This is a genomic window from Allobosea sp. 2KB_26 (genome assembly GCF_052115715.1).
In the GTDB taxonomy this organism is placed as follows: domain Bacteria; phylum Pseudomonadota; class Alphaproteobacteria; order Rhizobiales; family Beijerinckiaceae; genus Allobosea.
The window spans coordinates 223,532-449,509 of record NZ_JBFRHE010000001.1; the positions used below are offsets into that span (position 1 = coordinate 223,532).

Consider the following 225,978-nt stretch of genomic DNA (forward strand, 5'->3'; position numbering starts at 1 on the left):
GCCTTGGCACAGCGGCCGAGCGGCGCAAGCGCGCCATCGAGATCCTCGAGAAGGTCGGCCTTCCCAGGCGCTTCGCGGACCGGTATCCGCGCGAACTCTCGGGCGGCCAGCGCCAGCGCGTCGCCATCGCACGTGCGCTGATCCTCAACCCCGAGATGGTGGTCTGTGACGAGCCGACCTCGGCGCTCGACGTCTCCGTGCAGTCACAGATCCTCAACCTGCTCAACGACCTGCGTAGCGAGCTTGGCCTGACCTATGTTTTCATCAGCCATAATCTCGTGGTGGTGGAGCATATCGCGACCCGCGTCGCCGTGATGTATCTCGGCCGAGTCGTCGAACTGACCGACACCGCGACCCTCTTCAAGGCACCGCGCCATCCCTACACCAAGGCGCTGCTCGCCTCGGTGCTGACGCCGGAGCCGGGCAAGGGCATCCCGGAAACCGGTCTCGGCCTCGCTTTTCCCGACCCGCTCAACCCGCCGCCCGGCTGCTCCTTCCATCCACGCTGCCCAGCGAAAATGGCGCAATGCGTGACGGTGACGCCCCAGCTGCGCCAGGACGAGAGCGGGCTGGTCGCCTGCCATCTCTACGAATCCGCCGCCTCAGGCGCGACTGCATCCTGACATCCAAGGAGACGACCATGACCCGCGCCAAGGCGATTGCGCATGCATATGACTATTTCGACAGCGGCAAGTTCAAGAGCGACCTTGCGCGCCTCGTGGCAATGCCGACCGAGAGCCAGAATCCCGAGCGTGCTCCGGTTCTGAGCAAGTATCTCGAGACGGAAATGCAGCCGCTGCTGGAATCGCTCGGCTTCACCTGCAAGACGCTGAACCATCCGCGCGCCAAGGGCCCGTTCCTGTTCGCCGAGCGCATCGAGGACTCGAGCCTGCCGACGATCTTCGGCTATGGCCATGGCGACGTGATCCGCGGCCTCGACAAGCAGTGGAGCGAAGGCCTCTCGCCCTGGACGCTGACCCAGCGCGGCGACCGTTGGTATGGCCGTGGCGTCGTCGACAACAAGGGCCAGCACGTCATCAACATCAACGCCCTGCGTGCCGTCCTCGAAACCCGCGGCAAGCTCGGTTTCAACGCCAAATATCTGATCGAGATGGGCGAGGAATGCGGTTCGCCCGGCCTGCGCGAACTCTGCACCGAACAGAAGGAGCTGTTCAAATCCGATATTCTGATCGGTTCGGACGGGCCGCGCCTCAATGCCGAGCGCCCGACAGTCTTCCTCGGCTCGCGCGGCGGGGTCACCTTCGATCTCACCATCAATGCCCGCGAAGGCGGTCACCATTCCGGCAACTGGGGTGGCATCCTCTCCGATCCCGCCATCCAGCTGGCCCATGTCATCGCTTCGATCGCCTCCCCGACCGGCCAGATCCGCATCCATGAATGGGTGCCAAAGGAGCTGCCCGAGCCGGTGCGCAAGGCGCTCGCCGATTGCGAGGTCGATGGCGGCCCGGACGGCCCGGTGATCGATCCGGAATGGGGCGAGCCCGGCCTCTCGCCCGCCGAACAGGTGTTCGGCTGGTGCTCCTTCGACGTGCTGGCGATGAAGTCCGGCGTGCCGGAAACTCCCGTGAACGCCGTGCCCCCGAGCGCCTGGGCCCGCTGCCAGCTCCGCTTCGTGGTCGGCATCGATCCTCAGGAGGTGCTGCCGGCGCTTCGCCGTCACCTCAAGCGCCACGGCTTCGGCATGGTCGAGGTCACGCTTGCGCGTGACGAGATCTTCAACGCCACCCGTCTCGATCCCGAAGACGCCTGGGTGCACTGGGCGCTCGCCTCAATCGCCACGACCACCGAGAAGAAGCCGGCGCTGCTGCCCAATCTCGGCGGCTCGCTGCCAAACGACATCTTCTCGGAAATCCTGGGCCTGCGCACCATCTGGGTACCGCATTCCTATCCCGGCTGCTCCCAGCATGCTCCCGACGAGCACCTGCCCGTCGCTATCGCGCGCGAGGGTCTCGGCATGATGGCGGGTCTCTACTGGGATCTCGGCGAGGGCAACACGCCGGCGCTCTGAGGCCTATTCGACAGGCTTAGGCGGCTCTCTGTCGGGCGGCAGATCGAACGGTGTCGCCGGAGGCCTCTCCGGCGGCACATTCGGCGGCAGCTCCGGCGGCGGATCACGCGGAACGCCGACCGGCTCCTCCTCTGGCGGCGATTCGACCGGCGGAGCCGGCGGCACTTCTGCCGGCGTCAGGGGCGGGGCCTCCGGCGGCGGAAATGGCGGCTGCGGCACGCCCGGTGAGGTGAGCCAATCGGTGGTCGTCGCGGACATCACGAACTCCTTGTTCGGTATCAACGCGTCGAAGCCGCGAAGGTTCGCCGTCCGCATTATGGCGGTGCCGGGAACAATGGCGACGATTGCGACTTGTTTCGGCAGAATCCTCAAGCCTGATGGGATTTGCCAGGACCTCGGCAGCCATGAACAGGGCAGATTGGCCACGCGAAAACTCCGCCCGCCTCGGCGACGAGCGATTTGCAGCAGCCACGGCCAGTGCAGACAGCTGTTATTCCATCGCCGAAAGACCGCGGCCGGCCCTCCACGGGCTCCGGCATTCCGAGAGTGGAGCTCAAGACCCGGTCGATAGCCTGAGCGCCGGTGGCGCCACGCGAAAAGGAGCGGTGGAGCTCCCCGCCGATCAAGGCCCCGAAGAATCTCCGGACTCGGTCCCTGCCTTGGAGCGAGAGCCATCTCCATTCGAGGATTGATCGTCCTTCGGTAGCCGTCCCTGCGCCCAACGCTCGATCGAATGGTCGATGACGAGCAGGGCGAGCGCGATGGCGGTGCCCGTGAGCGCCACCAGCCATTGACCAAGCCCGGCTGCGGAGCCAAGCGCCGCCGTCACCCAGACGGCCGCCGCTGTCGTCAGCCCATGCGGCGCGCGGTCATTCTCGCGCCGAATGATGACGCCCGCTCCCAGGAAACCGATGCCGGTCAGGACGCCTTGCACGACGCGGCTAGCGGCATCGGGGTGAGGCGCCCCGTAAAGTTCACCCCTGAAGATGGCCGCTGCGGCCGCCGCGCCAACTCCGACAAGGCCGAAGGTGCGGATGCCGGCGCCTCTTGTGCCTCAGCGTCCGCTGCCAACCGACAGCGACGCCGGCAAGCGCACCGCAGAGCAATTTCAGGACAATGTCGAGTTCGGTCAGCATGCGAAGCGAATCCCGACGCCACGGCGAAGCCTCATTTCTCTACCCGGCAGCGGAACTGATCAACAGTGCAGGAAGAACCGGGCAAGACTTCTGGCGCCTGGGTCTCGCCTCGCTGCTTCCAGCCCCGCCGTCAATTAACGTACAATGACGTGAAATATAATAATTGCCGTTGATCTGCGCGCAATGCTCATATTACAAGCAGCGCTCCCGACCGATCGGACCAGCGCGGGCAGCGTGAAACTCTTCAGTCCCATTCTCGCCGGCGCTACGATCTCGGAACGTCTGATCGCCTGTGCGGGCGCATTCGTCGCCATCGCGTTGACCGCCGCAGCCGGCCTGCTCTTCCCGGCGCCTTCTCCATTGGTTGTTGCACCGATTGGTGCCTCAGCGGTCTTGATTTTCGCCGTTCCGACGAGCCCTCTTGCCCAGCCCTGGCCCGTCATTGGTGGCAACGTCATCTCCGCCTGTGTCGGTCTCTGTGTGGCTTGGGCTGTTCCCGACATCACCCTCGCCGCTGCGCTCGCGGTGGCGCTTGCGATCGCCGTCATGTCGGTCACACGGTCGCTTCATCCTCCCGGCGGCGCGGTTGCGCTGACTGCCGCACTTGGCGGCTCGGCTGTCGCCAAATGGGGCTCTCTGTTCCCGTTGATCCCCGTCGGGTTGAATTCGCTGGCCTTGGTTGCGCTCGGGGTGGCATTCCATGCCCTCTCGCGCCGCTCCTATCCCCATCGTGCAGCACGAACCGAGCTGAACAAACTCCCTATTGGCTCAGCTCAGCCCTTCAGTGCCGCGGACATTGACGAAGCTCTGGCGCAAATGGGCGAGACCTTTGACATCGCGCGCGATGATCTGGACCGGTTGCTGCAATATGCGGAGGCAAATGCGGCACGCCGACAAGCCCGGACGTCCTGAACGTCAGCATCGAGCGCTGGATTGCACCGCCGCCGGGCTTGTCTATTGCTATAGGGCGCTTCGCTTGTCTCGCCATGCTCGGCGTCGCGGCGGCGCCCCCGCATTCTGGATCTGGACCACGTCATGCTGAGCGCGTTTCCGCGGATCGATCTCGTCGGCGGCCCAACGGCGCTTGAGCCGATGCGCCGCATTGGCCCTGTGACCGGGCATCCGCAGCTATGGATCAAGCGCGACGATTGCATGCCGCTGGCCTTCGGCGGCAACAAGGTGCGCAGCCTCGAATTCTGGATCGGAGAAGCGCTCGCACGGAAGAGCGACATGTTGGTGGTGGCCGGCGGCCTGCCCTCCAACCAATGCCGGCTGGCCGCGGCGGCGGCGGCGAAGATCGGCCTCGACATGCTCGTGCTCTATGCCGGAGACGCATCCGCTCCTCTGCGCGGCAACGCCCTGCTGACGGAGCGCCTGGGCGCGGAGATCCGGCTGCTCGGGCCCGTTGGCGAGGAGGAGCGTGGGCGGCTGGCACGGCAGACAATCGCCGAACTCGAGGCAGCGGGACGACGGCCCTATCTCATTGGCGATCCGGTTCTGGGAGCGTTGGGCTATGTCCGGGCGGCGCAGGAGTTATCCGAACAGGCCCAGGCGCTGAGTCTCGATCTCCGGCACATCGTACTTCCCGGCTCGATGGGCGTGACGGAAGCGGGAATGATCTTCGGAGCGGCCGTCCTCGGACTGCCGTGGACCTTCCATCTGGTCAGCGTCGAATACGACGCTTGTACCCTTCGGCGCCGTCTCGACGCTATCCTGCGCGACCTTGCTGGGCTGGTTGGCCGAGCCCTGCCATCAGAGTGTCTCGACCGCATCCGCATCGACCTCGGACAACTCGGCAAGGGATATGGCGTCCCCACGGCGGCATCGGTTCAGGCGGCAGCTCTCTTTGCCCGACATGAGGCGCTGATGCTTGAACAGACCTACGTGGCCAAGACCTTCGCCGGACTTCTGAAGCTGGCGGAAGACCACGTCATTCCTCCTGATGAAGCGGCCTGCGTCCTGCACACCGGCGGAACGCCCGCGATTTTCGAGCAGAGCGGGTCTGACTGATCCGGTCCTCGCACATGGGACCATATCAAGCGGTGCTCACCCAAGCCGCGACTTCAATGTAGCTCGCGAGGGATCGGAGCGCCCGTTCTGTTCCACTTTTGCGGCGATATATTGCCGGTCTGTGGCATGCGCATCATCAGACCAACGGATAGCGCATCGGGCCCCTATCCAGCGTGTTGGCCATGCATGGCGCAGCAAAATATCCGCATGGCTCGACGCTGACCAGCAGACACAGACTGCCAAGGCTACCCTCGTCCCAGTCGAAGAAGGGTTCACCTCGACGGCGTCGATCGCCATGGATAGCCGGCAACTCAGATTGCTCTTTAACTCACGAAGACGAAACGCGTACCCGTATAGGCTCTCAGCAATTTCGTCGGCATTTCTGCTTTGGCCAGCTCGTAGAACGGTTCGCCCGAGCAATGCAGCGGGATTATGTAGTTGGGATTGATCTCCTTGAGGGCGGTGATTGTCTGCCGCAGATATTCCTGCTGATACGGTGCAAGATGGAATCCGCCGATCACCGCATGGATTTTGTTGATACCGGATGCCGCTTGAGCTTGCTGGATCGCATTGACCACACCGCGATGGCTGCAGGAGGTCAACACGACCAGTCCCCGGCCCTTCACATTGAACGCGGTCGCGAGCTCATGCCGGAATTGATCGGGAATTGTAGCCTGCGTCCGTTCAGCTTCGGTCAAGCGCTCAGGGTTGCAACCTAAACCGCGCTCCAGCCCAATCTTCATGGCGCTGGGAGAAAGCAGCTTCTCAAAGCTCTTCTGACCTATCTGGCCCGTGGTAAAGCCATGGTCGCCCACGAGTGCCGACTTCTCCGCATACGTCACCGCCAACTGGGCCTCTTCCAACGCCTTGCGATCAAGCACGCCAAAGTCGCCACGGACGGGGGGCGCCGTCCATTCTCGCGCACAGAAGCAGTCTTCGCCTCCAACATAGAATGGAAGCTGGGGCCTCAGCTTCCCCTTGTTCCGCTGCAAGAAGCCGACAAGGCCACCGAAATGATCGTAGTGGCCATGGCTGAGTACGAGGGCATCGAGCAGGGCGGGGTCGATGCCCAGGAGTTCGATGTTGTTATTCAGCGCCTCCGGGGTGAAGCCGAAGTCGACGAGGATGTGGCGCGTCTCGCCGCCGCGCTGCGACTCAACGTGCATGGCAAGACCGAATTCGCTCACCAGTGTCTTTCCGGGTGGATGGGTACCGATGCCCCATCCGAAGTGCTGGATATCGACGCTATCTGCTTTCCTGCTGGGTGCGACAGCGAATTGATAGCTATCCGTCACCACACGGACCGAGACCCTATCAAGTTCTGGAACTGACCCAGCGATCCCCTCGGCCTTAACAGACTTCGAGCTGCCGAGCAGTCCGGCGAGCAATGCGCTGAAAGCGGCGGCTCCGCCCCCGCAGACAACTGCCCGCCGATCAATGTCTTCGCAAACGAACTGCGATCGGCCGGTTTGGGGCCCGGGAGCGAAGGAACATGAAGTTTTGTGCGACAAGATTGCCATGACCACCTCCCGCCTCTGGCTGCGACACCAGCCGTCGATGGAGGCGCGGGACGCAGCGGACCAAATCCTGTCGGCGGCGTCGGGCGTCTGGAAGCCAGGACACTGGCATGAGCGCCGCCGGTCGGCAACCCGTGGATATCCCTCTTAGCGGGTTTGGCTGCAGGCAAAGCGGATAAGGCCTGGCATCCGCCGTGATCGTCATTCGCGTCGATATCGCCGAATAGCGGGATTCTTCGCCAATTGCCGCTATCATTCAAGGCGGTCAATCAGGCGCTGGCGTCTCTGAAATTTGAGATCGTTCGACGTCTTAGCGGGAGTGGGTACGTAAGCGAGAGACTTGAGGTCCGACATGGCTGTGTTCATCGGATGCGCCGGACAACTCAATTGAACTCACCTTTATAGGCAATCAATCCTAGCGCCGTGTACGATGAAGGCTCGTCGGCCTGAAGCTCTCCCGCCATATAGCTTCGCCAACGCAGCGATTCTGCCAATCAGCGTCGCCACGCAAACGCAGGGAGCTTTCAAGCGAAGGGCGCCAAGCTTGCCCCCGGGCGCAGAAGGCAAAGCGGCCCTTGAACCGCCTTGAAGCTTTTACCGGTTTATAACTTCTCTGGGCGGTGCGACCTGCCCCGACAAACCTCTAAAAGCCGTTTGATTTCAAGAGGTTCGTGGTGGGTGATGTAGGGCTCGAACCTACGACCCGCTGATTAAGAGTCAGCTGCTCTACCAACTGAGCTAATCACCCATACGCCACGAAGACGTTGCCTTTCTGCCGGCCGGAACCGCGTCAGGCAGGGGGCGTGTAACAAACGCCCCCTGCCCTGTCCACCCCGTTTGAGCAGAAAAATGCACTCCGGCTAAATGCCTGTGTGCAACTGCGAGAAATCCTCACGCCGTGCGGCGATTGAGCAGGTGGTAAAGTGCGATCGCACCAAAGGTGGCGGTGCCGATTCCGCCGAGTTCGAAGCCGAAAATCGGCAGTTTGAGATCGCCGGCACCGAGGATCAGCGCGGTTGCAACCGTGATGAGATTCTTCGGCGCGGAAAAATCGACCTTGTTCTCGACCCAGATCCGGCCTGCAGTCGCGGCGATCAGGCCGAAGACGACGACGGCGAGACCGCCCAGCACCGCGACCGGGATCGTGCCGATCACCGCGCCGAATTTGGGCGAGAAGCCGAGCACCAGTGCGATCACGCCCGCAGCGACGAAGACCAGGGTCGAATAAACCCGCGTCACCGCCATCACGCCCATGTTCTCGGCATAGGTCGTGACGCCCGTGCCGCCGCCCGATCCGGCGATGATGGTTCCCAGCCCATCGGCCATGAAGCCGCGTCCGATCAGCGGATCGAGGTTGCGGCCGGTCATCACGGCGATGCCTTTGATATGCCCGAGATTCTCCGCGACCAGGATGATCGCGACCGGAGCGATCAGCGCCATCGCCTTGAAATCGAAGACCGGTGCGACGAAATTCGGCAAGCCGAACCAGGGCGCTGCGGCAATCTTTCCGAAATCGATTGTCGGAGCGCCGAAGGATGAGGCCGTCGCGGCGTAGACCACATAGGCCGTAAGGCCGCCGATCAGCACCGGCAGCCGCTGCGCCAGCCCGCGCCCGTAAACCGCCACCAGCGCGACCGCGACGACGGTGAACAACGCGATCCACTTCGTATAAGGACTCGCCGAGATCATGTTCATCGCGACCGCGGTCAGGTTGAGACCGATCGCGGCGACAACCGCGCCGGTGACCACCGGCGGCAGCAGTTTCTCGATCCAGTGGGTGCCGACGGCCTGCACGATCAGGCCGATGGCGAAGTAAAGTGCGCCGCAGGCGATGATGCCGCCCAGCGCCACCCCGATATTCGCGTTGGGGCCAGCCCCGGCATAGCCGGTCGCCGCGATCACCACGCCGATGAAAGCGAAGGATGAGCCGAGATAGCTCGGAAGCTGCCCCCTCGTGATCACGAAGAAGAGCAGCGTCGCGATGCCTGAGAAGAAGATCGCGACATTGGGGTCGAACCCCATCAGCAGCGGCGCCAGAACCGTCGAGCCGAACATGGCGACGACATGCTGCAACCCGGCGACAATGGTCTGCCCGGTCGGCAGCCGCTCATCCGGCATCACCGCGCCGGTCGTTTTCAATGTCCATTTCGGAAAATAGCCAGCCATGCCTCACGCTCCCCAGCCAAGCCGCGACCATGCTCGCGTCACGAAGCCTCATAGAAGGCAAGCGCGCTGCCGCCGCCAAGACGGCGGCGGTGAAATCGCTGTGATTTCAGGGGAAAACCAGCTTTCCTCGGCGCATCAGGAGGCGATCTGGGTTTGCCGATGGTGGCTCTGATCCCCGTGCTGGAAGAGACGATCCGCCGGCAGCGCCATGTCCGGATCAATATCAGCCCCGGTCCGAGCCTGGGACAGGGCCATGGCCATGGCCAGAGAGGTTTCATCGAGCGCCGGCATGCTGTCGAAGCCAGGCATCACGAAATAGCTCTGCTGGTAATCGTCGATGCGATAGAGCGTACGCATCACGCGGACAGCATCGAAGGCGATCCGGTTGGGTGATCTGCTCTCGAGCGCGAAGATCGTCTCCCCCGGCGAGGAGGCGATGCCGGCACCGAAGATGCGCAGGCCGGCCTTGGTCTCGATCAGGCCGAACTCGACGCTGTACCAGTACAGCCGCGCCAGCCGCGCAAGATCGGCGGCATCATACAATCTCAACCCCGCCTCGCCATAGGCCGCGACGAAATCGGCATAGGACCGGTTCATCAACAGCGGCACATGGCCGAAGATGTCATGGAAGATGTCCGGCTCCTCGATATAGTCGAACTCCTCGGGGCGCCTGATCCAGAAGCCCGCTGGAAAGCGGCGCGCCGCCAGATGCGTGAAGAAGACCCGGTCCGGCACCAGCCCCGGCACGGCCACGACCGTCCAGCCCGTCGCAGCTTCGAGCACGCGGTTCAGGTTGCGAAAATCTGGAATGCCATCGGCAGCGATGCCAAGCGCGGCCAGTCCCTCGAAATACTCGTCGCAGACGCGGCCACGGAGCAACTCGACCTGGCGCCGATGCAGCCGCGACCAGGTTTCATGATCGGCCCTCGAATAGGCGTCGAAACGCTGATCGACGATGAAGTCTTCCGGTATGTCATGCGGCTGCAGGCCGGAGCGGGAGAACGGATCGGTCGACATGGCGCACCTCCCTGACATGAAGGGAAGATGCGCGGAGCCGGCGGTCATGTCCTGACTATTTCTTGTTCTTCGGCGCATCCGCTGGCAGGATATGACGCAAGGAACGGAATTGAGGTCCGATCATGCCCCATCATGCGGCAAGGCCCTCTCGGCTCGATGAGACCGACCGGCGCATCCTGCGCGCCCTGCAGCGTAATGGCCGGATCACCAACGCAGCGCTGTCTGAAGAGATCGGCATGGCCGCCTCGCCCTGCCTGCGCAGGCTGAAGGCGCTGGAAGAGGACGGCATCATCACCGGCTACCGTGCGGAACTGGACCGGCGCGCACTCGGCCACGGCGTCGAGGCCTATGCCTTCGTCAAGCTCTCGCAATCCGACCCGGACTGGCGGACAAGGCTGGTCGAGAAGCTCAAATCCTTCGAGGAGGTGATCTCCTGCCAGGCCATGACCGGCGAATGCGACCTGCTCGTGCATATCGTCGCAGACGACATCGAGGCCTATGGCGAGTTTGCGATGCAGCGCCTGCTGACCCTGCCGGGCGTTGCGGACATGCGCTCCTCCTTCGTGCTGGCGACGATCAAGGCGAACGAGGGCTGGCCGGTGTGAGGCCGTGCGGACGTCTCGCTCGGGTCATGCTATTCTCAGCCCCTATGCCCGCCGCGCAATCGCGGCCAAGCGGAGCGTAATGGGGAGGCCGGGCTCATGGCCGCATCCAGTGCCTTTGGGGATTTCGAGCAGACGGGGTGGGGCTCGGCGACGGTCGCGCTCGCCTATCATCGCAATCTGGGCGAAGTGACATCGGGTTGCGTCCCCGAACTGATCCGCGCCGCCGAACTGAGATCTGGAGACAGGGTTCTCGATGTCGCCTGTGGCGTGGGCTACGTGGCAGCCGCCGCACGTGATCGCGGCGCAGACGCCATCGGCCTGGACTTTTCCGCTGTCCAGATTCGGCTGGCACAGCAGACCTATCCGGGAATCCGCTTTGTCGAGGGCAATGCCGAGTCACTCCCCTTTGCCGAGGGTGAGTTCGACGCCGTCCTGAACGCCTTTGGATTGCCCCACCTGCCCGATGCGGACAGGGCACTCACTGAGGCCCGCCGCATTCTCAAACCCGCCGGGCGTTTCGCCTATGCCTCGTGGTGCGACGCGACCAAGTGCATCGGTTTCTCGATGGTCTATGACGCCATTCATGCTCATGGCTCGCTCGACGTGGGGCTCCCTCCCGGTCCCAACTTCTTCAGCTATGGCGAACCGGGCTTCGCCGCACAGCTGCTCGCCCGAGCCGGTTTCGTGAATATTTCAACCGTGGAAGTCCCGCTGGTCTGGCGCGTCTCGTCTCCCGACGCGATCATCGACGCCATTTCATCCGGTACGGTCCGCGCCGCAGCTGTCCTGCGCCGGCAGCGTCCGGAGAACCTGACCAGGATCAAGGAGTATCTGCGCGAACGGGTGTCCACATATGAGCGCAACGGCATCTATGCCGTGCCGTCGCCCGCCCTGGTCGCCAGTGGTAGCAAGCCCGGCTGAGGTCTCTTCCCCGGTCTCGTCACATACGGCTGAAACATCACCACCGCCTTTACCGCAAGCCCCCGGGGACGAACACATCGTCTCGCCCCGGGGCCCGCAGCTGAAGCGTGGCAACTACTCCGCGGCCGCCTGCGCATGCACGCGTGCGCCACGCGCGATCAGCTTATTGAGCGCCGAGAGATAGGCCTTGGCCGAAGCAACCAGAGTGTCGGGATCGGCACCGCGGCCAGTGACCGACGCACCACCGTCGGAGAGCCTGACCGAAACCTCGGCCTGGGCATCGGTGCCCTCCGTCACGGCATGGACGTCATAGAGTTCCAGATGGGCCTCGTGCGGCACGATCGCCTTGATCGCCTTGAAGACCGCGTCGATCGGCCCATTGCCTTCGGCTTCTTCGGCAACGACGCGCCCTTCGACATCCAGCTTCATCATGGCCCGCTGCGGGCCACGCGTGCCGGCGATCACCGTCAGCGAAACCAGCTTCACGCGGTCATGGGCGGTTGCGATGTTCTCGTCGACCAGCGCTTCGATATCCTCGTCATAGACGTGCTTCTTGCGATCGGCCAAGGCCTTGAATCGGGTGAAGGCGTCCTCCAGCTGGTTGTCGCCGAGATCGTAGCCCATCTCCTTCAGCTTGGAGCGGAAGGCGGCGCGGCCCGAATGCTTGCCCATCACCAATGAGGTCTTGGTCACGCCGACCGAGGCGGGCGTCATGATCTCATAGGTCTGCTGGTGCTTCAGCATGCCGTCCTGGTGAATGCCGCTCTCATGGGCGAAGGCGTTCCGGCCGACGATCGCCTTGTTGTACTGCACCGGGAAGGAGCAGGCGGTGGAAACCGCCTTCGACGCGCGCATCAGCATGGCCGACTCGATGCCGGTATCGTAGGGCAGCACGTCGCCACGGACCCGCAGCGCCATCACCACCTCTTCCAGCGCCGCGTTGCCCGCGCGCTCGCCGATGCCGTTGATCGTGCATTCGACCTGCCGCGCACCGCCCTCGATGCCGGCCAGCGAGTTGGCGACAGCCAGGCCGAGATCGTTATGGCAGTGCACCGAGAAGATCGCCTTGTCGGCGTTCGGTACGCGCTCGCGGATCGCGCTGAACATGGTGCGATACTCGTCCGGCGTCGCGTAGCCGACGGTATCAGGCAGGTTGATCGTCGTCGCACCGGCCTTGATCGCGGTCTCGACCGCCCGGCAGAGATATTCGATCGGGGTGCGCGTCGCATCCATCGCCGACCACTCGACATCCTCGACCAGGTTGCGCGCCTGGGCGACGGTCCTGGTGATGATCTCCAGAACCTCATCCTCGGTCTTGCGCATCTGGTGCTGCAGATGGATCGGCGAGGTCGAGACGAAGGTGTGGATGCGCGGCTTCACCGCGAAGCGGACGGCTTCGCCTGCCCGAGCGATATCGGCGCTGATGGCCCGCGCCAGCCCGGCGACGGTCGCACGCTTGATCCGCTTGGCGATTTCCGAGACAGCCTCGAAATCGCCGTCGGACGCGATCGGGAATCCGGCCTCGATGATGTCGACACCCATGGCGTCCAGCACATCGGCGACCTCCAGCTTCTCCTCGAAGGTCATGGTGGCGCCGGGGCATTGTTCGCCGTCACGCAGCGTGGTGTCGAAGATCAGCACCCGGTCCTTGGAAGATGCAGTCTGGGAAGCGTTGGTCATGGTCGTGATCCTGAATGGGTCGCGCCGCGGTCGTTCGGATGGGCGCGTTAGGTCTGGAAGGCGGTTCTCGTCACTCCCCTGAGCGCCCAGGCATGCATGCCCGGCCGGCCCTCAGGGGCGGCTAAGGAGAAGAAGCTGACCAAGGCCAAGCGGAGCGCGCATGCCGACCGTCCGCGCAGCGGCGCGGCTCAGGATCCAGGCATGGGTGGCAGATGCGGCCACGGGCGTTCCTCGTTCGACTGGACACGATGTAACCGAAAGCACCCGCGGTGCGCAAGCATGTGACGCATGCGAAGTTTGCAACGTCGTCCCGGCCGGAGTCTCGCTATCCTGCCCGGGCCGCAACTGCTGGCGCGGCATGCATTGTCCGCTCCCTGCGAATCGCATTCGATCGCCGGGCAGTTGGGGAGAGATATCCGATGATGCGCTACGACCGCCGCACGATCGGTCTTGCGGTCGGACTGACCTGCCTTGCAGGCTATGTCGATGCGCTGGGCTTCATCAGCCTTGGCGGTTTCTTCGTGTCCTTCATGACCGGGAACACGACGCGGCTCGGCATCGAACTCGCCAACGGCCATCTCAGCGGTATCGCGCTCGCAGGCGGCATCATCATGCTCTTCGTCGGCGGCGTGGTGCTCGGCTCGCTCGTCGGGCATTTTGCCCGGACGAGGCGGCATACCGCCGTGCTGGCGGCTCTGACGTTCTGTCTCTTCATCGCTGCGCTGTCCGACAGGCTGGGGGAGGCCGGCATCAGTATCGCCATGCTCGCCGTCGCCATGGGCATGGAAAACTCCGTGTTCCAGCGCGACGGCGAGGTCACGATCGGCCTGACCTACATGACCGGCACGCTGGTGAAGATGGGGCAACGTATCGCCGGGGCCCTGCTTGGCGGCTCCCGCCTCGCCTGGCTGCGCCATTTCACGCTCTGGCTTGGGCTGCTGAGCGGAGCGGTCGCCGGCGCTCTTGCGCATCACATGATCGGACTCGACGCAATCTGGCTAGCGGCCGCTTTCTCGGCGTTCCTGGCACTGGCTGCCTCCCGCCTCCTGCTGACCGACTGAACGGTGAGCGCAGGTGATTGGAACGGCGCGGGGAATCGGTCATTGTCCCGGCCATTCGCCAGCCGGAGCCTGCATGCGATGCGCGCCACTTCGTTCTTGATTCCCGCCCTCGCCGGCTTCCTGCTCGCCGCCTGCCAGACAGCCGGACCACCGCCCGCCCCGGCACCGGAGCAGGCAGCACCAGGCGTGACGCCCAGCACCTTCCGCATGCCGAGCGGATCGGGCTGCTCGGGCGAGGTCGAACGTTTCCAGGCGGTGATGGATAACGACCTCGCGACCGGCCACACCACCAAGGGCGTGCACAGCCGCGTCAGTGCCGAGATCGCCAATGCCCGTTCGACCTGCGCGGCAGGCAATGACGCTGGCGCGATCTCTCAGGTGCGCGCCACCAAGTCACGGTTCGGTTATCCGTAAGGCTAATCAGCACCACGCGTCATGGTCGGGTTTATCCCGACCATGTCGACTTCCGTCCAAGCATCACCCTTCGCCCCGGCGGTTCAAGACGGGGATGGTCCGCGTGATGACAGCGTGCGCTTCGCCTACGCCGCCAGGCCGCGCTTCTCCAGCAGGGCATCCGGCGTGGGCAGCCTGCCCCTGAAGAGCGTGTAGGCTTCAGCCGGATCGCGCGTATCGCCCGCCGAATAGATGAATCGCTTCAGCTTGCCGGCGATATCGGCGGCGAAGACGTCTCCGGCCTCGATGAAGGCGTTGAAAGCGTCGGCATCCATCACCTCGGACCAGAGATAGCTGTAATAGCCGGCCGAATAGCCGTCGCCCGAGAAGACATGTGTGAAATGCGGCGTGCGGTGACGCATGATGATCTCGGCCGGCATGCCGATACGCTCCAGCTCTGCCGCCTCGAAGGCCAGCGGATCGACCATTGCCGGATCCTTCAGCGAATGGAAGGCGAGGTCGACCAGCGCCGACGAGGTGTATTCCACCGTCGCAAAGCCCTGGTTGAAAGTCTGCGCCTTCTTGATCTTGTCGATCAACGCCTCTGGGATCGGCTCGCCGGTCTCGGCATGCAGGCAATAGGCCTGCATCACCTCGCGCGTCAGGAACCAATGCTCGTAGAGCTGGGACGGCAACTCGACGAAATCACGCGAGACCGAGGTGCCGGCGAGCGAGCCATAGGTCACGTCGGACAAGAGCCCATGCAGGGCATGGCCGAACTCGTGGAACAGAGTGCGCGCATCATCGATCGAAAGCAGTGCCGGCTTGCCTGCCGCGGGCTTCGCGAAATTGCAGACGTTGACGATGATCGGCCGAAGATCGCCGCCGAGCTTGCGCTGGCCGCGATAGGCGCTCATCCACGCGCCCGAACGTTTCGATGCTCGGGCGAAATAATCACCGAGGAAGAGCCCGATATGCCGGCCGCCCGCCTCGCGGACCTCAAAGACGCGAACGTCGGGATGATAACCCGCGAGATCGCGCTTCTCCTCGAAGGTCAGGCCGAAGAGCTTGCCCGCCGTGTCGAAGGCTGCAGCGATGATACGGTCGAGCTGGAGATAGGGCTTCAGCACCGCCTCATCGAGCGCATAGGTCTTCTGGCGCACCTTCTCGGCATAGTGGCGCCAGTCCCAGGGCCGGATCGGGCCATTCTCGCCCTCCTCCTGCGCGAGCAGGGCAAGGTCAGCCGCTTCCTTCGCAGCCCGCGCCTTGGCCGGCTTCCAGACCAGTTCGAGTAGCCCCCGGACATTCTCCGGCGTCTTGGCCATGGAATCGTCGAGCTTGAAATGCGCGAAGGTCTCGAAGCCGAGCAGCTTTGCCTTCTCGGCACGCAGAGCCACCATCTCCGCGACGATGGCTCGGTTATCCGTCTCGCCGCCATTCTCGCCGCGCTTGCTCCAGGCCACGAAGGCCTCCTCGCGGAGCTCGCGGCGGGTGGAGAAAGTCAGGAAGGGCTCGATGATCGAACGTGAAAGTGTAACCGCATGCTTGCCGTCATGGCCCCGGTCGCCAGCGGCATGAGCCATCGCCGCCCGCAGGAAGGGCGGCACGCCCGCGAGCTTGGCTTCGTCATCGAGGACAAGCGCATAGGAGGCCTCATCCTTGAGCACGTTCTGGCTAAACTGCGTGCCGAGCCCCGCCAGACGCTCGTTGATCGCGGCAAGGCGCTTCTTTTCCTCGGAACCAAGCTGCGCACCCGAGCGAACGAAGCCGCGATAGGTCCGTTCCAGCAGGCGCTTCTGTTCGGCGTCGAGCCCCAAACTCTCGCGCTTCGCGAAGACGGCATCGACGCGGGCGAACAGGGCCGGGTCCATCATGATTCCCGACCAGTGCCGCGAGGTGACCGGTGACATCTCGCGTTCGATCGCCTGCAGCGCCTCGTTCGTGTCGGCGCCGGCAAGATTGTAGAAGACACCGCCGACACGGCTGAGCGCGCGGCCCGATCGTTCCAGAGCTTCGATCACGTTGGCGAAATCGGGCTCTGACTGATCGTCAGAGATCGCGGTTATCTCCGCCTTGTGCTTGGCCAGTGCCGCCTCGAAAGCCGGCGTGATGTGTTCAGGCTTGATCACCGCGAAGGGCGGCAGGCCGAAGGGCGTCTCCCAGACGGCGGCGAAGGGATTGTCTGCGGGTAGCGGCAAGGCTTCTGGCGCGGTCATCTCGTTCCGTTCCGGAAAATCAGGGGATGGTCAGTCTTGAGCGTAGATATGGGCGAGATAGCGCCGCATGAAAGGCGGCATGTCGAGATGCTCGCTCTCGGCGAGATTGCGCACGATCACGACATCGGAGAGTTCAGGCTCCGCCTGTTCCCTGATGCGTGACAGCATTATCTCGCACGCTTCCTCGGCCGACCAGGACAGCGCCACCGGCCGCATGAAAGCGACGCGGCCGGTCATGATCACCGCCGTCCAGCTTTCATCGACGTCGATTTCGCCCAAGGTCAGTCCGGTCTCCTCGCAGAGTTCGCGTGTGACGCTGCCGGCAAGGTCGAGCGTGCCGTCGTCCCTGAGATCTTCGCGATCCGGCGTGCCGGCAGCGAAATAGACCTTGCCGGCATTGGCGGTATGATCACCCATCTTCCCGCAGAGAAAGGCGCCATCCGCCGCCCGCAGGGCCGCCATCGCATAACCGTTGCGAACCACCGGGCCGGGATGACCGAGATCGCGCCAGGTCATGAAGGCGGCGTAGTCCGTCTCGAAATAGCGCGCGCTGAACACGCCATCCGCGATCGCGCCACGATGCTGCAGCATGATCCGGCCATTGAACATTGCCGGCTTGCCTGCGCTGATCTTGGCCCAATGCGTGGCGATTGCGTCGTGGTTTTCCTGCGCGAAGGCCCAGTCATGCGGCTCGACCACGGCCTCGACCCGCGCGAGCGGAACGATCGTCCCGTCGATAACGCCATTCATCATTCGGTTCCGTTCACAGCAGCACGCCCTCGCTCACCAGCACAGCTTCCCCGCCAATGCTGGCCGAAACGAGTCCACCGCGCTCGACCCGCAGGCTGAGTTCAATCTGCGACGGTCGCCCCATCTCGTAACCCTGCTCGATGACGAGGCGATGCTCGCCATCACCGGGACGATCGAAGGCCATCACGGCGGCGGCAAAGGCGGCGGCGGCTCCGCCGGTCGCGGGGTCTTCGCCGATGCCCATCCCCGGCGCGAACATGCGGGCATGGAAGTGATGGCCCGCATCGCGGGTCTGCCGACAATAGACGAAGGCGTTGGGATGCTCGGCGGGCTTCATCACCGTATTCCACCGCATCATGTCGAGCGTGATGCGGCCCATCGCCTCGAGACTCGCCACCGGAACCAGGGTGAAGCCGACGCCTCCGGAGAATACGCCGGGCTCATGGGCATCGAAGCCGATCTCGGCCGGATCGAGCCCAAGAGCACTGGCAATCTCCGCCGCTGCGCCCGCCTCTCCGATCCGCTCGGGCAAGCGCGGCAGGGTGAAGACGGCCCTGCCCCGATCATTCCCGACCGAGACGTCGCAGGAAACGGCACCGATCCGCTCCTCCAGCACGAGCTTGTCCTTTGCCCTACCTTCCTCAGCGTCACGCAACGCGAGCAGGACAGCGGTACCGACGGTGGGATGGCCGGCGAACGGCAACTCCCGGCCGGGCGTGAAGATCCGAATGGCGGCACGGTTGCCGAGCTCGGCGGGCGGCGCGACGAAGACCGTCTCGGACAGGTTGAATTCGCGCGTGATCGCCTGCATCGCCTCGGTGTCGAGGCCCTCCGAGTCCAGCACCACCGCCAAAGGGTTGCCGGCATGACGGGCCCGGGTGAAGACATCGAGCGTAACGAAGCGGCGTTTCACGGCAACCCTCCCTTGGTGACAGGCACGACCAGATCGATGGTCAGCGGGCAATGATCCGATGCCTTCGGCCTGTCCCAGCCGACGCGCGGATAGCGGTCGCTGCAGGTCGCAAGCCGCGCCATTGAACGATCGGGCTCGCGCGGATCGAGCGGCACGCGATAGGGCAAACCGCGCCGGATCATCTGCATGGCCGGATTGGGGTTCGCAGCCGCCAGCGCCGGCGACAGCAGGATATGGTCCAGCGGCATATGGCTGTCGATGAGCCGCTGCTCGGCCTCCGACCAGTAGCGCCGGAAATGCGTCCACCGCCCATGCTGGGGCAGATGCACGATCGGGTCGACGGCGAAATCCTCGAGCAACGGCTCGATGCCGCTATCCCCTTCGTCGACCAGCTCGCCCAATGGGCCAAGGCCATAGCGATAACCGTTGAGATCACCCAGCACGATCCAGTTGGCCTCGCGCCAAGACGCGCCGAACCAATTCTTGATGATGTGCCTGACGGCCAGGGCCTCCGCCCGCCTGATCGGCAGGGTCTCCTGCCGGCCATCGTCGCGGCCATTGTTCATTGACTTGAAATGGCAACCGAACAGGGTCAGCGAACGGTCACCAAAGCTCAGCTCGACGGCGAGGCAATCGCGGGCAAAGACCCTGTCGCCCGGCCTGATGCCGAAACGCGCGAGCGAAGGATCATAGGCACCGGCCTGGCCGAAACTGAGGTCCTTATGCGAGACGACACGGACCGCCTGCGGCGCCAGCAGATCGCGCCGGGCGCCAAAGCCGATATCGATGTCGCGCCTGTCATTGCCGTCGATCAAGGCGAAATGGCCATAGCGATAATCGGCGATGCGATGGACGTAATTGGCGAAGAACGCCTGCAGGCTGGCGAGTGAGTCCACTTCCTGCAGCATCCAGATATCGGCCTGCGCCTCGGCGATGGCGAGTGCCGTCATCTGGCGCTTGTCATCCTCAAGCGCCACCGCGAGCGAGCGCTCGACGGCATCGCGCTGATCGGCGCGCGGAAAATGAAAGAGCGACATCGCCGCGGCGGTGTCGATGCGTCCGCCATTCTCGAAGCGGTGACGCGTCAGCAGGTTTTCGACATTGAAGGTGCCGACGCGCAGTTTCATCGCGTTCAGCCTGCGGTTCAGATCGCTTGGGGCGTGAAGAGCTGCGAAGGCGTCACGAACTCGTCCTGCGCGGCAACCGTCAGGATTTCGCGCGAGCCGGCCTCCTTCGTCCGCTTCAACAGGCCGTAGATCGAGGACGAGGCCTTACTGAGAGCAGCGGCAGCCGATCCCTCGCGCATGTAATGGACAAAGAAGAGTGCGGCGATCGCATCGCCCGCACCATTGACACTGATGTCGATCTTCGGTGTGCGCACCCGGAAGGCGCCCTTGGCGTCAGCCGCCATCAGGTCGATCGCATCCGCTGGTGTTTCTTCCGTGACCAGCGATGTCACCAGCACGACCTTCGGCCCGGCATCGCGCAGCGTTTCGACGGCGCGGTGCGCGTCGGCAATGGTCTTCACCTCGATATCGGTCAGGAGTTCGAGCTCGAATTGGTTCGGCGTGACGATATCGGCGGCCGGCACCGCTTGTTCGCGCATGAACTCGGGAATGCCCGGCCGCACGAAAATGCCGCGCCCGACATCGCCGATCACCGGGTCGCAGCAATAGAGCGCATCGGGATTGGCCGCGCGGACACGTTCGACGGCAGACAGGATGGCGTGGCCGATATCGGCCGATCCCATATAGCCGGAGAGCACGCCGTCGCAGCCCGGCAGCACACCGCGCTCGGCAATGCCTTCCATCACCTCGTCGATCATGCCGCCCTCGAAGACCCGGCCTTTCCAGTCCCCGTAGCCCGTATGATTCGAGAACTGCACAGTATGGATCGGCCAGACCTCGACCCCGAGTCGCTGCATCGGGAAAACGGCGGAGGCATTGCCGACATGGCCAAAAGCGACATGGGACTGGATCGAGAGGATGTTCATGGCGCGCAGCACAAGCCTTCAACGAAACGACGCGGCGAACCTAGCGGTTGCCGCGCCGGGCGCAAATCGAAAGCATTGATGCAGGCGATGACAAACGCAGATCAGGCAGAGCCGAGACGCAGCACGCTGGCTGTGTCGGTGAACTGCGTCAGGCTTCTGACCTTGCCGTCCTCGACGGTGATCAGATCGACCGCCTCGAAGCTCTGGGTACGACCGGTCGGCACATGGGTGACATCGGCGCTCCAGTGAAACGAGGCGCGATCGCCTTCGACGAGCAGGCCCAGCGTCCTGAACTTCGAGAAGGCGTACGTGCCGATCAACCCCGCCATCTGCTCCCGAACCGCGACACAGCCCGTCTGTGGGCTGCACATGGCCCCGAGATCCTCCGCTCCCATGAAATGGAACCGGCAATCCGGGTGAAAGAAGGTCATCACTCCATCGAGATCCCCCTGCACGCGCGCCTCATAGGCACTCAGGAGCAAGGTCTCGATCGCAGCGCGCTCGGTCATCTCGTCTCTCCCAACGGAAGAGCCGAGATTGACCGGCGCGCAGCAAGGAGTCGAGAGCTTACGATCCGGCGGCGGCCTTCTTCGCAAAGCTGTCGATGAAGGTCTTGCTCAGGTCGACATTCGAGGTCGCAAGCTCAGGATCGAGCAACTTCAGCGAGTCATACATGCTCTTCATCGCATCTGGCGTGGAAATGCCGGTGCGCGAATAGCTTTCCTGCGAGTTCTTGACCGCGCGCAGATAGAGCGGCTTGTCGCCGAGATGGTATTCCGCGGGGACGAGATCAGCGACGTCCTCAGGCTTGGCCGTCTCCAGCCATTTCAGGGACTTGACCAGCGCGTTGACGAGCTTTTGGGTCGTGACCGGGTTCTTCTCGGCGAAATCATTCTTGAGATAGAGCACGGCGGCGGGGTTCGAGCCGCCGAACAATGCCTTGGTACCGGCCTCGGTGCGGGTGTCGATCAGCGCGACGACATCGCCATCCGCTTCGAGCTTCGAGGTCACGGGATCGAGATGCGAGATGATGTCGACCTGGCCCTGCTTGATCGCGGCAACGGCACTCGCGCCGGCACCGACTCCGATGATCGGCGCGTCGGTCGCCTTCAGGCCGGCCTTGACCATGGCATATTGCGCGGTCAGCGAGGTCGAGGAGCCGGGCGCGGTGACGCCGATCTTCAAGCCCTTGAAATCGGCCGCGGATTTGACCTTGTCGGCAAGCTCCTTGCGCACGGCGATGGTGATCGCCGGGAAACGACCGAGCTCAACCACGGCGCGGATGTCCTGGCCCTTGGCCTGCATCCGGATGGTATGCTCATAGGCGCCGGTCACGACATCGACCGAGCCGCCGACGAGGGCCTGCAACGACTTCGCGCCACCGCCGAAGTCGTTGATCGTGACGTCGAGCCCCTGCTCCTTGAAGAAGCCCTTCTTCTCCGCGACCGTCAGCGGAAGATAATAGAGCAGCTGCTTGCCGCCGACGCCGAGCGTGACATTCGGTTTCTCGGCCGTCTGGGCCTGTGCGCCAAACGGCACGAAACCGAGAGAGGTGGACAAGGCGAGCGCGGCAAGCGCGCCGCGACGGGTGAAGCTCATCGAATTTCCTCCTGATCGGATCGGTTTGCGCTTCTGAACTGGCGCAGTCGGCCCCGACGATAGGCGAGATTGCCCGGCACGGGCAACCTCGCCTCCCAGATCAGCCCGAGGTCCGGAGCGGAACTTTCGTCTGAGTTCCCCCTAAGCCGAATGCAGGTGAGCCCACGTCGCTACAGGGTCCCCTCGTCCAGGAAGGACGCAACCCCCTGCCGGGTCCGGTTGACGACCAGGCGTGTCACATCCGGCCGGGCATAGTGTCCGGCCTGATCGAAATTCTGGCGCTCGCGCCTGACCTCGCGATGATCGAGCGTCGCAACGAGAAGCTCCTCTCGCCCTGTCACGGGCTCTATCACCCATTTGCCGTCCGGCCCGGCGATGCCGGAACCGCCATCAGCTAGGATCTCGGGGCAGGTTTCCAGCATGGCAGCGGCAGGACTGCCGGCCGGTACGTCCTGCTTGCGCATCAGCCCCGAGACAGCCAGCACGTAGCTGCGCCCCTCGCGCGCCAGGAAGCAGGTTGTATCGACCGTGTTGCGGAGGTTCCCCGGCCAGAGCGCCACATGCAGGTTCTCCCCCTGCGCATACAGCGCCGCTCGCGACAGCGGCATCCAGTTCTCGAAGCAGTTCAGCCCGCCAACCGTGAAGGCCCCGACACGGTGCACCTGGAGGCCCTGCCCATCGCCCGGTGCCCAGCTCAGCCTCTCTTCGTAGGTCGGCATCAGCTTGCGATGCACCGACGCGATGATGCCGTCCGCGCCAATATGCACGCGCGAGCAATAGACGCTGTGTCCACCCCGATCTGCCGGGCGTTCGATGATGCCGAGCATGACGGCAACGCCGCAGCGCTCCGCCGCAGCGCAGACCGGAGCCAGGTGACCAGCCTCGATCTGCACGGCCTGGTCCAGATAATGCGCGTGTATCTCCTTCTGCAGCGAGGATTCAAAACGCGCGCCGTCAGTGTGTTCGATCCAGAAAGGATAACCCGGCACCAGCGCCTCCCCGAATGCGACGAAGCCGCACCCGGCCGCTGCAGCACGCGCGATCCAGTCGACCACCTTCGCCAGGGTGGCATCGCGATCGAGCCATACCGGAGCGATCTGGGCGAGGCCCACGGTCAATCTGTCTGATACGGCGGTCATCGAGCCCCATCCCTAGCCTTGAGTGCGTTGCGGTGGCCGGGTTAAGGACGCGGACAAGATCAGTCCAATTAATCCTGGGAATACCCCTCGATCATGCCACCTAATGTCACTCTGGTGCAGTTGCGTTGTTTCGCTGGCGTCGTCGAACATGGCGGCTTCACCGTCGCAGCCGACCGCCTTTGCCTGTCGCAGTCAGCCGTGAGCCAGGCGGTAGCAGGCTTGGAACGGGCGCTGGACGCGACCTTGCTGCTGCGTGGCCGCGATGGGTTGGCGCTGACGGCAGCCGGCGAAGCGGCACTTGTCGAGACACGTGCGGCACTCGCGGCCGTAGCGCGGCTCGGCACATGTGGCGGCCTTGCCGGCAAGTTAAGCGGCACCTTGCGGATCGGCGTCGTACAGAGCGCAGCCATCCGGCTGCTGCCCGCATGGCTGCGGCGCCTGCGCACCGAGCATCCCGGCATTACCGTGAGCTTGTACGAGGGGACGGATCCGGAGGTCACGGCCTGGGTCCAGGCCGGCGTGGTCGAGATCGGCATCACCAGCCGCACCCATCCTGAATTGTCAGCCCGTCCGGTCTATTCCGACGACTACCTCGTGGTTGTCCCCACCGACCACGAGCTTGCATCCCGCGCCTCGCTCCTGCTTGGCGCTCTGAACGGGCAACGCATGCTGCTCTCGGGCGGGGGCTGCGAAACGCTCATCCAGGAACTCCTGACCGCGGCGGCCAGCCATCCCGAGATCGCCTGCCTCGTGCGCGACAACGCGACGCTGCTGAGCATGGTGCGGGAAGGGCTCGGCCTGACGATCATGCCCGAGCTTGCCCTCGACGACAGCCGTGGTGTCGTCGCGATCCCCCTCCGCCCGAACCTCCGACGCACCTTGCACGCCGTATCGCTGCCGGCGGAGACGCTCCGCCCGGTCGCGGCAGCCTTCCTGACGCTGATAGAAAGCAGCGCCGCTGCCGGGCACATGGCTCGTCAGCAGCGCCCAGAAGCGGCAGGTGCGGGCTGAGCTGGCCCCGCCGACCTATGTCGTCGTGGTCGCGCTCTGTCCGGGCCGCCAGACCAGCAGCCGCTTCTCGACGAAGGTGACGAGCGAATCGATCACGATGACGAAGAGCGCCAGGATCAGCATGCCGGAGAACACGCCGGTGACATCGAAGACGCTCTCAGCCTCATGGATCTTGTAGCCGAGGCCGGCCGACGAGCCGAGATATTCGCCGACAACTGCACCGACCAGCGCAAAGCCGACAGAGGTGTGCAGCGAGGAGAACATCCAGGTCAGGGCCGACGGCCAGTAGACATGGCGGAAGAGCTGGCGTTCGTTCATGCCGAGCATGCGGGCATTGGCGAGCACCGTCGGCGAGACCTCGCGAACGCCCTGGTAGACGTTGAAGAAGACGATGAAGAAGACCAGCGTGAAGCCGAGCGCCACCTTCGACCAGATGCCGAGACCGAACCAGAGCGCGAAAATCGGCGCCAACACCACACGCGGCAACGCATTGGCCGCCTTGATATAGGGATCGAACACCGCCGCCATCAGTTGCCGGCGCGCGAAGGTGAAGCCGAAGAAGATGCCCGCCGCCGAGCCGATGACGAAGGCGAGCACGGTCTCGGTCAGCGTGATGCCGAGATGGAAATAGATGTCGCCGCCGGTCAGCTGGGTCCAGGTTCGGCCGAGGACCTGCAGCGGCGTCGAGAAGAAGAACTGGATCGTCTTGGTGTCGCCGAGCAGCGGATAGACAGTGAAGACATGCCAGATCAGCAGGAACACGACAGCGACGAGGATCTGCAGCGCAAGGAGCGTCAGGCGGTTCACGGGGCGTCTCCCTGCACCAGTTCCTTGCCCTCGCCCATGGCGTAGGCCTTCTGCACCTCGACACGCAGCGACGACCAGATGTCGCGATGAATCTCGTGGAAGGCCTTCTCCAGCCGGATCTCGGCGATGTCGCGCGGACGCGGCAGGGTGACCCTGTAATCGGCAACGATTCCGGCGGCCGGCCCCGCCGACATCACCACGACGCGGTCGGAGAGCGCGATCGCCTCCTCAAGATCATGCGTGACGAAGATCAGGGCTTTTCGATCCTTCGACCAGAGATCCAGCAGGAGATTGCCCATGATCTGCCGCGTCTGCGCATCGAGCGGGCCGAAGGGCTCATCCATCAGCAAAATCTCGGGATTGCGGATCAGCATCTGCGCGAGACTGACGCGCTTGCGCTGGCCGCCCGAGAGCATGTGCGGATAACGATCGACGAAGGCACGCAGGCCGACGCGGCCGAGCCAGTCTCGGGCGCGGGCGTCAGCCTCCTCGGCCGGCACACCCATCGGTTCCAGTGCCACTGCGACATTCTGCAGAGCCGTCTTCCACGGCATCAGCGCGTCCTGCTGGAAGAGATAGCCCGCGCGGACATTCAGCCCCGAGAGCGGCTTGCCGAAGATCCCGACCTTGCCGGCAGACGGGGTCAGCAGCCCGGCTGCAGCATTGAGCAAGGTCGACTTTCCGCAGCCGGTCGGCCCCACGACCGACACGAACTCCCCGGCCGAGACGGTGAGGTCAATGCCGGTCACCGCCTTGTAGCGATGCCCTCCTGTAAGCTGGAAGGTGATGTCGATGCCGCTGAGATTGACAGCTGGCGCGGTATCCGCCCCGGGCACGCCAGCAGGGCCCGCACCAGCGCGCAGGCGGTCTTGAAGCTCCATAAAGCGTTCCCCAACGGCCTGCTGCGCCACGCGCCCTGGCCGAATATCGCGTTCGTTTGGCGAAACTCTAGGTGATCGCCTCCGGAAGGCAACCCAACCTTGGTCTTGCCCGGCAGATTCGCCGCGGAGCGCAGCTGTTGCATCCGTAGCCCGGGACAGCGATAAGCCAGCGCCTTGGCCTGAAAGATTTCGACCCTCATGCAGCAACTCGAAAGCCTGATGCAGGGACTCGTCGAGTTCATGCGCACCAACCAGCAATGGGCGATCCCGATCGTCTTTCTGGTGGCCTTCGCCGAATGTGTCGCGGTGCTGTCCTGGCTCGTACCCGCCACGGTGTTCTTCACCGCCTTCGGCGCGGCGGCGGGAGCCTCCGGTCTTGACCTGGTTCCGCTGGCTTTCGCAGCCTCGCTCGGCGCAGGTTGCGGTTTCTGGATCTCCTATTGGGCCGGCCTCGTGCTCGGCCCGCGTATCGGGGAAACCTGGCCGCTCAAGAAGAACCCTGAACTGCTTGAGAAGGGTCATGCCTTCTTCGAGAAATGGGGTATCTTCAGCATTCTCATCGGTCATTTCTTCGGGCCGCTGCGGGCGGTCATCGCCATTGTCGCCGGCATCGTGAAAATGCCGTTCCTGCCCTTCCAGCTCGCCAACTGGGCCGCGTCCTTCGCCTGGGGCTTCGGCCTGCTCTATGGCGCCGGACGGCTGGCCGAGTTCGTGACGCGCTGACCAAAAGCCGTCCGAACGCTGAACAGCGCATTCAGCGCGGGTTCAGGCCAGAAGGCGCGAATTGGCGGCGTTGCGTCGCGATATCGCCACTCACCACTGCGAATCTGACGCGGCACGCCGAACGGCTCCAGGCTGCCGGCGTTGTCGAGGCGGGCGACCCGGCGCCTGTCCGATGCTACCCTCCCGGGCAGGACTATGGAGTCCAACCATGAGCCTTTCGCGCATCATCTCGCCGATCGTCGCCCTCGCGCTGACCGCCGGCTTCGCCTTCGCACAACAGCCCGCCACGCAGCCGAGCGCCCCCGCACGTGCCCCGGCCCCAGTGGCGGCGCCCGCAGCGCCCGCCGCTGGTACCGCCGCCAAGCCTGCACAGCCCGCAGCCGCCGCTCAGGTCAAGAAGATCAACATCAACACCGCAACCGCCGCCGAACTCGACAGCCTCAAGGGCATCGGCGAAGCGCGCTCCAAGAAAATCATCGAGGAGCGCACCAAGGCGAAGTTCAAGGACTTCAATGATCTCGTGAAACGCAGCGTCCTGCCCTCGAATGTCGAGTCCGAGATCAAGGACAAGATCACCTTCTGACCCCCGCATCCCTGCGAAGAGAAAGGCCTCCGGCGCAAAACGCCGGAGGCCTTTTCCGTTTTCGATGGTCCCGCGTTCTTCGCCAAATCCTGCCGCCTGACGCAAGCGCCCTTCAGTATCCGAAAAGTCCGAACACCGCGGCAAATACGATCACGAGCGACACTGCAAGCAAGGCCCGCGCACAGATAGGGCTGTCAATGACACTGTTCAGGTTCATCGTCCTCATGGCCGCCTCCACGTACGACTGCCCTTTCGAACGCATCGAACAGGAACCGGTTCCACGCCCGGAAAGGCGAGAGGGCGGACACACTACTGCATCCGCCCTCTCGAAATCAATGATTTGTTAACCCTCTCAGGCGCTTGGCGAGTGGTATTGCACCGGCTCGCCAGTCCGTGGGTCAGAGCCTGAGCCCGATCAGTTCTTGGTCTTGTCGACCAGCGCCTTGGCCTTGATCCAGGGCATCATGTCGCGCAGCTTGGCGCCGACTTCCTCGATCGGGTGCGCGGCCATGCGGGCGCGGGTGGCCTTGAACGAGGTCTGGTTGACCTTGTTCTCGAGCATCCAGTCGCGGGTGAACTTGCCCGATTGGATGTCGGTCAGCACGCGCTTCATCTCGGCCTTGGTCTCGGCGGTGATGATGCGCGGGCCGGTGACATATTCGCCGAATTCGGCGGTGTTCGAGATCGAGTAGTTCATGTTGGCGATGCCGCCCTCATAGATGAGGTCGACGATCAACTTCACTTCATGCAGGCACTCGAAATAGGCCATCTCGGGTGCATAGCCAGCCTCGGTCAGGGTCTCGTAGCCAGCCTTGATCAGCTCGACCAGGCCGCCGCAGAGCACGACCTGCTCGCCGAAGAGGTCGGTCTCGCACTCTTCCTTGAAGGTGGTCTCGATGATGCCGGCGCGACCGCCGCCATTGGCCGAGGCGTAGGACAGGCCGAGATCATGGGCGTTGCCGGTGGCGTCCTGGTGGATCGCGATCAGGGTCGGCACGCCGCCGCCGCGCTGATACTCCGAGCGCACGGTGTGGCCGGGGCCCTTCGGCGCGACCATCAGCACGTCGAGGTCCTTGCGTGGCTCGATCAGGTTGAAATGCACGTTGAGGCCATGCGCGAAGAGCAGCGCCGCGCCTTCCTTCATGTTGCCGTGCAATTCGTCGCGATAGATGTCGCCCTGCAGTTCGTCAGGGGTCAGCATCATCATGATGTCGGCGGTCTTGGCGGCTTCGGCCGGGGTCATGACCTTGAAACCGGCTTCCTCGGCCTTCTTGCGGGTGGCCGAACCGGCCTTCAGGGCGATGATCACGTCCTTCACGCCGGAATCGCGCAGGTTGAGCGCATGGGCATGGCCCTGCGAGCCGTAGCCGACGATGCAGACTTTCTTGCCCTTGATCAGATTGATGTCCGCATCGCGGTCGTAATAAACGCGCATAGGTTGCTCCTTGGTCTCGCGTTAGGGTTTTTCTTTGCCCGGAGCGGCTTCAACCGCGCCGTACAGAGTGAGGAATTGATCGGTCGCGCGCGCTGCATCGCGCTCGTTCTCCGCAGGGCTCAACACGAGCGCATCACCCAGCAGCAGCCTGATCTGCACATCGCGCCCGACAAGGCCGAGGAATGTGCGAAAGGCAGTCTCCGTATCATCGAAAGCCAGGAGCCCCGCCTCACGGCCCGCGTCAAGAACCGGCTTCAGGCGTTCGCCGATGGCGACACGCCCGTTCGCCAGCACGATCCCGCCGAGATTGCCGGCCTTCGATCCAGCCTGGCTGATGGCAATCCGGTTCAGTGCAATCGAGGTGTCGCTGGTGATCACATTGAGCCAGTTCGTCGCGAAACGCGTCAGGCTTTCGCGCAGCGTCAGGGCATCGAGTTTCTGGCGATCATAATTGCCGGCGCGCACCTTCGAGGCCTGCCACTGCACGGTCGCGGTCAGCAGGCCGTCACGATCGCCGAACCACTTGTAGAGGGTTTCCTTCGAGCAGCTCGCACGCCGGGCGACAGCCGTCATCGTCAGGTGCTCGCCCTTCTCGACCATCAGGCCAAGCACAGCATCCAGCACGGCCTGTTGCCGGGCTGTCAGTCCTTCGCTTGATGTGTCCGGAGTGGCGCTCAAGGATCAGTACCGTACGTTACGGTTCGGTCTCTACAGGAAGGTTTTTCTCAGCGCAAGGGCCAGCCTGCGAAGATCCTCGGCACGGGCCCGGCCGGGTTTCGCTTCCGCCCGGAATGCGTCAATCTGCGCCGCCATCCGCCCCGCCGGTTGGGGCAATTGCGCTTCACGGACAACGCGTTATTCGATCTGGAGATACAGTATGAGCTTGCCTACGGCCGCCGAGACCGTCGCCTTCTGGCGGCAAGCCGGACCGGATAAGTGGTTCGACAAGAACGACGCCTTCGACCAGGAAATCCGCGATCGCTTTCTCGAGGCCCAGCGCGCCGCCGCCGCGGCCAAGCTCGGCTCTTGGGAAGAGACCCCCGAAGGCGCCTATGCGCTGCTCATCTTGCTGGACCAGTTTCCGCGTAACCTGTACCGCGGCTCGCCCGGGGCCTTCGCCAGCGACGATCTCGCTGTAGCGGTCGCCGAGCGCGCCATCGCCCGCGGCTTCGACCAGCACTTCACCAATCCCGAGCGGCGCTTCTTCTACATGCCCTTCATGCATTCCGAAGAGCTGGACCATCAGGAACGCTGCATCGATCTGAGCCGCGCCTCGGGCGATGAGGACAGCACCAAATACGCGATCATCCATCGCGACATCATTCGCGACTTCGGTCGCTTCCCCCATCGCAATGCCGTCCTCGGCCGCGACACGACGCCTGAAGAGCGCGCGTTTCTCGACGCGGGCGGCTTCAGCGGCTGAGGCTGCCGCGGGAGGCTAGCCTCCTCCCGCGTGTTGGCTGGCGATGCGCTGCAGGAAGATCGCCGCAATCGTCAGCAGGAAGCCCGCCCACCACAGCGGCGAGCGCAGGCTCTTGCCGCTGCCGGGGGCTTCGGCCGGCGCCTTGCCATTGAGCCGCTGGATGATCGGCCAGGCGAAGCAGCCGAATCCGGCCGCCCCGAGCGCAAGCGCCACCATATTGAGCGAAGCCGCATCCATCGCCCTAGATCACATCGCCTCAGGGCCGCGGCTCATCGCCGCGATGCCCGTGCGCGAGACTTCGGTGAGCCCGACCACGGTCATCAGCTTGATGAACCGCTCGATCTCCTCGGTCGAGCCCGTCAGCTCGAAGACAAAGGAGGTCAGGGAGGCATCGAGCGTCCGCGCGCCAAAAGCCGCCGCAAGCCGCATCGCCTCGACCCGATGGTCGCCCTTGCCGACGACCTTGACCAAGGCGAGCTCGCGCTCCAGCGCCTCGCCCTGCAGCGTCAGGTCGACGACCCGGTGCACGGGCACCAACCGGTCGAGATGCGCCTTGATCTGCTCGATGACGTTGGCGGTGCCGGACGTGACCACGGTGATGCGCGAGATGTGCTTCTCGTGCTCGGTTTCCGAGACGGTGAGGCTCTCGATATTGTAGCCGCGGCCCGAGAACAGCCCGGCGATGCGGGCAAGAACGCCCGGTTCATTGTCGACGATCACTGCCAACGTGTGGCGAGCGACCGGCTGGATCTTGGGAGCGTTCGGATAATGCGTGGCTGACGTCGGCATCGGACACCTGCAGGAGCTGAAGCGGAATTCGGAACTAGACGTGACGGAGATTGGCGGTGGCGGGCTCGTCGACCTCGTCCTGGGCTACGATCCAGGGTTCGGCCAGGGCGGCCTTCAGCCAGTCCCGATAAGAGGGATGGTCGAGTACCGCGGCCATATAGGCGGCACTGACCGGATCGACCGGGATCGCGTAGGTATCGAGTCTGGTGACGATCGGCGCATACATGGCGTCGGCTGCGGAGAAGGCGCCGTAGAGGAAAGGGCCTCCTTCCGCCTCGCCGAAGCGGGAGCGAGCCTCGCACCAAAGCGCGGTGATGCGTGCGACATCCCTGGCGACGTCGACCCCACGATCGCGTGCAGCAAAGCGCTTGCCGAGATTCATCGGACAGGCCCGGCGCAACGCAAAGAAGCCGGCATGCATCTCGCTGGACATGGCACGGGCATGGGCTCGCGCCGCCCGGTTCCTCGGCCAGACCCCGAGGTCGGGATGGCTGTCATGCAGATATTCCATGATCGCGAGCGTCTCCCACGTCGCGATATCCCCGTCGACCAGCGTCGGCACGGTGCCGCCGCTGCCGGGAGCCTCGGCGAAGATCGCCTCCTTGAAGCCGGGCGCGTCGAGCAGGACGAGCGTCTCATCGAAGGCAATGCCCTTGGCACGGAGCAGGAACCAGGCCCGCAACGACCATGACGAGTAGCACTTGTTTCCAATCAGGAGCTTCATGCCGCCTGGCTCGCCATTTCCTGGCTGAAATCGAGTGCGGCTTCGACATGCAACGCCGTCGTGTCGAAGACCGGGATGTCGAAATCGGCCTGCGAGACCAGGAAGGTGATCTCGGTGCAACCAAGGATCACGCCATCGGCGCCCTGCCTTACGGCCGCTGCGACGATATCGAGATAGCGCGCCTTCGAGGCAGGCTCGATCCGGCCACGGCAGAGCTCCTCGTAGATGATGCGATGGACATCGTCGCGTTGTTCCGCATCAGGAACCATGGCCTCGACGCCGAATGCGGCGAGCCGCTCCCGATAGAAGGCCTGCTCCATCGTGAAGCGCGTGGCCAGCAGCAGCGGCCGCCGCGACGGGCTCTTGCGGATCGCCGTCGCGGTCACGTCCGCCAGATGCAGGAAGGGCACGCGTGTCGCGGCCGTGATCCGGTCCGCGAGCTTGTGCATCGTATTGGTGCAGAGCAGGATACAGTTCACACCCGCCCGCTCCAGCCGGATGGCGCTGTCGGCCAGGAGATGGCCGGCCGCAGCCCAGTCGCCGCTCGCCTGCATCTCGGCGATCGGTGCGAAATCGAGCGAATGCAGCAGCACATCCGCAGAGTGCAGCCCGCCCCGAAGGGCGCGCACCCGTTCATTGAGCAGCCGGTAGTAAACCGCAGTCGATTCCCAGCTCATGCCGCCGATCAGGCCGATCGTGCTCATGCCCTCATCCTCTCGCCTGCTCGCTGAACGTCAGACAAGCTGCTTGCCCTTGGCGTCGATGATATCGCCCGTATTTCCCTCGAAGTCGGGCAGGATCATCTCGTTATGAGCCTTGCCCGACGGGATCATCGGGAAGCAGTTCTCTTCCTTCGCCACGAGGCAGTCGAAGATCACCGGCTTTGGCGTATCGATCATCTCGCGGATCGCGTCATCGAGCTGCTCCGGATCCGAGCAGCGGATGCCATGGCCGCCATAGGCTTCGGCGAGCTTCACGAAATCGGGCAAGGAAGCTGAATAGCTCTCAGAATAGCGCCCGCCATGCAGCAGTTCCTGCCACTGCCGGACCATACCCATGTATTCGTTGTTCAGGATGAAGATCTTGACCGGCAGCCGGTGCTGCACTGCCGTCGACATCTCCTGCATATTCATCAGGATCGAGGCTTCGCCGGCGATGTCGACGACGAGGGACTTCGGATGGGCCATCTGCACGCCGATCGCCGCCGGCAGGCCGTAGCCCATGGTTCCAAGTCCGCCGGAGGTCATCCAGCGGTTCGGCTCCTGGAAGTGGAAATACTGTGCTGCCCACATCTGGTGCTGGCCGACCTCAGTGGTGATGTAGGTGTCGCGGTCCTTGGTCAGTTCATAGAGCCGCTCGATCGCGTATTGCGGCTTGATGACAGCGCCGGACTGCTTGTAGCCAAGGCTGTCGCGCGCGCGCCAACCGTCGATCTGCCCCCACCAGCCTTTCAAGGCCTCCTTATCGACCTGCGGGCTGGTCTCACGCCAGATGCGAACCATGTCCTCGAGCACATGTGCGCAATCGCCCACGATGCCGATATCGATCTTGACGTTCTTGTTGATCGAGGACGGGTCGATATCGACATGGATCTTCTTCGAGCGCGGCGAAAAGGCGTCGAGCCGGCCGGTGATGCGGTCGTCGAAGCGCGCGCCGATATTGATCATGACGTCGCAGTCATGCATCGCCAGATTGGCCTCATAGGTGCCGTGCATGCCCAGCATGCCAAGCCATTGCTTGTCGGCTGCGGGGAAAGCGCCCAGACCCATCAGCGTCGAGGTGACGGGATAGCCGGTCAGCCGCGCCAATTCGCGCAGCAGCGCGGAAGCGTGCGTGCCCGAATTGATGACACCGCCACCGGTGTAGAAGACCGGCCGTTTGGCCTTGGCCATCAGCTCGACCGCCGCCTTGATCTTGTTGAGGTCACCCTTGACGGTCGGACGATAGGTCTTGTGCTGGTTGTCGCGCGGACGGGTGTACTCGCCCTTTGCGAACTGAATATCTTTCGGGATGTCGACGACGACCGGCCCCGGACGACCATTGGCCGCGACATAGAACGCCTCGTGCAGGATGCGCGGCAGATCCGCGATGCTCTTCACGAGATAATTATGCTTGGTGCAGGATCGCGTGATGCCGACCGTATCGCATTCCTGGAAGGCGTCGGAGCCGATCAGATGCGTCGGAACCTGCCCGGTGATGACGACAACCGGGATCGAGTCGAGCAATGCGTCAGTCAGCCCGGTGACGGCGTTGGTCGCACCGGGACCGGAGGTCACCAGGACACAACCAACCTTGCCCGACGAGCGTGCATAGCCCTCCGCTGAATGGACGGCACCCTGCTCGTGCCGGACCAGAATGTGCTTCACCTTGTCCTGGAGGAAGAGCGCGTCATAGATCGGCAGCACGGCGCCGCCGGGGTAGCCGAACAGATGTTCGACGCCTTGATCCTGAAGCGCGCGGACGACCATTTCCGCGCCGGTCATCATCTCGCTCATGTCGTTCTCCTCGGGGGTCTTCGGTTCAGTTCAGGGAAAATGGGCAATAAAAAAGGCCCTCGGAGGGGCCTGGGCGTGCGCTGGCGTCAGGGGCCAAGCGGTTTGTTCAACCGCCCCCTACCAGCGCACCCGTACGAGAATAAGCTTGCGCATTGCGCCCGACACCCTTTGCAATAGTTGCGGCACGCTAGACGACCGATTTGGCATGGTCAAGCCGCAAAAGCTCATGGCCGTCAGTTCCGAAAATCCCATGACGAAAGGGAACACTTTTTCAAGAACGGCCTTGCTAAGGTCCTTGCGCGCGAAACGGGGCCGCCATGTATCAGGAAGTGCACACCGAGAATATTGTCGAACGCGCCCATGCGCCGGAAGTGGCCGAACTTCTGCAGCGCTTTGCCCTGCATGCCCCTGGCGCAGGCGGCGTGCCTTACGAGGCGCTGCTCCAGGACCTCATGCCCCGCTTCGGCGACGATCTCATGGTCTGTGTCCCGACCGGAGACGGCGACTATCGCTATGAGCATTACGGCCGCGAAATCACACGCTATGTCGGCGGCAGCAGGCAGGGCGAACGGATCTCGCAGATGACCCCTCAGGTCGCCCGGTTCACGATCCAGTGCTATGATCAGGCCCTGATGCACGGCAAGCCAACCTACACGGTGCATCGCTCGCTCAAGACCGTCCGGGTCTGCCTCTGGGAGAGACTGGTCCTGCCGACCACCGGCGCCAATGGTGACCGCTTCCTTGTCGTCTTCAGTCGGCCGCTGCAATTCCGAGAGGAACTGCTGACCACGGTTCTGGAAACCTCGCCCAGCGGCATTGTCGCATTGCGGGCCGTGCGCGACGATGACGGCAACATCGAGCGCACGATCATCATCACCGCCAATCGACGAGCCGCTCTGATGGCCGGTCATCCCGACGAGAACCTGCTCGATACGGACGCCCGCACGAGCCTGCCCTTCCTCTCTGACGCCATGATCTGGCGCCGCTGCCTCTATGCCATCGAGCTGCGCCGCAATGACATATTCGAATCCAGCTTTACCGTGAATGGCCGTGAGATCTGGCTCCAGCTCGCGCTGGCTCCGCTCGGCGATGGGCTGGTGATCACGCTCACCGACATCTCCGAGCTGATGATCGCCAACCTGACGCTGCAGAGCCGTGCCGCGACGCTGGCGCTCGAGATCGGCCGGGAGCGCGCAACCCGGCGTGCGCTGTCACATGAAATCGGCCAACGCGAGGAACGCGAGCAGGAACTGCGCCGCCTTGCCGAGACAGATCCGCTGACCGCACTCCTGAACCGGCGCTCCTTTATCGAGAAGGCCAATCTCGAAATCCTCGCCTGCGAAACCGATGGTGACGATGCGTCCCTGATCATCGTCGACATCGACCACTTCAAGAGCGTCAACGACACCCATGGCCATGTCGCGGGCGATGCGGTGATTAGAGCCTTCGCCGATGTCCTGCTTGGCCTGGTCAGGCCCGAGCGCGATCTGGTGGGGCGTTTCGGCGGCGAGGAGTTCGCCGTCTTCCTGCCGCGCACGGGCTCCGCCGCCGCCATGCGCATCGCCCATCGAATCCAGGATGCGCTGGCGATGCGCGAGCTGCCGACCTCCGAGACGATGTCCCTGCGTGTGACCGCGAGCCTCGGGGTCGCGACCCGCGAGGGTGCGGAGAGCTTCGCGGAGTTCTTTGCGCGCGCCGACAGCGCCCTATACCGCGCCAAGCATGAAGGCCGTGACTGCATCCGCTTCGCCGGGACAGACGTCGCCGAGGCCGCCTGATCTCAGGCCGGAGTCTCCAGCTCGCGCAGCGCAAAGCCGAGAGCCGCCTCAGGCGCTACCGCGGACCAGCCTGCCATCTGGTGACGGAACCATGTGACCTGCCGCTTCGCATAGGCGCGCGTGTCGGCCTGCCCCCTCGCAATGGCTTCATCGAGGCTGAGCGTCCCGTCGAGATAGGAGATCAGGCCGGGCACGCCATGCGCGCGCATGACCGGCAGGAGGGGATCGAGCCCGCGCGCCCGTAGCGCCGCAACCTCGTCAAGGGCGCCCTGCCCCATCATCTGCTCGAAGCGTCGATCGATGCGAGCGCGCACCAGGTCGCGTTCGGGAGCAACGAAGAGCCGGAGCAGCGCGCCCCCGTCCAGCGGACCCGGCTTTCGTGCGCCCTGAAAACTCGCCAGCGACCGTCCGGTCGCCGCAAAGACTTCCAGCGCTCTCATGATCCGCATGCGGTCGCTCGGCCGCAGCCGCCCGGCCATGACGGGATCGCAGCTTTGAAGTTCGCTATGAAGCGCAGCCGTCTCGCGCGCCTCGGCATGGGCACGAAAGGCCGAGCGAACCTCTTCGGGCACCGGCGGGATTTCCGAAAGGCCCTCGGTCAGCGCCTTGAAGTAGAGCCCCGTCCCGCCGACCAGCACGGGAAGCGACCCGTTGCCCGCGAGCTCGTCGAGGATCGCGTTGACATCGGCGACATAGCGCATCGCCGAATGGTTCACGGCGCCGTCGACATGGCCATAGAGACGGTGAGGAACCATCGCCTCATCGTCGATCGTCGGCCGCGCGGTGATGATCCGCAGATCGGCATAGACCTGCATCGAATCCGCATTGACGACGGTCCCGCCAAAGCGGCGCGCGATCTCGATCGCCAGCGCGGACTTGCCGCTCGCCGTCGGACCTGCGATGAGCACCGCCCTGTACGCCACGCTCAATCGGTCCTTCTCATGCTCGTCGCGACACTTGTTTCCGCTCACGGCCAGGCGCTGCTGAGCGACGCCCTGCTGACGCGTCTCGCCAATGCCGTATCCGGCGTAACCCGGCAAGCCCGCCTCGATGGCGAGGTCGCAGCAGACCTCTTCGCGGATGGGCCGGACGTACGCAAGCTCGAAGCCGAGATTCGTGCAGCGCTCGACGGAAGCGCGGTCGATGTCATCGTCCAGCCGGCTGCGACGCGCCGCAAGGCGCTGTTCCTCGCCGACATGGATTCGACCATGATCGGTCAGGAATGCATCGACGAACTTGCAGCCTATGTCGGGCTCAAGGACAAGGTCGCAAGCATCACCGAACGCGCCATGCGTGGCGAGATTGCTTTCGAGCCGGCACTGCGCGAGCGTGTGGCGCTGCTGAAGGGCGTCCCGGCATCGGTCGTGGACGAAATCATCCGCGAGCGTATCACGCTGACTCCCGGAGGCCGGCAGCTGGTACGCACCATGCGCGCCAACGGGGCCTATACTGCGCTGGTCTCGGGTGGCTTCACCGTGTTCACGGGCCCGCTCGGCGCCACCATCGGCTTCGACGAGGATCGTTCCAATACGCTCCTCGTCGCAAACGGCGTCCTGACCGGCGAAGTCGAAGCCCCCATCCTCGGCAAGCAGGCCAAGCTGGACTCGCTCGTCGAACTGCGCGAGCAGCGCAGCCTTTCACGGGCAGCAACCTTGGCCGTCGGCGACGGCGCCAACGATCTCGCGATGCTCGGCGAGGCCGGGCTTGGCATTGCCTTCAGGGCGAAACCGGCGGTTGCGGCCGCGGCGGATGCCCGGCTCGACCACGCGGACCTGACGGCTCTGCTCTACGCGCAGGGCTATCGCGGCGACGAGATCGTCAAGCACTAATCGACGATGAACAGCTTCGCGCCCCTGGGCGCCCGCGAGCGATGCGCTTCCGCCTGATCGGCGACCTGATAGCTCATGCCAGGCCGGAGCGTGAAGGCGCGCCCGTCCTCCAGCAATGTTTCCAGCTCACCTTCGAGGCAGAGCAGGACATGCCCCTTCGAGCACCAGTGGTCCGAGACGTAGCCCGCGGTGTACTCGACCATGCGCACCCTGATCGCATTCTCCGAGGGCCCGAAGAAGCGCGTGCGCCAGATCGCCTCGCCCTCCTCGCCGGGATGGCGTTCCGGTTCCACTGAATTCCAGTCAACCGTTCCGAAAGGAATCTCGCTCATCCGCATCGCATAGCCACTCCGCTGCTCGTCGTCCTGATCGCACACCGGACAGGGCGTAACCAATGCAAATTGCTCATCGGCCTGATCGCAATCCGCAGACATGAAAAGGGCGGCCACGAGGGCCGCCCTTTTCATGTCGAAGACCGGGTTGGTCAGTTCATTGTGACTGCGACGAACCGGACCTCGCCCTGCCCGTTCGCGACCAGAAGCAGAGCCGACTTCTTGCCCTCCTTCTTCAGCGCATCCAGGCGCTTGGTCACGTCCTCAGGCGAGTTCACCGCCTCCTGGCCAACCTCGACGATCAGTTCGCCGATCGAGATGCGCTTGTCGGCGGCATTGGAGTTGGGATCGACCTTGGTGATCACCACGCCCTTGGTGCCATCCTTGATCGAGTAGCGCTTCCTGAGCTCGTCCGTCTGCTGCGAGAGTTCCAGACCCAAGGCCGTGGTCACGGCGGGCTTGGCCGGTTCGGCATTCGGCTTGGCAGAGGCCTGCTGGACCTTCTCACCATCCTCGAGGCGGCCGAGCTTGACCGTCTTGACGACTTCCTTGCCCTTGCGGACCACAGTGATCGGCGCATCCTTGCCGACCGCCGTACCGGCGACAATCCGCGGCAGATCGCGCGAATCCTTCACTTCCTTGCCGTCGAATTTGACGATGACGTCGCCAACCTCAAGACCTGCCGGCTTGGCCGGGCCCTTGTCATCGATGCCGGCGACGAGCGCGCCGCGCGCGGTGCCGAGACCGAGTGCCTCGGCCGTGGCGTCGTCGACGCTCTGGATGCGGACGCCGAGCCAGCCGCGGCGGGTCTCGCCGAACTCACGGAGCTGATCGACGACATTGACCGCCAGCGACGAGGGAACCGCAAAGCCGATGCCGACGGAGCCGCCCGTCGGCGACAGGATCGCAGTGTTGATGCCAATGACCTCACCGGCCATGTTGAACAGCGGGCCACCGGAATTGCCCTTGTTGATGGCCGCATCGGTCTGGATATAGGTGTCGTAGGGGCCCTGCTGGATATCGCGGTTGCGGGCCGAAACGATGCCCGACGACACGGAACTGCCGAGGCCAAACGGATTGCCGATCGCCATGACGGGATCGCCGATCCGCATTTTGTCGGAATCGCCGAATTTGACGGCGTCGAGCGGCTTGTCGTGCTTCACGCGCAGCACCGCGAGATCGACCTTGGTGTCCTTGCCGATGATCTCCGCCTTCAGGCGCAGGCCACTGTTGAAGATCACCGTGATCTCGTTGGCGTCGCCGATGACGTGGTTGTTGGTGACGATGATGCCGGAAGGATCGATCACGAAGCCCGAACCGGCCGATTGTGACCGTCGCTGCTGCGGCGGCTGGCCCTGGCCCTGCTGGCCCTGACCGCGGCGGTTGAAGAACTCCTCGAACAGATCGCCAAAGGGCGTATCGGGGCCGAGCTGCGGCAGTTGCGGCAGGGTGCGGCTGCGCGTGTCGCTCGTCGTGACGGCCGAGATGTTGACCACCGCCGGCATCACCCGCTCGGCCAGGTCGGCGAGCGAAATCTGCCCCTGGACCAGTGGCGACGCTGCCATCGGCGGCTGGGCCACCGCGGGGGCGGCCAGCAGCGGCAGCGCTGCGACGCCGGCCACGAGCGCGGCCCGCGCGAGCCCGGAAGCGGAAACGGTTTTCAGTGCCATCAATCAGGGTCCTCGTGAAGAAGCAGGCCGATCATGCGGCCAGGATGTTGGCCTAGAGATTGAACCTCAAATTGCGGCGGAAGGGCGACACACAATCGCGTCACCCGGCATTCCGATCGCCGCTCCTACACCCCAACGCGCACCAGCCAGACGAGCAGCACCCCGAACACGGCTGAACCGATACCGATCAGCCGCATCCGCTCTGCTGGCGTCTCCGCCGCGCTGCGCAACGCATCCTTCGCCAGATTTGGAATCGCGGCGAACAGGATGCCTTCGATGGCGAAGACGAGGCCGAGCGCCGCGATGAAATCCAGCATACGCGACGCTCGCTATCGATCAGGGATTGGCCGCCGGGGCCGGCGTTGCAGCCGAGCTCTGGGGGCGTCCGGTAGGGTCGTTGAAGTAGCGGAAGAACGGTGAATCCGGCGAAAGCAGCATCCGCGTGTCCCCCGGCTTGATGCTCGCCTCATAGGCCTGCATCGAGCGATAGAAGGTGAAGAACTCGGGATCCTTGCCGAAAGCCTCGGCGAACACCTTGTTCCGCTCGCCTTCGCCCTCGCCTCGGATCTCATCCGAACGACGCTGGGCTTCGGCGACGATCACGGTCGCGTCACGCTCGGCGCGGGCCCTGATCTCCTGCGCCTGCTGGGCGCCAAGCGCACGCGCCTCGGCAGCTTCGCGCTGACGCTCGGTCTGCATGCGCTGGAACACTGCCTGCGAGTTCGCTTGCGGCAAATCGACCCGACGCAGGCGGACATCGACGACCGTCATGCCGAAGCGGGCCGCCTCGCGGTTCACGTCGTCGCGGATGCGGCTCATCAGCCGCGACCGGTCGGTCCGGACCACCGAGATGAAGCTGGCATCGGCGAGGACCGCGCGAACCTGACCATTGACGATCGAGGCAAGCTGCGAATTGGCCCGCGGGATGTTGTTCACCGCCTGGTAGAAGCGCAGCGGATCGGAGATCCGGTAGCGCGTAAAGGCGTCGACGACGAGCCGCTTCTGATCCGACGCGATGATTTCCTGGGCGGGAAGGTCGAGATCGAGGATGCGGTTGTCGAGCAGCGTCACCTGCTCGAAGGGCGCCGGCAGCTTCAGATAGATGCCCGGAGCGGTGACGACGCTGCGGACCGCGCCGAAGCGCAACACGATGGCCGACTGGGTCTGCTGGACCACGAAGGTCGCGGCATAGAAGACGATCGCGGCCACGGCGAGGACGACGAGCGCACCAATGCGCAGGATGGAACCGTTCATCGGGTCGCTCCCGCCTGCGGCGCACCCGGCGCAGCGCGCCGTTGCTGGAGTTCGTTCAGCGGCAGGTAAGGCACGACACTTTGCCCGTTACCCCTCTGGTCGAGGATGATCTTGTCGGTGCCACCGAGCACACGCTCCATCGTCTCGAGGAAGAGACGCTCGCGGGTCACGGCCGGTGCCGCCTTGTACTGCAGATAGACAGCATTGAAGCGGCTGGCCTGGCCTCGGGCTTCCGCGACGGTCTGCTCCTTGAAGGCTTCCGCCGACTGGACCAGTTGCGCTGCGCGACCACGCGATTCCGGCACAACGCGATTGGCATAGGTTTGCGCTTCGTTGCGCAGCCGTTCCTGGTCGGAGCGCGCTGCCTGGACGTCCCGGAACGCGTCAATGACCTGCTGCGGCGGATCGACCTTCTGCAGCTGGACGAGGCGAATCTGCACGCCAGCCTTGTAGCTGTCGAGCGTCTCCTGCATCAGCTGGCGCACCTCGGTCTCGATGGCCGCACGATCCGTCGTCAGCACGGGCTGGATGTTGCGCTGGCCGATCACCTCGCGCATCGCGCTCTCGGCCACGGCTTTCACCGTGCCCGGCGGATCCTGGATGTTGAAGACATAGTTTTCCGGCGCGGCAGGATCGATCTGCCACTGCACGATCACGTCGATATCGACGATGTTCTCGTCGCCGGTCAGCATCAGGCTCTCTTCGCCGACATCGGTCTGGCGCGAAGTGCGCACCGATTCGATGGTGCGGAAACCAACTTCGGTCGTGATCACATTGGTGACCTGCGGCTTGATCACGCTACCGATCGGATAGGGCCAGTTGTAGTTCAGGCCTTCGCCGGTCTTGCCGATGTATTTTCCGAATCGGAGGTTGAGACCAACCTCATTGGGCCTGACGATATACCAGCCCGTCATCAGCCAGATCACGATCAGGGCCAGGATACCGAGAGCCAGGCCACGTCCGCCGAGGTTGCCGCCCGGCAGCAGATCCTTCAACCGATCCTGACTGCGGCGCAAAATTTCTTCCAGATCCGGTGGCGAACCGCCGCCACTGCCTCCGGGGCCCTGCCCCCACGGGCCGCCGCCGCCACCACCACCTCCGCGCTGGCCCCAGGGTCCTCCCCCGCCGCCACCGCTACCGCCGCTCTGGTTGCTCCAAGGCATACTCGTGCCGTTCCTCACATCTGTACCACACGTGCCATAGGCGAACGGCGGCTGTTTGTCAGCGCCCTTAGGGAACGCGTGTCCGTGACTTGGTCATCGGACACGGATTCGTCAACGACGCAAGCCCTTCATCGTCAACGGAAACCGCGTTCAGGCCCGGCGGCGAAAGGTCGCGAAGGTGAAAGCATGCTCGTCATCGGCACTGCGAGGGTGGTTCTCCTGCTTCACGCGCTCGAACGCAGCCCTGTCCCAGACCGGAAAAAGGGCATCGCCTTCGGGCTCCGCATGGACCTGGGTCAGTTCAACCCGATCGGCCAGCGGCAAGGCCTGGGCGTAGATCTCTGCGCCCCCCGCAACAGTGACGGAATCCGCGCCCATCGCGAGGCCGAGCCGCTGGCCGGCCTCGATCGCCTCGTCGAGGCCATGCGCGACATGAACGCCATCGGCATGAAAAGCGGGATCGCGGGTCAGGACGATCGTCTCGCGCCCCGGCAACGGCCTTCCGATCGAGAGAAAGGTCTTGCGCCCCATCAGCACCGGCCGCCCGAGCGTCAGGCCACGAAAATGCCTGAGGTCCGTCTTCAGCCGCCAGATCAGCCGATTATCGTCGCCGATCACGCCATTGTCGGCCACAGCCGCGATGACGACGATCGGAAGGCCCCCCGGAGCGCTCATGCGCTCTCTCCCAGCCGCCGCAGCGCCTCGCCGTCCAGGCGTTTGACCGTCCACTCCGATTGCGCATTGGCGCCGAGCGAGCGGTAGAACACGCGCGAGGGCTCGTTCCAGTTCAGCACCCACCAGGCGAGGCGCGGCAGCCCCTCGTCGAGGCAGCGCTTCGCCAGCCCCGCGATCAAGGCCTTGCCGATGCCCTTGCTGCGGAATTCAGGCCGGACATAGAGATCCTCGAGCCAGATGCCATGGCGGCCCGAAAAGGTCGAATAGGTGTAGAACCAGACGGCGAACCCCGCAGGCGCTCCGTCCCATTCTGCGATATCGCAGGCGACTTTGGGATCGGACCCGAACAGCGCCTGCGCGAGTTGCTCTTCGCTGGCCGCGACCTCGTGCAGAAGCTCTTCGTATTCGGCGAGCTCCCTGATGAAGGTCAGGACGAGACCGGCCTCGGTGGGGCGGGCGGGACGGATGGAAAGGGTCATATTGCGATCGGCGCCTTGATACCGGGATGGGGATCGTAGGCTTCGATCGTCACATCCTCGAAACGGAAATCCTCGAGCCGCGCCACGTCCGGATTGAGCGTCAGCCGTGGCAGCGCGCGCGGCTCCCGGCTGAGCTGTAGCCGGGCCTGATCGAGGTGATTCACATAGAGATGCGTATCGCCGAAGGAGTGCACGAACTCACCGACGCCAAGCCCTGTCACCTGGGCGACCATGTGGGTCAGCAGCGCGTAGCTCGCGACATTGAACGGCACGCCGAGGAAGACGTCGGCCGAGCGCTGATAGAGCTGGCAGGAGAGCTTGCCGTCGGCCACGAAAAACTGGAACAGGCAATGGCACGGCGCCAGCGCCATCTTCGGGATATCCGCCGGATTCCAAGCTGAGACGATCAGCCGTCGCGAATCGGGGTTTCGCCGGATTTCGCTCACCAGCCAAGCGATCTGATCGATGGTGCTGCCGTCTGGCGCCGGCCAGGAGCGCCATTGCCGTCCATAGACGGGGCCGAGGTCGCCATTGGCATCTGCCCACTCATCCCAGATGGTGACGCCGTTCTCTTGCAGATAGCGCACATTGGTGTCGCCGCGCAGGAACCAGATCAGCTCGTGAATGATCGATTTCAGATGCAGCTTCTTGGTCGTGACCAGGGGAAACCCCTGCGCGAGGTCAAAACGCATCTGATGGCCGAACACGGCAAGCGTGCCGGTGCCGGTACGGTCGTCCTTGCGGACCCCCTCGCTCAGGACGCGTTGCAATAGCTCGTGATACTGGCGCATGACGACGCTTCTAGCCGGATTCGCGTGCCATTCCCAAGAGACGGAATCGCATCGTCCAGAGCCATCGCATTGCGAGCAGCGCATGCGCTCACGGCAATGCGATAAGCCGCAAGGAAGCGCCTCAGACCAGCCGAAACAAAGCCATGATTGAACCGCTCCCTGCTTCTGCTCAGGCTAAGGAGAACCAAAATGTCGATTCGCAGCGCAGTGTGGTTCCTGCCGGTCGCCATCCTGCTCTCCTTCCCTGTCGGGGCAGCCAACACCATGCCGCCCCCCGCGCCGAACACCCGCGAGATCTCGATTACCGAAGCCCGCGAGATCGCTATCGATCACGGCATGGTCTGGATCGAGGATATCGAGCGCCATGGCGGTCGTTGGGAGCTCGGCGGTGTCGACAGCAACGGTGCCGAGATCGCGATCGATGTCAGCGTCAGCGACGGCAGGATCCTCAGGATCATCCGGGATGAGCCCAATCTCGATATCCCGCCTCGATGAGAGCCGGCGAAATTGCTTCGGATGGAGTGACGATGCTCTCTTTCCCCGCGCGCTCCGAGTGCCTATATTCAGTTTGCCACTCGCAAGAGCGGCTATGGCGATAAACGAACGTCGAAATAAGCCTTTCGGACCCGGGGGCGGTACCCGGCGCCTCCACCAGAGCCCGTACGCGATTCGCGAGACGGGTTCCGGCGGGGGCGAAATAGGATCGACGAGGGTGTAAAGGTCGTTCTTTTGCTCGGCATGGTTCCGCCGTTATCGGGCCATTGCATAGTTGCCAACGACAACAATGCTCGGGTTGCTGTCGCCGCGTAAGCGGTGCTGGTTCCCAAACCAAAGTCCTTGCGTTTAGCCGCGTAAGGCGGGGCTCGGAGGCGCCTGGCAACAGAAGCCTCCACTTTTTTATGCGAGGGCCGGCGACTTTCTGCCTTGCTCGGAAGCGGACACGGATAGTCGACACGATGGTACAGGATATTCTTCGCTACGATCTCATGGTGCAGGACGCGCTGAAGGGTGTCGTACGGAAGATCCTGGCCGAGGCGAGCCGCGACGGCCTGCCGGGCGAGCATCATTTCTACATCACGTTCCGCACGACGGCCCCGGGCGTGCGCCTGTCGCAGCGCCTGCGCGAAAAGCACCCCGACGAGATGACGGTCGTGCTCCAGCATCAGTTCTGGGACCTCAACGTCAGCGACCACGCCTTCGAGGTCGGTCTCTCGTTCTCCGGCGTGCCCGAAAGGCTGCTGGTGCCTTTCGATTCGATCACCACCTTCTTCGATCCCTCGGTTCAGTTCGGCCTGAAGTTCGAAACCCAGGACGCTCCTGAAGAAGCCTCCACGAACGATCAGACCGTGGGAGCCGTAAAGGCGCCACGCGGAGCCGGGTCCGAGCCCAGCGTGGCCGCCCCGACACCGCTTGCCCTTCCGGTAAAGCCACAATCTGCAAGTGCCACTGCCAAGAACAAGGCAGCCACCGACGACGAAGCGGACCCGGCGAAGGCCGACGCCGGCGCCGATGGTGACGAGAGCGGCGGCGCGCAGGTCGTCAGTCTCGATTCCTTCCGCAAGAAGACCTGATCAGAGCCTATGCCGGACACCCGCACAGAGACTGACTCCTTCGGCCCCATCGCCGTTCCCGCAGATCGCTACTGGGGTGCCCAGACCCAGCGCTCGCTTGAGAATTTCCGCATTGGCGGACCGAGCGAACGTATGCCGCTGCCGCTGATCCATGCTCTCGTGCTGGTCAAGAAGGCCGCCGCCCACGTCAATGCCCGGCTGGGGTTGATCGACCAGCGTGTTGCCGGCGCCATTGGCCAGGCAGCGGATGAAGCATTGGGTGGCCGCTTCGACGACCATTTCCCGCTTGTCGTCTGGCAGACCGGCTCCGGCACCCAGACCAACATGAACGTCAACGAGGTCCTCTCCAACCGCGCCAACGAGATCCTCGGCGCCGGCCTCGGCGCGAAGAGCCCGGTTCACCCCAACGATCAGGTCAACCGCGGCCAGTCGTCGAATGACTCCTTCCCGACCGCGATGCATATTGCCGCGGCGCTCGAGATTTCGCGCCTGCTGCTTCCGTCCCTGCGCAAGCTCGAACAGGCGCTGCAGGACAAGGCGCAGCGCTTCGCGTCGCTGATCAAGATCGGCCGGACGCATCTCCAGGACGCGACACCCGTCACGCTCGGCCAGGAATTCTCGGGCTACGCCACGCAGATCCATCTCGGCATCGGGCGGATCGAAGCCTCACTCGGCGGGCTGCATGCGCTGGCCCAGGGCGGCACGGCGGTGGGCACCGGCCTCAACACGCATCGCGACTTCGCCGCCTTCTTCGCCAAGGAAATGGCGGGGCTCACCGGCCTGCCCTTCCGCCCCGCCGCCAATGCGTTCGAGGCGTTGGCGAGCCATGGCGCGCTGACCGCCGCCCACGGCGCGCTCGCCGCGCTCGCCATGGATCTGTTCAAGATCGCCAATGACATTCGCCTGATGGGCTCGGGCCCACGCTCGGGTCTCGGCGAGATCAGCCTGCCCGAGAACGAGCCCGGTTCCTCGATCATGCCCGGCAAGGTCAATCCGACCCAGGCCGAAGCCTTGACCATGGTGGCGACGCAGGTTCACGGCAACCAGGCGACAATCGGCTTCGCCGCGAGCCAGGGCCATTTCGAACTGAACGTCTTCAAGCCGGTGATCGCCGCCGCCTTCCTGCAATCGGTCAGGCTGCTTGCCGATGCCGCCGACAGCTTCCGCGTGCACTGCATCGAAGGGATCGTCGCCAACGAGGATCGCCTCGCCGAATTGCTGTCCCGCTCGCTGATGCTGGTCACGGCACTGGCCCCGGCCATCGGCTACGACAAGGCTGCCAACATCGCCAAGGCCGCCCATCACAACGGCACGACCCTGCGCGAGGAAGCTCTGAGGGCCGGTGTCGATGCCGAGTTGTTCGACAGCACGGTGCGGCCCGAGCGCATGCTCGGCCCGTCCTGAACAAGGCGGGCGGTATGGCAGAGATCATCAATCTCCGGCGCGCCCGCAAACAGCGCCAACGCGTAGCGGCCGAAGCCAAGGCCGATCAGAACCGAATCGACTTCGGACGGAGCAAGGCCGAGCGCAGCCTGGCTGAAGCGCGGCGCGAGAAGGCTGCCCGCGAACTCGATGGCCACAAGCTTGCACCCCCGCCCGACGACAAGGGCGAGATTCCGCGGTGAGCCGCGAGCGCAAACATTCTCTCGCCATTGCCGGGCACCGCACCAGTGTGTCTCTCGAGGAACCGTTCTGGGCGGCACTGAAGGAGATTGCAGGACAGGAGCGCCGCACGCTTGCTGCACTCGTCGCTGATGTGGATTCCCGCCGCGGCGAGGCCAACCTCTCCTCCGCGCTGCGCCTGCACGTGCTGGCGCATTACCAGCGCCTGGCGGGACGAGGCTGACCTGCATCGCCTCGCCGCCGGAGCCAGCTCCGTTCAGTTGCAAGGCTCTGCACAGGCACGCTGCTTCAAACCGGAAGGCACCTGAAACACGGTGTGAAGCTTTTGTATCGGCCTGGCTACGGGCTCCGCGAGAGCGGACGCGGCACGGGCTCTATCTGCAGCGGCGGGCCGAGCGAGGGAGCCGGTGTCACCGGTCGCAAAGTCTGCTCCGGAAAATTCTCGCGCGGTGCGCCGGGCAGGATCAGTGGACCACCTTGCAATTGAGGTTGGGCTGCTCGCGTCGCCGCGGCACGCGCCTCAGCCTCCGCTCGGCGCCGCGCATCCTCCGCCCGCCTGATCTCTTCGGCCCGGCGCTGCTCCTCGAGACGCTGCGCCTCGAGAGCGCGCCTTGCCTCGTCCTGGGCGCGCGCTTCCGCGGCGCGACGCTCTTCTTCCGCGCGCTTCTCCTCGGCAACGCGGCGCTCCTCTTCCGCCTTCAGGAAGTCCGCGAGCTTGCGATCGTTCTCACGCATCTCGCGCTCGGCGCGCAGGCGGCGCGCATGCATGGCGCGCTCACGTGCATCCGCCTCGAAGGCTTCGACCCGCTCCATCTCACGCGCCAGCGCTCGCGCCGCCACGGCATTCGCGAAAGCGCCGACATCGGTCTCGCGCCGCAGTCCCGATAGCGGCCCGCGCCACGCCACGCCAAGTGTGGGCGCCGCCATCGACCAGCCCTTGGGCATTGGGCCGAGTGGGCGCAGTCCCAACCGCAGATCAGCCGTCAGCGCCCTGAGGTCGATCACTCCGCTGGCCTCGGCCTGGAGATCCCCGCGCTCGATCGTCAATGGTGCGAGCCGCACGAGGCCACCGGCCAGCGTGAAGGGCAGCGTGACATCGCCCAGAGGCCATGAGCCTCGGTCGAGCGCATCCGCCAGCCGACTCTGCAAACGGCCGGTTTCGCTTTCGGATGCATCCTCTCCGGTCCCAGCGATGACGCGGGCATAGCCGCCGGGATCGAACCGGGTGAGGCTCGCGCCTGCTATGGTGAAGGTCCCCGCGCCCCCTAGCCCGGCAACCAATCGCGCCGGGCTCTCTCCGGAACCGCCGCCCTCCACTTGGCCCGACAGCTTCCCGGCAAGGGCATTGCCGGTGAGCATGGCGAGATCGAGCTGCGACAGGGCGATCCGGCCGGAGAGCTGCGCAAGCCCACCTTCACGCCGTGCCGTTAGCCGCCCGGTGACCTTGCCACCGGCATAGCTTCCCGAGAGCGCCTCGATCTGGATTTCGCCAGGGTTGGCATGCAGGGCGAAAGCCGCATCGTTCAGGGCGATATCGTCACTGACCCACAGGGTTTTGGCTTCGACCGACAGGCTGATCTCGCCTAGGCCCAACGCCGTGCCGAAACGGGCGGCCGACCAGTTGCTGCCCGGAGCCGCTGCCGCTGTTCCCAGGGACGAGCCGATCACACTCCGCAAATCGGCGCGGGGCAGCGAAAGCTTGCCGGAGACTGGCCCCTCCCTCGGCAAGGTCAGCGTCCCGCGCGCACTGTTTCCGCCAAGATTGGCGACGAGACCATCAAGCGCGATCTGGTCGGCGTCGAAACGAACCATGCCATGCGCGTCCAGCACGGCATCGGGCAAGGCGCGCGCGATCCCCTCCGGCAGGATCTGGCCGGGACGATCCGCCTGCACGGAGAGGCGTGGCGCATCCGCGCCTGCCTCGCCGTCGACCACGATAGACAGTCCTGGCCCTGCCAGCGATCCGCTGAGGCGAGCTTGCTGACGGTCGAGAACGAGGCGGCCCGATCCGCCCTGCATCGGTGCCGGCAGGCCAAGAGCGGCGAAGAACTGTCGACGATCCGCAAGATCAAAGCGCAGATTGGCTCCGGTCCATGTCCCGCTCCGGTCCAACCGAGCATTCAGGGTCAGCGTTCCGGCTTGCGCGCCGCCCTCCAGCAGCAGGGCCGTGTCGCCGGCGACCGTGCGCGTCAGGCGATAGCTGGCATCCAGCTGTGAGAGCCCGTCCCCGGCGCGCCCGAGCGATTGGCGGAGCGCCTCCGGCAGAAGTGGCCCGGCAAGGGCTGCAAGCGCTTCAAAGCGTGGTGCACGAATGCGACCGGTGATTTCGCCCCCTTCCGGCAGCAACGCACCGGCGCCGTTGACTGAAACTCCGCCAAACCCGTCGACGGCAAGCCGGCTGAGCCGCCAGTTGCTGCCTTCGCGCGCGAGAGCGAGCTGGGCGGTACCGGGTGGTGCATTGCGAAAACGGGCTCCGCTCAGAGACAGGTCGAGCGCCAGGTCGCGCGCCCCGATCAACCCGGCAAAACTCCCGCTTGCTGGCAGGGTATTGAGATCGAGCCCCTGCACCGCAAGCTTTGCGGCCAGCCGATCCGCCGCAATCTCTCCGGCCCCGTCCAGCCTGACGCCGGAAGCTCCAGCGACGGTCAGTCGCTCGAAGCGCAGTTGTTCGGAGCCCCAATCGCCGACCGCTTCCGCATCGATCCGCCTCAGATCTGCGATCAGGTCTGAGAGGGCTGGATCGAGCCCGGCCCGCGCCAGCGCCAGCCCGACGCGGCGCGCGTCATCCGCCTTGAGGTTGAGCTTGCCACGAAATCCTGCGGCGTCGATCGCGCCCGTTGCACCGACCAGGGCGCCTGCGACGCGCAGCGAGGCCGATGCATTGGCCAACCCGACTTCGTTCAGCCGCCCACGCACGGCGACAGCCGAGAAATCCTCGCCGCGCCACGCGAGTTGATCGAGATCGAGGCTGAGATCGAGCGCGCCGGGAAGCCCGCGCAAGGCGCGCGCAAAGCCAGCCCGTTCGCCAAGAGCCGTGGCCAGCGCGTCGCCATCCACGCGCCGCGACCGCAAGGCAATCGAGCCTGTGCTTCGCATCGGCAGGAACTGTCCCTCGCCCTCCAGCCGGGCGACGCCGCCGGCAAGATCGACCGTCAGCCCGCTCAGGTCGAGCAGGTGGCTGCCGCCGCTCACCCGCCCCGAGAGGCTGACTGCTCCACCCGGCGCAGCCGTGAACAAACCGTCCAGTCCTGGTGTGACGCCGCCCTTCTCCGTCGGCAGCAGGAAGGCGCCGTCAAAGCTGAGCTGCCCCTCTTCGCCCGTCACGGTGGCCTTGGCGCGCAGACGACCATCGGGCTCTATCGTTCCGGTCGCGAGGCGTAACGACGAGCCGCCGACCTCGCCCTCCATGCGCCATGGGCCGGCAAGGCTGACCGCGGTGAGTTCCGCAGCGATCGGCGACACTGTGACGGGTTCCTTGCCCGCCTCCCGCCAGATCAGGGCCGAGCGGCGGATGCTGAAATGGTCGAGGCTGGTCTGCACCGGCAGGCCTGCACCAATCGGATGCGGCAGCAGCACCGCGCCTGCATCATTGACGACAAGCGAGAGCGTCGCGCCTTCGACATCAGCGTCGGAGAAACGGAACTCGCCACGTGCAAGCGCGGTCAGCGCCAGCTCGACGGTGAGATGCTCGATCGTCGCGTGGCTCGCCTGTCCGCCCTGATCGCCTAGGCGGACATCGGTCAGGGTCAGCCGCGGCGACGGCAGCAACCTCAGGCCGATGCCGCCGGCAACGCGCGTTTCCGCGCCGAGCGTAGCGCTGAGGCGCTCCTCGATCTGCGGTCGATACAGTCGCCAATCGACAAAGCCCGGTCCGATCAACGCGGCCAGCAATGCCAGCACGAGGAGACCGGCCAGGACGGTCAGGGTCTCACGCACCTCTTTGGATCATCCCTCTTGTCGGCGGTTATGCGATCTTGCCGCCAACTCGCGGCGAGATCACGACATTCCAGTTCCCGATACCGCCGCGCAAGCTGCCTGGATGTCACAAGACCAGGATTTTGCCAGGATTGAGGATATTTTGCGGGTCGAGCGAGCGCTTGAGCAGGCGCATCACATCCAGTGTCGCCGGGCCGTGCTCGATCTCGAGATACTTGATCTTCTTCTGGCCGACGCCATGCTCGCCTGTGCACGTGCCTCCCATGGCGAGTGCGCGCTTCACCAGCCGGTCGATGAAACCGCGGCAGCGCTCCATCTCGTCCTCATCGGCGAGATCGACGAGTGGCTGGGTATGGAAATTGCCGTCTCCGACATGTCCGGCGATCGGGGCGATCAAACCGCTGGCCTCGATGTCGCGCTTGGTTTCCTCGACGCATTCAGCAAGCTGAGAGATCGGTACGCAGACATCGGTCGCAACCGATTCAACGCCCGGCCGCAACGCGCGGGCAGCCCAGTAGGCGTCGTGGCGAGCCTGCCAGAGCTTGGTCCGGTCCTCGGCCTTGGTCGCCCAGTCGAACGGTCCACCGCCGAAGTCGGCAGCAATCTCGCCGAAGCGCTCCGCCTGCTCTTTCACGCCCGCTTCCGTGCCGTGGAACTCGACGAAGAGCATCGTCGTCTCCGGCAAGCCGAGCTTGGAATGCAGATTCACGCCGCGGATCATCACATCATCGAGCAGTTCGATGCGCGCGACCGGCAGACCGGACTGGATCGTCACGATGGTCGCGTCGCAGGCTGCCTTCACTGAAGGGAACGGGCAGACGCCCGCCGAAATCGCCTCCGGGATACCGTGCAGCTTGAGCGTGACCTCCGTGATGATGCCGAGCGTGCCCTCCGAGCCGACGAGCAAACGGGTGAGATCATAGCCGGCGGAAGTCTTCCGCGCGCGGCTGGATGTCTTCACGACCGAGCCGTCGGCCATCACCGCGGTCAGGGAAAGGACATTGTCCTTCATCGTGCCGTAGCGCACCGCATTCGTGCCCGAGGCGCGTGTCGCCGCCATGCCGCCGATGGACGCATCCGCGCCAGGATCGATCGGGAAAAACAACCCCTGGTCGCGCAGATGCTCGTTGAGTTCCTTGCGGGTCACGCCGGCTTCGACGACGCAATCAAGATCCTCGGCATGAACGGCAATGATGCGCTTCATCTGGCTGAGATCGACGCAGACGCCACCGAAAGGCGCGTTGACATGGCCTTCGAGCGAGGTGCCCGTGCCGAATGCGATCACGGGGACACCGTGGCTCGCACAGAGCTTCACGATCTCCGACACCTCTTCGGTGCTTTGCGGATAGACGACCGCATCCGGCGGCTGGTTCGGAATCCAGGTCAGTGTGTGGCCATGCTGCTCCCGTACCGCCTGGCTCGTCACCAGCCGGTTGCCGAATCGGGCGGCGAGCGCCCGCGTCACTGCCTCGATCGCAGCCGGCGACGGCGGCAGGGTTGCGGCAGAGGCGGCATGAGAAGCAGTTGCAAAAAGGCTCATTGTCTTTTTCCGGGCTTGGCGCTTAACTTGGAACTGGTCGGCTTCAGCGGTTGAATCGGACGAGGCAGACCGTAGCGATAGCAGGCGTGTTTGTCCTGCGTGTCGCCGCCGGCGACAAGATCGCCGGGCGCATGGGAGGCGGTGCATCAGGCAGGGCAAAGCTCGTCCGGCGGCGTCTTCAAGACGATGGCAGCGTGTCAGTGGAGTTCCGTTCCGCCGCACGCAACAACTTTGCGGGAGGCGGCCATGAAAGACGAGATCCGCGCTCCGGCGCTGTTCTTCTCCCCCTTCGTATCGTCCGCAATGCGGGTCGAAACGCCATGGATCGACTATAATGGCCATCTCAACATGGCCTATTATCACGTGCTGTTCGATCGGGCTGTCGACGAGGTCTTCTCGCTCGTCGGCCTGAACCAGGACTATGTCGACACGCGCAACGCGTCCTATTTCGCGGCCGAATGCCATATCCTCTACAAGCGCGAATTGACCGAGGACGATCTCGTGCGGGTCACCGCACAACTGATCGCCTTCGACGAAAAGCGCCTGCACTACTATCTCGAAATGCGGCATGCGAGCGAAGGCTGGCTCGCGGCGACGAGTGAAAACCTCTCGCTGCATGTCGACATGGCGACCCGCAAGGTCTCGCCGTTTCCGCCCGATATCCTAGCCAATCTCGCCCTGATGAAAGCGGCGCATTGTCGCATGCCGCTACCGGCTACGATCGGACGCATCATCGGCATGCCGAAGAAGACGACGATCACAGTCGAGGATCTGCACGACGAGCGCGAGCTCGAAACGCGCCACTGAGAGCGGCAGAGCCGGCGCAGACCTGCCCCTGTCACTGGGCCCGACGCAGCCCCGTCTTCGGCGGTCAGCGGCGGTCGAAAGGAGCGAGATGGTCAAGGCAACCTGGAACGGCGCCGTTCTGGCGGAATCCGACAACACGGTCGTGGTCGAAGGCAACCACTATTTTCCACGCAGCGCGATCCGCTCTGAATTCTTCAAACCAAGCGAGACGACGTCGATCTGTCCGTGGAAGGGCACGGCCAACTATCATTCGATTGTCGTTGCCGGCGCTGAGAACAGGGACGCCGCTTGGTACTACGCCGAGCCGAAGGCCGCTGCCGCTGAGATCAAGGACCGCATCGCCTTCTGGAAGGGCGTCGAGATTTCCTGATCAGTCGTTGTGATCCGGGATCTTCAGGACATGCCCGCAGGCCTTGCAATGCACGGCGTCCGGCTCGTGCCGCTGCAGCGCGCATTGCGGGCAGGGAAAGGTGACCTTGTTGGGCCGGAAGATCGCTTGCGCCAGGCGCACGAACAGCGAGATTCCGACGATCATCACCACGATCGAGGTCAGCTTGCCGGCGGTGCCGGGCAAGGTGATGTCGCCGAAGCCGGTCGTCGTCACGGTCGCGACCGTGAAATAGAAAGCGTCGACATAGCCCGCGAAGCCCGCCGTCTCGCGAAAGAAGAAGGTGTAGATGAAGCCTGTCACCACGAACAGGAAGGTCACGATATTGACCATCGCCCGCGCTGCGCTTTCCCACTCGGGATAGCCCGCAGCGCGCAGCCGCTCCCAGATCAGCCCACGCTGTGACAACGACCACAGCCGCAGGATGCGCAGGAAGCCGAAATTCTCCAGCCATTGCGGCGCGAGCAGCGTTGCCAGGATGAAGAGATCGAGCAGCATGCTCGGCTGGCGCAGCAGGCGCGGAATGTTCGAGGAGGCCAGCATCCGTGCGCCGATCTCGATGACCATGATCACTGCGACCGAGTAATCGAGCCAGTAGAAGAGCGGGCGTTCGCGGATCAGCGGTGTCGCGATGAAGAACGCGATGATCAGCAGATCGACGACCGCCGTCGCAAGCTGAAAGCGCACAGCCCCGGGCGAGCGGCCGTGATAGAGCTGACGCAGGCCGTCCCGCAGTCTCTCGACCTGCCCTTCCCTGCGAACAGACGTCGTATTCTCGGCCATCCCATGGCGTTACAGGCCAAAGGATAGCGCGTCCAGCGCCCGCTGCTCAGGCGGCCCGCCGCGTTGCCACGGCATGGATGGCATAGCCGCGAAGGAGCCGCGTTGTACGGCTCTCGGCGCCCTCGATCCGCGACAATTCGGCGATTGCCTCAGGCAGATCATGTCTTGGCGTGACATGGAACAATGTCAGCCAGCAATTCAGGACGGCCCTGAACGACGCAGGCAAGCCGGTCTGGTCGCCGAAATCGACGATATGCAGTGAACCGGTCGCCGTCAGCATCCGCAGCGCCTGAGCGATCACGCCCCGCCAGGGCGGGATCATCGAGAGCGCATAGGAGATGACGATGCGATCAAATCCGTCGCGCCCGAACAGGGCCGGCGCGTCGAAGCAGGTCGCGTCCGCCTGTGCCAGATGGATGTGCTCCGAGAGCCCCGATCTTGCCACGCTTCTCTCCGCCGTCGCGAGCATCTCGGCCGAGACGTCGAGACCGTAACACTGCGTGCCGGGATAGGTCCGGGCGAGCTTGATCAGGTTACGCCCGGTGCCGCAGCCGATTTCCAGGATCGCGCTGCCCGGCGCAGGATCGAGTTCGGCGATGAGCCGGTCCCGGCCAAGCAGATAGAATTTGCGGCTGGCGTCGTAGATATGGCGCTGGTGGCGATACATCCGGTCCATCAGGCCGGCGGCCTCGGTCGTGGCGCGGCCGGCGCTCATGCCGCCGCCCCCTGCAGCACATGGAGATGGAAGGCGCCATAGATCGACGAGCGATCGCGCTCTCCAAGCTCGCGGCTGCGTGCCTCCTCATAGCGCCATTGCGCGAGAATCGAGGCCGGCACCCGGCCGGGCAGCAGTCGCTCATCGGCGGCCGTCCGGAAGATCACGCGTGCGCCGGGTCGCGCCGTGCGCGTGATCTGCGACCAAAGCGCGGTGAGATCCGCGTCATTCATCCAGTCCTGAGCATCGAGCAGCACATAGGCATCGCAGCTCTTCGCAGGCTGGCTCTCGAGAAAGGCCGTGATCGCGCTCTGGTGATAGCCGACGCGGCCGGCCCGCTCTCGAACAGCCGCGAAATTCCGCCTTTCAAGATAGGGCGGCAAGGATGCGTTCTCGTCTGTCGCATAGCCCCGTCCAAAGGCCTGCCGGGCAAAATAGTTCGACTTCAGGTCGAAGCCGCAGGCCAGCCTTTCAAGCCGGCGCCGAAGCACGCCACGTATCCCGGCGTCGCCGTCAGCCGCGAGCGCCTTGTACTGCGCCGGCGGGATGCCGAGCCCATAGAGCGAGGCCGGCTGGCGCACCAGCCAACGTACCAGGGGCTTGTCGAAGACGGGAGCGATATGCCTGTCGAACAGGGCGCGCTGCTCTTCGATGTTGCGCGCCTGAAGCATCACGCGCGGATCGCAGCCGAGCGTGCGGCCAAGCAGATGCCCGGCTCCGATGAAACGGCCGAGCAGGCCGTACCGATAGAAATTGCGGGCAAAGACCTGGATGCGCCGGCGGCCGCTCAGGCTGCGACCTTCCCAGTAGCTTCGTGAAACGGCATCGAGGCGTGGCGCGATCTCGCCGTCATAGAGCGCAATATTCGCCTGCGATTGCGCCTCGCCGAAGAAGCGCAGGAACTCCTCGTGGCCTGCCAGGCTGTCTAGCGCGGCGAGCTTGAGCTTGCCGAGCGCGATATGGGCGCCATTGAGATCGACAGCGCTGATCTTCGCCGGGTTGGCGGTGAGATAGGACAGGATGTTGCAGGAGCCGGACGCGATTGCGACGACATGGTCATCAGGGCGCAGGTCCAGCGCCTCCATATCGACGACCGGGTCTTCCCATATCTGCGGATAGACGAGCCCGGAAAAGGCCAGGGTGAACAGTCGTTCCAGGATGCCCGCCCGTGACAACGGCTTGCTGCGATGCACCGCCGTGGTCAGGCCCATTGTGGTTTCCCGCCGAACCGTACGCGCCGTCTGCATTCTTCGTTCCTCGCGCGGTCCGTTGCGATGGCGAGCCGACTAGAGGAGTCGCGTGACGGTTGGGTGACGCGCTTTGCGGATCAGCTATCCGTGAAGGCGGGCTGACGTGGAGCGCGATCATCCCCATATTCCGCCCGAAACCTTTGAACGGGAGAATGACGATGGGACTGTCCGGACTGTTCGGCGGCAAAGCCAGGGAAGCCGGTGAGTTCGAATTCCAGCTGACCGACGAGGAGTGGCGCCGCCGCCTGACGCCGGAGCAGTACCACGTGCTGCGCGAGCATGGCACCGAGCGCGCTGGCTCCTGCGCCTTGAATTTCGAGAAGCGCGCCGGGCGCTTCACCTGCGCCGGTTGCGGCAACCCCTTGTTCCAGTCCGGCAAGAAATTCGAGAGCGGCACGGGCTGGCCGAGCTTCGACCAGCCACTGGAGGGCGCGGTCGGGATCAGCGAGGACAATAGCTACATGATGCGGCGCACGGAGGTGCATTGCGCCCGCTGCGGCGGCCATCTCGGCCATGTCTTCCCTGACGGCCCACCACCGACCGGACTGCGCTACTGCATCAACGGCGTCGCTATGGATTTCGCTCCGGCTGAAGCCGAGGCCTGAGCCGGATCAGCCGGCCGCGCTCCCTCTTTCGGGAGGGCGGCCGCGCAAGCTCGTGAGTGCTATTCCACAGCCGGGACTGCCCGATGCGCCAGCGCGGAAGCATCGACGGACACCGGCAGATCGCCGAAATGGCCCGACCAGCGCCCCTCGAGCCGCGTCGCGATGAAGGCGTCCGCGACGATGTGAGGCGCATGTCGCAGCAGCAGCGAGGCCTGCAGCGCCAGGGCCAGCCGCTCGACCAGCCGCCGCGCCTGCCCTTCGCTTCGCACCAGAGTGGGTATCTCCGACTCCAGCGCGCTCAAATGCGCATCGAAGCGATTGTCAGCGCCGGCCGCGGTTCGCATCTCCCCGATCAGCGCCACGAGAGAGCCTGGCTCTCGCTCCAGCGAGCGCAGCACATCGAGACAAATGACGTTGCCCGAGCCCTCCCAGACGCTGTTGAGCGGCGCCTCCCGATAGAGCCGGGCCATGGGGTTTTCCTCGATGAAGCCGTTGCCGCCATGGCATTCCAGTGCCTCGACCACGACCGCCGGCGCGCGCTTCGAGACCCAGTATTTCGCAATCGGCGCGCCGATCCGCGCCAGCAACCGTTCGCTCTCGCTCGCGTCCTGACGGTCGAGCGCCGCAAAGAGCCGAAAGGCGAGCCACGCTGCGGCCTCGGCCTCGATCGCAAGATCGGCCAGCACGTTCTGCATGATCGGCTGGTCGATCAACCCGCGCTGGAAGGCGCGCCGATGGGCAGCGTGATGCGCCGCCAGCGAAACGGCGAGCCGCATCTGCCCGGCCGACGCCGCCGCAATGTCCAGCCGGGAGCCCTGGTTCATGGCCAGGCCGGTGCGCAGGCCCCGGCCTGGCTCTCCGATCATCTGGCCGATCGCACCGCGGAACTCGACCTCGGACGAGGCATTCGAGCGATTGCCGCATTTGTCCTTGAGTCGCTGGATCGCCACGCCGTTGCGCGAGCCGTCCGGCAGCCAGCCCGGCGCGACGAAGCAGGAAATGCCCTCGGCGGTTCGGGCCAAGGTCAGGAACAGGTCGGAATGCGGCACCGAGAAGAACCACTTGTGCCCGGTCAGGGACCATGTCCCGTCGCCATTGTCCTCGGCGATGGTCTGGGTCTGGCGCAGGTCCGAGCCTCCCTGCTTCTCGGTCATTGCCGTGCCGACAGTCGCCCCCGTCTTGGCGGAGGCGGTCGTCTGGCGCCGGTCATAGCGGTTGGAGCTGACCAGGGCGCCCCACTTGCTCCAGAGGTCGGGATCCTGCCTCAGGACCGGGATCGCGGCATAGGTCATGCTGATCGGGCAGCAGATGCCGCTTTCGCCCTGGCTCCAGAGATAAGAGAGCGCAGCACGCGCCACCTGTGCGCCCGGGCCCGGCCTGTTCCATGCGAGCGAATGGGTCTCCTGCCCGATCGCGAGCCCCATCAGCTCGTGCCAGGCCGGATGGAACTCGATCTGGTCGATGCGGTTGCCGAACCGGTCATGCGTCCTGAGTTCGGGCGTGAACCTGTTCGCCAGTCGCGCCAGATCCTGCACCTGCGCCGAACCGACAATGCGCCCCGCCGCGTGCAGGCGCTCCGAGGCCCAGCCTGCATCGAAGGCGGTGGCCGCCGCCTGCAACACGGGATCAGCCGCGAAGGCGTCGTAATCGCACAGTATGGGAACCTGGTTCGTCACGTCATGGGTGGAATGGCGGGAGGCGATATCCACATTCATCGCGGCGCGTCCTGTCGATCGGGCGAGCATTCAACCCCCAACAGCCTTATCCAGCAATCTGCGGCGCAACAGCCTATATTGCCTCTGGAACGAATCACGATCAAAGCGACCTGAAGCCTTGTCCGATCACACCACGTCCGCCCCTCTGCCCCGCCCCGGCGGCCTCGCCGCCCGCGCCGCTGCACAGCCGGCGGCCGGCTATCTGGCAGGCCTCAATCCGGAGCAGCGGCAAGCGGTCGAGGCCACGGATGGCCCAGTTCTGGTCCTGGCCGGCGCCGGCACCGGCAAGACCCGCGTGCTGACCACGCGCATTGCCCATCTGATCGCCACGAACCGCGCCTACCCGTCCCAGATCCTCTCGGTGACCTTCACCAACAAGGCGGCGCGCGAAATGAAGGAGCGCATCGCAAGCCTGGTCGGCCCCGTGGCCGAAGGCATGCCCTGGCTCGGCACCTTCCACTCGATCTCGGCCAAGATCCTGCGCCGCCATGCCGAGCTCCTCGATCTCCGCTCGGACTTCACCATTCTCGATACCGACGACCAAATCCGCCTGATGAAGCAGGTCATCACGGCCGCGGGGATCGACGAGAAGCGCTGGCCCGGCCGCATGCTGGCGGGCTTCATCGACAGCTGGAAGAACCGCGGGCTTGCCCCCAAGGACGTGCCGCCGGGTGAAGCCGGCGTCTTCGCCGGAGGCAAGGGCGGCGCCCTTTACGCCGCCTATCAGGAGCGGCTGAAAACGCTGAACGCAGTCGATTTCGGCGATCTGCTGCTGCACTGCCTGACGCTGTTCCGGGACCATGCCGATGTGCTCGCGACCTATCATGAGCGCTTCCGCTACATTCTGGTCGACGAGTATCAGGACACCAACACCGCCCAGTATCTCTGGCTGCGCCTGCTGGCGCAGGGCCGGCGCAACATCGCCTGCGTCGGCGACGACGACCAGTCGATCTATGGCTGGCGCGGCGCCGAGGTCGACAACATCCTGCGCTTCGAGCACGATTTTCCCGGCGCGGTCGTGGTCAGGCTGGAACGAAACTACCGCTCGACCGGGCATATCCTCGCCACCGCCTCGAAGCTGATTGCCCGCAACGAAGGCCGCCTCGGCAAGACGTTGCGCACCGAGGATGAGGCCGGGGAGAAGGTCACCATTACCGGCGCCTGGGACAGCCAGGAGGAAGCCCGCCTGATCAGCGACGAGATCGAGGCGATGCAGAGCAAGGGCGAAAACCTTGCCGAGGTCGCCATTCTCGTCCGCATCTCCGCTCAGATGCGCGAGATCGAGGAGCGTTTCGTCCATGTCGGCGTGCCCTATCGCGTCATCGGCGGCCCGCGCTTCTATGAGCGGGCCGAAATCCGCGACGCCATGGCCTATCTGCGCTGCGTGGTGAGCCAGACCGACGATCTCGCCTTCGAACGTATCGTCAATGTGCCGAAACGCGGGCTCGGCGACGCGACAGTGCAGTTACTGCACAACCATGCCCGCGCAACCGGCCTGTCATTGCTGCAATCGGCCCGTGCCGTGGTCGAGACCGAGGAATTGAAGCCAAAGGCCCGCACCGCGCTGCGCGAACTGGTCGAGGCTTTTGCGCGCTGGTCGACCAAGGCCGAACACATGAAGCAGGGCGAGCTTGCCGAGCAGGTGCTGGAGGAATCCGGCTATACCGAGATGTGGCAGAAGGATCGCTCGGCCGATGCGGCCGGCCGCCTCGAGAACCTCAAGGAACTGGTGCGCTCCCTGGACGAGTTCCCAGACCTGCCGGCCTTCCTTGAGCACGTCTCGCTGGTGATGGATGCCGATGGTGGCGAGGCCGAGGCGCGCGTCAGCATCATGACACTGCATGCGGCCAAGGGGCTCGAATTCGATACCGTCTTCCTGCCCGGCTGGGAGGAAGGCCTGTTCCCGAACCAGCGCGCGCTCGACGAAAGCGGCCGCGCCGGGCTGGAAGAGGAGCGCCGCCTCGCCCATGTCGGCCTGACCCGGGCCCGCAAGCGCCTGAAGCTCCTCTTCGCCTCGAACCGCCGGATTCATGGCCTCTGGCAGTCTAGCCTGCCGAGCCGTTTCATCGACGAGTTGCCGGAGGAGCATGTCGAGGTCGTTCAGGCGCCGTCGACCTATAGCCAGGGCGGCTATGGCGCCTCGCGCTTCGACCGCATGGAAAGCTTTGGCTCCTCCTACCAGACGCCGGGCTGGCAGCGCGCTCAGGAGAACCGCGCGCGGAACGGCGGCGGCTCAGGCTTCTCGGACAACAGCGGCCGTGGTTTCGGCCAGGGTGGCTCGGGCTCAGGCCGCCAGCGCGGCCCGGTGCTGATCGAGGGCGAGTTGACGGCGAAATCGACCGGCAGCTCCGCTTTCGATGCCGGCGCCCGTGTCTTCCATATCAAGTTCGGCCCGGGCTCCGTCGCCAGCGTCGACGGTAACAAGCTGACCGTCGATTTCGACAAGGCCGGCCGGAAGATGGTGCTGGACTCCTTCGTGCAGAAGGCGGGCTGAGCAAGCGCAGCCGTCATGTCCGGCGCGCCGATGCAGAGCATCGCCGAAGCGGTTATGCAGGCCCGGATTGCCCCAGGCCGGTTCCGCAGGAATGCCGGCTCCAAGCCAGCAGGATCAGCACGATGCCCGACGTCGCGGTCAATCTGACCGACACCGCCAACCCCGATCTCCACTCGGTGATTTCGCAGGGGCTGCGGGACTACAATGTCGAGATGGGCGGCGTCAGCGACCACACGCCGCTGACGATCACCATCAAAGACAGCAGGAGTGATGAACTGATTGGCGGACTGCTCGGTCGCACCTCGCTCGGCCTGCTGTTCGTCGACCTGCTCTATGTGCCCAAGACCCAGCGCGGGTCGGGCCTCGGCACCCGCATTCTGCAGATGGCAGAGGCCGAGGGTATTCGCCGAGGCTGCCGCAAGGCGGTGCTCTACACGCTCAGCTTCCAGGCGCCGGAGTTCTACAAGCGCTTTGGCTGGAGCGTCTTCGGTGAGATCGCGCTCGAACCGCCCGGAGCGACCCGCTATTTCATGACCAAGGACCTCGTCGCCCCTGCCGACGGCGCATGACATCCGCCCTCGCCCCTGCTATCCCGCCCGCATGCGTGAAGGTCTTCTCCCAGCCACGGTCGCGACCGTGCTCGAACTCTCAACCAGCGGCGACAAGGCGCGCGCGCTGACGGAACTGCTCGGCGAGATCTTCGATCCGACCGAGACCGCCATTTCCTCCTTCGAGATCGAGGACGGCGTCACCACGCTTTCGCTGAGCGCGCCGTGGAAGGTCGAAATCTACTTCGCGACCCATCCTGATGAAGATGCGGTGCGTGACATGCTGCGCCCAATCGTCGGCGACAGCATCGACTCAACCCCCTTCACCACCGTCAACCAGAAGGATTGGGTCGCCACCAGCCTCGACGGGCTCAAGCCCGTACGGGCCGGACGCGTGCTCGTCCATGGCGCGCATGACCGCGACACGGTGCGGGTGAATGATGTCGCGATCGAGATCGAGGCGGCGCTCGCCTTCGGCACCGGCCATCACGGCACCACGGCCGGCTGCCTGCTGGCGCTTGATGCCGAACTCAAGAAGCGCCGCCCACTGCGTGGCCTGGATGTCGGCACCGGCACCGGGATTCTTGGGCTCGCGCTGGCGATGCAGACGAAGCGCCGCGTCGTCGCCGGCGATATCGATGCCGTCGCGGTCGAGGTCGCAGCGCGCAATGCCCGGGTCAACCATGCGCCAGGGGCGCTCGATCTCTATGTCGCGCCCGGCCTGCTCCACGCCAAGGCAAACCGGCCCGGCCATTTCGATCTGGTGTTCGCCAATATTCTGGCCGGCCCGCTGAAGCGTCTCGCCCCGTCCCTCGCGCGCGTGCTGGCGCCGGACGGAACCCTGATCCTCTCCGGGCTTCTGGCGATGGATGTCGCCGGGATCGTCTCGACCTACCGGCACCAGGGCCTGTTCCTGGCGCGCCAGTCCCTGCGCGAGGGTTGGGCCACCCTGGTCATGAAAAAGGGCGGCGCGGCCCCAAGACCGCGCCGCCCCTACTAGGCCAGCCACCCAAAGTGGGCGTTTGTCGCTTCGAGCTCAGGCTCAGAAAGCGATGTGGCCGTACTTCTGTTCCGCCTCTGCCTGCAGGGCGCGAGCGTCGTGCCAGACGGCGGCGGTGAACTTGGCCGTATCGACGACCCATTCGAAAACATGCTTGACGATGGCGATCATGGTCTTGGTCCTTTTCTGCGCGCGGGCGGCCCCTTCGGGCGCGGCGCTAGAAATCAGCGGTTGAACGGAAGCGCGGCGTCGTTCTTCAGCGCCGTTTGCGGAAAGCCGCCGAGCACGATCTCCGCCTCGTTGACGAGGTAGGAGCGCGCACGCAGCTCACGAAAGGCGGAGCGGCGACGGCTTTCGATCATTGCGACATAGAGGCGCTGCCAGAAGCTCAGCCCCGCCGTGTTCACGGCTTTGGCGGCAGGCAGGGCGTCGGTCGCATTCAGTACATAGGTCACAGGTCCATCTCCTCATTCCAAACGAAGGACAGTCCCGGTCGCTTCCTCGTTCTCTTATGCAACCAAAGTGGTACTTCTTCGCACTTGCGAGAAGATGATTTCGCAGATGCGAGATATGCATAGAATGCATGCGTATCCCCAAATTCCATTAACACTTGACGCCCATTGCATAGCGAAGAGGCACAGCGCCCAAAGCAGCGGCCTTGCGGGCCTACGGACAAAGCAGGGCAGGATGCTGCTTTTGGGCTGGCCTTCCGCCGGTTCTGACGCAACGATGGTGGATATCGCCATGCTTGGACCCGTCATGACCGAATCGCCCGCGCACAGCTTGCCGACCTGCCGCTTCCAGTCCTTTTCCGAACCGAGCAATCCGGCCGAGGTCGCACCCCGCGTCGCGGCCCTGCGCAAGGCGCTCGCTGCACAAGGCCTGGACGGCTTCATCGTGCCCCGCGCCGACGAGCATCAGGGCGAATATGTCCCCGCCCACATGGCGCGACTCGCTTGGCTTACCGGCTTCACCGGCTCGGCCGGCAATGCCGTCGTGCTGGCCGACAAGGCAGTCCTGATCGTCGACGGCCGTTACACCATCCAGTCAGCCGAGCAGACCGACACGAAGGTCGTCGCGCCGGTGAAGATGGAAGAGACTCCGCTCGAACGCTGGATCGAAGCGAACCTGCCCGCGGCAGCGAGACTGGGTTACGATCCCTGGCTGCACACTGTCGATGGCGTCGCCAGGCTGGAGAAGGCGGTCGAGGCTGCCGGCGGCACGCTGACCGCCGTTTCGCAGAACCCCATCGACGCCCTCTGGAGCGATCGCCCGGCCCCCCCAGCCGCTGCGGTCAAGGCCCACCGCAGCGACTATGCCGGTGAGACCACCGCCAGCAAGCTTGCACGCATCCAGGAGGCGCTGACCAAGGCCAAGGTCGACGCATTGGTCATTTCCGACCCGCATGCCTTGGCCTGGACCTTCAATATCCGCGGCGGTGATGTCGAACACACACCCCTGCCTCTGGGCTACGGCATCATACCGCGCGAAGGCCGGCCGACCGTCTTCCTTGCACCCGAGAAAATCACGAACGAGGCTGGCGACGCCATCGGCGCTGTCGGCGAGATCGCCGCGCCTGCAGCGCTGGAGCAGCAGCTCAAGGCGCTGGGCAAGGCCAGGGCCAAGGTCCGTCTCGACCAGGCGACGGCTGCCGCCGCGCTCGCCACTCTGATCCGCGAAGCCGGCGGCACGCCCGATGCTGGCGCCGATCCGATCGCGCTGATGAAGGCAAGGAAGAACGGGGCCGAGCTCGACGGCACGCGCGCCGCACATCTGCGCGATGGCGCGGCCGTGGTGCGCTATCTGACATGGCTCACGCGCGAGGCACCGAAGGGGACCCTCACCGAGATCGATGCGGTTGCAGCGCTGGAGGCCGAGCGGCTGAAGACCGGCCTGCTCAAGGACGTCTCCTTCACCACCATCGCCGGCGCCGGTCCCAATGCCGCCCTGCCCCATTATCGCGTCACGGAATCGAGCAATCGTCGGCTCGAACCTGGCATCTTCCTGGTCGATTCAGGAGCACAATACGAGGACGGCACCACCGATATCACCCGCACCATTGCGGTCGGCACGCCGACCGCCGAAATGCGCGATCGCTATACCCGCGTGCTCAAGGGCCATTTGGCGATCTCGCGCGTGGCCTTCGTCAAGGGAACATCGGGCGCGCAGCTCGACGCGCTGGCCCGCCTGCCGCTCTGGCAGGCCGGCCTCGACTTCGATCATGGCACCGGCCACGGCGTCGGCAGCTATCTCTCGGTGCATGAAGGACCGCAGCGGCTCTCCAAGCTCGGTACGACGCCACTGGAGCCGGGCATGATCCTCTCCAACGAGCCCGGCTATTACAAGCAGGGCGAGTACGGCATCCGCATCGAGAACCTGATCGTGGTCGAGGAGCGGAACATCCCCGGCGGCGACCGCACGATCTACGGTTTCGAGACCATCACCTGGTGCCCCTACGAGCGGGCGCTGATCGAGCCCTCGCTGCTCGATGCGGGCGAGATCGCCTGGATCGATGCCTATCATGCACAGGTCTGGGCCAAGCTCAGCCCGCAATTGGAGGGCGACGCGAAGACCTGGCTGGAAGCGGCCTGCAGGCCGCTATAGGCAAAGGCCACGTCCGTGACACGGCCACCCGCGATCGTCGGGCTTGCCCTTATCGTGGCGGATGGTTGAGGCGTTTTCCTAGACCATCCTCAGCCCGACCACGGCCAGCACTCCAACGGCAACGACGGCCAGCAGCGGCAGCCGCGTTGCGGCGAGTGCGGCGAGGAGTGCGGCGCCGGTCTCCGGCCAGCCGGTGGCCAGCGCACTCGGCGCGATAACCGCGACCAGCACCGCCGGTGGAATGGCGTCGAAGGCTGCCTGCGCACGCGGGGAGAGATCGAGCCGCCCGGCCAGCGCCAGTCCGGCGATCCGCGTCAGATAGGTGACGGCCGCCATACCCAGGATGGCGACGAGATTCAGCGTGTCGAGCGTCACGACTTCACGCCCTCCGCAAGCACAGCTGGCTCTGTCCCCGCAGCCAGCCAGGCGACCAGCAGACCGCTCAGCGCCCCTGCCGCGACATGCCAGGGCGGCCCGACGAGCTTGTAGGTCAGCGCCGATGCGATACCGGCGGCTGCCACCGTCCAGAACGTCACCCTGCCCTTCCAGAACGAGGCGACCAGGGCGATGAACAGCGCCGTGAAGGCAAAATCGGCCCCCAGATTGCGCGGGTCGCCCATTGCCGCTCCCACTGTCGCGCCCACCGTCGTAGTCATCAGCCAGCATGAAACGAAGGGAACAATCATGCCGAACCAGTAGGCGGGCGTGAGTTGCCGCACGCGGGCGCGCTTCTCGGCCAACGCCCAGTTCTCGTCGGCCATGTGGTACAGACCCATCAGCTTCTGGGCCGTGCTGAAACGCCCGAGCTTTGGCGCGATCGACGCACTCATCAGCACATGGCGGGCATTGATCAGCAGGGTCGAGAAGATGATGGCAAAGACCGGCGCCGGGCTTGCCCAGAGTTCAACCGCAGCGAACTGCGCCCCGCCGGCGAAGACCAGTGCCCCCATGACGAAGACCTCGAGCGGGGAGAGGCCCTTGGCCGCCGCGAGCGCGCCAAAGAGCAGGCCGATCGGAAGCGCAGCCACGGCGGCCGGCCAGATATCGCTGAAGCCCAGACGGGCATCGTCGAGGACGGACATGCAAACAGCCCTTCAGGCCAGATGGGCAGCGCGGAAAGCGCCCGGGGTGACGCCGAGCCGCGCCTTGAAGGCGCGGGTCAGATGCGCCTGGTCGCAAAAGCCGGTCGCCGCCGCAACGTCGCCGGGCATCTCGCCACGGCGCAGGCGTTCCCGCGCCCGGCGGACGCGGATGTCGACGAGATAGGCGTGCGGCGTCAGGCCGGTCTCGCGACGGAAGGCCCGGATCAGATGATGTCGTGGCAACCCGCTCCGCCGCGCCATCTCGGCCAGCGACAGGTCCTCGTCATAGCGTTGCTCAAGCAGCGCACGCGTCTCGGCGATCGGCCCGCGCTCGCGCCCTACCGGACGCACCGAAAGATCGGCATGCCGCGCCAGGCAGAAGGCGTAGGCGCGCAATAGCCCCTCTTCACCCGCCAGGGCATCGCCGCTTTCCTCCAGCAGACGGTGCGCGGCAGAGAACAGTGCGGCAGCCTCCCGGTCGTGAACGCAGGGTTCGGCGAAGAACGGGGTGCCAAGCACCTCGTGGCCGGTCAGCGAGGCCGCAACCTCCTGCATCAGTTCGACGGTAGGATAGGTCATGCGGTAGCGGTAGCCATCGGCATGCGGCAGCCCGTCATGGACATCGAGCGGATGGTTGAACACCATGTCGCCGGCATGGGCGTAAAGCCGCTGGCCCCGTGCGTGCCAGATTTCGCAGCCCGCTTCGATCGTGCCGATCGCATAGGTCTCGTGCGCATGCGGGGCGTAGGAATGCGTCTGGAACTTCGCCGACAGGCATTCCAGCCCCGCGAAACGTGAGGCCGTGAAGATGCGCGCGTGCTCCCCCGCCAGCAGCGGAGTCTCCAGCAGCGCTTCGCCTTGGCTGATCAATTCCATGGCCGGCAGGATACAGCGAATACCGGCCCCGTTGTCTTGAAGAAAAGTGATGGCGACGATCACACGGACCATCGCCATCCGATCTCAGCCGGCCAGGGCTGGCGCCGCGCCGCTGGCGGCCGGTGGCTCGCGGCCCAGGCCGAGGACGAGGGCAGCACCGAGCAGCGTCGCGGTGGCGAGATAGCCGACGGCCCCCAATGCGCCGAGATGGTCGACCAGCAATCCACCGAAGATCGCTCCGCCCGCAATCGCGACCTGGAAGGCGGCGACGAGAAGGCCGCCCGCAGCTTCAGCCTGATCGGCCGCGACGCGCACCGTCCAGGTCTGGATGCCGACCGGCAGGAAGCCGAAGGCGAAGCCCCACAGCGCAATCGCGAGGCCGGAAACGACGATAGAGGCGCCGAAGAGGAGCAGCGTGAGCGCTGCCAGGCCAATGGCGAGCGAGCCAAGCACGACGGCGGCCTTGACGCTGCGTGCTACAACGGCGCCGCCGGCGAAATTGCCGAAGAAGCCACCGACACCATAGGCCAGCAGGACCAGCGAGATCGCTTCGACCTTCAGCAGCGGCACCTGCTCCAGGAACGGGCGAACATAGGTGAATCCGGCGAAGTGCCCGGAGATGATGACCAGAACTGCGAACAGGACCAGCCGGATGCTCGGCCGCCCCAGCAGCTCGAAGAGGGTACCGATGCTTGGCGCAGCCAGCGGCGGCAACTTCGGCAGCGTCAGCACCTGGGCGAGCAGCGTCACCGCGCCGATCCCGGCGGAAATGGCAAAGACGGCGCGCCAGCCGATTGCCTCGCCGAGATAGGCGCCGATCGGTGCGGCGCTGACTGTGGCGACCGAGACGCCGGTGAAGATGATCGACATCGCCCGCGGCAGCAGCCTTGCCGGGACCAATCGCATCGCGGTCGCGGCCGCCATCGACCAGAAGCCGCCGAGGCCGATGCCGAGCAGCAGGCGCGCGAAGAGAAGCGTTGTCAGCCCGGTAGCGACCGCGGCCAGCAGGCTCGATACCACCAGCAGCGACGTCAGCGCCCACATCACGATGCGCCTGTCGATGCCTCTCGTCATGATCGCGGTCGCGATACCGGCGACCGCGCCGATGACGGCGGTCGCCGTCACGGCCTGTCCGGCCGCTCCGTCGCTGATGCCCAGATCGGCAGCGATCGGCGTGAGCAGGCTTGCCGGCAGGAACTCGGCCGTGACCAGTCCGAACACGCCCATGGTGAGCGAGAAGATCGCCGGCCAGGCCGCCTCGGTGCGTTCCTCGATCTCGGCGGGGATGAATTGCGGGTCGGCGGTGGCGGAAAGAGTGTCGGACATAGCGGTCTCCAGGACGTCGGACCCGACAAGTAGAGATGACGCCCTGGAGCTTCCATGTTAGGAAATCCGCAATGCTTGATCATTCGTCCAGAATTCCATGACCGATCCGCTGACAGAAATGCTCCGTGGCCTGCGGCTGGAGGGCGTCGACTATGCTCGCTTCCAGATGACCGCCCCGTGGGGCCTGCTCTTTCCGGCCCAGCAGGCGGCGCGCTTCCATTTCGTCGCCGAACGCGGCTGCTGGCTCCGGACGCCGGAGAATGACTGGGTCCGTCTCGAGCAGGGCGATGCGGTTCTGCTGCCGCGCGGCGCCGAGCATGCTTTGGCGAGCGCGCCCGGCGCCTGCACCAAGCCGCTCGGACAATGCCAGCTCCAGACCGTCTGCGGCGACATCGCCGAAGCGCGCGGCGGCGGCGACGGCGAACAGACGATGTTCTTTAGCGGCAGCATGAACTTCAACGTCGATGGCCAGCACCCGCTGTTGCGGATGATGCCCGAACTGATGCGGATGCACGAACTTGCCGCCAACGAGCCCGGCATCCCGCCCCTGCTCACGACCATGGCCTGCGAGCTTGCGCTGGACCGCGTCGGCGCCGGCAGCATCCTCACCCGCTTGGCCGACGTCGTCGCCGCTGCGCTGATCCGCTCCTGGGTCGAACGGGGTTGCGGTGATTCGACCGGCTGGGTCGCCGCGGCGCGCGATCCCGATATCGGGCGGGTCCTGGCCGCGATCCATCTCCGTCCGAGCGAGGACTGGACCGTCGAGGCGCTTGCCCGGGTCATGCACGCCTCGCGCTCCGCCTTCGCCGAGCGCTTCGCCAGCGTCGTTGGCGAGACGCCGGCCCGTTACGTCGTGCAGGTCAGGATGCATCAGGCCCGGCAATGGCTCGTCCGCGACCGGATGAAGATCGCCATTGTCGCGCGCCGGCTCGGCTATGAATCGGAGGCCGCCTTCAGCCGCGCCTTCAAGCGCGTCATCGGTGCCCCGCCAAGCCACTTCCGAGCGGCGGAAACGGACGGGTTGCCGGCCTTCGACGGCGATTCGCGGCCGGGCTCGGCGCCGCCGCAGCAGTTCGGCGGCACGTAACGCAAGCCTCTGTGAGTTTGGGTTAGGGCCTGGCGCACGCCGGGCCTCGCCGTCACTCTCGATCGCCGCGATGAAATGGGTGCGGAATCGGCAAGACGGCCGGAACTATGTGCCGAGGAAGCGGTTTTCCCTTCGACCGCCGAGTGCCCGCTGGGCGGCGCTGTGATCCGAATGGACACCATGATCATGACAACCAGATCTCTCGCTTTCGCCGGCGCAATGGCTCTCACGATTTTCGCTTTACCTCTGACAGCGAGCGCTCAGGGCGTCCCGCGTGGTGCTGCCCAAGGCGCCGATATCGGCAACAGAGCGGCCGGAGCGGTCGGCGGCGTTGCAGGAGCGGTCGTTGGCGGAGTCGCCGGAGGCGTGGTTGGCGGTGTAAAGGGCGTCGTCGGCATTCCGCAGAACACCGGTACCCAAAACAGTCATCGCCACCAACATCGCCGCTGATCGCCTTAGCTCGTATCCCGTTTAGACAGTCTCGTCACGGCGGGAGCGCCGCGACGAAACAAGCCGATGGCAAGCGGCTTCAAGCAGCTTCAGGTGCGCACGAGGGTAAACCAGCCGGCCTCGTCGATCACCTTGACCCCGTGCTTCGCGGCGTCCTTGAGCTTCGAACCAGCTCCGGGTCCGGCGACCAGCAGGTCGGTCTTCGACGAGACCGAACCCGCGACCTTGGCGCCGAGCCGCTCGGCCATGGCCTTGGCCTCGTCACGGGTCATCTGCTCCAGCGCGCCGGTAAAGACGACGATCTTGCCGGCAACCGGACTTGTCGAAGCGACCGCCTCCAGCGGCTGCGGCGTTACCTGGGCCAGAAGCCGGTCGAGCGTTTCCTGATTATGGGCCTCGGCGAAGAACTCGACCAGCGCCTCGACGACGGTCGGCCCAATGCCGTCGATGGCATCGAGCGCCTGCCGCTCGTGGGATTGCGGGTCAGCAGTGGTAGCAGCCTCGCGCAGGGCCTCGAACGATCCGTAATGTCGTGCCAGCAGCCGTGCCGTGGTTTCGCCGATATGGCGGATGCCGAGGCCGAAGACGAAGCGGTTGAGCGGCGGCCTGCGCCGATCCTCGATCGCATCGAACAGCTTCCTCACGCTTTGCGCGCCGAAGCCTTCCTTGTCCTTCAGCTTCTTCAGGTTGGCAGCGTCGCGGGCCGCCAGTGTATAAATGTCGGCGGGTTCCCGTACCGGCAGGTCTGGATCGGTGTGGAAAAACTCGATCTGCTTGTCGCCGAGCCCGTCGATATCGAGCGCGTCGCGCGAGACGAAATGCTTCAGGCGCTCGACCGCCTGAGCCGAGCAGATGAGCCCCCCGGTGCAGCGGCGGACAGCATCTTCCTTGCCCGTGCGCGGGTTGATTTCGCGCGTCGCATGGCTGCCGCAGACCGGGCACAGCGTCGGGAAGACATAGGGCTGCGAATCCCGCGGCCGCTTGGCCAGATCAACGGATTCGACGCGCGGGATCACGTCGCCGGCCCGCTTCACAGTCACCGTGTCGCCGACACGGATATCGGCGCCGTCGCGGATCGGCTGGCCCTTGGAATCGAAGCCCCGGATGTAATCCTCGTTGTGCAGGGTGGCATTGGTAACGACGACACCACCCACTGTGACCGGGCGCAGCCGCGCAACCGGGCTGAGCGCGCCGGTGCGCCCGACCTGGATGTCGATCGCCTCGAGAAGGGTGGTCGCCAGTTCCGCCGGGAATTTATGCGCGATCGCCCAACGCGGCGCACGCGCGACGAAGCCGAGCCGGGTCTGGAGCGCGAGATCGTCGACCTTGTAGACCACGCCATCGATATCGTAGCCCAGCGTCGCACGCTCGGCCTCGATCGCGCGGTAATGCGCCAGGAGTTCGCTGACACGCTCGCAGCGGCGCATCAGCGGGTTGGTCTTGAAGCCCCAGCGCCGGAAGGCTTCGACCACGCCGAACTGTGTCGCAGCTGGCAGGCCCGACATCTCGCCCCAGGCATAGGCAAAGAAACGCAGCGGTCGCGCGGCGGTTATCGAGACGTCGAGCTGGCGCAGCGATCCGGCTGCAGCATTGCGCGGATTGGCGAATTCGCGCTCGCCCTTCTCGCGCTGGCGATTATTGATGGCCGCAAAATCAGCATGGCCGAGATAGACCTCGCCGCGGACTTCCGCGACCTCCGGCACATCGTCCCCGACGAGCGCGTGCGGGATCTCCGAGATGGTGCGGGCATTGAGCGTGACATCCTCACCCTCTTCTCCGTCGCCACGCGTGGCCGCGGAGACGAGTTCGCCCTTCTCATATCGCAGCGACAGCGAGAGCCCGTCGATCTTGGGTTCGGCCGTGATTGCGAGCTCGGCATCGTCCTTGCGCCCGAGGAAGCTGCGGATACGCACGGCGAAGTCCGCGACGTCCTCATCCGAGAACGCATTGGCGAGCGAGAGCATCGGCACGCGGTGGCGGATCTTGGCGAATTTCGAGGACGGCCTGGCGCCAACCTTGTCGCTGAGCGCCTCGGCGCCCTTCAGCTCTGGAAAAGCGCCCTCAAGGGCGACCAGCCGCCGACGCTTCGCGTCATAGACGGAATCGTCGAGGATCGGCGCATCCTCCTGGAAATAGGCACGATCGGCTGCGGCGATCTCGGCGGCCAGCAGTTTGTGCTCGGCGCGCGCCTGGCGAGGCGTGAGGTCTTCGACGGGTAAGGGTTCGGCTTCGCTCATGACCATTGTCTTAGGCGAGTTGCTGGAGTCGAGAAAGACCATCGCCAGTTCGCGTCTCACCATCGTGTTCGCATGGGCTTGCGACAAATTCCGTCATCAGGCGTATAATGACGGCGCTGGAATTGGATGCTCGACGCCTTCGGCGACTTGACCCAAGGATCGCGTCAGGACCGCCATTGCGCACCGGGCCAGAACCGGGAGGACTGCCGATGGCCAATCTCGACAGCATGATCTCCAATGCTGACCGCAAGACGAATGCGCCTGCCAAGCCTGTCATTGAGCCACGCGTGCGCACCATTACCACGGCCGATCTGCGCGACGCGCTCTGGCGCGGCTATGAGGACTTCATGGCCCAGCCGAGCCACCTCGTCTTCATCGCGCTGATCTATCCGATCGCGGGCGTCGTCATCGCTCAGCTCACCGTGAGCTATAACATCTTCCCCTTGCTGTTCCCGCTGCTGTCGGGCTTTGCCCTGCTCGGCCCATTCGCCGCTATCGGCCTCTACGAGATCAGTCGACGCCGGGAACGCGGCATGAACTCCTCATGGGCGCATGCCTTCGCGATCCTGAAATCCCGCTCGATCGGGACGATCCTTGCGCTCGGAGCCTTGCTGACCGGACTCTTCATCGCCTGGCTGCTCTCCGCCTGGCTGCTCTATCGCTGGCTTCTTGGCGGCATGCCCGTGACATCGATCAGCGGCTTCATCAGTGAGGTGCTGACGACACCAAACGGCTGGACCATGATCATCGTCGGCAACGCGCTCGGCGCGCTCTTCGCGATTACCGCCTTTTCGATGACCGTGATCTCCTTCCCGCTGGTGCTCGACAAGCATGTCGATGTCGCGACGGCGATCCGCACCTCGGTTTCCGCGGTCGAAGCCAATCCGCGCGTCATGATGATCTGGGGCCTGATGGTCACCGGCCTGCTCATCCTCGGCTGCCTGCCGGTGCTGGTCGGTCTCGTCCTGGTCATGCCGATCCTCGGCCATGCTACCTGGCATCTCTATCGTAAGGTCGTCGAGAAATAGTCCATCTCGTGCAACCGGGCCGGTTCGGCCCGGTTGCACCGAGCCCATTAAAAAATCTCCCGCAGCTTTGAACCTGACTCGCGGCTTCCGCGACCAAAGGTCATGAGGCTGCATCCCGCGGCCTCGCACAAAGCCAAGGGAGAGATTTCATGACCGCCCGCACGATCCTCACCGGCCTTGCCACCGCCTTCGTTCTTGGCACCGGTTCCCTCATTGGCGGCTCGCTGGCCACCGCCACCTCCGCGCAAGCCGCGCCTGGCTGGCACGGCCCTGGCCATCACGGCCATTTTGGCCACGGTTTTCATCATCCCCGCCCCTGGGGCTGGGGCCGCCCAGGTTGGGGATACAGGCCGGTCTACGCCAGCGCCTATTACGGCGGCTGCTACAAGGTGTTCCGCCGTGGTTTCGTTCCCGGCGTCGGCCCGGTCGTTCGCCCGGTCACCATCTGCCGCTAGACGCACATGAATTCGTCTGAAGAGGGTGTCGGAGCGATCCGGCTCCCTCTCGACGTACCGGGTGGCGATATCGTTCAGCAGCCCAGCCCACACGACCTTCGGGGTTCCCTCGCGCCTGCCCGCAGCCAACTCCGTGTGGGAACCTTTGCTCGCCGCACTGGTTCAGTTCTCGTCACAGCAGAATGGTGACGCTGAATCACGCGGGCGCCAGCAGCCCGATCCAAGCCGGGGGCTTCTCATGAACAACATCATTTACATCGTCGGCCTCGTCGTCGTGGTCCTCGCCATCCTGTCCTTCCTGGGCCTGCGCTGATCCCGGGCTGTGCCTGAGGGAATCCGATGGGGACGCCTTATCGGGGGCCCCGGCATTTGACCGGCGCCGGCCCGCCACCATCCCGAGCCGCACCCTTCGCTCGCGAGGTCGGCTTATGCGCCGTCCCGGCCGCAGAAATGGCCCAGAACGCGCTGCCAGCACCTGCTCATGAGGGACTGCATCACCGAAACAGGAAACGCCCCCTCCCAGTCTGGGAGGGGGCGTTTCTGAATAATCTCAAGCCCTGTCGCCAGCGCCGATGAAAGACCGGGTCGATCAGCGATCGTCCCGACGCGGCTTCTTGCTCTTGAACGGCTTGCCGGCAGGCTTGCCGCGCTCACCACCCGCAAATCCGGCGTCGGGCTTGCCATGGCCGAAGCTCTTCCCGCCATGGCTGGGCTTGCCGGAAAAGGGCTTGGCGCCAGCAAAGGGCTTGCCCTTGGCGAAGGGCTTGTCCGCGGGACCGGTCTTCTTGTCGAAGGGCCGCTCGCTAGGCCGCAGCACGGCGTTCTCGTCATAAACCGGGTCGCGATCGCGCCGGACGGGATCATAAGGCTTGCCGCCATGCGCCTTGGCGCCGAAGGGCTTGCCCTTGCCTTCGTAAGGCTTCTTCTTGCCGGGGAATGGCGCGCTCGCCCGTTCATCCTCGGCGCGCAGCGCACGCGTATGGCTTGCCTTTTCGGCAAAGGGCTTGGCCGGGCGGCGCTCGGCTTCCCCAGTCACGGGCTCGATCAGGATCTTGTCCCGGTCGGTCGCGCTCGCCAGTGACGCGAAGCGCTCCGCGACATCCGCATCGATCTCGACCTTGGTTTCCGTGTCGAAGATGCGGATGGCGCCGACCTCGTCACGGGTGATCTTGCCGCGGCGGCAGAGCATCGGCAGCAGCTGCCTGGGATCGGCGCCGTCACGGCGGCCGATGTTCAGGCGGAACCAAACCGTATCGCCACGCGGCCCGGCCTTGTGAGGCCTCTCGCCTTGCTCGCGGTCACGCTCGCGCGGGCGGGCGTAATCCTCGGTGCTGCGCACCGGCCTGCGCTCTTCGCGCCCGAAACCGGGATCACCAACTTCCTCTGCGGCCGGCAGGCGCGAACGATAGACCCTGACCAGGGCGGCCGCGATTTCCTGCGCCGAGCGACCGGCGAGGAGGGCCTCGACCATGCCGACATCATCTTCGCTCACCTCGCCGGTCAGCAGCGGATCCTGCAGCAGCCGCTCCTGATCGAGCGCGCGGATTTCCTCCTGCGTCGGCGCACCGGCCCAGACGGCCTCGACCTTGGCCTCGGAGAGCAGCATATCGGCCTTGCGGCGCCGAGACGGCGGCACCAGCAGCACGCTGGTGCCCTTCTTACCCGCTCGGCCCGTCCGGCCGCTGCGGTGCTGCATGACCTCCGGGTCGTTCGGGAGCTCGGCATGAATGACCAATGTCAGGCCCGGCAGGTCGATGCCGCGCGCAGCCACGTCGGTCGCGACGCAGACGCGAGCACGCCCGTCGCGCAGCGCCTGCAGCGCCGAATTGCGTTCGCTCTGGCTGAGTTCGCCTGAGAGCGCCACAGCCGAAAAGCCGCGCTCCAGCAGGATCGCCTCGAGATGGCGGACCGCGTTGCGGGTATTGCAGAAGACCAGCGCGCAGGGCGAATCGTGGAAGCGCAGCAGATTGACGACAGCGAGCTCGGCTTCCTTCGGGAAGACACGGATCGCACGATACTCGATGTCGGCATGCCCGGTAGCGGAACCGGCCACCTCGATGCGCAGAGCATCACGCTGATAGCTCCTCGCAAGCGCGATGATCGCCTTGGGCAACGTCGCGGAGAAGAGCAGGCTGCGGCGCTCCGCCGGAGTCGTCTTTAGGATGAATTCGAGATCGTCGCGGAAACCGAGATCGAGCATCTCGTCGGCCTCGTCGAGGACGACGGCCCGGAGCGCCGAGACATCGAGCCTGTGCCGCTCGATATGGTCGCGCAACCGGCCGGGCGTGCCGACGACGATATGCGCTCCCTCGTCCAGCAAGGCGGCCTCGCGGCGCGGATCCATGCCGCCGACACAGGAGATCACCCGGGCGCCGGCATGCTTGTAGAGCCAGGCGAGTTCGCGCTGGACCTGCAATGCCAGTTCGCGCGTCGGCGCGATGATCAGCGCCAGGGGCTGCCCGGCACGGCCCAGGACCTCGGCGCCATCCAGCAGGGTCTCGCCGATGGCAAGCCCATAGGCGACGGTCTTGCCGGAGCCCGTCTGCGACGAGACCAGAAGGTCGCGTCCGGCGGCCGCTTCTTCCAGAACGGCGTTCTGGACGGGCGTCGGATCATTGTAGTTGCGTTCGGCGAGCGCACGCGCGAGCGGCGGGCTCGTGGGAAGGAATGCCATCGTTAATCGGCCTTGAGTTCATGCGCGCGGCGTGATGCGGCGCGGGAGATCGTGAGGCAGGCATCGCGGCGCGTGAAACGCAGCCATAACACCATAAGCCAGTCTGTGCCGCTCTTAGAGCAGAATTCGCAGAAAGGGAATGCGGATCACGCTGGGGTCAGGCTCGCGCCGCCGCGCCATGCAGGCCAGCAGCATCGAGCAGACGGGCGGCGGCGGCCCTCGCCTCCTCGGTGATGCTCGCACCGGCAAGCATGCGAGCAATCTCCTCGCGCCGTGTTCGATCCTCGAGCGGCGTCACGCGCGTCACCGTGCGAGAGGCCACGTCGTTGTCCAGCGCCGATTTGGCGATCAGGAAATGCCGGCCGGCCTTGGCCGCGACCTGCGGCGCATGCGTCACCGAGATGACCTGCACCTGTCGTGCCAGACGCGCCAGTCGCTCTCCGATCGCATCCGCGACCGCACCTCCGACTCCACTATCGATTTCGTCGAAAACCAGTGTCGGCGCCGAACCGCGCTCGGCAAGCACGACCTTCAGGGCGAGCATGAAGCGCGAAAGCTCGCCCCCGGACGCGACCTTCATCATCGGGCCAGGCCGGGTGCCGGGATTGGTCTCGACCCAGAATTCGACGCGATCAAACCCTTCCGGGCCCCGCGCATCCTCGTCACGACCGATATGAGTGATAAAGCGCGCGCGCTCCAGCTTCAGCGGCGGCAGTTCTGCCTTGACGGCATTGTCGAGACGCAGCGCGGCCTCGCCGCGGGCAACCGAGAGTGCCCGCGCCTTGGCAAGATAATCGGTTTCCGCCCGAGCGAGCTCCGCTTCGAGCCGGGACAAAGAGCCCTCGCTCTCGTCGAGTTCGGCAAGGTCGGCACTCATCCTGGCCGCAAGATCGGCGAGCGCTTCGACCGGAACGTCGAACTTTCGGCCCGCTGCTCGTAGGGCGAACAGCCGCTCCTCGACCCGTTCCTGCTCGCGGGGATCGTACTCCGCCGCACGCATCGCCACCGTGAGCGCTTCGCCCGCCTCTTCCAGCGCCACGATCGCCGTATTGAGCGCTGCCATCGAGGGATCGACGAGCTCTGGTGCCTGCGCGGCCCGCCGCTCCAGCCGGCGAAGCACCGCCGCAAGAGCGGGAATAGCAGAAGCCTGGCCACCGACCGCCTCATAGGCATCGGTAAGATCCCGCGCCACCTTCTCCGCCTGCATCATGCCCTGGCGTCGGTTGGCGAGTGCATCTTCCTCGCCCGGCTCCGGCGCAAGCTTGCCAAGTTCGGCCACCGCGTGGCGCAGGAAATCGGCCTCCTTGCGTGCGGCCTCGACACGAATGCGCTGCGCCTGCAGGGCCTGCCGCGCGCGCTTCAGCACATCGCTGGCCGTTGCCGTGATCTCGGCCTGTCCTTCGAGGCCGGCAAACCCGTCGAGGATGGCGCGGTGCTGAGCCGCATCGGTCAGGGCCCGGTCATCATGCTGGCCGTGGATCTCGACGATCGTGCTACCGATCAGCCGCAGGATCTGGACGCTGACCGGCTGGTCATTGACGAAGGCGCGCGTCCGTCCATCGGCATATTGCACCCGCCGCAGGATCAGATCGCCATCGGTGTCGATCTCCTGGGCCTGCGCCAGCTTACGAGCCGGATGGGCGAGCGGCAGATCGAAGACGGCACTGACCTGGCCCTGCGCCTCGCCATGGCGCACGAGGCCGCCGTCACCGCGACCACCGAGCGCCAGCGCAAAGCCGTCAAGCAGGATCGACTTGCCGGCACCGGTCTCACCGGTCAGCACGCTCAGCCCGGCGCCGAACGCCAGATCGAGCCGGTCGATCAGGACGATGTCACGGATCGAAAGCTGCGCCAGCATGACGCTCAGCGAGTGTTTGAAGGGAGTGGCATGCGGTCCGTCACCCGACCATGCACCTGCCCGGCCTCAGCGTACGAGGCCGACGACCGAGCGGGTGAAGCCGTTGAACAACCGACTGATATAGGAGCCGCGATCCTCGCGGGGCTCGAGGCCGCCACTCTGAAGCAGGGTATAGGCGTCCTTGTACCAGGGGCTGTCGGGGAAGTTATGCCCGAGCACGGCAGCGGCAGTCTGCGCCTCATTGGTGATGCCCATCGCCATATAGGCCTCGGTCAGGCGCATCAGCGCCTCCTCGACATGGCGGGTGGTCTGATACTTGGTGATGACGTCGCGGAAGCGGTTCACGGCACCGGTATAGTTGCGCTTCTCGAGATAGTAGCGGCCGACATTCATCTCCTTGCCGGCGAGCTGATCGCGCGCAACCAGCATCTTCTCGCGGGTGTCGATCACATATTCGGACTTCGGATAGCGATCGAGCAGTTCCTGCATCGCGGCAAGCGCGCGCTCGGTGCGCTCCTGGTCGCGCGTCGCGTCCGGGATCTGATTGTAATAGGACATCGCCATGATGTACTGCGCGTAGGCGGCATCCGGGCTGGCGGGGTTCTGCGCCAGGAAGCGCTTGGACGCCGTGATCGCGTCCTCCCATTTGGCCGCCTGAAAATTCGTATAGGCAACCATGATCAGGCCCTTCTTCGCGTAGGGCGAGAATGGTGCCTGCTTGTCGATCTCTTCGAACTTCTTGACCGCGCCTTCGCTGTCACCGTTCTGAGCGCGAGACAGCCCCTCATTATAGAGCTTGTCGGCCGGCACATCCGCGACGATTTCCGGCTTGTAGACTTCGGGCTTGTCGAACGGATTGAGCGACGACATCGTATCGCAGCCGCCGAGCAGCAAGGCGGCGCCGAGCGTCAGGGCAACGCCCATCCGCACCGGTCGGGCGCTTTGGGAAGTCGGGTTATTCAGCCGCATGACGCTCACGTCGTCCGTCCTTTTTCGCTCGTCACCGCAAGATGGCGAAGGATGCCTTTACCTCAGACGCAGCGCTCACGCTACCGGGGAAGGCAGGTTACGAACATGCGGGGCCCATGCTGCATTCGACAAAAAACGGGCGAATGCAAGGCGCGCCCTAAACTGTTCGAAAGCTCAGTGCAGATCGGGCGCGAAAGCCGCGGGGGCCGCAACGGCCATCTGCACGGCACGATGCGCATAAACCGGCTCGGCCTCGACGATCGCGTAATTCGCACGATCCGCGAACAAGGCTTCCAGAACGGTCACATTCATGCGGTGACCACCGCAATAGGAACGAAACTCGCCGAGAATCGGATAGCCGGCCAGCGCAAGATCGCCGACGGCGTCCAGCACCTTGTGGCGAACGAACTCGTCGGCGTAGCGCAGGCCTTCGGGGTTGACCACTTTGTCGTCGCCGATCGCGACGGTGTTGTCGAGCGAGGCGCCGAGCGCGAAGCCCGCCTTCCAGAGCTGCTCGACTTCGCGCATGAAACCGAAGGTGCGGGCGCGCGAAATCTCGCGGGCATAGGCGACCGGCTCGAGGTCGAAGATCTTGCGCTGACGGCCGATCGCAGGGGTGTCGAAATCGATCTCGACATCGAGGCGGAAACCGCTGTCGAGCGGCGCGAGCTCGGCGAAGCCGCGCCCCTTCTCGACGCGCACCGGCTGCAGGACCTTGAGATAACGGCGGTTCGCACCAAGCGTAACGATGCCGGCGTCTTCGATCGCCGTGACGAACTCCGCAGCGCTGCCGTCCATGATCGGCATCTCGGGGCCGTCGATCTCGATCAGGACGTTGTCGAGCCCAAGGCCGGCGCAAGCCGACATCAGGTGCTCGATGGTCGCGACGGAGGCGGCACCGCGATCGCCGATCACGGTGCAGAGCTCGGCGGCGCTCACCTTGTTGTAGCGAGCATGGATGAGGTGCGAAGGGCCGCCCTCGGACTCCTTGCGGAGGAAGACGATGCCGGAGTTCGCGTTGGACGGCTTGAGGCAGATTCCGGCGGGAGCTCCGGAATGAACACCGATTCCCTTCAAGGACACGGGAGCGCGGAGTGTGGTCTGCCGATCAAAATTCATTCCGGTATCCAATCTCGAACGCTAACGATCTCGGCGCACAACGCTACGGGCTGCCTGACGGTCGTTTGCGGTCCTTCAGTTGGGCGGCGCCTGGCGGTTGCCGGTGCCGTCATCCCCCTTTGGGGCAAGCGCAACATACGCCTTAGGTGGATGCCGACAAAATCACGCTTTCTTTCGCTCTGTAACAAGCGAACTCAATCAGAAAAAAATAACCATCCCATTGAAGTATATGGTTTTTCAAACGTAAACAGAGCCCGAAGCGAGGGTTCGCTCCGGGCTCTGTTACAACTGTCGCAGTGGCTGCGGCGCTCAGTTCGCCTGGCGGCGCAGGAACGCAGGAATCTCCAGCTGATCCTCTTCGCTGCTGCGATTCGGCGCAGCACGGCCAAGCTGATCGAGCTGGCCCTGGGCCGGGCGCGAGGCCGGGGCAGCCGGACGACGCATATACTCGGCATGGGCAGCGCTCGGCGCCGGAGCGGCAGGCTGCATCGGCGGAGGTGCGTGGCGCACTGGGGCCTGCGGCTGGGCTTCGTCCTCATCCTTGCGGCCGAAACCAACCGAGGCGAGGCGCTGCATCAGCGACATGCGCTTCTGGTCGGCTTGGGCCGGAGGCTGCGGCACCGACTGCGCGCCGCGGCTCGCGGCGATCTGGTTCTGCGCCGGCATCGGCAAGTCCTCGATCCGGGGCATCCGCGTCGGGCGGACAACCGCACGCTCAGGAGCCGGCGCGATGAAGCTGTCCTCGTGCCGCATCACCGGCTCTTCATGCATCATCGGCAGGCTCACGGGAGCAGCCGCGATCACCGGACGCGGCTGCACCGGCTCGATGCGGATGTCTTCGGCAACGCTCGGCTGCACCGGGGCCGCCTGGCGCACGGTCTCGACATTCACAGGCGCACGCATCTCCAGCATCGGCTCGGCATGAACCGGAGCCGCGGCGCGCGGTGCGGCGGCCGTGTTGCGCAGGCGCGCTTCCGCCTTCAGACGCTCGGCAACCTGGGCGATACGGGCTTCGGTATCATCCATTTCGGCCTGGGTGCTGATCGGCTTGTCGATGCCGGTCGCCACGACGGAGACGCGCACGACGCCCTCGAGCGATTCGTCGAACGTCGCGCCGACGATGATGTTGGCCTCGGAATCAACCTCCTCGCGGATGCGGGTGGCCGCTTCGTCGACCTCGTAGAGCTTCATGTCGCGCCCGCCCGTGATCGAGATCAGCAGGCCACGCGCGCCCTTCATCGAGACATCATCGAGCAGCGGATTGTTGATCGCAGCCTGGGCCGCGGTCAGCGCACGCTTCTCGCCCTGCGCCTCGCCGGTGCCCATCATCGCCTTGCCCATGCCGCGCATCACGGCGCGAACGTCGGCGAAGTCGAGATTGATCAGGCCGGGGCGGACCATCAGGTCGGTGATGCAGGCCACGCCGGAATAGAGCACCTGGTCAGCCATGCCGAAGGCATCGGCGAAGCCGGTGGTCTCGTTGGCGACGCGGAACAGGTTCTGGTTCGGGATGACGATCAGCGTATCGACCGCCTCGTTGAGCTCCGAGATGCCAGCCTCCGCCATGCGCATGCGGCGATGGCCCTCGAACTGGAACGGCTTCGTGACGACGCCGACGGTCAGTATACCCATGTCGCGGGCGACGCGGGCGATCGCGGGGGCTGCACCGGTGCCGGTGCCGCCGCCCATGCCGGCGGTGATGAAGACCATATGCGCACCGGCAAGGTGATCACGGATCTCGTCGATCACCTCTTCTGCCGCCGCACGCCCGACTTCCGGCTGCGAGCCGGCGCCGAGGCCTTCGGTGACCTGCAGGCCCATCTGCACGATGCGCGAAGCACGCGAGAGCGCCAGAGCCTGCGCATCGGTATTGGCAACGACGAAATCGACCCCATCGAGGCCGGCTTCGATCATGTTGTTGACCGCGTTGCCGCCGGCTCCGCCGACACCGAACACGGTGATCCGGGGCTTTAGCTCCCGGATGTCAGGGGCTTGCAGATTCATCGCCATGGTTGCCTCTTTCGATTTCTTGTCCGGCGCCTGGCGGGAGCCGTCCCGATTGCTACGATTTTACTCTTGGGTCGGAACGGCGCCGCGCCGCCCGGCCCGATACCCTTAGAAACTGTCTTTCAGCCAACGCCCGACACGCGAGAAATACCCGTCCGTCCCCGTCGCGAAGTAAGCGCCGCTCGCGCGAGGCTCGAAATGTTCGACATGAGCGACCTGCGGGTAGACCAGCAGGCCGACCGCGGTCGCAAAGGCTGGTCCCTTGCCAGCCTCCGGCAAGCCCTTGATCCCGAGCGGCCGGCCGGTGCGGACCTGGCCGCCGAGCAGCCGGCGCGCCGTCTCCGGCAGACCGGTCAACTGGCAGGCGCCGCCCGTCAGCACGACGCGGCGGCCGGCCTGGGCAGAAAAGCCGGCAGCGTTGAGCCGGTCACGCACGAGCTCGAGGATTTCCTCGACCCGCGGCTTGATGATGCGGATCAGATGCGATTTCGCCAGATGGTTCGGGGTGTCGCGCTCGTCGTCATCAACCTGCGGCACCGAGATCATGTCGCGTTCGTCAGAAGCGCTGGAGATCGCCGAGCCGTGCAGCGTCTTCAGCCGCTCGGCGGCCGAGACACGGGTCGACAACCCTCGCGCCACGTCCATGGTGATGTGATTGCCACCCACCGCAATGGCGTCGGCATGGACCAGATGGCCGCCCGAGAAGACACCGAGGCTCGTGGTGCCGCCGCCCAGGTCGACGACGACGACGCCCATTTCGGCCTCGTCATCGACGAGAACGGAGAGACCGGAAGCATAGGGAGACGCGACGACCGCCTCGACCTCGAGATGGCAACGCTCGACCGCCAGCATGACGTTGCGGGCAGCAGCCGCCTCGCTGGCGACGACATGCATGTCGACCGAGAGCTTGCCGCCGACGAGGCCGCGCGGATCGAGCACGCCCGGCACGCCGTCAAGTGCGTATCCGGTGGGCAATGCGTGCATCACCGCCTTGCCGGGCTTGATCGCATGCGTCGCGGCGACCGCGAGAACCCGCTTCACATCGGAATCGCTGACCGAGCCGCTGCGCAGGTCGACGCTGGCGGCATAATGCTGCGAGCCGATGCGGCCCCCCGTCAGGTTGACGATGACGGACTGGACCTCGACCTTGGCCATGCGCTCGGCCGCATCGACCGCCGCCCGGATCGCGCGCTCGGCGTTTTCGAGATCGATGATGGCGCCGCCCTTCACACCGAGCGAACGCTGATGGCCGATGCCGATGATGCGCGCGACATGGGTACGCCCGCGCAACCGTTCGTTCGCCTCGGCCGGATTCAGCTCGGCGATCAGGCAGACCACCTTGCTGGTGCCCACGTCCAGAATCGACAAGGTCGCGCTCTTGCGCGACGAAAGCGGACGCATCCGTGGTGTCAGGCCCTGAGAGGTGAAGTTCACGCCTCGCCTCCCTTCTTCTTGGTCTTGCTCTTGAGCTGCTCGGCGCGGGTCGCCGCCCCCTCTTCCGTCAACCGCATCACCACCCGGTCGGGCTGGCGCAGGTCGATGGCGAGCAGGTCCTTGTCCAGCAGTCTGAAATCCGATTCGAGGCCAGCAAGACGTTTCACGGCCTCCCCCGGCGCAATCTCCGGCAGGCGGATATCCATGCCGTTGTCGAGCTTGAGGTTCCAGCGCCGGCCGGCAATCAGGCTGGCCGCACGGATGCGCGGCGCCAACGGCCCGGCGTCCGCGAGCAGCGCGACATATTCACGGGCGCGGGTATTGGCGTCGGGCCCGACCACAAGCGGCAGATGCGCAAAGCGACCGTCATCCATCTTGTCGATGACGGTACCATCGGCGGCGATGAGGAAAAGGTCGCCCTTCACCTGCCAGAGGGCGAAGGGTTCGCGCTCCGTCAGCGTGATCGCGATCTCGCTGGGGTAGAGCTTGCGAACCGTTGCCTGGCGAATCAGCGGCGTCGCCTCGAGGCGACGGCGCGCCTCGTCGGCATCGAAGAAGGCGACCGAGGTCTTCGAATCGATTCCTGCAGCGATCAGGACCTCGATCTCGGACAGCTCCGAGATTCCAGAGATCGTCACCCTGTCGACGCCGAGCCCGACCAGGCGCGCCAGCATATGGCGCGGCTCGCCGTAGTTCTCCTGCATCGTTTCGACATGTCCGCCCTGCACGAAGCCTGTCCCGATACTCAATCCAAGAAACCCAAGAGCCAGCCAGGTCCCGATCCGCTGCGGCAGGCGCTGCCACAGCGGGAGAGCCACCGCGCTGCGCCGCGACGACCGGAACCAGCGGCGCGAACGCTCGCCGACCAGAAGTTGCGGCCCTGCGGCCGGCATCAATGAACGTCGGGCGGGCACCGCCGCCGCATTCATCGATCGAGGGAGGCGTCCTCCACCATCCATTTGACGAGCTCACCGAAGTTCAGGCCCGCGTGGGCAGCCAACTCGGGCACCAGGCTGGTTTCGGTCATCCCGGGCTGCGTATTGACCTCCAGCCAGACGAGAGTGTCGCTCTCGTCGTCGTAGCGGAAGTCAGAACGGCTGACGCCCCGGCACCCGATTGCTTGATGCGCCGTTAACGCACACTCTTCGATCTGCTGGTAAATTTTTGGTAAAATTTGAGCCGGGCAGATGTGGATCGAACCACCTTTCGTGTATTTCGCATCGTAGTCGTAGAACTCGCCGGTCGCCGCCCGGATCTCGGTCACGCCGAGGGATTTGTCGCCCATGATCGCGCAGGTCAGCTCCCGTCCGGCGACGAAGCTCTCGGCCAGCAACATGTCTCCGCAGGGCCAGTCCTCCCGCGCCACTTCCTGCGGAGGGTGTTCGCGCCCCTTCTTCACGATGATGACCCCGACCGAGGACCCCTCATTGACGGGTTTGAGCACATAAGGCGGCGGCAAGGGGTGTGTCTTGGCGGCTTCGAAGCGCGACAGCGTAACTCCGCGCGCGACCGGAACCCCGGCAGCCGCAACGACCGTCTTCGCCCTGTCCTTGCGCAGTGCAAGCGCCGAGGCGAGCACCCCGGAATGGGTGTAGGGAATTCGCAGAATCTCGAGCAGGCCCTGGATCGTGCCGTCTTCGCCAAAGCGGCCATGAAGCGCGTTGAAGGCGACGTCCGGGCGCAGCCGGTCCAGCACATCGGCGATATCGTGCTGCACATCGATTCGGGTCACACGGTACCCGACGCTCTCCAAGGCCCTCGCACAGCCGTCGCCGGTATTGAGGCTGACCTCCCGCTCGACGGACCATCCGCCCATCAGGACTGCGACGTGTTTGGTCATTGAATCGCTAACTCCGCTTCACCGAGACCCTCGTGGGAGCATGGTTAACGACGCGTTAACGCAGCGGTGGAGAGGCGCTCGAAACATCGCCTCCCACGACACATCCTGCAGGCCATCCAAGGAAGGCGGCTTGCGTTACGCACTCCGCCCGATCGCAACCCGGACAGCTGCTGTGACGGGCGACGGGCGCAGTCCTGGTCGAGCGCCGGCACGTCGACCTGCCATCGGCCATGCCAGCATGCGGGTGGTCGCGCTGAAGGCTGATGTCGGGCCGCCGCATCCTGGCTGCGGGGACTGTGGCTGAGCCAGGTCCGCTTCCCTGGCCACGGCATGATCGCGACCGCGCCAGGCGTTGGGGCAATTCGGCTGCGGAACGGCCTACGCCGCGACGCCGAGCCGCTTGATCTCCCAGTGCAGGTCGAAGCCCGAATTCTCCTTGACCCGGCGGCGAACCTCCTCGCCCAGTCCTTCGATGTCGGCGGCCGTCGCGCCGCCGGCATTGATCAGGAAGTTGCAATGCATCTCTGAGACCTGGGCGCCACCGACCCGCATGCCACGGCAACCGGCAGCGTCGATCAATTGCCAGGCCTTGCCGCCGGGCGGGTTCTTGAAGGTCGAGCCACCCGTGCGCTCCTTGATCGGCTGTGCGGCCTCGCGAGCTGCCGTCACGCGGTCCATCTCCGCAAAGATCGCAGCCTGATCGCCGGGCCGCCCCTGGAACAGGGCCGACGTGAAGACGATGTCCCTCGTCGCTGCCGCGCTGTTGCGGTAGGTAAGGCCCATCTCCGCATGGGAGAGCGTGACGATCTCGCCCTTGCGGGTCACGCCACGTGCAGAGACCAGCACATCGGTGGTCTCGCCGCCGTGAGCACCGGCATTCATTCGCAGCGCGCCGCCGATGCAACCGGGGATGCCACGATAAAAGGCGAGCCCATCGAGCGAGGCATCGGCTGCTGCCCGCGCCACCTTGACGTCCGGCACGGCCGTGCCACTGCGCAACCGGTTGCCGTCTTCGAGCGAGATCTCGCCGAACGCCTTGCCGCCGAGCCGAATGACGACGCCGGGAATGCCGCCGTCGCGCACGATCAGGTTCGAGCCCAACCCCACGACCGTGACAGGCAGTTCGGCCGGGAGCCTGGACAACAGATAGGCCAGGTCCTGCTCGTCGGCCGGTGTGAACAGCACCTGCGCCGGGCCACCGACACGGAACCAGGTTAGTCCTACCATTTCCTGGTTGGCCAGGAGCCGGCCGCGCAATTCGGGCGCGGCTGCGCGAAGATCGGGGGTGATATCGGGGAAGCTCACTGCTTGCCACCCAGCCCGGCGAGTTCGCCCGGCAGCGCGTAGGCCCATTGCGTGATGTTGCCGGCGCCCAGCAGCACGACATAATCGCCCGGCCCCGCGAACTCCGCCACCATGCCCGCGAGCTTGTCGGGGGCCTCCAGGGCCAGCGCATGGCGATGGCCGCGCGCCTTGATGCCCGAGACGAGGCTGTCCCGGTCGGCACCAGGAATCGGCGCCTCTCCCGCAGCATAGGTGTCGGCGACGATCACCGTGTCGGCATCGTTGAAGCAGGCCGCAAAATCGTCGAACAGGCTGGAAAGCCGCGTATAGCGATGCGGCTGCACCACGGCGATGACCTTGCTCCTGGTCGAGGCGCGCGCCGCCTTGAGCACCGCCGCGATCTCCACGGGGTGATGGCCGTAATCGTCGAAGATCAGCGCGCCGTTCCACTCGCCGGTCTTGGTGAAGCGGCGCTTGACGCCGCCGAAGCCGGCCAGCGCTTCGCGGATTTTCTCGACGGGAATGCCAAGGTCATAAGCGACTGCGATCGCAGCCGTGGCGTTGAGCGCATTGTGATGGCCGGGCATCGGCATCACGAGATCGCGCACGACCTCGTCGCGTCCACGCTTGCGGTCGCGGATCAGAAGCGTGAACCGGGCCTGTCCGCCGGCGAGGTCGATATCGATCAACCGGAAATCCGCCTGCGGGTTCTCGCCATAGGTGACAACGCGCCGATCCTCGATCTGCCCGACAAGGCCCTGCACGGTGGGATGATCGATGCACATCACCGCGAAACCATAGAAGGGCAGGTTCTCGACGAAGGAGCGGAAGGCCTCCTTGATCGCGTCGAAGGTCTTGAAGTGGTCGAGATGCTCGGGATCGATATTGGTGACAATCGCCACGTCGGCGGGGAGCTTCAGGAAGGTGCCGTCCGACTCGTCGGCCTCGACCACCATCCAGTCGCTCTCGCCCATGCGCGCATTGGTGCCATAGGCGTTGATGATGCCGCCATTGATCACCGTCGGGTCGAGTCCGCCCTTCTCAAGCAGCGTCGCGACCAGCGAGGTCGTGGTCGTCTTGCCATGCGTGCCGGCGATCGCGACGCAGGATTTCAGCCGCATCAGTTCGGCCAGCATTTCGGCGCGGCGCACCACCGGCAGGCGCTGCTCGCGCGCGGCTGTGAGTTCGGGGTTGTCGCGCTTGATCGCCGTGGAGACGACGACGACCTCAGCCCCCTCGATGTTCTCGGCGGCATGGCCGACGAAGGTCTTGATGCCCTTGTCGGCGAGCCGACGGACATTGGCATTGTCGGACGCGTCCGAACCCTGGACCTTGTAGCCGAGATTATGCAGCACCTCGGCGATACCGGACATGCCGATGCCGCCGATGCCGACGAAATGAATGGAGCCGAGCTTGGGCGGCAGCTTCATGGGTCAGGTGTCTCCTGCGGATTACGGCATGTCGCGAAAAGGTGGGAGCCAGCTTTCCGGTCGAGACATGCCTCAGAACGTGATCCCTGCGACCTGCAGAACCAGGCGGGCAAGCCGGTCGGCCGCATCGGGAATTCCCGCGCTCTTGGCGCTGTCGGCCATGGCAGTCAAGCGCGACGGCTCTGCGATCAGGGCCGAGAGCTCGCCCGCCAGGCGGCGCGGCGTGAATTCCGGCTGCAGGATGCGGATGGTGCCGCCCGCCCGCTCGAGCACTGCCGCGTTGGCGGCCTGGTCCTGATCCAGCGACCCCGGCAAGGGCACCAGCAGCGATGGCCGCCCGATCACGGTGAGCTCAGCGACGGTCGAGGCGCCCGCCCGGCCGATCACGAGATGCGCTGCCCCCATGCGCGTCGGCAGGTCCTTGAAGAAGGGCGCAATCTCGGCCGCGACGCCGAGTTCGGAATAGATCCGCCTGACGCGCTCGCCATCCTCCACGCGGGCCTGCTGCACGATATGGAGACGGCCACGTTCCGCCGGCGTCAGCAGCTGAATCGCCGGCGGCACGATATCGGCCATGATCCGGGCGCCCTGGCTGCCCCCGAAAACGAGCAGCCGCAACGGCCCCGTCGACGGGTCGGCATAGGGAGAGACGGCGGCAATGACCGCGGGGCGAACGGGATTGCCGACCTGCCTGCATTTTGCGGCGCGAGCGGCATCGAGGCCACCGACCTCGGCAAAGCCCGTCGCGATGATGTCGACCCGGCCGGACAGGAAGCGATTGGCGCGGCCGATGACGGCGTTCTGCTCATGCACCATCGTTTTCACGCCGGCGAATGAGGCCGCGAGCACGGGCGGAACGGTCGGATAACCGCCGAAGCCGACAACGACCGCAGGCTGCAATGTCTTGATGACGCGGCGTGCGACAAGGACGCCCTTTATCAGCTCGAGCGCCGCGCCCGCCATCTTGAGCGGCGAGCGACCGGACGGCGTCGCCGCCGGGACCGGGTGAACCGACTCGGCCGGGAAGCCACCGGCATACTCGACCGCGCGCGCGTCGGTGACGAGCGCGACACGCACGTCATGGCGCTGCAGCGCGTGGCTCAGCGCCTCGGCGGGAAAGAGGTGGCCGCCAGTGCCACCGGCGGCAAGAATGACGAGCGGACGCTGTGTCATCTCCGTCAACGCCCAAATTCACCAAAGCCCTCGGCGCGCGGGCGTTTGCGGGTCAGGGCCAGCAGGAAGCCTGTGCCGAGCGCCAGCGAGAGCAGCGAGGAGCCGCCATAGGAAATGAACGGCAAGGTCATGCCCTTGGCCGGCATCATGTGCAGGTTGACCATCATGTTGATCGCCGCCTGGATGCCGAACAGCAGCGCCAGCCCCGTCACCGCAAGACGAATGAAGGGATCCTCGGCCTTCTGGGCCACGAAGAGCGCGCGCAGCACGATCAGGGCGAACAACGCCACCAGCAGGATGCAGACGACGATACCGAACTCCTCCGCCGTGACCGCGAAAATGAAATCGGTATGCGCGTCGGGCAGGATGCGCTTCACGGTGCCCTCGCCCGGGCCTTTGCCGAGCCATCCGCCCTGAGCAAAGCTCTCGAGCGCAGTATCGACCTGGAAGGTGTCGCCCGAGCCCTTATCCATGAAGCGCTCGATGCGGGCGCGCACATGTGGAACGAGCTGATAGGCGATGAGCAGGCCGAACATGCCGGCGCCACCGAGACCCGCGACCCAGAACCAGTGCAGGCCCGCAACGAAGAACAGTCCGCCCCAGACGAGGCTGACCAGCACGGTCTGGCCGAAATCCGGCTGCAGGACAAGAGGTGTGATCGTCAGCGGCAACAGCGCGAAGGCCATCAGCGTACCTGGCAGATCCGGCCGGCGCATGCCCTCCGAAAAGGCCCAGGCTGCCAGCACGACGAATGCCGGCTTCAGGAATTCAGACGGCTGGACCGAGCCGAGCGGGCCGAGTGTCAGCCAGCGACGCGCGCCCTTCACCTCGACGCCGAAATACAGCGTCCCCACCACCATCGCGAGCGCGACCACATAGATCAGCAGCGCCGAGCGCCGGACCTGCCGGGGCGTCAGGAAGGAGGCCGCAAGGAAGATGGCAAAGGCGGCCAGCAGGTAGAACACCTGCCGGTTGACGAAGTGGAAGGTCGAAAGGCCGAGACGCTCGGCCACCGGCGGGCCGCCCGCCATCAACAGCACGACACCGGAGACCATCAGCGTCACCAGGGTCGACAGGATGATGCGGTCGATCGACCACCACCAGCGACCGCTGAGACTGGGTTCCGCGCGTGAGACCATGCTCTGGCTCCATCAACCAGACGGGCGAAATTCAGCCGCCCGTTTCAGCGAATCACATTGGCAACGATTGGTTAACCGATTGATTCCGACCTGATGCGAACGCCCCTTTTCAACTTGCCTTGAAGCCAGGAAGTGCCTTCACGAGCCCGCGGAACGCATCGCCCCGCACCTCGAAATTCGGGTACTGATCGTAGGACGCGCAGGCCGGCGAGAGCAGCACGGCAATCTCGGCATCCCCCGGATGCGCCGCCGCGTCGCTGGCGGCTGCGGCGACAGCAGCGTCGAGCGTTCCGCTGCGGAGATAATCCACTCGGCCATCGTCATCGAAGGTCATGGCGAAGGCTTCCGTCGCCGCGCCGATCAGATAGGCCCTCGCGATGTTCGGGAAGTAGCGCCTCAGGCTCTCGATGCCGCCCTCCTTGGCCTTGCCGCCGAGTATCCAGAAGATGTCGCGAAACGAGGTCAGCGCCTTCTCGGTGGAATCCGCATTGGTCGCCTTGGAATCGTTGATGAAGACGACGCGGCCGACCCGGCCGAGCTCCTCCATGCGGTGCGCAAGGCCGGGATAGGTCCTGAAACCGGCAGCGATCTCCTCGGCGGTGAGGCCGATCGCCGCGCAGGCGGCAAAGGCAGCCGCCGCGTTCTGCGCATTGTGCGAGCCCCGCAGCGAGCCAATGCCGGCGAGATTGGCGACAACGCGCGGCTTGCCGTCCCGGACCTCGACGATGCGCGTGTCGAGCTTGCCGGCATTGGCCGTGACGCCGGCAAAGACGCCCTCGTCAAGCGGCTGCTCTCCGCTGATCCTCACCAGCGGGCGCCCGGAAGCGGCGCGCCGGCGCGCCATCTGCTTGGAGGCCTCGTCGTCGACGCCAACGATGGCAATGTCGGCGGCTTCGACCATGCGTTCCTTGATCGCGGCATAGGCCTCCAGCGTGCCATGCCGATCGAGATGGTCCGGCGTCAGGTTCATCTGGATTCCGACCCTTGGCGCCAGCGACGGAGTCAGGTCGATCTGGAAGGTCGAGCACTCGATGACATGGACACGCCCCGCGGCCGGCGGCTCGAGGGCGAGAACCGCAGTGCCGATATTGCCGCCCATCTGCACGTCCCGGCCGGCCTGGCGCAGCACATGGCTGATCAGTGCAGTCGTGGTCGACTTGCCATTGGTGCCGGTAATGCAGATCACAGGCGCATCGGGGGCGATCGTCGCCCGCTCACGGAAGAAGAGTTCGATATCGCCGATGATCTCGACGCCAGCGCCTTGCGCCTTTCCGACCGTCCAATGCGGCTGCGGATGGGTCAGAGGCACGCCCGGCGAAAGGATGAAGCTCGCGAAATCCGCCCAGTCGGCGGTTGCCAGATCGACGATGCCGATGCCCTCGGCCGCCGCCTTGTCGCGGCTATCTGTCTTGTCGTCCCAGGCCGCGACATCGGCACCGCCCGCGATCAAGGCGCGCGCCGTAGCCAGCCCCGAGCCGCCAAGGCCGAACAACGCGACCTTGCGGCCAGAAAATACGGTCACCGGCGTCATGATCAGCGCAGCTTCAGCGTGGCGAGGCCGACCAGAGCCAGTACGACGGAAATGATCCAGAAGCGGATCACGACCTGCGGTTCGGTCCAGCCCAGTTTCTCGAAATGGTGATGGATCGGCGCCATCAGGAAGACGCGCTTGCCGGTACGCTTGAAGACGAAGACCTGGATGATGACCGAGAGCGCCTCGACCACGAAGAGGCCGCCGACGATCGCCAGCACGATCTCATGTTTGGTCGCAACCGCGATCACGCCAAGCAGGCCGCCGAGGCCGAGCGAGCCGGTATCGCCCATGAAGATCTGGGCCGGCGGCGCATTGAACCAGAGGAAGCCCAGGCCGGCGCCGATCACGGCGCCGCAGATCACGGCGAGCTCGCCGGCGCCCGGCACATGGTGGATCTGTAGATAATTGGCGAAGATCGCGTTGCCGGCGAGATAGGAGATGAAGCCGAATGTCGCAGCCGCGATCATCACCGGCACGATCGCGAGCCCGTCCAGTCCGTCGGTGAGGTTCACCGCATTGCCGGCTCCGACCACCACGAAGGCGGTCACGAAGGGAAAGAGCAGGCCGAGCGGAATGACCAGTTCCTTCAGGAACGGCATCGCAAAGCCGGACGAAATCGCCGGCGGACCGAGCCGCATGATGAAGTAGCAGGCGATGAGCGCGATCACGACCTCGATCGAAAGCCGTGCCTTGCCGGAAAAGCCCTTATGCGACTGCTTCGTGACCTTGAGATAGTCGTCATAGAAGCCGATTGCGCCATAGGCGGCGGTCACGGCAAGCACGATCCAGACATAGGAGTTGCGCAGATTGCCCCAGAGCAGCACCGCAGCGAACAGTCCCGACAGGATCATCAGGCCGCCCATGGTCGGCGTGCCGCGCTTGGCAAGATGCGTCTCCGGACCGTCGGTCCGGATCGGCTGGCCCTTGCCCTGCTTGATCCGCAGCCAGGAAATCGCGGCAGGCCCGAAGAAGAAGACAAAAAGCAGCGCCGTCGCGGTCGCGCCGCCGGCGCGGAACGTGATGTAGCGGAACACGTTCAGAATCGGGAAGGCCCCGGCGAAATCGGCAAGCCAGACGAGCATCGGCTGTGTTCCTCTTGTCTCAGTCGTCGGCAGGCACGGCAGGGAACCGGGCGGCGATGGCCTTGACGACCAAGCCCATATGGGAGCCGAGCGACCCCTTGACGGTGACGACGTCCCCGGCCCGGATCGCGTCCAGGACAAGCGGCGCAAGCTCGCTCGACTGCGCGGCATAAGCACCGCGCATGCCCGATGGCAAGATGTCGTAAAGTCCGCGCATCAGCGGCCCACAGGCAAAGACCCGGTCGATCGCGTTTCCGGTGATGGGCTCCGCGAGCCCCGCGTGCAGCTCGGGAGCGCTCGGGCCCAGTTCCCGCATGTCGCCCAACACCGCGACGCGGCGGCCTCGTCCCGTCACCGGAATGCGACCCAGGTTCTCGATGGCAGCCCGGACCGAAGCCGGGTTGCCGTTATAGCTCTCGTCGATCAGCGTGAATGGGCCCGATGGCGTGTTCAGCATCTGGCGAGCGCCACGACCAGCAGGCGGCGTAAGGTCGCCGAGTGCGAGCACCGCCAGTGCCAAATCAGCGCCGACAGCCTCGACCGCAGCGAGAACCGCGAGCGAATTCAGCACGATATGCTTGCCCGGGCTGCCGATCCGGTAAGTCACGGGCTTGCCCAGCACCACCGCGTCGACCGTCGAGACATCCGGCTTGAGCGAGCAGGACAGGAGCCTGACATCGGCATCGGTACTCTCGCCGAAGCTGATGATCCGCCCTGCGGGGCTCTCCTCGGCCAGGCGCCTCAGCAGCGCGGCCTGAGCGATGTCGGCATTGACGATAGCGGTGCCGCCCGGCTTCAGCCCTGTGAAGATCGCAGCCTTTTCCTCCGCAATCCCCTCGACCGACTCGAAGGCGGCGAGATGGACGGGCTGGACCGTCGTGACGATCGCGACGTCCGGCGAAACCATCCTGGCGAGAGGCAGGATCTCGCCCGGATTGCTCATGCCGATCTCATAGACGCCATAGCGCACCGAAGCCGGCGTGCGGGTCAGCGTCAGCGGCACACCCCAGTGATTATTGTAGGAGGCGACCGGAGCATGGGTCTCGCCCTGACGGGACAGGACAAGTCTCAACGCCTCCTTGGTGCCGGTCTTGCCAACCGAGCCGGTCACCGCGATGACCGCGGCCGTGAGCTCGGCCCGGCGAGCCATGCCGGCCAATTCCATCGCATGCAGCACGTCGGACACAACGGCGTAGGGCCCCGATCCGGCAAAGCCCGCAGCATGGGCTTCATCGATGACGGCAAGCGCCGCACCCTTTGCCAGCGCCGCCTCGACGAATTCGTGACCGTCGCGTTCACCACCCTTGATCGCGAAGAAGACATCGCCGGGCTGAAGCGTCCGGGTATCGATCGAAGCACCGGTCACGGCTGCCGGCATCTCGCCGCGCAGCCTGGCCCCCATGGCGCCGATCAGACGCTCTCCCGACCACAAAGGCACGCCGCTCATGCTTCGATCTCCGCGATGGCCGTCCGCACCACGTCGTGATCGGAGAAAGGCAGGGTCCGATCGCCTATGATCTGGCCGGTTTCATGGCCTTTTCCCGCCACCACGAGGAGATCCCCAGGCACGATCAGGCCAACGGCGGTACGAATGGCCTCGGCCCTGTCGCCGATCTCGCGCAGCCCCGGGGCAGCCGCGAGGATCTCGGCGCGGATTGCGGCGGGATTCTCGCTGCGTGGGTTGTCGTCGGTGACGATCGCGATATCGGAGCACTCGGCCGCGATGCGTCCCATGATCGGACGCTTGCCGCGATCACGATCGCCGCCGCAGCCGAAGACGCAGATCAGCCGACCGGGCGCATAGGGCCGCAAGGTCGCGAGCACTGCCGCCAGCGCATCCGGCTTATGGGCATAGTCGACGACGACGAGACCGCCGTTGATTTCGCCGACACGCTCGAGCCGGCCGGCCACGCCACGCAGCCCCGCGATCGCCTGCAGTGAAGCAGCTTCGTCTTCGCCGGTTGCGATAGCAAGGCCAGCGGCAACCAGTGCATTGCCGGCCATGAAGTCGCCGACCAGGGGCAGAACGACCTCGAGCTCCCGCTGCTTCACCCGAATCCTAAGCCGTTGCACAAAGCCTTCGCGCACCGCGCCGAGCAGGGTCAGCGTTTCACCAGCCTTGCCGATGCCGATGATCGGATGCCCCTTGGCGACGGCAGCCTGGGCGGCCTCGCTGGCGTAAGGCTCGTCGCGATTGATCACCACAGGCGCTCCGTCCGGCAGCAGCTCCCAGAGCCTGAGCTTGGCTGCGAGATAGTCCGCCACGCTCGGATGATAATCGAGATGGTCGTGCCCGAGATTGAGGAAGGCGCCAGCCTTCAATCTCACTCCGTCCAGGCGGCGCTGATCGAGGCCATGGGAAGACGCTTCCATTGCGAGATGGCTGATGCCCTCCTCCGCGAGCCTGTCGAGCGAGGCGTGCAGCGAAATCGGGTCCGGCGTGGTCAGCGAGCCGTAATCAGCTCCGCGCGACGTCACGACGCCAATTGTGCCGAGGCTGGCCGCCTCATGGCCCAATGCCGAGAAGATCTGTCGGGTGAAATCAGCAACCGAGGATTTGCCGCTGGTCCCGGTCACGGCCACGATCGTATCGGGCTGGCGCGGATGCACCCGCGCAGCCGCAAGCGCCAGGGCCCGGCGCGGGTCGTCGACACGCGCGAAGGGCACCGACGGGTCGAGCTCTGCGGGACGCGCATGATCCGTGACGATGGCGGCAGCGCCGCGCGCAACGGCATCTGCAATGAAGCGCGCGCCGTCTGTCCTGGCGCCGGCATAGGCGACGAAGACGTCCTCCTGCTTAACCTTGCGGCTGTCCATCGCGACCCCACCGACACGGCGGGACGCATCTTCGGCGAATGCCCCGGGGAAGAGTTCACCGAGACTGAATTCGCTGCTGCCCATGATCTCGCCTGTCAGTTTCGTTGCTTCAGCGCGTTCCCCAGGCGCCGAGCTTCGCCATCAGCGGGAACGGGGCGACCGGCGGTTCGAAACGCGGCGGCAAGCCGAGGATCGGCGCGGCGCGTTCGATGACCTTGCCGGTCGTGATACCGGCATTCCAGGCGGCGGTCGAATAGCCACCGCTCTCGGCATAGCCCTTGGGCTCGTCATAGATCGAGAGGAAGAGATAGCGCGGCTTGTCTGCCGGCACGATCGCCATGAAGGTCGTGAAGTTGCGGTTCTTGGCGTAGCGCCCACCGATGACCTTTTCAGCCGTGCCGGTCTTGCCGCCGACGAAATAGCCCGGGACGTCCGCCTTGCGGGCGGAGCCACGCTCGCCATTGATGCGCATGATGTAGCGCATCGCCTCCGAGGTTTCCGGCTTGATGACGCGAACCCCGAGGCGCTTGGCGTCTTCCTCCGAGCGCTTGATGAACGTCGGAGTGATCAGGTTGCCGCCATTTACCAGCGCCCCGACAGCAGCCAGGGCCTGGATCGGCGCAACCGCGAGGCCGTGACCGAAGGCGATGGTCGCGGTGTTGAGCTCGCCCCAGCGCGGCGGGATGAGCGGCTCGGCGCTCTCGGGCAATTCGGTCCGCATGCGATCGAGCTGGGCCATCTTGCGCAGGAAGGCCTTGTGGCCCTCGACACCGACGGACAGCGCCATCTTGACCGAGCCCATGTTCGACGAATGTACGAACACTTCCGGCACAGTCAGCGTCCGGCCCGTGCCATGGTACTCGCGAATGACATGGCGGCCGAAACGCATCATGCCGCCTGCGGTCGAATAGGTGGAGTTGATGTTTGCCTTGCCGGAGTCCAGCGCCATCGCAACCGTCAGCGCCTTGAAGGTCGAGCCCATCTCGTAGACGCCGACATTGATCCGGTTGATGCGGTCCTTCTCCTGTGCATCGACCGGGTTGCTCGGATCATAATCGGGCAGGGATACCGAGGCGATCATCTCGCCTGTCGTCACATCCATGATCGCACCGGCTGCCGCTATGGCCCGGTACTTCTCCATGCCCTTGACCAGCTCGTCACGCAGCAGGTGCTGCACCCGCAGGTCGATCGACAGGGCCACGGGCTTGAGATCCGACGCCTGGGTCGCGAGACCGGCGCCGTTCAGATCCTGCAGCCCCTGCGAGTCGATATATTTCTCCATGCCGGCAATGCCGACATTGTCGACATTGGCAAAGCCGAGCACATGCGCCGCCGCCGGCCCATTTGGGTAGACGCGTTTGTTCTCGGGCACGAAGCCGACGCCGGGAATGCCGAGGCGATGAACCTCGGCCTGCTGGCGCGGCGTGATCTCGCGCTTGACCCAGATGAAGCCGCGCTTGGTGCCAAGCCGGTCGCGCAGATCCTTCGCATCGAGATCAGGCAGGACGGCGGTCAGCAGCTCGGTCGCCTCGTCCTTGTCGAGGATCTTGCGCGGCTCGGCGAAGACCGAGACGGTCCTGATGTCAGTCGCGAGAACGGTTCCGTTGCGGTCGACGATATCGGGCCGTGCGGCCGAGATCGCATTGGAGGTCGCGCGACGCAGACCGACCTGCTCGTTTGGCAAGGTGGCGAGCATCACCAGACGGCCGGTAATGGCCAGGAACAGGGCGGAGAAGCCCAGGATCACGAGACCGACGCGCGGCTGGCTCTTCTCGCCGCTCATCCGGAAGACATCGCGCAGGAAATGCAGCCGCCCGCGCGGCACCGGCTGCCCTTCCTCGATATCGTCCGGACGCTGGTGGTCGGTCGCAGAGAGCTTCGGCTCGGTCATGGGCGGGCTCCCGGCGTGGTGACGCCACTCGTCTTGCGATCCCTCGGTGTTTCGGTCGGCAGACCGAGGCCGAGATCCTCAAGCTTCCGGCCAATGGAATCCACCTTCGGACCGCGGTTCGGGATATCCGAGGCGCGCACGACCTGCGTCACCGAGAATGGCTGGAGGTCGAGATGGCGCTCGCTCAGTGTCTGCAACCGATCGGGCCGGTTCAGGAACTGCCATTCCGCCTTGAGCACGGCGATCGCATCGCGCTCGCGCTGCGCCTTGGCCTTGAGCTTTTGCAACTGCTCGGATTCGAGCGTCGTCTCGTATTTGATCGTGTAGGCATAGAGCGCCGAGGAGACCAGAGCGCAGATCGCAACCACATGCAGGAGCTTGATCATCCCTGGGATCTCCGGCGAGGCTGCGGTGACGGCACGCCTGCAAGCGCAGTGAGCTCGGGTTCCGGCGCGCGCGCCGGCGCAGCAGTGCGCTGCGCTGCACGCAACTTGGCGGAACGAGCCCGCGGGTTGCTCCGCATCTCCTCCTCGGAAGGCGCGACGGCTCCCCTGGTCACCAGCGAGAAGGTCGCGACAGGCGCTGTCGTGGCCGGCGCATGGCGCGAAGCCGCCGGTGCGCGCCCGGAGCGGGTCGCCAGGAACTGCTTGACGATGCGGTCCTCGAGCGAATGAAAGGTCACGACGGCCAGGCGCCCGCCCTCGCCCAGTGCCTCTTCGGCAGCGTGCAGGGCCCGCACCAATTCGCCGAGCTCGTCATTGACCGCGATGCGCAAGGCCTGGAACACGCGCGTCGCCGGATGCGCACCGCCGGGCTCAGCCCAGACGATGCTGGCCACGAGTTCGGCCAGCTGCTTCGTCGTCGTCAGCGGCGCCTTGCGCCGAGCCTCGACGATCGCGCGTGCGACGCCTCGCGAGCGACGCTCCTCGCCATAGTGATAGAAAATATTGGCGAGCAGTCCCTCTTCCGCCTCGTTGACGAGGTCGGCGGCGCTCTGCCCATCCGGGCCCATGCGCATGTCGAGCGGGCCGTCGAAGCGAAAGGAGAAGCCGCGCTCCGCCTCGTCGATCTGCATCGAGGAGACGCCGATATCGAGCACGACACCGTCCAGCGGCATCATCTTGAACAGCCGCGCTTCCTTGGCGAGATCTCCAAAACAGGCCTGCGACAAGGTCAGCCGACCGTTCATTTCGGCCACCAGCCCTGCCCCGCCGGTGATTGCCGTCGGGTCGCGGTCGAGCGCGAGCAAGGTCGCCTCCGGCTCCCGCGCCAGCAACTCGCGAGAATAGCCGCCGGCCCCGAAGGTGCCGTCGAGATAACGTCCACCCGGTTTGATCGCGAGTGCGTCGAGGGCTTCAGCCATGAGGACCGGAACATGTCGGGTCGATCCGCCAGCGGCCCCGTGATCCCGGCTGCCGTGCCCCGTCATGCGCCTGTCACTCCCGGTGTCATCGTCATATGCGAACCCAGCGTGCGCTTGACGTCGCGCAAGCGGCTGCGCGCCGCCTCCAGATGCGCCTGGAAGCGAGCCGGCTCCCAGATCTGAAACTTGTGGCCATGGCCCACGAAGGTCACCGCATCGGCGATGCCCGCATGCGCCCTCAGGGTCTCGCTGAGCATGATACGCCCTTCCGGATCGACCTTCAGCACCTCCGAGGTGCCGTTCAACGCTGTCGAGAGAGATTCCCACTCGTCCGAGAAGGGGGAAAAGCGGGAGAGAATGTCGTCGATGGTCGCCCGCAACGCGTGCCCGCCGGCATCGAGCGCTTCCAGATCGAGCGATGGATGGACGTAAAGCCCTTCGTAGCCGTCCTTCGCCAGCACGGCGCGAAAGCTCGCGGGGATCGAAACGCGCCCCTTGGCATCCAGCCGATTGGTGAAATTCGAGACGAAGCGGTCCGTCAATGCCGCCTCCCGGCTCGTTCCCCACCGGCGCGTAACAGCGCCTCGGCGGCGGGTTCGAGGCCTCCCATCGAAGCAGGCATAGCAGGGCCGAGACGCAAGATCCGCGCGGCACACGGACCTTGTTCTGCGTTCTGCCTGCCGGCTTCGACGGGATGATTTGGGATAGCATGGGCAAATATGGGCGTCAATGGAATCGCGTTTGCCGACGCAGTGACGCCGGCCCTGGTTCGCATCACAGCCTGTTAAGGTTAAGCATCCGTAAGCGTGGGCGTTTTGTCGGGAATCCGGGACGCAGAAGCGCCGCCTGCGGCATCTCGACCGGGCGACCTCGACGAAAAATGTCGGACCGGCTTTACGCGGGTCCGCCGGCAGCCTTGAGCAGCGCCTGGCGCAGCGCGTGCAGGTCTTCGGTCAGCGCAGCGACCCGCTCCGCCGAACCACCGATCGCGCAGCCCATGCTTTCAGGCACGCGACGAGCCTTCTCGCTGAGCGCCCGCCCTGCTTCGGTCAGGCTCAGCCGGACCTGCCGCTCATCCTCGCGGCCGCGCTCGCGGCGGACCAGACCAGCGATCTCCAGTCGCTTGAGCAGCGGCGTCAGCGTGCCGGAATCGAGCATCAATCGCTCGCCGATCTCCTTCACCGTCACGCCGTCATGATCCCATAGGACAAGCATGACGAGATATTGCGGGTAGGTCAGGCCAAGTTCGGCGAGCACCACACGATACAGGCGGGTGAAGGCATGCCCCGCTGAATAGATCGCGAAACAGAGCTGCTCCTCCGCCTTCGGAAGCGGGGTGGCGGGAACCTTCGGCGTCATCATCTCATCGTTTGGCATGGAGCAACGGGCCCTTCAAACTTCAGGCTTCGCGCAGCCCGATCACCGATCCGTGATGCGGCTATCATCTTGTTGACAATTCAATTGCGCACAATCTAAATCGACACGCAAGTTCCCCGAAGCCCCAAATTCCCCGAAGCCAAGGAGTTCGACCATGAAGATCCTCTACACCGCTCATGGCTCCGCCACCGGCGGACGCGAAGGCCAGGCAGCCACCGACACGGGCAACGTCAAGCTGGTGCTGAACACGCCGAAGGAGTTGGGCGGCGGCGGCGGCGACGGCACCAATCCCGAGCAGCTCTTCTCGATGGGCTATTCCGCTTGCTTCCTGGGTGCGCTGAAGTTCGTCGCCGGCAAGGAGCAGGTGAAGATTCCGCCGGAGGCGCGCGTCAGCGCCGATGTCGGCATCGGCCCGCGCGATGACGGCACCGGCTTCGGCATCGCCGTGAAACTGACCATCTCGGTCCCGGGAGTCGACAAGGCCGTGGTCGAGGACCTCGTCAAGAAGGCGCATATCGTCTGCCCGTATTCTCACGCGACACGTGGAAATATTGACGTCGATCTCCAGGTTGCGGCCTGAGGCGGAGCTGCTCATCTGAACACTCGTGGCCGGGCGCCGGCCCGACCACGAGACGATCAAGCCCGACGCAGGACAGGCGCCGGCATCGTTTCCGGAAGCCTTCGATCCCTCTCGCCTCTGGAACAGACCATGTTCAACCGTCGCAATTTCCTGGCCGGCGCAGCTGCAACCAGCATGCTGCCCGCCCTGCCTGCTCTTGCCCGCGCCCCGCAAGCGGCGGCGCAGGTTGCAGGCATCTATCGCCGCAAGGTCGGCGATATCGAAGTCACTGCCATTCTCGATGGCTATATTCCATTGAATGCCCAGGCCTTCCTCGGCGCGGACCCCACCCAGGTCAAACAGATCCTGGCCCATGCGGGTCTGGGCGAGAGCCTGCCGACCTCGGTCAACGCCTTCGTCGTCAATACCCGCGAGCGGACCTATCTCGTCGACACCGGAACCGGCCTCAACATGGCTTTCGGCCCGACGATGGGACGCGCCGAAGGCAATCTGCGCGCAGCTGGCATCGACCCGGCACAGGTCGATGCGGTGATCCTGACGCATGCCCATCCGGATCATGCCGAGGGCCTGCTGACGGCGGAGAAGACCGCACGCTTCCCCAATGCCGAAGTGATCATCAATGAGACCGAACATGCCTTCTGGCATGACGAGGGCGTGCTCGCCCAGGCGCCGGCCGAAGCCAAGCCCTTCTTCGCCTCGGCCCGCAATGCGCTCGCACCCTATGCGAGCCGCACCCGCAAGGTGCAGCCCGGCGAGGTCGCGCCCGGCCTCAGCCTCGAGCTTGTACCGGGCCATACGCCCGGTCACAGCCTGCTCCGGATCAGCTCAAGCTCCGAGCAGCTCATGCTGGTCGGCGATACCATCCACAATGCCGTGATTCAGACGGCACGCCCCGACATCGCCTTCGTGTTCGATCTCGATGGCAAGCAGGCAGCGGCCTCGCGTAAACGCGTGCTCGACATGGTGGCGAGCGACGGCGTCCTGATCACCGGCTCGCATATCGCTTTCCCGGGCTTCGGCAAGGTGATGAAAGACGGCGCGGCCTTCAAGTTCGTGCCGGCCGAGTGGACCTACGCATTGTAGAGACGCAAAGAGCGGCATAAGCCGCTCTTTGCCCGGCGGGGCTGAAGGTGCCAGCCGGCCTGTAAGCCGGGTTCTGGATGGCCGGCGCATTGCTGCACCGACGTGACGGCCATTCCTCTGGGACGCACATTACTGCGCGCCTCGAGCAACCAACCCGGACGACCAGGCCTGGAAACCGGCCCCCTCCCCCTTGCGGGAGAAGCATCGTCCCTATTCGGTTTTGCTCCCGGTGGGGCTTGCCATGCCGTCCCCGTTGCCGGGTCCGCGGTGCGCTCTTACCGCACCTTTTCACCCTTACCCCACGCCGAGGCGCAAGGCGGTTCGATCTCTGTGGCGCTTTCCCTGGGGTCGCCCCCGCCGGACGTTATCCGGCACCGTGTTTCCGTGGAGCCCGGACTTTCCTCCCCCGCGAACGGGAGCGGCCGTCCGGCCGACTGGCAGCGGCGCTAGTGCGCCCTCCCCCTGCCCGCGTCAAGCGAAGCGGGAGAGGTTGCCCGTCAATTCTGTGCGCTGATCGTGCGGACCTTGGCGCAATAGGTGCGGTTGGCGCCGCTCATACGCTGGGCCATGTGCCCGCTCTGGTATTTCATCACCGTACGGCAGGTGTCGCCACCGGCCAGGCGGTAGGCTTCCGCCAGATACTTCACCGCATAGCGGGCATTGGTCTCGGCATCGAGCAGACCGCTGGCGCTGCCGGTATAGCCCATCCCGCGCGCGGTCTGGTGGCGGATCTGCATCAGCCCCAGATTGCCGGCATTCGAGGCGCGGGGGTTATAGCGGCTTTCGATGCGCACGACCGCGTCGGCCAGCGCAAACGGAACGCCATTGGCGGCAGCATGGCGCGCCACGATCGCTTTGAGCCCATCGGCTCCAGCCGGAGCGGCCAGCGCCGCACGACGGTGGGCGCCCGCCTTGGAGCGGTTTCCACGTTCCGCCGGAGCGGAGGCCGCGGCCTTCGACGTCGCCGAACCGGCCTCCTGTGCAGATGCCTCACGCTTGATTTCCGCGTCCCGGACAATGAAGGCGAGAGCATCGCTCTCGCTGTTCGTAGCAGCCTTGGCAGACTGCAAAGAGGCGAGGCAAATCACGAGCGCGGCAGCTGCACCGCTGGAGGTATATTTCATCTTTTGTGGACCCCATCCATCAGAAAGGCGTTTGATGGGGAGACCGAACTGATCGGAGAATGTGTTGATAATCTGACGTCAGGCAGCGCGAATCTAAGCTATACTCCCTAACAATTTTTATTAATGCCTTTACTACGATAGAGGTATACCCCGTGTATTATCAGACACCGCGAACACGCTGCCAAAGCGTTCGCAACCGGGGCGAGCCGAATCAAACCATTGCCCCATTGCTGACGTATTCCGGGTCGGAAGCCGCATTTATCCTCATTTTCCACGACCCGGAGGATCGCGCGGCCACTGGGAGAGCCCCCGAGCGAGTGCTGGCACACCTGTCCGCTCGATATCTGCCATACCCAGGTTCGCTTCGCCTGGCGCATCCCGGTGGTTTTCGTAGGACTGGGCTTGGATGCCTCGGCTGGACCGGGCAAACTGCGCGCGGGGCTGAATCGGGAGTTGCCTGAACGATGGTTTCGTCTTTTTGGGGCGCGCTCGGTGGCGGCGGCCTTGGACTGGCGCTGGGCGGCCCGCTCGGCGCGCTGGTTGGCGCGCTTGCCGGCCATGTCCTGGTCGATCGCGAGGGAGCGCCCTTCGGCCCCGCGCCGCGCGAGCTGATTTTCACGACCGGACTGGTTGCCCTTTCCGCGAAGATGGCCCGCTCCGACGGTGTCGTCACCCGCGACGAGATCGCGGCCTTCCGGCGCATCGTGATCGTGCCTCCTGAGCAGGAGGCACGGATCGAGAGCCTGTTCGATCTCGCCAAGCAGACAAGCGCCGGCTTCGAGGCCTACGCGACGCAGATCGCCGAGAGCTTCAAGGACGAGCCGGCGCTGCTGGAAGACGTGCTCGACGGGCTCTTTCTGATTGCCGCGGCCGACGGCGCGATCCACGAGGCCGAGCATGCCTATCTGCGCCATGTGGCCGAGATATTCTCGATCAATGCCGCCGGCTTTGCCCGCATCGAAGCGCGCCATATGCGACGGCCGGACGATCCTTATCTCGTGCTCGGCGCCAGCCGGGAGATGAGCGATGCCCAGCTGAAACAGCACTACCGCCGCCTCGTCGCTGAAAATCACCCCGACCGCGAGATCGCACGCGGGCTGCCCGAGGAAGCGATCGCAATCGCTACGCGTCGCCTTGCTGCCATCAATGCCGCCTGGGATCTGATCGAGAAAGAGCGAGGCCTCGGCACCGCCAGACTTCCGGAGCCCGCATGAGCCTCGTTGCCACGCCCGACAGCCGCTTCGCCGCAAAGGTCTTTCCCTCGCCGAACCACGGCGAGCGCAAAGACGCAAACGGCGCCCTCAGACGCCCCGACATGCTGATCCTGCACTACACCGGCATGAGCGACGCAGGCGCAGCGCTGCAATGGCTCTGCAACCCGGTCTCGCAGGTTTCCTCGCATTATTTTGTCTTCGAGAACGGCCATGTGCTGCAGCTTGTCCCTGAAGGCCGCCGCGCCTGGCACGCCGGCGCCTCGCATTGGGGCGGCGAAACCGATATCAATTCCTGTTCGATCGGCATCGAAATCGCCAATCCCGGCCATCCCGGTGGCCTGCCCGATTTCACGTCGGAACAGATGATCGCCACACTCAACCTGAGCCGCGACATCTGCGAGCGCTGGAGGATTCCGCCAGAGCGGGTCCTCGCCCATTCCGATATCGCACCCGGCCGCAAGATCGACCCCGGCGAGAAGTTCCCATGGCGGCAATTCGCGGAGGGCGGCGTCGGCATCTGGTCCGAGCCGGCCCCGATCCGTGGCGGTCGCTTCTTTGCGCGCGGCGAGAGTGGCCAGCCGGTGGAGGCGCTGCAGGCGATGTTTGCCATGCTGGGCTATGGCGTGACGGTCGACGGCATCTATGACGAGAAGTTCGAAGCTGTCGTCGCAGCCTTCCAGCGCCATTGGCGGCAGGAGAAGGTTGACGGCGTCGCCGACGCCTCGACGATCACGACGCTGCGCGACCTGGTGGCGATGACGCGGGGCGCGCGGATGGCATGAGCCGAGAGCTGGGCGCAGGCACGCTCCAACATTGCAGTAAGTTAACTCGCCTGCATGTTCGCTTTCTGGCATCGTCCGGACCCTGCGAACTATGTCCGGCTGCGCCGGGTGACGGGGACAATGACTTGCGCAAACTGGTGATCGCTGCCGGCCTTGGTCTGACCGCCGCAGCAGCAGGCTATTGGGCAATCCGTCCCACAGGGGGAGCAGCGAGCGACGTCGCCTATCGTACGGCGTCGATTGATCGGGGCCAGATCACCGCAGCCGTTCGCGCCACCGGAACATTGACCCCGATGACCACCGTCCTGGTCGGCTCGATGCTGTCGGGCCAGATCGTCGAGATCCTTGCGGACTACAATTCGCAGGTGAAGGCCGGTCAGGTCGTAGCCCGGCTCAACAGCGACCAGATCCGGACGCGGCGCGATGCCGCCGCCGCCGATCTCGCCCAGGGCAAGGCCGACCTTATCGTCAAGCGCGCCCAGCTCGACCGCGCCAAATCGAGCCGTCTCAAGGCCAATTCAACCGTCAAGGATCTTGAAGCACAGCGCGATCGCGTCGCCGCCCAGTTGGCCGATGCAAAACGCACATTCGAACGGCAGAACGAGCTCTTCAATCGCAACACCGGCTCGCAGCAGAACCTGGACAGTGCCCGAACCCAGGTCGAGATCCAGACCGCCACGCTCGCCTCGACCGAGGCCCAAATCTCCTCGGCCAAGGCCGAACTCAACGGGCTCGACGCCGACATCCTGCTGGCCGAGGGGCAGCTTCAGTCCGGCGAGGCCCTGATCGCCAGTCGCGAAGCCAAACTCAAGGACATCCTGATCGATCTCGACCGAACCGATATCCGTTCGCCGGTCGATGGCGTCGTGGTGCAGCGCCAGGTCGATCTCGGTCAGACCGTCGCCGCCTCGCTCTCCGCACCCGTCCTGTTCCAGATCGCGCAGGACCTGCGCGAGATCGACATCTACGCCAATATCGACGAGGCCGATGTGGGCCGCCTCCAGCCTGGCCAGCCCGTCTCCTTCACAGTCAACGCCTATCCGAACCGCACCTTCGAAGGTCGCGTCAACATGGTGCGGCTGGGTGCGCAGACCATCCAGAACGTCGTCACCTATACCGGTGTCGTGCGCGTCGAGAACCGCGACATGGCACTGCTACCGGGCATGACGGCCAATATTCAGGTGGTCACGGAAGATCGCAGCAACGCATTGCGTGTCCCCAATGCAGCCTTGCGCTTCCGCCCGCCCGGTCAGACGGCAGGACCTGCAGGCGCCGCTGTGTCCCCATCGGGAAGTCCGCAAGCCGGACGCGGGGGCGCCCGCGCCGTCACCGCGCTGCGCGAGCGTCTCGAAACAGAGCTGCAGCCGACGGCCGAACAGAAGCAGGCGATCACCGCGATCCTCGAGGAGCGCCGCGGGCCCGGTCGCGCCGCGATGGCGGGCCTCTCCGAGGATGAGCGTCGTGCTGCCTTCCGCGCCGCTCGCAGCGAAATGCGCACGAAGATCTCGGCCGCCCTCGATCCGGAACGCCGCGCCAAGTTCGAGGCCATGATGGAGGAAGGCCGCGTGTCCTCGCAAAGGGGAGTTCCCGGACGCGTCTATGTGCTCGATGGCGAGGGCCAGCCCAAAGTGATCCAGCTCATGCTCGGCCCGACCGACGGCGCCTATACCGAGATCGTCTCCAGCGACCTCAAGGAGGGCATGCAGGTCCTCGTCGGCGGCGGCCCGCGCAGCGCTGCCGCAGCTGAACCCGCCGGCCGCCCACCGGTACGCGGACCGCGTCTGTTCTGAAGGCAGCCTCATGGCCCTGATCGAAGTGCATGAACTCAGCCGGATCTACAGCCTCGATTCCGGCAGCGTGGTCGCGCTCGACCGGGTGTCGCTTGAGATCGAGGCCGGCGATCTTGTCGCGGTGATGGGGCCTTCCGGCTCGGGAAAATCCACGTTCATGAACCTGATCGGCTGCCTGGACCGGCCGACCGGCGGCCATTACCGGCTCGATGGGGTCGCCGTCGAAACCTTGTCGAGCGATGGCCTGGCCGAGCTGCGCAATCGCAAGCTCGGCTTCGTCTTCCAGCAGTTCAACCTGCTGCCCCGCGTCGACGCCTGTGCCAATGTCGAACTGCCGATGGTCTATGCCGGTCGCGACCGCAAGATACGCCGCGAGAAGGCACTGGCCGCGCTTGGACGCGTCGGGCTGGCGGAGCGCGCTCATCATAGGCCGATGCAGCTCTCCGGCGGCCAGCAGCAGCGTGTCGCCATCGCCCGCGCGCTGGTGAACGAACCGCGCCTTCTGCTCGCGGACGAACCGACCGGCGCACTTGACAGCCGGACCGCGCTCGAAATCCTGGCCCTGTTCCAGGACCTGAACCACGAAGGCGTGACCGTCGTCATCGTCACCCACGATGCCGAGGTCGCGCGCCATGCGCGGCGCGTCATTCGCTTCCGTGACGGGCACATCCTCTCCGATCAGCGGCAGGAGCCCGCCGACGCCCGTGCCGCGCTGACAGCGCTCGACCACGCGCCGCCGGCAGCGGAGGTCGCGGCATGAGCCTTTGGGAAGCCATCCGCTCGGCTCTCTCCGCCATCGGCGCCAACGCTCTGCGCTCGGCCCTGACGATGCTCGGCATCATCATCGGCGTCGCCGCCGTCATCGCCATGGTTGCGATCGGCTCCGGCGCGCGTGAACGCGTCACCGGACAGATCAAGTCGCTGGGTGCCAATCTCGCCATCATCCAGTCCGGCAACGTCACGCAAGGGGGTGTCAGGCTGGGCGCCGGGGCCTCTTCGACCTTGACCGACGAGGATGCCCGCGCAGTCCTTGCCGAGGTCGAGAACGTAACGGCTGCAGCGCCCGTCATCGTCACCCGCGCCCAGGCCGTCTATGCCGGTACCAACTGGTCGACACAGATCACGGCGACCGATCTCGATTTCTTCACCGCGCGCGAATGGGGCGTGGCCGAGGGCCGGCTGTTCGAGCCGGAGGAGTTGCGGCGCGGTGAGATCGTCGCCGTCATCGGCCAGACCGTGGCCAAGAACCTCTTCGGCGAGCAGGATCCGCTCGACCAGATGTTCCGCATCCGCAATGTGCCGTTCAAGGTCATCGGCATGATGGCGCCCAAGGGCCAGTCTGCCCTCGGGCAGGATCAGGACGACGTCATCTTCGTGCCGCTCGACACCGGTCGACGCCGGATCATCGGCCGCAACTATGCCCGCGATCGTTCAGTCCAGACCATCATGGTGAAATTTGCCAGCGAGGACGCGATCGCTCCCGGCATCGCGGACACGACTGCTCTGCTGCGCCAACGCCACAGGCTTCCCGAAGATCAGGACGACGATTTCATCGTCCGCAACCTGACTGAGATCGCCAACACAGCGACGGCCGCCGCCACCACCCTCTCCTGGCTGCTCGCCGCCGTCGCCGCCGTTTCGCTGCTGGTGGGCGGCATCGGCATCATGAACATCATGCTGGTCTCGGTGACCGAGCGCACCCGCGAGATCGGCTTGCGGCTCGCAGTCGGTGCGCGCCAGCGCGACGTGCTCGCCCAGTTCCTGATCGAGGCCACGACGCTCGCGACCATCGGCGGCGCCGTCGGCATCGCACTTGGCGTCGGTGCGGCTCTCACCATCGCCCGCATCGCCAACTGGCCCTCGGTCATCTCGATCGAGACGATCCTGATCGCAGTCGGCGTCTCCGGGATGATCGGCGTCTTCTTCGGCTTCTATCCGGCGCGACAGGCGGCACGGCTCGACCCGATCGAAGCTCTGCGGCGGGAATAACGCGAACGCGAATCCCTGTGGCAGAAAGACCCCGTTAATCATCATCGCCTAGCGTCGACAGTATCGCAGCCGAACGCGCAACGCTGGTTGCTTGGCGCGTATGCCGAGACCTGAAACCCATGTCGCTGCACGACGCCGAAGCCAGACGCCTTTACGATCAGGCCGCGCAATTGGCTGGGATCGGCGCCTGGGAATGCGAACTCGCCACCGAACAGCTTGCCTGGACAGAGGGCGTCTACGATCTCTTCGGCCTGCCGCGTGGCTCGACCCTGCACCGCCCATCGACCGTCGACCTCTACACGAACGACTCGCGCACCGAGATGGAGCGACTTCGCAGCACGATGATCCGCACCGGCAGGGGCTTCGTCCTCGATGCCAGAATTCTGACCGCCGGAGGGATCAGCCGCTGGATGCGCCTGAGTGCCGACATCGCGCTCAAACAGCAACGCCCCTGGCGCATTTACGGCGCCAAGCAGGACATCACGAGCGAGAAGCAGATGTGGCAGGGCCTGCGTCAGCTCGCCTATAGCGACCCGCTCACCGGCCTCGCCAACCGCCGGGCGTTCGAGGCGCAGCTCTCCGAACTGCGGCGCATCCCGGCTGATGGCAGCGCCCTCGGCACGCTCGCCCTCATCGATCTCGACATGTTCAAGCCGATCAATGACCATCTCGGCCACGCCGCTGGCGATGAATGCCTGCGGCAAGTGGCCCTGCGGTTGGAGGCCACGCTGAGCGACGCGTTGACGATCGCCCGCATCGGCGGAGATGAGTTCGCGCTGCTGATCTGCTCGACCGCCGGCTGGTCTCATATCCAGCACCGACTGAACCAGGCCCTCGCGGCGCTCTCGCGCCCTGTCACCTGGAACGGGCGTCTGATCGAGATCAGTGCCTCGATCGGAGCGACGATGCTGCTCCCGGGCCGACACCATGATCCCGACCGCAGTTTCGCCGAAGCCGATTCTGCGCTCTATGTCGCCAAGGCGTCGGGCCGCAATCGGCTGCATCTCTTCGGCGAGCCCTTGCAAGCACAGCCCAGCGCGGACGCGATGCGGGGCGCCCTTGCGGAGATGAGAGAGCTTCGCGCGGGCTGATGCGCTTCAGGCGGCCTCTGCTGCCTGCCCCATGCGTTCCTTAAGACGCAGCCCGACCGCAACGATCGCCTCGATCGCCGGCATCAGCTCCAACCCGAGACCGGTCAGCCCATACTCGGCCGACGGCGGCGAGCTCGGCAGGATTCGCCGCTCGACGATGCCGCGGCTTTCGAGATCACGCAGGCGCTCGCTCAACATCTTGGCCGAGATCAGCGGCATGTCATGGCGCAGCTCGCCGAAGCGGCGCGGACCGGCGCTCAGATACCAGATCACATTCGGCGTCCAGGCTTTGCCGAGCACCTGCATGCAGGTGCCGACGGCGCAGGTCGGCGGCGGAGTTTTCGCCCGATTCTTCCGTATCTTCAACGCCATGCGAGGCTGCCTCCGGTTACCGGAATGATACCGGAAAATGCAGTAACGACAAGTTACTGGGTATACAGAAGTTATCGCCCTGCCTACCCCTGTGCTCACTGGTCAACACGGAGACGCGCACCATGAAGCTCTACTACGCCCCCGGCGCCTGCTCGCTCTCGCCCCACATCGCGCTGCGTGAAGCCGGCCTGCCATTCACCCTCGAGAAGGTCGACACCAAGACCAGGACGACCGAGACCGGCACCGATTTCACCACGGTCAACCCGCGCGGCTATGTACCGGCGCTGCAACTCGACAGCGGCGAGGTGCTGACCGAAGGTGCGGCGATCGTCCAGTATATCGCGGACCTGAAGCCCGAGACGGAGCTCGCGCCAAAAGCCGGAACTCTGGCGCGCGCGCGCCTGCAGGAGGAGCTCAATTTCATCGCCTCCGAGTTGCACAAGGCCTTCGGGCCGCTGTTCAGCACCACGATTGGCGACGATGCCAGGCGCGAAGCCAAGGAGAAGGTCGCCCGGCGCTTCGGCGACGTCGAGCAGAAGCTCTCGGACGGTCGTCCCTATCTTCTCGGCGAGACCTTCAGCGTCGCCGACGCCTATCTCTTCGTCGTCACGAACTGGGCGAACCATACTGGCGTTGCGCTCGATGCCTGGCCGAAGCTCCAGGCCTTCATGCAGCGTCTGACGGGCCGCAACACCGTGCGCCAGGCGATGCAAGCCGAGGGCCTCATCTGAAGGAGGCGCCTGCGATGGATGCCCGCTTTGCCGAAATCGTCGAGGTCCTGACGCACTATTTCGATGGCCTCTATCACAGCGATGCCGGCAAGCTCGCCGGGGTCTTCCATCCGCAGGCGATCTACGCCTGCGCCAGCGAGGGCAGCCTCACTCATCTGACCATGGACGCCTATCTGCCCATGGTCGCAAAGCGCCCCTCCCCGGCCAGCCGGGGCGCGGCGCGGCAGGACCGCATCCTCTCCATCGAATTTGCCGGGCCAGTGACCGCCCTCGCCCGCGTCGCATGCGCCATCGGGCCGAAATCTTTCACCGATCTGCTCAGCATCGTCCGGCTCGACGGGCGCTGGCAGATCATCGCCAAGGTCTTTCACGTCGATCTGGCGGCGCCGTCTCCTTGGCCGTGCGGTCCGCGAGGTGGGGCCTGAGGGCTCGCGATCGGCGGCGTCCCCGTCACCGAGTTCGGCCGCCTTCGGGCTAAAGCGCCGAGGCAATCACGCTCGCGCCGGGGCGAAGCGAGCCTAGGCCGGTCCGAGCGGCTTGACGAAGACGGCCTGGCCGTCGAGCGAAAGCCCCATGTCGCGCCAACCATGCTGGCGGTAGAAGCGGGCGGCGCGGGTCGTCGCGCCTGTCGTCAGGTATGCTTGCCGGTGACCGTTCCCCGCAAGCCGCTCCAACGCCGCATCCAGGAGTGCGCGACCGTGGCCGTGTCCTTCGTGATCGGGATCGATGAAGAGCGCCCAGATGAGAGCCGTCTGATGATTGGCGCAGGTGAAGCCGACAACCTCGCCGCCCTCCTCGCTGACGAGGAAGATGGCCTGCTCAATATACCAGGCGACCTCCTCATCGCTGACCTTGGAGGGGTCGCTGAGCACGTTCTCCTTCACGGCCTGCCGGATCACGCCGATGCGTGGCAGATCGGCTGGGGTAGCCGCTCGCAGCATCACTCGGCAGCCTCAAGCCGATAGGCACTGGGCTCGTAATTGAGGATTGGCGCAAGCCAGCGCTCGACCTCGTGGATCGCCATGCCCTTGCGCGCCGCATAATCCTCGACCTGGTCGCGCTCGACCTTGGCAACACCGAAATAATAGGCGTCCGGGTGCGACAGATAGAGTCCCGAAACCGAGGAGCCCGGCCACATCGCAAAGCTCTCGGTCAGCTTCACGCCGACCCGCCGCTCAGCCTGCAGCAACTCGAACAGCGTTTCCTTCTCGGTGTGATCGGGCTGGGCCGGATAGCCCGGCGCCGGCCGGATGCCGCGATATTCCTCGCGGATCAAATCCTCATTGGCGAGGTTCTCGTCGGGGGCATAACCCCAGAACTGCGTGCGAACGAGCTGGTGCATGCGTTCGGCCATCGCCTCGGCGAAGCGGTCGGCCAGCGCCTTGACCATGATCGAGCGGTAATCGTCGTTGTCGCGGGCGAATTTCTCGGAGATGCGCTCCTCCTCCGCTCCCGCCGTCACGACAAAGGCGCCGATATAGTCGGGCCGCTCGATGCCCTCGGGCGCGACGAAGTCAGAAATGCACATGTTGGGCTTGCCGTCGCGCTTGGAAAGCTGCTGACGCAACCCATGGAAGGTCGCGAGCGTGTCCTGGCGGCTCTCACCGGTATAAAGCCGGATGTCGTCCCCGACGGCATTGGCCGGCCAGAAGCCGATCACCGCCTTGGGATTGAACCAACGCTCCTCGACGATCCGCTTCAGCATCGCCTGCGCATCGTCCCAGAGCGCACGTGCCGCCTCGCCCTGCTTCTCGTCCTGCAAGATCGCAGGGAAGCGTCCCTTCAACTCCCAGGTCTGGAAGAAGGGCGTCCAGTCGATCACCGGCACGAGATCGGCGATGTCATAGGTCCGGAACACGCGCGTGCCGAGGAAGCTAGGCTTCGGTGGCATGTAGTTCGCCCAATCCGCCTTGAAAGCGTTGGTCCGCGCCTTCACCAGCGGCAGACGCTGCTTGTCGGCCTCGGAGCGACGATGGGCGGCGGCGACCTTGGCGTATTCGCCCTTCACGCCCTCGATATAGGCCGGCTTCTGGTCCTGCGAGAGCAGGCTCGAAACGACGCCGACAGCGCGCGACGCGTCGGTGACATAGACCGTCTGGCCCTGGCTATAGGCCGGGTGGATCTTCACCGCCGTATGCACGCGGCTGGTCGTTGCGCCGCCGATCAGGAGCGGAATATCGAAACCCTCGCGCTCCATCTCGGAGGCAACGGTGACCATCTCGTCGAGCGAAGGCGTGATCAACCCGGAGAGGCCGATGATGTCGACCTTCTCCTTGCGCGCGACATCGAGGATCTTCTGCGTCGGCACCATCACGCCGAGGTCGATAACCTCGTAATTATTGCACTGCAGCACGACGCCGACGATGTTCTTGCCGATGTCATGGACATCGCCCTTTACCGTCGCCATCAGCACCTTGCCGGCGGCCGAACGCTCGGAACCACCGTTCAGGCGCTTCTCCTCCTCCATGTACGGCATGAGATAGGCCACCGCCTGCTTCATCACGCGGGCGGATTTCACCACCTGCGGCAGGAACATCTTGCCGGCGCCGAACAGGTCTCCGACCACGTTCATGCCGGCCATCAGCGGCCCTTCGATGACATGAAGCGGCTTCTCGGCCGCGGCGCGGGCCTCCTCCACATCGATGTCGATGAAGGCGGTGATGCCGTTGACCAGCGCGTATTCCAGCCGCTTCTCGACCGGGTTATCGCGCCAGGCCATGTCCTTGCCGGAAATCGCGACCGACCCGTCGCCCTTGAAGCGAGGGGCGGCATCGAGCAGCCGCTCGGTCGAATCCTTGCGACGGTTGAGGACGACATCCTCGCAGAGCTCGCGCAGCTCCGGATCGAGGTCGTCATAGGAGCCGAGCTGGCCCGCATTGACGATGCCCATGTCCATGCCGGCCTTGATGCAGTGGTACAGGAACACCGAATGCATCGCTTCGCGGACCTTCTCGTTGCCTCGGAACGAGAAGGACAGGTTCGAGACGCCGCCCGAGATATGGGCATGCGGCAGGGTCTCGCGGATCGCCCTGGTCGCCTCGATGAAGTCGTTGCCGTAGTTGTCGTGCTCCTCGATGCCCGTCGCGACGGCAAAGATGTTGGGATCGAAGATGATGTCCTCGGGCGGGAAACCGATTTGCTCGGTCAAGAGCTTGTAGGCCCGCGTGCAGATCTCGATCTTGCGCTCGAAGGTGTCGGCCTGGCCGGTTTCGTCGAAGGCCATCACCACCACCGCCGCACCGTAATTGCGGCAGATACGGGCGTGCTCGAGGAAGGCCTCCTCGCCTTCCTTCATCGAGATCGAATTGACGATCGGCTTGCCCTGAATCGTCTTCAGACCGGCTTCGATGACGTGAAATTTCGACGAGTCGACCATGATCGGCACGCGGGAGATATCCGGCTCCGAGGCGATCAGATTGCAGAACTCGGTCATGGCCTTCTCGGAATCGAGCAGGCCCTCGTCCATGTTGATATCGATGACCTGCGCGCCATTGGCGACCTGGTCGCGTGCGACATCCAGCGCGGCAGCGAAGTCGCCATCCTTGACCAGCTTGCGGAAGCGGGCCGAGCCGGTGACGTTGGTTCGCTCGCCGACATTGACGAAGGGAATGGTCTCGTCGAGCGTGAAGGGCTCGAGCCCAGCCAGCCGCAGATAGCGCTTGATCTCCGGCACCGCGCGCGGCGGCTTGCCGGCGACGGCTTCCGCGATCGCGCGGATATGGCCGGGCGTCGTGCCGCAGCAGCCGCCGACGACATTGACGAGCCCGGCATCGGCGAATTCAGCCAGCATGCCGGCCGTCGCCTCGGGGCTTTCATCATACATGCCGAATTCATTGGGCAGGCCGGCATTCGGATAAGCGCAGATCAGCGTATCGGCAACGCGCGACAGATCCTTGATATGCGCCCGCATCTCACGCGCACCGAGCGCACAGTTGAGGCCGACCGTCAGCGGCGCGGCATGGCGGATCGCATTCCAGAACGCTTCGGTGGTCTGGCCCGAGAGCGTGCGCCCTGAGAGGTCGGTGATCGTGCCGGAGATCATCACCGGCAGGCGCAGGCCCTTCTCGCGATAGACCTCCTCGATCGCAACGATCGCAGCCTTGGCATTGAGCGTGTCGAAGATGGTCTCGACCAGGATCAGCTCGGAGCCACCATCGATCAGGCCACGCACCTGTTCGGCATAGGATTCGCGCACCTGATCGAAGGTCACGGCGCGGAAGCCGGGATTGTTCACATCCGGCGAGATCGAGAGCGTGCGGTTCGTCGGCCCGATCGCGCCGGCGACGAAGCGACGGCGCCCATCGGCCTTCTGAGCGAGAGCGGCCGCTTCGCGCGCCAGCTTCGCCGAGGCGACGTTCAGCTCGTAGGCCAGCGCCTCCATGCCGTAATCGGCCTGGGCGATCTGCGTTGACGAAAACGTGTTGGTTTCGACGATATCTGCACCCGCCTGGAAATAGGCGAGGTGGATTTCGCGAATGGCGTCCGGCTGGGTCAGCACCAGCAGGTCGTTATTGCCCTTGAGATCGTGGTTCCAGCCCTTGAAGCGCTCGCCGCGGAACTCTGCTTCCGAGAGCTTCAGGTTCTGGATCTGCGTCCCCATCGCACCGTCGAGCACGAGGATGCGCTCGGACGCGGACTGACGAAGCGCGCGCTCGACCTCGGTGCCATCGACCTGGCTGGGATTGTAGTCTGACATCGCGAACGCCTTCGTCATGAAACTCTGCTCGTATGGTCTTCCCGTCATTGCGAGGAGCAAAGCGACGAAGCAATCCAGAGGCCACTGAAGACAGGCTGGATCGCTTTGCTCCCAATGACGGCTGGCACGCTACTCCGCGGCCGCCTGCTGCTGGGCGGTCCTGTCCGGCTTCAAGCCGACCAGATGGCAGATCGCATAGACCAGGTCAGCCTTGTTCATCGTGTAGAAATGCAAGTCGGAGACGCCGCGGTCGACCAGGTCGAGCACCTGCTCGGCGCAAACCGCGGCCGCCACGAGCCGGCGCGTCGCGGCGTCGTCTTCCAGGCCCTCGAACCGGTCGGCCAGCCATTGCGGCACGCTCGCGCCAGTCTTGGTGGCGAAGCTCGCCGTCTGCTTGAAATTCAGGACGGGAACGATGCCGGGCAGGATCGGAATGTCGATTCCCCGCGCCCTGACCTTGTCGAGATAGCGGAAATAGACGTCGTTATCGAAGAAGAACTGCGTGATCGCCCGGGTCGCACCGGCATCGACCTTCTTCTTCAAGGCATCGATATCGGCATCGAGCGAGGCGGCTTCCGGATGTTTTTCGGGATAGGCCGAGACCGTCACCTCGAAATCGCCGACGCGCCGGATCCCGGTAACCAGATCAGAGGTCTGGTGATAGCCCTGCGGGTGCGGCTCGTAGACCGTTCCGAGTCCACCGGCCGGGTCACCGCGTAGCGCCACGATATGGCGCACGCCGGCCGCCCAATAGGAGCGGATGACGTCGTCGACCTCGGCACAGGTGGCGGAAACGCAGGTCAGATGCGCTGCCGGCTTCAGCCGGGTCTCGTCAACCATGCGTTTGACGGTGTTGTGGGTGCGCTCGCGCGTCGAACCGCCCGCGCCATAGGTCACCGACACGAAGGTGGGTCCCAGCGGCTCGAGACGGCGCACGCTCTCCCAGAGCGTCGTCTCCATCTCCGGCGTCTTCGGCGGAAAGAACTCGAAAGAGACGCTGGGCCGGCGGGTGCCGTGCCGGCTGGGGCGAAACGCATTCATCAAGCCACCTCGAAACTGGAATTCTGGCGCAGCGGGAAATCCCCCTGCACGCGCCGGTCACGTCCACGCCAGAGCATCACGGAGAGTTGGCCGGACGCCCCCTCGGCCGAGGTCACCTCTTCGGAGAGATCGCAGCTCAATCCCGCCTCCGCAAACCAGCCGGCGATCTGGGCCCGCGAGAAACCGAGCCGGCGATGCGCGTGCTCTGTTCGCAGGAACTCCATCTCGTGCGGCGCGAAATCGACCACGATCAGCCGGCCGCCGGGAGCGAGCATCGCGGCCGCCTCGCGCAATGCGCGGCCGGGGTCATCGAGGAAATGCAGAACCTGATGGATGATGACGAGATCGAAGGCCCCGCGCGCGAAAGGCAAGGCGTGAATATCACCCTGTCGCAGCTCAACCCGGGACAGCCCGGCCTTCTCGAGATTGGCGCGTGCCACGGCGAGCATGGCATGGCTGGCATCGACACCGATGGCACGGCCGAATTTCGGGGCGATCCGCTCCAGCATCCGGCCGGTCCCCGTGCCGAGGTCGAGCATCGCGCCGGACGAGCCTTCCCCGGCCGCCGCCTCGACCGCCGCCTCGACGGCATCGTCTGGGACATGCAGCGAGCGCAGCCGGTCCCAGTCTCGCGCCACGCTGGCGAAATAGGATTGCGCCGCCTCGGCGCGCGTGGAGCGAACGGCCGCGAGCCTCTCGCGGTCCGCAGCGAGCTCCGGATCCGCCCGATCTAGCCAGGCAGCCAGGGAGGCCGCGAAGGCGCCGCCCGCTCCCGATTCGTCGAGCCGAAAGAAGGCCCACGCTCCCTCGCGATAGCGTCGCACCAGCCCGGCCTCGGCCAGGAGCTTGAGATGGCGGGAAATGCGGGGCTGAGACTGCCCGAGAATATCGGTCAGATCAGAAACGGAGAGCTCGCCCTCCGCCAACAGCGCCAGGATGCGCAGCCGTGTCTCCTCGCCAGCCGCGCGCAGGCCCGCAAGCAAGGATGACGAGGACAACGTCGTGGGTTGGCGCAAGGGATCAGCTTTCGAAATTCAGAAAAACATATAAAGATATCTTTATGTTAAAAGAGCAGAAAGTGCAAGCGCCTTCCTTGCGTCAGCGAGATCCTGCGCCCCCGCTCAGCCAATGTCGGCATCACTCAGCGCCGCATCGCCGCTTCGAGCGCTGTGTAGATGCGCGGGTCCGACGATTGCGCGACGTTGAAGCGCAGGAATCGTCCCGCCGTCAGCGACACGCTGAAGGCATTTCCGGGGGCAAGGACGATATTCTCCGCCAGCACGCGTTGCGCGATCTCGGCGGCATCCAGCCCGTCCGGCAGGCGACACCACAGGAACATCCCGGCACGCGGCTCGATCCACGGCTCGATTCCGATAGCTTTCAACCGCGCGCAAGTTTCCGTCATGGCGCGCGCCAACCGGCCGCGCAGCCCGTCCATGTGCTTGCGATAGGCGCCATCCTTCAAGGCGCCCAGCACGAATTCCGCCGAGACCCGGCTGGCCCCGAAGGAGGTGGCGATCTTGAGATCGGTCAGCCCCTCGATCCAGTCGCGCCGGGCCGCGATGAAGCCACATCGCAGCGAGGCCGACAGCGTCTTGGAGAAGCTGCCGATATGCACGACCCGATCGAGCCCATCGAAGGCGGCAAGCCGCGGCGCCGGCTCCAGCTCGAAATCGGCAAAGATATCGTCCTCGATGATCGTCAACCCTGACTGCTCAGCCAATTTGAGCACCCGATGTGCAATCACGGGAGACAGCACGGCTCCCGTTGGATTGTGCAGCGCGGAGTTGGTAACGTAGAGCCGTGGCCGATGCTCTGCGAGCACCTGTTCGAAGCGCACGATATCGGGACCGTTCGGCGTATAGGGGACACTGACGACCCTGGCCCGATGAGCCCGCAGCAGGGCCTGGAAGTTGAAGTAGCAGGGGTCGTCGACCACTACCGTGTCATCCGGTTCGAGCAGGAAGCGGCAGAGCAGGTCGATGGCCTGGGTTCCGGACTCGGTCAGCACGATCTGGTCCGGCCGGGCCTCGATGCCATGCTCCGCCATGCGCCGGGCGAGCAGATGGCGCAACGGCAACAGCCCGAGCGGCGTGCCATAATCGGCCAATGTGGAGGCATCGGCGCGCGAGAGCGATCGCAACGCTCTGCGCAGGCTCTCCTCCGGCAACCATGATGCGGGAAGCCAGCCGCAGCCGGGCTTCAGGAAATCCTCGCCGGTCTCCAGCGATTGTCGCGAGACCCAGAGCGGATCGACCGCACGGTCAAGCCGCGGTCCGATCTCCGCCAGCGACAGCGGTGGCAGATGACCCGCGACATAGAAGCCCGAGCCGCGGCGCGAACGGATCGCCCCCTCTGCGGCAAGCCGGTCATAGGCCTCGACCACCGTCGACTTCGAGACGCCCATCGTGTCGGCAAAGCCACGGATCGAGGGCAGTCTGGCCCCCGGAGCCAGTACGCGCCCCGCCATGCGCTGGCGAACAGCCTGCATGACACGCCCGACAAGCGTGCCGTCATCATCCAGGAGCGTCACTCAATCACCTAATTGTATTGCCTCTTGCAGCATGACAGTTTGCATCAACTGTCATGCGCCGTCTCTGGCAAAAAACGCATATCCCGGCGAATGCAGGCCGCGAACGGAGTCTTCCTGATGGACAAGAGCATGAGCGGTTGGATCAACGGCTTTCTCGGCGTGCTGATCTTCAGCGCTTCGCTGCCTGCAACGCGTGTTGCCGTGGTCGATCTCGACCCTGTTTTCCTGACCGCTGCACGCGCTGCAATCGCCGGCCTGCTGGGCCTGTGCCTGCTCCTCGCCTTCCGGCAGACGCGGCCGCAACGGAGCGACGTTCTCCCGCTCATCGTGGTCGCGCTGAGCGTTGTCGTCGGCTTTCCGCTGCTGACGGCGTTGGCGCTGAAACATGTCAGCTCGGCCCATTCGATCGTCTTCATCGGCCTCCTGCCGCTGGCAACCGCGAGCTTCGCCGTCCTGCGCGGCGGCGAACGTCCCCGCCCAATCTTCTGGCTGTTCTCCTGCCTGGGCAGTGCGCTCGTCGCAGGATTTGCAATGACCCAGGGCTTTGTCGCCTCCCCGGTCGGAGATCTGCTGATGCTCGCCGCGGTCATCATCTGCGGCCTCGGTTATGCCGAGGGAGCGCGACTGTCGCGAAAGCTCGGAGGCTGGCAGGTGATTTCCTGGGCGCTGGTGCTCTCCCTGCCGGTCATGGTCACGCTCAGCGCATGGACTTTTCCGGTCTCGCTTGCCGATGTCGGGCGGCCTGCCTGGATCGGCCTCGCCTATGTCTCGGTGTTCAGCATGCTGGTGGGGTTCGTGTTCTGGTATCGCGGCCTGGCACAGGGCGGCATCGCCGCCGTCGGCCAGCTGCAATTGCTGCAGCCCTTCTTCGGGCTGATGCTCGCCGCACTGCTGCTGCATGAGGCCGTGAGCTGGCCCATGATCGCAGTCAGCGCCGGCGTGGCACTCTGTGTGGCGGGCGCGAAACACTTCGCACGGTAGCAAGCGCACAGTCACCCGTGCCGTGAAACCACCCCGGCACCCGCGGGATCTGGAGAAAGCCCCAAATCCCGATCAGTGAATGGGCCGCGCGCGACCGCCCATCATAGCGGCCGTTTCACGGGTCGCTATGAGCGCGCGAGGCCCGAGAGGTCAGAGCAGCTGGAGCGAGCCTGCCGCCGTTTTGCCGCGTTCGGTTTTCAAATCGAACGAGACTTTCTGTCCTTCCGTCAGAGTCATCAGGCCCGCTTCTTTCACGGCCGTGATGTGTACGAACACATCCTTGCCGCCATCCGAAGGCTGAATGAATCCGAAGCCCTTCTCAGTATTGAACCATTTCACGGTTCCGGTCGCCATAGCCGCATCCCCTGAAGCCAGCGTCTTGCGGATCTTCGGATGCATGCATCCGAATGCCCGACCAGAGGAGGATTGACCGAAAACACAAAGATGTCGAGGCCAATCGTCAAGCAGGAGCGTCTGACGATGACTATGGCTTGATCACCTCAAACTGTGTCTTGGCCTGTGCCAACGAGGAGCCGCCAAGATAAACCTCAAACAGACCCGGCTCGACAACATAACGCCCGGTGTCATCGTGATATCCCAGCTTCTGGGCCTCGAGCTTGAAACTGACGGTCCTGGTTTCGCCCGCCTTGATCGCGAGCTTGCTGAAACCCTTGAGTTCGCGGACCGGCCGGGACCGGGTCGCGACCGGCTGGCGGACATAAAGCTGCGTCACTTCCTGGCCGTCGCGCGAACCGGAATTGGTCACATCGACCGAGATTTCTGCGCTGCCATCGATCGCGATGCGTGCGCGGTCGACACGGGGATTGGCATAGCTGAAGCGGGAATAGGAAAGACCAAAGCCGAAGGGATAGAGCGGCTCGTTTTTCTCATCCATGTAGATCGACTCGTAGCGCTGCCGGATCTTCTGCGGCCGCCCCGTCGGGAGATGGTTGTAGTAGATCGGGATCTGCCCGACCGAGCGCGGAAAGCTCATCGGCGTGCGGCCTGCCGGATTTGCCGCTCCGGTCAGAACCTCGGCGATCGCGGTACGCCCCTCGGTGCCGCCGTGGAAGGTCTGCACGATCGCGGCGACATGGGTGTCGGCCCAGGTGAGGACCAGCGGGCGGCCAGTGGCCAGCACCAGCACGACGGGCTTGCCCGTCGCGACCAGCGCCTCGAGCAGTTCCTGCTGCACGCCGGGCAGGTTGAGATTCGCGCGCGAGGCGCCCTCTCCGATGAACTCGCAATCCTCGCCGAGCATGGCGATGACGAGATCGCTCGCCGCGGCGGCGCGCAGCGCTGCATCCTTGTCCGCGAATTCGGTGCCGCAGTTCTTTGTGAAGGCCGGCTCGTAGACGACCTCCACCCCGGCCTGAACGCGCTCCTTCAGCGCGTCCGGCAAGGACTGGATGGCGCGCCGTCCGAGCCCGGCCGGATCGGTCCAGACCCGCTCGGCCTCCGGCACGGCCATGGCGCCGATCACGGCGAGCCGCTTGACGGAGGACGCGATCGGCAGGGTTTCATTGGCGTTCTTAAGCAGGATGATGCCTTCGCGCGCCGCGCGAAGCGCGACCGCGCGTGCCTCCTGCGTCTGCATCAGCGCCGGAGCAGCGGCCGGGTCGACATCGGGCCGCTCGAACAGGCCCAGGTGGAACTTGACGCGCAACACGCGGCGCACCGCCGCGTCGAGCATCTTCACCGGGACGCGACCGGCCTTTACCTCGGCAGCCAGGTGCTTGTCATAGACATCACCCATCATGTCCATGTCGATGCCGGCCAGCAGCGCCTTGCGCGCAGCCTCGGCGTCATCCTTGGCGATTCCGTGCAGTCTGAGTTCGGTGATCGAGCCGAAATCCGAGACCACGAAACCCTTGAATCCCCAGTTCTGGCGCAGCAGCCCGGTCAGCAGCCCGCCATGCGCGGTGGTCGGCACGCCGTTCAGGGCGTTGAATGCCGCCATTGCCGTCATGGAACCAGCGTCGAACGAGGCCTTGAACGGCGGCAGGTAGAGATCGAAGAGCTGGCTCGTCGGGATCCAGGTGGAGTTGTAGTCGCGCCCGGCTTCGCCCGCACCGTAGCCGACGAAATGCTTGACGGTCGTCGCCACGCCGCCGCGCTGATAGCCATGCGTGCGCGCTGCAGCGACGATGGAGCCGAAATAGGCATCTTCCCCCGCCCCCTCGAGGACGCGGCCCCAGCGCGGATCACGCGAAATGTCGACCATCGGCGCAAAAGTCCATTGGATGCCGGCGGCGCGCGCTTCACGCCCCGTCCAATAGGCCGCCTCCTCGATCAGCTCCGGGTTCCAGGTCGAAGCCTGGCCAAGCGGCAGCGGAAAATAGGTCGAGAAGCCGTGAACGGCATCGAGACCGATGATCAGCGGGATCTTCAGCCGGGATTCGCGCGCGGCCTTCTGAACATCCGCAACCTCCTGCGGCACGACGAAGTTCATCACCCCGCCCATCCGTCCCTCGCGAATGCGTGCGGCGTTGAAACCCTCGCCACGACCCGAGAGATGCAGCTGGCCGACCTTCTCGTCGAGCGTCATCGTCTTGAGCAGCGCCTCGATGCGCGTCTCGATGAGCTTCGCCTCGCGCCCGGTTTTCCAGGCAACGGTATCCTGTGCCGGTGCGGCATGGGCAAGAAGCGTCAGGCAGAGCGCAGCGGCGAGCCGCAGAATCATGAGGAGATCTCACAGGGTAGCGGTAGGGATGATCCGGCCCTACAGGATCAACCGGCGTGGCTCAACCATTGCATCGTCGCGCCCAAACGACCGAAGCCCCTTCAACCGAGCCGGATATGCACCATGACCGACGCGGCGACCTCAGCCCCACCGACCGAGCGCCATCGCTTCTACGAAGACGTCTTCGCCATGCTGCTCGGCACATTGCTCGTCAGCATCGGCATCAGCCTCTATACGAAGGCGACCCTGCTCACGAGCGGGGCGGCCGGGTTGGCATTGCTGTTCCAGTTTGCCACCGGGATCAATTTCGGCCTGCTTTTCTTCGCCATCAACCTGCCCTTCTACTGGCTCGCGGTCCGTCGCATGGGCTGGCGCTTCGCCTTGCGGACCTTCATCGCGGTCGGGCTCGTCTCGCTCTTCACCTGGTTCACACCCGGCTGGTTGGCGATCGCGACTGTCGACCCGGTCTATGCCGCGGTCGCCGGCGGCAGGCTGATGGGGCTCGGCGTCCTTGCGCTGTTTCGCCATCGCACCGGCCTGGGCGGCGTCAACATTCTCGCGCTCTACCTGCAGGAGAAGCACGATATCCGCGCCGGCTGGTTTCAGCTCGGCATCGACGCGCTGATCCTCGTCTGTGCGCTCGTCATGCTGCCGCTCGAGAAAGTGCTGATTTCGCTGCTGGGAGCTGCGGTGCTCAACCTGATCCTGGCCGTCAATCATAAGCCCGGCCGGTATAGCGGGGTCACGTAGCGGGCGGTTGCCTGCGGCAGGGTTCCATGCGACCGAGCGATCAGGAGCGAAAATGCGGAGCCGGCCGACATGTCCCAGCCCTTGACCATCGAAGACCTGCGCATCCTGGCCCAGCGCCGGGTGCCGCGCATGTTCTACGACTACGCCGATTCCGGCGCCTGGACCGAGGGCACCTATCGCGCCAACGAGGCTGACTTCGCCGCCATCAAGCTGCGCCAGCGCGTCGCCGTCAACATGACCAATCGTACGCTGGCAACCACGCTCGCAGGCCAGGCCGCCACGATGCCGGTTGCACTGGCTCCGACGGGCCTCACCGGCATGCAGCACGCCGACGGCGAAATCCTCGCCGCCCGCGCCGCAGCCAAGGCCGGCGTGCCCTTCACGCTCTCGACCATGAGCATTTGCTCGATCGAGGATGTCGCCGAGAACACCGACGCGCCGTTCTGGTTCCAGCTCTACGTGATGAAGGACCGCGATTTCATCATCCGCCTGATCGACCGTGCCAAGGCGGCGCAGTGCTCGGCCCTGGTCCTGACGCTCGACCTCCAGATCCTCGGCCAGCGCCACAAGGATATCCGCAACGGGCTCTCCGCGCCGCCGAAGCCGACGATCGCCAATCTGATCAACCTCGCGACCAAGCCGCGCTGGTGCCTCGGCATGCTCGGCACCAAGCGCCGCACCTTTGGAAACATCGTCGGCCACGCCAAGGGCGTCGGCGATCTCTCATCGCTCTCCTCCTGGACGGCGGAACAGTTCGACCCGGCGCTGAGCTGGGACGATGTGAAGTGGATCAAGGATCGCTGGGGCGGCAAGCTGATCCTCAAGGGCATTCTCGATCCGGAGGATGCCGAGCTCGCCGCCAGGAGCGGTGCCGACGCGCTGATCGTCTCGAACCATGGCGGCCGCCAGCTTGACGGCGCCGTCTCCTCCATCGCGGCGCTGCCGGGCATCGTCGAGCAGGTCGGCGGGCGCATGGAAGTCCTGATGGATGGCGGCATCCGCTCCGGACAGGATGTGATCAAGGCGGTGGCGCTCGGCGCCCGCGGCGTGCTGATCGGCCGCGCTTTCCTCTACGGCCTTGGCGCCATGGGTGAGGAAGGCGTGACCCGCTGCCTCGACATCATCCGCAAGGAGCTCGACATCACCATGGCGCTTTGCGGCCTGCGCGACATCCAGCAGGTCGACGGAAACATCCTGGTCAAAGGCAAGGCCTGAGCTTCACCCAAATCGGCGCCCCCAATAGAAAGGCCCGCGCTCCATTTCAGGAGCGCGGGCCTTTTTCTTCGAGGCTCAGACGATCAGCGCGAGAACTTCTTGTACTGAATCCGCTTCGGAATCGTGGAATCGATCCCCAACCGGCGCTTCTTGTCTTCCTCGTAATCGGCAAAATTTCCCTCGAACCATTCGACATGGCTGTCGCCCTCGAAGGCGAGGATATGGGTCGCGATACGGTCGAGGAACCAGCGATCGTGGCTGATGATCACGGCGCAGCCGGCGTAATCCTCCAGCGCCTCTTCGAGCGCGCGTAGCGTGTCGACGTCGAGATCGTTGGTCGGTTCGTCGAGCAGCAGGACGTTGGCACCCGATTTCAACATCTTGGCAAGATGGACGCGATTGCGCTCCCCGCCCGAGAGCGATCCAACCTTCTTCTGCTGGTCGCCGCCCTTGAAGTTGAAGGTCGAGCAATAGGCGCGCGAATTCACCTCGCGCTTGCCGAGATAGAGGATGTCGTTGCCGCCGGAGATTTCCTCCCAGACGTTCTTCTTGTCGTCGAGCGAGTCGCGGCTCTGGTCGACATAGCCGAGCTTGACGCTCTCGCCGATGGTGATCGAACCGGAATCCGGCTTCTCCTGCCCGGTGATCATCCGGAACAGCGTGGTCTTGCCGGCGCCGTTCGGTCCGATGATGCCGACGATACCGCCCGGCGGCAGCTTGAAGGACAGCCCGTCGATCAGCAGCTTGTCCTGGAAGCCTTTCGACAGGTTATCGAAATCGACGACATTGTTGCCGAGGCGCTCGGCGATCGGGATGACGATCTGCGCGGTGTCCGGCCCCTTGTTCGAGGCCTTCTGCACCAGTTCGTCATAGCGCTGGATGCGGGCCTTGCTCTTGGCCTGGCGCGCCTTGGGCGAAGCCGAAATCCATTCCTGCTCGCGTTCCAGCGTCTTCTGGCGCGAGACGTCCTCCCGGCCTTCCTGAGCGAGGCGCTTCTGCTTCTGCACCGACCAGGCGGAGTAGTTCCCCTCGTAGGGAATGCCCTGGCCGCGATCGAGCTCGAGAATCCAGCTCGTGACATTGTCGAGGAAGTAGCGATCGTGGGTGACGATCAGGATCGCGCCCGGATAGGTCCGCAAATGGCCTTCGAGCCAAGCGGTGGTCTCGGCATCGAGATGGTTGGTCGGTTCGTCGAGCAGCAGCAGTTCCGGCTGCTCGAGCAGGAGCTTGCAGAGCGCGACGCGGCGGCGTTCGCCGCCCGAGAGCTTGGAGACCTCCCAGTCGTCCGGCGGGCAGCGCAACGCGTCCATCGCCTGGTCGACCTTGGAATCGAGATCCCACAGGCCCTTGGCCTCGATCTCGTCCTGGAGCTTGGTCATCTCGTCCGCAGTCTCGTCCGAGTAGTTCATCGCGAGCTCGTTATAGCGGTCGAGGATCGCCTTCTGCGGCGCGACGCCGAGCATCACGTTATCGCGCACGTTCAGGCTCTCATCGAGCTTGGGCTCCTGCGGCAGATAGCCGACGCGCGCGCCCTCGGCCACCCAGGCCTCGCCGGTCCATTCCTTGTCGTAGCCTGCCATGATCTTGAGCAGGGTCGACTTGCCGGCGCCGTTGACGCCGAGCACACCGATCTTGGCGTCCGGGTAGAACGACAGATGGATGTCCTTCAGCACCTGCTTGCCGCCGGGATAGGTCTTCGACAGGCCGCGCATATGGTAGATGAACTGACGGGACATGGATGTGCGGCTCCGCTTCGGACTGATCGCGCCGGGGCTTTCGGGAAGAGTGCCGCGTATGTAGCGAGGCTGGCCGCTTGCTGCAACCGCCCGTCGTCAACTCCCTCAGGCCCGCAGCGTCATCGCGCCGTCGACGACGATCGAAGCGCCGGTCAAATAAGGGTGGGTCGCCGCCGCCAGATCGAGCGCAACAGCGGCCATTTCCCGCGCCGTCGCCATGCGGCCCATGGTCGGGATATTGTCCTTGGCCCATTGCGCTCCGCCGATCTGCCAGACGGCGTCGGGCGCAGCCATCATGCCGGCGACGCCACGGACCAGTTCGGTATCCGTCGTACCCGGCAGAAGGGCGTTCACTCTGATGCCATGCTTGACATAGTCGAGCGCCGCAGCGCGTACGAGCCCCGTCAACGCCGCCTTGCTGGCGACATAGGCCGACTGGCTCTCGCGGCATGTCGTCGCCACAGTCGACGAGGTCACGACGATCTGCCCGCCCGCCGACATCATGTGCGGGATCTGGTACTTCATCGCCAGGAACACGCCGCGCAGGTTGGTGCTCAGAATGTCGTCGAACTCCGCCACCTCGTAGCTATGCAGGGGCTTCTGAAGCGTGATCCCGGCATTGTTGAAGGCAACGTGCAGACCACCGTAGCGGGTGACGGCGCTCTCGACGAACCTCCGGACATCATCCTCCCTGCGGATGTCGGCCCGGATGTAGAGCGCTTCTCCGCCGACCGCCCTGACGCTGCGCTCGACCTCTTGGCCAAGCGCCTCGCGCCGACCGCAGAAGGCGACCTTTCCGCCTTCGGCAGCGAAGGCCTCCACAGCCGCGCGGCCGATGCCGGAGGTCCCTCCCGTGACGAGTACGACCCTGTTTTCAAAGCGGCGACGACCATCCAGAACGACCGGCGCCGGTGCCGCCGCAGCAGCCCCGAGCATTGCGCCGCCGGCCAGGCCCGCCGCTGCCCCGACGGCCATTCCCAATCCGGAGCCGGCGATCGCAAGGCGACGCGTGATATGCTTGGTATCCATGGCCCAACCTCCTGCATTTCGCTAATCTGAACAGCGATAAGATTCGTAGGCAATGATTTGAACACTGTCAAGATAGAGGCGATATGGATCCGGCATCGAAGAGCGGCTACCATCATGGCGACCTGCGCGATGCGCTCGTCTCGGCCACCGACCGGATTCTCGTCGAGCGCGGACTTGACGGGTTCAGCCTGCGCGAGGCGGCTAGGCGCGCAGGCGTTTCGGCAGGCGCCCCCGCGCATCATTTCGGCAGCGTCTCTGGCCTGCTCACGGAGGTCGCCATCCGTGGCTTCGAGGAACTCGTCGCCTTCCTGAAGTCTGGCGAGGCGGAAGGAGGCAGCGATCCGCTCGCCCGGTTGCACGGGCAAGGACGCGGCTATGTCCGGTTCGCCGTCGCATTCCCGGGGCGTTTCGATCTGATGTTCCGGAAGGACCGCCTCGACGATGCCAATGAGCGCCTGCGGCTGGTCGGCGCATCGGCCCGCCATGAGCTGGAACGCGCCATGGCGGCCTGTCTCGGCCGTGATATCTCCTCCCCGCACGTAGCGCTTGCGGCGCTGGGAGCCTGGTCGCTCGTGCACGGCTTCGCCCATCTCGCGCTGGACGGGAAACTCGGCGGTCCCGCAGCAATGGCTTCCGCCATCGACGAGATGCTGCCGCAACTGCTCGCTATGTACCGGCCAGATCGGGAACAGTCGGGCGACGCGTAGCCTTCCTCGCCCCGTCTTGGTCGCCGCCAGACGCACCCGTCAGCAGCCATGCGCTCGGCCGCCCACGATCGCCATTGCTGCTATTCGGCCGGAAGCCTTGCGACGATCGTTGCATAAGGCCGCCGCCACGGCACCCAGCCCAGTGTCATGCCGGCCGCGGCGATTAGGATCGCAGCAGCTCCGACGATCTGGAGAAGCTGCGGCTGGTGGCCGAAGGCCGTCAGATCGACGACGATCGCGACGATCGGATAGATGAAGGACAGCGCACCGGTCAGCGTCGTCGGCAACCGCTGGATCGCCATATAGAGCAGCACGAACATCAGCCCGGTATGGAGGATGCCGAGCGTACCAAGCAGCGCCCAGGTCTCCGCGCCAGCCGGCAACTGCGCTAGGCTGGCGAAGGGCGAGAGCATCGCAATCCCGACCAGGACCTGGACCAGCACGATCAGATAAGGCGCTACGCCCTTCAGCGCTTTCGCGACGATGGCGGCCAGCGCGTAGAAGAAGGCTGCGCCGAGCGCCATGGCGACGCCCGCGAGATAATCGGTCCCGACCGCCCCCGCGCCCGGCTTGGCCTGCACGATCAACACCATGCCGGTGAAGGAGATCGCCAGCCAGAACAGCTTCGTGACCGTCAGCCGCTCGGCAAACAGCAGCGCGCCAAGCCCGACGAGCATGAAGGGCTGGGTGTTGTAGACCACCGTCGCGACCGAGATCGAAGCGCGCGAATAAGCCGAGAACAGCAACAGCCAGTTCAACACGACGGCGACACCACCGATCGCGGCGAGCGCAAGCTGGCGGCCGGTCAGCGCGCCGCGCCGAAGCAGCCCCAGGGCTCCGCAGACGATCAACAGGGTCGCGGCGCCGAAGACGCAGCGCCAGAACACCACATCCATCACCGGCTGGCCGGAGCGAACCACGAACCAGCCGATCGTGCCCGAGATCGTCATGGCAGCCGTCATCTCGGCTACGCCGCGCCTATGGTCCGTCATCATCGCCTCCACCCAGGAACGAAACCGGATGATAGGAGGACGAGATCTCGCGTTCCATGGAACGAGAGAGACAGATCGGTCAAATTACCTTACATTGTAAGGTCTGAAACTCGGATGACCTGATAACGATATGATCGACGAGCTGGACCGGAACATCATCGACATTCTGGCCGGGGATGCCCGCATCTCCCTGAAGGAGCTGGCTCAGCGCGTGAACCTGTCCTCGCCCAGCGTCTCCGAGCGGCTTCGGAGGCTGGAAGAGCGCGGCGTGATCCGCGCCTTCACCGTCGACATCGATCCCCACGCGATCGGCTACCAATTGCAGGCGATCGTCCGGATCCGCCCGCTCCCCGGCAAACTGCACGCGGTTCAGCAGCTGATCGAGGAGATCCCGGAATTCTCGGAATGCGACAAGGTCACCGGCGATGACTGCTTCATCGGCCGACTGCATCTGCGCTCCATCGAACAGCTCGACCAGATCCTCGACCGGATCGCGGACAAGGCCGAGACCAGTTCGGCCATCGTGAAGAGCCAGCCGGTGAAGCGGCGCCTGCCGCCGCTATGAGGTGCAGGCTCCGCGCCGCGATCGATCAGGCTCGCCTGGTCACGACAATATGTGTGGCGGCGGGCGTCGCACTGTGCTGCGTGCTGGTATAGCCCAATGCCGGCAGGTCGAGACCAATGAAGAGGTTCTCGCCGGTGCCGAGCAGGATCGGCGAGACCGCGAGATGCATCTCGTCGACGGCCCCCGCACGCAGATAGTGCCGGATCGTCGCCACGCCGCCGCCAAGCCTGATGTCCTTGCCGCCAGCGGCTTCCCTGGCGCGTTGGAGTGCCGCCTCCGGCCCATCGGTGACGAAGTGAAAGGTCGTTCCGCCCGCCATCTCCAGCGGCGCGCGAGCATGATGGGTCAGTACGAAGACCGGAACGTGGTAGGGCGGGATGTCGCCCCACCAGCCCTTCCAGGTGTCGTCCGGCCATTCTCCCCTGATCGGCCCGAACATGTTCCGGCCCATGATCCAGGCGCCGATATTGTCAAAGCCGCGCGCGGCAAAATCGTTGTCGATGCCGGTTTCGCCCCCTTCTTGCCCGAACATCTCTCGGAAGGTGCGTGTGCCGAACGCCCAGCGATGCAGCTTCGCACCGTTCACGCCGAGCGGATTGTCGACATCTTGGCTGGGTCCGGCACCATAACCGTCCAGCGACAGCGAAAACCCGCGAACCACCAGCCTCGTCATGGCGATCACTCCAAACCAGTTGCAAAACGATATCAGATTCCTGCCACAACCGATCCTGATACGCAACCGGTCATCCCAAGCGAACGATTGTCACGAAACTGACAGCCTGGCTTTCGCAGAGCGGTATTTTGCCTAAACCTTCACTGCGGGAACGCAGCGGGAGCGAAGTTCATGACACTGTCGACGACGCTAGGCCGAGCCGTTTTCGGTTTGCTCGCGACGCTGGCGTACCTGGCGCCGGCGCAAGCCCAATCGGACGAGCCCGGCTGCCGGCCAGAGATGGCAAGCCTCCGCCTCCCGATCCAGCACGCGGCGCTCGCCAAGGACGAGGTCCGGCTGACTTTCGTCGGCCACGCCACCTTCCTGATCGAGACGCCCGGCGGCGTGAAGGCCGCCACCGACTACAACGACTACATCCGGCCGCGCGAAACGCCGGATATCGCGACGATGAACAAGGCGCATTCGACCCACAATTCGCGCAATCCCGATCCCGCCATCAAGCAGGTTCTGCCCGGCTGGGACCCTGCCGGCAAGGGCGCCGCGAAGCACGACGTCACGCTCGGCGACATGCGCGTACGCAATGTGCCGACCAATATCCGCTCCTATTCCGGCTCGACCGATTTCGACGGCAACTCGATGTTCGTCTTCGAGATCGGCGATCTCTGCATCGCCCATCTCGGACATCTGCACCACCCGCTCGAACCGGGCCATCTGCGCGCGCTCGGCCGCGTCGACGTCGTACTCTTCCCGGTCGATGGCAGCTATACGCTCGATCAGGAAGGCATGATCGAGGTGCTGAAATCGGTGCAGGCCAAGGTGATGATCCCGATGCATTTCTTCGGCGGCTCGAGCCTCAGTCGTTTCCTCGCGCGCTCCCAGGATCTCTGGCCCGTCGAACGCCGGGCCGAGGCCGAAATCACGATCAGCAAGGCTATGCTGCCGCCCAAGCCGACGATCATCGTCCTGCCCGGAAACTGACCGGCCTCTCCGGTTTTCAGGCGCGTATTAACCCCTCGCTCAGCCTGGCGAGAGGCTTTTCTTGCCCTCCCGTTCCGCAGCGGCAATCTGTTCCCGTCTCAGGGAGTGCAGCATGATCCGGGTTCTCACGATTGCCGTCATTGCCGCCCTGTTGCTGCCGGCGGGTGCCGAAGCCGCGAAATTCCGCGGCGGAAGCCGTTCGTCGCATGGAAGCTCCCAGACCAGTTCCGGCGGAGGAAGCGGGACCTCCGTCGGGGTCGCGCCGCGGGTCGGCCGATCCTCACAGCAGGAAGCGGCCAAGGGCGACGCCCCGTCGCGCCCGCCCTTCCCGACAGCCAGCGCGGCAGCTCCAGCGATGCTGCGGCTCAGCACCGCCGAGGAACCAAGGATCTGGTGCCGCAGCGAAGTGGTGGTCGGCGGCTTCTGCATGCTGAACTGAGCCGCCGCCAGGCCAGTCTTCAGGTGTTGGCGCCCCCATCGATTGCAAAGCCCGCCCCGGTAACGAAACGCGCTTCTTCGCTCGCCAGATAGGCCACCAGCCCCGCGATATCCTCTGGCTTGCCGTAGCGCGGGATCGCCATGCGGGCGCGCTGCGCATCGGCCTGCGGGCCGATCGCCGGATTCATGTCTGTGTCGGTCGAGCCTGGATGCACGATATTGACCGTGATGCCGCGCGGGCCGAGGTCACGGGCGAGCCCCTTGGTGAAGCCGATCAGCGCCGCCTTGCTCATCGCGTAGAGCGTCGCACCCTCTTCGACCACGCGATCTGCGAGGCAGGACCCGGTCGAGATGATGCGTCCGCCTGCGCCGAGATGTGCCGCGGCCGCCTGTGAGGCGAGCACGACGGCGCGAACATTGACTGCGAGTGTCGCATCGATATCGGCGAGACTCCACTCGGCAACCGCTCCTCCGCGCCAGATGCCGGCATTGTTGACCAGGATGTCGAGCCCGCCCAGCGAGGCTGCGGCCTTGTCGACCGCGTCCTTGACCGCCACCGGATCAGCGCTGTCGGCAGCAAGTGCGAATCCCTTGCGGCCAAGGGCCTCGATGGCGCGGACCACCTCGCCTGCCTTGTCGGCGGAGTGCTCATAGGTGATCGCCACATCGGCGCCCTCGCGAGCCAATCGCAAGGCGATGGCGGCACCGATGCCGCGGCTGCCGCCCGTGACCAGGGCCTTCTTTCCAGTGAAGCGTGACATCAGGCAAGTCCATTTCTGTGGTGATCGATATAGAAACAGATGGAGCGCTTGCCTCCGCCCGTCAAGGCAATTATCTAACGATCAGCACAGAAAAGGAATGACAATGACGGAACGCGGCCGCCCCCGCGCCTTCGATCGGTCCGACGCCCTGAAGAAGGCGATGCTGGTCTTCTGGGCCAAGGGCTATCAGGCCACCTCCCTCAGCGATCTGACGGGAGCGATGGGCATTGGCTCGCCGAGCCTCTACGCCGCTTTCGGCAGCAAGGAGGAACTCTATTGCGAAGCCATCGACTTCTTCGAGGCCAGTGAAAGCGATGAGATCACCGGCCCTTTGACAGCGGCGCCAACCGCCCGCGAAGCGGTCTCCGCGTTCCTGACGGCAAGCGCAGCGGTCTTCACACGGCCCGGGCGCCCGCCCGGCTGCATGATCGTGCTCTCGGCGGTGAATGCGGTTGGCGTCAGCGACGAGACCGCGGCCAAACTGCGTGATATGCGCGCCGGGAGCGTCGCGGCTATCGCCCAGCGGCTGCGCGCCGCGATCGACGCCGAAGAGATTCCACCCGGCGTCGATGCAGAAGCCCTCGCGAGCTATTACGTCACCGTTCAGCAGGGCATGTCGATCCAGGCGCGCGACGGTGCTTCGCGCCAGCAACTGGACGCGGTCGTTCGCGGCGCGATGGCGGGCTGGGAACAGTTGACGGCCGGCTAATTCACGGGCCGCCGACATCGCCATAATCATCCGGGGCGGAGCCCAGAATCCTGCCGGGCGCCTTCGGTGCGGTCAGCGGGGTCGGGATCGGTGTGTTGCCGTGGAGGAGATTGTTGCCCGCATGGATATCGCTCGCCACCTGGAGATCCAGCCGTTCATCGTCGCGACGGCGCACATCCTCGGCGATCTCCGCAACCTCCTCTTCCGACACGCCCATGCTGCGCAGTGCCGCCGCGCCGAAAAGCATGGCGGATTCGAAGGTCTCCCGGATCTGATACTCGACATTGCTGCGGATCAGATCCATGGCATGGCCGCGATCATAGGCTCGCACGAACAGCTTCGCGTGCGGGAATTCGGCCTGCGCCATGGCGACGATCCTGTCGGCAGTCACGCGATTATCGACACAAACCAGGATCACCTGCGCCCGCTCGGCGCCGGCAGCATGCAGGATCTCGCGCCGCGTGCCGTCGCCGTAATAGACCTTGAAGCCGAAATTCGACGCTGCGCGGATCAGTTCGACATCGACTTCGATGATCGAGACGCTGCAGCCCCGCGCCAACAAGGTCTGGCTCGCGACCTGTCCGAAACGCCCGAAGCCGATCATCAGCGCGCTCCCGTGCAATCCGGACGCAATCTCGACGCCGTCCAGGGAGGTCTGCTCCGCCGGCAGGAAGCGATCGAGAGCCAACACGAGCAAGGGAGTCAGCGCCATCGACAGGATCACCGTGGCGCTGGCCACCGCGTTGACCTGCGCGTCGAAAATGCCGGCCGCTGCCGCAGCGGCATAGAGCACGAAGGCGAACTCACCGCCCTGTGAGAACAGCGCCACCCGCGTGATGGCGTCGCGGGTCCTGGAGCCGAACAGCTTCGCCACGATGAAGATACCGCTGGCCTTCACCACCATGAACGCCAAAACGGCGAGTGCGACCAGGCGCCATTCACGGGCGATCAGATCGAGTTCGAGCGACATGCCGACGGCAAGGAAGAACAGGCCGAGCAGGATCCCGCGGAACGGCTCGATATCGGCTTCAAGCTGGTGTCGGAAACTCGACTCCGACAACAACACGCCGGCGAGAAAGGCCCCCATCGCCATGGAAAGTCCGCCCAACTGCATGGCGAGCGCGGCCCCGAGCACAACCAGCAGCGCGGCCGCCGTCATGACTTCGCGGGCTTGCGCAGCCGCGAGCAGTCGGAACATCGGGTTGAGCAACCAGCGCCCCGCGACCACGAGACCAATAACGGAGCCGACGGCGATCAGAAGCGGGAGCCAGTCGCCGGGATCCCCCGGCTTCGCCGGCGCAAGGAGCGCAACGATCGCCAACAGCGGCACGATCGCAAGGTCCTCGAGCAAAAGGATCGACACCGCCTGCTGCCCATGCAGTGTCGAGGTCTCGCCACGCTCGTTCAGCATCTGCATGACGACGGCGGTCGAGGACAGGACGAAGCCCATTCCGGCCACGAAGGCAGCGGGAAGGCTCAGGCCGGCGAGCAGGCCGACACCAGTCAGCAGTGCCCCGCACAAACAGACCTGTGCAGCACCGAGCCCAAAGATCTCACCCTTCAGCTTCCAGAGCCGGGAGGGCTGCATCTCCAGGCCGATGATGAACAGGAACATGACCACGCCGAACTCGGCGACGTGGAGCACCGCCTCGGGGTTGGCGAAGAGGCCCAGCCCCGATGGTCCGATGGCGACACCGGCGGTGAAGTAACCAAGCACCGAGCCGAGGCCGAGACGGCGAAAGATCGGCACCGCGACGACGCCCGCACCCAGGAGCGCCACGACCTTGACGAGATCACCGGTAAGGCCTTCGACCGCCATGGGCCCTCCTGCTCGTGCCAGGCCCCGGCCTGGCTGCGGCACCCGCAGGCCCCTATTGGCGCAGCCCATTCGGAAAGAGCAAGCTCCACGCCGGCGAGGCTGGCCTCAGGCCTTGCGCGTGATCCGGCCCTCCAGCGGGTAGGCTGGATCGCTGTAGCCTGGCGTCGAGGGATGGCCGGCGGGTACGAGCCGATCGACCAGGGCCTCATCCTCGGCGTCGAAGCGGGCATCGAGCGCCGCGAGATAGGCCTGCCATTGTTCGAGGGTGCGCGGACCGGCGATCGCCGCCGTCACCAGTGCGTTGTTCAGCACCCACCGCACCGCGAACTGGATCGGGGTGAGCCCCTTCGCAGCCGCATGGTCGCGGATGGTGCGGGCGATGATCAACGATTCCTCGCGCCATTCGGTCTGCATGATCCGCTTGTCGGCGCGGCCGGCCCGCGTGCCCTCCGGAGGGGCCTGTCCCGGTTCGTATTTGGCCGTCAGCACACCGCGGGCGAGAGGTGAATAGGATGCGACACCCAGGCCATAGAAATCGCAGGCGGGCAAATGCTCGACCTCGGGCATGCGATTCATCGCGTTGTAATAGGGCTGGCTGACCACAGGCCGGTCGATCCCGAGTTCATCGCAGAGCCGGCAGATTTCGGCGACCCGCCAAGAGCGGTAGTTCGAAACGCCGAAATGCCGGATCTTGCCCTGCCGCACGAGATCACCGAGCGCACGCACCGTCTCGCCAAGCGGCGCGGTGTGATCTTCCTTGTGGAGATAGTAGATATCGATGAATTCCGTCCCGAGCCGCCGAAGACTGTCCTCGCAGGCCTGCATCACCCATTTCCGGGAGAGGCCGCTCTGATAGGGCCCCGGCCCCATGACGCTCGCAACCTTGGTGGCCAGCACCCAGTCGTGCCGGTTCGCGGCAATGGCCCGCCCCGTCACCTCTTCGGAGCGGCCTTCGTTATAGACGTCGGCCGTGTCGATGAAATTGATGCCCGCGGCGCGCGCATGATCGACGATGACTCGTGCATCGCTTTCCTCGGTCGCACCTCCGAACATCATCGTTCCCAGGCATAGCGGCGATACCTTTAGGCCGGAACGGCCGAGCCGGCGATAATCCATCTGCGTTGTCCTTGATGCATTGGCGCGCAAACCTGCCCCATCGCCAGCGCCCGCACCAGAGCGAGGCACGCAGAGATGCCCTGCAAGGGCAAGAGATTCCTTAAGATTTCGTGGGAAACTGCGACAGTCAGTCAATGGTCGCGCCCCCAATGAATCTCGCCGCTCTCGTCCAGAGCCAGACCCTCGCCACCTTGCTTGCAGCCCTGGCTCCGGAAGCCGGCCTCGAGCCCGGTAAGACAGTGGAAGCGCGCTTGCTCTCCCTGGGCAAGGACGGAACCGCGACCGCAGTGATCGATGGCGTGAAGATCGACCTCGTGCTCGCCGGCCCGGAGGTTCGACAGGCCGCGCTTCAGCCCGGCACGACGCTCACACTCAAGATCGAGGCTCCGGAAGACGGTGGAACGGGCATGCGGGCAACTCTGCTGGCAGTGCGCCCGCCAAGCGAAGCTCTCGCGCCCCAGGCTCAGCTGGTGCCCGTCGACGGTCCGCGACGCGAGCCAGCGCTCACATCGCTCGCACTGGATATTGGTCGCAGCGTCAAGCCGTCCGCTCCGGAGGCTGCCGGCTCCAGCGTACCCGTTTCGACGCCGCGTCTTGCCGGCCCCAGCTCTTCAGCACCGTCGCCCCTCCCCGCTGCCGTTTCGGCGTCCCCTGCGTCGGGCCAACTGCTGCAATCCGGGGCAGCTCCCTCGCCGCGCGCGTTTGCGGGCCCGCTCATGGGCGAGGCTCTCGCTCGCCAGGATAGTCTGGCGCCGCTCTTCGCCAATCTGCGGGTGCTTGCCAACGGTACGATCTCTCTCGTTCTGCCCAAGCCCCTGATGGGCCTGATCGACCAGATCCTGGCTCAGGCCATGCCGGGCGAGCGCAGATCGGTAACCGGCCAGGGTTTGAAGCAGGCAGTCGCACGCTCCGGGCTTTTCCTGGATGCGCAGGAAGCGAGGCTGCCTTCACGAGCAAACGACCGCCCGGAAGCAGCCGCGCCTGGGCTCTCTCCTCACGGCGATCTGAAAGCTGGGTTACGCGCGCTCAGCGACATGCTGCGCCCGCTTGTCGCCCCGGACGCCGCCGCTCCAGGGCTCAAACCCTCGGGAGCAGGACCGAAAACGGCAGAGCGGGCAACGAACGAACCGGAAGCGCCTATCCGCCCGTCTCCGCCACGACGCGACGGCGCACTCGCCCCTCAATCGATTGCCGAACCCAGTCTGTCGGCCGGAGAGAAGCCGCTCGTCATCGCACGCACGCTGCTCGACCAGACAGAAGCCGCACTCGACCGCGTCAAGCTCTCCCAATTCGCATCGCTGCCGCCAGAGCCTAACCGTCCCGAGGTCGCGCAAGGCCAACGCTGGGTGACGGAAATCCCCCTCGCTTTCCACGCGGGCACCGCGATCCTGCCGCTGCATATCGAGAAGGACCCTCCACGCCGCGGCCCCTCCGGTGTCGAAGCGCCCCTCTGGCGCGTGCGTTTTGCGCTCGACGCCGAGCCGATGGGCCCGCTGCAAGGTGTCGTAACGCTCCAGGGACGCGCGGTCAGCGTCTCCCTCTGGGCCGAACGCGAGGGAACGAGCCAGTTCCTGCGTGGTGCGGCGCCTGACCTCCAGGCAGCGCTGGCCAATGCACAGTTTGAAGACGGCACTGTCGACATTCATACCGGCCAGCCGCAAGCCAGGCGAGCGGCCGCCGGCCAATTCCTGGACCGCCTGTCATGACCTCTCGCTCTCCCGATCCGCTCGCGGTCGCGCTCAAGTATGACGGCCATGGCGCCCCGCGCGTCACCGCAAAGGGCCGCGGAGAGCTTGCTCAGCGGATTATCGAGACTGCCCGCGAACATGATGTCGACATCGAGCGGAACGCGGTGCTCGCGCAAGCTCTCTCGACGGTCGAGCTCGACGATCAGATCCCCGAGGAACTCTACCGGGCCGCCGCGCAGGTCATCGCCTTTGTGCTATCATTGCGTGGTGAAATGCGCCTCGGCAGGCAGGGCGGCGGCCAGCCTTGATCCAGTCCTGCTCAGAGCCGGCTCGCCGCCTCCGTACGAGGGTCCGATGAGCGCCGAGATCGTCATCAGGCGCACGCGGCTTGGCGACTATGTCGGCCACGACGCAGCCTTCGGCGAACTCGCAGAACGAGCGGTCGAGCCCAACCCTGCCATGTCGCCAGCCACAGTCGCGGCTGCGCGGGTCCTGGTTCCGGATGACAGTATCGTCATCCTGACGGCCTGGCGCAGTGAGGCCCTCGGCTCCGAGAGCCTCGTCGGAATCTGGCCGCTGCGTCGGCAGCGCGACTGGCGCAGCGGCTTTACCCCCATCCTCGCCGCTCCGCTCGTGCCGCTCTACGAGGTTTCGTCCGCCCCCGTGCTGGACCGCGACAATGCCGAGGATATCGCGCTCGCTTTGCTGCGCCACCTCGCCGCCTCGCGTGACCTGCCGAAAACCCTGGCGCTGCCGCTCCTGCCCATGGAGGGGCCGGGCTTTCGTGCCCTTCAGGAAGCTTGCCGCGTCACCGGCAGCCGGCTGACGACATTCGAAACCTGGCAGCGTCCCGTGATGATCCCTCAGCCCGGCGACGATGCCGAGCGCTATCTCCGTCGCGCACTCGGCTCAAGCTACAAGAAGCGCATGCAGCAGTTCCGGGCGATCGGGCGAAACGGCGAGGTCTCCTTCCAGCGCCGGCGTCGTCAGGCCGCAAGCGAAGCATTGGAAACCTTCCTCGCGCTCGAAGCGGCCGGCTGGAAGGGGCAAGCCGCAACCGCAATCGCCTGCCTGCCGGATGACACGGCCTATTTCCGCCAGCTCGCCGATCTCTTCGCCGAACAGGATGCGCTCCAGTGCGACACGCTGCTGCTCGATGGCAGGCCGATGGCGATGGGACTGCTCGTCGAAAGCGGCGGCACCCGGCAGTTTCTGAAGATCGCCTATGACGAGACGCAAGCCCGCCACTCGCCAGGGCGAGCGCTGACCATTGCGATGCTCCAGGCCGATTTCACGGAAATACCGCCGGCCTTCTTCGACAGCGGCGCTGGTGACGGCGTCGATTCCGGAACCTATGTCTGGGGCGAACGCAGAACCATGGCTAATGCGATCATCTCGATCGGCAGCGCCACGCCAGGGCCGGCACAGGTCGCCGCCCTGGCCCGTATGTGGCTGCGGCGCCTGCGGAATCGGCATCAATCGACAAAGCACTGATAAGGATCGCGCGGCACTACCGGCGACTTGGAGCGCGCTTCAATAGAGGAAGCTCCCGGGACGCCACCATGCCGAGCCGACATCCGGTTCGGAAGGCGGCGGCACATGATGCGATTGACCAGGCTCTCCGCCTGCCCGATACCGGCCACGATCATCCTGCAACGGTGCGACGGCATGACCAGCGATATCAAGATCGGAATCGTCACGGTATCCGACAGGGCCTCAGCGGGCATCTATGCCGATGAGGGCGGCCCCGCCATTCGCGACTATCTGAAGAACGCGCTCGCCTCGCCCTGGGCGGCCGTTGCGCGGGTCATTCCGGACGATCGCAAGGCGATTGCCGAAACCCTGATCGAACTCGCCGACCGCGAGGGCTGCTGTCTCATCGTCACGACCGGGGGCACCGGTCCTGCCCCCCGCGACGTCACGCCCGAGGCCACAGAAGACGTTGTGGAGAAACTGATGCCGGGCTTCGGGGAACTGATGCGCCAGGTCAGCCTCGTCAAGGTGCCGACCGCGATACTCTCGCGCCAGACCGCCGGGATCCGCGGGCGCTCGCTCATCGTCAACCTGCCGGGACGCCCCCGCGCGATCGCCGAATGCCTCGACGCCGTGATGCCCGCCATACCCTACTGCATTGACCTGATCGAAGGGCCCTCCCTGGAAACGGACCCGAGCGTCATCGTCGCCTTCCGCCCGGGCCAGAAGGCCAAGGCCTGAACTTTTCCACGACCCCGCATTTAACCAATGGTAGTGACGTTGCTGTAAGGGAGCAGGGTCACGACCTGCCTGAAAAGAGCGCGCTTGATGTCAGTCCCGAAAATCGTTCCGCTCGTCATGGCCGGCGGAGCCGGCACCCGGCTCTGGCCGCTGTCGCGCGATACCTTGCCCAAGCAGTTCATTCCGCTGCTCGGCGACGGGATCTCGACCTTTCAGGCGACCCTGCAGCGGCTCCATGATCCGCGCTTCGATGCACCGATCGTCATCACCAATAATGACTTTCGCTTTATCGTTGCCGAACAGATGCTCGCGATCGGCATCAAGGGCGAGATCGTCCTGGAGCCGGAGCGACGCGATTCCGCCGCGGCGGTCGCAGTCGGCTCGCTATTGGCGGAGCAGCGCAGGACCGGCGCGATCTGCGCGGCCTTCGCAGCCGATCACGTCATCAACGCGACCGCGGCATTTCGCGACGATTGTGCGATCGCAGCCGAACTCGCTGCGTCGGGCCTGATCATGACGCTCGGCATTCCCCCGACGCATCCCTCGACGGCCTATGGCTATCTCGCTCCCGGCGAGCCGCTGCCCGGCGAGCGCGCAAAGCGTCTGCAGCGCTTCGTCGAGAAGCCCGACCTCGAACGGGCCACGCATTATCTCGAAGAAGGATATCTCTGGAACAGCGGCAATTTCGTCTTCGCCGCCGCGACCATGTGCGAGGAGTTGGAGCACCACGTTCCCGAAGTGCTGAGCGCCGCGCGCGCCGCGATTGCCGGCGCGACCCGCGATCTCGACTTCCTGCGCCTTGATCCGGAGGCCTTCGCCCAGGCAACCAAGATCTCGATCGACTACGCGGTGATGGAGCGTACGCGGGCGGCCGGCGTCGTGCGGGCAAGCTTCGACTGGTCCGATATCGGCGCCTGGGACTCGATCCACGAGGTCAAACAGAAGGACGCCGATCGCAACGTCCTCGAAGGCGAGGTGGTCGCGCTCGATAGCCACGGCATCTATGTCCGCAGCGACGACGTGCTGACGACGGTTCTCGGCCTCGACGATGTGGTCGTGGTTGCGACGCGCGATGCCGTGCTCGTCTCGTCAATGGCCGCCGCCGGCAAGGTCAAGAACCTCGTCGAGTTGATGAAGGCCGATGGCCGGCCGCAGGCGAGCGAGCACCTGAGGGTCTACCGACCCTGGGGTTGGTATCAGCGCATCGATATCGGCCAGCGTTTCCAGGTTAAGCGCATCAACGTCAAGCCGGGCGGGCTGCTCAGCCTGCAGAAGCACTTTCATCGCGCCGAGCATTGGGTCGTGGTTTCCGGAACGGCCGAAGTTACGGTCGATGCCAAGATCACGCACGTGCATGAGAATGAATCAGTGTACTTGCCGATCGGCTGCGTCCACCGCTTGCGCAATCCCGGCAGGATCGACCTCGAACTGATCGAGGTCCAGGTCGGCGCCTATACCGGCGAGGACGACATCATCCGCATTGAGGACATCTACGCGCGCAGCTGAAGACGGGCTCAGGCTGCGTGCAATTCCTGACCGATAGCCCGGATCAGTTGTGAGCCCACCGGGTCCGAGCTCGCGGGGAAGCCTCCGACGAGGCTGCCATCGCGCCCGACCAGATATTTATGGAAGTTCCAGGTCGGGACTTCGGCCGGCCGCCGCGTCGCCGCCCAGCGATAGAACGGATGGGCGTCCGGGCCGCGCACGCTCGATTTCGCGGCGAAGGGGTAAGTCGCGCCATAGGTCTGGCGCGCAGCTTCCGCGATCGCCATGCCTTCCAGCGGCTCCTGCCCGCCGAAATCATTGCTCGGCACCGCAAGCAGCATCAGGCCACGGCCGGAATAGCGTTGCCAAAGCTGCTCAAGCGTTGCGAACTGCCCCGCGTAACCGCAATTGGTGGCCGTGTTGACGATGAGGATCGGCTTGCCGCGATAGGCCGCAAGCGGAATATGGCCACCCTCGAGCCGGTCGAACGCAAACTGGTAGGCGTCGGGGGCGCTCTGCGTATCGGGCGATATGGCGAGCGATGGGCTCGCGGCGAGCCCGCCGATCAGGCTCAGCACGTCACGACGAAGCAGCGGCATGGCCTCCCCTCCCGCGAAATCTCATGATCCGGCGCAGATACTGGCGCAAATGAGAGCGCCCCGCAGCCATGAAGGCCCGGGGCGCCGGATCACAATGGTGAGATTGGTCTCGAGCCGCCTGCGCTCAGCAGGCGAGAACCTTCTTCACTCGCACCTCGAGATCGCGAAGCTCATAGGGTTTCACGACATAATGGTCGGCGCCGTTGCTGGTCGCCTCGTCCATCTTGTCGACCGAGCGCTCCGAGGTCGCCATGATGATCTTGATCTGGTTGAGCTCCGGCACAGAACGGATCGCCCGCAGCAGATCGATGCCGCTCATGCCGTCCATATTCCAGTCGAGCAGAAGCAGATCATAGCGCTTGGTCTGCATCTTCATCAGCGCTTCGCGTGCATTCTCCGCCTCATCGATGTCCTGGAACTCGATCTGCTTCAGGAAATAGGTGGCAAGACCACGCATGCTCTTCTGGTCGTCGACCACGAGGATCCGGTAGTCACTTCTGGCTTTCATCACGCTCTCCTCAGGCGGTGCGCTGATGCGGACGTTCTGCGATCAGGTGGCCGATAGCGGCGCCAATCTGGTCGAGTGCCACAACGCGATCAGCGGCCCCGATCTCGAATGCTGCTTTCGGCATCCCGTTTACCACACAGGTTTCGCCACTTTGAATTAACGTCTCGGCGCCGGCTTTGCGCATGGCTAACAAACCGTCAGCCCCGTCCCGGCCCATCCCGGTCAGCAGGACACCTACCGCATGGGCACCCAGGCTGCGCGCCACCGAGTGGAACATGACATCGACCGAAGGCGAGTGACCGCTGACCAGCGGTCCTTCCTTCAGAACGCAGACCAGTTCCCCGCGGCGCTCCTCGATCTCGAGATGGCGCAAGCCGCCTGGCGCGACGACCGCCATGCCTGGTTTCAGCCTATCCCCGTCAGCGGCCTCACGGACGTCAAGGCCGGTGGCGGCTGCTAGGCGTGCCGCGAATTTTGCCGTGTAGCCTGCGGGCATGTGCTGAACCACGACCATCGGGATGCGCAAATTGGCGAGGTCCCGCATCACCACCTGCACGGCCGGCACTCCGCCCGTAGAGGCGCCGATCGCGATCAACGACGTGCGGCCGCCGGGCGAGGCGGAGGCGCGCGCCGGCTCACGAACCGGAGCCAGCCTTGCCGGTGCAGCTTCGCGCGCCAGAGCGCGCGCGGCCGCAAGCATCTTTCGGCTGGCCGAGGCACGATGAAGCGCGGCCACCAGATGTTTCATGAAGCCTTCGAGAGTATGCGTCGTACCGTCCGGCTTCTCGATGAAGTCAATCGCTCCCAGTTCCAGCGCCTGGATGGTGTTGTCGGCGCCCGGCCCGCCGAAGGCTGAGACGATCAGTACCGGCAACGGGTCCTGCTTCAGCACGCGTGCCAGCAACTTGAGGCCGTGCCGTCCCGGCAGTTCGAGGTCGAGCGTCAGCAGGTCTGGCCGCAACTCCTGGATCGCGTCCCAGCCCTCCTCCGCGCTGCCGGCGACGCCGATCACCTTGAAACCGGGGGCGGAGTCGATGATCTGCGTCATCAGCTTCTGCATCAGGACGGAATCGTCGACGACAAGGACAGTGACGGGTCTGGCCGATGGTGCTTGGTTCAGGGTCATGTGAAGATCTCGACATCACCTGCGACAGGCTGGGTCTTAAGTCGGTTGAGATAGGCCACTTCCTGCTCGTGCTCGCTGCTGCGGACGCTCGGCTGCACATGCTGCACCCAGGCCCGCCCCGTGGAAGGTTGGTAGTGGATTCGCCGCGAGCGCGTTCCGCCGACATCCTTGGAGACGATGGGAATGCCCTCGCGGTTCAAGAAGTCGAGCACGAAGGCGATGTTGCCGTCACCGATCGCGAGCATGGTTGCACCCGACAGGACCCGCGCCCCGCCAAAGACCTTGGCTTCGAGGTGATTTCGTTTACCGCCGCGCTTGAGCAGGCCGTTGATGAGAACTTCCATCGCGGTGTCGCCATACCGCTCGCCGGCGCTGGCATCGTTGCCGCCGTTGTTCTTGGGCAACAGAAAATGGTTCAGCCCGCCGACCCCTGCCTGCGGATCACGCATGCAGACCGAGATGCAAGACCCCAGCACAGTCGCGACGATCTCATCCTTCGCCGAGGTGATCTCGTGCTCGCCAGGCGCAACCGTGATGATCGTCGCCTCGAAACGGGGGTCGAAATAGCGTCGAGAGGACCGCGTGATACTCATGGGGTTCTCTCGTAGATCGTGCGGCCGATCAGCCTGAGCTGCGGGTGAGGTTGCGGTAGCGACTCGGAATGGCCGAGATAGAGGAAGCCTCCCGGCGCAAGCAGATCGACGAAGCGATCGAGGATCGTGGCCTTGGTCCGGGTATCGAAATAGATGAAGACGTTTCGGCAGAAGATGGCATCGAATGGGCCACGCATCGGCCAGTTCTCGATGAGATTGAGCCGCTTGAAGGCGATCAGCCGGCGCAGGTCATCGCTGATCCTCGCCTCTCCTCGCCCAACCTGCCCATCCAGGCGCAGCAGCGGCCTGACATCGGCGGGCAGACGCTCGAACAGCTCCGCGGGATAGATGCCGGCTTCCGCCCGGTTGAGGATATCTGTGTCGATATCAGTCGCCAGAATGCGGAAATCGAGATCGCTGCGCGAGCCGATCACGTCGCGCGAGACAGCCGCAATGCTGTAGGGCTCCTCGCCTGAGGAGCAGGCAGAGGACCAAATCCGGATCCGCCCGCGCCGTCCACTGCGTTCCTGAACCAGCCTGGGCAGGACGTCGCGGCGCAAATGGTCGAAATGATGCCGCTCACGGAAGAAGGCGGTGTGATTGGTGGTGACCGCGTTGATCAGCTCGGGAATCTCGTCCTGCGCGCCCGGCGTCTTCAGGAAGGCGCAGTACTCGGCGACGGAGCCCATGCCCAGCGCTTTGACACGCCGGGAAAGGCGCCCGCGCGTCATCGCCTCCTTGTGCTCGCGGATGACGATGCCGGCATGCTCGTAGACGAGCTTCGAGATGAAGCCCATGTCCTCGCGCGTCAGCGTCGCTTCGGGAAGACCTTGAGGCGCGAGCATCACTGTGAACCTGACAACATCGAACTAGAACTCGGCCCAATCATCGACGCGCCCATTGGCCAGTCGTCGGCGCGGCTCGGGACGGACCGCAGTGGCCTTCGCCAGTTCGGGCCGGCGCGGCTCCGGGCGGCGGACGGCCGGCGTGGCACGTGCCTGCTCGACAAGCGCTGCAGCCGCCAGCCGCTGCAATCGGGCCGGCTCGGTTTGCGGAGCGTGAGCCGACGGCGCAGCGAACCCTTCTTCGGTGCGGAAGACGGCAACGAGCTGTTTCAACCTGTCGATTTCCGCCATCAGCTCATGCGCCGATGCGGCGCTCTGCTCCGCCAAGGCCGAGTTCTGCTGCGTCATCTCATCCATTTGGGCGACGGTCTGGCTCATCTCCTCGATGCCATGGGCCTGTTCGGCGGTCGCGGAAGAAATCTCCGCGACGGTCGCTGAAACCTTGCTTGCCGCGGTCACGATCCGCTCCAGAGCTTCACCGGTGCTGCGCACGAAACGCACGCCCTCGCCGACCTGCTGGTTGGAGGTCGCGATCAGGCCCTTGATATCCCGTGCAGCCTGGGCGGAGCGCTGTGCCAGGGCGCGCACCTCGGAGGCCACCACGGCAAAGCCCTTGCCCGCATCACCCGCCCGCGCAGCCTCGACCGCCGCATTGAGCGCCAGCAGATTGGTCTGGAAGGCGATGCCGTCGATCACGGTGACGATCTCCGAGATGCGGACGGAGGACGTCTCGATTCGTTCGATGGCGCCGACGGCCTGGGACACGACAGCCCTGCCGTCATTGGCCACATTCATGGCCTCCCCGGCCAGTTGGGTCGCCTCACGGGAGCGGGCCGCACTCTGCTTGACGGAGGCCGCCAGCTCCTCAGTCGTTGCGGCCGTCTCCTCCAGATTGCCGGCTGTCGCTTCAGTCCGCCTGGCAAGGTCGCCTGCACCGGAATTGATCTCGACTGCGGCTCGCGAAACGTTGCCTGCCGTCAGCTGGACGGTCGAGACCGTCTGGCCGAGATGGGCAAGCGCCCCATTCAGGCTGCGCTTCAGCTCGGCGAGGCGGCCACGATAATCCCCCTCCATGCGGTGCCGCAGGTCGCCCTCAGCCAGCCCACCGAGCACGCTCGAAAATTCGCCGACCGCGCCTTCGACCAGCGTGTTGATCTGATTCAGGCCCTCGGCGATGCGAGCCATCGCCTCCGGCTTGCCCGCGAGCGGGATACGACGGGAAAAGTCCCCCTCGACGGCGGCCGAGACGACATTCGCAACCTCGTTGGCCGCGGCAAGTTCATCGGTCAACTCCAGCCATTCGACGGCCGTGCCGAGACGCTCGCCATTGGCGTGCAGGACCGGGCTCAGCGACAGCGAAATGGTGCGCCGGCCGAGCGCGTAGCGGATCGAGTGGGCCCCGCCGACATCATACCGCCCGAACACGGGGTCGCCATAGACAGCATCCATGACCCGGCCAAGCATGTCCTTGGCGGAGCAGCCCGGAAAAGCCGTGCGAAAATCCTCCTGGGCCTCGGCGAAGAACTTGAGCAGCGACTTGTTGACGTAGACAACGCGGTTCTGCCGATCGCAGACCATGACATTGGTGCGGCAGTCATCGAGCGCGGCACGGATCCGCGCAGCTTCGACCCCGGTCTCGTGGATGCTCTTCAGGGCGCGGGCGAGGTCGCCGATCTCGTCGCCACGGGCGAGGCCCGGGATCGCCACGTTCTCTCCCTGGGCCAGCAGGCCGACCGCGTCGCGCATCTCGACGATGGGGCGATAGATCGAGCGCGCGGCAAACCAGCCGACGGCCGCGATCGCGGCCAGCGAAACGGCGCTGATCCCCAGCATCTGCGGAATGGCCGATCGCACGGCACCGTCGATATCGGCCGCGCTCAGCCCGAGCTGCGCGAGCTCATTCAGCCGCCCCCAGGCGACATGATAGGCGGCAGCGCCGATGGCGCCGCCCGAAACGAAAGCCGCACCGAGAAACATCAGCGGCAGCCGTACCGAGAGTCTCGAAAGGGAACCGGCGAAGCTGCCCATGTTCTTGTCGTGTCTTTCTTGGCGCGTTGGCCTTCCCCGGCTCAGTCATCTGGAGCGTTGCCGCGCCACGATGACGATCAGGCCGCCCGGGTCGTCCGAGCGAGAGGAGTTTCGGCCCCGCCTTCGCGGATCACGGCCGCGAGGTCGAGCAGGGCGACGATCTCGGTGTCGAGCAGCACCAGGCCTTCGATCAGGCCATGCTCGTCACGCTCCAGATCCGGCGCCGGACGAACCGCGCTGACCGGGACATCGACGATGTCGGAGACCGAATCGACCAGCAGGCCGGCAGTCTTGTCCTCGACATCGACGACGACGATGACATGGGTTGCCGTGGCATCGGTGACGCCGAGGCCGATCGAGGTGCGCAGGTCGTACACCGCGAGAATGACGCCGCGCAGGTTGAGCACGCCGCGCACATGCGGAGCCGCATGCGGCAGGGGCGTGGTCACCTGCCAGCCCTTGATTTCGCGAACCATGCCGACATCGATGCCGAAGGTCCGATCACCGACGCGGAACGTAACGATACGGCGCACGGCTGATTCAGGCTGCGCCGACGAGAAGTGCTTTTCGCCGAGTTGAAGGGTCATGATCATCCAGCCAGTTTCAGTTCGGGAACGGGTTGCCGGCTGCCGGTCGCGGCCAGTCTCAGCATCGAGTCGACATCGAGGATCAGGGCGACGAGGCCGTCACCCAGGATGGTCGCGGCGGACGCGCCGTTGACCGCGCCGTAATTCGCCTCGAGGCTCTTCACGACGACCTGCTGCTGGCCGACGATCTCGTCGACCGCAATTCCGACATTACCGCCGCGCTCGGTTTCGGCGATGATGATGATATTCTCGTCGCGCTGCCCGGACGAGCCCATCACGGCGCCGAGCCGGTAGAGCGGCGTGACCTCACCCCGCCAGCGCAGGACTTCCTGGCCGAAGGTGAGATGCTCGATCGGCGTATTGGCGAGATGCTGGGTCTCGATCACGCTCGCGATCGGGATGACGTAGCGATCGTCACCGCAGCGGATCACCATGCCCTCGAGCACCGCGAGCGTCAGCGGCAGCGCCAGGGTGAATTTGCAGCCGCGGCCGGGCTCGGAATCGACGCTGATGCGCCCGCCGAGCGACTCGACATTGCGCCGCACCACATCCATGCCGACGCCACGGCCCGAGATGTCGCTGACGGCTTCCGCGGTCGAAAGCCCGGCGGCGAAGATCAACTGATCGATCTCCTCGGGAGCGAGCTTTTCGTCGGGGCCGACCAGGCCGCGCGAACGGGCCTTGCCGAGAAGCTTCTCGCGATTGATGCCGCGCCCGTCATCGGTGACGGAGATCACGATGCGCCCGGCCCGATGCTCGGCGGTGAGCTGGATCGTGCCCTCCGGCCCCTTGCCTGCTGCCCCGCGTTCGTCCGGCGTCTCCAGGCCATGATCCATCGAGTTGCGGATCATGTGGGTCAGCGGATCGGCGAGCTCTTCGATGATCGTCTTGTCGACCTCGGTGTTCTCGCCCTCGAGCACCAGGCGCACTTCCTTGCCGAGCGTCTGCGCAAGCTCGCGGACGAGGCGCGGCATGCGCTGGAACACGGCCTTCACCGGCTGCGCGCGCACCGCCATGACATGGTCCTGCAGCTCGCGCGTCTGGCGCGACAGCGTCAGGATGCCCTCGGCAGTCTTGGCATAGACGTCATAGGGCAGCGAGCGCACGCATTCGACCAGCATGGACTGGGTAATGACGATCTCGCCGACGAGATTCATCAGCTTGTCGATGCGGTCGAGGTCGACACGAACGCTGACGGCCTGGCGTTGACGCGCAGCGGGAGCATCATTGGCAGGCGCACGCAGCGCAGGACGCGGCACGGGCGGGGCCACGGCCTCCACTGGGGCCCGGGCCGGAGCCTGCACAGGAACGGGTTCCGGCTCAGCCGCCGGAGCAGGCCCGAGCTTCGCCAGGATCGCCGAGAGATCGGCTGCAACCGACTGCGGCACTTCCGCATCGACGGCAGCAACGAACGCGAACGGCGCCGCATCGTCATTGGCCGGCTCGGGCATCGCCTCGATCTCGAACTCCTCGGTCGCGAGGGTGAAATCGAACTTGCCGTGCAGCTCTTCGACCGACATCTGCGTGTGCAGGTTCACGGCAAAGCGCATCCAGCAATCGGTAACGTCGAGTTCCTCCAGCGACGGCACATGGCTCAGGTCGCAGGAGACGGAAACGATGTCCTCCGAAGGCAGGGCCGCGAGCACGACGCGGGGTTCGATCACGCGGCGGAAGAGGTCGCGATCCGGCGTGATGCGCAGGCAGATCTCGCTTCCGGCCTTCACCGGCTCGGCCGGAGCGACGGCGGCGACCGGCTCGTCGTCCCAGCCGTCATCGATCGGTTTGACTGGCGCGGCGGACTTCGCCTCGACCATCGCAAGCAGATTGCCGAGCGCTGCGATACCGGGCGGGGCATCATCGCTTGCGGGCGCCGGAGCCGTGGGCACTGGAGGTGCGGATGCGGCAGCGGCAGGAGCTGCCGCGACGGGTTCAGCCTGCCCGACACGCTCCAGCGCCTCGAGCAGATCCGGGCGCGGGCGGGCCGGCTCGTCATTGCGCGCGGCCGAGACCAGATCGGCAACAGCATCCGAGCAGCGCAGGAACAGGCCGAAGGGAGCGTCCTCGATCGCGACACGTCCCGAACGCAAATGATCGAGCGACGCCTCGAAGACATGGGCGAAGGCGACGAGCTCCGTGCAGCCGAAGGCCCCTGCTCCGCCCTTGATCGAATGGATCGCGCGAAATGCGGCGTTGACGTCCTCGGACTCGCGTGAGCCCTCATCAAGCGCCTGAAGCTTTTGCTCCAGGGCGCCGAGAAGCTCTTCGCATTCCTGGAAGAAGGTTTGTTTGAGTTCCGCTAACGGATCCATCGGCCAGCCTTAGTTCTGATAGCGAGCAACGAGGCCGAGCAGGGTGTTGGGCTCGAACGGCTTGACCATCCAGGCGCTGGCGCCGGCGCGCCGGCCCTCCGCCTTGATCTCGGCGCCGTTCTCAGTCGTCAGCACGATGATCGGCGTATTCTGGCCGGCAGGCCGAGCACGGCAGGCGCGCGTAAACTCGATTCCGTCCATCAACGGCATGTTGAGGTCGGTGATCACCAGATCGGGCTGGAACTGGTCGAACTTGACGAGGCCGTCCTCGCCGTTCTCCGCTTCCGCCACTTCATGTCCGGCATTGCGAAGCGTCAGGCTGAGCAGACTGAGAAGGGTCTTCGTATCGTCGATGGCCAGGATTCGCATCGATATCACTCCAGGACGAGAGCGCTTTGGGCAGGATCGAAGCCGATCGCCTGCAGGGACTTGCGGCACTCTTCCGAGGCCGCCTTGAGCGTAACGCTGAGCCCCTTTGCCTGCGCACTGGTCGCGGCGGCATGGAGCAACTGAATCCAGAGGCTGGGCAGGGGGCCAGCTTCAGCGCATTCGACGGCGATGCTCTCCTTCTGCTCCAGCGCGACAAGCAGCTGATTGCGGAAGGCTGCCGCCTCGGAACGACCGAGAAAGGCTGGAAGCGAGACGGTGATGACCACGGCGGCGGGACCCATGATTGGCGGATGGAACATCACGCCAGATTGGTAAAAATTTCGCTAATCGGCGGCACCCCGGCATCAACGCTTTGGGCGTTTCCGAGGCAGATGTGGTCAGAACATGGCATTGCTGATGGCACGCGGAACGAGCGAGATGCTGCCGTTCTGCTCCTTGTACTTGCGCGGAATATTGATGATCCCGGACAAGTGCAGCCAGAGCGCGTTGGGCGAGATCGGCTTGGTGATGATCTCGTGCGCCCCGAGCTTGGCCGCCTGCACGACCGAGCGACGGTCGGGACGTTCCATCATCACCAGAACCGGAGCCTTGGCGAAGGGCGAAGTCTTGAACGAACGGATCGATGCCAGGCATTTGACGCTTCCGGAATCGGGAAGATCCCAGTCCAGGACCACGATGTTCGGCTGCTTCTGAATGAACATCGTTGCGGCCGAGGACAGATCCGCCGCCTCGAAGATGCGATGGAGCGACGCCTGGTAGAGCATGGTCCGGACGATGCGCCGGTAATGCGCGCTGCTATCGATCAGCAGGACCGAGAGATTGGGAAAAGACGGCGCGATATGCATGACGCTGGACCGGACACTCACTCAACCCGACGCGCCATCCTGGCGCTACGCATAGTCTTGCCTTCAGGAACGCTCACAGGCCGTTAATGCGGTTGCCTCAAACGCTGAGACCGAAGCGAAATCCGCCCCAGTGACGCCCCTTGACCCAGATCGGCGCCGAGAGGTCCTCCATGACGAGAAACTGGCCGCCGCCCATGTCGCGCCGATAGGTCTGCAGCAGAAACGGTTTCCGGTTGCGGGCGGCCGCCAATCCGGTGCGATCCGCAAAGATGCGGCGGTTCCGGCAATTGGCATTGTTCCAGAGGGGATCCCTACCCCGCGCCTGCGAATACTTGCGATTATGGGTCGGCAGGAAGCCGTTTCGATCGACCGCGGCGCAGAACACGATGCGCTTGTTTGCTGCCAGCAGCCCTTCCTGGAGCGGCGGCAGCAGACGATCGGTCAACGCGACGAAACGCGTCATATGCTGCGGGGGGTCCGAGCCCCCAATCAGGCGATAGGTCTCGTCAAAGAGATCGGCCATCGTGACGTCGCCTCGCTCCACGGCCTCCTCGAAGAGGCCGGAAATGGTTTGCGCCGTCTCCATCGCGGTGGCGATCAGTTCCGATTGCGCGGTGCGCACGCCGGAGGCCGCAATCGAGCCCAGGATCGCCTCGCTGATCGAAACGAGCGAAGCCGCCCGGCCTGAAGCGAGGTCGAGATTGCCGCTCGACTGGTCGACACCGGCGACCAGCGCCTTCAGGTCCTCTCCGACCTTGGCGAAGGCGATGGCATTCTCCCGCGTCGGGTTCGAGATCGCGTCGATATCGCCAATCAGCCCGACGACCGAACGGCCGAAGATATCGAGTTCGCCGACCTGCCGGGATATTCCCTTGCTCTCCTCGCTCGCACGGCGGGCTACAGCCGCATTCTCGATGCTGCGACGGGAAAGCTGATCGACGGTTTCCACAAGCGCGTCGAGTTGCCGGGTGCTGAGCGCGGTCGCCTCACGCGTCTGCTCGGAGAGTTGCTTCACCGCCGCAGCAATGACGGCAAAGCCGCGTCCCGCCGAACCACTCCGCGCCGCTTCGACACCGGCATTGATCGAGAGCAGCTGGATCTCGCGCGTGATCTTCTGGATGGCGTCGCTCGCCTCGCGAACCTTGTGGGCATTGGTGACGGCCTCGGCAAGCGCGGCCGAAATCGATTCAGCCCCGTGGCTCAGCATCTCGATATCGCTTTGGGCAGCATTCAGTCCCAGTCGGACCGCTCCGGTGACACGTTCCAGCCCACTCTTGACGACGGAAGCCGCCTTCTGAGCGTCTTCCGCCGAACTCTGGATCGAGCGATTGGAGCGCGAAACCTGCTCGACGGACGCAACGACCCGGTGCAGCCCTTCGGCCTGCCCCTCGAGCTGCCGTGTGACATCACCGATACGGCCGGAAATATCCGTGATCTCGACCCCGAGCTTACCGAAGCGCTCCGCGATCTCGCCGATAGCGCGGACGGCCGCAGCCCCACCGAGCACATCCTCATTGGCCGGCTCCGGCAGCTTGAGCGCCTGTGCTTGCATGGCGAGATGTATCCGCGACCAGAGGAAGCCTCGCTTACCCTAGGCAAAACGCGGTAAATCGCGCGTTAACGGCCAATTCGGCCGTTAACCTTCCCTCAGCGCAACGTTCACGCCCTGTCGCAGGCGAGGCGGACATCGCCGAAATCGCGCAGCGGGGGGCGTTGCTGCGAACAGCGCTCGACGGCACTGGCACAGCGCGGGTGAAACGCGCAGCCGCTCGGCGGTGCAATCGGGCTCGGCACCTCGCCGGACATCGGCTTGCGCTCCCGGTTGGGTTTCTCGACATCGGGGATCGTGTCGAGCAGCAGCCGCGTATAGGGATGGCGCGGCAGGTTGAAGACCTCATCGGCGGGGCCGGCCTCGACGAAGCGGCCGAGATACATGATCGCCAGATGGTCGGACATGTGCCGAACCACCGAGAGATTATGGCTGATGAAGAGATAGGTCAGGCCGAACTCGGCCTGCAGCCTCACCATGAGATTGAGGATCTGTGCCTGCACGGAGACGTCGAGTGCCGAGGTCGGCTCGTCGCAAACCAGGAAGTCGGCCTCGGTCGCCAGTGCACGGGCGATCGAGATACGCTGCCGTTGGCCGCCGGAGAATTCATGCGGGAAGCGCCGGGCGTCGGCGCGAGACAGACCGACGATCTCGAGCAGATCGCCGACGCGTTCCGCCACCTCGGCGTCATCGCGACGCAGCTTCAGCTCGCGGATCGGTTCGGCAATGATGTCGCCGACGCGCCAGCGCGGATTCAGGCTGGCATAGGGATCCTGGAAAATCATCTGCACGCGTGGCGGACCGAAGCTGCCATCGAGGCGGCGGATATCGGCAAAGCGCAAGCTGCCCTCGGTCGGGCGCTGCAGCCCGACGATCATCCGTGCCAGCGTCGATTTTCCGCAGCCGGACTCGCCGACGATGCTGAAGGTGGTGCCACGCTGGACCGTGAACGAGACATCCTCGACCGCCCGCAACACACGGCGTGGCTCATGCGAGGCCAGACGGGACAGCCAGGGCGTCGAGACGTCGAAGCGGCAGGACGCCGCCTTCACCTCGAGAATGGTTTCGGTTTCAGCCATGAACCAGCTCGCGCAAGGGGAAGTGGCAGGCGGCGATATGGAGTCCCGCGCCCAGCGAAGGCCGCTCGTCGCGGCAGCGGTCGCGGCAAGAACCGCACCGCGGGTTGAAGGCGCAGCCCTTCGGAATAGCGTTCAGTCGCGGCATCGCGCCGTCGATCTGGTTGAGATGGCGAAGGCGCTCATGCACGCTCGGAATCGAGGCCATCAGCCCGGCCGTGTAGGGATGGCTCGGGTGGCGTGTCACCTCCTTCACGGGGCCGACCTCGACAACCCGTCCGGCATACATCACCGCGACCCTGTCTGCGGTCTCGGCGATCACGCCCATGTCGTGTGTCACCAGCATGATCGCTGTGCCATGCTCGCGGCAGAGCCGCTTGAGCAGGCTCATGATCTGCGCCTGAATCGAAACGTCGAGCGCCGTCGTCGGCTCGTCCGCGATGATCAGCTTGGGTTCGGCGCAGAGAGCCAGCGCGATCACCACACGCTGGCGCATGCCGCCCGAGAACTGATGCGGATAATGGTCGATCCGTGTTTCGGCAGCGGGAATGCCGACTTCCTTGAGAAGGTGGAGCGCCCGTGCCCGCGCCTCGCCGCGGCTGACCGGCAGATGCGCCAGGATCGTCTCGACGATCTGATCCCCGACCCGGAGCAGTGGATGGAGCGAGGTCAGCGGATCCTGGAAGATCGCGCCGATCTCCTTGCCCCGCACCAGGCGCATCGCCTCGGCTGGAAGATTGTCGATACGCCGGCCGTTGAGATGAATACTGCCCCCTGCAACCCGGCCGGGCGGATCGAGCAGGCCGATCACCGCCGTGCCGGTCAGGGATTTGCCCGCCCCCGACTCGCCGACAACGCCAAGGATCTCGCCTGGCGCGATCTCGAGCGAAACGCCGTCGAGCGCCGTCAGCGGGCCATGCCGGCCGTCGAAGACGACCTTGAGGTCCCGCACCGAGAGCAGCGACTGGGGCACGGCCATGGCGGTCATGTTCTCTCCTCCCCACGTTCGACCGGGTAGCTTGACGAGAAGATCTCGGAAGCCGGCGGGTGGCCATGTGTCCGGCGCGGGTACTGAGCCATCACGCCTTCGAACTGTTTCTGCGCGCGCCGCTTGTCCGCAGCTTCGTCGACGCCCGGGATCTCGCGGTCCTCCATGACGAAGCGGCCGTCGATGATCACCGTCGCGAAGTCGCGGCCGTGTCCGGCGAGCAGCATGGTCTGGATCGGATCGATGACCTGGCCGAGATGTGGCCGGTCGAGATCGAAGACCGCAATATCGGCCCGCGCGCCGGGCTGGAGCCTGCCGAGATCCGGGCGGCCAAGCGCATCGGCACCGCCAATGGTCGCCGCGTCGTAATAGTCCTCGCTGCGTACGCCGGCCGAGCTGCCCGCCATGGTGCGGGCGAGGATCATGCCGATCTGCATGTTCATGATCATGTCCGGCGGGCTGGTATCGGTGCCGAGGCCGAGATTCAGGCCCATCTCGCGATAGCGCCCGAAGTGATCGATGGCATTGCCGTGGCGTCCGGAAACCAGAGGACAGTGCACGATGGTCGAGCCCGCATCGCGGATGATCTCGAGATCGCGGCCAGGCCGGGAGATGAGCTTGCTGCCGGAGACATAGGTCCCGTGAGGCAACAGCGTCCGCTCGGTCAGAAAGCCGAGCTTCTCCAACCATTCCGGCGGGCTCATGCCGTGCTGCGCCAGCACGAGATCGTATTCGATCTTCGACTGGCAGCAATGCAGGCGCACCGGCACGCCGAGTGCGCGGCCGGCTTCGGCCGTGCGCCAGAGCAGTTCGGCCGTCGAGGTCTCGATCCGGTCCGGCGCGAGCATGGTGCGGATGAGTCCACCGGCAGCGCCTTCGAAGCGCTCGCAAAAGGCGATTGCCGCAGCAAGCTCGGCAAGGCCGCGCGGCTCGTCATAAGCCGTCGTGATCCTGCCATCGACCTCGACGACCTGGTTCCCGGTGCGGTAGGCCGGGCCGAGATAGGCGCGCAAGCCGAGTTTCGCCGCGGCCTCGGCCGCGTCGGAGAACTCTTCCGGCGTCTCGCCCCATTGCCGGTAGAACAGCGAGGCGATCGGCAGCGCCGTGGTGATGCCGTTGCGGATCAACGTCGCGAAGGCGTGATGCTTCTGGAAGGCCAGCTCCTCGCGCGAATACATCTCGACCGGGCCGGCCTCGATATAGGAACGCGGCCAGACGCGCCCCTTCTTCCAGGCCGGTTGGTTGTCATAGGCGAGGATGGTGGTGTCGAGATCGGACAGAGCGTCGAGATCGACGAAGCCGGGTCCGATCAGCGCATTGCCGTAGTCGATCCGGCGCGTGACCTCGCCGGGGAAGCGGTGGCCGATGAAGACCACCTCGCCATTCTCGAAGACGATCTCGCCATTCTCGATGAGCCGGTGCCGACCGTCGCGGTGGCCGACGAGCCAGCGCGCGGTCAGCAGGACCCTGCCCTTGGGGTGCGGCGCGGCTTGCAGCATCAGGGTGCGCTCTTGATCGAGACGCCGTCGCGCGCGACGACCTTGCCGCCCTTGACGACCCGACGCTTCGGCGAGCGGGTCACGATCGCCTGGGCCAGCGTCTCGCCGGGCACGAGCACGAGATCGGCCCGGCAGCCCTGACTCAGCCCGTAACCGTCGAGTTCCATCACCTTGGCCCCCTCGCTGGTGCAGACATCCAGCGCGATCCGGAGTTCATCGTCGCGCCGGAAGTTGTTGCGCAGGCCGACGAACATGGCGCGCTCCAGCATGTCGGCATTGCCGTACGGCCCCCAGGTGTCGCGGATGCCGTCGGAGCCGGAGCAGACCCGGATGCCGGCCTCGATCAGCCGCTTCACCGGAGGGGCCGGTCGGCTCGCCGGCGCCGTCGTCACGATGGCGATGTCGAGCTCGGCGAGCTGGGCGATCAGCGGATCGATGAGGGCCGGGTCCGGCGTGCCGAGGCAGAACGCATGGCTGATCGTGACCTTGCCCTTCATGCCGAGCGCCCGTGTACGCTCGATGATCATGTCCATCGAGAAGGCGCCGACCTCACCCGGCTCGTGCAGGTGGATGTCGAGAGGCTTGCCATAGCGCTGGCAGAGCGCAAACACGGCATCGAGATGCCCCTTGGGATCACGGTCGATCGTGCAGGGGTCGAGGCCGCCGACCACTTCCGCGCCGAGCTTCATCGCCTCGTCCATCAGCTCCAGCGTGCCCGGCCGGCGCAGCATGCCCGACTGCGGGAAGGCGACGATCTCGACGTCGATGATGTCGCGATAATCGTCACGCATCTTCATCACGCCCTCGACGCCCCACATGCCGTGGTCGGTATCGATGTCGATATGGCTGCGGATATGGGTCGAGCCCATCAGCGAGGACTGGATGCTCTGGCGGGCCGATTGCTGATAGGGATCGATGCCGAGCCGACGCTTGTTCAGGCGCTCATTGTCGATCTTGTCGAGAAGCCTCGGGCCAACCTCGTTCTTGTACCAGGGCAGGCCCCAGAGGCTCTTGTCGAGATGGGTGTGAGCCTCGACCAGGCCCGGCAGCAGGATCTCGTTGCGGCCATCCTCGACCGCGACGCCGGCCGGCGCGGCAAGCCCGGTCCCGAGGCGGACAATCCGCCCCTTCTCGATCAGGATATCGGTCGCTTCGCCGCCAAGCGGGCGGACATTGCGCAGCAGGAGATCGGTAGCCATCGTTTCCTCGTCAGTTTCTTGTCAGGGGAGTTTCGGATTCAGCGCATCGCGCAGCCAGTCGCCGAGCAGGTTGACCGAAAGCACGATCAGCCCGAGCTGCAGCGACGGGAAGACGACCAGCCACCAGGAGCCGGAGAACAGGTACTGGTTGCCGATACGGATCAGCGTGCCGAGCGAAGGCTGGGTGATCGGCATCCCGACGCCCAGGAAGGACAGGGTCGCTTCCGACAGGATGGCCAGACCGAGATTGAGCGTCGCGGCGACCATCACCGGCGTCAACGTATTCGGCAGGATGTGGCGGCGCATGATGCGCGCCGGCGCGACTTTGATGATCCGCGCGGCGAGCACGTATTCCTTGCGCCGTTCGACCATGGTGGAGGCGCGCACGGTGCGCGCGTACTGCACCCAGTTGGTCAGCGAGATCGAGACGACCAGCACCACCGCAGCGAAAGGTTCGCGCAGGCCGGGCGGCAGCAATTCGCGGAAGATTGCACTGACCAGGATCGCCATCAGCAGCGTCGGGATCGAGAGAACCGTGTCGCCGAGCCGCATCAGGAGATTGTCGATGCGTCCGCCATAGAAGCCCGAGACCAGCCCCACCGAGACGCCGAGCCCCATCGAGACGATCACCGCTGCGATGCCGATCAACAGCGAGACGCGCGTGCCATACAGAATGGCGGACAGGACATCGCGTCCCTGCGGGTCCGTGCCGAGCAGGAACGGCCACTCCCCGCCGGCCTGCCAGATCGGCGGGATCTCGGCCTTGTCGATGAAGACCTGAGCGAGATCATGCGGGTTCTGCGGCGCGATCAGGGGCGCGAGAAACGCGGTCACGATCAGCAGCACCAGCACCATCGTCGAAAGCCAGGCCGCGGGAGTGCGGCAGAAGCTCCAGCCGATATCGCTGTCGAGGAAGCGGCGCAGGCGGCCGGGCTTGGCAGTGGCATCAACGGGCATTGGCGGCTCCCGAAATCGCATCTTCGCGCAGCCTCGGATCGACATAGGCGTAGAGCAGGTCGACCAGCGCGTTCAGTGACACGAAGATGAAGGAGACGACGATCAGATAGGCCGCCATCACCGGGATATCGACGAAGGTCACGGCCTGGACGAAGAGCATGCCCATGCCCGGCCATTGGAAGACGGTTTCGGTCACCAGCGCGAAGGCGATCAGGTTGCCGATCTGCAGACCCGTCACCGTGATCACCGGCATCAGGCAGTTGCGCAGCGCATGGCGGAAATTCACAGCGCGAGCCGGCAGGCCCCGCGCCCGGGCGAAGCGGATGAAGTCGGTGCGCATCGTCTCCAGCATCTCGGCCCGCACCAGCCGCATCACCAGCGTGATCTGGAAGAGCGAGAGCGTGATGCCCGGCAGGATCAGCGCCCGCCGGCCGGACGGCGTCAGGAAACCTGTGCTCCACCAGCCAATCTGCACCACCTCGCCGCGGCCGAAGGCCGGCAGCCATTGCAGCGTCACCGAGAAGAGCAGGATGAACAGGATGCCGAGCGCAAAGCTTGGCAGGGAGACGCCGAGCACAGAGACGAATTGCAGCGACTTGGCGAGCAGGCTGTCACGTCTGATCGCCGTGTAGACGCCGAGCGGAATCCCGACTGCGAGCGACAGGAAGGTCGCCACCAGCACCAGTTCGAAAGTGGCCGGGAAGCGCTCCGTGATCAGGGTGAAGACATCCTGCTGATTGCGATAGGAGATGCCGAAATCGCCGCGCGCCGCGTTGCCGACAAAGGTCGCAAATTGCAGGACGAAGCCCCGGTCGAGACCGAGCCGCACGCGCAACTCGTCACGCTGCGCCTGGCTCGCCTGCTCGTTCAGCATCAGCTCGACGGGGTCGCCGACGAAGCGGAAGATCAGGAACGCGAGGAAGGCGACGGCGAGCATCACGCCAGCCGCGTTCAGCAGTCGTTTCAGCAGGAAAGCCGGCATCGTCCCCTCCGGTCACAATGGACCGGGAGCGCCTGAACGCTCCCGGTCGGTCGATGCGGTTCAGCTCACTTCAGCATGGTCAGCCACAGGCGCGGCTTGTTGTCGGAGGCCTGCACGGTCGAGGCCACCGTATTGCGCATCGCCCAGGCCATCGGCTGCTGATGCAGGGGGATGAAGAGATGCTCGGCCTTGGCGATCTTGAGCGCCTCCATCATCATCGGGATGCGCTTGCTGTTGTCGAGTTCGACGCCGGCCTTGTCGATCAGCGCATCGATGCGCGGATCGCCCCAGTTGCCCCAGTTGAACACGCCGCCCGTGCCGCTCTTCGAGCGCAGCACCTGCACCAGCAGCGAGTAGGCGTCGATCATCGGCTCATTGGCCCAGCCGAAGGAGATCACGTCGAAATCGCCCTTGACGCGTTTCGGTGTCTGCTGGCTGCGCGGGGCGAGGCTGAGATTGGGCTTCAGGCCGGCGCGCGACCACATCGAAGCGACCGCCTGGCAGAACTCCTCCTCGTTGACCAGGCTGTCGGCCTGACAATTGAACTGGAAGGAGAAGCCGTTGGGATAACCGGCGGCCGCCAGCAGCTTCTTGGCCCCCTCGAGATCGAAGGGCAGGCGCACATCCTGGGACGGCTCGTAGCCTGGGATCGCCGGAGCGACCAGCGCGCCGGTATTGCGCGAGAGGCCGCGCATGGCCCGCTTCTGGACGGCATCGATGTCGATCGCACGATAGAGCGCCTCACGGACCCGGATATCCTTGAAGGGGTTCTTGTCCTTCACATCGCTCTCGAACAGCGCATCCTTCAGATTGAGGGCGAAGAAGACCGAGCGCAGTTCGTTGGTCTGCAGGACCTTGACGTCGGGCGAAGCCGCGAGCCGCGGCAGATCCTGCAAGGGCGCGACATTGGTGAAGTCGATCTCGCCGGAGAGCAGCGCGGCGACACGGGTCGAGGCCGAGGTGATCGGCGTGAACTCGATGACGTCGATATTGTGCTGCGGCTTGTCCCACCAGGTCGGGTTCTTAACGAAGATCGTCTTGGCGTCGGCGCGGCGGCTCTCGACCTTGAACGGGCCGGTACCGTTGGTGTTATCGGTTGCGTAGCCCTTGATGCCCTTGCCGGAATCGGTCGGGAGCGAGGTGTTGTTCGCCTCCATCCACTCCTTGTCGAAGATGAAGATGTTCGTGAGGTCGTTCAGCAGCAGCGGGTACGGGCCGTTGACCTCGATCTCGACGGTATAGTCATCGATCTTCTTGGCGCTCTTGTAGGCCGGCAGATTGCCCTTGAGCGGCGAGGTGTCATGCGTGACGCGGTCGAGCGAGGCGATCACGTCGTCGGCGGTGAAGGGGTTGCCATTGTGGAACTTCACACCCTGACGCAGCTTGAAGCGCCAGACCGTGGGGGAGACCGTCTCCCATGATTCCGCCAGGGCCGGCTCGATCTTGAGATCGCCGGTGTAGCGCACCAGCCCCTCATAGACATGATTGAGCACGGAGAGCGTGAACGTCTCGCCGTAGGAATAGGGGTCGAGCGAGGCGATCTCGCGCGACGCGCCCCATTTCAGGGTCTTCGCCTCAGCTGCGCCGTTCAGCGCCAGAGCCGCGACAGCCGCCAACAACCAGTGCTTCTTCATCGATCTCTCCTCTCGATGAACCTGCGGCGCATCTTTGGCGCTCGGTCAGGCTCGGTGCCCCTCGTGAATGCCCAATCCCGCGCCACCCTGGCACTTTGTGCAGCATCTCGTGCGCAATCAACAATCAATATTGCATACGATAGAGATATCGTATTGTATACGATTATCGCAGACAAGGGGGAAACTGGAGTGGAGCGGAATCCCGTGACATGGAGTGAGGCTGAGACGGCCGAGCCAGAGCGGAGACGCACCATGCCGACGGAACCCCGCCCTCATGGATTGCGCGCGCAATCCGTGTACAAGGCGCTGCGACGCGCGATCATCGAGCAGGCCCTGCGGCCTGGCATGAAGCTTCCCGAAGACTCGATCGGCGAACAGCTCGGCGTCAGCCGTACGCTGGTGCGCGAGGCCTTCGGGCGGCTCGCCGTCGAGGGCCTGGTCGAGCTCAAGCCCAATCGCGGCGCCTCGGTCGCCTATCCCACCCTGGAAGAAGCCCGTGACGTCTTCGACGTCCGCCGCAGCCTGGAACGGCTGGTCGCCGAGACCCTCGCCGGCCGGCTCACCCCGGCACAGATCACCGAACTTGAGCACCATGTCCGGCAGGAGGAAGCCGCACATGGCCAGGACGGGCCGGAATCGATCCGGCTCTCCGGCGATTTCCACATCCGGCTCGCCGAGATGACGGGCAACGTCCTGCTGCTGCGCTATATTCAGGAGCTGAGCTCGCGCTGTTCGCTGGTTCTGGCGATCTACGGCCGTCCGCACTCGTCGGAATGCGCCGTCTCCGAGCACCGGCAGCTGATCGAGGCGCTGAAGCGCGGCGATGCGAAGCAGGCCGCCGAGCTGATGGATCATCATCTGCAGGCCGTGGTCACGCGCGCCCTGCTCACTCCCCGGGCGGAGCGCGACATCCGCGACCTGCTCGCCCCCTACGCATTGAGCGAAGGACTGACTCCCCCATGACCGCTCAGCCGCGCGTCCAGCCCAAGTCCGACACCCAGCCCTCGATCGTCACCTTCGATTTCGCGGATCTCACGCCGCGCGAGCGCTACAAGCTCCTGATCGGCGCGGTCGTACCACGCCCGATCGCGCTGGTGACGACGGTCGATGCGCAGGGCGTCGTCAACGCCGCGCCGTTCAGCTTCTTCAACTGCCTTTCGGCCGATCCCGCGATCCTGGCGCTCGGCGTCGAGTATCGCCCAACCGGCGGCCAGAAGGACACCGGTCGCAATGTCCGCGATACCCTCGCCTTCACCGTTAACATCGTCTCTGACGCACTCATTGCCGGCATGAATGTCTGCGCGGTGCCCTTCGCGCCGGGAATCGACGAATTGCGCGAAGCGGGGCTCGACGCCCTGCCCGGCGTCAAGGTGCCCTGCCCCTGGATCGGCCAGGCACCCGCTGCCTTCGAATGCCGTCATCACACCACGCTCGGCATCGGCAACTCGCGCGAGATCATCCTGGGCGAAGTCGTCTACGCCCATTTTCGGGCCGACATCGTCGATGAACGCCTCCATGTCGACCCGGTCGGACTTGACGCCATCGGCCGCATGGGCGGTCATGGCTATGCTACGACACGCGACTATTTCGACCTGCCCACGATGTCCGTCGACACCTGGACCCAACGCCCGGAAGAGGCGAACCGGCGCACCTCGCTGAAGGACTGAACATCGGCTTGCAGGCTTGCGGAACGATCCGCTGATGTGGAGGTTGAACAAGGCGCCGGCTCTGGCGCGGCCTCCAGGGTTTGCATGACTCTCGATCAATCGCTCTCCGTCGCCGTCATCACCATGATGATGGCGCTCTTCGTCTGGGGCCGCCTCCGCTATGATGTCGTCGCGGCGCTGGCGCTCCTGGCCGCGCTGGCTCTCGGCCTCGTACCGACCAAGGACGCCTTCAAGGGCTTTTCCGACGATATCGTCATCATTGTCGGCAGCGCGCTCGTCGTCAGCGCGGCTGTCGCGCGCTCCGGCATCATCGAGCGCGCGCTCAGCCATGTCGCGCCCTTTGTCCGCTCGACACAGATGCAGATCTCGCTGCTCGTGTTCTCGGTCGCAGTGATGTCGGCGATCATCAAGAATATCGGTGCGCTCGCGATGATGCTGCCGATCGCCTACCAGCTCGCCCGGAAGGGCGGAAAATCGCCATCTATCTTCCTGATGCCGATGGCCTTCGCCTCGCTGCTCGGCGGCATCGTCACGCTGGTCGGCACCTCGCCGAACATCATCGTCGCCCGCGTTCGCGAGGAACTGACCGGCCGCCCCTTCGAGATGTTCGACTTTGCGCCGGTCGGCCTCGGCCTCGCGCTCGCCGGCTGCCTGTTTCTATGCGTGGGCTACCGCCTGCTGCCGCGCGACCGGCAAGGCGCGGCCTCGCTCGAACAGGCGCTGGACATCTCCGACTATGTCACCGAAGTTCAGGTCCCCCAGCGCTCGGCGCTTGCCGGCAAGACCATCTCCGAGCTCAAGGCCCTTGCCGAGGGCGAGGTCGATGTCGTCGCCATCCTGCGCTCCAAGACACGGCTGTCCGCCCCGTTCCCCGATGCCAGCCTGCGTCCCGGCGACATCCTGCTGCTGCGCGGCGAGCCGAAGGCGCTCGAGCGCGTCGTGGCACAGGGGGGCCTCCAACTCGATGCGGACCAGCGTCCGACCCATAGCAAGGGCGCGCTCGATCAGATCACCGTGAGCGAGGCGATCGTCGGCCCCGTCTCATTGTTGACGGGACGCTCCGTTGGCGAAATCGAGCTGCACGAGCGCTATCGCGTCAATCTGCTCGCAGTGAGCCGATCCGGCGAGCGCTTCCGGGAACGCCTGCGCAACATCACCCTGCGCACAGGCGATGTCGTCGTCCTCCAGGGCGACGAGACAATCCTGCCGGAGCGAATGCGCGAACTGGGACTGATGCCGCTCGCAGAACGCGCGCTGACGCTCGGCAGTGCCCGCAGGGGCTGGGTTACCGGCGCGATCCTGCTTGCGACCGTGATCGCGATCGCCTTCAACCTCGTCCCGGTTTCGGTCGCGTTCTTTGCGGCAGCCGCGCTGCTCGTCACCTTCCGGGCAATCTCGCCGCGCGACGCCTATGATTCGATCGAATGGCCCATCCTCGTCATGCTGGCGGCCCTGATCCCGGTCAGCGACACCCTGCGCTCGACCGGAACCACGGATCTGCTCGCCGGCTGGCTCGCGAGTGTCGGCATGCACCTTCCCGGCTGGGGCGCGGTTGCGCTGATCCTCGTCTCTGCCATGGCGGTGACGCCCTTCCTGAACAACGCGGCGACGGTGCTGGTCATGGCCCCGATCGGCGCGAGCTTTGCGAAGAGCCTGGGTTATAGCCCCGATGCCTTCCTGATGGCGGTTGCGATCGGTGCGGCCTGCGACTTCCTCACGCCAATCGGCCACCAGTGCAACACCCTGGTGATGGGTCCGGGAGGGTATCGCTTCGGCGACTACGCGCGGCTTGGCGCGCCGCTGTCGCTGCTGGTGATCCTGCTCGGTGTGCCGCTGATCATGCTGGTCTGGCCGCTACGATAGGGCTTTGGCCTCGCGGCGCCGCTGCGGCAGCATGATGGTCCCGGATGCTGCGACCACCAGCACGAGGCCGAGCCAGTCGCTCGGCGTCGGTCGCTCGCCGAGCAGCAGCACGGAACCAAGCACGCCGACGGCCGGGACCATCAGCGTGCCAAGGCTGGCAATGCCCGCGGGCAGCCGCGCGATCACCGTGAACCACAGGAAATAGGCCAGCGCCTGTGCTCCCAGGATATGGAAGGTCAGCGCGGCGAAAGTCCGTGCCTCCGGCATCTTGGGAATGGGCAAGCCCTCGAAGACCAGCATGCCGATGCCGGCGACAGCGCCGCCGATCAGCAGCTGCCAGGCGGCGATGGTCAGTGCCGGAGCCGAAACCGGCCAGCGCTTGGTGACGATCGTGCCCAGGGCCCAGCTCACGCTGGCCATCAGCGCGTAAAGCAGGCCGATGGAGAACGAGCCGCTGGCAAGCAATGGCAGGCCGAGGCACAGCAATCCCGCCGCGCCGAGGCCGAGGCCGAGCAGGCGCCTTCGGTCAAAGGGCTCGGCAAGGACGAACCGTGCGAGCAATGTCGCCCAGATCGGCATGGTAAAGGTCAGGATCGCCGCCCGCGAAGTCGGCGCGGCGAGCTGTGCGAAGGCAAGCAATACGTTGAAGGCGGCGATCGAAAGGAAGCCGGCAATCGCCAGCCTCAGCCATTGGCCTCTGGGCACCGCCAGAAATTGCCCGCGTGCGAGCCCGATGGCGACCAGAGCCAGCCCCGCAAAGCTCATGCCGCCGGCCCGGAGCGTCCAGGGCGCGATCTCTGTCAGCGAGATACGGACAGCCGGCCAGTTGAAGCCCCAGAGCAGGCCGAGCAGCGGAACGAGCAGAAGCGAGCGGCCAGGGGTTTGCGACATGGCGTGACTATGGCCGAACCGGCGGCGCCATCGTCATGCCAAATCGCGCAGGAGCCGATGCACGTTTATCGCCCCCCCGCCGCGCGGCGTCACTCCGGGACACTCTCGACGCCGCACCATTCGGCCACGAACAGGGCCATGGATCCGGTGATGCGCTTCAGCGAGGCGAGGCTGACCCGCTCGTCGAACGCGTGGATGTTCTCCGAGATCGGGCCATAGCACAGCGCCGGAATCTTGTCGTAGAGCGCATAGACGCGGGTATCGAGATAGCCCGCAGTCATGAAGCTTTTCAGTGGTTTGCCGGTCGCGCCCTGATGCGCCCGTCCGAGCACGGCCTCCGCCTCGCTGCCAGGTTCGAGCACATAGCCTTCCGAATAGAAGCCGTTGAAGGTCACGCTCGGCGGATTGTTGGCGAGGAACGAATCGCCGCGCGCATGCGTCAGCACGCAGGCCTCGATCCGCTTCGCCAATTCCTCGGCGCTGACACCGGGATAGAGTCCGATCCGGCAGTCGATCCTGCACCAGCACGGCACGGAGGAGGCCCAGTCGCCGCCCTCGATCTTGCCGATATTCAGGTTGATGGGATGGGCGACGTCCTCGAAATGCTCGCGTCCGGCCTTCTCCGCGTTGAGTTCCTCCTCGAGCTTCCGCAGCGCCCCGATGACGCGATAGGCCCCGTCGATCGCGTTCGCACCCGCGCCCATCTCGCGCACATGCATCGGCACGCCGCGCACCTCGATCTGGAACCAGAGCACACCGGTATTGGCGCGCACGAGCATCTCCTCCTCCGGCTCGGGGATCAGCACTGCATCGGCCTTGTAGCCGCGCAGATGCGTCATCAGCGCGCCGTTACCGGTCGATTCCTCCTCGACCACCGACTGCACGTAGACCGTGGCCGCCGGCTGCAGGCCGATGCGCCGGAGCGCGTCGAGGCAGAACAGGTTGGCGGCATGACCAGCCTTCATGTCCGCGCCGCCACGGCCATAGAGCCAATCCCCCGCGATCACCGGGTCGAAGGGCCGATGCGTCCAAAACGTGTCCGGCCCGGTCGGCACGACATCGACATGCGCCTGCAGGATCAGGGAGCGCCCCTTCTCCTCGCGCGGATGATGGATGCCGACGACGATCGGCGCATCCGAATGCTCATCGGAGAACGGCGCACCACCGGGATGGGCCGCAATCGCCTCGCGATCCATTCCGAAGCGGTCCATCGTGAAACCGCGCCCCTTCAGCGCCCGGAAGACGAAATCCTGCACCGCGTGTTCCTGCCCGCGCAGCGAGCCGAATCGGATCATCTCCTGCGTGAAGGCGATCTGTTCGGCAAAGCCGGCCTCCACAGAGGCAAGGATGCGGTCGCGAAGCACGGGATCGAGAGGCATGGGCAGGTCTCCGGTCGGTTAGGCGGCAAGCAGGCGCTCGCCGTCATGCTCGGCCTCGTGCCGAGCATTCGCGCCTCGCGACGCGGATGGCAGGTGAGGACATGGATGGTCGGGACAGGCCCGACCAGGACGATGAGGCCATGGCCGGCAAGGCTGCCTCACAGCGCGAAGCGGCGGCCGCCGGGCACGGCGGCGAGCAGTTGGCGCGTGTAGTCATGCTGCGGATTGGCGAAGAGCGCAGCCGTCGGGCCGGTTTCGACAATACGCCCGCGCTGCATCACGGCGATGCGGTCGCAGATCTGCGCAGCCACACGCAGGTCATGCGTGACGAACAGGATCGCGAGGCCGAGCCGCTGCTGGATATCCTTGATCAGCGTCAGGATCTGCGCCTGGACCGAGACATCGAGTGCAGAGACAGCCTCGTCCGCAACCAGCACGTCGGGCTCGAGTGCGAGAGCACGGGCGATGCCGATGCGCTGGCGCTGGCCGCCCGAGAATTCGTGCGGATAGCGGTCGATCGCATTGGCCGAGAGCCCGACGAGCTCGAGCAGCTCCTTTGCCCGCCCAAGCGCCTGCGCGCGCGGCGTGCCATGGGCGACCGGCCCGTCCGAGATGATCCGCCCTACCGTCTGGCGCGGATTGAGCGAAGCGAACGGATCCTGGAAGACCATCTGGATGCGCTTCCGATGCGCGCGCAGCGCGGCCGGACCGAGATCACTCAGGACGAGGTCTCCCAGTGTGATCCGCCCGCCATCGGGCTCGATCAGCCTGAGGCAGCAGCGCCCGACCGTCGACTTGCCCGACCCGGATTCGCCAACCAACCCAAGCGTTTCGCCACGAGCCAGGGTGAAGCTGATATCGTCGGCAGCCTTCACCTCGCGCCCGGGCCGGAAGAAGCTGCGCTTGCGATAGACCTTGCCGAGTTTCTCGACGCTCAGCACAGGCACGGTCTCGGCGATCGGCGGGCGCTCCGGCGGCGTCATCGACGGCACGGCCGCGAGCAGCCGCTTCGTGTAGTCGTGCCTCGGTTGCGACAGCACGGCGTCGGCCGTGCCCTCCTCGACGAGTTTGCCCTGCTGCAGCACGGCGATGCGATCGGCGATCTCGGCAACGACGCCGAAATCATGGGTGATGAAGAGCACCGCCGTTCCATGCTTTCGGCGCAGATTGTCGATCAGCTTCAGGATCTGCGCCTGCGTGGTCACGTCGAGCGCCGTGGTGGGTTCATCGGCGATCAGCAGCTTAGGTTCGAGCGCGAGCGCCATCGCGATCATCACGCGCTGGCGCTGGCCGCCGGAGAGCTCATGCGGATAGGCCTTGGCGAGGCGTTCGGGGTCGGGCAGGCCGACCTCCGTCAGCAACGCGAGCGCACGGGCATGGCGCTCGGCATTGCTGTGCAGGCCATGCGCCTCGAACGTCTCGATGATCTGGTCGGCCACCCGCATTACCGGGTTGAGCGAGGTCATCGGCTCCTGGAAGATCATGCCGACCTCACGGCCGCGCACGTCCTGCATCGCAGCCTCGTCAAGCATCAGCAGATCACGCCCCGCCAGGCGGATCGCGCCCGCAGCGGGCTTCACCGCCTTCGGCAGGAGCCCCATCACCGCATGCGCGATCATCGACTTGCCGGAGCCGGATTCGCCGACGACGCAAAGCGTTTCACCGGGAGCGATGGTCAAAGAGACATCCTCGACCGCAAAGGCGCGGTCCGCGAGCGCCGGCAGGGCGAGCTTCAATCCCTCGATCGCGAGAACGGGCGTCGTCATCACTCCCTCCCCCGCGCCAGGCGCGGGTTCAGCGCGTCGTTCAGCCCCTCGCCCGCCAGATTGAGCGCAAGAACCGTGAGGAAGATCGCAAGGCCGGGGAAGAAGCTGATCCACCAGGCATCGATCAGGCGTGTGCGCCCGGCGCCGACCATATAGCCCCAGCTCATCAGGTTGGGGTCGCCCAGCCCGAGGAAGGAGAGCGAGGATTCCAGCAGGATCGCCGAGCCGATCATCAGCGAACCCATCACGATGATCGGTGCGATGGTGTTGGGCAGCACCTGGCTGAAGATGATGCGCGGCGTCGACTGGCCGATGGTCACGGCAGCCTGCACATATTCGCGCGTCTTCAGCGACAGGACCTCGCCGCGCACCAACCGCGCCACGGGCGGCCAGCTGACGACCCCGATCGCGAGCACGATCGAGCCGAGCTGCGGTTGCAAGATCGCGACCATAACGATGGCCAGGGCGAAGCTCGGAATTGTCTGGAAGAACTCAGTGAAGCGCATCAGCGCGTCGTCGACGAAGCCGCCCGCATAGCCCGCAACCGCGCCGAGCGGCACGCCGATCAGCAACGCGACCAGCGTCGAGACCACGCCGATCATCAGCGAGACCCGCGCACCATGCACCAGCCCCGCAGCGATGTTGCGCCCCAGCGTATCTGTGCCGAGCGGGAAGCGCTCCATGACGAAGGGCGCAAGGAACGGCCGGCCGACCGTGCGCCATGGCGATTGCGGAAAGAGCGACGGCGCCAGCAGCGCGAAGACGATGACGACGAGCAGGATGATCAGCCCGACCACCGCGCCGCGATTGCGCGCAAAACGCTTGAGGAAGCTCATGATGTCGCCTCGATGCGCGGATCGGCCAGCCGGTAGACCAGGTCCGTGAGGATATTGAAGCCGACGACCATGGCCGACGAGACGAAGAAGACACCAAGCAGCACCGAGTAATCGCGCTGCACCAGGGCATCGAACATCAAGCGGCCGATGCCGGGCCAGGCGAAGACCGTCTCGGTCAGCACCGCACCGCCGACGAGCTGGCCGGCCTGCAGGCCAGCCAGCGTCACGACCGGCAGGATCGCGTTCCTCGCTACATGCCGGCGCGAGATGACCCTGGGTGAAAGCCCCTTCGCGCGCGCCGTCTTGACGAAATCGGCGCCGGCGATCTCCAGCATCGAGGCCCGCATCATTCGCGCGTAGAGCGCCGTGAAGAACAATCCGAGCGTCAGCGCCGGCAGGAAGAGATGCTGCGCGATATCGAGCGCCCGAGCGAGGCCGGTATAGTTCGCGCCGATCGTCTCGAAGCCGACATTCGGCACGAGGCCGAGCTTCAGCGAGAAGATGATCTGGCTCATCAGCGCGATCCAGAAGAGTGGTGTCGCGTAGAAGACAAGGGCAAGCGTGGTGATGACGCTGTCCTGCCAGCGCCCGGCACGCCGCGCCGCAAGCGCGCCCATCAGGACGCCCAGCCCCAGCGAGACGAGAAAGGCTGCGCCGGTCAGCAGCAGGGTCGCGGGCAGCCGATCGAGGATCAACTCGAGCACGGGCCTCTGCTGGCGATAGCTGAAACCGAGATCGAGCGAGGCATAGCCCTTGAGATAGATCCAGAGCTGCTGGATCAGCGGCTGGTCGAGGCCGAACCGCGCCCGCAACTGCTCGAGCAGCACCGCGTCAGCCGCACCCGCCTCTCCCGCCAGAACCTGCGCGGGATCGCCCGGTGCGGCGCGGATCAGGAAGAAATTCAGGATCGCGATGGCGAAGAGGACGACGATCCCCTTCACCAGCCGGCCCGCGAGAAATTGAGCGAGGTTCATCACATGCCTTCGGCGCTGCGGACAGGCAAAATAGCCGGTCCGCGTCACCCCGGACCGAGCGCGGCTCGAACCCGGGGATCGTCTTCTGGAAGAGGCGCGTCACAAAGTGCAGGCGTCATGCCGTCCCGGATCGCCGCTGCGCGAAAGCCGGGACGGCAACGGCCTCACTCTTTCCAGGCGTCGCGGAAGCCGTCATCCACGCCAATGCCGGTGGTGACGAGGTTCTTGACGTTGCAGCGATAGATCGTCGGGAAATCCATCTCGAGCAGCCAGAGCACCGGCAACTCGTCCGCCAGCAGCTTCTGCACCTTGGTGTACAGCTCCTGGCGCTGCGCATCGGTCGCCGCGATGGCCGCCTCGGAGAAGAGCTTGTCGACCTCCGGGTTCGAATACCCGCCGACATTGGCGAAGGGATTGCCCTTGGCGATGTTGCTCGAGATGTAGCTGCGCGCCACACCCATCGCTGGATCGCCGAGCTGGTAGAGGAAGTTGAAATTTAGGTCGAAGTCCCAGTTGCTGGCCTTCTGGGTCCAGCCCGGCACGTCGGTGTTCTCGATCTGAATCTTGACCCCGACATCCTCGAGATTCTGCTTGATGGCCTCGGACCAGCGGCTCCAGGTCTCGCCATAAGGCAGGTTGAGCAGCTTGATCGTCTCACCCTTGTAGCCAGACGCCTTGATCAGCTCCTTCGCCTTCGCCGGATCGAAAGCATATGTCGGCACGTCGGACGAGTAGAAGCGCGTCTTCGACGAAATCGGCCCTGTCGGCAGCTTGCCGAGACCGCCCCAGACCACGTCCTTCCCGAATTCGCGATCGATCGCGTACATCAGGCCCTGGCGGAATTGCTTGTTGCCGAGGATGCCGTTGCGCACGTTCGGCGTCAGCCAGGCATGTGGGGCGAACATCTCCCAGCCCTTGGTCGTCATGCAGGTATTGGGCAGCTTCGAGAGCCGCGCCACATCGTAGACATCGACGGAGCCGCCGGTCAGCACGTCGACCTTGCCGGTCTCGTAGGCAACCGCGCGCGCCGCCGCATCCGGGATGATCTGCCAATAGATCTCGTCGAGGTTCGGCTTGCCCTTCAGCCAATAGTTCTCGTTCTTGACGAGGTGGATATAGGAGCCCTTCTTCCACTCCTTCAGCTTGAACGGGCCGGTTCCGATTGGCGTGTTGTTCGCCGGATTCGCCCGATAATCGGTGCCGTCATAGATGTGCTTCGGGATCATCGGGGCCGAGGCGACTTCCTGGGTCATGATCATCGGGCCGAAGGGCTGCTTCAGCGTGATCTTGACCGTGAGATCGTCGACCTTCTCGATTGTCTCGACCTGAGCGTTGACGATCGGCCGCCAGCGCGGATGGACCTCGCGCAGGAACTTGTCGAGCGTGAACACGACGTCGTCCGCCGTGAAGGGCTTGCCGTCATGCCAGGTCACGCCCTCCTGGAGCTTGAAGGTGTAGACCTTTGCATCTGGAGAAATCTCCCAGCTCTTGGCAAGCGAGGGCTGCGGGTTGAGCTTCTCGTCGTAGCGCAGCAGCGACTCGTAGATATTGCCGGCGACCATGTTGGTCGGGCCATTCTGGTTCAGCCCCTGCATCAACATCGGAGGCTCAGGCTGCACCACGACATGCACGGTGCCCCCTTTCTTCGGCTCCTGCGCGGTCGCTGCCCCGAGCGCAAGCACTGAGGCCGCGAGCGCCAGGCCAAGTCTCAATCCGGTCATCGTTGTTCTCCCGTTCCCCTGTGCCGGTTCCGGCAGCTGCGTGAGCGCACCGGGTATGGCCTCTCTTTTCGACTGGCATCGCGGCCTACCGGGATCGCACCCGAACATGTGCCGATTAGCAAGCTCCACGCCATTGAAAGCCAGAGTCAAAATTCGTGTCAATGACTGACATGGCGTGTTATTAGACGACACGATGAAAGTTCAGGCGATTGGCGCTGTGAGAGGGCCGATGAATAGCGCAGGCGAGAGCCGGACCGCGAAGCTTCCGCCGGGCGTCCCGATCGTCAGGGCGCTCGACCGCGCCATTGCCCTGCTCCGCGCCTTCCGCCCCGAGCAGCCGCGTCTCGGGCTGAGCGAGCTCGCACGACAGGTCGGGCTCGACAAAGGCACGACGCGGCGGCTGCTGCAGACATTGCAGCTCAACGAACTGGTCGAGCATGACGAGCGCTCGCAGACCTACGCATTGGCCGTCGGGCTGATCGAACTCGGCAGCGCCGTCACGACCGGGCGCGAACTTCGGGACGTGGCCGGCCCCTATCTGACCGAGATCGCCGAGAAGACCGGCGCGACCTCGTTCCTATGGGTCCATATCTCGGGCCGGGCATTGTGCGTGGACCGCGTCCGCGCCTCGCTGCCGCATGTCGATGCGACATGGTTCGCGGTCGGTGCTCAGGCGCCACTGAACTGCGGCGGCGGCCCACGTGTGATCCTGGCCTATCTCGACGAGGTACAGCGGCGACAGGCACTGGCCCTGGAATTGCCAAAGCGCGCGCCGGCCAGCCAGACAGACCCCGAACTGCTCTGGCGCGAGGCGGATCGTATTCGCGCGCAAGGCTGGGAACTGGCCGCCGACGACTTCTTCATTGGCTTGACGGGCGTCGGCGTACCGATTTTCGACCGCAGTGGCGCGCTTGCCGGCGCACTCAGCATCTCGTCACTGACCTCGATCGTCGCGCCTGAAGGGCGCCCGGCGCATCTCGTTGCCTTGCAGGACGCTGCCACGCGCATCGGGGCGCGCCTCCTCCCCGCCTGATCGACGCCTGCCGAAGCAGCAGGCTAGGGAAAGGCAGCGGATTCCTGTATTGGACATAGGCGCGCGAAGCACCCGCCAATTGGTGAACGCGCTTGCCTACTGGAGCCGACGCTCGGGCTCTCAAGGGCTCCAAGCGTTCATTTCGCTGCGATGAAGCGCATGGCCATCGCCGCTGAGGTGGTCAATCCAAGGCCTTGAAGGCGTTGGGCGGCTATTCGATATTGATTTGCCGGCTTTCTAACATAGGTTCTGTTTACGGATGGGGAGGGCACAGGTTTCGATGAAGAAGGCGAAGTCAGGATTGGGGAAGCCGCGCTCGCAGATCGCCGCGCTCCCCATCCGCCGATCGCCGACGGGGGAGCCGGAGCTTCTCCTGGTCACGACGCGCACGACGCGGCGATGGATCGTTCCCAAGGGCTGGCCCATCAAGGGCAAGAAGAACCATGAGGCTGCGGCGATCGAAGCGCGCGAAGAGGCCGGCGTGATCGGCAAAGCCCACAAGAAGCCCGCGGGGCGCTACATCTATTGGAAGCGGATGAGCGACCACTTCGTTCTCTGCAAGGTGGCGCTCTATATTCTTGACGTCGAGCACCGGCTTGAAAAATGGGCCGAGCACAATCAGCGGCTTTCGCACTGGTTCACGCTGGAAGATGCTGCCGAGATTGTCGACGAGCCCGGCCTGAAGGCTGCGATCCGCGCGCTGGAGTTGAATTGACCGACGCCGCGGGGTGCGCAGACTCAGCGCCCTTCCCTCAGCGGCACCTCCTGATCCCGGTCACCGCCCGGTCAGGAACAGGCCGGAGACAAAATAGGCGATAGCAGAGATCAGTCCCGCCATCGGCATCGTCACGATCCAGGCGAAGACGATGCCGCGAGCCACCCCCCATCGCACGGCCGTCACGCGCCGGGCGGCGCCGACACCGATGATCGCGCCTGTGATCGTATGCGTCGTCGAGACGGGGATGCCGAGATAGGTCGCCATGAACAGCGTGATCGCGCCGCCCGTTTCCGCGCAGAAACCCTGCTGGGGCGAAAGCCGAGTGATCTTCGAGCCCATGGTGTGAACGATCCGCCAGCCACCACAGAGCGTGCCGAATGCCATGGCGGCCTGGCAGGAGAGGACGACCCAGAACGGCACCGAGAACGTCTCGCCCATCATGCCGTGCGAGAACAGCAACACCGCGATGATGCCCATCGTCTTCTGCGCATCATTCGCCCCGTGTCCGAGCGAGTAGAGCGAAGCCGAAACGAACTGCAGCAGCCGGAAGGTGCTGTCGACCTTGATCGGGGCCACGCGCAGGAACACCCAGGAGACGATCAGGACCAGGAGCAGTGCCAGGGCGAAGCCGATCGCAGGAGACATGAAAATCGCGACGAAGGTCTTGCCGAGCCCAGACCAGACGATCGACGAGAAACCGGCCTTGCTTAGCCCCGCCCCGACCAGTCCGCCGATCAGTGCATGCGACGAACTCGACGGAATGCCTGCGATCCAGGTGACGACATTCCAGACGATGGCGCCCGTCAGGGCACCGAAGATGACACGGTCATCGACGATCGCGGCCTGGACAATGCCGGAGCCTACGGTCTCGGCGACATGCAGGCCGAAGAACAGGAACGCGATGAAATTGAAGAAGGCAGCCCAGAACACCGCCCAGCGCGGCGCCAGAACCCTGGTCGAGACGATGGTCGCGATCGAATTGGCCGCATCGTGAAGTCCGTTCAGGAAATCGAACAGAAGCGCGACCGCGATCAGGAAGACCAGGGCGAAGGCGACGCTTGAGAAATCCACCGGACCAACCGCCTAGAGATGTTCGAGGACGATGCGACTGACGCGCTTGGCGACATCCTCGAAGCGGTCCACCACCTTCTCGAGATGATCGTAGATCTCTGCGCCGACGATGAAGCCCATCGTGTCCGAGGTCTGGTGCGCCTTGAACAACGCCTTCAGGCCTTGGTCGTGCAGTTCGTCGGATCGCTCTTCGATGGCCCGGATGTCCTTCGCGAGTGCGCCGATCGAAATCGCATGCTTCTTGATGTCGCGTAGCATCGGCAGCAGCACGACGACGCGCTCGGACGCCTGGACGATGACAGCCCCGAGTTCCTTCATGCAGGGCTCGAAGCTCGCAACCTCGAACAACGTGATCGCCTTTACGGTCTTCTGCATCTGGTCGATGGCGTCGTCCATCGAACCGATCAGCTCCTCGATATCGCCACGATCGAAGGGAGTGATGAAGGTGCGGCCGACTTCCAGCATCACCTCCGCGGCGATATCGTCGGCGCGATTTTCCTGGAACAATACTTCCGCGCAACCTGCCTCCACCGGGGTCTCGCCCCTGAGCAGGCCGTTCAGGGCCACAGCACCTGCCACCAATGTCCTGGAATGGCTCTCGAACAGGTCGAAGAACTTGGGCTCCTTGGGCAGGAGCTTCTGAAACCAGCCGAGCATCGGCGCCTCGTTATGTCATCGATCCGTCACAATCGCGATAAGCGGTTGGTATATTGCTGTAAAGCCGTCGGAAAGCTTGAACGACCGGATGCACGACCGGCTCGGAGTTCATCTGCGACGCTTCCTGGGTGGCGCGCTGCGGCTCGAACCTGCTCTCATGGGTCAGCCTCTCACGACATTGGGAGGGGCTGAATGCAGCACATCAATGCCGGCACATGCGGATTTCGCGCAGATGAGCGGAAGATTACCTCTGATTCATGTGCAGCGGACCTGAATGCGGGTTAGCATGCCGCTCCAGCTTAGGCGGCTTGGACACACAGATGAACCTGAAGCCGGAGTTTCCGGTAGCCGCTCCGATCGCGGACAGACCGGTCGCCAACCCGTCACGGACGAGACGCGGCGGCAAGGTCGTGCTCATGCTCGTATTGATCGCGGCGGGCTTGGGGTCATGGTGGTGGCTGCGGCCGGGCGCCGAGCAACCGACCAGCCGCGTGCGAACCGCGCCGACCACATCGGTTGTCTCCGCGCAGGCAAACCATGGCGACATCGCGATCAACATCGACGCGCTTGGCACCGTCACAGCCCTGGCAACCGTCACGGTCAGGTCGCAGATCAGCGGACAGCTGGTTCGCGTGAATTTCAAGGAAGGCCAGGACGTCAAGAAGGGCGATCTGCTGGCCGAGATCGACTCCCGCCCCTACGAGGCGACGCTGGCGCAGATGAAAGGGCAATTGGCACGCGACGAGGCCCTGTTGAAGGGAGCCCAGGTCGACCTGGCACGTTACCAGGGGCTGTCGGCTCAGAACGCCGTGCCGCATCAAACCCTCGACACGCAGGTTGCGCTGGTCGCGCAATATCAAGGCACCCTCGCGGCCGATCGGGCCCAGGTCATGGCTGCCGAGGTCAATCTGCAATATACCCGGATCGTCGCGCCTCTCGATGGCCGCGTCGGGCTGCGTCAGGTCGACGCCGGCAACTATGTGACTGCCGGCGATGCGAACGGCATCGTCGTGATCACGCAATTGGCGCCGATCAGCGTGCTCTTCACCGTGCCCGAGGACAATCTTCAGGCGATCGCCGCGCGTCTTCGCGACGGAGCGGCCCTGCCGGTCCAGGCGTTCGATCGCGCCGGCACGAAGGGTCTCGCGGAGGGCACGTTGCAGACCTTCGACAGCCAGATCGACCCGACGACGGGAACGATCAAGCTGCGCGCGCTCTTCGGCAACGGCACGAGAGCACTCTATCCGAACCAGTTCGTGAACATTCGTCTGCTGCTGGACACGCGCAAGGGCGTGACGCAGATCCCGTCGGCAGGCGTTCAGCGCGGCGTGCCGGGAACCTTCGTCTACCTCGTCAATGCGGATAGCACGGTCTCCGTCCGCAAGGTCGAACTCGGCGTCTCCGACGGAGATCATGTCGAGGTGGTCTCCGGCCTGAAGCCGGGAGACACCATCGTCATCGACGGTGCCGACAAGCTGCGCGACGGTGCCAGGGTCAGCACACGTGCGCCGGGCGGCCAGACCGGCACGCAGCCGGCCGCGCCGCCTGCCGGCGGCAACCGCCGTTCGGCTGGCGGATCACCGACATGAGCCCGTCCCGGCCCTTCATCCTGCGGCCGGTTGCCACGACGCTGCTGATGGTCGCGATCATGCTCTCCGGCATTCTCGCCTTCCGGTTCCTGCCGGTGGCTGCGCTACCGGAGGTCGACTACCCGACCATCCAGGTCCAGACCTTCTATCCGGGGGCAAGCCCCGACGTGATGACATCATCCGTGACAGCGCCGCTCGAGGTGCAGTTCGGCCAGATGCCGAATCTGAACCAGATGAGTTCGGCAAGCTCTGGCGGCGCCTCGGTCATCACCTTGCAATTCGGGCTGAACATCTCGCTGGATGTCGCAGAGCAGGAGGTCCAGGCCGCCATCAATGCGGCAGGTAACCTGCTGCCGGCCGATCTGCCGGCGCCACCGATCTACGCAAAGGTCAACCCCGCCGATGCGCCGATCCTGACGCTGGGGCTGACCTCGGCGACGATCCCGCTGACCCAGGTGCAGGACTTCGCCAATACGCGCCTGGCACAGAAGATATCGCAGCTTCCCGGCGTGGGGCTCGTCAGTATCAGCGGTGGCCAGCGGCCAGCCGTCCGCATCCGGGCCGATATCCGTAAGCTCGCCGCCTATGGTCTGAATATCGACGACCTGCGCACCACGCTCGGCAATGCCAATGTCAACACGCCCAAGGGAAGTTTCGATGGGGCGATGCGCGCCTCGACGATCAATGCGAACGACCAGATCCGTGCGGCCGGCGGTTATCGCTCGCTGATCATCGCCTACAAGAACGGCGCGGCGGTTCGGCTCAGCGATGTGGGGGCCGTTGTCGACGGAGCCGAGAACGACAAGCTGGGCGCCTGGATGAACACGGTGCCGGCCGTGATCCTCAACATTCAGCGCCAGCCGGGCGCCAATGTCATTTCGGTCGTGGACGGCATCAAGGCACTCTTGCCGCAACTCCAGGCGACGCTACCGGCCGCGATCGACATGACCGTGCTGACCGACAGGACCGTGACCATTCGCGCCTCGGTCCGCGATGTCGAATACGAGCTTTCACTCGCGGTCATTCTCGTCGTGCTGGTGATCTTCGTCTTTCTGCGCAGCCCGCGCGCCACTCTGATCCCCAGCCTGTCAGTTCCGCTCTCGCTCGTCGGCACATTGGGGACCATGTATCTGTTCGGCTTCAGCCTCAACAATCTGACGCTGATGGCACTGACCATTTCGACCGGCTTCGTCGTCGACGACGCCATCGTCGTCATCGAGAACATCTCGCGCTATCTCGAAGATGGCGAGTCCCCGCTGGCTGCCGCATTGCGGGGGTCGGAGCAGATTGGCTTCACCATCATCTCGCTGACGGTGTCGCTCATCGCCGTCCTGATCCCATTGCTGTTCATGGGCGATGTGGTCGGCCGGCTATTCCGGGAATTCGCGATCACCCTGTCGGTGACGATCCTGATCTCTGCCGTCGTCTCCTTGACGCTCGTACCCATGGCCTGTGCCAAGCTGTTGAAACCCGTGGCCGAGACCACCGAGAACCGCCTCCAGCGCAGCAGCCGCAAGGCTTTCGACGGGATCATCGCCGCCTATGGGCGTATGCTCAGCTGGGTGCTCGACAGGCAGACGCTGGTGCTGCTTGTCGCTTTGGCGACGTTCGGGCTGACCGGGTATCTCTACGCTGTCATCCCCAAGGGCTTCTTCCCACAGCAGGACACCGGCATCATCCAGGCGATCACGGAGGCGCCGCAATCGGCCTCCTATGCCGCGATGGCGGCCCGGCAGCAGGCTCTTGCCGTCGAAATTCTGAAGGACCCCGATGTCGACAGCCTGTCCTCCTTCATTGGCGTCGACGGCACCAACAGCACGCTCAACAGCGGCCGGATCCTGATCAATCTCAAGCCGCATGAGGACCGCAAATCGGACACTGCGGCCGTCATGGAGCGCCTGAAGCAGCGCACGGACAGCCTGCCGGGCATCACGCTCTACATGCAGCCGGTACAGGACCTGACAGTCGAGGGCATCGTCAGCCGCATGCAGTACCAGTTCGTCCTGCAGGCCTCGGATGCCGCACAACTGGCGGAGTGGACCCCCCGGCTCGTCGAGCACCTGGCGTCATTGCCGCAATTTGCCGAAGTAGCGAGCGACATTTCCGCGACCGGACTGGCCGTCTTCGTCGACATAGACCGCGACCAGGCCGCTCGCTTCGGCATCACGCCTGCGACGATCGACAACGCGCTCTATGACTCGTTTGGACAGCGCATCGTCTCGACGATCTTCACGAACTCGAACCAGTACAGGGTCATTCTGGAAGCCGATCCGCTGCTGCAGACGTCACTGCGCTCGCTCTCGTCGCTCTACCTGCCGTCATCGGTGGGCGGCGGGCCGGTGCCGCTGGCGGTCGTTGCGAAGATCCGCGAGGGAACGGCCCCGCTGCAGATCTCACATCTCGGTCAGTTCCCCTCGGCGACCGTGTCGTTCAACCTGGCGCCTGACGCATCGATCGGCGATGCTGTGACAGCGATCAAGCAGGCACAGGCCGAGATCGCCCTTCCGGCGAGCGTGACCAGCACTTTCCTGGGCGCGGCGCAGGCCTTCCAGTCGTCGCTGTCCAACCAGATCCTGCTGATCCTCGCCGCGATCGTGACGGTCTATATCGTACTGGGCGTGCTCTATGAGAGCTTCATCCACCCGCTCACGATCCTGTCGACCTTGCCGTCAGCCGGGATCGGCGCGCTTCTGGCGCTCATGGCGGCCGGCCAGGAACTGACAATCGTAGCCATCATCGGCATCATTCTCCTGATCGGCATCGTGAAGAAGAACGCGATCATGATGATCGACTTTGCCCTGGATGCGGAACGCAACCAGGGCAAGACGCCGCGCGAGGCGATCTACCAGGCCTGCCTGCTGCGCTTCCGGCCGATCCTGATGACGACGATGGCGGCCGTGCTCGGTGCCCTGCCACTCATGCTGGGGACGGGCGCGGGCTCGGAGCTCCGGCATCCGCTGGGGATCGCCATCGTCGGCGGCCTGCTGGTCAGCCAGTTGCTCACGCTGTTCACGACGCCCGTAATCTATCTCTGGTTCGACCGGCTGGCCGTGCGCTTCACCGGCCGCCAGGCGCGGGGCGCACCAGTCCCTGAAGCCCTTGAACCATGAACCCGTCGCGCGCCTTCATCCGGCGGCCCGTCGCGACGACCCTGCTAACCGTCTGGCTTGCCGCGATCGGTGCCGTCGCCTTCTTCCAGCTCCCGGTCGCACCGCTGCCCGAGGTCGATTTTCCAACGATCTCGGTCCAGGCAACGCTCCCTGGCGGCAGCCCCCAGGACGTCGCCACCACCGTCGCAAGCCCGCTCGAGCGCCATCTCGGCCAGATTGCCGACGTGACGGAGATGACGTCGTCCAGCACAGTCGGCGGAACGCGGATCACGCTGCAGTTCGGCCTCAGCCGGGACATCGACGGTGCCGCCCGCGACGTGCAGGCTGCGATCAATGCGGCGCGCGCCGACCTTCCGACGAGCCTGCGCGCCAATCCGACCTATCGCAAGGTCAATCCAGCGGATGCGCCCGTGCTCATCCTGACGCTCACCTCCGACACCAAGACCCGCGGGGAGCTCTACGATGCGGCCACCACGGTGCTGGCTCAGAAGCTGTCGCAGGTGGAAGGCGTCGGTGAAGTCATCGTCGGCGGCGGTTCGCTGCCGGCTGTACGGGTCGAGCTGAACCCGCAGGCCCTCTACAAATATGGAATCGGACTGGAGGATGTTCGCGCGGCGATCGCCAGCGCCAACGCCCATAGTCCGAAGGGCGCGATCGACGTCGGCGATCGCCGCTACCAGATCTATGCCAATGATCAGGCTGAAAGAGCGGCCCAGTACAGGTCCCTGACCATTGCCTATCGCAACGGCGCGCCCGTCAGGCTGTCCGACGTGGGCGATGTCGTGGATTCCGTTGAGAACCTGCGCAATGCCGGACTTGTCAACGGCAAACCCGGCGTACTCGTGGTGCTGTTCCGGCAGCCCAACGCGAATATCATCGGCGTGGTCGATCGGGTGAATGCGCTCCTCCCGACGCTTCGGGCCTCGATCTCGCCGGCCATCGACCTGGCGCCGGCAGTCGACAGGTCGACTACGATCCGGGCCTCGCTCCATGACGTCGAGCGCACCCTCGTGATCGCCATCCTGCTCGTGATCGCCGTGGTCTTCATCTTCCTGCGCGAATGGCGCGCGATGCTCGTTCCGGTCGTGGCCGTGTCAGTGTCCCTGATTGCGACATTCGCCGCCATGTACCTGATGGGGTACAGTCTCAACAACCTGTCGCTGATGGCGTTGACCGTCGCCACAGGCTTCGTCGTCGACGACTGCATCGTTGTTCTGGAGAACATCGCACGCCATGTCGAGGATGGCATGGAATCAGGCGAGGCCGCCCTGAAGGGCGCGCAGGAGGTGGGCTTTACCGTCCTTTCGATGAGTTTGTCGCTCGTCGCCGTCTTCATCCCGATCCTGTTGATGGGCGGCATCGTCGGCCGGCTCTTTCGCGAATTCGCGATGACGACGTCGCTGGCGATCATGATTTCGCTCTTGGTCTCGCTGACGACGACGCCGATGATGTGCGCCTTCCTGCTGCGCAGGGATCCGGGCCTTGGCCACAGCCGGCTCTATCGCGGCAGCGAGCGGGTCTTTGTGTGGATGCTCGCGGGATATCGACGGACGCTGTCTGTCGCACTCGGTCATCCCGGCGCCGTCATGCTGGTATTCGCGGCCGTACTGGGCCTGAACGGCTACCTCTACGGCGTGATCCCGAAGGGCTTCTTTCCTCAGCAGGATACTGGCCGGATCGTGGGGGCGATCCAGGCCGACCAGAGCATCTCGTTCCAGCTCATGCAGCAGAAGCTCTCTCGGTTCGTCTCGATCATCAAGGCTGACCCCGCCGTCGACACGGCAGTCGGCTTCACCGGTGGCGGTCAGACGAATTCGGGCAATGTGTTCATCTCGCTGAAGCCGCTATCGGAACGAGGCGTCGCGGCCGACCTGGTGATCGCGCGGTTGCGGCAGCAAATGGCGGCCGTGCCCGGCGCGACACTGTTTCTGCAGGCAGTCCAGGACATCCGCGTCGGCGGCCGGGCAGGCAACGCCCAGTACCAGTACACACTCCAGGGCTCGACCTTGGAGGATCTCGCGGAATGGGCGCCGAGGATCACCGCGGCGCTGCAGGCCCTGCCGACCCTTGCCGACGTCAATAGCGACCAGCAGAACAAGGGCCTGGAATCGAACGTGATCGTGGACCGCGACACGGCCGCACGCCTCGGCATCACCATGGCGCAGGTGAACAATTCGCTCTACGACGCCTTCGGCCAGCGGCAGGTGTCGACGATCTATGTCGCGCGCAACCAGTACCACGTCATCATGGAGGTGGCGCCGCGCTTCTGGCAGAATCCGGAAACGCTGAAGCAGGTCTTCGTCAGCACGGCGGGAGGCTCGGTCGGAGGATCGCAAGCCACCAATGCGGTGGCCGGTACGATCGTGGCCGCGGGCCGCTCAGCCTCGGCGGGCAGCGTCGCAGCCGATGCCGCCCGCAATCTTGCCACCAACTCCATCGGCGCGACCGGAAAGGGCGCGGCATCGACAGGCTCGGCCGTCAGCACCACGCAGGAGACGATGATCCCGCTTTCGACCCTCGCGCGCTTCGCGCAGGGCGCAACGCCGCTTGCCGTCAATCATCAGGGTCTGCTCGTCGCCAACACCATCTCGTTCAACCTGCCCCCGAACGTGTCGTTGAGCACCGCGATCGGCTCGATCGAAGCCACGATGAACCGGATCGGCGTGCCGGCGACCATCCATGGCACCTATCAGGGAACGGCGCGCGCCTTTCAGGACTCGCTCAGCAGCCAGCCCTATCTCATTCTCGCGGCCCTGGTGACGATCTATCTCGTCCTCGGCGTGCTCTACGAAAGCTACGTCCATCCGTTGACGATCCTCTCGACGTTGCCGTCGGCCGGAGTCGGGGCGCTGCTCGCGCTGATGGCCTTCGGCGTCGAGTTCAGCATCATGGCGCTGATCGGCGTGATTCTCCTGATCGGCATCGTCAAGAAGAACGCGATCATGATGATCGATTTCGCACTCGACGCGCAGCGCAGTCGCGGCCTGTCCTCGCTCGACGCCATCCAGGAGGCCTGCCTGCTGCGCTTCCGCCCGATCATGATGACGACGATGGCGGCCATGTTCGGCGCGTTGCCGCTTGCAATCGGACTTGGCGAGGGCAGCGAACTGCGACGGCCACTCGGCATCGCCATCGTTGGCGGGCTTGTCCTGAGTCAGATCCTGACACTCTACACGACGCCGGTGATCTACCTCTACGTCGATCGCTTCCGCATCTGGTGCGGGCAGCAACGCAGTGGGCGGCTCGGTTCGCACCGGATACTGCAGCCTGATGTGGATAGGCGTCGCGGCCGCGAAATCGTGCTGCGCGGTGGCATCGGGTTGCATTATCGTTGTCGCCATAGAATTCGAGGCCTGTGGCTCCGCGCCGCGATCCGGCGAGGCCCAAGCGGCGTCGCAGGAGTCTGAGCATGTCTGACAGAGTTGCGATCGGTTGCGCCTCGGCGTCGGCAAGGCGAGAGGTGTGGCCTCGCCGGGTGGTCTGCGTCGGCTCCCTCGTCGCTATCGCATTTGGGCTGTCGGGTTGTATTCTCGGCAGCGAAAACCCCTCCGCCAATCTCGAGATTCCGGTTTCCTACCGTGAGGGGCCGCGTGCCGCCGAGACCGCACTGCCCGCATTGGACTGGTGGCGAAGCTTCCGCTCGACAGAGCTTTCGGGCCTGATCGAAACCGCGCAATCTGCCAATCTCGATATCGCGGTGGCCATCGCACAGATTATCCAGGCCGACGCACAGGCCGGAATCGCCGGCGCGCCGCTTCTGCCCGCTGTCACGGGGATCGCAAACGCCGAGCGCCTGCGGCTGCCGACGACATCGGGAAGTGGTTCGGGCAGCGGCTCGGGCTCCCGCACGAGCTCGCAGTTTCAGGTCGGCTTGACGGCCAGCTACATGATCGACTTCTGGGGGAAGAACCGTGCTACCCTCTATGCGGCGCAAGAAAATGCGACGGCTGCGAGATACAACCGGGATATCGTTGCGCTGAGCACGACGGTCAGCGTCGCCGATACCTATTTCCAAATCCTGACGGCCGATGACCGCTTGCGGATCGCCCGCAGCAATGTCGCTGCAGCCGAGCGCATCCTGGTCCTGATCAGGCAGCAATTCACTGCCGGAACCGCCTCGCAGCTCGACCTGTCCCAGCAAGAAACCCTTGTCGCGACGCAACGAGCAACGATTCCGCCGCTTGAGGTCATTGCGCACCAGAACAACGCGACCCTAGCCTTGCTGCTCGCTCGCGCGCCGGCGAATTTCAAGGTGATCGGCGGCGGAATCGCCAAGGTCACTGTTCCGCGCGTTACACCCGGATTGCCATCGCAACTGCTGCTCCGCAGACCCGATATCCTTCAGGCGGAGGCACAGCTGGCTGCCTCCAACTTCAGCGTCGAGTCGGCCCGCGCAGCCTTCTTTCCGCAAATCCAGCTCACGAGTGATGCAGGCTTCCAAAGCAAGGCCCTGGCCTCGCTATTCGGGCCCGGCGCTTGGTACTACACGCTGGCCGCCAGCCTGACACAGCCGATTTTTGACGGGTTTCTCCTCCAGAGCCAACTCGAGCAGGCCAGGGGCACGCAACTCCAGGCCCTCCAAGTCTATCGCAAGGCGGTCCTTTCGGCCTTCACCGATGTCGAGAAGGCGCTGGTGGCGCTCAGGCAAGCGGCCGTGCAGGAGCAGCGTCAGTCCGAGGTCGTCGCGAGCGCGCGCCGGGCCTTCGAGGTCGCAGAGGTGCAACTGCGCGGCGGCACCGCGAATCTCATCAGCGTTCTGCAGGCCCAGCAAACCCTCTTTACCGCCCAGGACAATCTGGCCCAGGTCAAGTTGACTCGCTTCCTCGCGGCGACGAGCCTGTTCCAGGCGCTGGGCGGCGGCTGGTCGCGCAGCCCTCCATACGCCACCGCCCAACAGCTGCCGAGTTCGGCAGGGCCTTAGCCATGTTCGGCAGGCCTTCCGGCGCGTCACTGCGAATGACGCGAGAAACGCGCCTGCCCGAGACATTTCTGGCGTTCGTCTGGCGCGTCAGCGGCTGGCATCAACTCTGGGTGTCGCTCCTCTCTGTCGCGGTCTTCCTCCTGCACGCGACGCCGCTCGAACTGCAACGACGCATCATCGATCTGGCGGTGAAGGGCGGCCCGGTTCGCGCCATACTCATCCTCGTCGCAGCGCAAGCGGGTGTCGTCATGGCGTTCGGCCTGCTGAAACTGCTGATGAACATTTATCGGGGCTGGATCAGCGAGAGCGCCACGCGCGCGCTTCGCCTCCTGCAGGATGCGCGTCTCGCGGCGCGGCCCATCGCCGCGACGCGGGCGGCTACGAATGCTGTCGGTCTATCGATGGTGATCGCCGAAAGCGACGACGTTGGCGCCTTAGTTGGATCGAGCATCAGCATCCCGGTTGTCGAAATCGGATTTCTGACGACCGTCTTTGGCTATCTCGCGACGCTGGAACCGCGGCTGGCGCTCCTGAGCTTCGTCGTGCTGCTGCCTCAACTGGTTTTCGTGCCGCTGCTTCAGAAGGCCATCAACCGCCGCATATCGCGGCGCGTCGTGCTGCTGAGACAGATCGGCGCCGAAATCCTGATTGCAACGCCTCTTCTCGACCGGGCCGCGCAAACTGGCAAGATCGATGTGGTCTTCCAGCTCAATGTCGCGATCTACAGCATCAAGTTCACGATGAATTTCCTGATGAACCTTTGTTACAGTGCCGGGAATCTCATCGTTCTGGGCGCTGGGGCTGTCCTCGTCGTTCATGGCCAGACGGAAATCGCCACTGTTGTGACGCTCATCTCGGCCATGAGCAAAATCGTCGATCCATGGAACGACATGATCGACTGGGCGCGCAACTTCGCAACGGCCAGGGTCAGGTACAATTTGATCGCAACGGCTTTCGGGCAGCTTCACACAGAGCCAGCGCTCGCCGGGACCGAACCAGGGGCCGACGGCATCCGCCCAGGACAGTCTTGAAGACGGGCCCTCGCCCTGCCGGCCAAACTCGCCTGTGCACGGCGGTGACGCAGCGATCAAGCCTCTGCGATCGTGCCGTTACCTCTCCTTCCGAGATGGCAGGCAGCCTCACCAGAGCACCGACGCCCGATCAGGCTTGCTTCCCCGCGCTGCAGTCAACCCAGCTTGCGCCGGAACAAACGCCGAAATCCTCCTGGCGACAGCTCCAAGATCGCGCAAACTGAACCAGCCAGTTCTTACGGCGGCGAGCATGGACAGGAGAAATCCGTTCATGGAGCGACATCTCAGTGTCCGGACCGCACAGCGGTTCAATCGATACCAACGTATACAGAAGCTAATCCATGGTCCGATTGACCCGAAGACCGGTGGCGGGCAGAAATTTCATGCATTCACCGCATCGATCAGGTGATTGAGATTTCTGAACTTCTACCTGACTGAAAACAAACAGAAGACATCCAACCGAATACTCGGAACAGATTTGAACTGGCGACCGATCAATATTGCGGTCAGCCTGGATCGCCTCCGCCAAGCCTGGGGGGCAAGGGCAAGGGCAAGGCGGGGTTAGCCCTATTGGCCACCCCCGGATCCGTTCCGAGCAGTTCGAGGAGGTAAGCCATGAGCAACGTCATCGCCTTCCGCAACAGCGCCACCACCTCCAGCCCTACCGCGAGCGCCCGGCCCGATACCGGCGCGTCCGGAACGTTTCGGCGATGCGCGGCGGCGCCTCCGGTTCTCGTCGCGGTTTGGCATCGCCGTCCCAGGGGGCGGCTCGAATGCCGCTGGACCAGTGCGCCGGCCACATGTCTCGACGAGAGCGGCAGTCGACGCGCAAGCTCGCGCGGCCACGTCCCCTGGCCTTGGCGTGCCCCTCGCGGCGCGAGGCAGTCATCCGTGCGATAGGGCGACCTGTTCGCACCTGACGATACCGGCCAGACGTCCCCCTCAGCCTGAGGTGCATCATGGTGTTCGTATCCAACGACCGTCGGGGACACAGCGCCTTGGCCGCGCTAACGCGCACTCGCGTTCTGCCCAATATCTACGACCTGGTGGCCTTCGCACTGCTGGCCGCACTTGCCGTGCTGGCGCTCCATGGAGCCGCCGGCATGCACTCGCCCCTGAAGGGCCTCACTGCAGCCCCCGTCTCGCTCGATCCGATGCTGCTGCCCGGATACGCCTTGCGCACAACGCTACGGATGTTCGCGGCGATCATCGCCTCGCTGATCTTCACCTTCGTGATCGCGACGCTGGCCGCCAAGAGCCGCCGCGCCGAGATGATCATCATCCCTGCCCTCGACATCCTGCAATCGGTTCCGGTTCTCGGCTTCCTGACATTCACCGTCACCTTCTTCATGGGCCTGTTCCCAGGTCGTCAGCTCGGTGCCGAATGCGCCGCGATCTTCGCGATTTTCACCAGCCAGGCCTGGAACATGGCCTTCTCCTTCTACCAGTCGCTCCGAACCGTTCCGCGCGATCTCGACGAGGTCAGCCGCGGGTTCGGGCTCTCCTCCTGGCAACGTTTCTGGCGGCTTGAGGTCCCCTTCGCAGCGCCCGGGCTCGTCTGGAATACGATGATGTCGATGTCGGGCGGGTGGTTCTTCGTCGTCGCATCGGAGGCGATCACAGTCGGTGACACCACCGTCCAGCTTCCCGGTCTCGGCTCCTGGCTGGCTCTTGCCATCGACAAGCAGGACTTTGCCGCCGTCGCCTGGGCGGTGCTGGCCATGGCAATCGTAATCGGTCTCTACGACCAGTTGCTGTTCCGGCCGATCGTCGCCTGGGCCGACAAGTTCCGCTTCGAGCAGACGGCAGGCCAGGAGAAGCCGCGCTCATGGGTCTATGCGCTGATCCGGCGTACGCGCCTCCTCAAACGCCTGACCTGGCCCTTCGCCTGGCTGTGGAACAGGCTCCTGCTCGTTCGGCTGTCGCGGGCGCGATCAGCCCTGCCGGCAGCGCGTGGAGACAGCCAGGGCTGGTCACGGGCCATCGACTATGTCTGGCTCGGCATGATCGTCGCTGTTGGCGCATGGGCGGCATGGACCACAGTGTCCTATGTCGGCCAGACCCTGTCCTGGCGCGACATCTGGGATCCGTTGGGTCGCGGCCTCGTGACCTTGTTACGCGTGATCGTACTCATTGCGGTCGCAAGCCTGATCTGGGTGCCACTCGGAGTCTGGATCGGCCTACGCCCGGCGGTCGCCGAGCGCGTCCAGCCCCTCGCCCAGTTCCTCGCTGCCTTTCCTGCCAACGTTCTTTTTCCCTTCGCCGTTGTGGGGATCGTCGCGACAGGGGCCAGCCCAGACATCTGGCTCTCGCCGCTGATGGTGCTCGGCACGCAGTGGTATATTCTGTTCAACGTCATCGCCGGCGCCAGTGCGTTTCCGACGGACCTGCGGGAGGTTTCCTCGGTCTACCAGCTCCGCTCCTGGACATGGTGGCGGCGCGCCATATTGCCGGGAATCTTCCCCTATTACGTCACGGGCGCACTCACGGCATCCGGCGGCTCATGGAACGCCAGCATCGTCGCAGAGGTGGTGAGCTGGGGCGACACCAAGCTGGAGGCCTACGGCCTCGGCTCCTACATCGCCAATGCGACGGCAGCGGGCGACTTGCCCCGTGTCGTCCTCGGCGTCGCCGTGATGTCGTTGTTCGTCACGCTCTTCAACCGCACGCTCTGGCGCCCGCTCTACGCCTTTGCGGAACGCCGCATGCGTCTCGACTGACCCTTTCCGCTGGAGGATTGCACCATGGACGCCGTCTCCGTCACCCGAAGGGCAGAAGCCACCAAACCTGCGCCGATCGTTTCTGCAAGGCAGGTCTGCCAGACCTACGACAAGGGCGCCTCGGGCTCGCTCGTCGTGCTCGACAACGTCGACATCGAGCTGAGGCCGGCCGAGATCGTCGGCCTACTCGGCCGCTCCGGTTCCGGCAAGTCGACCTTGCTGCGTGCCATCGCCGGCTTGATCAGGCCCAGCGGCGGCACGATCACCTTCGAGGGCGAACCCGTGACGGGGCCGAGCTCGGGCGTGGCCGTCGTCTTTCAGAGTTTTGCCTTGTTTCCCTGGCTGACCGTGCTGGAAAATGTCGAGCTCGGACTGGAAGCGCAGGGCGTCCTACCCGTAGAGCGGCGCAAGCGCGCACTCGCAGCCATCGACCTGATCGGTCTCGACGGCTTCGAGAGCGCCTATCCCAAGGAACTCTCCGGCGGCATGCGCCAGCGCGTCGGTCTCGCGCGTGCTCTGGTTGTACACCCCAAGGTGCTGCTGATGGACGAACCGTTCTCGGCGCTCGACGTGTTGACCGCCGAGACGTTGCGCACCGACCTTCTGGACCTCTGGTGCGAAGGGCGCATGCCGATCGAAGCGATCCTGATGGTGACCCACAACATCGAGGAAGCGGTGCTGATGTGTGACCGCATCCTGATCTTCGGGTCCAATCCCGGCCGGGTGATCGCTGAAATCCGGGTCGACATGCCCCAGCCGCGCGATCGACTCGCTCCTGAGTTCCGCGTGCTGGTCGAGGACATCTATGCACGGATGACGGCAAGAACCGGAACTCCGGTGCATGAGGGCTTCTTCCCAGGCTCGGGCATTGCGATGTCGCTGCCACGCGTCTCGACCAACCTGATGGCCGGCCTGATCGAGGCGATCGCCGCCGAACCCTACAAGGGCGAGGCCGACCTGCCGCCCTTGGCAGCCGGGCTCCACCTTGAAATCGACGACCTGTTCCCCGTGGCGGAGACGCTCCAGCTCCTGCGCTTCGCCGATCTGGAGGGCGGCGACATCAAGTTGACGGCGCCAGGCCTGCGCTTCGCCGGCAGCAACGTCGACGAGCGCAAACATCTCTTCGCACAGCAGCTTGCGACCTACGTCCCGCTCGCCACCCACATCCGGCGCGTGCTCGATGAGCGTCCCACCCACAAGGCCCCGGCGGCCCGCTTTCGCGATGAGCTCGAGGATCACATGTCGGAGGACTATGCCGTCACGACCTTGAAGGCGGTCACGAACTGGGCCCGTTACGGCGAGTACTTCGCCTATGACGAAATTGCGGATCTGTTCACCCTCGAAAATCCGAGTTGAACAGGGCGTGGTGCCGAGGCGACGGCGTAGACGCGTGGGTTAGCCGCCAATGCTGGTCAGATTTTTGGTCAGTACCCGGTTGCTCCTGCCAGTTGTGACCCTTCTGCTGCGGGCTTCCGAATGGCAGCTCGGCGCGATCTCCAGGCTCCATCGTCTCGGAGTCCTGCCGCCGAAGCTGACCCGTTGGCTCCTGCAGCGATCGGAGCGTCCCGAACGATGCGGCCTGGCGCTGATGCGCAGCAGGCGGCGACGGCAATTTTGACCACAAGCCAAGACAGCAGCCATGACGATCGGATTTGAGCAAGCGGCGGTCAATCTCGGGACGGCCTTTACGCTGGGCGCCGTCATCGGCTTCGAGCGGCAATGGCGGCAGCGGCTTGCGGGCCTACGCACCAACACGCTCGTGGCCTTGGGAGCAGCCATCTTCGTGATGTTCGCGAGCCTCGTTCCGGGCGATGCGAGCCCGACGCGGGTGGCCGCCCAGGTCGTCTCGGGGATCGGCTTCCTCGGCGCCGGCGTCATCTTCAAGGAGGGGCTCAACGTCCGTGGCCTCAACACGGCCGCAACCCTATGGTGCTCGGCCGCGGTCGGGCTCGTCGCCGGCGCCGGCTTCCCGCTCCATGCACTGCTTGCGACAAGCTTCGTCATCCTGGTCAATCTCGCCCTGCGCCCGCTGATCCGTCTGATCGCCCGCCAGTCGATCGAAATGACGGAACTCGTCGTGTGCTACACCGTGACCGCGGTCTGCCGGAGTGAAGGCGAGGCCCATGTCCGGGCGCTGATGCTCCAGGGCCTCGGCTCGGCCCGGCTGCATCTCCACCAGCTCGACAGCAGCAATATCGAGGATACCGATCGGGTCGAGGTGGCAGCGACCGTGACGGCAGATCATCGCGAGGATGCCGCCCTGGAGCAGATCGTCGGCCGCCTGAGCCTCGAACCGGTCGTCACCGCAGCACGCTGGCGGGCGGAGGCGATGGTGGAATGACATCCCCTCGCGAGCCGCTGGACAAAGCACCGGGACAGGCTGTCTTCTCGGTCATGCCCGCTGGTGAAGGCTGGTTTGCGGGAGACGGCGCATGATGCTCAATCGGGAGCGTTTCCAAATCGAGACGCCCCTGCTCTGGCCGGGCCTCCTCGTACTTGCGGCCGCAATCTTCGTTGCCGACACGGTCACCAACCTGGAGATCGCCGTCGCCGTCCTCTATGTCGCCGTGGTCCTGATTTCCGTCAGGTCCGGCCGGCAAGGCGCGGTGGTCCTCGTCGGTGCGGGCTGCGCAGCTCTCACGGTGCTGAGCTACCTCCTGACCCCTCGGGGCGCGCCTGAATCGGGGCTCGTCAATTGCGCCTTGAGCCTGCTGGCCATCGGCTCCGCGACCTATCTCGCGACCAGGATCCGGGCGGCCGAAGCACGGGCGAGGCAGGCGCAGGATGATCTCGCGCATATGTCGCGGGTCACGACCATGGGAGAGTTGACCGCCTCGATCGCCCATGAGGTGAGCCAGCCGCTCGCGGGCATCGTCGCCAACGCTCATGCCGCCATTCGTTGGCTCGCGGCATCGCCACCCAACCCGGATGAGGCGCAGCGTGCGCTCAGCCGGGTCGTCGCGGATGCCGATCGCGCCGGCGACGTGATCGGCCGAGTGCGCCGGCTCGTCACAAAGGCGCCGCCGTCGCGCGACAGGGTCGATCTGATCGAGCTGATCGAAGAGGCGCTGCTGTTGGCGCGCAGCGAAATCCGCAGGAACCACGTCGTGCTGCGCACCGACTTCGGGACCGATCTCTCCTCGCCGCTGGGGGACCGGGTCCAACTGCAACAGGTCGTCCTGAACTTCGTCGTCAATGCTGCCGAGGCGATGGGTAGCCTGGAGACCGGGCCGCGGGACATGCTCGTCAGCGCCGCCGCGGGCGACGGCAAGATCACGGTGAGCGTCCGCGATACGGGGATCAGCCTCGCTCCTGCCGCGATCGACCAGGTCTTCGAGGCCTTCTACACCACGAAGCCAGGTGGCATGGGAATGGGCTTGGCGATCAGCCGCTCAATCGTCGAGGCCCATGGCGGCGCGGTCTACGCGGCCGTCAATCATCCGCGCGGGATGGTGTTCGGCTTCACACTGCCGGTACCACGCGAGCGCGACGAGTGAGAGCGATGACGCAAGAGACGCCAACCGTCTTCGTGGTCGACGACGACCCATCCGTGCGAGATGGATTGGACAGCTTGTTCCGCTCGATCGGCTATGCCGTATCGTGCTTCGCCTCCGTCCATGAGTTTGCGCTGCTCCGACGCCCCGACGAACCGTCCTGCCTCGTCCTTGACGTCAGAATGCCTGGGCCCAGCGGCATGGATTTCCAGGCGGAACTCCTGGCGATCCGCGACCCTTTGCCAATCGTCTTCCTGACCGGCCATGGCGACGTGCCCATGGCGGTTCGCGCGATGAAGGCCGGAGCAGTGGAGTTCCTGCTGAAGCCCTTCCGCGAACAGGATCTCCTCGATGCCGTCCGCGCCGCCATCGATCGCGATCGCGTCCGGCGCCAGGATGACGCGGCGACGGCGGATATCAAGGCGGGTTACGCAACACTTTCGGCGCGCGAGAGAGAGGTCATGGCCCTTGTCGTCGCGGGGCGCCTGAACAAACAGATCGCGGCGGAGCTCAACTTGAGCGAGATCACGGTCAAAGTTCACCGCGGTCAGGCCATGCGCAAAATGGGAGCATCGACGCTCGCAGATTTGATCAGAATGGCCGATCGCTTGGCGAGGCCTGCAACACGCTAGGGCCTGGGATCCTCGCGTTGGACGCGAGAGCGGCCTGACGGAACGACCCTGACCGCATCACTGCCAGTCTCGCGGCGGTCTGGGTCAGACAAATCAGTCGCCACGCTTCCGTCGATAAACCTGTTGCCGGGTTGCAACCCAAGAAAGCCAATACCGAGAAGGCCCAGCTAAACCATATCCCCGGCCACGGCGTGGTTCGAAACTCTGTTCGGGGTTGGTGGGCCGGGCCGGATTCGAACCGGCACCGGCGCTGTTATGAGCAGCGAGCTCTAACCGTTGAGCTACCGGCCCACTCTTCGCCTAACACCCTCGCCTTCTGTCCCGCAAGACCCCAGCGCAGCCCGCAAACTGAAACAGCCCCGCTGCGTCTCGCGAGCGGGGCCGTTGCCAGGGTAGATGAAGGGTGAATCGCTCAGGCCGCCCGGGCGACCGACATCCCGCCGTGCCCGGCGACGTGCCCCTCGCGGAACTGGAAGCGCCCGATATGCTCGGTCAGCGCGCGGGTCTGCTCATCCGTCAGAGCGAGCGCAGCGTTCGTCTCCTCGACCAGCGCAGCATTCTGATGCGCCATCGTTCCGATGCCGTCGATCTCGTTGTTGATGGCGGAAACGTCGCTTGCCTGGCTCCGCGCCGTTTGCGAGATGCCGTTCATCAGTCCGGAGAGATCGTTGACCGAAGACACGATGCTCTCGAACATCGCCGAGGTCTCCTCGACGAGGCCGACACCGACCGCGACATCGCCATGTGCGGCCTCGACCAGACGCTTGACGTCGTTCGAGGCATCCGCCGAACGCTTGGCGAGACTGCGCACCTCAGCCGCGACCACCGCGAAACCGCGGCCGCTATCGCCGGCGCGCGCGGCCTCCACTGCCGCATTGAGCGCCAGCAGGTTGGTCTGGAAAGCGATCTCGTCGATCATCGAGATGACCTCCGAGATCTTGTCGGACGAGGCGCGGATGCGACGCATCGCGTCCAATGCCGAGGCGACGACTTTTTCGCCCTGCTGGGCACGCTGCTCGGCACTCTCGGCCATGCCCATGGCCTGCGAGGCTTCGTCAGCCGTCTTCTTCACGGTGCCCGCGAAGGCGCCGAGCTGATTGGTCGCCATCGAGACAGCGTTGCTTTCCTCCGTCGTACGCTCGGCGAGGTCGGTGACACCATCGAGAATCTCGCTGGTCGCACTGCGCACGGCCGAAACCGTATCCGAAAGACGCGCGAGCGTGCTTTCGAACTCTTCGGCGAGGCCGTTGGCGCCGTCCTTGAGCTCGGCGAAGGCGCCGTGATAGCTGCCCTCGACCCTGGTCGAGAGCTGGCCGGCCGACAGTTCAGCCAGCACTTCGCAGGTCTCCGAGAGCCCGGCCTGTACGGTTTCGAGCAGGGCGTTGACGGAACCGGCAAGCGCATTGAGTTCGGCATCAGCGAAGCTTGCCGAGACCCGGCGGCTGAAGTCGCCGGCGGCTGCGGCTTCGACCACCTGGCCGAAGGCTTCGCCCAACTCCTGCATCATCTCACGGCGGCGCTGCTGCGCCAGGGCCTCGTCCTCGATCTTCGCAGCTTCGGCGGCTCGCAGCGCCAAGGCGTTGTCGCGGAACAGCAGCACGCTGCGCGCAATGTCCGAGATCTCGTCATTGCCCTTCGTCTCGACCGTTGCGTCCAGCTTTCCGTCGGCAATGGCACGGGTCGCCGTCCACAGCTTGTTGAGACGGCCGACGATCATCGGACGGACATAGAAAAGCGAGAGCGCCAGCGCGACGAGCAGCGAGCCGAGACCGATTGCGCCGAGCCACCACTTGCTGTCCTCGATCAGGTTGCCGGTCGACGTGCCCGCCGAATGCGCCTCGTCACGGGCCGCCTTAACCAGCGTCTCGACCTCTCGGCGCACCACTTCAGCTGCACGGCTGAGATCCGACAGGCCGGCACGAATGGCCCCCTGAGTCACGATGTCGCGGTCGCGCACATCGAACAGGCCGCTGCTGCCTTCGGCAACGTTCAGGATCGCATTGACGGAGCGCACCCGCCCCTGGTTTGGTACGATCTTCTCAGCTTCGGCGAGGCCGGAGCGGACGAGCTTGGCAATCGCCTGGAAGCGTTCGCGCGCGGTTCCAAGCTGCGAGCTGTCGCTGATCTGGGCGATCTCGCGCAGGATGCCGCCGAGCTCGCTGACATCGGCCTGCAGGCTTCTGGCCAGGTCGAAGGCCGTGAAGTCGCGGCCGGCGAGGGATTTCAGCGCCGAGGTCAGCTCGTCGCCCGACAGATTGGCCGCATTCTCGATGCCATAGGCGAGATTGAACTTCGCCTCCTCGGCCTCGGTTCCGACGGCCCTGACGAAGTCCTCCCGGGCCTTGCCCAGGGTCTCGACCGCGATCTGCGCCTCGCTAGAGTTGCGCAACCGCTGCCCCGTCAGGTCGTTGAGATCGTTGATCTGCCGCGAGAGCTCATCGATCGCCTTCTGGGCCTTTGCCTTGTCCTGCCCGCGATCGGAGATCTTGCGCAGCAGCTCGAACTGCTTGGCTTCAATGAGATCGAGCTCCCCCGTCAGCTCGGACCGCTCCTTGGCATTCTGGACTTCGCTGAAGCGTGCGGCGAGTGCGGTGGATTTCGTCGCTGCCTGCGAGAGCTCGAGCGCCAGTTCGACCACCGGCATCTTGTTCTCGATCATGTCGTTGACCGTCTGGTTCACCCGGCCATAGGAAAACCAGGCGACCGCGGATGCGACGATCGTCAATACGGTCAGAATGCCGAGCGCGGCATAGATGCGCGCGGCAATGCCGACGCGCAGCGGCGTACGCTGCCGCGTGGGCTTCTTGACCTTCTTCATAGTCGTTCTCCGGAATGCATGCAGCGCGCGACGGCGGGGCCTCAGGAAGGAAACCGCGGCGCGGACAGCGGGGCTCGGTACGAGCCTCGTTGAACAGGCATGAGCAGTTCCCCAGCTCTCTTTAGGTCAGCCCTTAGAGTTAGGCTTCTTGAGCGCTAAGATCGGCGACATGCGCTTAAAAAACGCTTAAGTGAGCGCCCTGTTCTGAATCGCTCCACGCAGCGGGCGATTCAGCTTCCGTTAACCTCTGCGAAACGGTGGCTCGCGCCGATCCAACTCAGTGCGTCAGCGTCGGTATCTTTGTCTTGGTAGCGATGGCTTCGGCAAGTTTCTTGACGAGCTGCGTATTGCCTTCGGTCAGCGTGCCTCCCTGAAAAAAACCGGCCCACTTCCTCACCGGCAACCAGTTTGTCGTGCCTGAATCGCCGAAGAAGACCAGCATCCTGTTTTCCTGATCCATCTTGACGCTGGAACTCCATTTGTAATTAAGGCCCGGGGCAGCGGGCGGCGTGCCGGTCCAGGTCCGTGGCATGATATCAGCGGCTGGATAATCGGGATTCTTCAGGGATTGGCCGTGAGATGGCTGATGTGCGTCAGCGTCGGTCCAGACGGCAATGACGTTGAACGACGCCGTGATCACCTGGCCTGCGCTCGCTCCGCCAACCACGGCCGCGCCCTTCTTGATCCAGGTTGAATTCATGCCCTCGTTGACGCATTCAAGGCCTGATTCAGGCAAGTCGCCACCACCGCTGGCCTTTTCGGGCGAGACGAAGTTCGAAAAGAGCGTCGCTTGATCGGGCAGCCTCCAGAACTCGCCAATTTCCATGGGAGGCCGGTCGCCATAGTCCCGAGGGTCTTTCTTGGTGCCGCTATTGCCCCCGAAATCACGGTAGAAGACGGGCTTTACCCGCATCGACTCGAAGGGGTCGATCTTCTTCGCCTTCAGCTCGTCGTTCAGATTCTTCTCGAAGTTCAGGGCAGCGTTCTTCACCGCGTTGAGCGTGTTCTGCATGGAGCCGGTCGCGTCGATGCACATCACCAGATCGAGATGGCGCACCTGCGGCTTTGCAATGAGTGCCTTCGCCGTGGTCGCGACCGTGGTCGTGGATCCTCCGATGAAGTTGCCGAACATCGTCTTGACGTTCGCGCTCGCATCCCCCTTCACCGCCGCCGCCCCGTCGACGATGGCAAAGCTCGAGATGACGGCCGTGCCGGGAAAGCCGGGCGGCAGGGCTGCCGTCAGGTAGCGGTTTGCGGCGGCAATCCGCTCGCTATCGCTTTCGTTCAGCTTGGCCGCGGCCAGAACCGCCGAGTCGAGTGCGCTTTGCAGGTCGATGCGGGCATTCTGGGCCTGCGAGGTATCGACGAGAACGCCGATGAGCGCGATCAGGGGTACCAGCAGGATCGCGAAGATCATGGCAACGGCACCGCGATCGTCTCCGCGAAGTTGGGACGACAAAACGCTCAGTTTGCGGAGACGAAGAACGACCGAGCGATGCATGGCGATGGTTGTCCAATGGAGTTTGCCCCTTGGAAAGAACCATCTGGCCCTGTCACAATCGTTAATGCGTTTCTTCAACCTCTCGGCGCAGTGAAAAATCCTTTAGCGAGATCGCAGAAATCCAGCAGCGATCTCTCATTCAAGCGCTGGGAAGCGGCGGCACCGGCCGCGGACGGCCCTCCTCGTCGATCGCAACGAAGGTGAAGGTCGCATCCGTCACCTTCTCATGCAGGGTGGTCCGGAAGCGCTTCGCCCAGGCCTCGACATGGATCTTCATCGAGGTCCGGCCGACGGATTCGACGTGAGTATAGACGCTGAGGACATCGCCGACCTTGACCGGACGAATAAAGGTCATGGCTTCGACCGCGATCGTCACCACCCTGCCCTGCGCCCGATCGACACCGGCGATTCCGCCGGCCGAATCCATCCGAGACATCACCCAACCGCCGAAGATGTCGCCATTGGCATTGGTATCGGCCGGCATGGCGATGGTGCGAACCGTCAAATCGCCCAACGGCTCCTCGTCCGGCTTCAGGCCCGGCTCAATCATCTCTGCTCCTTCCCTCTCCGACATCCAGGGAATGGAGCACACGATGCAGCACTGACGCCAGTACGAAGCCTGTGGCAATCCCCACGAACAGCCCTGAGACGATTGCGCAGGACCCAGCGAAGATCTTTCGGACGTCACGCTTGAAAGTAGCGACCGGTCCGCTGCCGAAGAGGCTCGCTGCGGCACTGACTGTCCATGGATCGCAGAGACACCGGTCCTCGCCCCTGCGCTATGATCAGCCGCTCAGGAGGACGCCATGACAAGACCGCAGGCCATGATTTGCATCTCGCTGCGCTATGCCGATGCTCCGCGCATGTATGACTGGCTGATCGAGGCATTTGGCTTCGAGAAGCACGCCGCCTATTACTCGGACGACGGCAGGACCCTGCTCCATGGCGAGCTTCGCATGGGCGAGAGCTTCGTGATGCTCGGCTCAACGGACAACAATCCCTTCGGCAAGCTGGTCTCACGCCCGGCTGAGCTCGGCGGCACCACAGCCTCCCCCTATATCGCAACCGACGATATCGATGCCCGCTGCGAGCGCGCCCGCAAGGCCGGTGCCGACATCTGCATGGAACCGACCGACCAGCCCTATGGCAGCCGTGACTTCATCTGCAAGGATCCGGAGGGCCACGTGTGGTGCTTCGGCACCTATCGGCCGGGACCGATGGCGGGGTGATCAGGCTGCCTGCAGCCGTGGCCTTGCCCGCAGCATCAGCCAGGAGACCACGGCAAGATTGATCAGGTTCCAGGCCAGCCCGTTCAGGAAGGCCACCCTGTAGGAGGCAAAGAGGTCGTAGATCAATCCGGAGATATAGCCGCCGAAGGCCATGCCGAGAATGGTCGCCGACATCACGATACCGATCCGCACTCCCGCCTCCTTCGCTGGCAGGTACTCGCGGATGATCACCGCATACATCGGCACGATCCCGCCTTGGAACAGCCCAAAGATGCCGGTGACGATGTAGAGCGAGGTCAGCCCGTCGAAGAAGAGATAGAGGAAGAGCGCAACACCCTGCATCACCGAGCCAAGTGCCAGGGTTGCCGCTCCGCCGATCCGGTCGGAGACAAAACCGGAACCGATACGGCTGATGATGCCGAGCAGCAGCATCAGCGAAAGCATCTCGGCGCCACGCGCGACGCCGTAACCAAGGTCGCCGCAATAGGCGACGATATGGACCTGCGGCATCGACATCGCGACGCAGCAGGCGAAGCCGGCGACCGAAAGCAGCAATTGCAGCTGGTTCGCGGAAAGACCGAGATCGCCGCGAGCACCGGCACTCGAAGCCTCGGCCGCTGCCAGCGTTTCGGCGGCCGGGCGCCTGCGGAAGAACAGGGAAAGCGGCACAAGCACAACCAGCGCCGTCAGGCCGATGCCGATATGCGTGGCGCGCCAGCCATGGTTCTGCAATCCCCAGGTGATCACCTGGGGCCAGATCACGCCCGCGAGATAGCTGCCGGATGCGCCGAAGACCACGGCGAGCCCGCGATGCTTGCGGAACCAGTGCGAGAGATCGGCGATCAGAGGCGAGAACCCCGCAGCGCCGCCGATCCCGATCAGCAGGCCGTGGGCGAGCGCGAATTGCCAGAGCGTGCCGGCGAGACCCGCGAGCACATAGCCCGCACCGAGGAAGACCCCACCCATCACGATCGGAACGACGATGCCGTAACGATCGGCGATCCGGCCCATCAGGATATTGCCGAAGCCGAAACCGAGCATGACGGCGGTATAGGGCAGCGAAGCGCCCGCCCGCGCCGTGCCGAACTCAGCCTGAACGGAGGGAAGCACGACGACCACCGACCAGGTGCCGACGCAGGCGACGGTGCCGACGAGCAGCGCCATCGCCAGCCGCAGCCAGGCATAGGAGGAATCAGGCGCGTAGCGCTCGTGCTTGAGAGACATGTTTCCTCGCCGGCCGATTTCGGAGAACGGCTCTCTTATGACGCGGCGATGATTAGGCACCGCGAACCCCTGCGGCAAGCGCGCCGGCCGCAGTGGGGCACCGCGTCGGCAGCGCGACGCGGCAGTTCCGGCATGCCAAAGGCAGATGGCGCGCGGGGGGCTTAACCCTCAGCCTGCCAGACTTCGGTTCGTCCCTGGATCAGGCTACGGACGCCGCATCATGATCATCTTCTCCTGCGCCATCTCACGCATGGTGAAGGGAATGCCGCCAATGCCGTAGCCGGATTCGCGCCGGCCCGCGAAGGGCATCCAGTCGGTCCGAAATGCGGTGGGATCGTTGATCATCACCGCGGAGGCATCGAGACGGTCTGCAGCCCGCATCGCGACATCGATATCCTGCGCGAAGACGCTGGCCTGGAACGCGACCGGGAGCGAATTCGCCTGCGCGATCGCGTCGTCGAGCCGCCGATAGCGATAGACGCAAGTCACGGGCCCGAAGACCTCTTCGCGCGAGACCTTTGCCTCTGCGGATGGGTCAAGCAGCACGGTTGGCTGCAGGGTCGTTTCCGAGATGCGGCCGCCGCCAACCGCGAGCTTCGCCCCACCGCTCACGGCCTCCTCGACCCATGAGGCGATCCGGTCGGCCTCGCGGGGATGGATCAGCGGTCCGACCTCGGTATCGGCAAGCGTCGGATCTCCAACACGCAGTTTCGCGACACGCGCGACCAAGCGTTCCGTGAACGCCGCGGCGATCTCCTCATGCACGAAGATGCGCTGCGTCGACACGCAGACCTGTCCTGCATGATAGTAGCCGCCCTTAACGACCGGCTCGATGATCCGGTCGAGATCGGCGCTGCGATCGACGATCGCGGGTGCCGCGCCGCCATGCTCCAGCGCCGAGCGTGCACCATGGGCGAGCTTGCTGTGCAGATACCAGCCGACCTTCGCCGAGCCGATGAAGCTCAGGAAGCCGATGCGGCGGTCTGTCGCAAGTTTCTCGGCGAGCGTGTTGCTTTCCGGAATGAAGCTCTGGCACCAGGGCTCAGGCAAGCCGGCTTCGTGAACGAGAGCCACGAAATCACGGCAGGAAAGCGGCGTCGGGCCTGCCGGTTTGATGATCACCGGGCAGCCAACAGCGATCGCCGGAGCGACCTGATGCACGATCAGGTTCAGCGGATGGTTGAAGGCCGAGATCGCAGCGACGATCCCGATCGGCTCCTTGGTGGTGAAGGCCCAGCGGCCCGCTCCCGCCGCCGAGAGGCCCATCGGAATCTCGCGCCCAGCAAAATTCCGCAGCTCGTCGGCAGCATTGTGCACGCCGTCGATTGCGCGGGTGGTTTCGACGATGGCGTCCGGCAGCGGCTTGCCGCCCTCGCGCGCGATCTGCTTGGCAAAGTGATCGCGTCGGGCGTCCATGAGACCGGCCAGTCGCCGCAGAATGGCGATGCGCTCATAGGGCTTCAGCCAGCCATCCCGATCCCGGAACACGCGTTCGGCCGCCTGCAGCTTGGCTTCAAGCGCGGCAGCGTCATCGGTCTCGATCTCAGTGATAGGAGCGCGGTCAAAGGCTTGAACAACCTGCAGCATCGTCCCTCTCCGGTCAGGCCAGCTCGATATCAGGCGTGCGGTTGCGCAACTCATCCACCAGAACGCGCGTGTTCTCGGAATAGTCGATCGGCACCTCGACGAGATGAACGCCGCCACCCACGAACGCTGCTTCCAGCGTCGGAGCGAGGTCCTCCGCCGCGGCGACGCGCGAACCCTTGGCGCCATAGGCCTCGGCGTAACGGACGAAATCCGGATTGCCGAAGGTCAGACCGAAATCCGGGAAATTATCGACCGCCTGCTTCCAGCGGATCATGCCGTAGGCATTGTCGTTCAGGATGACGACAACGAGATTGAGGCCGAGCCGGACGGCGGTTTCCATCTCCTGCGAATTCATCATGAAGCCGCCATCGCCGCAGACGGCCATGACGCGGCGCTCGGGATACAGCATCGCCGCCATCATCGCCGAGGGCAGCCCTGCCCCCATCGTGGCGAGCGCATTGTCGAGCAGCAGCGTGTTGGCCACATGGGTGCGGTAGTTTCGGGCGAACCAGATCTTGTACATGCCGTTGTCGAGGCAGACGATGCCATCCTCGGGCATCACCTGGCGTACGTCATGGACGATGCGCTGGGGCGTGATCGGAAAGCGATCCTCGTCGGCACGGTCGTTGATCCGCGCCAGGATCCTTTGGCGCAGGTCGAGCAGCGACACATCGGGTTCGAGCTTGCCGCCGAGCCGTTCGGCGAGCTGCGTCACGGTCGCGCCGATATCGCCGATAACCTCGGCGTCAGGGTGGTAGACCTGCTCCACATTGGCGGACTGATAGCCGATATGGATCACCCTTGGGCCGCCGGCGCTCTGCATCAGGAAGGGCGGCTTCTCGACCGTATCGTGCCCGATCGAGATGATCAGGTCGGCCCGATTCACGGCTTCATGGACATAGTCGCGTTCAGAGAGGGCCGCGGTCCCCATATAGAGGTTCGAGCCGCCGGTGACCGCGCCCTTGCCCATCTGTGTGTTGAAGAACGGCAGCCGTGTGCGCCGTACGAAGGCCGAGAGCGCCTCGACAAGACGCGGCCGGTTGCCGGCAGCGCCGATCATGACCAGTGGCCTCTTTGCCGCCAGGATCATCTCCGCTGCGCGGTCGAGCGCCACGGTCTGGGCAACCGGCTGCTCGAGCGGATGAACCGGGATCACGGGGATGTCGTCGATCTCCTCGGCAGCGACATCCTCGGGCAGCTCGAGATGCACCGGCCCCGGCCGTTCCTCCATCGCAACGCGGAAGGCGTCGCGTACAGCAGCCGGAATGCTGGCGGCGCTTACGATCTGCCGTGTCATCTTGGTCAGCGGCTTCATCGAGGCGACGACATCGACGATCTGGAAACGCGCCTGCTTGGCGGTCATGATCGCCTTCTGGCCGGTGATCATGATCATCGGCATGGCGCCGAGATGGGCATAGGCCGCGCCCGTGGAAAAATTCAGGGCGCCCGGTCCGAGCGTCGCGATGCAGACCCCCGGTCGGCCCGTCAGCCGCCCATGCGTCGCTGCCATGAAGGCTGCAGCCTGCTCATGCCGCGTCAGGACGAGCTTGATGCCGGAATTGCGGAGGGACTCGACGACATCGAGATTCTCCTCGCCCGGCACGCCGAAGATGCAGTCGACGCCCTCATTCTCGAGCGCCGCTACCAGGAGATCGGACCCCTTCTTCATCACTCGCTGCCTTTCACAAGAGCACTGCCTCGGGCGCTGAGGCTAGAGCGCCGCAGCACGAAGGGAAAGCGTCATCGGTGACGATCGTCTTATGCCGCTCACCTGGACCCCGAAGGGCGCAAGGACATCAGCGCGACCTTCCTTCAGCTCCTCCCTATCGTACACCTTCGGCCAGGGCCTCAGCCTCTCTCAATACGGAGCCAAGTTACGACTGGATCGCCGGCAATGGACGGCTCCCGTCAATGTCGGCGTCGGCCACGTATTCAAGGTCGGCAACCAGGCGGTGACCGCCGGACTTGGCGTCCAGTATTGTGCAGTCAGACCAACCGAAAGGCCGTACTGGGGCGTGGGGGCCACGTTGATCTTCCTCCTCCAGGAGAAATTGGAGTGGCGCGCGCGGGCGTCCGGCTTGCTGAGGATCCAGCCGTTCGGCATCCGTACCCGATGGCGGGGATCTGCATCTACGGTGCCGGTTCGGTCGGCTGCTATATCGGCGGGCGGCTGCTCGCGGCCGGCGCCGATGTCAGATTCGTCGGGCGTGAGCGCATCGCCTCCGACATTCGCGGGCATGGCCTAGCACTGTCGCATTACCAGGGTGGCCACTGGCGGCTCCCGCCCTCGGCCATCGATTTCTCGACCAATGCCGAGGTTGCGAAGAGGGCCGGACTGGTCCTGGTGACCGTGAAGTCGGCTGCCACACGTACTGTGGCTCTCGAACTGGCAAAAGTTCTCCCGCCCGGGACCGTCGTCATCAGCTTCCAGAACGGCTTTGGCCATGCGGACCGGCTGCATACGGCCTTGCCAGGGCGAACCGTGCTACAGGGCATGGTCCCGTTCAATGTGGTGACGTTGGGGCCAGGCATCTTCCATCAGGCGTCGCAAGGCGCACTCGCTGTCGAGGTGCATGTGGAGCTTGCTCCCCATCTCGCAGCCTTCGCATCCTCCGGGCTGCCGCTCAGCCAGTACCGCGACATCGTGCCGGTTCAATGGGCAAAGCTGCTGTTCAACCTCAACAATGCGATCAACGCGCTCGCCAACATCCCTCTGAAGGAAGAACTGTCACAACGCGCCTACCGGCGTTGCCTTGCGCTGGCACAAGCGGAGGCACTCGCCCTGCTCGAACGCTCAGGCATTCGTCCGGCCCGGCTGACGCCATTGCCAGCCAGCTGGCTTGCCCGGCTGCTCGATGCGCCTGACTGGCTGTTTGCAAGGCTGGCGAGCAAGATGCTGATGATCGACCCGGTCGCGCGCTCCTCGATGGCGGATGATCTTGCAGCCGGGCGCCCGACCGAGATCGACTGGATCAATGGCGAGGTGCTGCGCTTAGCGGAGCAGCACGGAACACGCGCGCCAGTGAACGAGCGGCTGCATGCATTGGTGCATGCGGCCGAGAGCGGCACCACGCGCCGACATTGGTCCGGAGAATCCCTGCTCGCGGAACTGCTGCAGGCGGCAGGCGCGTAGGAGCAGCGGATGCCTCGGCAATAGCTGGTCGGAATGAACGTGCGCCGCCGCTCAGGCGCTACCGGTCAGCGGGGCATAGGCTGCGGCATCCAGTGGCCGGCCGAGCAAATAGCCCTGCGTCGAGTCACAACCCTCGCAGATCAGGAAGTCGAGCTGTTCGGGTGTTTCGACGCCTTCCGCCACCACCTCGATGCCCAGCGCATGCCCAAGCTGGATGATGGCGCGGGTGATCGCAACGGCTTCGAGCGTGACGCCGAGCGTTGCGACGAAGCTGCGATCGATCTTCAGAGTCGTCAGAGGAAAGCGGTGAAGATAGGACAGCGACGAATAGCCGGTGCCGAAATCATCGAGAGCGATCCGCACGCCAAGTGCGCGCAGGCGCGACAGGGTTGCCATGGCGCGGTCGGCATCGGTGACCATCACCCCTTCGGTAATCTCGAGTTCCAGCCGCTCCGGATCGAGGCCGGTCTCCCTCAGCACCTCCTCCACGAGGCCGGGCAACGCGTCAGCCGCGAATTCGAGCGGCGAGATGTTGACGGAGATCCTGAGAGGCTCTTTCCAGCGCACCGCTTCGCGGCAGGCCGCGCGAAGGACGTGAGCCCCAAGCGCGGCGATAAGCCCGCCCTCCTCCGCTGCTGGGATGAACAAGGACGGCGAGACGACGCCGCGTGAAGGGTGGCGCCAGCGTGCCAATGCCTCGAACCCGACGACGCTGCCATCCGCCCGGAACTGCGGCTGATAATGCAACAGGATCGCCCCGGTCTCGATGGCCTGGCGCAGATGCGCGCGCAGATCGAGACGTTCGCGCTCGCGCTCCTGCTCGGCAAAGTCAAACATCCGGATGCGGCTGCGCCCTTCGGTCTTGGCGAGACGCAAGGCCGCATTCGCGGCGTCGAGCAATCCCGTTTCGCTGTCGCTGTCCTCGGGGAACCGGGCGCAGCCCACGCTGACGCTCACCGCATGACGCGCCGTTCCGTCGATGAAATCCGCTTCGAGCGCAAAGCGCACCTGCTCAGCCTGCAACAGACCATGCTCGCCACCAGGGGAGTGCCGCGACACCAGGACGAACTCGTCACTGCCCATTCGCGCCGCGAAGCCGCCCTCGATAGATCCCAGACGCCTGGCGAGTTCGATCAGGAGGCCGTCTCCAGTCGCCTGGCCATATTCATCATTGAAACACTTGAAGCGGTCGGGATCGATCCGCATCACCAGGAAGCTCTCGCCTTCATGCTTTGCGCGTTCCATGCGCTCGACCAGATACGAGCGAAGAGCGAAGCGGTTCGGAAGCCCCGTCAGTGCATCGTTGCGGGATAGATGGGCGATCTTCTTCTCGGCATGCTTTCGCTCGCTGATGTCGACGAGCAGATTGAAGCCCCCAACGAGCCTGCCGCTGCCATCGAAGAGCGGCGTCGGGAATGGCATGAAAGGGATGCAGCTCCCATCCGGCCGCTCGGCCTGCGCCTCGACGCCCCGGATGGCTCGCCCCTCGCGCAGCGCAATCGCCATCGGGCACTGATCATGCGGCAGATGTTGACCGTCCTTGGTCAGCAAGCGGTGCGTGATACACCAGAAATCTGCGCCAATTCGTGGTTCACGACCGGCGAATTCGGCAGCGGCGCGATTGAAGTAGGTCAGGCGCCCATCCGCATCCGTGACATAGACGGCAGCGGGAAGCTGATCGAGGACGCTCGCAAGCCAGGCGTTATCCGCAGCGCGAGAGCCTAGTAGCGGCATTGCAGCAACAAGGGGCGTGAGATCCGCGTCGCTCCCGGCGAAAGTCGCAAGCCCGGATATCACGGCGCCCGCTGCGTTTGCGCGTCATGATCAAGAGCGTCTGGGTCGGCAGCAGCCCGATGCATCGAGGAATCCGTGTCGCCTCATTCTGTGGTCACTGAGCGATGACAGCACGGAGATGCCAATAAAAGATTAAGCCTCCGATCAAATGAGAGGGAGAGAGCCCTACACAGAGAAATAATGAGAACGAAACATCTCAAACGACAAGATCATTACAATGAAATACATCGCATACTTGAAATATATACATAGTCTCGTAAGAAAAAATTGGATCAATATAAAAAGCGACGCAAAGTAAAACACAATAGCCGCCAGATTTCCGGAGTCTCTACCTAAAAATGGCATCTCCCTGCTCATCGATGAGTTGCTGCCCCTTCAACAAGGTAAAGTCGGCGGCCTCCGCCACACCGGGGAAACGATCGGCCCGTACGAAGCGATGCGTCTTCAGGTCACCATCGACGTCCTTCTCGATGACGCCGCAGAGCTGATACTGCCCGCCCTCCTGGTAGGGCGTGGCGTGAATCGTGAAGCCTCTGTGCTCCAAAGTCTTGAGCGGCCCAGGAGCCGGTTTCTCGGCCTTCTCACCAAGGCCGAACAGGGATTTCAGGAATGACATGCGGCCTCCATAGCGATCTCGATCTCTATAAGGCAGAAACTGCGAGAGCGGGAGCCGGCCTCGTGTATCTTCACACATATTGAGTGGCGCGAGTGCTCGGTGCTCGTCAACCATCATACAACTCCCCATCAAGCGTGTCCCTCTGCCTCCTTGCCACACACAGCGTTTAATACCATACTGTATGGTATTGAACGGACATCGAGAGCACCCGGATGAATGGTTGGTTCCTGGCCGCTGCCGCGATCGCAGTCTTGACCTGCGTGATCCATGTCTGGCTCGGTGGGCGCGAAGTTGCCCAGCCGCTCCTTGCCTCCGGCGGGTTGGGCAAAGTGCCCAAATTCACCAATTACTATTGCTGGCACCTGGTCACGATCGTGCTGGCGGGGCTCGCGCTCGCCTTCGGTCTCGTTGCCTGGCACGCAGGCAGCCGCGACCTTGGGGCGTTTGCGACAGGGTGCGCTGGGCTCTTCGCCCTCTGGAATCTAGCCATGATCCGGCGCTTCCGGCTGAGACCCACTCATTTCCCGCAATGGGCCCTGTTCCTTCCCATGGCCGCATGCGGCGCACTGGGCCTGTGGTGGTGAAGGTGGCCGCCCACCGTTTCTCGCAGAGGGATTGGCTCGACCTCGGCCTCGCGGCGCTTGCGGAAGCCGGCCCTGCCGGCGTGACCATCGAAGCGCTCTGCCGACGCGGCGGCAAGACCAAGGGCTCATTCTACGCGCATTTCGTGACGGGCGAGGCCTATCTCACCGCACTCGCGGAGCATTGGCGCGAGGCTTACACCCGCCGACTCGTCGAAGCCGCCGATACCGGCAAGCAACCAGACGCCAGGCTATCCCTCCTCGACCAGATGGCGCTGCGCCTCGACAGCCGCGTCGAGCAAGGTATGCGCCGGCTTGCCGCCAGCGACATCGCCGTGATGCGCGTCTGCACGCAGGTGGACCGCGAGCGCATCGCCTATCTCGCAGGATTGCACCGGGCCTCCGGACGCTTCGATGAGAAGAATGCGCTCGCTCTCGCCCGTCTCGAATACGCAGCCTTCGTCGGTTTCCAGCAGATCGACACCGGCGCCGGCGGCGCCGGCGCGGCCGAGAGTTACCAGTTGTTCCTCGGGCTGACCGGCAGGAGCTGACCACCTCATGGTGAAAGGCTGGACTCTGACCTCCCCGTTCAGTGATCCCTCCATCGACTATCGGCGTTTCTTGAAAGCAGACAGAGCGGATCCCACGTTTTAAGGGTTCAGGGCGACCGTCGCACCCCTAGACGCCAGGTTCTTCCTCTCGCGGGCGCCTCTGAATAGGGAGGCGGTCATGAGACGGATCAGGACGCTGTCGCCGCTGCTGCTCGCGCTCGCCACACTGAGTCACGCGGGTCCTGCGCAAGCACAGGCGCCGCGGGGGCCCCCTTGCGCAGCGCGAAGCGAAGTCGTCGACCATTTGCGCGACATTTACGGCGAACACCTTGTCGGCAACGGTCTCGCCGAGGGCGGCTATATCCTTGAGCTCTTTACGGGGCCGGCCGGCAGCTGGACCGTTTTTGCGACCACCCCCGAAGGCATGAGCTGCCTGATTTCGGCAGGCAACTCATGGGAGCCGCTGCCAAGGCCCGACATCTTCGCCGGTCGCTGAATCGGAAGAGGAATGTGGTGCTTGGCAGCAGGCTAGGCAGCGGTTAGAAAGCCGCATCGCTCCAGGGAGCGGTCAGCGTCTCACGTCAGGCAACGCATCCACCGCGGCGTTGCGCCGATGGATGCCGGAAGCGCCTCCCCAGCGACACTGCCTGTCTCGAGAGCTTGTTCTCCATGTCTCCGACTGACGTCTCACGCCCGCGCCGCAAGCTGCCGGCGCGCTATGCCGGCATCATCATGCCCTTCATCCTGTCGATCGTGATGACCTTCGTCGTCTCAGGCATCTCGACATTGAAGGCTCTCGGTCCTTCCATGACCGCGCTACAGACCTGGCCCGTCTCTTGGGGCCTGTCCTGGCTGGTCGCCTTCCCCACCCTGCTTGTCGTGCTGCCCCTCGTGCGACGGCTCGTGGCACTCATCGTCGCCACGCCCAGCCAAGGCTGAACGTTCCCCGTCAAAAGGAAAGGGCGGCTTGCGCCGCCCTTCTCTGATCCCGAGTGCTGAGCTCAGTTGTCGAGGAAGCTGCGCAGCTTCCGCGACCGGCTCGGATGCTTGAGCTTGCGTAGCGCCTTGGCCTCGATCTGACGGATACGTTCGCGCGTCACCGAGAACTGCTGGCCAACCTCTTCGAGAGTGTGGTCGGTGTTCATGCCGATACCGAAGCGCATGCGCAGCACGCGTTCCTCGCGCGGAGTGAGCGAAGCCAGCACCCGCGTCGTCGTCTCGCGCAGGTTTGACTGGATCGCCGCGTCGATCGGCAGGATCGCGTTCTTGTCTTCGATGAAGTCGCCGAGATGCGAATCTTCCTCGTCGCCGATCGGCGTTTCCAGCGAGATCGGCTCCTTGGCGATCTTCAGCACCTTGCGCACCTTTTCGAGCGGCATGGCGAGCTTCTCGGCCAGCTCCTCAGGCGTCGGCTCGCGGCCGATCTCGTGCAGCATCTGGCGCGAAGTCCGGACGATCTTGTTGATCGTCTCGATCATGTGCACCGGGATGCGGATGGTGCGCGCCTGGTCGGCGATCGAGCGGGTGATCGCCTGCCGAATCCACCAGGTCGCGTAGGTCGAGAACTTGTAGCCGCGACGGTACTCGAATTTGTCGACCGCCTTCATCAGGCCGATATTCCCCTCCTGGATCAGGTCGAGGAACTGCAGGCCGCGATTCGTGTACTTCTTGGCGATCGAAATCACGAGACGCAGATTGGCCTCGATCATCTCCTTCTTCGCCTGCCGGGCTTCGCGCTCGCCCTTCTGGACCATCAGCACGATCTTGCGGAATTCCTGGATCTCCAGGCCGGTCTCGGAGGCAAGCGTGTGGATGTCTTCGCGCAGCTCCTTGATCCGGTCCTTCTCGGACCCGACGAATTCGCGCCAGCCGCGCGAGCCGAGCTTGGAGACGCGCAGGACCCATTTGGGGTCGAGCTCGCCACCGACATGCTGCTTGAGGAAATCTTCGCGTGCGACGCCATAGGTCTCGGCCAGGCGGAGCAAGCGTGTCTCATGCGAGATCAGGCGCTTGTTGATGTCGTAAAGCTGCTCGACAAGCGCTTCGATGCGGTTGTTGTTGAGCGAGAGCGACTTCACCGCAGTGATGATGTCGTCCTTGAGCTTCTTGTACTTCCGATCCTGCGACGGCGAGAGCTTGGTGTTCTCCAGCCGGTTGGCGATATCCTGGTCCTGCAGGCGCCGCAGCTTCTTGTAGTTGTCGGCAATCGAATCGAAGGTCTCGAGCACACGCGGCTTCAGCTCGGCTTCCATCGCCGAGAGCGAGACATTGTTCTCGATGTCGTCGTCATCCATCTCGGGTGGCGGTTCGCCCCCCTCGCTGCCGAAGGCCGGCGGGCCGCCCGCCGGCTGACCTTCGGCTTCCTCACCCTCTTCACCAGGTATTTGCGCCGGGTTCTTGCCGTCGGGACCGGCATAGGTGGCTTCGAGATCGATGATGTCGCGCAGCAGAACCTTGCCGTCGACGAGTTCGTCCCGCCAGATGATGATGGCCTGGAAGGTCAGCGGGCTTTCGCAGAGCCCGGCGATCATCGCCTCGCGGCCGGCCTCGATGCGCTTGGCGATCGCGATTTCGCCTTCGCGCGACAGGAGCTCGACCGAGCCCATCTCGCGCAGATACATGCGAACGGGATCATCGGTGCGCTCGGTCGGCTCGAGATTGCGCTTGACCTCGACCGGCAGCGCCGAACGGGAGGTCTCGACGAGATCGCCCTCGGCTTCCTCGTCATCGCCGCCGCCGTCCTTGCCGCGCTGGGCGCGTTCCTCGCCGGCGGCCTCGGGATCTTCGTTGTCGACGACGTTGATGCCCTGCTCGCTGAGCTGGCCAAGCACGTCCTCGATCTGCTCCGAGGAGAATTCCTCGGAAGGCAGGACTTCGTTCAGTTCGTCATAGGTGACATAGCCGCGCTTCTTGGCGAGCTTGATCATCCGGCGTACGGCCTGATCCGTCAGATCCAGCAGCGGCCCATCAGTGGTCGGGGGGGCTTCCGGTGCGACCTGATCGGTCTTTTCCCGCTCGCTCGCTTTAGTCGCCATCAATCAGCGCTCCGCACTCTCGCGTGGCAGGAGGCGCGAAGTGCCCCATGTCGACGCATAAAAGGGCGGCGCGGCCGCTGGTCCGGCGCGCTCACCCCACCCAAATCATCTCAACCAGATGGACCCGATCCTCCTTAGGAATCGTGAACCATCCATGCCCCGTGCGACAGTGACGACGACAGCGAAAGCTATGTTCCGATCAATCACCTGCCATGGCCTCGGTGCCCTCGAGGTTCTCGAGCCGGGCCTTGACGTCTTTGATCCAGGCGAAATTTGCTTCAGTCGCTTCGTCAGCCAGTGCGCGCTCGGCTGCCTTCAACTCGCTATGTAACGTTCGCGCCCGATGATGCAAGACGATTGCCTGACGAATCGATTCAAAAACTGATTCCGGATCAGCCGCTTGGGCGAGTTTCAGTCGCTCCGCCGGACCGGTGACGGCCATCAGCGCCGCCTTAGCGTCCTGGACCTTCGGCTGGTCGAGCCGATTCGCCAGGGCGTCCTGATCGAGCCCGTCGCCGAAGGCCGCATCGAGCAGCACTTGCCTGAAACGCTCGGCCGCCATGCCATCGAGCGATAGCTCCGACAATTCGTCCGCGCAGCGCATGATCAATCCGGAATGGCTCGCCAATGCCAGCAGGATGAAGGCCTCGCGCTTATCCTCGCCGCGCCCTTGCGACACGATGCGCGAGCGCGAAAGCTGTGAGCTAGCCCTCAGAGGCAAGGCCTGGCGGTTCGCGCCGGCGCCTCCCTGCCCACGAGCACCGCCTCGCCCGCGCTGCTGCCCGCCTCCACCAAAATTCCTTTCGCCGCCAAAACTCCTTTCGGCGCGGGCAGGAGCAGCACTGGTGAAGAGCTGCGACAAGCGCTCTTCCATCTCGATGCGATAATGGCGCCGCGTCACCTCGTCGCGGATATGTCCGAGCGCCTCCTTCAGCCGACGTTCGAAGGCCGCCCGGCGCTCGGGCGTATCGAGTGAGCCGGCTTCGACCTCCCGATTCCAGAGCATGTCGACCAGCGGCCGCGCCGCCTTGAGCACCTCGGCAATCGCGACCTTGCCGCCGGAGCGCGCCAGGTCGTCCGGGTCCTGCCCGTCCGGCAGCAAGGCGAAGGCGAGCGACTTCCCGGGCTCGAGCAGCGGCAAGCCGATATCGATCGCGCGGCTCGCGGCCTTGCGCCCGGCCTTGTCGCCGTCGAGGCAGATCACAGGCTCGTCCGCCATGCGCCAGAGCAGGCCGATCTGGTCCTCGGTCAGCGCCGTGCCAAGCGGAGCAACGACCTGCGGAAAGCCCGCCATCGTCATGGCGATGACGTCGACATAGCCTTCGACCACGATGACCTGCCCGAGATCATGAGCGGCCTTGCGGGCATTGTGGTGGTTGAACAGCAGCCGGCCCTTGTGGAAGAGCGGCGTCTCCGGCGAATTCAGATATTTGGCGGAAACCTCGGCACTCATCGCCCGGCCGCCGAAGGCGATCACCCGCCCGCGCGCATCATGGATCGGGAACATGATCCGGTCGCGGAACCGGTCATAGGGTACGGCGATCTCATCGCCATGGATCAGCAGCCCGGCCTCCATCATCAAGGCGGCATCGACCCCCTTGCCGGCGAGATGGTCGCGCAGCGCGAAACGATCGGGTGGCGCGTAGCCGATGCGAAACTGCCTTCTGGGCTCGCCGTCGAGGCCGCGACCCGACAGATAGCGCCGCGCCGCGGCGCCACGCTCAGCCGCCAACTCGGCTTCGAAGAAGCACGCCGCAAGCTCCACAACCTCGTGGAGCCCCTTGCGCCTTTCCTCCTGGACCTGCGCCTCATGCGTCACGGTCGGCAGGATCACGCCGGCCTGGGAGGCCAGCTTCTCGACCGCTTCAGGGAAGGAGAGCCCTTCGGTCTCCATCACGAACTTGAAGATGTCGCCGTTCTTGCCCGAGGAGAAATCGAAGAAGGAGCCCTTCTGATCATTGACGAAGAAGGACGGTGTCTTCTCGGCATTGAAGGGCGAAAGGCCCTTCCATTCCCGCCCGGCCTTGGCGAGGCGCACGCGTTTGCCCACGACCGCCGAAACCGGCAGCCGCGCCTTGATCTCCTCAAGGACGGAGGGGGGGAACTTCATGGCTTCCTATGTGGGGCCTGGCGCACAGGAAGCCAATCGCCGATCCGCAAGCGGACCGGCTTATCGGCTATATCCACAGCGCCGGTGCGCCCCCCGGCGCTCGCCTGCGATCAACCGCCGAGCGCCGCCTTCACCAGGCCGCTCGCCTTGGCGAAGTCCATCTGGCCCGCGTAATTCGCCCGCAGGATCGCAATGACCTTGCCCATGTCCTTGACCGAGGCCGCGCCGCTCTCGGTCACCGCGGCGGCAATCGCCGCCTTCACCTCGTCCTCATCCATCTGCTTCGGCAGATAGGAGGAGATGACGTCGACCTCGGCACGCTCGCCGGCAGCCAACTCCGGACGGCCATTAGCGTCGTAGATCGCGATCGATTCCTGACGCTGCTTGATCATCTTCTGCAGCAGCGCGAGGATTTCATCGGCAGAGGCCTCGCCCTTGCCGGCGCCGCGCGCCTCGATGTCCTTGTCCTTCAAGGCAGCCTGGATCAGGCGGATCGCGCCGACCTTGCCCTTCTCGCCAGCCTTCATCGCTACTTTCAGCTCGCTGGTGAAGCGCTCGCGCAGGCTCGTCATGTTCGTCATTCCCTTTTCTTGTACCAGGCCGGCGCAGGCCTCGATTGACGACGTGGACCGGCGTCTTTAAGGCTCGCGTTCCAGATCGGCGGAGCGCGAAGCCGCTGCCCCGCCCCACACATTGCCGCCTCGTCGCGGCCTGGACGAGACATAGACATGACCGCTCCCGAAGGAAACCCCGCCACCGGCGGCTGGACAGAACCGCGCGCGACCGCTCTCCTCGTGCTGGCCGACGGCACCGTGCTGGAAGGCTTCGGCCTCGGCGCCGTCGCTGAAGCGCCGGGCGAGGTCTGCTTCAACACGGCGATGACCGGGTATCAGGAAATCCTGACCGACCCATCCTATGCCGGGCAGATCATCACCTTCACCTTCCCCCATATCGGTAATGTCGGCGTCAACGACGAGGATACCGAGACGGTGAACGCCGCGGCGTCCTCAGGCGTGCGCGGCATCGTGATCCATGCCGACATCACCGAACCGTCCAACTGGCGCGCGACGCGGCATCTCGACGCCTGGCTGAAGGCTCGCAACATTGTCGGTATCGCCGGCGTCGACACACGGGCCCTGACCGCCCTGATCCGCGACAACGGCATGCCGAACGCGATCCTCGCCCATAATCCCGACGGCATCTTCGATATTCCCCGTCTCAAGCGGCAGGCCGCCGGCCTGCCCGACATGGCCGGGCTCGATCTCGTGCCGCTGGTCACCGCCGCTCAGCGCTACGACTGGAGCGAAACGCCGTGGCAATGGCCCGCCGGATACGGCAAGCGCGAGAGCTCGGCACACCGAGTCGTCGCGATCGACTATGGCGTGAAGCGCAACATTCTGCGCCTGCTCGCAAAGGCCGGCTGCGAGGTGACCGTCGTGCCTTCGACAACCAGCGCCTCCGACATCCTGGCGCTGAGCCCCGACGGTGTCTTCCTCTCCAACGGCCCTGGCGACCCGGCCGCGACTGGCGAATATGCCGTGCCGGTCATTCGCGAACTTCTCGACCGGAAGATTCCGACTTTCGGCATCTGCCTCGGCCACCAGATGCTTGCGCTCGCCATTGGCGGGCAAACGATGAAGATGAAGCAGGGGCACCACGGCGCCAACCATCCGGTCCAGGACAAGACCACCGGCAAGGTCGAGATCGTTTCGATGAATCACGGCTTTGCGGTCGACCCCACGACGCTCCCGGCCAATGCGAAGGAGACGCATGTCTCGCTCTTCGACGGCTCGAACTGCGGCATCGCCCTCGACGACCGGCCGGCCTTCAGCGTCCAACACCATCCAGAAGCGTCCCCCGGGCCGCAGGATAGCCATTATCTCTTCGCCCGCTTCGTGGAGTTGATGGAAACCGAAAAGGCCAAGGCCGCAGCCTGAGGCGACACGATGCTCCACCAGTTGCGCATCTACGAGATCTTCGAACGCAACAAGGCGGCTTTCCATGCGCGCTTCCGCGACCACGCGGCGCGCATCATGGCGCGCCACGGCTTCGAGATCGTGGCAATGTGGGAAACCCGGAGCGCAACGCGAACGGAATTCGCCTATATCCTTGCCTGGCCCGACGCCGAAACCAAGGCAGCGCGCTGGTCGAGCTTCATGGCCGATCCCGAATGGACCGAGATCAAGCGCGTCACCGCGATCGAGCATGGCGATCTCGTCGGCGCCATCGAGGATCGCCTGATGGTGCTGACCGATTACTCGCCCAGGCTCTGAGTTGACAGGCCGACCGGCCCGCGGTTTAAGCGAGCCATGACCATGTCCTGCCTCCTCGCACGGAACTATTACGCCCCGTCCTCATAAGGCGGTGGCATTCCCATGTTCAACCGCCGCGCTGGCGGTTGAATTCAGGCAGTCACCCGGCATCGCGGCCTCCTCCAGGAAAAACGCGATGCACCCCTCCCGCAAAACCGTCTCGTCTGTCGGCATCATGGGCTTTGGCGCCTTCGGCCGTCTCATGGCTCGTCATCTCCAGCCACATTTCCCGCTCTTCGTCTGCGATCCCGAGCGTCCGCCCGAGGCCGACAAATCGGGCAAGGGTCTCGTTCCATCGGATGAAAGGGCGGTCGGCGCCTGCGATGTCGTGATCCTCGCCGTGCCGGTCGATCGGATCTCGACCGCGATTGCGGCCCTGCGGCCGCATCTGCGGGCGGGCACGCTGGTGCTCGATGTCGGTTCGGTCAAGATCGGCCCGGTGCGCGCCATGCAGGTCGAGTTGCCTGGGAACGTCGACATTCTCGGCACTCACCCGCTGTTCGGGCCGCAAAGCGCGTGTCACGGCATCAAGGGACTGAAGATTGCGCTGTGCCCCGTCCGCGGGCGCAATGGTCCGCGCATCGCCGCCTTCCTGCGCAAGGTGCTCGGCTTGAAGGTGATCATGACCACGCCCGACGCCCATGACCGCGAAACAGCCATGGTCCAGGGCCTGACGCACCTGATTGCCAAGATCTTGGTGCGGATGGAGCCGCTGCCACACCGTATGACGACGGCCAGCTTCGATCTCCTGATGCAGGCGACCGATATGGTCAGGCATGATGCGCCGAACGTCTTCATGGCGATCGAGCGCGCCAATCCTCATGCCAGGGCAGTCCGCGACAGGTTTTTTGCTCTTGCCGAGGAGATGCGGCAGTTGCTGGAAGGCGATCACTTCGCTCAGCCCACGGCTGACCTGTCTCGGAAATCCGCAGCAAGCCGCCAGCCCCCTGACATGGAGCGGCGGTTGGACCGCAGGAAGACAATGACCGACAATCCGCTTGCCAATCCCGGTATCGCCCATCCCGACCTTGACGAGGCGACAATCAGCCTGCTCATCCGCACGTTCTACAGTCGGGCGCGGCTGGACGATGTGATCGGACCGGTCTTCGAGGCCGCCGTTGATGATTGGGATGACCATATCGGCAAGATCAGCGACTTCTGGAGCAGCGTGATGCTGCGCACCGGTCGTTATGGCGGCCGGCCGATGCGACCGCACCTGATCCTGCCCCTGGAAAGCAAGCATTTCGACCGCTGGCTCGAGCTTTTCGAGGCGACAGCGCGCGAACTTTGTCCGCCTGCCATCGCTCAGGCCTTCATCATCCGGGCGCGCCGGATCGCCGATAGCTTCGAGATGGCGCGGGCGTCGCAGCGTGGCGAAATCGGAGTGCCGCGCCATAGCACGAGGTGATCCCGGATGTCGGAGAGGCTTGTTGTTGGCGGTGTCAACGACGCGTTCTCCGTCGATACCGCGGCTTTCTCCTGTGGCCTGCCGCGGAAAAACGCCCGGTTCAAAATGGCAACCTGCTCTTTTTGCATTGCTCCCATCTCAATATCCTACTATCCAACACAACTCACGGCTGAAACGCTCGCAGTTGCTGTCGTGAGAGAACGATCCGGAGCATTGCGATGGAACGTAGAGGAAGCGCACGCACGCGATCATGGGCACATCAAGTGCTGATCGCTGTTGAAGGCGACGATTTCCTGTCCAGGCTTCATGCCATGGATGCGTGGCTTAGCCAGTGGGAAATTCCCTATCGTGCCGTCTCGGTGCCGCGCGACAACGGGGCGATCCGGATTTGTTTTTCCGACGAGAGATTCGCCCGGGCCTTTCATGTCAACCTGGGTGGGCTGCGCGTTCCTTCCGATCCGTTGGCCACGGAACTGGCCGCGGATCCCGCCAAGGACGACTTCTATCAATTGGTCGAACGCAAGATCGCCAACTGAACCAGGTCCGGGTTCGATCCCGCATCAATGGTGAGATGTGCCGAAGCCGGCGCAGGTCGCGACTGGATCTGTCATAACGATCCCTTCGCGGAATGGCCCGTCACCGGGATGCCCGCGCCCCCTCGGCAGCATGCAGATGCGTCACCCTGGGCGCGCTAAGCTGCCTTTGCTTCTGTTTTCAGGAAGGCGGTCAGCCTTGCCGCAGACAAGCCCGCCTCTTGCGCGATCCGCGTCGCCAGCGCGGCGGAAGCGGGGCGTGGCTGGCCGATCGGACGGTCGAGCCAGTAGGAAACCGGATTGAGCGCAGTGCGCGGATCAACGGCCGCCACACGTCCTGTCTCGATCTGCGACTGCGCCAGCGGTGGCCGGGCGAGCGCCACGCCGAGCCCGCAGGCAGCGGCATCGAGCACGAGATTGTAGTCCTCGAAACGTCGATCCTGCGGACGGGGCCGGTAATCCAGCCCTTGCGCCGCAAACCAGGCCCGCCAGCCGGACGCATCGGAATCATGGATCAGCGGTAGGTCGAGCAGCCGCGCGGCGTTGCCGGCACCGATGCTCTGCGCAAGCGCCGGCGACGCGATCGGAAAGCACCACTCCTCGAAGAGCTGGACCGAGACCCGCCCCGGCGCTCCGCCACGCCCACAGCGAATGGCGAGGTCGATGCCTTCGCTCTCCAGATCAACCCGGCGATGGTCGACCTGCAGCACGATGCGCAGATCCGGATCGCCGCTTTCGAGCCATTTCATGCGGGGCATCAGCCACAGGCTGCACACCGAAGGAATCGCGCTGAAGCGCACGACCGCCGCACCGCGCGGCTCGGTCCAACGATCCGATGTATCCGCGATCAGCGCGAAAGCCTCCTGCGTGCGCTGCATCAGTCGCTGGCCCTCTGGCGTCAGCGCGACGCCGCGCGCCTGCCGGGCGAAGAGCCGCGTACCGAGCCAATGCTCGAGCTTGGCCACCTGCCGACTGATCGCGCCATGGGTCAGGTTCAGCGTCTCGGCGGCGGCCGAGAAGCTCCCCGAGCGGGCGGCCGCCTCGAAGGCACGCAAGGTATCGAGCGGCGGCAATCCTGAGCTGTGATCCATACTCACAGATCATGCTCGAATTACTCGTTTGTCAATCAGCTCCCCCGGGTATCTATCACCTGTCGCCCCCTGACACCGAGGCTCGACATGAATTCGCTCAATCCAGCCGTCTCCACTCCGCGCAGCCTCGATCCGGCCACCGTCGCCGTCGTCACCTTTACCGTTATCGCCTGGGCCTCCGCCTTTCCTGCGATCCGGGCCGGGCTCACGGCGCTAGGGCCGATCGAGCTCGGCGCCGCGCGTTTCGCGATAGCGGCCGTCCCGAGCGCCATCTTCCTCGCCATCATGCGCCCTGCCCTGCCCGGCTGGTCCGATGGCTGGCGCTTTCTGATTGGTGGGTTGGTTCATGTCGCGCTCTACACCACCCTGCTGAACTTCGGCGAGAAGACCGTCTCTGCCGGCGCCGCGAGCTTCATCATCAACGTCAATCCGATCATCACGGCCGGATTGGCGATGCTGATCCTCGGCGAACGCTTCGGGCCGCTCGCCTGGCTTGGCACCGCGATCTCCTTCGCCGGTATTGGCCTGATCGCCTTGGGTGAAGGCCAGGGCATCGAGCTTAGCACCGGCGTCCTCTTCATTCTTGGCGCCGCACTCTGCCAATCGGTCACAGCCATCGTCCAGAAGCCGCTCTTCGGCCGCCACAAGGCGCTCACAGTATCGGCCTGGAACATGGTAGTGGGCGCACTGGCACTCTCCCCCTTCCTGCCCAATGCCATCAGCCAGTCCGCCTCCGCGTCGACTGAGGCTCTCTTTGCCGTCATCTATCTCGGGATTGTGCCAAGCCTGCTCGCCTATGCGACCTGGACGATGATGCTCGCACGGCTGCCTGCGGGCCGCGCCTCGAACTTCATGTATTGCGTGCCACCGGTCGCGACCTTGATGGGCTTCCTCTGGCTCGGCGAGGCTCCGACGGCGCTCGGCATCCTCGGTGGGGTCATGGCCCTGGGCGGGGTCGTGACCGTCAATCTGAAGCGCTGAGAGCCACCGGCTTTTCCCCACGCGCCCCCGCTGCGATACTGCTCCTCGCCCGACCCGCGAGGATGCGTATGACCAGTGATCAGCCCAGTGCCATTCAATCAGTCCCGCCGGCCGCTGGCGTTCGCGTACGAGCATTGGTGGGGGAAGACTGGGTCGCATTCCGCGCGCTGCGCTTGGTTGCGCTTTCCGACACGCCGGAAGCCTTCGGCGCGAGCCACGCCGAAGAGGCCGCCCAACCGGACAGCTTCTTCCGCTCGCGCCTCTCGGCCGAGGAACCCAACAGGGTCTTCGGAGCCTTCTCCGACAGCGGTGACCTGATCGGGATCGCCGGCTTCCGCGCAACGTTCTCTGCCAAGTCGCGCCACAAGGGCGTGCTCTGGGGCGTTTACGTTGTGGCCGGATGGCGCGGCGATGGCGTCGGCCGCGCGCTCGTCGATGCCGTCATCGGACATGCCGTCCGCCACGTCCTGGTGCTCCAAACTTGTGTCGTGACGACGAATCGTGCCGCACACTCGCTCTACACCCGGCTCGGCTTTGCCCCCTATGGCCTCGAGTCCAAGGCGTTGTACGTCAACGGCCAGTTCTATGACGAAGCGCTTCTGGCGCTGGATTTCACGCAAGCCACCGACGCCTGAGGCTCCGGCCCAACGAGCGCCGGCCGAGGCGCGATGCGAACTCACCCCGGTCAGCCCGCTGGGAAGAGCCGGCAGCCATGCCTGAGCGCGGGCATCCACGGTGCGGCATGTCGCGCCCCTCAGAAGCCTTGGGCCTCCAAAGCCCTCTCATTCTCGGTGATGTAGTCGCGGATCACCGGCACAGCGCTCTTATGCGGGCCGAGCAGGAGCTGGAAAACCATATCCCCCCCGATATCGAACGAGATCTCGCAGGCCGAGAGGTAGAACTCCCACATCCGCGCGAAACGCTCGCCCATCATGCCGACGACCTCCTCGCGCTTGGCGAGAAACCGCTGACGCCAGGCAGCCAGTGTCCAATGGTAGTGCCGGCGCCAGAACTCGCAATCCGACGACCAGAGCCCCGTCTGCTCGACCGCGGCGAACACCTCCGACATCGCCGGGGCATATCCGCCCGGGAAGATGTACTTGTCGAAGAACGGTCCGGTGAAGCCCGGGGGGCCGACCCGGCCGATGCAGTGCACCAACGCAATCCCGTCCGGCGTCAGCAGATCGCGGATCTTCTCGAAATATTCGAGGTAATGCGCAACGCCGACATGCTCCATCATGCCGACCGAGACGACGCGGTCGAAACTGCCGGTCAGCTCGCGATAATCCTTGTTGACGAACGTGACACTGCCGCCAACCCCGGCCGATTCGGCCCGCTTCTGTGCCGCCGCCATCTGGTCGGGCGAGACATTCAGGCCGGTCACCTTGGCTCCACAGGCCTTGGCGAGATAGATCGCAAGCTCGCCCCAGCCAGAACCGATATCAAGAACCGTCATGCCGGGTTCGATCTTCAGCTTGGCCGCGATATGGCGGAGTTTTGCCTTCTGCGCGGCTTCGAGTCCGACCTCCGGGCTATGCCAATAGGCACAGGAATAGGTCATCGTCTCGTCGAGCCAGAGCCGGTAGAAATCGGTCGGGATATCGTAGTGGTGCTTGACCTTCTTGCCGGCCACGCCGAGCGGGTTGTGCATCCGGAAGCGCCGGATGCGAAAGCGAATGTTGCGGATCGCCTTTTGCAACGGGTGCTTGCGCATTTCCTTGCGCTGCAGCCAGAACAGGCTGAGCAGGTCATGGATGGTCGAGCCGTCCTCGAAATTCACCCGCCCGTCCATGTAGCCTTCGGCCAAAGCCAGTTCGGGATTCAGGAAGATCTCGCGCTCGATCTTGTCGTCAGAGAAGCGCACGGTGACGGCCGGCGCCGTCTTGTTCTGACCTGCGAACAGGATCGGCCCCGGGCCCGGCCCGAAGACATGGCGCTTGTTGTCCGGGGTGATCACAGTCAGGCGCCCTTGCCTGACAAAGCGTTTCAGAAGTCGCGGCAACAGCAGCATGCAAGCCTCCCAGCCTTGGCGCGACCTTAAGCCGAGCTGTCGGCGCAGGGAAATGCCGAGCCGGCAGAAGAGCACGGAACTGGCGAGGTGTTGCGCGGACTCCATATCGGCGGTTGCCGATACCCGCAGCGACAGCGTAGTCCTGAGGCCGAAACGGGCGCGCGTGTGTGTCCGTCACTGAGCGGATGACGGCGAGACGATGTCCTGGCGCGATTTCTGGAACAGCGAGCACGCGATCTATGTCTCGCCCCGCCACAAGCTGCTGCACTATCGCCAGATCGCCACCGACCTGATTCGCCATATCCCCTCGCCCGAGGCGGCCGTACTGGATCACGGTTGTGGCGAAGCCCTCGCCGCCGATCGCGTCGCCGCAGTCTGCGCCAGGCTCTATCTCTGCGAGGCGGCCCCGAGCGTGCGCGAAAAGCTGCGCGCGACCTTCGGCGCGATCCCGGCGATCACCGTCGTCTCGCCGGAGGAAGTCGAGGCACAGGACGACGGCGCGCTCGATCTCGTCGTCGCCAACTCGCTGATTCAGTATCTCGGCCGCGAGGAGCTGGCGCAGTTGCTCCTGCTCTGGCGGCGCAAGCTGAAGCCCGGCGGACATCTCGTCATCGCCGATGTGATTTCACCCGATGTCAGCGCGCTGACCGACGCCACGCAACTGCTCTCCTTCGCCTGGCGCGGCGGCTTCCTGATCGCGGCGCTCGGCGGCCTGGTGCGCACCGCGTTCTCAGACTACCGGAAGCTGCGCGCCGAGTACGGGCTCTCGACCTATAGCGCCACCGCCATCGTCACTCTGATCCGAGAGGGCGGGTTCGACGAGATCGAGCGCCAGCCGAACTTCGGCCACAACCCGCACCGCATGACCTTCCGCGCCCGCAATCCGGGCTAAGCCGCCACTAGATCATCGGTCCGGAAATCGTATCCGGACAGATGATCTAACCCTTTGTGTTTGCATCGACCTTCCCGAAAACCGCAACCACTTTTCGGGCCGATGCTTTAGACGCCTTCGCGATCCGCGAAGGAGAAGAATTTGTGGCCGAGGAAGGAGAACACCATCACGATCAGCGTGGTGACGATCTGCATCGGCAGATAAGGCAGACCGGCCCGCGCCACGAAAAGATGCATCAGGATGCCGGTCAGCACGAAGCCGCCCGCCGCAATCAGCCCAAAGCGCCAGGTTGCCTCTGCATGGCTATGCGTAGCGTCAAAGGTCAGCCAGCGGTTCAACGTATAGGACACGACCGCGCCAAGCGTGAAACCGGCAAGCGTAGCCGGCACCGGGGCGACCCCGCCAAGCTCGACCAGGCCGATCAGCAGCGCGTAATGCGCCACCGCCGTCACGCCACCGGAGAAGACGTAGGCCACGATCTGGCGCGACTGGCGGGGAAGACGGGAGAGAGGCATCCCCGCCCTCTACAGCATTTTCCTGCTAGCCAGTACCGGCTCGCGCGAAGGTCTGCACAAGCCCCGCATGGCACCGCAGATCAAGGCAGTCCGGACAGGGCGCGAGGCGGCGCAGGTCCAGAATGCGTCTTGCCGCTCCTCAGCCGGCATCTCCACCGCCGGCAAGATTCGCGGGCATCCCGCCGACCGGCATGTCGAGCCCCTGTTTCAGCGTATCCAAATGGAACTCCCGGATACGACCGCTGGTGGGATCGCTGACGAAGGCGCTGTTCCCGACGATGCCCAGGCTCGGCGTCGGCGACTTCGCGCCGTATTGGCAATCGAAGGCGGGCACCGCGTCGAAGCTTGCGAGTTCCCGCCAGGTCGGCGCGATCTCATAGACGCGGAGCTTGCCGTCCGGGGTGAGGTTCGCAAGGCGGTCGCCACCGGCGTCGAGATCGAACTGGCAGGCCGGCTGGCCGCCTGGCACCGGCAGGACATCCGGGGCCGAGAGCAAGGCTGTGGCAGGGTCGATCCGCAGAAGCGCATTGTATGGCCCCCTCAGTCCGTAATTGGCGACGGCATAGCGTGCGCCCGTGCGCGCCTTGATGGCACTGACGCGTCGCTCGTCGGGATAGGCGATCTTGCGCGCAGTCCAGCGGCCTGCAGCATCGCGAGCCAGGACAAGAACGCCGCCATCCACCCCGTCATTGCAGCCGAAGACGTGGCGCCCCTTGCTCTCGGCATAACCGTGGAAAAGCTTGCAGGAAGCGTCGGTGCGAGCCGGATCATTGAAGCTTGCTAGCCGCTTCCAGCCCTTGTTGCGCTCGAGGATTTCAAAGCCGTCCGGCCGAGACGAGGCACTGCGGTCCTCGCCCTTGGCATACATCACGTTCGGCACCGACATCAGCCACTGCCGGCGCCCGAGCGGAATGGCAATGCCGTGCTGCGGTGCCGGGCTTGGCCATGTCTCGCTGACGGGAGACTTGCCATCCAGGCTCTTGAGATCGACCAGCACCGCTTTCGGCTCGCTCTTGCGCTCCCAGGGCCTGTCTCCGTCGAAGAACAGCGCAATCTGCCCATGCCTGGAAACGACATGGGCCGGGCGGTCGCCCTTCACGGCGAAGTCGAGCAGCCTGACCGGCCCCTTGTCGACATCGACGTGATCCCCATGGGATTCGTAGCGCAGTCCGCTATCGAGGAAGCGGATGGTGCCAGCCTCGTCGCCCGTCTTGATGACGATGAAACGGCCACCCTCGGCGCTGGCGAAGGACGGGTTGGGTTTCGGCACATCGAAGCTATGCGTGACCTCGCCGGAATCGAGGTCGAGCACGCGCACGACCGGTTTCTCGTGGTCGGCAAAGACGAGCCGGCCACGCAGGGTGGCGTGATCATGGGCAGAGGCCGCCACTGCGGCGAGAGCAAGGGTAAGCGCAGCTCCCGCTGCGAACTGAAAGCGCATCGTTGTCTCCTGTAAACGAAGGTCAGAGGTCCGCCGGTGCGCGGACCAGATCTCTCAGGCCGCTGCGGCCCGGCGCCAGACCGGAAATGGGTCAGGCAGGTCGCGGTAGCGTTCCGGTTTGAAGCTGATGGTCGGCGTCTCGCCGAGCAGGCAGGCGTCGAGCGC

The 225,978-nt window shown here is 64.9% G+C and carries 207 protein-coding genes, 2 tRNA genes, 2 other RNA genes and 1 pseudogene (2 of these 212 only partly in view); 84 read left to right on the forward strand and 128 right to left on the reverse strand.

The annotated features are described in order from the left end of the window. A protein-coding gene (locus AB4099_RS01120) for an ABC transporter ATP-binding protein (protein ID WP_441476736.1) crosses the window boundary here: on the forward strand, positions 1-623 show its 3' portion. It extends 391 nt beyond the left edge of the window; only the last 623 of its 1,014 coding nucleotides appear in the window; its start codon lies off the left edge, out of view; the stop codon is at positions 621-623. 17 nt (positions 624-640) lie between these two features. Next, positions 641-2,029: a M20 family metallopeptidase gene (locus tag AB4099_RS01125; protein WP_441476737.1), complete on the forward strand. Its 1,389-nt coding sequence runs from the start codon at positions 641-643 to the stop codon at positions 2,027-2,029. 3 nt (positions 2,030-2,032) lie between these two features. On the opposite strand, the gene AB4099_RS01130 is transcribed toward AB4099_RS01125, so the two are convergent. Continuing rightward, entirely contained in the window at positions 2,033-2,287 is a 255-nt protein-coding gene (locus tag AB4099_RS01130; RefSeq protein WP_162768073.1) for a hypothetical protein, read from the reverse strand. Between the two features lie 364 nt (positions 2,288-2,651). Beyond that, entirely contained in the window at positions 2,652-3,065 is a 414-nt protein-coding gene (locus tag AB4099_RS01135) for an MgtC/SapB family protein (protein WP_441477650.1), read from the reverse strand. A gap of 334 nt (positions 3,066-3,399) precedes the next feature. Here AB4099_RS01135 and AB4099_RS01140 point away from each other — a divergent pair, with 334 nt between their 5' ends. Beyond that, positions 3,400-4,077, forward strand: coding sequence for an HPP family protein (locus AB4099_RS01140; RefSeq protein ID WP_441476738.1), 678 nt, complete (start codon positions 3,400-3,402; stop codon positions 4,075-4,077). 123 nt (positions 4,078-4,200) lie between these two features. Next, a complete protein-coding gene (locus AB4099_RS01145) occupies positions 4,201-5,175 on the forward strand; it encodes a 1-aminocyclopropane-1-carboxylate deaminase/D-cysteine desulfhydrase (protein ID WP_441476739.1) in 975 nt (324 codons plus the stop codon). A gap of 323 nt (positions 5,176-5,498) precedes the next feature. On the opposite strand, the gene AB4099_RS01150 is transcribed toward AB4099_RS01145, so the two are convergent. The 4 genes from AB4099_RS01150 to phhA all read right to left on the reverse strand — a co-directional run bounded on the left by AB4099_RS01150 (position 5,499) and on the right by phhA (position 9,875). Then, complete coding sequence (locus AB4099_RS01150; protein ID WP_441476740.1) at positions 5,499-6,695, reverse strand: MBL fold metallo-hydrolase; 1,197 nt, start codon at positions 6,693-6,695, stop codon at positions 5,499-5,501. Positions 6,696-7,364: 669 nt separating this feature from the next. Continuing rightward, a tRNA-Lys gene (locus AB4099_RS01155) sits at positions 7,365-7,440 on the reverse strand. A 143-nt stretch (positions 7,441-7,583) separates the two neighbouring features. Next, positions 7,584-8,858, reverse strand: coding sequence for a solute carrier family 23 protein (locus tag AB4099_RS01160; RefSeq protein WP_441476741.1), 1,275 nt, complete (start codon positions 8,856-8,858; stop codon positions 7,584-7,586). 135 nt (positions 8,859-8,993) lie between these two features. After that, positions 8,994-9,875: a phenylalanine 4-monooxygenase gene (phhA, locus tag AB4099_RS01165; protein ID WP_441476742.1), complete on the reverse strand. Its 882-nt coding sequence runs from the start codon at positions 9,873-9,875 to the stop codon at positions 8,994-8,996. A 122-nt stretch (positions 9,876-9,997) separates the two neighbouring features. Between phhA and AB4099_RS01170 the strand changes: the two genes are divergently transcribed. Further along, on the forward strand, positions 9,998-10,480 hold the full coding sequence (locus tag AB4099_RS01170) for an Lrp/AsnC family transcriptional regulator (protein ID WP_113513642.1): 483 nt from the start codon (positions 9,998-10,000) through the stop codon (positions 10,478-10,480). Between the two features lie 96 nt (positions 10,481-10,576). Further along, on the forward strand, positions 10,577-11,401 hold the full coding sequence (locus tag AB4099_RS01175) for a class I SAM-dependent methyltransferase (protein ID WP_441476743.1): 825 nt from the start codon (positions 10,577-10,579) through the stop codon (positions 11,399-11,401). 114 nt (positions 11,402-11,515) lie between these two features. Here AB4099_RS01175 and AB4099_RS01180 read toward each other — a convergent pair whose 3' ends face one another. After that, positions 11,516-13,081, reverse strand: coding sequence for a 2-isopropylmalate synthase (locus AB4099_RS01180; RefSeq protein WP_113513646.1), 1,566 nt, complete (start codon positions 13,079-13,081; stop codon positions 11,516-11,518). Positions 13,082-13,500: 419 nt separating this feature from the next. Here AB4099_RS01180 and AB4099_RS01185 point away from each other — a divergent pair, with 419 nt between their 5' ends. Continuing rightward, the gene (locus AB4099_RS01185; RefSeq protein WP_441476744.1) at positions 13,501-14,142 is read left to right on the forward strand and encodes a YoaK family protein; all 642 of its coding nucleotides are present in this window, start codon (positions 13,501-13,503) and stop codon (positions 14,140-14,142) included. Positions 14,143-14,220: 78 nt separating this feature from the next. Next, positions 14,221-14,556 (forward strand): hypothetical protein, encoded by a 336-nt coding sequence (locus AB4099_RS01190; protein WP_441476745.1) that lies wholly within the window; start codon positions 14,221-14,223, stop codon positions 14,554-14,556. A 125-nt stretch (positions 14,557-14,681) separates the two neighbouring features. On the opposite strand, the gene AB4099_RS01195 is transcribed toward AB4099_RS01190, so the two are convergent. The 8 genes from AB4099_RS01195 to AB4099_RS01230 form a co-directional block, all read right to left on the reverse strand. Then, the gene (locus tag AB4099_RS01195; protein ID WP_441476746.1) at positions 14,682-16,751 is read right to left on the reverse strand and encodes a M3 family metallopeptidase; all 2,070 of its coding nucleotides are present in this window, start codon (positions 16,749-16,751) and stop codon (positions 14,682-14,684) included. A gap of 30 nt (positions 16,752-16,781) precedes the next feature. Further along, entirely contained in the window at positions 16,782-17,501 is a 720-nt protein-coding gene (locus tag AB4099_RS01200; protein WP_441476747.1) for an NUDIX hydrolase, read from the reverse strand. A 13-nt stretch (positions 17,502-17,514) separates the two neighbouring features. Next, positions 17,515-18,414 (reverse strand): PhzF family phenazine biosynthesis protein, encoded by a 900-nt coding sequence (locus AB4099_RS01205; protein ID WP_441476748.1) that lies wholly within the window; start codon positions 18,412-18,414, stop codon positions 17,515-17,517. Further along, entirely contained in the window at positions 18,411-19,541 is a 1,131-nt protein-coding gene (locus AB4099_RS01210; RefSeq protein ID WP_441476749.1) for an endonuclease/exonuclease/phosphatase family protein, read from the reverse strand. Before AB4099_RS01210 ends, AB4099_RS01205 begins: the two co-directional genes overlap by 4 nt. A 17-nt stretch (positions 19,542-19,558) precedes the next feature. Further along, positions 19,559-20,407 (reverse strand): pyridoxal kinase PdxY, encoded by an 849-nt coding sequence (pdxY, locus tag AB4099_RS01215; RefSeq protein WP_113514043.1) that lies wholly within the window; start codon positions 20,405-20,407, stop codon positions 19,559-19,561. A gap of 101 nt (positions 20,408-20,508) precedes the next feature. Further along, entirely contained in the window at positions 20,509-20,916 is a 408-nt protein-coding gene (locus AB4099_RS01220) for a nuclear transport factor 2 family protein (RefSeq protein WP_441476750.1), read from the reverse strand. Positions 20,917-20,974: 58 nt separating this feature from the next. Next, positions 20,975-22,006 (reverse strand): ABC transporter substrate-binding protein, encoded by a 1,032-nt coding sequence (locus AB4099_RS01225; protein ID WP_113513663.1) that lies wholly within the window; start codon positions 22,004-22,006, stop codon positions 20,975-20,977. Between the two features lie 170 nt (positions 22,007-22,176). Further along, the gene (locus tag AB4099_RS01230; RefSeq protein WP_441476751.1) at positions 22,177-23,145 is read right to left on the reverse strand and encodes a carbon-nitrogen hydrolase family protein; all 969 of its coding nucleotides are present in this window, start codon (positions 23,143-23,145) and stop codon (positions 22,177-22,179) included. A 93-nt stretch (positions 23,146-23,238) separates the two neighbouring features. Between AB4099_RS01230 and AB4099_RS01235 the strand changes: the two genes are divergently transcribed. Next, complete coding sequence (locus AB4099_RS01235) at positions 23,239-24,156, forward strand: LysR family transcriptional regulator (RefSeq protein WP_441476752.1); 918 nt, start codon at positions 23,239-23,241, stop codon at positions 24,154-24,156. A 15-nt stretch (positions 24,157-24,171) separates the two neighbouring features. Here the strand turns inward: AB4099_RS01235 and AB4099_RS01240 are convergent, their stop codons facing one another. Together AB4099_RS01240 and AB4099_RS01245 are read right to left on the reverse strand one after the other, a co-directional pair. Next, a complete protein-coding gene (locus AB4099_RS01240) occupies positions 24,172-24,963 on the reverse strand; it encodes an ABC transporter permease (RefSeq protein WP_069879881.1) in 792 nt (263 codons plus the stop codon). Further along, positions 24,960-25,844 (reverse strand): ABC transporter ATP-binding protein, encoded by an 885-nt coding sequence (locus AB4099_RS01245; protein WP_441476753.1) that lies wholly within the window; start codon positions 25,842-25,844, stop codon positions 24,960-24,962. Before AB4099_RS01245 ends, AB4099_RS01240 begins: the two co-directional genes overlap by 4 nt. Before the next feature lie 198 nt (positions 25,845-26,042). On the opposite strand from AB4099_RS01245, the gene AB4099_RS01250 reads away from it, so the two are divergent. Together AB4099_RS01250 and AB4099_RS01255 are read left to right on the forward strand one after the other, a co-directional pair. Further along, a complete protein-coding gene (locus tag AB4099_RS01250) occupies positions 26,043-26,567 on the forward strand; it encodes a DedA family protein (protein ID WP_113513671.1) in 525 nt (174 codons plus the stop codon). Positions 26,568-26,775: 208 nt separating this feature from the next. Further along, on the forward strand, positions 26,776-27,150 hold the full coding sequence (locus AB4099_RS01255; protein WP_441476754.1) for a ComEA family DNA-binding protein: 375 nt from the start codon (positions 26,776-26,778) through the stop codon (positions 27,148-27,150). A 415-nt stretch (positions 27,151-27,565) separates the two neighbouring features. Here AB4099_RS01255 and ilvC read toward each other — a convergent pair whose 3' ends face one another. Together ilvC and AB4099_RS01265 are read right to left on the reverse strand one after the other, a co-directional pair. Then, positions 27,566-28,585: a ketol-acid reductoisomerase gene (ilvC, locus tag AB4099_RS01260; protein WP_043237478.1), complete on the reverse strand. Its 1,020-nt coding sequence runs from the start codon at positions 28,583-28,585 to the stop codon at positions 27,566-27,568. 21 nt (positions 28,586-28,606) lie between these two features. Further along, a complete protein-coding gene (locus tag AB4099_RS01265) occupies positions 28,607-29,263 on the reverse strand; it encodes a TetR/AcrR family transcriptional regulator C-terminal domain-containing protein (RefSeq protein ID WP_441476755.1) in 657 nt (218 codons plus the stop codon). A 199-nt stretch (positions 29,264-29,462) separates the two neighbouring features. Here AB4099_RS01265 and AB4099_RS01270 point away from each other — a divergent pair, with 199 nt between their 5' ends. Further along, a complete protein-coding gene (locus AB4099_RS01270) occupies positions 29,463-30,008 on the forward strand; it encodes a DUF924 family protein (RefSeq protein WP_441476756.1) in 546 nt (181 codons plus the stop codon). Positions 30,009-30,023: 15 nt separating this feature from the next. Here the strand turns inward: AB4099_RS01270 and AB4099_RS01275 are convergent, their stop codons facing one another. Genes AB4099_RS01275 through AB4099_RS01295 form a run of 5 tightly spaced genes read right to left on the reverse strand, consistent with a single transcriptional unit; the run spans position 30,024 to position 34,016 of the window. Continuing rightward, a complete protein-coding gene (locus tag AB4099_RS01275; protein ID WP_441476757.1) occupies positions 30,024-30,245 on the reverse strand; it encodes a hypothetical protein in 222 nt (73 codons plus the stop codon). Positions 30,246-30,254: 9 nt separating this feature from the next. Then, positions 30,255-30,797 (reverse strand): acetolactate synthase small subunit, encoded by a 543-nt coding sequence (ilvN, locus tag AB4099_RS01280; RefSeq protein WP_069879874.1) that lies wholly within the window; start codon positions 30,795-30,797, stop codon positions 30,255-30,257. Between the two features lie 34 nt (positions 30,798-30,831). Beyond that, complete coding sequence (locus tag AB4099_RS01285) at positions 30,832-31,521, reverse strand: glutathione S-transferase (RefSeq protein WP_113513681.1); 690 nt, start codon at positions 31,519-31,521, stop codon at positions 30,832-30,834. Next, a complete protein-coding gene (locus tag AB4099_RS01290; protein ID WP_441476758.1) occupies positions 31,518-32,225 on the reverse strand; it encodes an aspartate/glutamate racemase family protein in 708 nt (235 codons plus the stop codon). The genes AB4099_RS01285 and AB4099_RS01290 overlap by 4 nt, the downstream gene beginning before the upstream one ends. 30 nt (positions 32,226-32,255) lie before the next feature. Beyond that, on the reverse strand, positions 32,256-34,016 hold the full coding sequence (locus AB4099_RS01295; protein WP_113513685.1) for an acetolactate synthase 3 large subunit: 1,761 nt from the start codon (positions 34,014-34,016) through the stop codon (positions 32,256-32,258). A 317-nt stretch (positions 34,017-34,333) separates the two neighbouring features. Between AB4099_RS01295 and AB4099_RS01300 the strand changes: the two genes are divergently transcribed. Further along, positions 34,334-35,794, forward strand: a complete 1,461-nt coding sequence (locus AB4099_RS01300) for a GGDEF domain-containing protein (RefSeq protein ID WP_113513687.1) — start codon at positions 34,334-34,336, stop codon at positions 35,792-35,794. Between the two features lie 2 nt (positions 35,795-35,796). Here the strand turns inward: AB4099_RS01300 and miaA are convergent, their stop codons facing one another. Further along, the gene (gene miaA, locus AB4099_RS01305) at positions 35,797-36,717 is read right to left on the reverse strand and encodes a tRNA (adenosine(37)-N6)-dimethylallyltransferase MiaA (RefSeq protein WP_441476759.1); all 921 of its coding nucleotides are present in this window, start codon (positions 36,715-36,717) and stop codon (positions 35,797-35,799) included. A gap of 18 nt (positions 36,718-36,735) precedes the next feature. Between miaA and serB the strand changes: the two genes are divergently transcribed. Then, complete coding sequence (gene serB, locus AB4099_RS01310; protein ID WP_441476760.1) at positions 36,736-37,623, forward strand: phosphoserine phosphatase SerB; 888 nt, start codon at positions 36,736-36,738, stop codon at positions 37,621-37,623. On the opposite strand, the gene AB4099_RS01315 is transcribed toward serB, so the two are convergent. The 8 genes from AB4099_RS01315 to AB4099_RS01350 all read right to left on the reverse strand — a co-directional run bounded on the left by AB4099_RS01315 (position 37,620) and on the right by AB4099_RS01350 (position 43,987). After that, complete coding sequence (locus tag AB4099_RS01315) at positions 37,620-37,955, reverse strand: DHCW motif cupin fold protein (RefSeq protein WP_441476761.1); 336 nt, start codon at positions 37,953-37,955, stop codon at positions 37,620-37,622. The two genes, serB and AB4099_RS01315, sit on opposite strands and share 4 nt — an antisense overlap. Before the next feature lie 152 nt (positions 37,956-38,107). Next, the gene (locus AB4099_RS01320; protein ID WP_441476762.1) at positions 38,108-39,625 is read right to left on the reverse strand and encodes a Do family serine endopeptidase; all 1,518 of its coding nucleotides are present in this window, start codon (positions 39,623-39,625) and stop codon (positions 38,108-38,110) included. A 125-nt stretch (positions 39,626-39,750) separates the two neighbouring features. Continuing rightward, complete coding sequence (locus AB4099_RS01325) at positions 39,751-39,942, reverse strand: DUF2065 domain-containing protein (protein WP_069879865.1); 192 nt, start codon at positions 39,940-39,942, stop codon at positions 39,751-39,753. Positions 39,943-39,961: 19 nt separating this feature from the next. Then, positions 39,962-40,879: a protease modulator HflC gene (gene hflC, locus AB4099_RS01330; protein ID WP_113513693.1), complete on the reverse strand. Its 918-nt coding sequence runs from the start codon at positions 40,877-40,879 to the stop codon at positions 39,962-39,964. Continuing rightward, on the reverse strand, positions 40,876-42,042 hold the full coding sequence (hflK, locus tag AB4099_RS01335) for an FtsH protease activity modulator HflK (protein WP_441476763.1): 1,167 nt from the start codon (positions 42,040-42,042) through the stop codon (positions 40,876-40,878). Before hflK ends, hflC begins: the two co-directional genes overlap by 4 nt. A gap of 150 nt (positions 42,043-42,192) precedes the next feature. Continuing rightward, on the reverse strand, positions 42,193-42,717 hold the full coding sequence (locus AB4099_RS01340; RefSeq protein WP_441476764.1) for a dihydrofolate reductase: 525 nt from the start codon (positions 42,715-42,717) through the stop codon (positions 42,193-42,195). Further along, positions 42,714-43,196, reverse strand: coding sequence for a GNAT family N-acetyltransferase (locus AB4099_RS01345; RefSeq protein WP_441476765.1), 483 nt, complete (start codon positions 43,194-43,196; stop codon positions 42,714-42,716). Before AB4099_RS01345 ends, AB4099_RS01340 begins: the two co-directional genes overlap by 4 nt. Next, on the reverse strand, positions 43,193-43,987 hold the full coding sequence (locus AB4099_RS01350) for a thymidylate synthase (RefSeq protein WP_441476766.1): 795 nt from the start codon (positions 43,985-43,987) through the stop codon (positions 43,193-43,195). Before AB4099_RS01350 ends, AB4099_RS01345 begins: the two co-directional genes overlap by 4 nt. 189 nt (positions 43,988-44,176) lie before the next feature. Between AB4099_RS01350 and AB4099_RS01355 the strand changes: the two genes are divergently transcribed. The 6 genes from AB4099_RS01355 (at position 44,177) to AB4099_RS01380 (ending at position 47,404) form a co-directional block, all read left to right on the forward strand. After that, complete coding sequence (locus AB4099_RS01355; RefSeq protein ID WP_441476767.1) at positions 44,177-44,482, forward strand: hypothetical protein; 306 nt, start codon at positions 44,177-44,179, stop codon at positions 44,480-44,482. A 36-nt stretch (positions 44,483-44,518) separates the two neighbouring features. Continuing rightward, positions 44,519-44,881: a transfer-messenger RNA gene (ssrA, locus tag AB4099_RS01360) on the forward strand. A 62-nt stretch (positions 44,882-44,943) separates the two neighbouring features. Beyond that, positions 44,944-45,558, forward strand: a complete 615-nt coding sequence (locus AB4099_RS01365; protein WP_441476768.1) for an SspB family protein — start codon at positions 44,944-44,946, stop codon at positions 45,556-45,558. 9 nt (positions 45,559-45,567) lie between these two features. Then, positions 45,568-46,962, forward strand: coding sequence for a class II fumarate hydratase (gene fumC / locus AB4099_RS01370; protein WP_441476769.1), 1,395 nt, complete (start codon positions 45,568-45,570; stop codon positions 46,960-46,962). A 14-nt stretch (positions 46,963-46,976) separates the two neighbouring features. Beyond that, entirely contained in the window at positions 46,977-47,183 is a 207-nt protein-coding gene (locus AB4099_RS01375) for a DUF4169 family protein (protein WP_441476770.1), read from the forward strand. Beyond that, entirely contained in the window at positions 47,180-47,404 is a 225-nt protein-coding gene (locus tag AB4099_RS01380) for a ribbon-helix-helix domain-containing protein (RefSeq protein WP_069879848.1), read from the forward strand. Before AB4099_RS01375 ends, AB4099_RS01380 begins: the two co-directional genes overlap by 4 nt. 116 nt (positions 47,405-47,520) lie before the next feature. Here AB4099_RS01380 and AB4099_RS01385 read toward each other — a convergent pair whose 3' ends face one another. Next, the gene (locus AB4099_RS01385) at positions 47,521-51,117 is read right to left on the reverse strand and encodes an AsmA family protein (RefSeq protein ID WP_441476771.1); all 3,597 of its coding nucleotides are present in this window, start codon (positions 51,115-51,117) and stop codon (positions 47,521-47,523) included. Positions 51,118-51,223: 106 nt separating this feature from the next. Further along, a complete protein-coding gene (locus AB4099_RS01390; RefSeq protein WP_113513714.1) occupies positions 51,224-52,657 on the reverse strand; it encodes an FAD-binding oxidoreductase in 1,434 nt (477 codons plus the stop codon). 246 nt (positions 52,658-52,903) lie between these two features. Between AB4099_RS01390 and AB4099_RS01395 the strand changes: the two genes are divergently transcribed. After that, positions 52,904-53,464: a thioesterase family protein gene (locus AB4099_RS01395; RefSeq protein ID WP_043233321.1), complete on the forward strand. Its 561-nt coding sequence runs from the start codon at positions 52,904-52,906 to the stop codon at positions 53,462-53,464. An 88-nt stretch (positions 53,465-53,552) separates the two neighbouring features. Continuing rightward, the gene (locus AB4099_RS01400; RefSeq protein WP_441476772.1) at positions 53,553-53,834 is read left to right on the forward strand and encodes a DUF427 domain-containing protein; all 282 of its coding nucleotides are present in this window, start codon (positions 53,553-53,555) and stop codon (positions 53,832-53,834) included. On the opposite strand, the gene AB4099_RS01405 is transcribed toward AB4099_RS01400, so the two are convergent. Genes AB4099_RS01405 through AB4099_RS01415 form a run of 3 tightly spaced genes read right to left on the reverse strand, consistent with a single transcriptional unit; the run spans position 53,835 to position 56,597 of the window. Next, positions 53,835-54,635, reverse strand: coding sequence for a potassium channel family protein (locus AB4099_RS01405; protein ID WP_113513720.1), 801 nt, complete (start codon positions 54,633-54,635; stop codon positions 53,835-53,837). A gap of 46 nt (positions 54,636-54,681) precedes the next feature. Further along, complete coding sequence (locus tag AB4099_RS01410; RefSeq protein WP_441476773.1) at positions 54,682-55,350, reverse strand: class I SAM-dependent methyltransferase; 669 nt, start codon at positions 55,348-55,350, stop codon at positions 54,682-54,684. Beyond that, the gene (locus AB4099_RS01415) at positions 55,347-56,597 is read right to left on the reverse strand and encodes a BtaA family protein (RefSeq protein WP_441476774.1); all 1,251 of its coding nucleotides are present in this window, start codon (positions 56,595-56,597) and stop codon (positions 55,347-55,349) included. Before AB4099_RS01415 ends, AB4099_RS01410 begins: the two co-directional genes overlap by 4 nt. 161 nt (positions 56,598-56,758) lie before the next feature. On the opposite strand from AB4099_RS01415, the gene msrB reads away from it, so the two are divergent. Further along, positions 56,759-57,205, forward strand: coding sequence for a peptide-methionine (R)-S-oxide reductase MsrB (gene msrB / locus AB4099_RS01420; protein WP_113513728.1), 447 nt, complete (start codon positions 56,759-56,761; stop codon positions 57,203-57,205). 59 nt (positions 57,206-57,264) lie between these two features. On the opposite strand, the gene AB4099_RS01425 is transcribed toward msrB, so the two are convergent. Further along, positions 57,265-58,920 (reverse strand): acyl-CoA dehydrogenase family protein, encoded by a 1,656-nt coding sequence (locus AB4099_RS01425; protein WP_441476775.1) that lies wholly within the window; start codon positions 58,918-58,920, stop codon positions 57,265-57,267. 118 nt (positions 58,921-59,038) lie between these two features. Between AB4099_RS01425 and AB4099_RS01430 the strand changes: the two genes are divergently transcribed. The 3 genes from AB4099_RS01430 to AB4099_RS01440 all read left to right on the forward strand — a co-directional run bounded on the left by AB4099_RS01430 (position 59,039) and on the right by AB4099_RS01440 (position 62,962). After that, positions 59,039-61,414 (forward strand): ATP-dependent helicase, encoded by a 2,376-nt coding sequence (locus tag AB4099_RS01430; RefSeq protein ID WP_441476776.1) that lies wholly within the window; start codon positions 59,039-59,041, stop codon positions 61,412-61,414. A gap of 122 nt (positions 61,415-61,536) precedes the next feature. Next, positions 61,537-61,983, forward strand: coding sequence for a GNAT family N-acetyltransferase (locus AB4099_RS01435; protein WP_441476777.1), 447 nt, complete (start codon positions 61,537-61,539; stop codon positions 61,981-61,983). A gap of 31 nt (positions 61,984-62,014) precedes the next feature. Then, positions 62,015-62,962 carry a 50S ribosomal protein L11 methyltransferase gene (locus AB4099_RS01440; RefSeq protein ID WP_441476778.1) on the forward strand — a complete coding sequence of 316 codons (948 nt, stop codon included), beginning with the start codon at positions 62,015-62,017 and terminating at the stop codon, positions 62,960-62,962. Between the two features lie 42 nt (positions 62,963-63,004). Here the strand turns inward: AB4099_RS01440 and AB4099_RS01445 are convergent, their stop codons facing one another. Both AB4099_RS01445 and AB4099_RS01450 read right to left on the reverse strand, forming a co-directional pair. Then, positions 63,005-63,133, reverse strand: coding sequence for a hypothetical protein (locus AB4099_RS01445; RefSeq protein WP_441476779.1), 129 nt, complete (start codon positions 63,131-63,133; stop codon positions 63,005-63,007). A gap of 53 nt (positions 63,134-63,186) precedes the next feature. Next, positions 63,187-63,417 carry a hypothetical protein gene (locus tag AB4099_RS01450; protein WP_113513741.1) on the reverse strand — a complete coding sequence of 77 codons (231 nt, stop codon included), beginning with the start codon at positions 63,415-63,417 and terminating at the stop codon, positions 63,187-63,189. Between the two features lie 289 nt (positions 63,418-63,706). Between AB4099_RS01450 and AB4099_RS01455 the strand changes: the two genes are divergently transcribed. Then, positions 63,707-65,566, forward strand: a complete 1,860-nt coding sequence (locus tag AB4099_RS01455; protein ID WP_441476780.1) for an aminopeptidase P family protein — start codon at positions 63,707-63,709, stop codon at positions 65,564-65,566. A gap of 78 nt (positions 65,567-65,644) precedes the next feature. On the opposite strand, the gene AB4099_RS01460 is transcribed toward AB4099_RS01455, so the two are convergent. Genes AB4099_RS01460 through AB4099_RS01475 form a run of 4 tightly spaced genes read right to left on the reverse strand, consistent with a single transcriptional unit; the run spans position 65,645 to position 68,850 of the window. Continuing rightward, entirely contained in the window at positions 65,645-65,941 is a 297-nt protein-coding gene (locus AB4099_RS01460; RefSeq protein WP_113513743.1) for an AzlD family protein, read from the reverse strand. Further along, positions 65,938-66,648: an AzlC family ABC transporter permease gene (locus AB4099_RS01465; RefSeq protein ID WP_441476781.1), complete on the reverse strand. Its 711-nt coding sequence runs from the start codon at positions 66,646-66,648 to the stop codon at positions 65,938-65,940. Before AB4099_RS01465 ends, AB4099_RS01460 begins: the two co-directional genes overlap by 4 nt. A gap of 12 nt (positions 66,649-66,660) precedes the next feature. Then, positions 66,661-67,602: an AraC family ligand binding domain-containing protein gene (locus AB4099_RS01470; RefSeq protein ID WP_441476782.1), complete on the reverse strand. Its 942-nt coding sequence runs from the start codon at positions 67,600-67,602 to the stop codon at positions 66,661-66,663. Between the two features lie 6 nt (positions 67,603-67,608). Further along, positions 67,609-68,850 carry an MFS transporter gene (locus AB4099_RS01475; protein ID WP_113513748.1) on the reverse strand — a complete coding sequence of 414 codons (1,242 nt, stop codon included), beginning with the start codon at positions 68,848-68,850 and terminating at the stop codon, positions 67,609-67,611. A gap of 97 nt (positions 68,851-68,947) precedes the next feature. On the opposite strand from AB4099_RS01475, the gene AB4099_RS01480 reads away from it, so the two are divergent. Beyond that, entirely contained in the window at positions 68,948-69,937 is a 990-nt protein-coding gene (locus AB4099_RS01480; RefSeq protein ID WP_441476783.1) for an AraC family transcriptional regulator, read from the forward strand. Positions 69,938-70,108: 171 nt separating this feature from the next. Continuing rightward, a complete protein-coding gene (locus tag AB4099_RS01485; protein ID WP_162768077.1) occupies positions 70,109-70,387 on the forward strand; it encodes a hypothetical protein in 279 nt (92 codons plus the stop codon). Positions 70,388-70,476: 89 nt separating this feature from the next. Here the strand turns inward: AB4099_RS01485 and ligA are convergent, their stop codons facing one another. After that, the gene (gene ligA, locus AB4099_RS01490; RefSeq protein WP_441476784.1) at positions 70,477-72,624 is read right to left on the reverse strand and encodes an NAD-dependent DNA ligase LigA; all 2,148 of its coding nucleotides are present in this window, start codon (positions 72,622-72,624) and stop codon (positions 70,477-70,479) included. Between the two features lie 227 nt (positions 72,625-72,851). Between ligA and AB4099_RS01495 the strand changes: the two genes are divergently transcribed. The 3 genes from AB4099_RS01495 (at position 72,852) to AB4099_RS01505 (ending at position 74,420) form a co-directional block, all read left to right on the forward strand. Beyond that, positions 72,852-73,652 (forward strand): DUF2189 domain-containing protein, encoded by an 801-nt coding sequence (locus AB4099_RS01495; RefSeq protein ID WP_441477651.1) that lies wholly within the window; start codon positions 72,852-72,854, stop codon positions 73,650-73,652. A gap of 149 nt (positions 73,653-73,801) precedes the next feature. Continuing rightward, entirely contained in the window at positions 73,802-74,107 is a 306-nt protein-coding gene (locus AB4099_RS01500) for a hypothetical protein (RefSeq protein WP_441476785.1), read from the forward strand. A gap of 133 nt (positions 74,108-74,240) precedes the next feature. Further along, positions 74,241-74,420 (forward strand): hypothetical protein, encoded by a 180-nt coding sequence (locus AB4099_RS01505; RefSeq protein ID WP_162768060.1) that lies wholly within the window; start codon positions 74,241-74,243, stop codon positions 74,418-74,420. 276 nt (positions 74,421-74,696) lie between these two features. Here the strand turns inward: AB4099_RS01505 and AB4099_RS01510 are convergent, their stop codons facing one another. From AB4099_RS01510 to AB4099_RS01610, 21 genes are all read right to left on the reverse strand, one after another. Next, on the reverse strand, positions 74,697-76,781 hold the full coding sequence (locus AB4099_RS01510) for a DEAD/DEAH box helicase (RefSeq protein WP_441476786.1): 2,085 nt from the start codon (positions 76,779-76,781) through the stop codon (positions 74,697-74,699). 157 nt (positions 76,782-76,938) lie between these two features. Next, positions 76,939-78,639: a DNA repair protein RecN gene (gene recN, locus AB4099_RS01515; protein WP_441476787.1), complete on the reverse strand. Its 1,701-nt coding sequence runs from the start codon at positions 78,637-78,639 to the stop codon at positions 76,939-76,941. Between the two features lie 66 nt (positions 78,640-78,705). Beyond that, positions 78,706-79,608, reverse strand: a complete 903-nt coding sequence (locus AB4099_RS01520) for an outer membrane protein assembly factor BamD (protein WP_441477652.1) — start codon at positions 79,606-79,608, stop codon at positions 78,706-78,708. Positions 79,609-79,782: 174 nt separating this feature from the next. Continuing rightward, positions 79,783-80,727, reverse strand: coding sequence for a UDP-3-O-acyl-N-acetylglucosamine deacetylase (gene lpxC / locus AB4099_RS01525; RefSeq protein ID WP_441476788.1), 945 nt, complete (start codon positions 80,725-80,727; stop codon positions 79,783-79,785). A 309-nt stretch (positions 80,728-81,036) separates the two neighbouring features. Then, positions 81,037-82,737 carry a cell division protein FtsZ gene (gene ftsZ, locus AB4099_RS01530; protein WP_113513763.1) on the reverse strand — a complete coding sequence of 567 codons (1,701 nt, stop codon included), beginning with the start codon at positions 82,735-82,737 and terminating at the stop codon, positions 81,037-81,039. Positions 82,738-82,842: 105 nt separating this feature from the next. Then, a complete protein-coding gene (gene ftsA / locus AB4099_RS01535) occupies positions 82,843-84,135 on the reverse strand; it encodes a cell division protein FtsA (RefSeq protein WP_069879824.1) in 1,293 nt (430 codons plus the stop codon). Between the two features lie 29 nt (positions 84,136-84,164). Next, the gene (locus tag AB4099_RS01540) at positions 84,165-85,127 is read right to left on the reverse strand and encodes a cell division protein FtsQ/DivIB (RefSeq protein ID WP_113513765.1); all 963 of its coding nucleotides are present in this window, start codon (positions 85,125-85,127) and stop codon (positions 84,165-84,167) included. Continuing rightward, positions 85,094-86,008, reverse strand: coding sequence for a D-alanine--D-alanine ligase (locus tag AB4099_RS01545; RefSeq protein ID WP_113513767.1), 915 nt, complete (start codon positions 86,006-86,008; stop codon positions 85,094-85,096). The genes AB4099_RS01540 and AB4099_RS01545 overlap by 34 nt, the downstream gene beginning before the upstream one ends. A 378-nt stretch (positions 86,009-86,386) precedes the next feature. Next, a complete protein-coding gene (murB, locus tag AB4099_RS01550) occupies positions 86,387-87,313 on the reverse strand; it encodes a UDP-N-acetylmuramate dehydrogenase (RefSeq protein WP_441476789.1) in 927 nt (308 codons plus the stop codon). Further along, positions 87,310-88,722: a UDP-N-acetylmuramate--L-alanine ligase gene (gene murC / locus AB4099_RS01555; RefSeq protein WP_113513771.1), complete on the reverse strand. Its 1,413-nt coding sequence runs from the start codon at positions 88,720-88,722 to the stop codon at positions 87,310-87,312. Before murC ends, murB begins: the two co-directional genes overlap by 4 nt. 72 nt (positions 88,723-88,794) lie before the next feature. Beyond that, positions 88,795-89,895 carry an undecaprenyldiphospho-muramoylpentapeptide beta-N-acetylglucosaminyltransferase gene (gene murG / locus AB4099_RS01560; RefSeq protein WP_441476790.1) on the reverse strand — a complete coding sequence of 367 codons (1,101 nt, stop codon included), beginning with the start codon at positions 89,893-89,895 and terminating at the stop codon, positions 88,795-88,797. Positions 89,896-89,900: 5 nt separating this feature from the next. Continuing rightward, complete coding sequence (locus tag AB4099_RS01565; RefSeq protein ID WP_113513777.1) at positions 89,901-91,034, reverse strand: FtsW/RodA/SpoVE family cell cycle protein; 1,134 nt, start codon at positions 91,032-91,034, stop codon at positions 89,901-89,903. 109 nt (positions 91,035-91,143) lie between these two features. Continuing rightward, positions 91,144-92,565, reverse strand: coding sequence for a UDP-N-acetylmuramoyl-L-alanine--D-glutamate ligase (gene murD / locus AB4099_RS01570; protein WP_441476791.1), 1,422 nt, complete (start codon positions 92,563-92,565; stop codon positions 91,144-91,146). A gap of 2 nt (positions 92,566-92,567) precedes the next feature. Then, positions 92,568-93,650 (reverse strand): phospho-N-acetylmuramoyl-pentapeptide-transferase, encoded by a 1,083-nt coding sequence (mraY, locus tag AB4099_RS01575; RefSeq protein ID WP_069879816.1) that lies wholly within the window; start codon positions 93,648-93,650, stop codon positions 92,568-92,570. A gap of 19 nt (positions 93,651-93,669) precedes the next feature. Next, entirely contained in the window at positions 93,670-95,097 is a 1,428-nt protein-coding gene (locus tag AB4099_RS01580) for a UDP-N-acetylmuramoylalanyl-D-glutamyl-2,6-diaminopimelate--D-alanyl-D-alanine ligase (protein WP_441476792.1), read from the reverse strand. Beyond that, the gene (locus AB4099_RS01585; protein WP_113513786.1) at positions 95,094-96,551 is read right to left on the reverse strand and encodes a UDP-N-acetylmuramoyl-L-alanyl-D-glutamate--2,6-diaminopimelate ligase; all 1,458 of its coding nucleotides are present in this window, start codon (positions 96,549-96,551) and stop codon (positions 95,094-95,096) included. Before AB4099_RS01585 ends, AB4099_RS01580 begins: the two co-directional genes overlap by 4 nt. 25 nt (positions 96,552-96,576) lie before the next feature. After that, complete coding sequence (locus AB4099_RS01590; RefSeq protein ID WP_113513789.1) at positions 96,577-98,358, reverse strand: peptidoglycan D,D-transpeptidase FtsI family protein; 1,782 nt, start codon at positions 98,356-98,358, stop codon at positions 96,577-96,579. Next, entirely contained in the window at positions 98,355-98,744 is a 390-nt protein-coding gene (ftsL, locus tag AB4099_RS01595; protein WP_113513791.1) for a cell division protein FtsL, read from the reverse strand. The genes AB4099_RS01590 and ftsL overlap by 4 nt, the downstream gene beginning before the upstream one ends. Further along, on the reverse strand, positions 98,741-99,787 hold the full coding sequence (gene rsmH, locus AB4099_RS01600) for a 16S rRNA (cytosine(1402)-N(4))-methyltransferase RsmH (RefSeq protein WP_441476793.1): 1,047 nt from the start codon (positions 99,785-99,787) through the stop codon (positions 98,741-98,743). The genes ftsL and rsmH overlap by 4 nt, the downstream gene beginning before the upstream one ends. Then, positions 99,784-100,263: a division/cell wall cluster transcriptional repressor MraZ gene (locus AB4099_RS01605; protein WP_441476794.1), complete on the reverse strand. Its 480-nt coding sequence runs from the start codon at positions 100,261-100,263 to the stop codon at positions 99,784-99,786. Before AB4099_RS01605 ends, rsmH begins: the two co-directional genes overlap by 4 nt. 352 nt (positions 100,264-100,615) lie before the next feature. After that, positions 100,616-101,080, reverse strand: coding sequence for a MarR family winged helix-turn-helix transcriptional regulator (locus AB4099_RS01610; RefSeq protein ID WP_441476795.1), 465 nt, complete (start codon positions 101,078-101,080; stop codon positions 100,616-100,618). A gap of 172 nt (positions 101,081-101,252) precedes the next feature. Between AB4099_RS01610 and AB4099_RS01615 the strand changes: the two genes are divergently transcribed. Beyond that, on the forward strand, positions 101,253-101,678 hold the full coding sequence (locus AB4099_RS01615) for an organic hydroperoxide resistance protein (protein ID WP_113513797.1): 426 nt from the start codon (positions 101,253-101,255) through the stop codon (positions 101,676-101,678). Positions 101,679-101,807: 129 nt separating this feature from the next. Further along, the gene (locus AB4099_RS01620; protein ID WP_113513800.1) at positions 101,808-102,761 is read left to right on the forward strand and encodes an MBL fold metallo-hydrolase; all 954 of its coding nucleotides are present in this window, start codon (positions 101,808-101,810) and stop codon (positions 102,759-102,761) included. A 46-nt stretch (positions 102,762-102,807) separates the two neighbouring features. Here AB4099_RS01620 and rnpB read toward each other — a convergent pair. Both rnpB and AB4099_RS01630 read right to left on the reverse strand, forming a co-directional pair. Beyond that, positions 102,808-103,199: RNase P RNA component class A (gene rnpB, locus AB4099_RS01625), an RNA gene on the reverse strand. Positions 103,200-103,258: 59 nt separating this feature from the next. Next, positions 103,259-103,885 carry a lytic transglycosylase domain-containing protein gene (locus AB4099_RS01630; protein ID WP_113513803.1) on the reverse strand — a complete coding sequence of 209 codons (627 nt, stop codon included), beginning with the start codon at positions 103,883-103,885 and terminating at the stop codon, positions 103,259-103,261. A 464-nt stretch (positions 103,886-104,349) separates the two neighbouring features. Here AB4099_RS01630 and AB4099_RS01635 point away from each other — a divergent pair, with 464 nt between their 5' ends. The 6 genes from AB4099_RS01635 (at position 104,350) to AB4099_RS01660 (ending at position 110,751) form a co-directional block, all read left to right on the forward strand. Then, complete coding sequence (locus AB4099_RS01635) at positions 104,350-105,099, forward strand: TerB family tellurite resistance protein (RefSeq protein ID WP_441476796.1); 750 nt, start codon at positions 104,350-104,352, stop codon at positions 105,097-105,099. After that, complete coding sequence (locus AB4099_RS01640; protein ID WP_441476797.1) at positions 105,096-105,881, forward strand: N-acetylmuramoyl-L-alanine amidase; 786 nt, start codon at positions 105,096-105,098, stop codon at positions 105,879-105,881. The genes AB4099_RS01635 and AB4099_RS01640 overlap by 4 nt, the downstream gene beginning before the upstream one ends. A 125-nt stretch (positions 105,882-106,006) precedes the next feature. Continuing rightward, positions 106,007-107,671, forward strand: coding sequence for an efflux RND transporter periplasmic adaptor subunit (locus AB4099_RS01645; protein WP_441476798.1), 1,665 nt, complete (start codon positions 106,007-106,009; stop codon positions 107,669-107,671). Positions 107,672-107,681: 10 nt separating this feature from the next. Next, positions 107,682-108,431, forward strand: a complete 750-nt coding sequence (locus AB4099_RS01650) for an ABC transporter ATP-binding protein (protein ID WP_441476799.1) — start codon at positions 107,682-107,684, stop codon at positions 108,429-108,431. After that, the gene (locus tag AB4099_RS01655) at positions 108,428-109,660 is read left to right on the forward strand and encodes an ABC transporter permease (RefSeq protein ID WP_441476800.1); all 1,233 of its coding nucleotides are present in this window, start codon (positions 108,428-108,430) and stop codon (positions 109,658-109,660) included. Before AB4099_RS01650 ends, AB4099_RS01655 begins: the two co-directional genes overlap by 4 nt. Positions 109,661-109,779: 119 nt before the next feature. Next, the gene (locus AB4099_RS01660; protein WP_441476801.1) at positions 109,780-110,751 is read left to right on the forward strand and encodes a diguanylate cyclase domain-containing protein; all 972 of its coding nucleotides are present in this window, start codon (positions 109,780-109,782) and stop codon (positions 110,749-110,751) included. Positions 110,752-110,757: 6 nt separating this feature from the next. On the opposite strand, the gene AB4099_RS01665 is transcribed toward AB4099_RS01660, so the two are convergent. Continuing rightward, entirely contained in the window at positions 110,758-111,123 is a 366-nt protein-coding gene (locus AB4099_RS01665; RefSeq protein WP_113513820.1) for a winged helix-turn-helix transcriptional regulator, read from the reverse strand. A 122-nt stretch (positions 111,124-111,245) separates the two neighbouring features. Between AB4099_RS01665 and gstA the strand changes: the two genes are divergently transcribed. Together gstA and AB4099_RS01675 are read left to right on the forward strand one after the other, a co-directional pair. After that, positions 111,246-111,854: a glutathione transferase GstA gene (gstA, locus tag AB4099_RS01670; protein ID WP_113513822.1), complete on the forward strand. Its 609-nt coding sequence runs from the start codon at positions 111,246-111,248 to the stop codon at positions 111,852-111,854. Positions 111,855-111,868: 14 nt separating this feature from the next. Beyond that, positions 111,869-112,279, forward strand: a complete 411-nt coding sequence (locus AB4099_RS01675) for a nuclear transport factor 2 family protein (protein WP_441476802.1) — start codon at positions 111,869-111,871, stop codon at positions 112,277-112,279. Positions 112,280-112,372: 93 nt separating this feature from the next. Here AB4099_RS01675 and AB4099_RS01680 read toward each other — a convergent pair whose 3' ends face one another. The 5 genes from AB4099_RS01680 to AB4099_RS01700 all read right to left on the reverse strand — a co-directional run bounded on the left by AB4099_RS01680 (position 112,373) and on the right by AB4099_RS01700 (position 120,082). Then, the gene (locus AB4099_RS01680) at positions 112,373-112,795 is read right to left on the reverse strand and encodes a GNAT family N-acetyltransferase (RefSeq protein WP_441476803.1); all 423 of its coding nucleotides are present in this window, start codon (positions 112,793-112,795) and stop codon (positions 112,373-112,375) included. Beyond that, positions 112,795-116,550 carry a methionine synthase gene (gene metH / locus AB4099_RS01685; protein WP_113514059.1) on the reverse strand — a complete coding sequence of 1,252 codons (3,756 nt, stop codon included), beginning with the start codon at positions 116,548-116,550 and terminating at the stop codon, positions 112,795-112,797. Before metH ends, AB4099_RS01680 begins: the two co-directional genes overlap by 1 nt. A gap of 129 nt (positions 116,551-116,679) precedes the next feature. Next, positions 116,680-117,591: a methylenetetrahydrofolate reductase [NAD(P)H] gene (metF, locus tag AB4099_RS01690; protein ID WP_441476804.1), complete on the reverse strand. Its 912-nt coding sequence runs from the start codon at positions 117,589-117,591 to the stop codon at positions 116,680-116,682. Beyond that, on the reverse strand, positions 117,591-118,607 hold the full coding sequence (locus AB4099_RS01695; protein WP_441476805.1) for an ArsR/SmtB family transcription factor: 1,017 nt from the start codon (positions 118,605-118,607) through the stop codon (positions 117,591-117,593). The genes metF and AB4099_RS01695 overlap by 1 nt, the downstream gene beginning before the upstream one ends. 125 nt (positions 118,608-118,732) lie before the next feature. Next, positions 118,733-120,082: an aminotransferase-like domain-containing protein gene (locus tag AB4099_RS01700; RefSeq protein WP_441477653.1), complete on the reverse strand. Its 1,350-nt coding sequence runs from the start codon at positions 120,080-120,082 to the stop codon at positions 118,733-118,735. Between the two features lie 159 nt (positions 120,083-120,241). Between AB4099_RS01700 and AB4099_RS01705 the strand changes: the two genes are divergently transcribed. Next, positions 120,242-121,105 carry a DMT family transporter gene (locus AB4099_RS01705; protein ID WP_113514065.1) on the forward strand — a complete coding sequence of 288 codons (864 nt, stop codon included), beginning with the start codon at positions 120,242-120,244 and terminating at the stop codon, positions 121,103-121,105. Positions 121,106-121,255: 150 nt separating this feature from the next. Here AB4099_RS01705 and AB4099_RS01710 read toward each other — a convergent pair whose 3' ends face one another. After that, the gene (locus tag AB4099_RS01710; protein ID WP_043233603.1) at positions 121,256-121,459 is read right to left on the reverse strand and encodes a cold-shock protein; all 204 of its coding nucleotides are present in this window, start codon (positions 121,457-121,459) and stop codon (positions 121,256-121,258) included. A 130-nt stretch (positions 121,460-121,589) separates the two neighbouring features. After that, positions 121,590-123,788, reverse strand: a complete 2,199-nt coding sequence (locus AB4099_RS01715) for a glycoside hydrolase family 3 N-terminal domain-containing protein (RefSeq protein WP_441476806.1) — start codon at positions 123,786-123,788, stop codon at positions 121,590-121,592. A gap of 123 nt (positions 123,789-123,911) precedes the next feature. On the opposite strand from AB4099_RS01715, the gene AB4099_RS01720 reads away from it, so the two are divergent. Both AB4099_RS01720 and AB4099_RS01725 read left to right on the forward strand, forming a co-directional pair. After that, positions 123,912-124,538 carry a YitT family protein gene (locus tag AB4099_RS01720; RefSeq protein WP_441476807.1) on the forward strand — a complete coding sequence of 209 codons (627 nt, stop codon included), beginning with the start codon at positions 123,912-123,914 and terminating at the stop codon, positions 124,536-124,538. A gap of 69 nt (positions 124,539-124,607) precedes the next feature. Continuing rightward, positions 124,608-125,753 (forward strand): alpha-hydroxy acid oxidase, encoded by a 1,146-nt coding sequence (locus tag AB4099_RS01725; protein ID WP_113513834.1) that lies wholly within the window; start codon positions 124,608-124,610, stop codon positions 125,751-125,753. Positions 125,754-125,836: 83 nt separating this feature from the next. On the opposite strand, the gene ettA is transcribed toward AB4099_RS01725, so the two are convergent. Both ettA and AB4099_RS01735 read right to left on the reverse strand, forming a co-directional pair. After that, entirely contained in the window at positions 125,837-127,489 is a 1,653-nt protein-coding gene (gene ettA / locus AB4099_RS01730) for an energy-dependent translational throttle protein EttA (protein ID WP_069879792.1), read from the reverse strand. Between the two features lie 105 nt (positions 127,490-127,594). After that, positions 127,595-128,518: an SDR family NAD(P)-dependent oxidoreductase gene (locus AB4099_RS01735; protein ID WP_441476808.1), complete on the reverse strand. Its 924-nt coding sequence runs from the start codon at positions 128,516-128,518 to the stop codon at positions 127,595-127,597. Positions 128,519-128,601: 83 nt separating this feature from the next. Here AB4099_RS01735 and AB4099_RS01740 point away from each other — a divergent pair, with 83 nt between their 5' ends. Beyond that, complete coding sequence (locus tag AB4099_RS01740; protein ID WP_441476809.1) at positions 128,602-129,225, forward strand: TetR/AcrR family transcriptional regulator; 624 nt, start codon at positions 128,602-128,604, stop codon at positions 129,223-129,225. A gap of 80 nt (positions 129,226-129,305) precedes the next feature. Here the strand turns inward: AB4099_RS01740 and AB4099_RS01745 are convergent, their stop codons facing one another. Further along, on the reverse strand, positions 129,306-130,217 hold the full coding sequence (locus AB4099_RS01745; protein WP_441476810.1) for a DMT family transporter: 912 nt from the start codon (positions 130,215-130,217) through the stop codon (positions 129,306-129,308). A 130-nt stretch (positions 130,218-130,347) separates the two neighbouring features. On the opposite strand from AB4099_RS01745, the gene AB4099_RS01750 reads away from it, so the two are divergent. After that, positions 130,348-130,782, forward strand: coding sequence for an Lrp/AsnC family transcriptional regulator (locus tag AB4099_RS01750; RefSeq protein ID WP_043233394.1), 435 nt, complete (start codon positions 130,348-130,350; stop codon positions 130,780-130,782). A gap of 25 nt (positions 130,783-130,807) precedes the next feature. Here AB4099_RS01750 and AB4099_RS01755 read toward each other — a convergent pair whose 3' ends face one another. After that, on the reverse strand, positions 130,808-131,455 hold the full coding sequence (locus AB4099_RS01755) for a dihydrofolate reductase family protein (protein ID WP_441476811.1): 648 nt from the start codon (positions 131,453-131,455) through the stop codon (positions 130,808-130,810). A gap of 171 nt (positions 131,456-131,626) precedes the next feature. Here AB4099_RS01755 and AB4099_RS01760 point away from each other — a divergent pair, with 171 nt between their 5' ends. Beyond that, on the forward strand, positions 131,627-132,433 hold the full coding sequence (locus tag AB4099_RS01760) for an MBL fold metallo-hydrolase (RefSeq protein ID WP_441476812.1): 807 nt from the start codon (positions 131,627-131,629) through the stop codon (positions 132,431-132,433). 112 nt (positions 132,434-132,545) lie between these two features. After that, positions 132,546-132,872, forward strand: coding sequence for a hypothetical protein (locus tag AB4099_RS01765; protein WP_441476813.1), 327 nt, complete (start codon positions 132,546-132,548; stop codon positions 132,870-132,872). Between the two features lie 19 nt (positions 132,873-132,891). Here the strand turns inward: AB4099_RS01765 and AB4099_RS01770 are convergent, their stop codons facing one another. Continuing rightward, entirely contained in the window at positions 132,892-133,632 is a 741-nt protein-coding gene (locus AB4099_RS01770) for an SDR family oxidoreductase (protein ID WP_441476814.1), read from the reverse strand. A gap of 103 nt (positions 133,633-133,735) precedes the next feature. Between AB4099_RS01770 and AB4099_RS01775 the strand changes: the two genes are divergently transcribed. Continuing rightward, the gene (locus tag AB4099_RS01775) at positions 133,736-134,341 is read left to right on the forward strand and encodes a TetR/AcrR family transcriptional regulator (RefSeq protein ID WP_441476815.1); all 606 of its coding nucleotides are present in this window, start codon (positions 133,736-133,738) and stop codon (positions 134,339-134,341) included. A 1-nt stretch (position 134,342) separates the two neighbouring features. Here AB4099_RS01775 and AB4099_RS01780 read toward each other — a convergent pair whose 3' ends face one another. Both AB4099_RS01780 and AB4099_RS01785 read right to left on the reverse strand, forming a co-directional pair. Next, positions 134,343-136,160, reverse strand: a complete 1,818-nt coding sequence (locus AB4099_RS01780; RefSeq protein WP_441476816.1) for a monovalent cation:proton antiporter-2 (CPA2) family protein — start codon at positions 136,158-136,160, stop codon at positions 134,343-134,345. 105 nt (positions 136,161-136,265) lie between these two features. Next, a complete protein-coding gene (locus tag AB4099_RS01785) occupies positions 136,266-137,276 on the reverse strand; it encodes an aldo/keto reductase (protein ID WP_441476817.1) in 1,011 nt (336 codons plus the stop codon). A 134-nt stretch (positions 137,277-137,410) separates the two neighbouring features. Here AB4099_RS01785 and fliK point away from each other — a divergent pair, with 134 nt between their 5' ends. From fliK to AB4099_RS01810, 5 genes are all read left to right on the forward strand, one after another. Then, positions 137,411-138,982, forward strand: a complete 1,572-nt coding sequence (fliK, locus tag AB4099_RS01790; RefSeq protein WP_441476818.1) for a flagellar hook-length control protein FliK — start codon at positions 137,411-137,413, stop codon at positions 138,980-138,982. Next, on the forward strand, positions 138,979-139,272 hold the full coding sequence (locus AB4099_RS01795) for an EscU/YscU/HrcU family type III secretion system export apparatus switch protein (protein ID WP_441476819.1): 294 nt from the start codon (positions 138,979-138,981) through the stop codon (positions 139,270-139,272). Before fliK ends, AB4099_RS01795 begins: the two co-directional genes overlap by 4 nt. Before the next feature lie 46 nt (positions 139,273-139,318). Further along, positions 139,319-140,458 carry a GNAT family N-acetyltransferase gene (locus AB4099_RS01800; protein WP_441476820.1) on the forward strand — a complete coding sequence of 380 codons (1,140 nt, stop codon included), beginning with the start codon at positions 139,319-139,321 and terminating at the stop codon, positions 140,456-140,458. A 174-nt stretch (positions 140,459-140,632) separates the two neighbouring features. Then, entirely contained in the window at positions 140,633-141,178 is a 546-nt protein-coding gene (mog, locus tag AB4099_RS01805) for a molybdopterin adenylyltransferase (RefSeq protein ID WP_113514071.1), read from the forward strand. Positions 141,179-141,265: 87 nt separating this feature from the next. Beyond that, positions 141,266-142,684, forward strand: a complete 1,419-nt coding sequence (locus AB4099_RS01810) for a mannose-1-phosphate guanylyltransferase/mannose-6-phosphate isomerase (protein WP_441476821.1) — start codon at positions 141,266-141,268, stop codon at positions 142,682-142,684. Between the two features lie 8 nt (positions 142,685-142,692). Here AB4099_RS01810 and AB4099_RS01815 read toward each other — a convergent pair whose 3' ends face one another. The 19 genes from AB4099_RS01815 to AB4099_RS01905 all read right to left on the reverse strand — a co-directional run bounded on the left by AB4099_RS01815 (position 142,693) and on the right by AB4099_RS01905 (position 162,377). Continuing rightward, entirely contained in the window at positions 142,693-143,262 is a 570-nt protein-coding gene (locus AB4099_RS01815) for a glutathione peroxidase (protein ID WP_441476822.1), read from the reverse strand. A 124-nt stretch (positions 143,263-143,386) separates the two neighbouring features. Next, positions 143,387-143,770 carry a response regulator gene (locus AB4099_RS01820; RefSeq protein ID WP_043233413.1) on the reverse strand — a complete coding sequence of 128 codons (384 nt, stop codon included), beginning with the start codon at positions 143,768-143,770 and terminating at the stop codon, positions 143,387-143,389. A 10-nt stretch (positions 143,771-143,780) separates the two neighbouring features. Next, complete coding sequence (gene cheB / locus AB4099_RS01825) at positions 143,781-144,896, reverse strand: chemotaxis-specific protein-glutamate methyltransferase CheB (RefSeq protein WP_441476823.1); 1,116 nt, start codon at positions 144,894-144,896, stop codon at positions 143,781-143,783. Further along, positions 144,893-145,489, reverse strand: a complete 597-nt coding sequence (locus AB4099_RS01830) for a hypothetical protein (RefSeq protein ID WP_069879776.1) — start codon at positions 145,487-145,489, stop codon at positions 144,893-144,895. The genes cheB and AB4099_RS01830 overlap by 4 nt, the downstream gene beginning before the upstream one ends. After that, entirely contained in the window at positions 145,486-146,334 is an 849-nt protein-coding gene (locus AB4099_RS01835) for a CheR family methyltransferase (protein ID WP_441476824.1), read from the reverse strand. Before AB4099_RS01835 ends, AB4099_RS01830 begins: the two co-directional genes overlap by 4 nt. A 24-nt stretch (positions 146,335-146,358) precedes the next feature. After that, positions 146,359-148,362, reverse strand: a complete 2,004-nt coding sequence (locus tag AB4099_RS01840) for a methyl-accepting chemotaxis protein (protein WP_441476825.1) — start codon at positions 148,360-148,362, stop codon at positions 146,359-146,361. 77 nt (positions 148,363-148,439) lie between these two features. Next, complete coding sequence (locus AB4099_RS01845) at positions 148,440-148,949, reverse strand: chemotaxis protein CheW (RefSeq protein WP_069882586.1); 510 nt, start codon at positions 148,947-148,949, stop codon at positions 148,440-148,442. Between the two features lie 2 nt (positions 148,950-148,951). Beyond that, the gene (locus AB4099_RS01850) at positions 148,952-151,258 is read right to left on the reverse strand and encodes a chemotaxis protein CheA (RefSeq protein ID WP_441476826.1); all 2,307 of its coding nucleotides are present in this window, start codon (positions 151,256-151,258) and stop codon (positions 148,952-148,954) included. Positions 151,259-151,267: 9 nt separating this feature from the next. Next, positions 151,268-151,627, reverse strand: a complete 360-nt coding sequence (locus AB4099_RS01855; RefSeq protein WP_441476827.1) for a response regulator — start codon at positions 151,625-151,627, stop codon at positions 151,268-151,270. Between the two features lie 5 nt (positions 151,628-151,632). Beyond that, positions 151,633-151,947, reverse strand: a complete 315-nt coding sequence (locus AB4099_RS01860; protein WP_113513869.1) for an STAS domain-containing protein — start codon at positions 151,945-151,947, stop codon at positions 151,633-151,635. Positions 151,948-152,025: 78 nt separating this feature from the next. Next, the gene (locus AB4099_RS01865) at positions 152,026-152,493 is read right to left on the reverse strand and encodes a response regulator (protein ID WP_043233423.1); all 468 of its coding nucleotides are present in this window, start codon (positions 152,491-152,493) and stop codon (positions 152,026-152,028) included. A 97-nt stretch (positions 152,494-152,590) separates the two neighbouring features. Continuing rightward, positions 152,591-154,045, reverse strand: coding sequence for a methyl-accepting chemotaxis protein (locus AB4099_RS01870; protein ID WP_441476828.1), 1,455 nt, complete (start codon positions 154,043-154,045; stop codon positions 152,591-152,593). A 107-nt stretch (positions 154,046-154,152) separates the two neighbouring features. Then, complete coding sequence (locus AB4099_RS01875) at positions 154,153-155,121, reverse strand: ABC transporter ATP-binding protein (protein ID WP_441476829.1); 969 nt, start codon at positions 155,119-155,121, stop codon at positions 154,153-154,155. Then, on the reverse strand, positions 155,114-156,106 hold the full coding sequence (locus AB4099_RS01880) for an ABC transporter ATP-binding protein (protein ID WP_441476830.1): 993 nt from the start codon (positions 156,104-156,106) through the stop codon (positions 155,114-155,116). Before AB4099_RS01880 ends, AB4099_RS01875 begins: the two co-directional genes overlap by 8 nt. Next, entirely contained in the window at positions 156,103-157,605 is a 1,503-nt protein-coding gene (locus AB4099_RS01885) for an amidohydrolase family protein (protein WP_441476831.1), read from the reverse strand. Before AB4099_RS01885 ends, AB4099_RS01880 begins: the two co-directional genes overlap by 4 nt. Then, a complete protein-coding gene (locus tag AB4099_RS01890; RefSeq protein ID WP_441476832.1) occupies positions 157,605-158,804 on the reverse strand; it encodes an amidohydrolase family protein in 1,200 nt (399 codons plus the stop codon). Before AB4099_RS01890 ends, AB4099_RS01885 begins: the two co-directional genes overlap by 1 nt. Before the next feature lie 21 nt (positions 158,805-158,825). Further along, positions 158,826-159,761 carry an ABC transporter permease gene (locus tag AB4099_RS01895; protein WP_441476833.1) on the reverse strand — a complete coding sequence of 312 codons (936 nt, stop codon included), beginning with the start codon at positions 159,759-159,761 and terminating at the stop codon, positions 158,826-158,828. Then, complete coding sequence (locus AB4099_RS01900) at positions 159,751-160,743, reverse strand: ABC transporter permease (protein WP_069879765.1); 993 nt, start codon at positions 160,741-160,743, stop codon at positions 159,751-159,753. The genes AB4099_RS01895 and AB4099_RS01900 overlap by 11 nt, the downstream gene beginning before the upstream one ends. A gap of 65 nt (positions 160,744-160,808) precedes the next feature. Continuing rightward, positions 160,809-162,377, reverse strand: coding sequence for an ABC transporter substrate-binding protein (locus tag AB4099_RS01905; protein WP_441476834.1), 1,569 nt, complete (start codon positions 162,375-162,377; stop codon positions 160,809-160,811). Positions 162,378-162,629: 252 nt separating this feature from the next. On the opposite strand from AB4099_RS01905, the gene AB4099_RS01910 reads away from it, so the two are divergent. The 3 genes from AB4099_RS01910 (at position 162,630) to AB4099_RS01920 (ending at position 165,907) form a co-directional block, all read left to right on the forward strand. After that, complete coding sequence (locus tag AB4099_RS01910; protein ID WP_052513480.1) at positions 162,630-163,340, forward strand: GntR family transcriptional regulator; 711 nt, start codon at positions 162,630-162,632, stop codon at positions 163,338-163,340. Next, positions 163,337-164,044: a flavin reductase family protein gene (locus AB4099_RS01915; RefSeq protein WP_441476835.1), complete on the forward strand. Its 708-nt coding sequence runs from the start codon at positions 163,337-163,339 to the stop codon at positions 164,042-164,044. The genes AB4099_RS01910 and AB4099_RS01915 overlap by 4 nt, the downstream gene beginning before the upstream one ends. Before the next feature lie 84 nt (positions 164,045-164,128). Next, positions 164,129-165,907: an SLC13 family permease gene (locus AB4099_RS01920; RefSeq protein ID WP_441476836.1), complete on the forward strand. Its 1,779-nt coding sequence runs from the start codon at positions 164,129-164,131 to the stop codon at positions 165,905-165,907. On the opposite strand, the gene AB4099_RS01925 is transcribed toward AB4099_RS01920, so the two are convergent. From AB4099_RS01925 to AB4099_RS01950, 6 genes are all read right to left on the reverse strand, one after another. Further along, positions 165,899-166,798, reverse strand: coding sequence for a DMT family transporter (locus AB4099_RS01925; RefSeq protein ID WP_441476837.1), 900 nt, complete (start codon positions 166,796-166,798; stop codon positions 165,899-165,901). The genes AB4099_RS01920 and AB4099_RS01925 overlap by 9 nt on opposite strands. An 89-nt stretch (positions 166,799-166,887) precedes the next feature. Continuing rightward, entirely contained in the window at positions 166,888-168,177 is a 1,290-nt protein-coding gene (locus AB4099_RS01930) for an ArgE/DapE family deacylase (RefSeq protein ID WP_441476838.1), read from the reverse strand. Between the two features lie 158 nt (positions 168,178-168,335). Beyond that, complete coding sequence (locus tag AB4099_RS01935) at positions 168,336-169,943, reverse strand: ABC transporter ATP-binding protein (RefSeq protein ID WP_441476839.1); 1,608 nt, start codon at positions 169,941-169,943, stop codon at positions 168,336-168,338. Beyond that, a complete protein-coding gene (locus AB4099_RS01940; RefSeq protein WP_441476840.1) occupies positions 169,943-170,779 on the reverse strand; it encodes an ABC transporter permease in 837 nt (278 codons plus the stop codon). The genes AB4099_RS01935 and AB4099_RS01940 overlap by 1 nt, the downstream gene beginning before the upstream one ends. Beyond that, entirely contained in the window at positions 170,776-171,753 is a 978-nt protein-coding gene (locus AB4099_RS01945; RefSeq protein ID WP_441476841.1) for an ABC transporter permease, read from the reverse strand. The genes AB4099_RS01940 and AB4099_RS01945 overlap by 4 nt, the downstream gene beginning before the upstream one ends. 164 nt (positions 171,754-171,917) lie before the next feature. Further along, a complete protein-coding gene (locus AB4099_RS01950) occupies positions 171,918-173,474 on the reverse strand; it encodes an ABC transporter substrate-binding protein (protein WP_441476842.1) in 1,557 nt (518 codons plus the stop codon). 229 nt (positions 173,475-173,703) lie between these two features. Between AB4099_RS01950 and AB4099_RS01955 the strand changes: the two genes are divergently transcribed. Both AB4099_RS01955 and AB4099_RS01960 read left to right on the forward strand, forming a co-directional pair. Continuing rightward, complete coding sequence (locus tag AB4099_RS01955) at positions 173,704-174,507, forward strand: IclR family transcriptional regulator (protein WP_113513899.1); 804 nt, start codon at positions 173,704-173,706, stop codon at positions 174,505-174,507. 280 nt (positions 174,508-174,787) lie between these two features. Beyond that, the gene (locus AB4099_RS01960) at positions 174,788-175,222 is read left to right on the forward strand and encodes an NUDIX hydrolase (RefSeq protein ID WP_113513901.1); all 435 of its coding nucleotides are present in this window, start codon (positions 174,788-174,790) and stop codon (positions 175,220-175,222) included. Positions 175,223-175,282: 60 nt separating this feature from the next. Here the strand turns inward: AB4099_RS01960 and AB4099_RS01965 are convergent, their stop codons facing one another. Beyond that, positions 175,283-176,296 carry an inorganic phosphate transporter gene (locus AB4099_RS01965; protein ID WP_113513903.1) on the reverse strand — a complete coding sequence of 338 codons (1,014 nt, stop codon included), beginning with the start codon at positions 176,294-176,296 and terminating at the stop codon, positions 175,283-175,285. Between the two features lie 12 nt (positions 176,297-176,308). Then, a complete protein-coding gene (locus tag AB4099_RS01970; RefSeq protein WP_441476843.1) occupies positions 176,309-176,953 on the reverse strand; it encodes a DUF47 domain-containing protein in 645 nt (214 codons plus the stop codon). Positions 176,954-177,273: 320 nt separating this feature from the next. Between AB4099_RS01970 and AB4099_RS01975 the strand changes: the two genes are divergently transcribed. The 10 genes from AB4099_RS01975 (at position 177,274) to AB4099_RS02020 (ending at position 194,450) form a co-directional block, all read left to right on the forward strand. Beyond that, positions 177,274-178,542 carry an MdtA/MuxA family multidrug efflux RND transporter periplasmic adaptor subunit gene (locus AB4099_RS01975; RefSeq protein WP_441476844.1) on the forward strand — a complete coding sequence of 423 codons (1,269 nt, stop codon included), beginning with the start codon at positions 177,274-177,276 and terminating at the stop codon, positions 178,540-178,542. After that, positions 178,539-181,652, forward strand: coding sequence for an MdtB/MuxB family multidrug efflux RND transporter permease subunit (locus AB4099_RS01980; RefSeq protein WP_441476845.1), 3,114 nt, complete (start codon positions 178,539-178,541; stop codon positions 181,650-181,652). The genes AB4099_RS01975 and AB4099_RS01980 overlap by 4 nt, the downstream gene beginning before the upstream one ends. Then, positions 181,649-185,059: an efflux RND transporter permease subunit gene (locus AB4099_RS01985; protein ID WP_441476846.1), complete on the forward strand. Its 3,411-nt coding sequence runs from the start codon at positions 181,649-181,651 to the stop codon at positions 185,057-185,059. The genes AB4099_RS01980 and AB4099_RS01985 overlap by 4 nt, the downstream gene beginning before the upstream one ends. A 2-nt stretch (positions 185,060-185,061) precedes the next feature. Further along, positions 185,062-186,573, forward strand: a complete 1,512-nt coding sequence (locus AB4099_RS01990) for an efflux transporter outer membrane subunit (protein ID WP_441476847.1) — start codon at positions 185,062-185,064, stop codon at positions 186,571-186,573. Between the two features lie 35 nt (positions 186,574-186,608). Beyond that, the gene (locus AB4099_RS01995; protein WP_441476848.1) at positions 186,609-187,604 is read left to right on the forward strand and encodes an ABC transporter ATP-binding protein; all 996 of its coding nucleotides are present in this window, start codon (positions 186,609-186,611) and stop codon (positions 187,602-187,604) included. Positions 187,605-188,563: 959 nt separating this feature from the next. After that, positions 188,564-190,324 carry an ABC transporter permease gene (locus tag AB4099_RS02000; RefSeq protein ID WP_441476849.1) on the forward strand — a complete coding sequence of 587 codons (1,761 nt, stop codon included), beginning with the start codon at positions 188,564-188,566 and terminating at the stop codon, positions 190,322-190,324. Between the two features lie 24 nt (positions 190,325-190,348). Then, on the forward strand, positions 190,349-191,680 hold the full coding sequence (locus AB4099_RS02005; RefSeq protein WP_441476850.1) for an ABC transporter ATP-binding protein: 1,332 nt from the start codon (positions 190,349-190,351) through the stop codon (positions 191,678-191,680). A gap of 283 nt (positions 191,681-191,963) precedes the next feature. Beyond that, positions 191,964-192,665, forward strand: a complete 702-nt coding sequence (locus AB4099_RS02010) for an MgtC/SapB family protein (protein ID WP_441476851.1) — start codon at positions 191,964-191,966, stop codon at positions 192,663-192,665. Between the two features lie 91 nt (positions 192,666-192,756). After that, positions 192,757-193,821 (forward strand): sensor histidine kinase, encoded by a 1,065-nt coding sequence (locus AB4099_RS02015; protein WP_441476852.1) that lies wholly within the window; start codon positions 192,757-192,759, stop codon positions 193,819-193,821. 5 nt (positions 193,822-193,826) lie between these two features. Next, positions 193,827-194,450, forward strand: a complete 624-nt coding sequence (locus AB4099_RS02020; RefSeq protein WP_441476853.1) for a response regulator transcription factor — start codon at positions 193,827-193,829, stop codon at positions 194,448-194,450. Positions 194,451-194,665: 215 nt separating this feature from the next. Here AB4099_RS02020 and AB4099_RS02025 read toward each other — a convergent pair. The 4 genes from AB4099_RS02025 to AB4099_RS02040 all read right to left on the reverse strand — a co-directional run bounded on the left by AB4099_RS02025 (position 194,666) and on the right by AB4099_RS02040 (position 199,319). Then, positions 194,666-194,741 (reverse strand) — tRNA-Ile (locus AB4099_RS02025). A 121-nt stretch (positions 194,742-194,862) separates the two neighbouring features. Continuing rightward, the gene (locus AB4099_RS02030; protein WP_113513925.1) at positions 194,863-197,268 is read right to left on the reverse strand and encodes a methyl-accepting chemotaxis protein; all 2,406 of its coding nucleotides are present in this window, start codon (positions 197,266-197,268) and stop codon (positions 194,863-194,865) included. A gap of 277 nt (positions 197,269-197,545) precedes the next feature. Further along, complete coding sequence (locus tag AB4099_RS02035; RefSeq protein WP_441476854.1) at positions 197,546-198,685, reverse strand: pilus assembly protein TadG-related protein; 1,140 nt, start codon at positions 198,683-198,685, stop codon at positions 197,546-197,548. A gap of 223 nt (positions 198,686-198,908) precedes the next feature. Further along, a complete protein-coding gene (locus AB4099_RS02040) occupies positions 198,909-199,319 on the reverse strand; it encodes an acyl-CoA thioesterase (RefSeq protein ID WP_113513929.1) in 411 nt (136 codons plus the stop codon). Between the two features lie 256 nt (positions 199,320-199,575). Here AB4099_RS02040 and AB4099_RS02045 point away from each other — a divergent pair, with 256 nt between their 5' ends. Then, complete coding sequence (locus tag AB4099_RS02045) at positions 199,576-199,998, forward strand: VOC family protein (RefSeq protein ID WP_441476855.1); 423 nt, start codon at positions 199,576-199,578, stop codon at positions 199,996-199,998. On the opposite strand, the gene AB4099_RS02050 is transcribed toward AB4099_RS02045, so the two are convergent. From AB4099_RS02050 to AB4099_RS02060, 3 genes are all read right to left on the reverse strand, one after another. Continuing rightward, a complete protein-coding gene (locus AB4099_RS02050; RefSeq protein WP_441476856.1) occupies positions 199,999-201,222 on the reverse strand; it encodes an MFS transporter in 1,224 nt (407 codons plus the stop codon). 204 nt (positions 201,223-201,426) lie between these two features. Further along, on the reverse strand, positions 201,427-202,809 hold the full coding sequence (locus AB4099_RS02055; RefSeq protein ID WP_441476857.1) for an aldehyde dehydrogenase family protein: 1,383 nt from the start codon (positions 202,807-202,809) through the stop codon (positions 201,427-201,429). 13 nt (positions 202,810-202,822) lie between these two features. Continuing rightward, positions 202,823-204,478 (reverse strand): acetolactate synthase large subunit, encoded by a 1,656-nt coding sequence (locus tag AB4099_RS02060; RefSeq protein ID WP_441476858.1) that lies wholly within the window; start codon positions 204,476-204,478, stop codon positions 202,823-202,825. Between the two features lie 387 nt (positions 204,479-204,865). Between AB4099_RS02060 and AB4099_RS02065 the strand changes: the two genes are divergently transcribed. Next, a complete protein-coding gene (locus tag AB4099_RS02065; RefSeq protein WP_441476859.1) occupies positions 204,866-205,942 on the forward strand; it encodes a 2-dehydropantoate 2-reductase in 1,077 nt (358 codons plus the stop codon). A gap of 51 nt (positions 205,943-205,993) precedes the next feature. On the opposite strand, the gene AB4099_RS02070 is transcribed toward AB4099_RS02065, so the two are convergent. Both AB4099_RS02070 and AB4099_RS02075 read right to left on the reverse strand, forming a co-directional pair. Next, positions 205,994-207,676 (reverse strand): putative bifunctional diguanylate cyclase/phosphodiesterase, encoded by a 1,683-nt coding sequence (locus AB4099_RS02070; RefSeq protein WP_441476860.1) that lies wholly within the window; start codon positions 207,674-207,676, stop codon positions 205,994-205,996. Between the two features lie 388 nt (positions 207,677-208,064). Beyond that, on the reverse strand, positions 208,065-208,352 hold the full coding sequence (locus AB4099_RS02075; RefSeq protein WP_113513943.1) for an HlyU family transcriptional regulator: 288 nt from the start codon (positions 208,350-208,352) through the stop codon (positions 208,065-208,067). Positions 208,353-208,564: 212 nt separating this feature from the next. Here AB4099_RS02075 and AB4099_RS02080 point away from each other — a divergent pair, with 212 nt between their 5' ends. From AB4099_RS02080 to AB4099_RS02095, 4 genes are all read left to right on the forward strand, one after another. Then, entirely contained in the window at positions 208,565-208,936 is a 372-nt protein-coding gene (locus tag AB4099_RS02080; protein ID WP_441476861.1) for a hypothetical protein, read from the forward strand. A gap of 2 nt (positions 208,937-208,938) precedes the next feature. Then, positions 208,939-209,484, forward strand: coding sequence for a TetR/AcrR family transcriptional regulator (locus tag AB4099_RS02085; RefSeq protein WP_441476862.1), 546 nt, complete (start codon positions 208,939-208,941; stop codon positions 209,482-209,484). Between the two features lie 178 nt (positions 209,485-209,662). Continuing rightward, positions 209,663-209,980, forward strand: coding sequence for a hypothetical protein (locus AB4099_RS02090; protein WP_441476863.1), 318 nt, complete (start codon positions 209,663-209,665; stop codon positions 209,978-209,980). Between the two features lie 173 nt (positions 209,981-210,153). After that, positions 210,154-210,423, forward strand: a complete 270-nt coding sequence (locus AB4099_RS02095) for a DUF2798 domain-containing protein (protein ID WP_441476864.1) — start codon at positions 210,154-210,156, stop codon at positions 210,421-210,423. Between the two features lie 62 nt (positions 210,424-210,485). Here the strand turns inward: AB4099_RS02095 and rpoD are convergent, their stop codons facing one another. The 3 genes from rpoD to AB4099_RS02110 form a co-directional block, all read right to left on the reverse strand. Continuing rightward, entirely contained in the window at positions 210,486-212,519 is a 2,034-nt protein-coding gene (gene rpoD / locus AB4099_RS02100) for an RNA polymerase sigma factor RpoD (protein WP_113513953.1), read from the reverse strand. A 199-nt stretch (positions 212,520-212,718) separates the two neighbouring features. Continuing rightward, a complete protein-coding gene (gene dnaG / locus AB4099_RS02105; RefSeq protein WP_113513955.1) occupies positions 212,719-214,629 on the reverse strand; it encodes a DNA primase in 1,911 nt (636 codons plus the stop codon). Positions 214,630-214,739: 110 nt separating this feature from the next. Next, positions 214,740-215,210 carry a GatB/YqeY domain-containing protein gene (locus tag AB4099_RS02110; RefSeq protein WP_441476865.1) on the reverse strand — a complete coding sequence of 157 codons (471 nt, stop codon included), beginning with the start codon at positions 215,208-215,210 and terminating at the stop codon, positions 214,740-214,742. Positions 215,211-215,357: 147 nt separating this feature from the next. Between AB4099_RS02110 and carA the strand changes: the two genes are divergently transcribed. The 5 genes and pseudogenes from carA (at position 215,358) to AB4099_RS02135 (ending at position 218,885) form a co-directional block, all read left to right on the forward strand. Further along, on the forward strand, positions 215,358-216,566 hold the full coding sequence (carA, locus tag AB4099_RS02115; RefSeq protein ID WP_441476866.1) for a glutamine-hydrolyzing carbamoyl-phosphate synthase small subunit: 1,209 nt from the start codon (positions 215,358-215,360) through the stop codon (positions 216,564-216,566). A gap of 9 nt (positions 216,567-216,575) precedes the next feature. Next, complete coding sequence (locus tag AB4099_RS02120) at positions 216,576-216,902, forward strand: NIPSNAP family protein (RefSeq protein ID WP_441476867.1); 327 nt, start codon at positions 216,576-216,578, stop codon at positions 216,900-216,902. Between the two features lie 175 nt (positions 216,903-217,077). Then, positions 217,078-217,830, forward strand: a pseudogene (locus tag AB4099_RS02125) (prephenate dehydrogenase/arogenate dehydrogenase family protein); the annotation flags it as partial. A 93-nt stretch (positions 217,831-217,923) separates the two neighbouring features. Then, positions 217,924-218,349: a group III truncated hemoglobin gene (locus AB4099_RS02130; RefSeq protein ID WP_441477654.1), complete on the forward strand. Its 426-nt coding sequence runs from the start codon at positions 217,924-217,926 to the stop codon at positions 218,347-218,349. A gap of 263 nt (positions 218,350-218,612) precedes the next feature. Then, complete coding sequence (locus AB4099_RS02135; RefSeq protein ID WP_069879733.1) at positions 218,613-218,885, forward strand: hypothetical protein; 273 nt, start codon at positions 218,613-218,615, stop codon at positions 218,883-218,885. Between the two features lie 155 nt (positions 218,886-219,040). On the opposite strand, the gene AB4099_RS02140 is transcribed toward AB4099_RS02135, so the two are convergent. Continuing rightward, the gene (locus AB4099_RS02140; protein ID WP_441476868.1) at positions 219,041-219,973 is read right to left on the reverse strand and encodes a LysR family transcriptional regulator; all 933 of its coding nucleotides are present in this window, start codon (positions 219,971-219,973) and stop codon (positions 219,041-219,043) included. 87 nt (positions 219,974-220,060) lie between these two features. Between AB4099_RS02140 and AB4099_RS02145 the strand changes: the two genes are divergently transcribed. Further along, complete coding sequence (locus AB4099_RS02145; RefSeq protein ID WP_441476869.1) at positions 220,061-220,954, forward strand: DMT family transporter; 894 nt, start codon at positions 220,061-220,063, stop codon at positions 220,952-220,954. Between the two features lie 137 nt (positions 220,955-221,091). After that, on the forward strand, positions 221,092-221,589 hold the full coding sequence (locus tag AB4099_RS02150; RefSeq protein ID WP_441476870.1) for a GNAT family N-acetyltransferase: 498 nt from the start codon (positions 221,092-221,094) through the stop codon (positions 221,587-221,589). A 119-nt stretch (positions 221,590-221,708) separates the two neighbouring features. Here the strand turns inward: AB4099_RS02150 and AB4099_RS02155 are convergent, their stop codons facing one another. Next, positions 221,709-222,965, reverse strand: coding sequence for a class I SAM-dependent methyltransferase (locus AB4099_RS02155; RefSeq protein WP_441476871.1), 1,257 nt, complete (start codon positions 222,963-222,965; stop codon positions 221,709-221,711). A gap of 199 nt (positions 222,966-223,164) precedes the next feature. Here AB4099_RS02155 and AB4099_RS02160 point away from each other — a divergent pair, with 199 nt between their 5' ends. After that, entirely contained in the window at positions 223,165-223,857 is a 693-nt protein-coding gene (locus AB4099_RS02160) for a methyltransferase domain-containing protein (protein ID WP_441476872.1), read from the forward strand. Between the two features lie 107 nt (positions 223,858-223,964). On the opposite strand, the gene AB4099_RS02165 is transcribed toward AB4099_RS02160, so the two are convergent. From AB4099_RS02165 to zigA, 3 genes are all read right to left on the reverse strand, one after another. Continuing rightward, positions 223,965-224,372, reverse strand: a complete 408-nt coding sequence (locus AB4099_RS02165) for a GtrA family protein (protein WP_113513977.1) — start codon at positions 224,370-224,372, stop codon at positions 223,965-223,967. A 139-nt stretch (positions 224,373-224,511) separates the two neighbouring features. Then, complete coding sequence (locus AB4099_RS02170) at positions 224,512-225,813, reverse strand: hypothetical protein (RefSeq protein WP_441476873.1); 1,302 nt, start codon at positions 225,811-225,813, stop codon at positions 224,512-224,514. Positions 225,814-225,867: 54 nt separating this feature from the next. Next, on the reverse strand, positions 225,868-225,978 hold the 3' end of the coding sequence (gene zigA, locus AB4099_RS02175; RefSeq protein WP_441476874.1) for a zinc metallochaperone GTPase ZigA. The gene runs 1,104 nt beyond the window's last position; the window shows 111 of its 1,215 coding nt (coding positions 1,105-1,215); its start codon lies beyond the right edge, outside the window; its stop codon occupies positions 225,868-225,870.

Excerpts from the sequence above, each read along its gene's own strand:
- AB4099_RS01655 (WP_441476800.1), top strand. The coding sequence starts at position 108,428 with ATGAGCCTTTGGGAAGCCATCCGCTCGGCTCTCTCCGCCATCGGCGCC.
- AB4099_RS01785 (WP_441476817.1), bottom strand. The coding sequence starts at position 137,276 with ATGGATTATCGCCGGCTCGGCCGTTCCGGCCTAAAGGTATCGCCGCTA.
- AB4099_RS01235 (WP_441476752.1), top strand. The coding sequence starts at position 23,239 with ATGCCACCTAATGTCACTCTGGTGCAGTTGCGTTGTTTCGCTGGCGTC.
- AB4099_RS01635 (WP_441476796.1), top strand. The coding sequence starts at position 104,350 with ATGGTTTCGTCTTTTTGGGGCGCGCTCGGTGGCGGCGGCCTTGGACTG.
- AB4099_RS02140 (WP_441476868.1), bottom strand. The coding sequence starts at position 219,973 with ATGGATCACAGCTCAGGATTGCCGCCGCTCGATACCTTGCGTGCCTTC.
- AB4099_RS01545 (WP_113513767.1), bottom strand. The coding sequence starts at position 86,008 with ATGACCAAACACGTCGCAGTCCTGATGGGCGGATGGTCCGTCGAGCGG.
- ilvN (WP_069879874.1), bottom strand. The coding sequence starts at position 30,797 with ATGCCGACGTCAGCCACGCATTATCCGAACGCTCCCAAGATCCAGCCG.
- AB4099_RS01455 (WP_441476780.1), top strand. The coding sequence starts at position 63,707 with ATGCTTGGACCCGTCATGACCGAATCGCCCGCGCACAGCTTGCCGACC.
- AB4099_RS01475 (WP_113513748.1), bottom strand. The coding sequence starts at position 68,850 with ATGTCCGACACTCTTTCCGCCACCGCCGACCCGCAATTCATCCCCGCC.
- AB4099_RS01565 (WP_113513777.1), bottom strand. The coding sequence starts at position 91,034 with ATGGTCTCACGCGCGGAACCCAGTCTCAGCGGTCGCTGGTGGTGGTCG.
- AB4099_RS01255 (WP_441476754.1), top strand. The coding sequence starts at position 26,776 with ATGAGCCTTTCGCGCATCATCTCGCCGATCGTCGCCCTCGCGCTGACC.
- AB4099_RS01580 (WP_441476792.1), bottom strand. The coding sequence starts at position 95,097 with ATGAGCGGCGTGCCTTTGTGGTCGGGAGAGCGTCTGATCGGCGCCATG.
- AB4099_RS01640 (WP_441476797.1), top strand. The coding sequence starts at position 105,096 with ATGAGCCTCGTTGCCACGCCCGACAGCCGCTTCGCCGCAAAGGTCTTT.
- AB4099_RS01985 (WP_441476846.1), top strand. The coding sequence starts at position 181,649 with ATGAACCCGTCGCGCGCCTTCATCCGGCGGCCCGTCGCGACGACCCTG.
- AB4099_RS02020 (WP_441476853.1), top strand. The coding sequence starts at position 193,827 with ATGACGCAAGAGACGCCAACCGTCTTCGTGGTCGACGACGACCCATCC.
- AB4099_RS02050 (WP_441476856.1), bottom strand. The coding sequence starts at position 201,222 with ATGTCTCTCAAGCACGAGCGCTACGCGCCTGATTCCTCCTATGCCTGG.
- AB4099_RS02040 (WP_113513929.1), bottom strand. The coding sequence starts at position 199,319 with ATGATTGAGCCGGGCCTGAAGCCGGACGAGGAGCCGTTGGGCGATTTG.
- AB4099_RS01250 (WP_113513671.1), top strand. The coding sequence starts at position 26,043 with ATGCAGCAACTCGAAAGCCTGATGCAGGGACTCGTCGAGTTCATGCGC.
- AB4099_RS01295 (WP_113513685.1), bottom strand. The coding sequence starts at position 34,016 with ATGAGCGAGATGATGACCGGCGCGGAAATGGTCGTCCGCGCGCTTCAG.
- AB4099_RS01810 (WP_441476821.1), top strand. The coding sequence starts at position 141,266 with ATGTCAGTCCCGAAAATCGTTCCGCTCGTCATGGCCGGCGGAGCCGGC.
- AB4099_RS02160 (WP_441476872.1), top strand. The coding sequence starts at position 223,165 with ATGTCCTGGCGCGATTTCTGGAACAGCGAGCACGCGATCTATGTCTCG.
- fumC (WP_441476769.1), top strand. The coding sequence starts at position 45,568 with ATGCCGGACACCCGCACAGAGACTGACTCCTTCGGCCCCATCGCCGTT.
- AB4099_RS01715 (WP_441476806.1), bottom strand. The coding sequence starts at position 123,788 with ATGATTCTGCGGCTCGCCGCTGCGCTCTGCCTGACGCTTCTTGCCCAT.
- AB4099_RS01200 (WP_441476747.1), bottom strand. The coding sequence starts at position 17,501 with ATGAATGGCGTTATCGACGGGACGATCGTTCCGCTCGCGCGGGTCGAG.
- AB4099_RS01830 (WP_069879776.1), bottom strand. The coding sequence starts at position 145,489 with ATGAGTATCACGCGGTCCTCTCGACGCTATTTCGACCCCCGTTTCGAG.
- AB4099_RS01315 (WP_441476761.1), bottom strand. The coding sequence starts at position 37,955 with ATGAGCGAGATTCCTTTCGGAACGGTTGACTGGAATTCAGTGGAACCG.
- AB4099_RS01955 (WP_113513899.1), top strand. The coding sequence starts at position 173,704 with ATGAATAGCGCAGGCGAGAGCCGGACCGCGAAGCTTCCGCCGGGCGTC.
- AB4099_RS01540 (WP_113513765.1), bottom strand. The coding sequence starts at position 85,127 with ATGGATGGTGGAGGACGCCTCCCTCGATCGATGAATGCGGCGGCGGTG.
- AB4099_RS01195 (WP_441476746.1), bottom strand. The coding sequence starts at position 16,751 with ATGACCGCGCCAGAAGCCTTGCCGCTACCCGCAGACAATCCCTTCGCC.
- AB4099_RS01150 (WP_441476740.1), bottom strand. The coding sequence starts at position 6,695 with ATGGCAATCTTGTCGCACAAAACTTCATGTTCCTTCGCTCCCGGGCCC.
- AB4099_RS01870 (WP_441476828.1), bottom strand. The coding sequence starts at position 154,045 with ATGCAAGCACAGGCGCTCAAGCTGCCGGAGCCGGCCAATGAGGATGTG.
- AB4099_RS01620 (WP_113513800.1), top strand. The coding sequence starts at position 101,808 with ATGTTCAACCGTCGCAATTTCCTGGCCGGCGCAGCTGCAACCAGCATG.
- AB4099_RS01610 (WP_441476795.1), bottom strand. The coding sequence starts at position 101,080 with ATGACGCCGAAGGTTCCCGCCACCCCGCTTCCGAAGGCGGAGGAGCAG.
- AB4099_RS02005 (WP_441476850.1), top strand. The coding sequence starts at position 190,349 with ATGGACGCCGTCTCCGTCACCCGAAGGGCAGAAGCCACCAAACCTGCG.
- AB4099_RS01865 (WP_043233423.1), bottom strand. The coding sequence starts at position 152,493 with ATGCATATCGCGCCGTCTTTTCCCAATCTCTCGGTCCTGCTGATCGAT.
- AB4099_RS01745 (WP_441476810.1), bottom strand. The coding sequence starts at position 130,217 with ATGACGGACCATAGGCGCGGCGTAGCCGAGATGACGGCTGCCATGACG.
- AB4099_RS01840 (WP_441476825.1), bottom strand. The coding sequence starts at position 148,362 with ATGGGCAGCTTCGCCGGTTCCCTTTCGAGACTCTCGGTACGGCTGCCG.
- ettA (WP_069879792.1), bottom strand. The coding sequence starts at position 127,489 with ATGTCCCGTCAGTTCATCTACCATATGCGCGGCCTGTCGAAGACCTAT.
- AB4099_RS01390 (WP_113513714.1), bottom strand. The coding sequence starts at position 52,657 with ATGAGCCTTTTTGCAACTGCTTCTCATGCCGCCTCTGCCGCAACCCTG.
- AB4099_RS02145 (WP_441476869.1), top strand. The coding sequence starts at position 220,061 with ATGAATTCGCTCAATCCAGCCGTCTCCACTCCGCGCAGCCTCGATCCG.
- murG (WP_441476790.1), bottom strand. The coding sequence starts at position 89,895 with ATGACACAGCGTCCGCTCGTCATTCTTGCCGCCGGTGGCACTGGCGGC.
- AB4099_RS01765 (WP_441476813.1), top strand. The coding sequence starts at position 132,546 with ATGATCCGGGTTCTCACGATTGCCGTCATTGCCGCCCTGTTGCTGCCG.
- carA (WP_441476866.1), top strand. The coding sequence starts at position 215,358 with ATGACCGCTCCCGAAGGAAACCCCGCCACCGGCGGCTGGACAGAACCG.
- AB4099_RS01590 (WP_113513789.1), bottom strand. The coding sequence starts at position 98,358 with ATGACCGAGCCGAAGCTCTCTGCGACCGACCACCAGCGTCCGGACGAT.
- gstA (WP_113513822.1), top strand. The coding sequence starts at position 111,246 with ATGAAGCTCTACTACGCCCCCGGCGCCTGCTCGCTCTCGCCCCACATC.
- AB4099_RS01950 (WP_441476842.1), bottom strand. The coding sequence starts at position 173,474 with ATGACCGGATTGAGACTTGGCCTGGCGCTCGCGGCCTCAGTGCTTGCG.
- AB4099_RS01740 (WP_441476809.1), top strand. The coding sequence starts at position 128,602 with ATGGATCCGGCATCGAAGAGCGGCTACCATCATGGCGACCTGCGCGAT.
- AB4099_RS01340 (WP_441476764.1), bottom strand. The coding sequence starts at position 42,717 with ATGAGCGCTCCGGGGGGCCTTCCGATCGTCGTCATCGCGGCTGTGGCC.
- AB4099_RS01275 (WP_441476757.1), bottom strand. The coding sequence starts at position 30,245 with ATGGATGCGGCTTCGCTCAATATGGTGGCGCTTGCGCTCGGGGCGGCC.
- AB4099_RS02170 (WP_441476873.1), bottom strand. The coding sequence starts at position 225,813 with ATGCGCTTTCAGTTCGCAGCGGGAGCTGCGCTTACCCTTGCTCTCGCC.
- hflK (WP_441476763.1), bottom strand. The coding sequence starts at position 42,042 with ATGCCTTGGAGCAACCAGAGCGGCGGTAGCGGTGGCGGCGGGGGAGGA.
- rpoD (WP_113513953.1), bottom strand. The coding sequence starts at position 212,519 with ATGGCGACTAAAGCGAGCGAGCGGGAAAAGACCGATCAGGTCGCACCG.
- AB4099_RS01880 (WP_441476830.1), bottom strand. The coding sequence starts at position 156,106 with ATGACCGCCATGGCCGTGCCCCAGTCGCTGCTCTCGGTGCGGGACCTC.
- AB4099_RS02030 (WP_113513925.1), bottom strand. The coding sequence starts at position 197,268 with ATGAAGAAGGTCAAGAAGCCCACGCGGCAGCGTACGCCGCTGCGCGTC.
- AB4099_RS01520 (WP_441477652.1), bottom strand. The coding sequence starts at position 79,608 with ATGCGGCTGAATAACCCGACTTCCCAAAGCGCCCGACCGGTGCGGATG.
- AB4099_RS01355 (WP_441476767.1), top strand. The coding sequence starts at position 44,177 with ATGTCGATTCGCAGCGCAGTGTGGTTCCTGCCGGTCGCCATCCTGCTC.
- AB4099_RS01400 (WP_441476772.1), top strand. The coding sequence starts at position 53,553 with ATGGTCAAGGCAACCTGGAACGGCGCCGTTCTGGCGGAATCCGACAAC.
- AB4099_RS02165 (WP_113513977.1), bottom strand. The coding sequence starts at position 224,372 with ATGCCTCTCTCCCGTCTTCCCCGCCAGTCGCGCCAGATCGTGGCCTAC.
- lpxC (WP_441476788.1), bottom strand. The coding sequence starts at position 80,727 with ATGAATTTTGATCGGCAGACCACACTCCGCGCTCCCGTGTCCTTGAAG.
- AB4099_RS01940 (WP_441476840.1), bottom strand. The coding sequence starts at position 170,779 with ATGAGCTTCCTCAAGCGTTTTGCGCGCAATCGCGGCGCGGTGGTCGGG.
- AB4099_RS01910 (WP_052513480.1), top strand. The coding sequence starts at position 162,630 with ATGCCGACGGAACCCCGCCCTCATGGATTGCGCGCGCAATCCGTGTAC.
- AB4099_RS01725 (WP_113513834.1), top strand. The coding sequence starts at position 124,608 with ATGTCCCAGCCCTTGACCATCGAAGACCTGCGCATCCTGGCCCAGCGC.
- serB (WP_441476760.1), top strand. The coding sequence starts at position 36,736 with ATGCTCGTCGCGACACTTGTTTCCGCTCACGGCCAGGCGCTGCTGAGC.
- AB4099_RS01440 (WP_441476778.1), top strand. The coding sequence starts at position 62,015 with ATGCGTGAAGGTCTTCTCCCAGCCACGGTCGCGACCGTGCTCGAACTC.
- AB4099_RS01465 (WP_441476781.1), bottom strand. The coding sequence starts at position 66,648 with ATGTCCGTCCTCGACGATGCCCGTCTGGGCTTCAGCGATATCTGGCCG.
- AB4099_RS01415 (WP_441476774.1), bottom strand. The coding sequence starts at position 56,597 with ATGCAGACGGCGCGTACGGTTCGGCGGGAAACCACAATGGGCCTGACC.
- AB4099_RS01860 (WP_113513869.1), bottom strand. The coding sequence starts at position 151,947 with ATGTTCCATCCGCCAATCATGGGTCCCGCCGCCGTGGTCATCACCGTC.
- AB4099_RS01815 (WP_441476822.1), bottom strand. The coding sequence starts at position 143,262 with ATGCCGCTGCTTCGTCGTGACGTGCTGAGCCTGATCGGCGGGCTCGCC.
- AB4099_RS01750 (WP_043233394.1), top strand. The coding sequence starts at position 130,348 with ATGATCGACGAGCTGGACCGGAACATCATCGACATTCTGGCCGGGGAT.
- AB4099_RS01185 (WP_441476744.1), top strand. The coding sequence starts at position 13,501 with ATGATGCGCTACGACCGCCGCACGATCGGTCTTGCGGTCGGACTGACC.
- mog (WP_113514071.1), top strand. The coding sequence starts at position 140,633 with ATGACCAGCGATATCAAGATCGGAATCGTCACGGTATCCGACAGGGCC.
- cheB (WP_441476823.1), bottom strand. The coding sequence starts at position 144,896 with ATGACCCTGAACCAAGCACCATCGGCCAGACCCGTCACTGTCCTTGTC.
- pdxY (WP_113514043.1), bottom strand. The coding sequence starts at position 20,407 with ATGAACATCCTCTCGATCCAGTCCCATGTCGCTTTTGGCCATGTCGGC.
- AB4099_RS01470 (WP_441476782.1), bottom strand. The coding sequence starts at position 67,602 with ATGGCGATGGTCCGTGTGATCGTCGCCATCACTTTTCTTCAAGACAAC.
- AB4099_RS01290 (WP_441476758.1), bottom strand. The coding sequence starts at position 32,225 with ATGAGCACGATCGGCCTGATCGGCGGCATGAGCTGGGAATCGACTGCG.
- AB4099_RS01630 (WP_113513803.1), bottom strand. The coding sequence starts at position 103,885 with ATGAAATATACCTCCAGCGGTGCAGCTGCCGCGCTCGTGATTTGCCTC.
- AB4099_RS01650 (WP_441476799.1), top strand. The coding sequence starts at position 107,682 with ATGGCCCTGATCGAAGTGCATGAACTCAGCCGGATCTACAGCCTCGAT.
- AB4099_RS01350 (WP_441476766.1), bottom strand. The coding sequence starts at position 43,987 with ATGCGCCAGTATCACGAGCTATTGCAACGCGTCCTGAGCGAGGGGGTC.
- AB4099_RS01770 (WP_441476814.1), bottom strand. The coding sequence starts at position 133,632 with ATGTCACGCTTCACTGGAAAGAAGGCCCTGGTCACGGGCGGCAGCCGC.
- AB4099_RS01800 (WP_441476820.1), top strand. The coding sequence starts at position 139,319 with ATGAGCGCCGAGATCGTCATCAGGCGCACGCGGCTTGGCGACTATGTC.
- AB4099_RS01125 (WP_441476737.1), top strand. The coding sequence starts at position 641 with ATGACCCGCGCCAAGGCGATTGCGCATGCATATGACTATTTCGACAGC.
- AB4099_RS01665 (WP_113513820.1), bottom strand. The coding sequence starts at position 111,123 with ATGGCGTTGAAGATACGGAAGAATCGGGCGAAAACTCCGCCGCCGACC.
- AB4099_RS01705 (WP_113514065.1), top strand. The coding sequence starts at position 120,242 with ATGGACAAGAGCATGAGCGGTTGGATCAACGGCTTTCTCGGCGTGCTG.
- AB4099_RS01345 (WP_441476765.1), bottom strand. The coding sequence starts at position 43,196 with ATGACCCTTTCCATCCGTCCCGCCCGCCCCACCGAGGCCGGTCTCGTC.
- AB4099_RS01480 (WP_441476783.1), top strand. The coding sequence starts at position 68,948 with ATGACCGATCCGCTGACAGAAATGCTCCGTGGCCTGCGGCTGGAGGGC.
- AB4099_RS01175 (WP_441476743.1), top strand. The coding sequence starts at position 10,577 with ATGGCCGCATCCAGTGCCTTTGGGGATTTCGAGCAGACGGGGTGGGGC.
- AB4099_RS01975 (WP_441476844.1), top strand. The coding sequence starts at position 177,274 with ATGAACCTGAAGCCGGAGTTTCCGGTAGCCGCTCCGATCGCGGACAGA.
- AB4099_RS01735 (WP_441476808.1), bottom strand. The coding sequence starts at position 128,518 with ATGGATACCAAGCATATCACGCGTCGCCTTGCGATCGCCGGCTCCGGA.
- AB4099_RS01320 (WP_441476762.1), bottom strand. The coding sequence starts at position 39,625 with ATGGCACTGAAAACCGTTTCCGCTTCCGGGCTCGCGCGGGCCGCGCTC.
- AB4099_RS01875 (WP_441476829.1), bottom strand. The coding sequence starts at position 155,121 with ATGGCTGAAACCGAAACCATTCTCGAGGTGAAGGCGGCGTCCTGCCGC.
- AB4099_RS01700 (WP_441477653.1), bottom strand. The coding sequence starts at position 120,082 with ATGCAGGCTGTTCGCCAGCGCATGGCGGGGCGCGTACTGGCTCCGGGG.
- AB4099_RS02045 (WP_441476855.1), top strand. The coding sequence starts at position 199,576 with ATGACAAGACCGCAGGCCATGATTTGCATCTCGCTGCGCTATGCCGAT.
- AB4099_RS01925 (WP_441476837.1), bottom strand. The coding sequence starts at position 166,798 with ATGTCGCAAACCCCTGGCCGCTCGCTTCTGCTCGTTCCGCTGCTCGGC.
- AB4099_RS01145 (WP_441476739.1), top strand. The coding sequence starts at position 4,201 with ATGCTGAGCGCGTTTCCGCGGATCGATCTCGTCGGCGGCCCAACGGCG.
- ilvC (WP_043237478.1), bottom strand. The coding sequence starts at position 28,585 with ATGCGCGTTTATTACGACCGCGATGCGGACATCAATCTGATCAAGGGC.
- AB4099_RS01920 (WP_441476836.1), top strand. The coding sequence starts at position 164,129 with ATGACTCTCGATCAATCGCTCTCCGTCGCCGTCATCACCATGATGATG.
- AB4099_RS01445 (WP_441476779.1), bottom strand. The coding sequence starts at position 63,133 with ATGATCGCCATCGTCAAGCATGTTTTCGAATGGGTCGTCGATACGGCC.
- AB4099_RS02055 (WP_441476857.1), bottom strand. The coding sequence starts at position 202,809 with ATGCTGCAGGTTGTTCAAGCCTTTGACCGCGCTCCTATCACTGAGATC.
- AB4099_RS01850 (WP_441476826.1), bottom strand. The coding sequence starts at position 151,258 with ATGGATCCGTTAGCGGAACTCAAACAAACCTTCTTCCAGGAATGCGAA.
- AB4099_RS01995 (WP_441476848.1), top strand. The coding sequence starts at position 186,609 with ATGACGCGAGAAACGCGCCTGCCCGAGACATTTCTGGCGTTCGTCTGG.
- AB4099_RS01435 (WP_441476777.1), top strand. The coding sequence starts at position 61,537 with ATGCCCGACGTCGCGGTCAATCTGACCGACACCGCCAACCCCGATCTC.
- AB4099_RS01130 (WP_162768073.1), bottom strand. The coding sequence starts at position 2,287 with ATGTCCGCGACGACCACCGATTGGCTCACCTCACCGGGCGTGCCGCAG.
- AB4099_RS01180 (WP_113513646.1), bottom strand. The coding sequence starts at position 13,081 with ATGACCAACGCTTCCCAGACTGCATCTTCCAAGGACCGGGTGCTGATC.
- AB4099_RS01510 (WP_441476786.1), bottom strand. The coding sequence starts at position 76,781 with ATGGCATTCCTTCCCACGAGCCCGCCGCTCGCGCGTGCGCTCGCCGAA.
- AB4099_RS01855 (WP_441476827.1), bottom strand. The coding sequence starts at position 151,627 with ATGCGAATCCTGGCCATCGACGATACGAAGACCCTTCTCAGTCTGCTC.
- AB4099_RS01980 (WP_441476845.1), top strand. The coding sequence starts at position 178,539 with ATGAGCCCGTCCCGGCCCTTCATCCTGCGGCCGGTTGCCACGACGCTG.
- ftsA (WP_069879824.1), bottom strand. The coding sequence starts at position 84,135 with ATGCGTCCGCTTTCGTCGCGCAAGAGCGCGACCTTGTCGATTCTGGAC.
- AB4099_RS01410 (WP_441476773.1), bottom strand. The coding sequence starts at position 55,350 with ATGAGCGCCGGCCGCGCCACGACCGAGGCCGCCGGCCTGATGGACCGG.
- AB4099_RS01245 (WP_441476753.1), bottom strand. The coding sequence starts at position 25,844 with ATGGAGCTTCAAGACCGCCTGCGCGCTGGTGCGGGCCCTGCTGGCGTG.
- AB4099_RS01885 (WP_441476831.1), bottom strand. The coding sequence starts at position 157,605 with ATGCTGCAAGCCGCGCCGCACCCCAAGGGCAGGGTCCTGCTGACCGCG.
- hflC (WP_113513693.1), bottom strand. The coding sequence starts at position 40,879 with ATGAACGGTTCCATCCTGCGCATTGGTGCGCTCGTCGTCCTCGCCGTG.
- AB4099_RS01660 (WP_441476801.1), top strand. The coding sequence starts at position 109,780 with ATGTCGCTGCACGACGCCGAAGCCAGACGCCTTTACGATCAGGCCGCG.
- AB4099_RS01915 (WP_441476835.1), top strand. The coding sequence starts at position 163,337 with ATGACCGCTCAGCCGCGCGTCCAGCCCAAGTCCGACACCCAGCCCTCG.
- murC (WP_113513771.1), bottom strand. The coding sequence starts at position 88,722 with ATGAAGCTGCCGCCCAAGCTCGGCTCCATTCATTTCGTCGGCATCGGC.
- ftsL (WP_113513791.1), bottom strand. The coding sequence starts at position 98,744 with ATGATCAAGCTCCTGCATGTGGTTGCGATCTGCGCTCTGGTCTCCTCG.
- msrB (WP_113513728.1), top strand. The coding sequence starts at position 56,759 with ATGGGACTGTCCGGACTGTTCGGCGGCAAAGCCAGGGAAGCCGGTGAG.
- AB4099_RS01845 (WP_069882586.1), bottom strand. The coding sequence starts at position 148,949 with ATGACCCTTCAACTCGGCGAAAAGCACTTCTCGTCGGCGCAGCCTGAA.
- AB4099_RS02155 (WP_441476871.1), bottom strand. The coding sequence starts at position 222,965 with ATGCTGCTGTTGCCGCGACTTCTGAAACGCTTTGTCAGGCAAGGGCGC.
- AB4099_RS02110 (WP_441476865.1), bottom strand. The coding sequence starts at position 215,210 with ATGACGAACATGACGAGCCTGCGCGAGCGCTTCACCAGCGAGCTGAAA.
- AB4099_RS01375 (WP_441476770.1), top strand. The coding sequence starts at position 46,977 with ATGGCAGAGATCATCAATCTCCGGCGCGCCCGCAAACAGCGCCAACGC.
- AB4099_RS01270 (WP_441476756.1), top strand. The coding sequence starts at position 29,463 with ATGAGCTTGCCTACGGCCGCCGAGACCGTCGCCTTCTGGCGGCAAGCC.
- AB4099_RS01485 (WP_162768077.1), top strand. The coding sequence starts at position 70,109 with ATGGACACCATGATCATGACAACCAGATCTCTCGCTTTCGCCGGCGCA.
- AB4099_RS02010 (WP_441476851.1), top strand. The coding sequence starts at position 191,964 with ATGACGATCGGATTTGAGCAAGCGGCGGTCAATCTCGGGACGGCCTTT.
- AB4099_RS01680 (WP_441476803.1), bottom strand. The coding sequence starts at position 112,795 with ATGCTGCGAGCGGCTACCCCAGCCGATCTGCCACGCATCGGCGTGATC.
- fliK (WP_441476818.1), top strand. The coding sequence starts at position 137,411 with ATGGTCGCGCCCCCAATGAATCTCGCCGCTCTCGTCCAGAGCCAGACC.
- AB4099_RS01210 (WP_441476749.1), bottom strand. The coding sequence starts at position 19,541 with ATGAAACTGCGCGTCGGCACCTTCAATGTCGAAAACCTGCTGACGCGT.
- AB4099_RS01720 (WP_441476807.1), top strand. The coding sequence starts at position 123,912 with ATGACCGACGCGGCGACCTCAGCCCCACCGACCGAGCGCCATCGCTTC.
- AB4099_RS01220 (WP_441476750.1), bottom strand. The coding sequence starts at position 20,916 with ATGACCGAGCGCGCTGCGATCGAGACCTTGCTCCTGAGTGCCTATGAG.
- AB4099_RS01365 (WP_441476768.1), top strand. The coding sequence starts at position 44,944 with ATGGTACAGGATATTCTTCGCTACGATCTCATGGTGCAGGACGCGCTG.
- ligA (WP_441476784.1), bottom strand. The coding sequence starts at position 72,624 with ATGAGCGAAGCCGAACCCTTACCCGTCGAAGACCTCACGCCTCGCCAG.
- AB4099_RS02000 (WP_441476849.1), top strand. The coding sequence starts at position 188,564 with ATGGTGTTCGTATCCAACGACCGTCGGGGACACAGCGCCTTGGCCGCG.
- ftsZ (WP_113513763.1), bottom strand. The coding sequence starts at position 82,737 with ATGGCGATGAATCTGCAAGCCCCTGACATCCGGGAGCTAAAGCCCCGG.
- AB4099_RS01230 (WP_441476751.1), bottom strand. The coding sequence starts at position 23,145 with ATGACCGCCGTATCAGACAGATTGACCGTGGGCCTCGCCCAGATCGCT.
- AB4099_RS01780 (WP_441476816.1), bottom strand. The coding sequence starts at position 136,160 with ATGGCGGTCGAAGGCCTTACCGGTGATCTCGTCAAGGTCGTGGCGCTC.
- AB4099_RS01820 (WP_043233413.1), bottom strand. The coding sequence starts at position 143,770 with ATGAAAGCCAGAAGTGACTACCGGATCCTCGTGGTCGACGACCAGAAG.
- metF (WP_441476804.1), bottom strand. The coding sequence starts at position 117,591 with ATGAATGCGTTTCGCCCCAGCCGGCACGGCACCCGCCGGCCCAGCGTC.
- AB4099_RS01190 (WP_441476745.1), top strand. The coding sequence starts at position 14,221 with ATGCGCGCCACTTCGTTCTTGATTCCCGCCCTCGCCGGCTTCCTGCTC.
- AB4099_RS01755 (WP_441476811.1), bottom strand. The coding sequence starts at position 131,455 with ATGACGAGGCTGGTGGTTCGCGGGTTTTCGCTGTCGCTGGACGGTTAT.
- AB4099_RS01945 (WP_441476841.1), bottom strand. The coding sequence starts at position 171,753 with ATGAACCTCGCTCAATTTCTCGCGGGCCGGCTGGTGAAGGGGATCGTC.
- AB4099_RS01905 (WP_441476834.1), bottom strand. The coding sequence starts at position 162,377 with ATGAAGAAGCACTGGTTGTTGGCGGCTGTCGCGGCTCTGGCGCTGAAC.
- mraY (WP_069879816.1), bottom strand. The coding sequence starts at position 93,650 with ATGCTCGTCTGGCTTGCCGATTTCGCCGGGGCCTTCCCGATTCTGAAC.
- AB4099_RS02070 (WP_441476860.1), bottom strand. The coding sequence starts at position 207,676 with ATGCCGCTACTAGGCTCTCGCGCTGCGGATAACGCCTGGCTTGCGAGC.
- AB4099_RS01170 (WP_113513642.1), top strand. The coding sequence starts at position 9,998 with ATGCCCCATCATGCGGCAAGGCCCTCTCGGCTCGATGAGACCGACCGG.
- AB4099_RS01325 (WP_069879865.1), bottom strand. The coding sequence starts at position 39,942 with ATGCTGGATTTCATCGCGGCGCTCGGCCTCGTCTTCGCCATCGAAGGC.
- AB4099_RS01710 (WP_043233603.1), bottom strand. The coding sequence starts at position 121,459 with ATGGCGACCGGAACCGTGAAATGGTTCAATACTGAGAAGGGCTTCGGA.
- AB4099_RS01425 (WP_441476775.1), bottom strand. The coding sequence starts at position 58,920 with ATGAATGTGGATATCGCCTCCCGCCATTCCACCCATGACGTGACGAAC.
- AB4099_RS01395 (WP_043233321.1), top strand. The coding sequence starts at position 52,904 with ATGAAAGACGAGATCCGCGCTCCGGCGCTGTTCTTCTCCCCCTTCGTA.
- AB4099_RS01990 (WP_441476847.1), top strand. The coding sequence starts at position 185,062 with ATGTCTGACAGAGTTGCGATCGGTTGCGCCTCGGCGTCGGCAAGGCGA.
- AB4099_RS02035 (WP_441476854.1), bottom strand. The coding sequence starts at position 198,685 with ATGATCTTCGCGATCCTGCTGGTACCCCTGATCGCGCTCATCGGCGTT.
- AB4099_RS02015 (WP_441476852.1), top strand. The coding sequence starts at position 192,757 with ATGATGCTCAATCGGGAGCGTTTCCAAATCGAGACGCCCCTGCTCTGG.
- AB4099_RS02095 (WP_441476864.1), top strand. The coding sequence starts at position 210,154 with ATGTCTCCGACTGACGTCTCACGCCCGCGCCGCAAGCTGCCGGCGCGC.
- AB4099_RS01775 (WP_441476815.1), top strand. The coding sequence starts at position 133,736 with ATGACGGAACGCGGCCGCCCCCGCGCCTTCGATCGGTCCGACGCCCTG.
- AB4099_RS02090 (WP_441476863.1), top strand. The coding sequence starts at position 209,663 with ATGAGACGGATCAGGACGCTGTCGCCGCTGCTGCTCGCGCTCGCCACA.
- AB4099_RS01285 (WP_113513681.1), bottom strand. The coding sequence starts at position 31,521 with ATGAAGCTCCTGATTGGAAACAAGTGCTACTCGTCATGGTCGTTGCGG.
- AB4099_RS01500 (WP_441476785.1), top strand. The coding sequence starts at position 73,802 with ATGACCGCCCGCACGATCCTCACCGGCCTTGCCACCGCCTTCGTTCTT.
- AB4099_RS01900 (WP_069879765.1), bottom strand. The coding sequence starts at position 160,743 with ATGCCGGCTTTCCTGCTGAAACGACTGCTGAACGCGGCTGGCGTGATG.
- AB4099_RS01585 (WP_113513786.1), bottom strand. The coding sequence starts at position 96,551 with ATGGGCAGCAGCGAATTCAGTCTCGGTGAACTCTTCCCCGGGGCATTC.
- AB4099_RS02120 (WP_441476867.1), top strand. The coding sequence starts at position 216,576 with ATGCTCCACCAGTTGCGCATCTACGAGATCTTCGAACGCAACAAGGCG.
- AB4099_RS01675 (WP_441476802.1), top strand. The coding sequence starts at position 111,869 with ATGGATGCCCGCTTTGCCGAAATCGTCGAGGTCCTGACGCACTATTTC.
- AB4099_RS01160 (WP_441476741.1), bottom strand. The coding sequence starts at position 8,858 with ATGGCTGGCTATTTTCCGAAATGGACATTGAAAACGACCGGCGCGGTG.
- AB4099_RS01970 (WP_441476843.1), bottom strand. The coding sequence starts at position 176,953 with ATGCTCGGCTGGTTTCAGAAGCTCCTGCCCAAGGAGCCCAAGTTCTTC.
- AB4099_RS01895 (WP_441476833.1), bottom strand. The coding sequence starts at position 159,761 with ATGCCCGTTGATGCCACTGCCAAGCCCGGCCGCCTGCGCCGCTTCCTC.
- AB4099_RS02130 (WP_441477654.1), top strand. The coding sequence starts at position 217,924 with ATGACCGACAATCCGCTTGCCAATCCCGGTATCGCCCATCCCGACCTT.
- murD (WP_441476791.1), bottom strand. The coding sequence starts at position 92,565 with ATGACGCCGGTGACCGTATTTTCTGGCCGCAAGGTCGCGTTGTTCGGC.
- phhA (WP_441476742.1), bottom strand. The coding sequence starts at position 9,875 with ATGTCGACCGATCCGTTCTCCCGCTCCGGCCTGCAGCCGCATGACATA.
- AB4099_RS02075 (WP_113513943.1), bottom strand. The coding sequence starts at position 208,352 with ATGTCATTCCTGAAATCCCTGTTCGGCCTTGGTGAGAAGGCCGAGAAA.
- AB4099_RS01760 (WP_441476812.1), top strand. The coding sequence starts at position 131,627 with ATGACACTGTCGACGACGCTAGGCCGAGCCGTTTTCGGTTTGCTCGCG.
- AB4099_RS01835 (WP_441476824.1), bottom strand. The coding sequence starts at position 146,334 with ATGCTCGCGCCTCAAGGTCTTCCCGAAGCGACGCTGACGCGCGAGGAC.
- metH (WP_113514059.1), bottom strand. The coding sequence starts at position 116,550 with ATGTCAGACTACAATCCCAGCCAGGTCGATGGCACCGAGGTCGAGCGC.
- AB4099_RS01960 (WP_113513901.1), top strand. The coding sequence starts at position 174,788 with ATGAAGAAGGCGAAGTCAGGATTGGGGAAGCCGCGCTCGCAGATCGCC.
- AB4099_RS01935 (WP_441476839.1), bottom strand. The coding sequence starts at position 169,943 with ATGACGACGCCCGTTCTCGCGATCGAGGGATTGAAGCTCGCCCTGCCG.
- AB4099_RS01930 (WP_441476838.1), bottom strand. The coding sequence starts at position 168,177 with ATGCCTCTCGATCCCGTGCTTCGCGACCGCATCCTTGCCTCTGTGGAG.
- AB4099_RS01615 (WP_113513797.1), top strand. The coding sequence starts at position 101,253 with ATGAAGATCCTCTACACCGCTCATGGCTCCGCCACCGGCGGACGCGAA.
- AB4099_RS01495 (WP_441477651.1), top strand. The coding sequence starts at position 72,852 with ATGATCTCCAATGCTGACCGCAAGACGAATGCGCCTGCCAAGCCTGTC.
- AB4099_RS01300 (WP_113513687.1), top strand. The coding sequence starts at position 34,334 with ATGTATCAGGAAGTGCACACCGAGAATATTGTCGAACGCGCCCATGCG.
- rsmH (WP_441476793.1), bottom strand. The coding sequence starts at position 99,787 with ATGACGGGGCACGGCAGCCGGGATCACGGGGCCGCTGGCGGATCGACC.
- AB4099_RS01225 (WP_113513663.1), bottom strand. The coding sequence starts at position 22,006 with ATGAGCTTCACCCGTCGCGGCGCGCTTGCCGCGCTCGCCTTGTCCACC.
- AB4099_RS01795 (WP_441476819.1), top strand. The coding sequence starts at position 138,979 with ATGACCTCTCGCTCTCCCGATCCGCTCGCGGTCGCGCTCAAGTATGAC.
- AB4099_RS02080 (WP_441476861.1), top strand. The coding sequence starts at position 208,565 with ATGAATGGTTGGTTCCTGGCCGCTGCCGCGATCGCAGTCTTGACCTGC.
- recN (WP_441476787.1), bottom strand. The coding sequence starts at position 78,639 with ATGCTGGCGCAGCTTTCGATCCGTGACATCGTCCTGATCGACCGGCTC.
- dnaG (WP_113513955.1), bottom strand. The coding sequence starts at position 214,629 with ATGAAGTTCCCCCCCTCCGTCCTTGAGGAGATCAAGGCGCGGCTGCCG.
- AB4099_RS01890 (WP_441476832.1), bottom strand. The coding sequence starts at position 158,804 with ATGGCTACCGATCTCCTGCTGCGCAATGTCCGCCCGCTTGGCGGCGAA.
- AB4099_RS01405 (WP_113513720.1), bottom strand. The coding sequence starts at position 54,635 with ATGGCCGAGAATACGACGTCTGTTCGCAGGGAAGGGCAGGTCGAGAGA.
- AB4099_RS02060 (WP_441476858.1), bottom strand. The coding sequence starts at position 204,478 with ATGAAGAAGGGGTCCGATCTCCTGGTAGCGGCGCTCGAGAATGAGGGC.